Origin of the sequence: Sphingobium naphthae, from assembly GCF_043589935.1 — a bacterium.
GTDB classification, from domain to species: domain Bacteria; phylum Pseudomonadota; class Alphaproteobacteria; order Sphingomonadales; family Sphingomonadaceae; genus Sphingobium; species Sphingobium naphthae_A.
The window spans coordinates 1,008,154-1,231,629 of sequence record NZ_CP171454.1 but is presented as its reverse complement, the minus strand read 5'-3'; the positions used below and the strand labels follow the sequence as shown (position 1 = coordinate 1,231,629).

At 64.7% G+C, this 223,476-nt stretch carries 220 protein-coding genes, 3 tRNA genes, 4 pseudogenes and 1 riboswitch (2 of these 228 cut by a window edge); of the genes and pseudogenes, 96 read left to right on the top strand and 131 right to left on the bottom strand.

The window, feature by feature from the left end:
* Together ACGGKE_RS06060 and ACGGKE_RS06055 are read right to left on the bottom strand one after the other, a co-directional pair.
* Positions 1-2,051, bottom strand: partial view of an NAD-glutamate dehydrogenase gene (locus ACGGKE_RS06060; RefSeq protein ID WP_394440952.1) — the 5' end (the start) only. It extends 2,614 nt beyond the left edge of the window; only the first 2,051 of its 4,665 coding nucleotides appear in the window; the start codon lies at positions 2,049-2,051; its stop codon lies off the left edge, out of view.
* Positions 2,052-2,324: 273 nt separating this feature from the next.
* Positions 2,325-3,650 (bottom strand): hypothetical protein, encoded by a 1,326-nt coding sequence (locus ACGGKE_RS06055; protein WP_394440950.1) that lies wholly within the window; start codon positions 3,648-3,650, stop codon positions 2,325-2,327.
* A gap of 157 nt (positions 3,651-3,807) precedes the next feature.
* Between ACGGKE_RS06055 and ACGGKE_RS06050 the strand changes: the two genes are divergently transcribed.
* The 3 genes and pseudogenes from ACGGKE_RS06050 (at position 3,808) to ACGGKE_RS06040 (ending at position 4,995) form a co-directional block, all read left to right on the top strand.
* Positions 3,808-3,883: transfer RNA gene (locus ACGGKE_RS06050), tRNA-Thr, on the top strand.
* Between the two features lie 547 nt (positions 3,884-4,430).
* A pseudogene (locus ACGGKE_RS06045) lies at positions 4,431-4,538 on the top strand (IS5/IS1182 family transposase); the annotation flags it as partial.
* A gap of 37 nt (positions 4,539-4,575) precedes the next feature.
* Positions 4,576-4,995, top strand: a complete 420-nt coding sequence (locus tag ACGGKE_RS06040; RefSeq protein ID WP_394440948.1) for a hypothetical protein — start codon at positions 4,576-4,578, stop codon at positions 4,993-4,995.
* Between the two features lie 123 nt (positions 4,996-5,118).
* Here the strand turns inward: ACGGKE_RS06040 and ACGGKE_RS06035 are convergent, their stop codons facing one another.
* From ACGGKE_RS06035 to ACGGKE_RS06020, 4 genes are all read right to left on the bottom strand, one after another.
* Positions 5,119-5,877, bottom strand: a complete 759-nt coding sequence (locus tag ACGGKE_RS06035; RefSeq protein ID WP_394440946.1) for a TIGR02186 family protein — start codon at positions 5,875-5,877, stop codon at positions 5,119-5,121.
* Positions 5,877-6,791, bottom strand: coding sequence for a sulfite exporter TauE/SafE family protein (locus ACGGKE_RS06030; RefSeq protein WP_394440944.1), 915 nt, complete (start codon positions 6,789-6,791; stop codon positions 5,877-5,879). The genes ACGGKE_RS06035 and ACGGKE_RS06030 overlap by 1 nt, the downstream gene beginning before the upstream one ends.
* A gap of 59 nt (positions 6,792-6,850) precedes the next feature.
* Positions 6,851-7,696: a hypothetical protein gene (locus ACGGKE_RS06025; protein WP_394440942.1), complete on the bottom strand. Its 846-nt coding sequence runs from the start codon at positions 7,694-7,696 to the stop codon at positions 6,851-6,853.
* Between the two features lie 224 nt (positions 7,697-7,920).
* Positions 7,921-9,333, bottom strand: coding sequence for a glycosyl transferase family protein (locus ACGGKE_RS06020; protein WP_394440940.1), 1,413 nt, complete (start codon positions 9,331-9,333; stop codon positions 7,921-7,923).
* A gap of 79 nt (positions 9,334-9,412) precedes the next feature.
* Between ACGGKE_RS06020 and nhaA the strand changes: the two genes are divergently transcribed.
* Positions 9,413-10,633 carry a Na+/H+ antiporter NhaA gene (gene nhaA, locus ACGGKE_RS06015; protein ID WP_394440938.1) on the top strand — a complete coding sequence of 407 codons (1,221 nt, stop codon included), beginning with the start codon at positions 9,413-9,415 and terminating at the stop codon, positions 10,631-10,633.
* An 82-nt stretch (positions 10,634-10,715) separates the two neighbouring features.
* Entirely contained in the window at positions 10,716-10,895 is a 180-nt protein-coding gene (locus tag ACGGKE_RS06010) for a hypothetical protein (RefSeq protein ID WP_317515320.1), read from the top strand.
* Between the two features lie 8 nt (positions 10,896-10,903).
* Here ACGGKE_RS06010 and ACGGKE_RS06005 read toward each other — a convergent pair whose 3' ends face one another.
* Positions 10,904-11,302: a low affinity iron permease family protein gene (locus ACGGKE_RS06005; RefSeq protein WP_394440935.1), complete on the bottom strand. Its 399-nt coding sequence runs from the start codon at positions 11,300-11,302 to the stop codon at positions 10,904-10,906.
* Between the two features lie 65 nt (positions 11,303-11,367).
* Here ACGGKE_RS06005 and ACGGKE_RS06000 point away from each other — a divergent pair, with 65 nt between their 5' ends.
* From ACGGKE_RS06000 to ACGGKE_RS05985, 4 genes are all read left to right on the top strand, one after another.
* The gene (locus ACGGKE_RS06000) at positions 11,368-11,700 is read left to right on the top strand and encodes a hypothetical protein (protein ID WP_394440933.1); all 333 of its coding nucleotides are present in this window, start codon (positions 11,368-11,370) and stop codon (positions 11,698-11,700) included.
* Positions 11,701-11,845: 145 nt separating this feature from the next.
* Positions 11,846-13,045, top strand: a complete 1,200-nt coding sequence (gene sucC, locus ACGGKE_RS05995; RefSeq protein ID WP_394440930.1) for an ADP-forming succinate--CoA ligase subunit beta — start codon at positions 11,846-11,848, stop codon at positions 13,043-13,045.
* Between the two features lie 100 nt (positions 13,046-13,145).
* Positions 13,146-13,895: an electron transfer flavoprotein subunit beta/FixA family protein gene (locus tag ACGGKE_RS05990; RefSeq protein WP_394440928.1), complete on the top strand. Its 750-nt coding sequence runs from the start codon at positions 13,146-13,148 to the stop codon at positions 13,893-13,895.
* Positions 13,892-14,821 (top strand): electron transfer flavoprotein subunit alpha/FixB family protein, encoded by a 930-nt coding sequence (locus tag ACGGKE_RS05985; protein ID WP_394440926.1) that lies wholly within the window; start codon positions 13,892-13,894, stop codon positions 14,819-14,821. Before ACGGKE_RS05990 ends, ACGGKE_RS05985 begins: the two co-directional genes overlap by 4 nt.
* A 54-nt stretch (positions 14,822-14,875) precedes the next feature.
* Here the strand turns inward: ACGGKE_RS05985 and ACGGKE_RS05980 are convergent, their stop codons facing one another.
* The gene (locus tag ACGGKE_RS05980) at positions 14,876-15,232 is read right to left on the bottom strand and encodes a glycine zipper 2TM domain-containing protein (RefSeq protein ID WP_394440924.1); all 357 of its coding nucleotides are present in this window, start codon (positions 15,230-15,232) and stop codon (positions 14,876-14,878) included.
* A gap of 201 nt (positions 15,233-15,433) precedes the next feature.
* Positions 15,434-15,646, bottom strand: a complete 213-nt coding sequence (locus ACGGKE_RS05975; protein ID WP_394440922.1) for a hypothetical protein — start codon at positions 15,644-15,646, stop codon at positions 15,434-15,436.
* A gap of 157 nt (positions 15,647-15,803) precedes the next feature.
* Here ACGGKE_RS05975 and ACGGKE_RS05970 point away from each other — a divergent pair, with 157 nt between their 5' ends.
* On the top strand, positions 15,804-16,406 hold the full coding sequence (locus tag ACGGKE_RS05970) for a hypothetical protein (protein WP_394440920.1): 603 nt from the start codon (positions 15,804-15,806) through the stop codon (positions 16,404-16,406).
* Positions 16,407-16,460: 54 nt separating this feature from the next.
* Here the strand turns inward: ACGGKE_RS05970 and ACGGKE_RS05965 are convergent, their stop codons facing one another.
* The gene (locus ACGGKE_RS05965) at positions 16,461-17,162 is read right to left on the bottom strand and encodes a GNAT family N-acetyltransferase (protein WP_394440918.1); all 702 of its coding nucleotides are present in this window, start codon (positions 17,160-17,162) and stop codon (positions 16,461-16,463) included.
* A 175-nt stretch (positions 17,163-17,337) separates the two neighbouring features.
* Here ACGGKE_RS05965 and ACGGKE_RS05960 point away from each other — a divergent pair, with 175 nt between their 5' ends.
* Together ACGGKE_RS05960 and ACGGKE_RS05955 are read left to right on the top strand one after the other, a co-directional pair.
* Positions 17,338-18,225: an iron-containing redox enzyme family protein gene (locus ACGGKE_RS05960; RefSeq protein ID WP_394440916.1), complete on the top strand. Its 888-nt coding sequence runs from the start codon at positions 17,338-17,340 to the stop codon at positions 18,223-18,225.
* Between the two features lie 5 nt (positions 18,226-18,230).
* Positions 18,231-18,584: a hypothetical protein gene (locus ACGGKE_RS05955; protein ID WP_394440914.1), complete on the top strand. Its 354-nt coding sequence runs from the start codon at positions 18,231-18,233 to the stop codon at positions 18,582-18,584.
* Positions 18,585-18,597: 13 nt separating this feature from the next.
* On the opposite strand, the gene ACGGKE_RS05950 is transcribed toward ACGGKE_RS05955, so the two are convergent.
* Entirely contained in the window at positions 18,598-19,773 is a 1,176-nt protein-coding gene (locus ACGGKE_RS05950) for a VWA domain-containing protein (protein ID WP_394440912.1), read from the bottom strand.
* A gap of 148 nt (positions 19,774-19,921) precedes the next feature.
* On the opposite strand from ACGGKE_RS05950, the gene ACGGKE_RS05945 reads away from it, so the two are divergent.
* Complete coding sequence (locus ACGGKE_RS05945) at positions 19,922-21,286, top strand: methyl-accepting chemotaxis protein (protein WP_394440910.1); 1,365 nt, start codon at positions 19,922-19,924, stop codon at positions 21,284-21,286.
* Here the strand turns inward: ACGGKE_RS05945 and ACGGKE_RS05940 are convergent.
* The 9 genes from ACGGKE_RS05940 to ACGGKE_RS05900 form a co-directional block, all read right to left on the bottom strand.
* Complete coding sequence (locus ACGGKE_RS05940; protein WP_394440908.1) at positions 21,274-22,131, bottom strand: DUF817 domain-containing protein; 858 nt, start codon at positions 22,129-22,131, stop codon at positions 21,274-21,276. The genes ACGGKE_RS05945 and ACGGKE_RS05940 overlap by 13 nt on opposite strands.
* Before the next feature lie 41 nt (positions 22,132-22,172).
* Complete coding sequence (locus ACGGKE_RS05935; protein WP_394440906.1) at positions 22,173-23,210, bottom strand: hypothetical protein; 1,038 nt, start codon at positions 23,208-23,210, stop codon at positions 22,173-22,175.
* Between the two features lie 91 nt (positions 23,211-23,301).
* Positions 23,302-23,715: a GFA family protein gene (locus ACGGKE_RS05930; RefSeq protein WP_394440904.1), complete on the bottom strand. Its 414-nt coding sequence runs from the start codon at positions 23,713-23,715 to the stop codon at positions 23,302-23,304.
* 108 nt (positions 23,716-23,823) lie between these two features.
* The gene (locus ACGGKE_RS05925; RefSeq protein ID WP_228167080.1) at positions 23,824-24,669 is read right to left on the bottom strand and encodes a MoxR family ATPase; all 846 of its coding nucleotides are present in this window, start codon (positions 24,667-24,669) and stop codon (positions 23,824-23,826) included.
* A 77-nt stretch (positions 24,670-24,746) separates the two neighbouring features.
* Positions 24,747-25,427: a DUF6975 family protein gene (locus ACGGKE_RS05920; protein ID WP_228167027.1), complete on the bottom strand. Its 681-nt coding sequence runs from the start codon at positions 25,425-25,427 to the stop codon at positions 24,747-24,749.
* A gap of 137 nt (positions 25,428-25,564) precedes the next feature.
* A complete protein-coding gene (gene rpoD / locus ACGGKE_RS05915) occupies positions 25,565-27,616 on the bottom strand; it encodes an RNA polymerase sigma factor RpoD (protein ID WP_394440901.1) in 2,052 nt (683 codons plus the stop codon).
* A 45-nt stretch (positions 27,617-27,661) separates the two neighbouring features.
* The gene (dnaG, locus tag ACGGKE_RS05910) at positions 27,662-29,566 is read right to left on the bottom strand and encodes a DNA primase (protein WP_394440899.1); all 1,905 of its coding nucleotides are present in this window, start codon (positions 29,564-29,566) and stop codon (positions 27,662-27,664) included.
* Positions 29,567-29,968, bottom strand: a complete 402-nt coding sequence (locus tag ACGGKE_RS05905) for an endonuclease domain-containing protein (protein ID WP_228167024.1) — start codon at positions 29,966-29,968, stop codon at positions 29,567-29,569. It lies immediately after the preceding gene.
* A gap of 43 nt (positions 29,969-30,011) precedes the next feature.
* Positions 30,012-30,464 (bottom strand): GatB/YqeY domain-containing protein, encoded by a 453-nt coding sequence (locus tag ACGGKE_RS05900; RefSeq protein WP_394440897.1) that lies wholly within the window; start codon positions 30,462-30,464, stop codon positions 30,012-30,014.
* A gap of 155 nt (positions 30,465-30,619) precedes the next feature.
* Between ACGGKE_RS05900 and carA the strand changes: the two genes are divergently transcribed.
* From carA to ACGGKE_RS05880, 4 genes are all read left to right on the top strand, one after another.
* Entirely contained in the window at positions 30,620-31,783 is a 1,164-nt protein-coding gene (gene carA / locus ACGGKE_RS05895) for a glutamine-hydrolyzing carbamoyl-phosphate synthase small subunit (protein WP_394440895.1), read from the top strand.
* 650 nt (positions 31,784-32,433) lie between these two features.
* Positions 32,434-35,769: a carbamoyl-phosphate synthase large subunit gene (gene carB, locus ACGGKE_RS05890; RefSeq protein ID WP_394440894.1), complete on the top strand. Its 3,336-nt coding sequence runs from the start codon at positions 32,434-32,436 to the stop codon at positions 35,767-35,769.
* An 81-nt stretch (positions 35,770-35,850) separates the two neighbouring features.
* Positions 35,851-36,327 (top strand): transcription elongation factor GreA, encoded by a 477-nt coding sequence (gene greA, locus ACGGKE_RS05885; RefSeq protein ID WP_394440892.1) that lies wholly within the window; start codon positions 35,851-35,853, stop codon positions 36,325-36,327.
* Between the two features lie 4 nt (positions 36,328-36,331).
* Entirely contained in the window at positions 36,332-36,991 is a 660-nt protein-coding gene (locus ACGGKE_RS05880; protein WP_228167017.1) for a rhomboid family intramembrane serine protease, read from the top strand.
* 534 nt (positions 36,992-37,525) lie between these two features.
* Here the strand turns inward: ACGGKE_RS05880 and ACGGKE_RS05875 are convergent.
* From ACGGKE_RS05875 to ACGGKE_RS05855, 5 genes are all read right to left on the bottom strand, one after another.
* Positions 37,526-37,759 (bottom strand): DUF4170 domain-containing protein, encoded by a 234-nt coding sequence (locus ACGGKE_RS05875; RefSeq protein WP_228167016.1) that lies wholly within the window; start codon positions 37,757-37,759, stop codon positions 37,526-37,528.
* A 104-nt stretch (positions 37,760-37,863) separates the two neighbouring features.
* Positions 37,864-38,439: a hypothetical protein gene (locus tag ACGGKE_RS05870; protein ID WP_394441765.1), complete on the bottom strand. Its 576-nt coding sequence runs from the start codon at positions 38,437-38,439 to the stop codon at positions 37,864-37,866.
* Complete coding sequence (locus ACGGKE_RS05865) at positions 38,432-38,767, bottom strand: hypothetical protein (RefSeq protein ID WP_394440889.1); 336 nt, start codon at positions 38,765-38,767, stop codon at positions 38,432-38,434. Before ACGGKE_RS05865 ends, ACGGKE_RS05870 begins: the two co-directional genes overlap by 8 nt.
* On the bottom strand, positions 38,764-39,153 hold the full coding sequence (locus ACGGKE_RS05860; protein WP_394440887.1) for a hypothetical protein: 390 nt from the start codon (positions 39,151-39,153) through the stop codon (positions 38,764-38,766). Before ACGGKE_RS05860 ends, ACGGKE_RS05865 begins: the two co-directional genes overlap by 4 nt.
* A gap of 57 nt (positions 39,154-39,210) precedes the next feature.
* Entirely contained in the window at positions 39,211-39,825 is a 615-nt protein-coding gene (locus tag ACGGKE_RS05855; RefSeq protein WP_394440885.1) for a hypothetical protein, read from the bottom strand.
* A 213-nt stretch (positions 39,826-40,038) separates the two neighbouring features.
* Between ACGGKE_RS05855 and eno the strand changes: the two genes are divergently transcribed.
* From eno to ACGGKE_RS05835, 4 genes are all read left to right on the top strand, one after another.
* Complete coding sequence (gene eno, locus ACGGKE_RS05850) at positions 40,039-41,313, top strand: phosphopyruvate hydratase (RefSeq protein WP_394440883.1); 1,275 nt, start codon at positions 40,039-40,041, stop codon at positions 41,311-41,313.
* A gap of 91 nt (positions 41,314-41,404) precedes the next feature.
* Positions 41,405-41,716 carry a septum formation initiator family protein gene (locus tag ACGGKE_RS05845; protein ID WP_394440881.1) on the top strand — a complete coding sequence of 104 codons (312 nt, stop codon included), beginning with the start codon at positions 41,405-41,407 and terminating at the stop codon, positions 41,714-41,716.
* A gap of 241 nt (positions 41,717-41,957) precedes the next feature.
* Positions 41,958-43,034 carry a pyruvate dehydrogenase (acetyl-transferring) E1 component subunit alpha gene (gene pdhA, locus ACGGKE_RS05840; RefSeq protein ID WP_394440879.1) on the top strand — a complete coding sequence of 359 codons (1,077 nt, stop codon included), beginning with the start codon at positions 41,958-41,960 and terminating at the stop codon, positions 43,032-43,034.
* A complete protein-coding gene (locus ACGGKE_RS05835) occupies positions 43,034-44,413 on the top strand; it encodes a pyruvate dehydrogenase complex E1 component subunit beta (protein ID WP_394440877.1) in 1,380 nt (459 codons plus the stop codon). The genes pdhA and ACGGKE_RS05835 overlap by 1 nt, the downstream gene beginning before the upstream one ends.
* A gap of 54 nt (positions 44,414-44,467) precedes the next feature.
* On the opposite strand, the gene ACGGKE_RS05830 is transcribed toward ACGGKE_RS05835, so the two are convergent.
* The 6 genes from ACGGKE_RS05830 to ACGGKE_RS05805 all read right to left on the bottom strand — a co-directional run bounded on the left by ACGGKE_RS05830 (position 44,468) and on the right by ACGGKE_RS05805 (position 51,108).
* A complete protein-coding gene (locus tag ACGGKE_RS05830; protein ID WP_394440875.1) occupies positions 44,468-45,118 on the bottom strand; it encodes a TadE/TadG family type IV pilus assembly protein in 651 nt (216 codons plus the stop codon).
* Positions 45,118-45,699 carry a TadE/TadG family type IV pilus assembly protein gene (locus ACGGKE_RS05825; protein ID WP_394440873.1) on the bottom strand — a complete coding sequence of 194 codons (582 nt, stop codon included), beginning with the start codon at positions 45,697-45,699 and terminating at the stop codon, positions 45,118-45,120. Before ACGGKE_RS05825 ends, ACGGKE_RS05830 begins: the two co-directional genes overlap by 1 nt.
* On the bottom strand, positions 45,696-47,576 hold the full coding sequence (locus ACGGKE_RS05820; protein ID WP_394440871.1) for a pilus assembly protein TadG-related protein: 1,881 nt from the start codon (positions 47,574-47,576) through the stop codon (positions 45,696-45,698). Before ACGGKE_RS05820 ends, ACGGKE_RS05825 begins: the two co-directional genes overlap by 4 nt.
* 294 nt (positions 47,577-47,870) lie before the next feature.
* A complete protein-coding gene (locus ACGGKE_RS05815; RefSeq protein ID WP_394440869.1) occupies positions 47,871-48,533 on the bottom strand; it encodes a TadE/TadG family type IV pilus assembly protein in 663 nt (220 codons plus the stop codon).
* A complete protein-coding gene (locus ACGGKE_RS05810) occupies positions 48,530-49,129 on the bottom strand; it encodes a TadE/TadG family type IV pilus assembly protein (protein WP_394440867.1) in 600 nt (199 codons plus the stop codon). The genes ACGGKE_RS05815 and ACGGKE_RS05810 overlap by 4 nt, the downstream gene beginning before the upstream one ends.
* Positions 49,126-51,108 (bottom strand): pilus assembly protein TadG-related protein, encoded by a 1,983-nt coding sequence (locus tag ACGGKE_RS05805; RefSeq protein WP_394440865.1) that lies wholly within the window; start codon positions 51,106-51,108, stop codon positions 49,126-49,128. Before ACGGKE_RS05805 ends, ACGGKE_RS05810 begins: the two co-directional genes overlap by 4 nt.
* Before the next feature lie 156 nt (positions 51,109-51,264).
* Between ACGGKE_RS05805 and ACGGKE_RS05800 the strand changes: the two genes are divergently transcribed.
* Positions 51,265-51,918, top strand: coding sequence for a hypothetical protein (locus ACGGKE_RS05800; protein WP_394440863.1), 654 nt, complete (start codon positions 51,265-51,267; stop codon positions 51,916-51,918).
* Between the two features lie 46 nt (positions 51,919-51,964).
* On the top strand, positions 51,965-52,429 hold the full coding sequence (locus ACGGKE_RS05795) for an EF-hand domain-containing protein (RefSeq protein ID WP_394440861.1): 465 nt from the start codon (positions 51,965-51,967) through the stop codon (positions 52,427-52,429).
* A 48-nt stretch (positions 52,430-52,477) separates the two neighbouring features.
* Here ACGGKE_RS05795 and trmFO read toward each other — a convergent pair whose 3' ends face one another.
* Together trmFO and ACGGKE_RS05785 are read right to left on the bottom strand one after the other, a co-directional pair.
* A complete protein-coding gene (gene trmFO / locus ACGGKE_RS05790; protein WP_394440859.1) occupies positions 52,478-53,821 on the bottom strand; it encodes a methylenetetrahydrofolate--tRNA-(uracil(54)-C(5))-methyltransferase (FADH(2)-oxidizing) TrmFO in 1,344 nt (447 codons plus the stop codon).
* A 97-nt stretch (positions 53,822-53,918) separates the two neighbouring features.
* Positions 53,919-55,511, bottom strand: a complete 1,593-nt coding sequence (locus ACGGKE_RS05785) for a hypothetical protein (protein WP_394440857.1) — start codon at positions 55,509-55,511, stop codon at positions 53,919-53,921.
* Between the two features lie 202 nt (positions 55,512-55,713).
* Between ACGGKE_RS05785 and ACGGKE_RS05780 the strand changes: the two genes are divergently transcribed.
* Complete coding sequence (locus ACGGKE_RS05780) at positions 55,714-56,262, top strand: superoxide dismutase family protein (RefSeq protein ID WP_394440855.1); 549 nt, start codon at positions 55,714-55,716, stop codon at positions 56,260-56,262.
* Between the two features lie 16 nt (positions 56,263-56,278).
* Here ACGGKE_RS05780 and thpR read toward each other — a convergent pair whose 3' ends face one another.
* Entirely contained in the window at positions 56,279-56,836 is a 558-nt protein-coding gene (gene thpR, locus ACGGKE_RS05775) for an RNA 2',3'-cyclic phosphodiesterase (RefSeq protein WP_394440853.1), read from the bottom strand.
* 122 nt (positions 56,837-56,958) lie between these two features.
* Between thpR and ACGGKE_RS05770 the strand changes: the two genes are divergently transcribed.
* On the top strand, positions 56,959-57,696 hold the full coding sequence (locus tag ACGGKE_RS05770; protein WP_394440851.1) for a Bax inhibitor-1 family protein: 738 nt from the start codon (positions 56,959-56,961) through the stop codon (positions 57,694-57,696).
* 114 nt (positions 57,697-57,810) lie between these two features.
* Here ACGGKE_RS05770 and ACGGKE_RS05765 read toward each other — a convergent pair whose 3' ends face one another.
* From ACGGKE_RS05765 to ACGGKE_RS05755, 3 genes are all read right to left on the bottom strand, one after another.
* On the bottom strand, positions 57,811-58,443 hold the full coding sequence (locus ACGGKE_RS05765) for a glutathione S-transferase family protein (protein ID WP_394440849.1): 633 nt from the start codon (positions 58,441-58,443) through the stop codon (positions 57,811-57,813).
* 209 nt (positions 58,444-58,652) lie between these two features.
* Positions 58,653-59,564: an RNA polymerase sigma factor RpoH gene (gene rpoH, locus ACGGKE_RS05760; protein WP_228166992.1), complete on the bottom strand. Its 912-nt coding sequence runs from the start codon at positions 59,562-59,564 to the stop codon at positions 58,653-58,655.
* Between the two features lie 75 nt (positions 59,565-59,639).
* Entirely contained in the window at positions 59,640-60,593 is a 954-nt protein-coding gene (locus tag ACGGKE_RS05755) for an RluA family pseudouridine synthase (RefSeq protein WP_394440847.1), read from the bottom strand.
* A gap of 17 nt (positions 60,594-60,610) precedes the next feature.
* Here ACGGKE_RS05755 and ACGGKE_RS05750 point away from each other — a divergent pair, with 17 nt between their 5' ends.
* Positions 60,611-61,012 (top strand): M67 family metallopeptidase, encoded by a 402-nt coding sequence (locus ACGGKE_RS05750; RefSeq protein WP_394440845.1) that lies wholly within the window; start codon positions 60,611-60,613, stop codon positions 61,010-61,012.
* An 89-nt stretch (positions 61,013-61,101) separates the two neighbouring features.
* Positions 61,102-61,749 carry a histidine phosphotransferase family protein gene (locus ACGGKE_RS05745; RefSeq protein WP_228166989.1) on the top strand — a complete coding sequence of 216 codons (648 nt, stop codon included), beginning with the start codon at positions 61,102-61,104 and terminating at the stop codon, positions 61,747-61,749.
* Here the strand turns inward: ACGGKE_RS05745 and ACGGKE_RS05740 are convergent.
* From ACGGKE_RS05740 to map, 4 genes are all read right to left on the bottom strand, one after another.
* On the bottom strand, positions 61,746-62,795 hold the full coding sequence (locus tag ACGGKE_RS05740) for an NAD(P)H-dependent flavin oxidoreductase (RefSeq protein ID WP_394440842.1): 1,050 nt from the start codon (positions 62,793-62,795) through the stop codon (positions 61,746-61,748). The genes ACGGKE_RS05745 and ACGGKE_RS05740 overlap by 4 nt on opposite strands.
* Positions 62,796-62,898: 103 nt before the next feature.
* Positions 62,899-64,311, bottom strand: coding sequence for a type I glutamate--ammonia ligase (gene glnA, locus ACGGKE_RS05735; protein WP_394440840.1), 1,413 nt, complete (start codon positions 64,309-64,311; stop codon positions 62,899-62,901).
* Positions 64,312-64,395: 84 nt separating this feature from the next.
* A complete protein-coding gene (locus ACGGKE_RS05730) occupies positions 64,396-64,734 on the bottom strand; it encodes a P-II family nitrogen regulator (protein ID WP_066697646.1) in 339 nt (112 codons plus the stop codon).
* Positions 64,735-64,972: 238 nt separating this feature from the next.
* Positions 64,973-65,800, bottom strand: coding sequence for a type I methionyl aminopeptidase (gene map / locus ACGGKE_RS05725; protein WP_317515847.1), 828 nt, complete (start codon positions 65,798-65,800; stop codon positions 64,973-64,975).
* Positions 65,801-65,879: 79 nt separating this feature from the next.
* On the opposite strand from map, the gene ACGGKE_RS05720 reads away from it, so the two are divergent.
* Positions 65,880-66,641: a competence/damage-inducible protein A gene (locus tag ACGGKE_RS05720; RefSeq protein ID WP_394440837.1), complete on the top strand. Its 762-nt coding sequence runs from the start codon at positions 65,880-65,882 to the stop codon at positions 66,639-66,641.
* Between the two features lie 6 nt (positions 66,642-66,647).
* On the opposite strand, the pseudogene ACGGKE_RS05715 reads toward ACGGKE_RS05720, so the two are convergent.
* The 4 genes and pseudogenes from ACGGKE_RS05715 to rpiB form a co-directional block, all read right to left on the bottom strand.
* Positions 66,648-67,358: pseudogene (locus ACGGKE_RS05715) on the bottom strand (RNA methyltransferase); the annotation flags it as partial.
* A 163-nt stretch (positions 67,359-67,521) separates the two neighbouring features.
* Complete coding sequence (nrdR, locus tag ACGGKE_RS05710; RefSeq protein WP_228166983.1) at positions 67,522-67,983, bottom strand: transcriptional regulator NrdR; 462 nt, start codon at positions 67,981-67,983, stop codon at positions 67,522-67,524.
* 6 nt (positions 67,984-67,989) lie between these two features.
* Positions 67,990-69,309 (bottom strand): serine hydroxymethyltransferase, encoded by a 1,320-nt coding sequence (gene glyA / locus ACGGKE_RS05705; RefSeq protein WP_394440834.1) that lies wholly within the window; start codon positions 69,307-69,309, stop codon positions 67,990-67,992.
* A 13-nt stretch (positions 69,310-69,322) separates the two neighbouring features.
* Positions 69,323-69,760: a ribose 5-phosphate isomerase B gene (gene rpiB, locus ACGGKE_RS05700; protein WP_394440832.1), complete on the bottom strand. Its 438-nt coding sequence runs from the start codon at positions 69,758-69,760 to the stop codon at positions 69,323-69,325.
* A 102-nt stretch (positions 69,761-69,862) separates the two neighbouring features.
* Between rpiB and ACGGKE_RS05695 the strand changes: the two genes are divergently transcribed.
* Positions 69,863-70,054, top strand: coding sequence for a hypothetical protein (locus ACGGKE_RS05695; RefSeq protein WP_394440830.1), 192 nt, complete (start codon positions 69,863-69,865; stop codon positions 70,052-70,054).
* Here ACGGKE_RS05695 and ACGGKE_RS05690 read toward each other — a convergent pair.
* The 3 genes from ACGGKE_RS05690 to ACGGKE_RS05680 all read right to left on the bottom strand — a co-directional run bounded on the left by ACGGKE_RS05690 (position 70,008) and on the right by ACGGKE_RS05680 (position 73,071).
* Positions 70,008-71,144, bottom strand: coding sequence for an HPP family protein (locus ACGGKE_RS05690; RefSeq protein ID WP_394440828.1), 1,137 nt, complete (start codon positions 71,142-71,144; stop codon positions 70,008-70,010). The genes ACGGKE_RS05695 and ACGGKE_RS05690 overlap by 47 nt on opposite strands.
* Positions 71,145-71,210: 66 nt before the next feature.
* Complete coding sequence (locus ACGGKE_RS05685; protein ID WP_394440826.1) at positions 71,211-71,954, bottom strand: LytR/AlgR family response regulator transcription factor; 744 nt, start codon at positions 71,952-71,954, stop codon at positions 71,211-71,213.
* A gap of 7 nt (positions 71,955-71,961) precedes the next feature.
* Entirely contained in the window at positions 71,962-73,071 is a 1,110-nt protein-coding gene (locus ACGGKE_RS05680) for a sensor histidine kinase (protein ID WP_394440823.1), read from the bottom strand.
* A 164-nt stretch (positions 73,072-73,235) separates the two neighbouring features.
* Between ACGGKE_RS05680 and ACGGKE_RS05675 the strand changes: the two genes are divergently transcribed.
* The 4 genes from ACGGKE_RS05675 to ACGGKE_RS05660 all read left to right on the top strand — a co-directional run bounded on the left by ACGGKE_RS05675 (position 73,236) and on the right by ACGGKE_RS05660 (position 74,941).
* Positions 73,236-73,445 carry a hypothetical protein gene (locus tag ACGGKE_RS05675; RefSeq protein WP_317515837.1) on the top strand — a complete coding sequence of 70 codons (210 nt, stop codon included), beginning with the start codon at positions 73,236-73,238 and terminating at the stop codon, positions 73,443-73,445.
* An 88-nt stretch (positions 73,446-73,533) separates the two neighbouring features.
* Positions 73,534-73,788, top strand: a complete 255-nt coding sequence (locus ACGGKE_RS05670; RefSeq protein ID WP_394440820.1) for a hypothetical protein — start codon at positions 73,534-73,536, stop codon at positions 73,786-73,788.
* A gap of 52 nt (positions 73,789-73,840) precedes the next feature.
* Complete coding sequence (locus tag ACGGKE_RS05665; protein ID WP_394440818.1) at positions 73,841-74,221, top strand: STAS/SEC14 domain-containing protein; 381 nt, start codon at positions 73,841-73,843, stop codon at positions 74,219-74,221.
* Positions 74,222-74,392: 171 nt separating this feature from the next.
* Positions 74,393-74,941 carry a hypothetical protein gene (locus ACGGKE_RS05660; RefSeq protein ID WP_394440816.1) on the top strand — a complete coding sequence of 183 codons (549 nt, stop codon included), beginning with the start codon at positions 74,393-74,395 and terminating at the stop codon, positions 74,939-74,941.
* A 94-nt stretch (positions 74,942-75,035) separates the two neighbouring features.
* Here the strand turns inward: ACGGKE_RS05660 and ACGGKE_RS05655 are convergent, their stop codons facing one another.
* A complete protein-coding gene (locus tag ACGGKE_RS05655) occupies positions 75,036-75,692 on the bottom strand; it encodes an alpha/beta hydrolase (protein WP_394440814.1) in 657 nt (218 codons plus the stop codon).
* Between the two features lie 151 nt (positions 75,693-75,843).
* Here ACGGKE_RS05655 and ACGGKE_RS05650 point away from each other — a divergent pair, with 151 nt between their 5' ends.
* The 4 genes from ACGGKE_RS05650 to blaSGM are packed head-to-tail and all read left to right on the top strand — an operon-like array spanning position 75,844 to position 79,363.
* Positions 75,844-76,950, top strand: a complete 1,107-nt coding sequence (locus ACGGKE_RS05650) for a cysteine desulfurase family protein (protein ID WP_394441761.1) — start codon at positions 75,844-75,846, stop codon at positions 76,948-76,950.
* Positions 76,947-78,038 carry a cysteine desulfurase family protein gene (locus tag ACGGKE_RS05645; RefSeq protein ID WP_394440812.1) on the top strand — a complete coding sequence of 364 codons (1,092 nt, stop codon included), beginning with the start codon at positions 76,947-76,949 and terminating at the stop codon, positions 78,036-78,038. The genes ACGGKE_RS05650 and ACGGKE_RS05645 overlap by 4 nt, the downstream gene beginning before the upstream one ends.
* 15 nt (positions 78,039-78,053) lie before the next feature.
* The gene (locus tag ACGGKE_RS05640; protein WP_394440810.1) at positions 78,054-78,389 is read left to right on the top strand and encodes a 2Fe-2S iron-sulfur cluster-binding protein; all 336 of its coding nucleotides are present in this window, start codon (positions 78,054-78,056) and stop codon (positions 78,387-78,389) included.
* A gap of 8 nt (positions 78,390-78,397) precedes the next feature.
* Positions 78,398-79,363 (top strand): SGM family class A beta-lactamase, encoded by a 966-nt coding sequence (blaSGM, locus tag ACGGKE_RS05635; RefSeq protein WP_394440807.1) that lies wholly within the window; start codon positions 78,398-78,400, stop codon positions 79,361-79,363.
* Positions 79,364-79,514: 151 nt separating this feature from the next.
* On the opposite strand, the gene pyrF is transcribed toward blaSGM, so the two are convergent.
* From pyrF to ACGGKE_RS05595, 8 genes are all read right to left on the bottom strand, one after another.
* Positions 79,515-80,189 (bottom strand): orotidine-5'-phosphate decarboxylase, encoded by a 675-nt coding sequence (pyrF, locus tag ACGGKE_RS05630; RefSeq protein ID WP_394440804.1) that lies wholly within the window; start codon positions 80,187-80,189, stop codon positions 79,515-79,517.
* Entirely contained in the window at positions 80,186-80,563 is a 378-nt protein-coding gene (locus tag ACGGKE_RS05625; protein WP_394440802.1) for a lipopolysaccharide assembly protein LapA domain-containing protein, read from the bottom strand. Before ACGGKE_RS05625 ends, pyrF begins: the two co-directional genes overlap by 4 nt.
* A 34-nt stretch (positions 80,564-80,597) precedes the next feature.
* Positions 80,598-81,467: an aldose 1-epimerase gene (locus ACGGKE_RS05620; RefSeq protein ID WP_394441758.1), complete on the bottom strand. Its 870-nt coding sequence runs from the start codon at positions 81,465-81,467 to the stop codon at positions 80,598-80,600.
* 17 nt (positions 81,468-81,484) lie between these two features.
* On the bottom strand, positions 81,485-82,897 hold the full coding sequence (locus ACGGKE_RS05615) for a sugar porter family MFS transporter (protein ID WP_394441755.1): 1,413 nt from the start codon (positions 82,895-82,897) through the stop codon (positions 81,485-81,487).
* Between the two features lie 21 nt (positions 82,898-82,918).
* Positions 82,919-83,794, bottom strand: coding sequence for an SMP-30/gluconolactonase/LRE family protein (locus ACGGKE_RS05610; protein WP_394440800.1), 876 nt, complete (start codon positions 83,792-83,794; stop codon positions 82,919-82,921).
* 1 nt (position 83,795) lies between these two features.
* Positions 83,796-84,554 carry an SDR family NAD(P)-dependent oxidoreductase gene (locus ACGGKE_RS05605; protein WP_394440798.1) on the bottom strand — a complete coding sequence of 253 codons (759 nt, stop codon included), beginning with the start codon at positions 84,552-84,554 and terminating at the stop codon, positions 83,796-83,798.
* The gene (locus ACGGKE_RS05600; protein WP_394441752.1) at positions 84,551-85,693 is read right to left on the bottom strand and encodes a fumarylacetoacetate hydrolase family protein; all 1,143 of its coding nucleotides are present in this window, start codon (positions 85,691-85,693) and stop codon (positions 84,551-84,553) included. The genes ACGGKE_RS05605 and ACGGKE_RS05600 overlap by 4 nt, the downstream gene beginning before the upstream one ends.
* A 314-nt stretch (positions 85,694-86,007) precedes the next feature.
* Positions 86,008-86,427, bottom strand: a complete 420-nt coding sequence (locus ACGGKE_RS05595) for an EF-hand domain-containing protein (protein WP_394440796.1) — start codon at positions 86,425-86,427, stop codon at positions 86,008-86,010.
* 280 nt (positions 86,428-86,707) lie between these two features.
* On the opposite strand from ACGGKE_RS05595, the gene purB reads away from it, so the two are divergent.
* Positions 86,708-88,024, top strand: a complete 1,317-nt coding sequence (gene purB / locus ACGGKE_RS05590; RefSeq protein ID WP_394440794.1) for an adenylosuccinate lyase — start codon at positions 86,708-86,710, stop codon at positions 88,022-88,024.
* A gap of 95 nt (positions 88,025-88,119) precedes the next feature.
* On the opposite strand, the gene ACGGKE_RS05585 is transcribed toward purB, so the two are convergent.
* Positions 88,120-90,396: an ATP-dependent helicase gene (locus tag ACGGKE_RS05585; protein WP_394440792.1), complete on the bottom strand. Its 2,277-nt coding sequence runs from the start codon at positions 90,394-90,396 to the stop codon at positions 88,120-88,122.
* Between the two features lie 104 nt (positions 90,397-90,500).
* Here ACGGKE_RS05585 and ACGGKE_RS05580 point away from each other — a divergent pair, with 104 nt between their 5' ends.
* Positions 90,501-90,899, top strand: coding sequence for a GFA family protein (locus tag ACGGKE_RS05580; RefSeq protein WP_394440790.1), 399 nt, complete (start codon positions 90,501-90,503; stop codon positions 90,897-90,899).
* A gap of 121 nt (positions 90,900-91,020) precedes the next feature.
* Positions 91,021-91,467 carry a Fe-S oxidoreductase gene (locus tag ACGGKE_RS05575; RefSeq protein ID WP_394440788.1) on the top strand — a complete coding sequence of 149 codons (447 nt, stop codon included), beginning with the start codon at positions 91,021-91,023 and terminating at the stop codon, positions 91,465-91,467.
* An 86-nt stretch (positions 91,468-91,553) separates the two neighbouring features.
* Here the strand turns inward: ACGGKE_RS05575 and rsmD are convergent, their stop codons facing one another.
* Both rsmD and ACGGKE_RS05565 read right to left on the bottom strand, forming a co-directional pair.
* Positions 91,554-92,090 (bottom strand): 16S rRNA (guanine(966)-N(2))-methyltransferase RsmD, encoded by a 537-nt coding sequence (gene rsmD, locus ACGGKE_RS05570; protein ID WP_394440786.1) that lies wholly within the window; start codon positions 92,088-92,090, stop codon positions 91,554-91,556.
* The gene (locus ACGGKE_RS05565) at positions 92,087-93,016 is read right to left on the bottom strand and encodes a pseudouridine synthase (RefSeq protein ID WP_394440784.1); all 930 of its coding nucleotides are present in this window, start codon (positions 93,014-93,016) and stop codon (positions 92,087-92,089) included. The genes rsmD and ACGGKE_RS05565 overlap by 4 nt, the downstream gene beginning before the upstream one ends.
* A 174-nt stretch (positions 93,017-93,190) precedes the next feature.
* Between ACGGKE_RS05565 and ACGGKE_RS05560 the strand changes: the two genes are divergently transcribed.
* Complete coding sequence (locus ACGGKE_RS05560) at positions 93,191-93,649, top strand: response regulator (protein WP_394440782.1); 459 nt, start codon at positions 93,191-93,193, stop codon at positions 93,647-93,649.
* Positions 93,650-93,729: 80 nt separating this feature from the next.
* On the top strand, positions 93,730-95,055 hold the full coding sequence (locus ACGGKE_RS05555; RefSeq protein ID WP_394440780.1) for an AmpG family muropeptide MFS transporter: 1,326 nt from the start codon (positions 93,730-93,732) through the stop codon (positions 95,053-95,055).
* Here ACGGKE_RS05555 and ACGGKE_RS05550 read toward each other — a convergent pair.
* From ACGGKE_RS05550 to ACGGKE_RS05520, 7 genes are all read right to left on the bottom strand, one after another.
* Entirely contained in the window at positions 95,040-95,480 is a 441-nt protein-coding gene (locus tag ACGGKE_RS05550; RefSeq protein WP_394440778.1) for a DUF6628 family protein, read from the bottom strand. The two genes, ACGGKE_RS05555 and ACGGKE_RS05550, sit on opposite strands and share 16 nt — an antisense overlap.
* Before the next feature lie 66 nt (positions 95,481-95,546).
* Positions 95,547-96,881 carry a bifunctional folylpolyglutamate synthase/dihydrofolate synthase gene (locus ACGGKE_RS05545; RefSeq protein WP_394440776.1) on the bottom strand — a complete coding sequence of 445 codons (1,335 nt, stop codon included), beginning with the start codon at positions 96,879-96,881 and terminating at the stop codon, positions 95,547-95,549.
* A 30-nt stretch (positions 96,882-96,911) separates the two neighbouring features.
* Positions 96,912-97,763 carry an acetyl-CoA carboxylase, carboxyltransferase subunit beta gene (accD, locus tag ACGGKE_RS05540; RefSeq protein ID WP_228166254.1) on the bottom strand — a complete coding sequence of 284 codons (852 nt, stop codon included), beginning with the start codon at positions 97,761-97,763 and terminating at the stop codon, positions 96,912-96,914.
* Complete coding sequence (gene trpA / locus ACGGKE_RS05535) at positions 97,760-98,578, bottom strand: tryptophan synthase subunit alpha (RefSeq protein ID WP_394440773.1); 819 nt, start codon at positions 98,576-98,578, stop codon at positions 97,760-97,762. The genes accD and trpA overlap by 4 nt, the downstream gene beginning before the upstream one ends.
* 24 nt (positions 98,579-98,602) lie before the next feature.
* On the bottom strand, positions 98,603-99,853 hold the full coding sequence (trpB, locus tag ACGGKE_RS05530) for a tryptophan synthase subunit beta (RefSeq protein WP_394440771.1): 1,251 nt from the start codon (positions 99,851-99,853) through the stop codon (positions 98,603-98,605).
* Positions 99,854-99,952: 99 nt separating this feature from the next.
* Positions 99,953-100,597 carry a phosphoribosylanthranilate isomerase gene (locus ACGGKE_RS05525; protein ID WP_394440769.1) on the bottom strand — a complete coding sequence of 215 codons (645 nt, stop codon included), beginning with the start codon at positions 100,595-100,597 and terminating at the stop codon, positions 99,953-99,955.
* Between the two features lie 9 nt (positions 100,598-100,606).
* Positions 100,607-101,494, bottom strand: coding sequence for a lysophospholipid acyltransferase family protein (locus tag ACGGKE_RS05520; protein ID WP_394441749.1), 888 nt, complete (start codon positions 101,492-101,494; stop codon positions 100,607-100,609).
* Between the two features lie 52 nt (positions 101,495-101,546).
* Between ACGGKE_RS05520 and ACGGKE_RS05515 the strand changes: the two genes are divergently transcribed.
* Both ACGGKE_RS05515 and ACGGKE_RS05510 read left to right on the top strand, forming a co-directional pair.
* A complete protein-coding gene (locus tag ACGGKE_RS05515) occupies positions 101,547-102,665 on the top strand; it encodes a glycosyltransferase (protein ID WP_394441746.1) in 1,119 nt (372 codons plus the stop codon).
* Between the two features lie 126 nt (positions 102,666-102,791).
* Entirely contained in the window at positions 102,792-103,880 is a 1,089-nt protein-coding gene (locus ACGGKE_RS05510; RefSeq protein ID WP_394440767.1) for a mechanosensitive ion channel family protein, read from the top strand.
* Here ACGGKE_RS05510 and ACGGKE_RS05505 read toward each other — a convergent pair.
* Together ACGGKE_RS05505 and tyrS are read right to left on the bottom strand one after the other, a co-directional pair.
* Complete coding sequence (locus tag ACGGKE_RS05505; RefSeq protein WP_394440765.1) at positions 103,852-104,208, bottom strand: PilZ domain-containing protein; 357 nt, start codon at positions 104,206-104,208, stop codon at positions 103,852-103,854. The two genes, ACGGKE_RS05510 and ACGGKE_RS05505, sit on opposite strands and share 29 nt — an antisense overlap.
* Positions 104,209-104,343: 135 nt before the next feature.
* Positions 104,344-105,558, bottom strand: a complete 1,215-nt coding sequence (gene tyrS, locus ACGGKE_RS05500; protein WP_228166949.1) for a tyrosine--tRNA ligase — start codon at positions 105,556-105,558, stop codon at positions 104,344-104,346.
* Between the two features lie 177 nt (positions 105,559-105,735).
* Here tyrS and ACGGKE_RS05495 point away from each other — a divergent pair, with 177 nt between their 5' ends.
* Positions 105,736-106,839: an anhydro-N-acetylmuramic acid kinase gene (locus ACGGKE_RS05495; RefSeq protein ID WP_394440762.1), complete on the top strand. Its 1,104-nt coding sequence runs from the start codon at positions 105,736-105,738 to the stop codon at positions 106,837-106,839.
* 33 nt (positions 106,840-106,872) lie between these two features.
* Here the strand turns inward: ACGGKE_RS05495 and ACGGKE_RS05490 are convergent, their stop codons facing one another.
* The 5 genes from ACGGKE_RS05490 to ACGGKE_RS05470 all read right to left on the bottom strand — a co-directional run bounded on the left by ACGGKE_RS05490 (position 106,873) and on the right by ACGGKE_RS05470 (position 111,917).
* Positions 106,873-107,421, bottom strand: a complete 549-nt coding sequence (locus ACGGKE_RS05490; RefSeq protein WP_394440760.1) for a pseudouridine synthase — start codon at positions 107,419-107,421, stop codon at positions 106,873-106,875.
* A 5-nt stretch (positions 107,422-107,426) separates the two neighbouring features.
* Positions 107,427-108,572, bottom strand: a complete 1,146-nt coding sequence (locus ACGGKE_RS05485) for a JmjC domain-containing protein (RefSeq protein WP_394440758.1) — start codon at positions 108,570-108,572, stop codon at positions 107,427-107,429.
* A 244-nt stretch (positions 108,573-108,816) separates the two neighbouring features.
* On the bottom strand, positions 108,817-110,397 hold the full coding sequence (ahpF, locus tag ACGGKE_RS05480) for an alkyl hydroperoxide reductase subunit F (protein WP_394440756.1): 1,581 nt from the start codon (positions 110,395-110,397) through the stop codon (positions 108,817-108,819).
* 191 nt (positions 110,398-110,588) lie between these two features.
* The gene (ahpC, locus tag ACGGKE_RS05475; RefSeq protein ID WP_394440754.1) at positions 110,589-111,152 is read right to left on the bottom strand and encodes an alkyl hydroperoxide reductase subunit C; all 564 of its coding nucleotides are present in this window, start codon (positions 111,150-111,152) and stop codon (positions 110,589-110,591) included.
* A 108-nt stretch (positions 111,153-111,260) separates the two neighbouring features.
* Positions 111,261-111,917, bottom strand: a complete 657-nt coding sequence (locus ACGGKE_RS05470; RefSeq protein ID WP_394440752.1) for a TetR family transcriptional regulator C-terminal domain-containing protein — start codon at positions 111,915-111,917, stop codon at positions 111,261-111,263.
* A 122-nt stretch (positions 111,918-112,039) separates the two neighbouring features.
* Between ACGGKE_RS05470 and ACGGKE_RS05465 the strand changes: the two genes are divergently transcribed.
* Positions 112,040-112,510 (top strand): hypothetical protein, encoded by a 471-nt coding sequence (locus tag ACGGKE_RS05465; RefSeq protein ID WP_394440750.1) that lies wholly within the window; start codon positions 112,040-112,042, stop codon positions 112,508-112,510.
* On the opposite strand, the gene ACGGKE_RS05460 is transcribed toward ACGGKE_RS05465, so the two are convergent.
* Positions 112,498-113,673, bottom strand: coding sequence for a glycosyltransferase family 87 protein (locus ACGGKE_RS05460; RefSeq protein ID WP_394440748.1), 1,176 nt, complete (start codon positions 113,671-113,673; stop codon positions 112,498-112,500). The two genes, ACGGKE_RS05465 and ACGGKE_RS05460, sit on opposite strands and share 13 nt — an antisense overlap.
* Before the next feature lie 207 nt (positions 113,674-113,880).
* Here ACGGKE_RS05460 and ACGGKE_RS05455 point away from each other — a divergent pair, with 207 nt between their 5' ends.
* The 3 genes from ACGGKE_RS05455 (at position 113,881) to mltG (ending at position 116,683) form a co-directional block, all read left to right on the top strand.
* Positions 113,881-114,114, top strand: coding sequence for an acyl carrier protein (locus tag ACGGKE_RS05455; protein ID WP_007689016.1), 234 nt, complete (start codon positions 113,881-113,883; stop codon positions 114,112-114,114).
* Positions 114,115-114,292: 178 nt separating this feature from the next.
* Complete coding sequence (gene fabF / locus ACGGKE_RS05450) at positions 114,293-115,552, top strand: beta-ketoacyl-ACP synthase II (protein WP_228167052.1); 1,260 nt, start codon at positions 114,293-114,295, stop codon at positions 115,550-115,552.
* A 132-nt stretch (positions 115,553-115,684) separates the two neighbouring features.
* Positions 115,685-116,683, top strand: coding sequence for an endolytic transglycosylase MltG (gene mltG, locus ACGGKE_RS05445; protein WP_394440744.1), 999 nt, complete (start codon positions 115,685-115,687; stop codon positions 116,681-116,683).
* Between the two features lie 105 nt (positions 116,684-116,788).
* On the opposite strand, the gene ACGGKE_RS05440 is transcribed toward mltG, so the two are convergent.
* Together ACGGKE_RS05440 and ACGGKE_RS05435 are read right to left on the bottom strand one after the other, a co-directional pair.
* The gene (locus ACGGKE_RS05440; protein ID WP_394440741.1) at positions 116,789-117,148 is read right to left on the bottom strand and encodes a hypothetical protein; all 360 of its coding nucleotides are present in this window, start codon (positions 117,146-117,148) and stop codon (positions 116,789-116,791) included.
* A gap of 674 nt (positions 117,149-117,822) precedes the next feature.
* On the bottom strand, positions 117,823-118,245 hold the full coding sequence (locus ACGGKE_RS05435; protein ID WP_394440739.1) for a sugar transporter: 423 nt from the start codon (positions 118,243-118,245) through the stop codon (positions 117,823-117,825).
* Positions 118,246-118,354: 109 nt separating this feature from the next.
* Between ACGGKE_RS05435 and ACGGKE_RS05430 the strand changes: the two genes are divergently transcribed.
* The 11 genes from ACGGKE_RS05430 to ACGGKE_RS05380 all read left to right on the top strand — a co-directional run bounded on the left by ACGGKE_RS05430 (position 118,355) and on the right by ACGGKE_RS05380 (position 127,607).
* The gene (locus ACGGKE_RS05430) at positions 118,355-118,894 is read left to right on the top strand and encodes a peroxiredoxin (protein ID WP_394440737.1); all 540 of its coding nucleotides are present in this window, start codon (positions 118,355-118,357) and stop codon (positions 118,892-118,894) included.
* The gene (locus ACGGKE_RS05425) at positions 118,891-119,409 is read left to right on the top strand and encodes a 2'-5' RNA ligase family protein (protein WP_394440735.1); all 519 of its coding nucleotides are present in this window, start codon (positions 118,891-118,893) and stop codon (positions 119,407-119,409) included. The genes ACGGKE_RS05430 and ACGGKE_RS05425 overlap by 4 nt, the downstream gene beginning before the upstream one ends.
* 284 nt (positions 119,410-119,693) lie before the next feature.
* Positions 119,694-121,136 carry a signal recognition particle protein gene (gene ffh, locus ACGGKE_RS05420; RefSeq protein WP_394440733.1) on the top strand — a complete coding sequence of 481 codons (1,443 nt, stop codon included), beginning with the start codon at positions 119,694-119,696 and terminating at the stop codon, positions 121,134-121,136.
* Positions 121,137-121,177: 41 nt separating this feature from the next.
* On the top strand, positions 121,178-121,627 hold the full coding sequence (gene rpsP / locus ACGGKE_RS05415) for a 30S ribosomal protein S16 (RefSeq protein ID WP_394440731.1): 450 nt from the start codon (positions 121,178-121,180) through the stop codon (positions 121,625-121,627).
* 5 nt (positions 121,628-121,632) lie between these two features.
* Positions 121,633-122,112 carry a ribosome maturation factor RimM gene (gene rimM, locus ACGGKE_RS05410; RefSeq protein WP_394440729.1) on the top strand — a complete coding sequence of 160 codons (480 nt, stop codon included), beginning with the start codon at positions 121,633-121,635 and terminating at the stop codon, positions 122,110-122,112.
* Between the two features lie 161 nt (positions 122,113-122,273).
* The gene (locus tag ACGGKE_RS05405; protein WP_394440727.1) at positions 122,274-122,555 is read left to right on the top strand and encodes a hypothetical protein; all 282 of its coding nucleotides are present in this window, start codon (positions 122,274-122,276) and stop codon (positions 122,553-122,555) included.
* A complete protein-coding gene (locus ACGGKE_RS05400; protein ID WP_394440725.1) occupies positions 122,552-122,875 on the top strand; it encodes a hypothetical protein in 324 nt (107 codons plus the stop codon). The genes ACGGKE_RS05405 and ACGGKE_RS05400 overlap by 4 nt, the downstream gene beginning before the upstream one ends.
* Positions 122,872-123,609 (top strand): tRNA (guanosine(37)-N1)-methyltransferase TrmD, encoded by a 738-nt coding sequence (gene trmD / locus ACGGKE_RS05395; protein ID WP_394440723.1) that lies wholly within the window; start codon positions 122,872-122,874, stop codon positions 123,607-123,609. The genes ACGGKE_RS05400 and trmD overlap by 4 nt, the downstream gene beginning before the upstream one ends.
* A gap of 7 nt (positions 123,610-123,616) precedes the next feature.
* Positions 123,617-123,985: a 50S ribosomal protein L19 gene (rplS, locus tag ACGGKE_RS05390; protein ID WP_228165955.1), complete on the top strand. Its 369-nt coding sequence runs from the start codon at positions 123,617-123,619 to the stop codon at positions 123,983-123,985.
* 329 nt (positions 123,986-124,314) lie between these two features.
* Positions 124,315-127,014, top strand: a complete 2,700-nt coding sequence (locus ACGGKE_RS05385) for a TonB-dependent receptor plug domain-containing protein (RefSeq protein WP_394440721.1) — start codon at positions 124,315-124,317, stop codon at positions 127,012-127,014.
* Between the two features lie 71 nt (positions 127,015-127,085).
* The gene (locus ACGGKE_RS05380) at positions 127,086-127,607 is read left to right on the top strand and encodes a GNAT family N-acetyltransferase (RefSeq protein ID WP_394440719.1); all 522 of its coding nucleotides are present in this window, start codon (positions 127,086-127,088) and stop codon (positions 127,605-127,607) included.
* Here the strand turns inward: ACGGKE_RS05380 and ACGGKE_RS05375 are convergent.
* Positions 127,598-128,872 carry an MFS transporter gene (locus ACGGKE_RS05375; protein WP_394440717.1) on the bottom strand — a complete coding sequence of 425 codons (1,275 nt, stop codon included), beginning with the start codon at positions 128,870-128,872 and terminating at the stop codon, positions 127,598-127,600. The genes ACGGKE_RS05380 and ACGGKE_RS05375 overlap by 10 nt on opposite strands.
* 165 nt (positions 128,873-129,037) lie before the next feature.
* Positions 129,038-129,841 carry a TrmH family RNA methyltransferase gene (locus ACGGKE_RS05370; protein WP_394440715.1) on the bottom strand — a complete coding sequence of 268 codons (804 nt, stop codon included), beginning with the start codon at positions 129,839-129,841 and terminating at the stop codon, positions 129,038-129,040.
* A 123-nt stretch (positions 129,842-129,964) separates the two neighbouring features.
* Here ACGGKE_RS05370 and ACGGKE_RS05365 point away from each other — a divergent pair, with 123 nt between their 5' ends.
* A complete protein-coding gene (locus tag ACGGKE_RS05365; RefSeq protein ID WP_394440713.1) occupies positions 129,965-131,068 on the top strand; it encodes an AI-2E family transporter in 1,104 nt (367 codons plus the stop codon).
* Between the two features lie 90 nt (positions 131,069-131,158).
* Here the strand turns inward: ACGGKE_RS05365 and ACGGKE_RS05360 are convergent, their stop codons facing one another.
* Positions 131,159-132,385 (bottom strand): NAD(P)/FAD-dependent oxidoreductase, encoded by a 1,227-nt coding sequence (locus ACGGKE_RS05360; protein ID WP_394440711.1) that lies wholly within the window; start codon positions 132,383-132,385, stop codon positions 131,159-131,161.
* A gap of 187 nt (positions 132,386-132,572) precedes the next feature.
* On the opposite strand from ACGGKE_RS05360, the gene ACGGKE_RS05355 reads away from it, so the two are divergent.
* Positions 132,573-132,869: a BA14K family protein gene (locus ACGGKE_RS05355; RefSeq protein WP_394440709.1), complete on the top strand. Its 297-nt coding sequence runs from the start codon at positions 132,573-132,575 to the stop codon at positions 132,867-132,869.
* A 72-nt stretch (positions 132,870-132,941) separates the two neighbouring features.
* On the opposite strand, the gene ACGGKE_RS05350 is transcribed toward ACGGKE_RS05355, so the two are convergent.
* Positions 132,942-133,724, bottom strand: a complete 783-nt coding sequence (locus ACGGKE_RS05350; RefSeq protein ID WP_394440707.1) for an ABC transporter ATP-binding protein — start codon at positions 133,722-133,724, stop codon at positions 132,942-132,944.
* On the bottom strand, positions 133,718-134,704 hold the full coding sequence (locus tag ACGGKE_RS05345) for a FecCD family ABC transporter permease (RefSeq protein WP_394440705.1): 987 nt from the start codon (positions 134,702-134,704) through the stop codon (positions 133,718-133,720). Before ACGGKE_RS05345 ends, ACGGKE_RS05350 begins: the two co-directional genes overlap by 7 nt.
* An 88-nt stretch (positions 134,705-134,792) precedes the next feature.
* Here ACGGKE_RS05345 and ACGGKE_RS05340 point away from each other — a divergent pair, with 88 nt between their 5' ends.
* The gene (locus tag ACGGKE_RS05340; RefSeq protein ID WP_394440703.1) at positions 134,793-135,683 is read left to right on the top strand and encodes an ABC transporter substrate-binding protein; all 891 of its coding nucleotides are present in this window, start codon (positions 134,793-134,795) and stop codon (positions 135,681-135,683) included.
* A gap of 47 nt (positions 135,684-135,730) precedes the next feature.
* On the opposite strand, the gene cobO is transcribed toward ACGGKE_RS05340, so the two are convergent.
* The 18 genes from cobO to ACGGKE_RS05250 all read right to left on the bottom strand — a co-directional run bounded on the left by cobO (position 135,731) and on the right by ACGGKE_RS05250 (position 153,602).
* The gene (gene cobO, locus ACGGKE_RS05335) at positions 135,731-136,339 is read right to left on the bottom strand and encodes a cob(I)yrinic acid a,c-diamide adenosyltransferase (protein WP_394440701.1); all 609 of its coding nucleotides are present in this window, start codon (positions 136,337-136,339) and stop codon (positions 135,731-135,733) included.
* A 90-nt stretch (positions 136,340-136,429) separates the two neighbouring features.
* Positions 136,430-136,972 (bottom strand): bifunctional adenosylcobinamide kinase/adenosylcobinamide-phosphate guanylyltransferase, encoded by a 543-nt coding sequence (cobU, locus tag ACGGKE_RS05330; RefSeq protein ID WP_394440699.1) that lies wholly within the window; start codon positions 136,970-136,972, stop codon positions 136,430-136,432.
* Between the two features lie 24 nt (positions 136,973-136,996).
* Positions 136,997-137,935 carry an adenosylcobinamide-phosphate synthase CbiB gene (gene cbiB / locus ACGGKE_RS05325; RefSeq protein WP_394440697.1) on the bottom strand — a complete coding sequence of 313 codons (939 nt, stop codon included), beginning with the start codon at positions 137,933-137,935 and terminating at the stop codon, positions 136,997-136,999.
* Positions 137,928-138,908: a threonine-phosphate decarboxylase gene (locus ACGGKE_RS05320; protein ID WP_394440695.1), complete on the bottom strand. Its 981-nt coding sequence runs from the start codon at positions 138,906-138,908 to the stop codon at positions 137,928-137,930. The genes cbiB and ACGGKE_RS05320 overlap by 8 nt, the downstream gene beginning before the upstream one ends.
* The gene (gene cobS / locus ACGGKE_RS05315) at positions 138,905-139,627 is read right to left on the bottom strand and encodes an adenosylcobinamide-GDP ribazoletransferase (protein WP_394440693.1); all 723 of its coding nucleotides are present in this window, start codon (positions 139,625-139,627) and stop codon (positions 138,905-138,907) included. Before cobS ends, ACGGKE_RS05320 begins: the two co-directional genes overlap by 4 nt.
* Positions 139,624-140,193: a histidine phosphatase family protein gene (locus ACGGKE_RS05310; RefSeq protein ID WP_394440691.1), complete on the bottom strand. Its 570-nt coding sequence runs from the start codon at positions 140,191-140,193 to the stop codon at positions 139,624-139,626. The genes cobS and ACGGKE_RS05310 overlap by 4 nt, the downstream gene beginning before the upstream one ends.
* Entirely contained in the window at positions 140,190-141,209 is a 1,020-nt protein-coding gene (gene cobT / locus ACGGKE_RS05305; RefSeq protein ID WP_394440689.1) for a nicotinate-nucleotide--dimethylbenzimidazole phosphoribosyltransferase, read from the bottom strand. Before cobT ends, ACGGKE_RS05310 begins: the two co-directional genes overlap by 4 nt.
* Positions 141,206-141,604, bottom strand: a complete 399-nt coding sequence (locus ACGGKE_RS05300; protein ID WP_394440687.1) for a DUF1636 domain-containing protein — start codon at positions 141,602-141,604, stop codon at positions 141,206-141,208. Before ACGGKE_RS05300 ends, cobT begins: the two co-directional genes overlap by 4 nt.
* Before the next feature lies 1 nt (position 141,605).
* Positions 141,606-143,549, bottom strand: coding sequence for a TonB-dependent receptor plug domain-containing protein (locus tag ACGGKE_RS05295; protein WP_394440685.1), 1,944 nt, complete (start codon positions 143,547-143,549; stop codon positions 141,606-141,608).
* A gap of 136 nt (positions 143,550-143,685) precedes the next feature.
* Positions 143,686-143,869, bottom strand: a riboswitch (cobalamin riboswitch).
* Between the two features lie 94 nt (positions 143,870-143,963).
* Positions 143,964-144,596, bottom strand: a complete 633-nt coding sequence (locus tag ACGGKE_RS05290; RefSeq protein ID WP_394440683.1) for a DUF4198 domain-containing protein — start codon at positions 144,594-144,596, stop codon at positions 143,964-143,966.
* 21 nt (positions 144,597-144,617) lie between these two features.
* Entirely contained in the window at positions 144,618-146,693 is a 2,076-nt protein-coding gene (locus ACGGKE_RS05285) for a TonB-dependent siderophore receptor (RefSeq protein WP_394440681.1), read from the bottom strand.
* Positions 146,694-146,867: 174 nt separating this feature from the next.
* A complete protein-coding gene (locus tag ACGGKE_RS05280) occupies positions 146,868-148,331 on the bottom strand; it encodes a cobyric acid synthase (protein WP_394440679.1) in 1,464 nt (487 codons plus the stop codon).
* Positions 148,332-148,399: 68 nt separating this feature from the next.
* Complete coding sequence (locus ACGGKE_RS05275) at positions 148,400-148,615, bottom strand: hypothetical protein (protein WP_228168120.1); 216 nt, start codon at positions 148,613-148,615, stop codon at positions 148,400-148,402.
* A 27-nt stretch (positions 148,616-148,642) separates the two neighbouring features.
* Entirely contained in the window at positions 148,643-149,902 is a 1,260-nt protein-coding gene (locus ACGGKE_RS05270; RefSeq protein ID WP_394440677.1) for an N-succinylarginine dihydrolase, read from the bottom strand.
* The gene (locus ACGGKE_RS05265) at positions 149,899-150,918 is read right to left on the bottom strand and encodes an arginine N-succinyltransferase (protein ID WP_394440675.1); all 1,020 of its coding nucleotides are present in this window, start codon (positions 150,916-150,918) and stop codon (positions 149,899-149,901) included. Before ACGGKE_RS05265 ends, ACGGKE_RS05270 begins: the two co-directional genes overlap by 4 nt.
* Before the next feature lie 4 nt (positions 150,919-150,922).
* Complete coding sequence (locus tag ACGGKE_RS05260; protein WP_394440673.1) at positions 150,923-152,149, bottom strand: hydrolase; 1,227 nt, start codon at positions 152,147-152,149, stop codon at positions 150,923-150,925.
* Between the two features lie 58 nt (positions 152,150-152,207).
* The gene (locus tag ACGGKE_RS05255; RefSeq protein WP_394440671.1) at positions 152,208-153,116 is read right to left on the bottom strand and encodes a YdiY family protein; all 909 of its coding nucleotides are present in this window, start codon (positions 153,114-153,116) and stop codon (positions 152,208-152,210) included.
* A 54-nt stretch (positions 153,117-153,170) separates the two neighbouring features.
* Positions 153,171-153,602, bottom strand: coding sequence for an RNA pyrophosphohydrolase (locus ACGGKE_RS05250; RefSeq protein WP_394441742.1), 432 nt, complete (start codon positions 153,600-153,602; stop codon positions 153,171-153,173).
* A 254-nt stretch (positions 153,603-153,856) separates the two neighbouring features.
* Between ACGGKE_RS05250 and ACGGKE_RS05245 the strand changes: the two genes are divergently transcribed.
* Positions 153,857-155,233 (top strand): cryptochrome/photolyase family protein, encoded by a 1,377-nt coding sequence (locus ACGGKE_RS05245; RefSeq protein ID WP_394440669.1) that lies wholly within the window; start codon positions 153,857-153,859, stop codon positions 155,231-155,233.
* Positions 155,234-155,269: 36 nt separating this feature from the next.
* Positions 155,270-156,535, top strand: a complete 1,266-nt coding sequence (locus ACGGKE_RS05240) for a class I SAM-dependent methyltransferase (protein WP_394440666.1) — start codon at positions 155,270-155,272, stop codon at positions 156,533-156,535.
* A 4-nt stretch (positions 156,536-156,539) separates the two neighbouring features.
* On the opposite strand, the gene ACGGKE_RS05235 is transcribed toward ACGGKE_RS05240, so the two are convergent.
* Together ACGGKE_RS05235 and purF are read right to left on the bottom strand one after the other, a co-directional pair.
* The gene (locus ACGGKE_RS05235; protein ID WP_394440664.1) at positions 156,540-157,253 is read right to left on the bottom strand and encodes an SDR family NAD(P)-dependent oxidoreductase; all 714 of its coding nucleotides are present in this window, start codon (positions 157,251-157,253) and stop codon (positions 156,540-156,542) included.
* A gap of 87 nt (positions 157,254-157,340) precedes the next feature.
* Entirely contained in the window at positions 157,341-158,801 is a 1,461-nt protein-coding gene (gene purF, locus ACGGKE_RS05230) for an amidophosphoribosyltransferase (RefSeq protein ID WP_394440662.1), read from the bottom strand.
* A 202-nt stretch (positions 158,802-159,003) separates the two neighbouring features.
* On the opposite strand from purF, the gene ccmC reads away from it, so the two are divergent.
* The 8 genes from ccmC (at position 159,004) to ACGGKE_RS05190 (ending at position 165,939) form a co-directional block, all read left to right on the top strand.
* Positions 159,004-159,726, top strand: a complete 723-nt coding sequence (gene ccmC / locus ACGGKE_RS05225; RefSeq protein WP_394440660.1) for a heme ABC transporter permease CcmC — start codon at positions 159,004-159,006, stop codon at positions 159,724-159,726.
* 1 nt (position 159,727) lies between these two features.
* Positions 159,728-159,859, top strand: coding sequence for a hypothetical protein (locus ACGGKE_RS05220; protein WP_394440658.1), 132 nt, complete (start codon positions 159,728-159,730; stop codon positions 159,857-159,859).
* On the top strand, positions 159,856-160,302 hold the full coding sequence (gene ccmE / locus ACGGKE_RS05215) for a cytochrome c maturation protein CcmE (protein WP_394440656.1): 447 nt from the start codon (positions 159,856-159,858) through the stop codon (positions 160,300-160,302). Before ACGGKE_RS05220 ends, ccmE begins: the two co-directional genes overlap by 4 nt.
* Before the next feature lie 73 nt (positions 160,303-160,375).
* Positions 160,376-162,304, top strand: a complete 1,929-nt coding sequence (locus tag ACGGKE_RS05210) for a heme lyase CcmF/NrfE family subunit (RefSeq protein WP_394440654.1) — start codon at positions 160,376-160,378, stop codon at positions 162,302-162,304.
* Positions 162,301-162,828 (top strand): redoxin family protein, encoded by a 528-nt coding sequence (locus tag ACGGKE_RS05205; RefSeq protein WP_394441739.1) that lies wholly within the window; start codon positions 162,301-162,303, stop codon positions 162,826-162,828. The genes ACGGKE_RS05210 and ACGGKE_RS05205 overlap by 4 nt, the downstream gene beginning before the upstream one ends.
* Entirely contained in the window at positions 162,825-163,235 is a 411-nt protein-coding gene (locus ACGGKE_RS05200) for a cytochrome c-type biogenesis protein CcmH (protein ID WP_394440652.1), read from the top strand. Before ACGGKE_RS05205 ends, ACGGKE_RS05200 begins: the two co-directional genes overlap by 4 nt.
* Positions 163,232-163,876, top strand: a complete 645-nt coding sequence (locus ACGGKE_RS05195) for a tetratricopeptide repeat protein (protein WP_394440650.1) — start codon at positions 163,232-163,234, stop codon at positions 163,874-163,876. The genes ACGGKE_RS05200 and ACGGKE_RS05195 overlap by 4 nt, the downstream gene beginning before the upstream one ends.
* 134 nt (positions 163,877-164,010) lie before the next feature.
* Positions 164,011-165,939, top strand: coding sequence for a potassium transporter Kup (locus tag ACGGKE_RS05190; protein WP_394440648.1), 1,929 nt, complete (start codon positions 164,011-164,013; stop codon positions 165,937-165,939).
* A 100-nt stretch (positions 165,940-166,039) separates the two neighbouring features.
* On the opposite strand, the gene ACGGKE_RS05185 is transcribed toward ACGGKE_RS05190, so the two are convergent.
* A complete protein-coding gene (locus ACGGKE_RS05185) occupies positions 166,040-166,504 on the bottom strand; it encodes an Hsp20 family protein (RefSeq protein WP_228168097.1) in 465 nt (154 codons plus the stop codon).
* Positions 166,505-167,105: 601 nt separating this feature from the next.
* On the opposite strand from ACGGKE_RS05185, the gene ACGGKE_RS05180 reads away from it, so the two are divergent.
* Positions 167,106-168,356 (top strand): lipoprotein-releasing ABC transporter permease subunit, encoded by a 1,251-nt coding sequence (locus ACGGKE_RS05180; protein ID WP_394440645.1) that lies wholly within the window; start codon positions 167,106-167,108, stop codon positions 168,354-168,356.
* The gene (locus tag ACGGKE_RS05175; RefSeq protein ID WP_394440643.1) at positions 168,349-169,026 is read left to right on the top strand and encodes an ABC transporter ATP-binding protein; all 678 of its coding nucleotides are present in this window, start codon (positions 168,349-168,351) and stop codon (positions 169,024-169,026) included. Before ACGGKE_RS05180 ends, ACGGKE_RS05175 begins: the two co-directional genes overlap by 8 nt.
* Here ACGGKE_RS05175 and ACGGKE_RS05170 read toward each other — a convergent pair.
* The gene (locus ACGGKE_RS05170) at positions 169,023-170,834 is read right to left on the bottom strand and encodes a diguanylate cyclase (RefSeq protein WP_394440640.1); all 1,812 of its coding nucleotides are present in this window, start codon (positions 170,832-170,834) and stop codon (positions 169,023-169,025) included. The genes ACGGKE_RS05175 and ACGGKE_RS05170 overlap by 4 nt on opposite strands.
* Positions 170,835-170,995: 161 nt before the next feature.
* Here ACGGKE_RS05170 and dnaE point away from each other — a divergent pair, with 161 nt between their 5' ends.
* Positions 170,996-174,538, top strand: coding sequence for a DNA polymerase III subunit alpha (gene dnaE / locus ACGGKE_RS05165; RefSeq protein ID WP_394440638.1), 3,543 nt, complete (start codon positions 170,996-170,998; stop codon positions 174,536-174,538).
* Between the two features lie 83 nt (positions 174,539-174,621).
* On the opposite strand, the gene ACGGKE_RS05160 is transcribed toward dnaE, so the two are convergent.
* The gene (locus ACGGKE_RS05160) at positions 174,622-174,969 is read right to left on the bottom strand and encodes a DUF952 domain-containing protein (protein ID WP_394440636.1); all 348 of its coding nucleotides are present in this window, start codon (positions 174,967-174,969) and stop codon (positions 174,622-174,624) included.
* On the bottom strand, positions 174,966-177,656 hold the full coding sequence (gene gyrA, locus ACGGKE_RS05155) for a DNA gyrase subunit A (RefSeq protein ID WP_394440634.1): 2,691 nt from the start codon (positions 177,654-177,656) through the stop codon (positions 174,966-174,968). Before gyrA ends, ACGGKE_RS05160 begins: the two co-directional genes overlap by 4 nt.
* Positions 177,657-177,925: 269 nt before the next feature.
* On the opposite strand from gyrA, the gene ACGGKE_RS05150 reads away from it, so the two are divergent.
* Complete coding sequence (locus ACGGKE_RS05150; protein ID WP_394440632.1) at positions 177,926-179,200, top strand: hypothetical protein; 1,275 nt, start codon at positions 177,926-177,928, stop codon at positions 179,198-179,200.
* A 108-nt stretch (positions 179,201-179,308) separates the two neighbouring features.
* Positions 179,309-180,556 carry a hypothetical protein gene (locus ACGGKE_RS05145; protein ID WP_394440630.1) on the top strand — a complete coding sequence of 416 codons (1,248 nt, stop codon included), beginning with the start codon at positions 179,309-179,311 and terminating at the stop codon, positions 180,554-180,556.
* Positions 180,557-180,575: 19 nt separating this feature from the next.
* Here the strand turns inward: ACGGKE_RS05145 and ACGGKE_RS05140 are convergent, their stop codons facing one another.
* The gene (locus ACGGKE_RS05140; protein ID WP_394440628.1) at positions 180,576-181,049 is read right to left on the bottom strand and encodes an Lrp/AsnC family transcriptional regulator; all 474 of its coding nucleotides are present in this window, start codon (positions 181,047-181,049) and stop codon (positions 180,576-180,578) included.
* Positions 181,050-181,223: 174 nt separating this feature from the next.
* Here ACGGKE_RS05140 and ACGGKE_RS05135 point away from each other — a divergent pair, with 174 nt between their 5' ends.
* The 4 genes from ACGGKE_RS05135 (at position 181,224) to ACGGKE_RS05120 (ending at position 185,319) form a co-directional block, all read left to right on the top strand.
* Positions 181,224-182,942 carry a sensor histidine kinase gene (locus tag ACGGKE_RS05135; protein ID WP_394440626.1) on the top strand — a complete coding sequence of 573 codons (1,719 nt, stop codon included), beginning with the start codon at positions 181,224-181,226 and terminating at the stop codon, positions 182,940-182,942.
* A gap of 54 nt (positions 182,943-182,996) precedes the next feature.
* Positions 182,997-184,034 carry a polysaccharide deacetylase family protein gene (locus ACGGKE_RS05130; protein ID WP_394440624.1) on the top strand — a complete coding sequence of 346 codons (1,038 nt, stop codon included), beginning with the start codon at positions 182,997-182,999 and terminating at the stop codon, positions 184,032-184,034.
* Positions 184,035-184,061: 27 nt separating this feature from the next.
* Positions 184,062-184,137: transfer RNA gene (locus tag ACGGKE_RS05125), tRNA-Ile, on the top strand.
* Between the two features lie 162 nt (positions 184,138-184,299).
* On the top strand, positions 184,300-185,319 hold the full coding sequence (locus tag ACGGKE_RS05120; RefSeq protein WP_394440622.1) for a tyrosine-type recombinase/integrase: 1,020 nt from the start codon (positions 184,300-184,302) through the stop codon (positions 185,317-185,319).
* Positions 185,320-185,339: 20 nt separating this feature from the next.
* On the opposite strand, the gene istB (ACGGKE_RS05115) is transcribed toward ACGGKE_RS05120, so the two are convergent.
* The 15 genes and pseudogenes from istB (ACGGKE_RS05115) to ACGGKE_RS05045 form a co-directional block, all read right to left on the bottom strand.
* Positions 185,340-186,068, bottom strand: a complete 729-nt coding sequence (gene istB, locus ACGGKE_RS05115) for an IS21-like element helper ATPase IstB (RefSeq protein WP_037482228.1) — start codon at positions 186,066-186,068, stop codon at positions 185,340-185,342.
* The gene (istA, locus tag ACGGKE_RS05110) at positions 186,055-187,569 is read right to left on the bottom strand and encodes an IS21 family transposase (protein ID WP_394436753.1); all 1,515 of its coding nucleotides are present in this window, start codon (positions 187,567-187,569) and stop codon (positions 186,055-186,057) included. Before istA (ACGGKE_RS05110) ends, istB (ACGGKE_RS05115) begins: the two co-directional genes overlap by 14 nt.
* A gap of 61 nt (positions 187,570-187,630) precedes the next feature.
* Positions 187,631-187,900, bottom strand: coding sequence for a hypothetical protein (locus ACGGKE_RS05105; protein WP_394440620.1), 270 nt, complete (start codon positions 187,898-187,900; stop codon positions 187,631-187,633).
* Between the two features lie 224 nt (positions 187,901-188,124).
* Positions 188,125-190,164 carry a putative bifunctional diguanylate cyclase/phosphodiesterase gene (locus ACGGKE_RS05100; protein ID WP_394440618.1) on the bottom strand — a complete coding sequence of 680 codons (2,040 nt, stop codon included), beginning with the start codon at positions 190,162-190,164 and terminating at the stop codon, positions 188,125-188,127.
* 106 nt (positions 190,165-190,270) lie between these two features.
* Positions 190,271-190,552: a hypothetical protein gene (locus tag ACGGKE_RS05095; protein ID WP_394440616.1), complete on the bottom strand. Its 282-nt coding sequence runs from the start codon at positions 190,550-190,552 to the stop codon at positions 190,271-190,273.
* A 14-nt stretch (positions 190,553-190,566) separates the two neighbouring features.
* A complete protein-coding gene (locus ACGGKE_RS05090; protein WP_394440614.1) occupies positions 190,567-191,217 on the bottom strand; it encodes a TadE/TadG family type IV pilus assembly protein in 651 nt (216 codons plus the stop codon).
* On the bottom strand, positions 191,214-191,831 hold the full coding sequence (locus ACGGKE_RS05085; protein WP_394440612.1) for a TadE/TadG family type IV pilus assembly protein: 618 nt from the start codon (positions 191,829-191,831) through the stop codon (positions 191,214-191,216). The genes ACGGKE_RS05090 and ACGGKE_RS05085 overlap by 4 nt, the downstream gene beginning before the upstream one ends.
* Entirely contained in the window at positions 191,828-193,804 is a 1,977-nt protein-coding gene (locus ACGGKE_RS05080) for a pilus assembly protein (protein WP_394440610.1), read from the bottom strand. The genes ACGGKE_RS05085 and ACGGKE_RS05080 overlap by 4 nt, the downstream gene beginning before the upstream one ends.
* Before the next feature lie 319 nt (positions 193,805-194,123).
* Positions 194,124-194,462, bottom strand: coding sequence for a hypothetical protein (locus ACGGKE_RS05075; protein WP_394440608.1), 339 nt, complete (start codon positions 194,460-194,462; stop codon positions 194,124-194,126).
* A gap of 345 nt (positions 194,463-194,807) precedes the next feature.
* Positions 194,808-195,305: an RcnB family protein gene (locus ACGGKE_RS05070; protein ID WP_394440606.1), complete on the bottom strand. Its 498-nt coding sequence runs from the start codon at positions 195,303-195,305 to the stop codon at positions 194,808-194,810.
* 91 nt (positions 195,306-195,396) lie between these two features.
* Positions 195,397-196,494: an IS630 family transposase gene (locus tag ACGGKE_RS05065; RefSeq protein ID WP_394440604.1), complete on the bottom strand. Its 1,098-nt coding sequence runs from the start codon at positions 196,492-196,494 to the stop codon at positions 195,397-195,399.
* 78 nt (positions 196,495-196,572) lie between these two features.
* Positions 196,573-197,333, bottom strand: a pseudogene (locus ACGGKE_RS05060) (IS5 family transposase).
* 66 nt (positions 197,334-197,399) lie between these two features.
* Complete coding sequence (locus tag ACGGKE_RS05055) at positions 197,400-198,674, bottom strand: ATP-binding protein (protein ID WP_394440602.1); 1,275 nt, start codon at positions 198,672-198,674, stop codon at positions 197,400-197,402.
* Between the two features lie 62 nt (positions 198,675-198,736).
* Positions 198,737-199,474, bottom strand: a complete 738-nt coding sequence (locus tag ACGGKE_RS05050) for a response regulator (RefSeq protein ID WP_394440600.1) — start codon at positions 199,472-199,474, stop codon at positions 198,737-198,739.
* A gap of 81 nt (positions 199,475-199,555) precedes the next feature.
* The gene (locus ACGGKE_RS05045) at positions 199,556-199,813 is read right to left on the bottom strand and encodes an EF-hand domain-containing protein (protein ID WP_076715803.1); all 258 of its coding nucleotides are present in this window, start codon (positions 199,811-199,813) and stop codon (positions 199,556-199,558) included.
* A 223-nt stretch (positions 199,814-200,036) separates the two neighbouring features.
* On the opposite strand from ACGGKE_RS05045, the gene ACGGKE_RS05040 reads away from it, so the two are divergent.
* The 4 genes from ACGGKE_RS05040 to ACGGKE_RS05025 all read left to right on the top strand — a co-directional run bounded on the left by ACGGKE_RS05040 (position 200,037) and on the right by ACGGKE_RS05025 (position 206,083).
* Positions 200,037-200,456 (top strand): hypothetical protein, encoded by a 420-nt coding sequence (locus ACGGKE_RS05040; RefSeq protein ID WP_083706624.1) that lies wholly within the window; start codon positions 200,037-200,039, stop codon positions 200,454-200,456.
* A gap of 130 nt (positions 200,457-200,586) precedes the next feature.
* Entirely contained in the window at positions 200,587-201,660 is a 1,074-nt protein-coding gene (locus tag ACGGKE_RS05035) for an efflux RND transporter periplasmic adaptor subunit (RefSeq protein ID WP_394440596.1), read from the top strand.
* Complete coding sequence (locus tag ACGGKE_RS05030; RefSeq protein WP_394440594.1) at positions 201,657-204,752, top strand: efflux RND transporter permease subunit; 3,096 nt, start codon at positions 201,657-201,659, stop codon at positions 204,750-204,752. The genes ACGGKE_RS05035 and ACGGKE_RS05030 overlap by 4 nt, the downstream gene beginning before the upstream one ends.
* On the top strand, positions 204,749-206,083 hold the full coding sequence (locus ACGGKE_RS05025; RefSeq protein ID WP_394440592.1) for a TolC family outer membrane protein: 1,335 nt from the start codon (positions 204,749-204,751) through the stop codon (positions 206,081-206,083). Before ACGGKE_RS05030 ends, ACGGKE_RS05025 begins: the two co-directional genes overlap by 4 nt.
* A gap of 14 nt (positions 206,084-206,097) precedes the next feature.
* On the opposite strand, the gene ACGGKE_RS05020 is transcribed toward ACGGKE_RS05025, so the two are convergent.
* From ACGGKE_RS05020 to ACGGKE_RS05000, 5 genes are all read right to left on the bottom strand, one after another.
* The gene (locus tag ACGGKE_RS05020) at positions 206,098-206,478 is read right to left on the bottom strand and encodes a hypothetical protein (protein ID WP_394440589.1); all 381 of its coding nucleotides are present in this window, start codon (positions 206,476-206,478) and stop codon (positions 206,098-206,100) included.
* A 216-nt stretch (positions 206,479-206,694) separates the two neighbouring features.
* Entirely contained in the window at positions 206,695-207,000 is a 306-nt protein-coding gene (locus ACGGKE_RS05015; protein WP_394440587.1) for a hypothetical protein, read from the bottom strand.
* Positions 207,001-207,049: 49 nt separating this feature from the next.
* On the bottom strand, positions 207,050-207,673 hold the full coding sequence (locus tag ACGGKE_RS05010) for a DUF4410 domain-containing protein (protein WP_394440585.1): 624 nt from the start codon (positions 207,671-207,673) through the stop codon (positions 207,050-207,052).
* A gap of 20 nt (positions 207,674-207,693) precedes the next feature.
* Entirely contained in the window at positions 207,694-208,536 is an 843-nt protein-coding gene (locus ACGGKE_RS05005; protein ID WP_394440583.1) for a hypothetical protein, read from the bottom strand.
* Between the two features lie 710 nt (positions 208,537-209,246).
* Positions 209,247-209,600: a hypothetical protein gene (locus ACGGKE_RS05000; protein ID WP_394440581.1), complete on the bottom strand. Its 354-nt coding sequence runs from the start codon at positions 209,598-209,600 to the stop codon at positions 209,247-209,249.
* A gap of 86 nt (positions 209,601-209,686) precedes the next feature.
* Between ACGGKE_RS05000 and ACGGKE_RS04995 the strand changes: the two are divergent.
* The 8 genes and pseudogenes from ACGGKE_RS04995 (at position 209,687) to hxsB (ending at position 216,577) form a co-directional block, all read left to right on the top strand.
* Positions 209,687-210,480 (top strand): annotated as a pseudogene (locus ACGGKE_RS04995) (IS5 family transposase).
* Positions 210,481-210,971: 491 nt separating this feature from the next.
* The gene (locus tag ACGGKE_RS04990) at positions 210,972-211,784 is read left to right on the top strand and encodes a S1/P1 nuclease (RefSeq protein ID WP_394440579.1); all 813 of its coding nucleotides are present in this window, start codon (positions 210,972-210,974) and stop codon (positions 211,782-211,784) included.
* Between the two features lies 1 nt (position 211,785).
* Positions 211,786-211,986 carry a DUF5818 domain-containing protein gene (locus ACGGKE_RS04985; protein ID WP_394440577.1) on the top strand — a complete coding sequence of 67 codons (201 nt, stop codon included), beginning with the start codon at positions 211,786-211,788 and terminating at the stop codon, positions 211,984-211,986.
* A 59-nt stretch (positions 211,987-212,045) separates the two neighbouring features.
* The gene (locus tag ACGGKE_RS04980; protein ID WP_394440575.1) at positions 212,046-212,177 is read left to right on the top strand and encodes a hypothetical protein; all 132 of its coding nucleotides are present in this window, start codon (positions 212,046-212,048) and stop codon (positions 212,175-212,177) included.
* Between the two features lie 219 nt (positions 212,178-212,396).
* Positions 212,397-213,152 (top strand): hypothetical protein, encoded by a 756-nt coding sequence (locus tag ACGGKE_RS04975; RefSeq protein ID WP_394440573.1) that lies wholly within the window; start codon positions 212,397-212,399, stop codon positions 213,150-213,152.
* Positions 213,149-214,354, top strand: a complete 1,206-nt coding sequence (locus tag ACGGKE_RS04970) for a M48 family metalloprotease (protein WP_394440571.1) — start codon at positions 213,149-213,151, stop codon at positions 214,352-214,354. The genes ACGGKE_RS04975 and ACGGKE_RS04970 overlap by 4 nt, the downstream gene beginning before the upstream one ends.
* Positions 214,351-214,950 carry a hypothetical protein gene (locus ACGGKE_RS04965; protein WP_394440569.1) on the top strand — a complete coding sequence of 200 codons (600 nt, stop codon included), beginning with the start codon at positions 214,351-214,353 and terminating at the stop codon, positions 214,948-214,950. The genes ACGGKE_RS04970 and ACGGKE_RS04965 overlap by 4 nt, the downstream gene beginning before the upstream one ends.
* Before the next feature lie 196 nt (positions 214,951-215,146).
* Positions 215,147-216,577, top strand: coding sequence for a His-Xaa-Ser system radical SAM maturase HxsB (gene hxsB / locus ACGGKE_RS04960; protein ID WP_394440567.1), 1,431 nt, complete (start codon positions 215,147-215,149; stop codon positions 216,575-216,577).
* A gap of 691 nt (positions 216,578-217,268) precedes the next feature.
* On the opposite strand, the gene istB (ACGGKE_RS04955) is transcribed toward hxsB, so the two are convergent.
* The 4 genes from istB (ACGGKE_RS04955) to ACGGKE_RS04940 all read right to left on the bottom strand — a co-directional run bounded on the left by istB (ACGGKE_RS04955) (position 217,269) and on the right by ACGGKE_RS04940 (position 221,245).
* A complete protein-coding gene (istB, locus tag ACGGKE_RS04955; RefSeq protein WP_037482228.1) occupies positions 217,269-217,997 on the bottom strand; it encodes an IS21-like element helper ATPase IstB in 729 nt (242 codons plus the stop codon).
* The gene (gene istA / locus ACGGKE_RS04950; protein WP_394436753.1) at positions 217,984-219,498 is read right to left on the bottom strand and encodes an IS21 family transposase; all 1,515 of its coding nucleotides are present in this window, start codon (positions 219,496-219,498) and stop codon (positions 217,984-217,986) included. Before istA (ACGGKE_RS04950) ends, istB (ACGGKE_RS04955) begins: the two co-directional genes overlap by 14 nt.
* A gap of 260 nt (positions 219,499-219,758) precedes the next feature.
* Entirely contained in the window at positions 219,759-220,682 is a 924-nt protein-coding gene (locus tag ACGGKE_RS04945) for a hypothetical protein (RefSeq protein WP_394440565.1), read from the bottom strand.
* A 486-nt stretch (positions 220,683-221,168) separates the two neighbouring features.
* A tRNA-Met gene (locus ACGGKE_RS04940) sits at positions 221,169-221,245 on the bottom strand.
* 308 nt (positions 221,246-221,553) lie between these two features.
* Between ACGGKE_RS04940 and ACGGKE_RS04935 the strand changes: the two genes are divergently transcribed.
* On the top strand, positions 221,554-222,963 hold the full coding sequence (locus ACGGKE_RS04935; protein WP_394440563.1) for a circularly permuted type 2 ATP-grasp protein: 1,410 nt from the start codon (positions 221,554-221,556) through the stop codon (positions 222,961-222,963).
* A gap of 133 nt (positions 222,964-223,096) precedes the next feature.
* Positions 223,097-223,476 carry the beginning of an alpha-E domain-containing protein gene (locus ACGGKE_RS04930; protein ID WP_394440561.1) on the top strand. 553 nt of this gene lie beyond the right edge of the window, so only the first 380 of its 933 coding nucleotides appear in the window; it begins with the start codon at positions 223,097-223,099; its stop codon lies off the right edge, out of view.

The following is a 223,476-nucleotide window of genomic DNA, read 5'->3' as shown; positions in this document are numbered from 1 at the left end:
TCGATCGCCGCTTCGGCCGCCGCGATGCGCTCCTGCGCATCGGTCTGGGCTGCCGGATCATGCAGCGCCTCGAACAGGGCGACGAGGTTCAGCGTCACATCCTGCGCGCGGCGCAGCGTCTCGGCGAAGGTCGCCATCCCGTAGGCGACGCCGGTCTGGCGCAGATAGCGATATAGGGCGCGGAACAGCACGACCGACCGGGGCGACAGGCCGGCGGTAACGATCAGCTCGTTGAACCGATCATTTTCCGCCCGGCCTTCCAGCACCTGCGCGATCGCTTCGGTCACCACGCTGGCGCGGTCGACCACGGCCGCGGCATCGCCGCCGGCCGGCAGCTCCAGCACGAAGCGCTGGACATGACCGAGCGCGCCGCCGTCGATCGGCGTCGTCATCTCCTCGATCACGCGGAAGCCGAAATTCTCGAACGCGGGCACCACTTCCGATAGGGCGATGGTGTCGTGGCTGTAGAGTTTCAGGCGCAGCCGCTCGACGCAATCCTCGGGATTGCGATAGATGCGGATTGACTTGTCGCCCGCGCCCGACAGGCTGTGGATCAGGCGAATGTCGATCGCGGCCTCGGCCGGCCCGGCGCCGTTGCGATAGGCAAGCGGGAAGCCGGCGGCGTAGCGCTGCGCCAGAGCCGCGGCGCGGCCGGGCTCCTCGGTCTCGGCCAGGCTCTCCTCGACGGCGGGCACCCAGCCGCGCACCATCTGCTGCAACTGGCGGTCCAGCGCCGCCGCGTCGGGAACGATGCCGCCGTCGCGCAGGTCGAGCGTGATGCGCAGCAGCGCAAGGCCGCCTTCCTCCAGTGCGATCGACCAGCTGAGCACCGGGCCGTTGGCGGCCTTCGCAAGCATGTCCTGCACTGCGACGCGGCGCGCGGTCGACAGTTCGTCGCGCGGCAGCCAGACAAAGGCATAGAGGTGACGCGCCAGCGCGCTGGTCGCGAGCGCCAGCTTCGGGCGCGGGCGATCGGTCAGCGACATGAAGGTGAGCGCCAGCCGCTCCAGCGTGTCGCGATCGAAGCCGATGGTGATGTCATGGGGCAGGGCGGTCAGCGCATGGGCCAGCGTCTTGCCGGCATGGCTCATCGGATCGAAGCCGAACTTGTCCATCAGCGTCGAGAGCGCGGAGCGCAGCAGCGGCACCTTGTCCGGCGTCGCGGCAAGACCGGAACTCGTCCACATGCCGGCGTGGATCGAAAGGGCGGTGACATCCCGGCCCGACCGGATCGGGATGATGATGAGGTCCAGCAGCACATGGCGGTGGACCCGCGACAGACGGCTGGACTTGATGATGAGCGGCGTGCGCTTGCCTTCCTCGAACCAGGTGAAGGCGGCGTCGAGCGACGCGGGCGCGATCAGGGCGCGCTCGTGGCGCGTGCAGATGCCGAGCGCCGCGCTGCTGCTGCCGTCGCGGGCGACGACTTCATGGCCGGTCTGGGTGAAATGGCGCGCCAGGAACCAGCGCAGCAGCGCCGCGCCTTCCTCGTCGGAAACGGCATCGGCATCCGCGGCCATGGCGGACTGCATCTGCGCCCAGTCGGCGACGGCGGCGCGGACATCCTCCAGCGTCTCGGACAGCGCCTTTTCGAGCGCGCGCCGCGCCTTCGCGTCCGCCCGGTCGGCTTCGATATAGATCATCGATTCGCGGCGAGCGCCCGGCGCGTCATCGTCCAGCACCGCGGACAGGGCGCCATCGGCATCGCGGGCGACGGACAGGATGGGGTGGAGCAGGCGATGGATGGTGACGTCGGCGGCCGCCATCGCATTGGCGATCGAATCCACCAGGAACGGCATGTCGTCGTTGATGATCGCCAGCCGCATGAAACGGCCAGTGGCGCCTTCGCCCAGCGTCTCAATCGCGATCGCGCTTTCGCCCGGGCGGCGGCCATTGGCGACGCGTCCCAGAAAGCCCGCCGCCGCGGCGAGCGCCGCCTGGTCCAGACCTTCGCTCTCGCCCGGTAGCGCACCCTTGCTCAGCGCGCCTTGCAGCGCCTCCAGGATGCTCGTGTCGACTTCCTTGTTCTTCGCTTCAGCCAGCGCCGTCATTCGCTCACCTCTCAACAGCGGTATCGCCCGCCCTTGTCTGAACGGAGGAGGCACTGGATGGCCGCCATGCGACTCCTCGGCTCGGGAGCGCCTATATGCGCTCCGGAGAAGGGCGGCTCAAGTATTGCGCGAAATAAAATTTCGAGTCTTTGAAATAAAAAGATGCAGCGCAACATGGCGCGCAGGAGGCGCACGGGGAATGCAGGCTGCTTCTATCGCGCGGCAGCAGACGAATGTCGAGGGGCGGCATCAGCGCCCCATCCGACGGAAGCGTCAACGTGCGGCGGCGACGATTACGCGCTGGCCCAGATCCGAGCCTTCGGGCAGGGCGGCGATGATGGAGAGGCTGCCATCTTTTTCCCGACGCGCCACCACCACGGCCAGGCCGTCGGGATCGGTCGAGACGGACACGGGGTCCAGCGCGGCGGCGTTTCTGATCGTGTCGCGCGCGCTCTGGCGGCGATCGGGACGCGCGGGCAGCGCCGCGCGGCGCTTGGCGCGCTCGTCGCGCACCACCGCCTTCAGCCCGCCGGTATAGGTCGCCAGATATTCCACCAGCATGCCTACGCCCAGCTCAGCCGCCAGCGCATGATCCAGCGCGGTCGCATATTCGGTAATCCGCGTCTTGTCATAGGTGGCGCCGAAAACCAGCTTGATGATCGCGGTCATCGGGCTGCGCGCCTGCGCCTTGATGCCATAGTCGGCCAGCAACTCGGCATAGTCATCGGGGCGGGCGCGGGCGACGAGCGCGAAGTCATAGCACAGGCTGACGGCGCGATAGAGAGCGGCATGGCTGCGCGCTTCGCTGACCCGCACGCGGGCCGCGCCATCGCGGGCGAGGGCGAGCCAGTCGGCGAGCGACGCGTCTTCGGCCGGGCATTCCATGCCGGCGAGGTCGAGCGTGTCGTCCTCCTCATCCTCACTCGCATCATCATAACGGCGCGTGCCGCTCTTGGCGGCCATGCTGTCGCTGGCGGGGCCATCCGCCCAGATGGGCGTAGCCGGACGCTGGGCGGGCGCACTGCGCAGCGCGTCGCCGACTTCCTGCTCCAGCCCCTGCAGTATCTCGCTGCTGACGACTTCCTTCCAGTTGATGACGCCGAACACGAAGTCGATCGTGTCGCCATCGGACGAGAAGGGCATCAGGATGCCGCGATAGAGGATTTCCGCGTCGCGCTGGTTGATGAATTCGGCTTCGAAGCCGATCGGCGCGGCATTGGCGATGATCTGAAGATAATGGTCGGTCAGACGCGACAGCAGCGACCGCGCTGGCACATCGTCAATATAGTCGATCGCGCCTTCGATCTCGCATTCCTGGCGCAGCGCCGATCCCAGATAGACGATAGCGGGATTTTCGAGGCCGGTGCTGAAATCCAGCAGCACGCTGTTGGGGCCGAAATCCTCAAGCTGTTCGGGCGCCAGATCCTCGATCGAGGGCAAGGGCCGGTCGCCAAGCAGCGAGGCCCAGTAATTATAGGCGCGCACCTGCATACGGCGCTCGTCGGAGCCGACCGCAGGCGGCGTTTCGATCGCGGCGTCATCGCCGCTGTCGAAATCATCCTGGTCGTTGGCGACGTCATGCCCCCGCAGAGTGTCCATCCAGTCGGTTCCTAATATGCTGCAAAGCCTTGCCCGGGACTCGACTGTGGCACGGGATGGTAAAGAGGGCGTAAAGACGGGCCGCAAGAAAAGCGGGGGGCGGTGCGATTTGCCGGCTTGTCCTATCGTCCAACCGCTGTTATCTGCCCGCGCCAACGCCGCAGTAGCTCAGCTGGTAGAGCACGACATTCGTAATGTTGGGGTCGGGGGTTCGAGTCCCTTCTGCGGCACCATATTTTGAAATCAGCGGGAATGCTGAGTTTCGACAGACCCCATTGACGACAATCTAAGAACCGGCCGTGTTGACCTGCGCGCTCGTAAGTATGCGCAGGACCGACGTATATTTAACAGATGAAGCTGGAACTACAGGCTATACCGGCTTGACTTGTTGGATAATGTTTCTGAAATGTTCTCACCTCATTGCCGGGGTGATGCAGTATGATCGAGATGTCAGAAGAGGAATGGCGTCGCGCCTTTCCGATATGATTGCGCACAGGAACCCTCCTTTCCTATCCAAATGGCAATCGGGTCGAGTGCAAGTTCAATCCCTGGCATGATCCGGAAAATGGGCGTTTCACATTTTCTGGCACAGGACGATACCACGGCGGAGGCGGGAGCTTTGGCGGTGGCGGGGCGACAGGTACGTGGAAACGGTCCGCGTCGCATCAGGGCTGCCGTGCGCGAGCAGAGCACGATCTCGGTGATCCCGGTCGTCGTAGTCGAAAGCGCCCGATCCAATATGATGAGCGCCGCTATAAGGACCGCTGGCGCGTCTAGGCCTTGTTCTGCCGCCTAAAGGACTTCCGTCGCGTCGCTACCCGATACGACAAGCTCGCCCGAACTTCCTGTCAGCCGTAGGCCGCTGCCGCAGGGGCCTTCTGGCTTTGAACGCGTCTCGACCCTAACGAACGATCGGAATAAAGCCATGGCAAGTGATGAAGCGGAAGGCCTGCTGAATGAGATCGGGCGATTGCTGGCGGAAGATAGCGAATATCCGTTCGAGCCCACGTTGCTCTATGCACAGCTCGATCACAACATGATCGGAGAATCGATCTTCAAGGAACTTGGCAATCAAATTCTGTATCGGTGGCCGGTCGTTGAGAGGCTGCCTTACGCGCTTCTCGATCTGTGGGAAATGCAGGAGGGTGATGATCGGTGGATGGAGATGGAGTATCTAATCCGCGACGGCAGATTTGAAGTTGCGTATATCTACCCTGACGCCATCGATCCGAATGAGGATGTGATAGAGCGTCGCGAGCGGTCGGTTCTGCGGCACTTTGGCGAGAAGCCGATTATATACCCACCTTGGCCTCCCGAGGACGATGTCGCGGAATATGCCGTATAGATCACAATCTTGAGCAGCTTTTCGGCGACAGACGTAAATTATCCAGTGATTTGAGTGCCCATCTTTTGCACCCATGCGGCACCATTTCCTGCAACTCCGCTGCCCGCCACCATGGCGCTGCCTTCAGAGCCGCCGTGCGATCGCGCCGGCGGCCCATCCCATGCTCACGGCCAGGGCGATGGCGGTGAGGCCGTAGAAGAAGGGCCATTGTTCGGCCGCCACCGCCATGAACTGCTCGAAGCCCGATTTGCGCACCGTGATGTCGCGCACCGCCGCTGCGACGACGCGGCCGTCCTGCACCAGAAAGGTTTCGGCCGTATAATCGCCCACGATGACGCGTGCGGAAAGGGGCAGGCGCGCGCGGTAGAGGACGCCGTCGGTGATCTCCACCGTTCCTTGGCGCTCGACGAACAGGCCGGCGCGGTCGCGCAAATCGACCAGGCCCGCCTGAAACCGGTCCAGTTCCGCGCTGTCGTTGAGCGAGGAGGGGGATAGTTGCAGCTTGTCCACGCCCAGCTCGTAAATGGCGGCAGTGCGTTCATCGACGATCTGGGCGATGGGACGGGAAGACGCCATGGCGTAGAAGCTGGGCGCGGATTCGAAGCGCGCGCTGTCGGCATTGACCCAGATGCCCGCGACCTTCTGCTTCTCGCGCATTTGGATCGACTGTTCGGGGCCCTTGAGCACGACGACGATATCCGCCGGCTTGTCCGGTCTCACGCCGCCCGGATAGACGATCGCGCCGAACAGCAGCAGGTCGGCGCCGGTAAAGCTGTACTGGATCTGCACTTCACGCTGCGACACGTCGGGCACCAGTTGCGGCTCGTCCGCCCCCGTCAGCAGCAGGGCGGCCGCGATCAGGGCGCTGGCGCGGCGCAGCATCAGCGCACCTCGATCGTGAAGATTTCGTCGGGACGCCAGCCCAGGCCCAGCGCCATGCGCGCCGCCACCAACAGCACGATCGCCGCCAGCAGGATGCGCAGATATTCGGGCCGCAGCGTCATGGAAATGCGCGTGCCGATCTGTGCGCCGGTGACGCTGCCGATCAGCAGCAGCATGGCGAGCACCAGATCGACCGCCTTGGTCGTCATCGCATGCATCATGGTCGTCGCCATGGTGACGAACAGGATCTGGAACAGCGACGTGCCGACCACGGACTGGGTCGTCATGCCCAGCAGATACAGCATCGCCGGCACGAGGATGAAGCCGCCGCCTACGCCCAGCAACATGGTGAGGATGCCGGTCGCCATGCCCAGCAACAGCGGCGCGAGCGGCGAGATATAGAGGCCCGACCGGTAGAAGCGCCAGCGCATCGGCAACGCTGCGACCAGCGGGTGGTGGCGCCGCTTGCGCGCCTGCGCCTTGCGCCCGGTCTTGAGGGCGATCAGCGCCTGGATCGACTCCTTGGCCATCAGCCCGCCGATGCCGCCCAGCATCAGCACATAAAGAATGCCGATGACGGTATCGATCTGGCCCAGGCTCTGCAGCAGGCGGAAGATGAAGACGCCCATGCCCGCGCCCACGATACCGCCGGCGATCAGCACGCCGCCCATGCGGAAGTCGACGGTCTTTCGCGCCATGTGCGTGACCACGCCCGAAACGCTCGCGCCCGTTACCTGCGACGCTGCCGAAGCGGCCGCGACAGTGGGGGGGATGCCGTAGAAGATCAGCAGCGGCGTCGTCAGAAAGCCTCCGCCAACGCCGAACATGCCCGACAACAGGCCCACCAGTCCGCCAAGGCCAATGATGACCAGCGCGTTCACCGACAGATTGGCGATGGGCAGATAAAGATCCATGGCGTTTCAGGGCCTAATCGCAAAGCGGCACGATATAAAGCCGGCTTGGACCCCGGGGTTCAAAAATCCGCCGCCAGGGTGATCGCGATGCCGGACGACGGCGCGGCGTCGCCGGCGATCCGCTCGCGCCATTCGATCGACAGGCGGGCGGCCGTGCGGGGCAGAGGCAGGCGCACCTGTATCTCGGGGCCGATGTCGAGCCGGCTGACGCCAGGCTGGGCGCCGCCCGATATGGCGGCGCCGACCTTCACCGGCGTGCCTTCGATCGGCTTGAACAAAGCAAAGCGCCCATCGACGAAGGCGTCGCGCCTGTTGAAGCCGACGATCCCGGCCTGCGCATAGGCTTCGGCCTGCAAGCCGGGCGCGATGTCGACCGGGCCGAAACCGCCGGCGGCGACGGCTGCCATGGCGTTGCGCGCGCCGTTGCCAAGCGCGATGCGCCGCTCGACGCCGATGCTGACGGGCAGTGCGGGCAGAGGTCGGATGGCGAGGCCGACGGCCGCTTCGGGCGCTGCGGGTTTATGCAGGGCGCTGGTTATCCGGCCGTAGACGGCCGGGCGATGCGGCGAGCGCGGCGCAAGCGCATAGTCGATCCGCAGCCCGGCCTGCGATCCGCCAAGGCGGCCCACCGTTGCTGCCTGCACATCATTGGCGCCGTTCGGGCGGAGCAGAAGCCAGGCGCTTGCCTGCCACCGATCAGCGGGCGTTTGCGCCGCTTGCGCTGCCGGAGGCGCCGCGAAGGGAATGGGCGAAGGCGCGGCGCTCATGTCCTGGCTCGCGAAATGGCGATTGGAGAAGGCGACGGTGAAGCGAATGAAATCCAGCAAATCGGTGGTTTCGCCGAAATTGGCGGTGCTGGTCTTTGCCCCAGGGGCGCGTCGGGCATAGCCCAGGTAAGGCGGCATCAGGAGTGACAAGGCCGATGATGCCGCCCGATATGGCGGGCGGATGGCCTGTGGTCGCGCAGGCGTCGTCGCGGCGGCAAAGGTCGGCTTCTGTCGTGGATGCGCAGCGATGGCCCGTGTCGGTGGAGCAGCGGGGATCTCGACATGGGCCGCGAGCCGCAGGCCGATCCAGCCAACCATGAGCATCAGGAAGACACGCAGTGGACGCCCCTGCACCGACCTGATCATGAATCCGCCTGCAGGTCGGGGAAATGATGCTGAGTCTTGTCCCAGTGAAGCGGGTGGCCCGAGAGCGAGCGCAGATAAAGGAATACGGCCCGCCGCGCGGCCAGGATCGCGACATAGTTGGCGATAAAGGTCCTCGGGACGGCGCCCAGGCCCGCCCGCAAGCCATAGGCGCGCGACACGAACAGCAATCGCATCGCCATGCGCCAGAGCATAAGAAACAGGTTGAGCCAAAGCAGCGCCGCCATGGCCGGCGACAAGGGGCGGTGCGGCACCGGCATGATCTGCCCCCAAAGCCACAGGATCAGGGACAGGAGCAGCGTCAGATAGGCGGCGAACAGCACCAGCGCGGCCAGTGCCGCCCGACGGTCGCGCAGGCGCATCCACCATTCGGCCGGGCCGCCCTGCCACCCCAGCCGATCCCATCCCGCGAGCGAAATGCCGATCGTCCAGCGCGCCTTCTGACGAACCGCAGCGCCGATCGTGTCGGGAAAATATTCGCGCGTCGCCACCAGTTCGCCCTTGGCGTCGCGCATGCGGACGAAGGCGCTGCGTCCGCCCATGTCGCGGATGCGAAGGCCAGCCTCATAATCTTCCGTCAGCGATCCCGGATCGAAAGGACCCTGCGCGGAGTCGCGGGATAGCGCTTCGAGCATGTTGCGTTCGAAGGCGCAGGCCACGCCGGCGGAGGGGACCGATGCGCCGACGGCTTCGCGCACCGTCAGCAATTTGCCATGGCTCTCCGCAAATTCGTCGCCATAATGATCGGCGATCGCGCGCCGCCACCAACCGCCGCGGCCTGGCAGCGGCAGGACGGGCAGTTGCACCAGGTCGAACCGGTCGACCATGAAGTCGAACAGGCGGATTTCGTCGGCATGGACGACATCCTCGGAATCATGAAGAACAACGGCCTTGTAGCGGAATGTGCCGGCCGTCTCCTCCGCCAGCATCGCGCGCCATAGCAGGTTCAGGCAGTCCGCCTTGGTCGTAGGGCCGGGACGGTCATTGATGCAGAGCATCAGCCTGTCGTCATTCGCGGCGATCTGCCCCACCGCATCGATGGTCGCAGGGTCGTTCGGGTAGGTGCCCACGAAGATGCGATAACGTCCGTCGCCCCAGCTTTGCAGCGCATGGCGCAGCATGGGAGCGATGACGTCGGATTCCTGCCAGGCGGGAACGAAGATCGCGATCTTGCCGGGATGCTCGGGGGCGGGCAGGCCGGACGTGGTCATCCGTGGAAAGCGCGCATAAATGGTGATGTCACGCCAAGTCGTGCGCAGGAAGAAGAGGAGGTCGACGACAAAATCATCAAGGCCGCCGAGGGCCAGGCCGACAGCGGCGAAAAGCAGGATTTCATGATGCAGCGCGACGAATAGCGCGGCCGTTCCTTCCCCCAAAGGCTTGACCCCCATGCCCAATCGGGGGAGAGGATGCCATCAGCGCCGCCGCTCTCCAACCCCCCTGCACGATCATCAGAGGAATTATTTGCGTATGTTGCAACGCCCATCTTCGGCTCTCAGGCAGTTCCTGGCGGGGGAAGCGGGCGGTGCGGTCTTGCTCATCCTGGCGGCGGCGCTGGCCATGGTGCTGGCAAACCTGCCGGCGGCGGGGCATTTCTACCATGATTTGGTGCATGCGCAGGTCGGGCCGACGCTGTCGCCCAAGCTTGGGCCGATGACGGTCCATCTTTGGATCAACGACGGCTTGATGGCGATTTTCTTCCTGGTCGTCGGGCTGGAGATCAAGCGAGAATTTCTCGACGGCGGCCTGTCCACCTGGGACCGGCGGCGTCTGCCGGTGCTGGCGGCGGCGGCGGGCATGATCGTCCCCGCAATCGTCTATCTGCTGGTGACGGCGTCGCGGCCGGACCTTGCCAATGGCTGGGCCATACCCGCCGCGACCGACATCGCTTTCGCCATCGGAGTGCTGGCGCTGCTGGGGGATCGTGCGCCGGCCTCGCTCAAGCTGTTCCTCACCGCGGTCGCGATCGTCGACGACATGGGCGCGGTGGCGATCATCGCGCTATTCTACACCCAGGGTCTGGACCTTGCGGCGCTTGGCGGCGCGGCGGCGGTGCTGGCGCTGCTCTACGGGTTGAACCGCGCGGGCGTGAAGTCGCTGCTGCCCTACATGATCGGCTTTGGCTTCCTCTGGTATCTCACTCTGCTGTCGGGCGTGCACGCGACGGTGGCGGGCGTGCTGGCGGCGCTCACCATCCCGATCCGCTGCACCCCGGGCGCGCCCGATGCCGAGGACAGTCCGCTCCACCGGCTGGAACATGCGGTGCATCCCTGGAGCGCCTATGCGATCATTCCGCTCTTCGGCTTCGTCAATGCCGGGTTGGCGCTCAATGCGGAAATGTTCGGCCTGTTGTTCGCGCCGCTTTCACTGGGCGTGGCTATGGGGCTGTTCGTCGGCAAGCAGCTTGGCATCTTCGGCGCAATCTGGGCGGCGGTGCGGCTCGACATCGCCGAGCGGCCGTCGGGCGCGAGCTGGACGCAAATCTACGGCATGGCGTTGCTGTGCGGCATCGGCTTCACCATGAGCCTGTTCATCGGCGCGCTCGCCTTCCCGGGCCAGGCGCTGCTGGTCGAAGAAGCCAAGGGCGGCATATTGATGGGTTCGGTACTCTCCGCGCTGGCCGGCTTTGCGGTGCTGCGCTGGGCCGCACCGGCCAGGAAACGCGACAAGGCGGTTCGCCGAGCGGCCTGAACATGCTATAGCTATTCCCTGGCCGGCGAGGACTCGCGGCCATATGTTTCGACCAGACCCGTCAAACCGGAGGAGGGCGATCATGATCAGGGAGACCGACGTCAATTATCTGCTGCTGCGTCAGCAGATGTCGCTCATCCGCGCGCAATATTGCCCCTCGAAACAGGGGCGCGCCGCCTATGAAGGGCTGGCGCGCGGCTATGGCGATAGGATCGACGCCTATCGCCGCGAAAATGAGGCGATGACGATCCGCGCCCATTGAACGGCATGTCAGCGACGCTCGATCAGGCGCTCGATCGACAGCTTGTGCGTGGCGTCGTCGCCACATGCCTGTTCCAGGACGCGCTTGATGCGCTCCAGCTCGGCTTCGGTCAGATGTTCGATGCCGATAAATTCGTTGCGCGCGCCCTCCACTGCCCGGATCAGTTCGTCGAGCTTCGCCTGAATGGCGGACCCGTCGCGGTTCTGCGCATTCTGGATCAGGAACACCATCAGGAATGTGACGATGGTGGTGCCGGTGTTGATGACCAGCTGCCACGTACCGGAATAGGCGAAGATCGGTCCCGTCACCAGCCACAGCAGGACGACCAAGGCGGCCAGTATGAAGGCCGCCGGCTGCCCTGCCCAGCTGGCGATCCGATGCGATAGCGCGGCAAAAATCCTGTCCATGAGCGCATGTCCTTATGTCTGGCCTGTTTAGGCATCGTTCAGCCCTGCGGTGCCATGACAGGCGCATGATCGCCATGCCTATTCGTCTGCTCTCTCCTGTGCTGCTGCCCGCGCTGCTCGCGCTGCTCGGCGCCTGTTCCAGCCTCTCGCCCGAATCGCGCCTGCGCACCGGGCTGGAACAGGCGGGGCTGTCGCCGCGCATGTCCGCCTGCATGGCGGAGCGGATGGCCGACCGGCTCAGCCTGACGCAGCTTCGCAAGCTTCAGTCGCTTGGCGCGTTCCGCAAGTCTCACAGCGAACCGATGTCGGTCGATCGGCTGCTGCATGACCTGCGCGCTTTGGGCGATACGGAGATCGTTGCGGTGACCGGGAAGGCGGCTCTTTCCTGTTCCTTTTAAGCGCGGTTTTGCAAGCCTGGCCGCCACAAAAGCCTGCGCCGATTTGCAATTTTGCAGAGTGAATTTGCAAAATCTTCTGGCCAGCCGATTCCGCCTGTGCTTAGCCGCTGGACATCAGGTTCAACGCAAAAGGACGGGCGAGCCCATGAATATTCATGAATATCAGGCCAAGGAATTGCTGGCGAAATATGGCGCGCCGATCGCTGCCGGCTATCCCGCCTTTTCGGTCGAGGAAGCGGTCGAGGCCGCCAAGAAGCTGCCCGGGCCGCTCTATGTCGTGAAGTCGCAGATCCACGCCGGTGGCCGCGGCAAGGGCAAGTTCAAGGAACTGGCCCCCGAAGCCAAGGGCGGCGTCCGTCTGGCCTTCAACTTGGACGAGGTGAAGGCCCACGCCACCGACATGCTCGGCAACACGCTGGTCACCATCCAGACCGGTGAAGCCGGCAAGCAGGTCAATCGCCTCTACATCACCGACGGCGCCGACATCGCCAAGGAATTCTACCTGGCGCTGCTGGTCGATCGCGCCACCAGCCGCATCGCCTTCGTCGTGTCGACCGAAGGCGGCATGGACATTGAAGAGGTCGCCCACTCGACCCCCGAAAAGATCCACAGCTTCTCGGTCGATCCCGCCTCGGGTTTCCAGCCGCACCATGGCCGCGCCGTCGCCGCCGCGCTGGGCCTCACCGGCGACCAGGCGAAGCAGGCCGCCAAGGTGGCGTCCTCGCTCTACGCCGCCTTCCTCGACACCGATGCCGAGCAGATCGAGGTCAACCCGCTGGCGCTGACCGATCAGGGCAACCTGCTCGTGCTCGACGCCAAGGTCGGCTTCGACGGCAACGCCATGTTCCGTCACAAGGACATTGCCGAACTGCGCGACCTGACCGAGGAAGATCCGGCCGAAGTCGAGGCGAGCGAATATGACCTCGCCTACATCAAGCTGGACGGCAATATCGGCTGCATGGTGAATGGCGCTGGCCTTGCCATGGCGACGATGGACATCATCAAGCTGAACGGCGAATTCCCCGCCAACTTCCTGGACGTCGGTGGCGGCGCTTCCAAGGAGAAGGTGACCGCGGCCTTCAAGATCATCCTGAAGGACCCGGCGGTGAAGGGCATATTGGTCAACATCTTCGGTGGCATCATGAAGTGCGACATCATTGCCGAGGGCATCGTCGCCGCGGCCAAGGAAGTCGACCTGGCGGTTCCGCTGGTGGTGCGCCTGGAAGGCACCAACGTCCAGCAGGGCAAGGACATTCTGGCCTCGTCCGGCCTCGCCATCGTCCCGGCGGACGATCTGGGCGACGCTGCCAAGAAGATCGTGGCGGAAGTGAGGAAGGCGGCCTGATCGCTCTCTCCGCCTAGACTCAGACATCCAACGGGGTGCGGGTGGTCCGGAAACGGACTGCCCGCGCCCGCGTTGGCGTTTTCATAAGGAGGATGTTGAAATGAAGATCCTTGTGCCCGTGAAGCGGGTGATCGACTATAATGTGAAGCCGAGGGTGAAGGCGGACGGGACGGGTGTCGACCTGGCCAATGTCAAGATGAGCATGAACCCGTTCGACGAGATCGCCGTCGAGGAAGCCATTCGCCTGAAGGAAAAGGGCGTGGCGACAGAGGTCGTGGCGGTGTCGATCGGCGTTGCCAAGGCGCAGGAAACGCTGCGCACGGCGCTCGCCATGGGCGCGGACCGCGCCATCCTGATCCAGACCGATGAGGAGGTGGAGCCGCTGGGCGTCGCCAAGCTGCTCGCCAAGGTGCAGGAAGAAGAGCAGGCTGGCCTCATTATCCTGGGCAAGCAGGCTATCGACGATGACAGCAACCAGACCGGCCAGATGCTGGCCGCGCTGCTGAACCTGCCGCAGGGCACCTTTGCCAGCAAGGTCGAGGTCGAAGGCGACAAGGTCAGTGTCACGCGCGAGGTCGATGGCGGCCTGGAGACGGTCAAGCTGTCGACCCCGGCGATCGTCACCACCGACCTGCGCCTCAACGAGCCGCGCTATGCGTCGCTGCCCAATATCATGAAGGCGAAGTCCAAGCCGCTGGCGACGAAGACGCCCGCCGATTTCGGCGTCGACATCGCCCCGCGGCTCGAGACCGTCTCGGTCGCTGAGCCCGCCAAGCGCTCGGCCGGCGTCAAGGTCGCCGATGTCGATGAACTGGTTGCCAAGCTCAAGTCCATGGGAGTTGCCGCATGAAGACGCTTGTCTGGGTTGAACATGAAGGCGGCGCGGTCAAGGACGCCACCCTCTCCGCCGTCACCGCCGCCGCCAAGCTGGGCGAAGTCCATCTGCTGGTGGCCGGTGAAAGCGTCGGCGGGGTCGCCGAAGCCGCGGCCAAGATCGCTGGCGTGGGCAAGGTCCATGTTGCCGACGACGCCGCGCTGGGCCATGCACTCGCCGAGAACGTCGCGCCGCTGGTGGTGCAACTGATGGCCGATCATGATGCCTTCGTTGCGCCGGCGACCAGCAACGGCAAGAATATCGCGCCACGCGTTGCGGCCTTGCTGGACGTGATGCAGATCAGCGACATCCTGTCGGTGGAAAGCGCAGATACGTTCACCCGGCCCATCTATGCCGGCAACGCGATCGCCACGGTGAAGTCGAAGGACGCCAAGAAGGTCATCACCGTTCGCGGCACCGCTTTCGAAAAAGCAGCGGCCGAGGGTGGTTCGGGCACGGTGGAGGCGGTGGCCTCGACCGGCGACGCGGGCCTGTCCTCCTTCGTCGGCGCCGAGATTGCCAAGCTGGAGCGGCCGGAGCTGACCAGCGCCAAGGTGATCGTGTCGGGTGGCCGCGCGCTGAAGGACGGGGAGACGTTCGAGCAGCTGATCTTCCCGCTGGCCGACAAGCTGGGCGCTGCAATCGGCGCCAGCCGCGCCGCCGTCGATGCCGGCTACGTCCCCAACGACTATCAGGTCGGGCAGACCGGCAAGATCGTTGCGCCGGAAGTCTACATCGCTGTGGGCATTTCCGGGGCGATCCAGCATCTGGCCGGCATGAAGGACAGCAAGACCATCGTCGCCATCAACAAGGATGAGGACGCGCCGATCTTCCAGGTGGCCGACATCGGCCTCGTCGGCGATCTGTTCAAGGTGGTGCCGGAGCTGACCGAGAAGCTCTGATCCCCCGGCATGGGAAAGAAAGGGCGCGGGAGATGTTCCGCGCCCTTTTTCATGTCATTCGCAGCTGATGTCGTTGCGGTCGATCGCTCGGCCGGCGAGCGCGCCGGCGCCGCCGCCCAGGATGGTGCCGAGCGTCTTGGAGCCGCCCGGAGCGATGACATTGCCCAGCACGCCGCCAGCAATGGCGCCGACGATGGTGCCGGTGGTGCCATCGTCCCGCTTGCAATAATAGCGGCCGTCGCGGTCGCGGTAGATCTGGTCATTGTCGCGAAGCGGGCGGCGATTGGGCCGAGGCGGGCCACGGCGGTCGCTGGGGCGGTCATAGCCATAGCCGCCGCCATAGTTGTCCGAGGTGCAGGCGCCCAGGGGAAGCATGGCGAGGATCTCCGCTGCCAGGATGGGTTTGCGCATTATCAGTCTCCTTCTTCCTAACCCTGTCGGCGGATCAACCCCCGGAGCGCCCGGATGGTTGCGTGAGGGTAACATCCCTTCGCCAGGCAAAAATAAACCGCCCGCCGCTGCCGTGAGAGGGGGAGTGCGGCAGCGGGCGGACGGCGACCGACGGCGCCTTGGGGGGGCGGCACCGCCGGAAATCAACAGGGAAAAGGCGGTTTAGTGCGGCAGCGGCTGGGCCGGGCTGGTCGCAGGACTTACCACCGGCGCGGTGCTGGAGCCGTCGCTGTCGCCGCGCTGTTCGTCCAGCTTCGCCTTTGCGTCGTTGAAGCGGGTGGTGAGATCATTCTTGAACTCGGTCAGCTTGCCCTCGTCATAGAGCTTCTTGCCGACATAACCGGCGATGGCGCCGAAGATCAGAGTACGGATCATGTTGCTTCTCCTTGGCTGCGCCCCGTGGGAGGCGTTTGACCCAATAACCGGTTGACCGCCGCCCGGTTCCAAAGCGATGTGCCAAGGCGTGTCCGGGGCGATGGCCCTTGGCGCATGTGCGACGAATGGAGTGCAACGGGGGCAAAGGGGGGGGCAAATGTCGGCGTTCGACCTGGTATTCGCATTGTTCGGCCTGCTGCTGGGCCTTGCCTTGTGCGAGGTGCTGGCCGGGTTCGCCCGGGTGCTGAAGCTCAAGCGCGGGGCGCGGCCGGTGCGGATCGGCTGGCTGACCCCGCTGCTGGGCCTGTTCGTCATGCAGGACCTGACCAGTTTCTGGGGCATCGCCTTCATGGCGCGCGACCAGATGGATGCGAGCAACCTGACGCTGGTCGCCGTGCTGGCGATCACCGGCGGCTATTATCTGGTCGCGTCGCTGATCTTCCCCGACGATCCTGCGGACTGGCCCGATTTCGACCTGTGGTACGACCGGCAGAACCGCATGGTGCTGGGCGGGCTGCTGACCATCAACGTCACCACGATGATCGGCACCGGCATACTCGACGCGCTGCACCCGATGCCCGAAGCGCCGGCGGGACCGGCGGGCGAGATCGGCTTCCTGATCTACGGCCTGAGCGCGCTGGCGCTGTTTGCGTTGCTCATCGCGCTGCTGTTCGTCAATAATCGGCGGTGGAATGTGGCGATGCTGGTGGCGCTGAACCTGATCCTGCTGGGCGGGAGCATATTGGAGGATTTCATCTGAATAGACCGCGGAACCAAGCCTGGGTCGGCAAATCAAAGCTTCGTCGCCATACCGCTATATCAACGCCGGTGGGTCAACATCTGAAATCAGCACGCTCATCGGTAGCTCCGCCCTTAGTTTGAAGCCCACAGCTCGATAAAGGGCGATTGTTTTCTCGTGGCTGGCGTAGGCGTGGAGGAACGGCGTTTCGCCGCGTGCCTGCATGGTCTGCATGACCTGGCGCATCAGCCGGCCGGCGAGGCCGCGGCCTCGGAAATCGGGATGGGTGCAGACGCCGCTCACCTCCGCATAGCCGGGCATCCGCATCCGTTCGCCCGCCATTGCGATCAGGCGGCCTTCTTCACGCACACCGATGAAGCGGCCAAGGCGGTGAGTGCGGGCGCGGAAAGGGCCGGGCTTGGTCAGCAGCGCAAGCGCGTGCATGTCCGCCGCGTCGGCTTCATCCAGCTCGCGCCAGTCCAGCCCGTCGTCGCACGCAGGCACCGGGTCATACGCCACCATCTGCGCCAGCAGGGCGGTGCGCTGGACGGAGAGGCCTGCGGGCGTGGGCGCCAGCGCGTCGCGCCCCAGCAGCCACAATTCCCCGCCCTGCGGGATCAGCCCGGCCAACGCCGCCATCTCAGCGGGCGCGGCGGAGGCGGTGGCGGCGAAGGGCCCATGTTCCGGGTCAAGCCGCACGACATGTGCATCGCCCTGCGCCAACTCCGCCCAGCCGGCCTGCAGACTGTTCCAGATCGGCGCGTCGAGCGGGTGCATGGCGGCTCCTTGTTCACAAGCTGGGTTCATAAGCTGGCCTGGAGATTGCTCAGCCTGCGCCGGCTGTCAACGCAGGCAGCGCCGGCCCCCCCCTTGACATAGATTAGTCGCTTTTGACGGAACGCAGCGCTGGTCTCCGGGATTTGTTCGGCAATGGAATAGGAAAGGTCTGAACGTGGCGACCCAGCTCAAGGATGATGAATCCCAATTTCTGCAGGACTCGTTCCAGCAGCAGCTCAGCCGATGGAACCGACGACGTCTCTCGCCCGCCTTCCCCGATGACTGGTCGGCCGACCGGTTCAACGAGGATCAGCGGATGCTGCGGCTGGAGCATGGTTTTATCGAGGAACTGCGCGCGGACGTGCGCGAAGAGGCCGCGCAGGCGCCGACTGATGTCGATGGCTTCATCGCCTGGTTCGAGGAGCTGAAAGCCTCCGGTCCGGGCCAGCATGATCTGCTCTTTCCCTGGCTGGCCGAAGAAGCGCAGATGGACCATCTGCGCTGGTTCCTGTCGCAGGAGGCGGCCGGCGAGGCGGGCTTCGACGACTTGGTCGCGATGACGCAGGTCAAGCTGCCCGACCAGGCCAAGATGGAGCTGGCGCGCAACTATTGGGACGAGATGGGCCGCGGCAATATCAAGGGCATGCATGGTCCGATGCTGGGGCAGCTGGTCGACCTGCTCGACCTGGATACCCGCATCGATCACACAGTGTGGGAAAGCCTGGCGCTGGCGAATGCGATGACCGCGATGGCGACGCAACGCTGCTATGCCTGGCACAGCGTGGGCGCGCTCGGCGTGATCGAACTGACCGCGCCCGATCGATCGGCGTATACCGCCAAGGCGCTTCGCCGCCTGGGCCTGTCGAACAGCCAGCGCCGCTATTTCGACCTCCATGCCGTGCTGGACATCAAGCATAGCGCGGATTGGAACGAGGAAGCGATCAAGCCGCTCGTCGCGGAAGATCCGCGCCGCGCCATCGCGATGGCAGAAGGCGCGCTGATCCGGCTGCGCTGCGGCGCGCGCTGCTTCGACCGCTATCGCGCGCATTTCGGGCTGGAGTGACCGCCATGGCCGAAGAGCGCCGCATCCTGGTGGTGGAAGATGATCCCGCCATCGCCGCGTTGATCACCGACATGCTGGCCGATGCCGACTATGCGGTCGATGGCCCTTATGCGACGCTGACCGATGGAATGGCAGCGCTGGCGGCGCATTTCCCCGCCGGCGCGGTGCTCGACCTGTCGCTGCGCGACAGCGACGCCGGTCTGCTGGCGGACGATCTGGAGAATTATGACATTCCCTATATCTTCTGTTCGGGATTGGAGGGGCATCCGGTGATCGGCGCGCACCCCGACGCGCCGGTGCTGACCAAGCCCTTCGGCGTGCGCCGGCTGGTTCGGACGCTCGACCGGCTGGTGCATTAGGCGGCGCAACTGTCTAGCGCTTGCGGGTGAGTTCCCGCATGGCCGTGTCGATGCCGGCAAGGGTGAGCGGATACATGCGGTCCTGCATCAATTCGCGGATCATGCCGGTCGAGTGGCTATAGGCCCAATGGGCTTTGGGCGTGGGGTTGAGCCAGACCGCGGCGGGATAAGTGCGGGTGACGCGCTGGAGCCAGACGGCGCCTGCTTCCTCGTTCATATGTTCGACCGATCCGCCCGGATGGCTGATCTCATAGGGGCTCATCGCCGCGTCGCCGACGAAGATCAGCTTATAGTCATGTCCATATCTGTGCAGAATGTCCCAGGTGGGAATACACTCGGAAAAGCGGCGTCGATTATCCTTCCACACGCCTTCATAGAGGCAGTTGTGAAAGTAGAAGAATTCCATATTCTTGAACTCGCCGGTCGCGGCGGAAAATAGCTCCTCGCATAAGGTGACGAACGGGTCCATCGATCCGCCCACGTCCAGGAACAGCAGCAGCTTGACCGCATTGTGCCGTTCGGGGCGCATGTGGATGTCGAGCCAGCCCTGGCGCGCGGTGCCGCGAATGGTTGCGTCCAGGTCCAGTTCCTCGGCCGCGCCTTCGCGCGCGAAGCGGCGCAGCCGGCGCAGAGCGACCTTGATGTTGAGGGTGCCCAGCTCCTTCTGGTTGTCGAGATTGGCGAATTCGCGCTTTTCCCACACCTTGATCGCGCGCTTGTGGCGGCTGGAACCGCCGATCCGCACGCCTTCGGGATTATAGCCGCCATGGCCGAAGGGGGAGGTGCCGCCCGTGCCGATCCATTTGTTGCCGCCCTGATGCCGCTCCTTCTGCTCCTCCAGCCGCTGCTTCAGCGTCTTCATGATCTCGTCCCAGTCGCCGAGCGACTGGATCCTGGCCATCTCTTCTGGACTGAGGAATTTTTCCGCGACGAGGCGCAGCCATTCTTCGGGAATTTCCGCCTCGTCGCCTTCCGCGCCCAGCACGCCCTTGAACACGCGTGCGAAGACCCGGTCGAACCGGTCGAGCAGCGCTTCGTCCTTCACATAGGTGGCGCGGGCAAGATAGTAGAAATCCTCCGGCCGGCGCGCGATGACGTCGCGGTCCAGCGCCTCCAGCAGCAGCAGATGTTCCTTGATGCTGGCCGGAATGTCGGCGGCGCGAAGGGCGTCGAGGAAATTGAGCAACATGGATCGCCTTGTCGGACAGGGCGCGCGCGGATGCAAGTTTTCGTAAATCGCCTGCCTTGTCCGAACATTAAGTGTTGCAGTGCATGGTTAATCCGGCACTATCCAGCGCATGGGGCAAATAAGCGGGGCGGGATTGGAAAACAGGGATTTGTTGGCTGACTTGGGGGAACAGTCGGGCGACATAGCATTGCAGTGCAGCGAGACTGTGGGCTTTCTGGGTGAGGTCAATCGCCGCATCCAGGGCGATGCCGCGCATCTTGAACGATTGCAGAGCCATATGGCGCGGCTCGCCGCGAGCCAGGGCGAAAGCGTCGCCGCGGCGCGGGAACTGAGCCACACGGCCGAACGCGCGGAACAGATCATTGCCGATGGCCATGACGTCATCGGCCTGTCGCTGGGCGAAGTGGCGGCGCTGGTCGATCATGTCACGGGGCTTGAGGGGCATCTGCGCCAGTTCCTGTCGGTGATCGAGGCGGTGGGCGACGTGTCCGGGCAACTGGGCGCGATCGCGCGGCAGACCCGGCTGCTGGGCGTCAACGCCGCCATCGAAGCAGCGCGCGGCGGCGAAGCGACGCAGGGCTTCGCCATCGTCGCGGAGGAGATTCGCCGCTTGGCCGAACAGGCGGGCGAATCCTCCGCATCGGTCGCAACCAAGCTGGGCCAGCTGGATCAGGATGCCCGGCGGCTGATCGAGGGGGTGGAGGATAATATCCTACGCGGGCGGGACGCGGATGCGCATATCGACCAGCTGCGCCTGCGCCTGGCGGAGATCGCGTCGCTGGTGACGCAATTTGGCGAGCGGTCCGGCGCGATCGTGGGCTGCACCGATGCGGCGGACCGCGAAGTCGCGGCGTTGCGGCAGGGGCTCACCGAATTCGGCCGCTCGGCGCGGGAAAGCACGGCGCGGGTCGATGCCGCGCGCGAACAGCTGGAAGGGCTGGAGGGTATGGCCAACGCCATGCTCAACACCGCCGCCCATGGGCCGCAGGTGACGCGCAACAGCCGCTATATCGCCATGGCGGAGGAGGGGGCGGAGGAGGTGCGCGGGGTCATCGGCGCGGCGCTGCGCGACGGGTCTCTCAGCATCGACGCGCTGTTCGACACCGACTATCGTCGCATTGACGGTTCCGACCCGCCGCAATATCTGACCGGCTTCACCCAATTCGCCGACGACATGCTGCGCGCCATGCTGGACCGGCACAGCGCGCAGGACAGCGCGGTCATCGGCTGCTGCCTCATCGACATGAACGGCTATCTGCCGACCCATGTGAATGCGCGCTGCCAGCCGCAGCGGCCCGGCGAGCGGCTGTGGAACATGGAACATGCCCGCAACCGGCAGATCTTCATGAACGACCAGACGCGCCGCGCGCTGGATGGGGCGAGCGATTTCTTCCTCTTCACCTATCGGCAGGACCTGGGCGAGGGGCGATACCGGGCGCTGCGCAGCGTGTTCGTGCCGCTGGTCTTCGCCGGGCGGCGCTGGGGCCTGTATGAGGTCGGCTATCTGATCTGATCGCGATCGCGCCGAATGCCGTGGATCAGCGATACGAGCACGAAGCTGATGATCATCAGCAGATACCAGCTGCCGAGCTTCGCAAAGCCGACCATGCGCCAGCCCGCGCGCTGGTCGGGATAGGTCCAGGCGTTGGCGAAGGTGCCGATATTCTCGGCCAGCCAGATGAACTGCGCGACCAGGAAGAAGCCGAGCAGCAGCGGCATGGCGCGCGGCGTGCGCCAGGGCGTGAAGATGATCCAGCTGCGCCCGAACAGCAGGATCGCGCCTGCGAACAGGAACAACCGGACATCGGGCAGCCAGTGATGCGCGAAAAAGTTGACATAGATGGCGGCGGCGAGCAGCGCCGTTGTCCAGACCGGCGGATAATGGGTGAAGCGGAAGCCGAAGATGCGCCAGATGCGCGCGATATAGCTCCCGACCGCCGCATACATGAAGCCCGAGAAGAGCGGCACGGCGCCGATGTGGAGCAGGCTGGCTTCGGGATAGATCCAGGAGCCGGCCTGGGTCTTGAACAATTCCATGACCGTGCCGATCAGGTGGAAGGCGAAGATGACCTTCGCTTCCGCCCAGCTTTCCAGACGAAAGGCCAGCATCCCCGCCTGAATCGCCAGCGCCGCCAGCGTCAGGAAGTCATAGCGATGCAGCGGCGCATCGGCGGGATAGAGAAAATGGGTCATCAGCAGCAGCGCCAGCATCAACCCGCCGAACAGGCAGGCCCAGCCTTGCTTGAAGCCGAAGAGCAGGAATTCGAACGCCCAGGCACGGGGTCCGGGCGCAATGCGGATCGCCTCCAGCCGGGCGCGGATGCGGGCAAAGCGGGTCGCGCCGACGGGCTGGATCATGCCGCGGGTCTAGGGCTGCGCCGCGGCGAGGGAAAGGGCTTTCAGCGGCCGCTGGCCACGCCGGGCTGCATCGTCGCCTCGCCATTGGCGGCATAGGCGACGATCGCCTGCGCCTGCGCGGTCTGCGGGTCCTTGCCATCGAGGATCGCGGCGACCTGACGCGGGCTCGGCACCTTGTCATAAGTGCCGTAAAGGTCGGTCTGTCCGACCATATGGATCGACAGCTTGTATCCCTGCGCATGCGCCGCGGGATCGAAGGCGAGCACGGTGCCGCTGTCGTCGACCGGGACGATGATCGCGCCGTCGCTGCGGCCCGCCTGTTGCAGCATGTCGTACCGCCCCTCGGCGGTGGTCACGGTGCCGCGAACGCATAGCGCATCCTTGCCATCGCGCGGGATGCGCACCGCCTGCGGCACGGCGTTTTCGCCCGGCGCCGCCCGGGCCAATTCCGCGTCGCCTGCGTCGGCGGCGGGACAGGCGCCGAAGCGCGCCGGCGCGATCGCCTGCAGCGCGGCGGGATTATCGACCTGCAGATTAGCCAGCATCGCGTCCAGCCCGGCCAGGACGGCATCGCGCTGATCGGTGGGGCCGGTGACGCGGATCTTGACGATCCAGCGCCCGGCATGGACGAAGCCCGCGGCCGTCGTCAGCGCGCCATCGGCGGCATCGTCATAGACGGCCCGGATCGCGCGTCCCGGCTGCCCGGCGACCGCGGCGCTGTCATAGGCGGTGCGGCGAGTCTTCGCGCCGAACCGCTCCATGATCGCCTTGTCGGTCATATAGGCGGCGAGCGAGGCGTCGGCATAGGTGGGCATATAGACATAGAGGGTCGCCTGGACCGCGCCATCCTGCGACAGATATTGCGCGTAATTGTCGACCGCGCGACCGCCGTTCGACGCCTCGCCGCTCTTGGCGAGCGAAAGCCCGCCCACCGTCTGCGGCAGGCTGATGCCGGCGGCATTGGCGCGCAAGGCTGTCGCGGTCGGCGTCCAGGCCTCTGCATCCTCGGTAGCATGGGCGAGCGCAGGAACAGCTAACCCGAGGGCCGCGGTCAGCAGAATCAAGGCGCGTGTGGGCATCAGCATCCCTCTCCAGAACCAGACCGTCTTGGCGCGGCCTTGAACTATGACAGGGAGGCTACAGACTATCCCGACGCGCGCAAGCGGCTTTTCACGCCACTGGCGGCATTTGCGCCGGATGGTGCGGCAGCGCGGGATCATGATGGGCCCAGTCGGGAGCGGCGTCGGTCCAGATCACCGCCTGCGGCCCCATCAGCGAGGGATTGTCCAGCGCGCCGGCGCGAATGAAGGTCAAATGCGGGCGCGCCTCCGCCAGGCTGAACAGCGGCGTGCCGCATTGCGGGCAGAAGCCGCGCTTCATCGCATTGCCGCTGTCGGCGACGCTGTCATGCCAGCGCACCTCGCCCTGCGTCGTGACCGCTTCGCTGGGGAAGCAGACATTCACCGTGGCCGACCCGCCGCCCAGATATTGGCACAGGCGGCACCAGCACATGCGCGCGGCCATGGGTTCGGCGTCGATGGTGATGCGGACCTGGCCGCAAAGGCATTGGGCGCTATGGGGCATGGCAAATCTCCCTCCGGCAACAAGCTTCGCTGGTGACGAGCGAAGGCGACAAATTGATGACCCGGCGCGTTCCGTGTTTCGGAGCGACCGGCGCGCGCCGGCGGGACCTTACCGCCCCTGCCGCCGCGCCATGAAGGCCAGCCGTTCGAACATCATGATGTCCTGTTCATTCTTGAGCAGGGCGCCGTGAAGCGGCGGGATCGCCTTGGTCGGATCGCTGTTCTGCAGCACGTCGATCGGCATGTCCTCGGCGAGCAGCAGCTTCAGCCAATCGAGCAATTCGCTGGTGCTGGGCTTTTTCTTCAGGCCCGGAACATCGCGTATCTCGTAGAAAATCTCCATGGCCCGCGACACGAGGATCTTCTGGATGCCGGGGAAATGCACCTCGACGATCTTCTCCATCGTCTCGCGATCGGGGAATTTGATATAGTGGAAGAAACAGCGGCGCAGAAAGGCGTCGGGCAGTTCCTTCTCGTTGTTCGACGTGATGACCACCACCGGCCGCTCCGCCGCCGCGATCGTCTCGCCCGTTTCATAGACGTGGAAGGCCATGCGATCGAGTTCCTGCAGCAGGTCGTTGGGAAACTCGATGTCGGCCTTGTCGATCTCGTCGATCAGCAGCACGGGCAGGCGCGGCGAGGTGAAGGCCTCCCACAGCTTGCCCTTGCGGATATAGTTGGAGATGTCATGGACGCGCGGGTCGCCCAGTTGCCCGTCGCGCAGCCGCGCGACGGCGTCATATTCATACAGGCCCTGATGCGCCTTGGTCGTGGACTTGACGTTCCATTCGATCAGCGGCGCGTCCAGCGCCTGCGCGATCTCCTGCGCCAGCACGGTCTTGCCGGTGCCCGGTTCGCCCTTGACCAGCAGCGGCCGGCGCAGCAGCACCGCAGCGTTGACCGCGACCTTCAGATCGTCGGTGGCGACATAATCCTGCGTGCCTTCAAAGCGCATCAAATCCGTCCGCTCCCGTTGCTGCCTGCAACCGGACTAGGGAAAGCGGCGGCGGGGCGCAATCGGGAAAGCGGCGGTCAGCCCGCGCGGGCGCGCAGGTCGGCGCGCGCGGACAACAGGTCCCACAGGCCGCGATGCTGGTTCAGCAGCTGCCGCGCGCCGAACTGGATCGCGCGGTCGATGATGTCGTCGCCGCCGATAGCGCGCGCCACCTCCAGCGTCGCGGCGCGATCGGGCAGGGCGCAGGGATGCGGCTCCAGGCCTGCGCGGATCGCGGCCATGTCCAGCATCTGCCGCATGCCGCGCCAGTCGAGCACCAGCGCCATCGCCGCGCCCATGGCGCAGCCGCGGCGGTCGGACTGGGCGAGCGTGTCGAGCGCATGGCGCTGCTGGCTGACGGCGGCTTCGCAATCAGCCTGGCCAGCCGTGCTGGGGGCAGGGCCGGCGGCGACCGTCACTTGCGTCAGATAGGCGCGCTCGGCGGCAAAGGCGTCGGCCGCCTCGATCAGCCACTGGCGCGCGGCATTTTCGGCCGAGCGCGTCGCGGCATGATCGATGACGCCGGGATGGCGGCCGTGGAGCAGGCACATATAGGAGGCGGCGTCGGCAAGGTCCGGCAACGACAACAGACCTTCGCTGGCCATGCCGGTGCGGGCGCGGATGACATAGGCATGGGCCGCCGTGCCGTCAGCCGCGACCAGCGCGTCGAGCACGCGCGCGATGTCGCCGAACTGAATACGCGGTGCCGCTTCGCTCATGTCCGATTCCCTGTTCGGCCCCGGCCCATGCGGGGGTTGTCACCGGCATAAGCGGTCCAAGTAAACGCCGGGTTTACGGAATCAGAAAGGGCGGCCGTGAAAGCCGCCCTTTTGCGTCAACCATGGTTAAGATTGTTTTACTGATCCAGGAAGCTGCGCATTTTCCGCGAACGCGAGGGGTGTTTGAGCTTGCGCAGCGCCTTCGCCTCGATCTGGCGGATGCGTTCGCGAGTCACGCTGAATTGCTGGCCCACTTCCTCCAGCGTATGGTCGGTGTTCATGCCGATGCCAAAGCGCATGCGCAGCACGCGCTCCTCGCGCGGGGTCAGGCTGGCAAGGACGCGGGTGACCGTTTCCTTCAGGTTCGCCTGGATCGCGGCGTCCACCGGGATGATGGCGTTCTTGTCCTCGATGAAATCGCCCAGATGGCTGTCCTCCTCGTCGCCGATCGGCGTTTCGAGGGAGATCGGCTCCTTGGCGATCTTCATCACCTTGCGCACCTTTTCGAGCGGCATGGACAGGCGCTCGGCCATTTCCTCGGGCGTGGGCTCGCGGCCCTGCTCGTGCAGGAACTGGCGGCTGGTGCGGACCAGCTTGTTGATCGTCTCGATCATGTGGACTGGGATGCGGATGGTCCGCGCCTGGTCCGCGATCGAGCGGGTGATTGCCTGGCGAATCCACCAGGTGGCGTAGGTCGAGAACTTGTAGCCGCGGCGATATTCGAACTTATCCACCGCCTTCATCAGGCCGATATTGCCCTCCTGGATGAGATCCAGAAACTGCAGGCCGCGATTGGTGTATTTCTTCGCGATCGAAATGACGAGGCGCAGATTGGCCTCGACCATTTCCTTCTTCGCGATCCGCGCCTCGCGCTCGCCCTTCTGCACCATGTTGACGATGCGGCGGAACTCGCTGAGCGACATGCCGGTCGCCTGCGCGATTTCGGCCACTTCGTTGCGGATGCGATCGACCGATCGCCCTTCGGCGGCGGCGAAGGCCGTCCACTTCTTGTCGAGCCCGCCCACCTTGTCGAGCCAAGCGTCGTCAAGCTCATGATTGACATAGCGGTCGAGGAAATCCTTGCGGCTGACCTTGTGCCGCTCGGCCAGGCGCAGCATCTGCCCGCCCAGCGCGGTCAGGCGTCGGTTATAGGCATAGAGCTGGTCGACCAGATATTCGATCTTCTGCTGGTGGAACTGGACGCTTTCGACCTCGGCGGTCAGGCTTTCGCGCAGCGCCTGATAATCATCCTCGGCCTTCTGGCTCAGCGAATCGCCATTGGCCATCGCCTGCATGCGCGTTTCCTGCGCCTTGGAAAAGCTGCGGAAAATCTCGGTGATGGTCGCGAACTTCTCCAGCGCCATCGGCTTGAGCGTCTCTTCCATCTGGGCGAGGCTGAGCGTGTTGTCCTCCTCATCCTCCTCCTCGGTGCGACGGGCGCGGCGCTCGGTCAGGCCGTCCTCATCCTCGTCTCCATCGGCCGATTCCTCCTCCGGCTCTTCCTCTTCCTTGAAGCTGGGGCCGGCGGTCTTCTCGCTGATCTCGCCGTCATCCTCCTCGGCGCCGTCCTCCAGGCTTTCGGGCGCAGGGTCCTTGGACAGCATGGCGTCGAGATCGAGAATCTCGCGCAGTTGCATCTCGCCATTGTTGAGCGCGGTCGACCATTCGATGATCGCGTTGAAGGTCGTGGGACTTTCGCATAGGCCCAGGATCATCGTGTCGCGGCCGGCCTCGATCCGCTTGGCGATGGCGATTTCGCCCTCGCGGCTCAGCAGTTCGACGGCGCCCATTTCGCGCAGATACATGCGCACGGGATCGTCGGTGCGATCGACGGTTTCCTTCTTCTTTTCGGTGACGAGCTTGGGGCCGCCATCATCCTCGGCAGTGTCGTCCGCCGAATCATCGTCGCTGTCGTCGCGCTGATCGTCGCCGTCTTCGCCGGCTTCCTCATTCTCGACGATGTTGACGCCCATTTCGTTGAGCGCGGACATGATATCCTCGATCTGCTCGGAGGACATCTGGTCCTGCGGCAGCGCGTCGTTCAGCTCGTCATAGGTGATGTAGCCGCGCTTCTTCGCGCGCGCGATCAGCTTCTTGACGGATGCTTCGTTGAGATCGAGCAGCGGGGCGTCGCCGCCATCCTCGCCTTCTCCCACGCCGCCATTCTTGCTGTTCGCCTTGGTCGCCATCTATTCGCCTTACTTCGTTGCCCTTGGGTGAAGGGCGAACCTTGTTCAAATACTATCTTCGGACTGCGCCAGTTCCGCCAGGCGACGATCATGATCGGCTTTCAGCGCGCGGATGCGCTGCTGCTCGGCGAAGTTCGCCTCGCTGAAGTCGCTCTCGAACCGTCTTGTGGCCTCCACCAGCGCTGCTTCCAACTCCGGCCCCTGCGCCATCACCCGAACGGCCTCCTCCAGATCGCGGGCTACGCGATCAGGGTCGGGGGTCATCCTGTTTGGGGTGAGTGTGAACGTGTCGGCCCGGAGCATCCCCTTGGCCATATTATACACTTCACCTTGCCCCAATATGGTAAGGAGGGTCTGCGTTTCAACTGTTTCTTTGCGCAGCGAGCAACGCACCATCGCAGCGAGCAGCTGGCCCAGCAGCGGGTCGGCGATCTGCAGGCTCGACAGCATCTCGCGATGGGGCGCGATCTGTTCGGGATGGCGCAGCAGGCTCGCCAGCACGGCGCGCAGCAGCCGCTGTTCCATGCCGCCCGCGCCGATCGCGCGCGCTTCCGTGCCCGCGGGCGGGATGGGCGGCTTCCAGTTGCCGCGCCGGTCGCGCTGCCAGCGCTGCGCGCCGCCGCCGCCCTGGGCGCGCGGCTGGAAGGGCGCCGCCTCGCGCCGCGCGAAGAAGAGCGCATCGTAGCGCTGGCGGAACTCATGGGCATAATGGGCGCGCACATCGGGATGGGCGATCGCGTCCGACAGGGCGCGCAGCCGCTGCTTGAGCGCGGCTTTCTGCTCGGGCGTGTCGAGCGGGGCGGCCGACGTCTCATGCGCCCAGAGCCGCTCGATCAGCGGCTGCGCGTCGTCCAGCACCGCCTGCATCGCCGCCGGTCCGCTGGCGCGGATCAGGTCGTCGGGGTCCTGGCCGGCGGGCAGGGTGGCGAAGCAGAGGCTGTGGCCCGGGCGAAGCAGGGGCAGGGCGCGCGTGGCGGCGCGGATCGCGGCTTTCTGCCCCGCCGAATCGCCGTCGAAGCAGAGGACCGGCACCTCCACCATCTTCCACAGCCGCTCGATCTGATGTTCGGTGAGCGCCGTGCCGAGCGGCGCGACTGCGTCAGCGAAGCCCGCCTGGGCCAGCGCGATCACGTCCATATAGCCTTCGACCACGATGATGCGGCCGGTCTGGCGGCTGGCGGGCGACGCCTTGTCGATATTGTAGAGAGTGCGTCCCTTGTCGAACAGCGGCGTGTCGGGGGAGTTGAGATATTTGGGCTCGCCCTGGCCGATGATGCGGCCGCCAAAGGCGATTACGCGTCCGCGAATGTCGCGGATGGGCAGCATCAGCCGGCCGCGGAACCGGTCATAGCTGTCGCGCTTGCTGCTGTTGCCGCCATTGGGCTGGGCGCCATCCGGATCGATCAGCAATCCCGTCTCGACCAGCATGCCCTCGCCAAAGTCGCGCAGCGCGGTCTTCAGCTTGCCGCGCGCGTCGGGCGCATAGCCAAATCCGAAGGCGCGCCGGGTCGCGTCGCTGATGCCGCGCTTGTGCAGATAGGCGCGCGCGTCCCCGCCATCGAGGCCGCCGAGCTGATCCTCGAAGAAGCTCTGCGCGGCCGCCATCGCGTCATGCATTCCCTTGGCCCGCTCGGCGCGCTTGGCCGCGCGCGGGTCGGGCGCGGGCACCTCCATGCCGGCGGTCGCCGCCAGTTCCTTCACCGCCTCCATGAAGGGCAGGCCGCGCTGGTCGGTCATCCACCGGATCGCGTCGCCATGCGCGCCGCAACCGAAACAATGGTAGAAGCCCTTCTCGTCGTTGATCGTGAAGCTGGGCGTCTTTTCGTTATGAAAGGGGCAGCACGCCTTATATTCGCGCCCCGCCTTCTGCACCTTGATCGACTTGCCGATAAGCGTCGACAGGGACGTGCGCGCGCGCAGCTCGTCCAGCCATTGCGGCGTCAGGGTCATTTAAAGCCCCTCTCTACTTAGCGAGGGGTTGGGGTGGGTGATCTTCTGCCTCTCGGGCAAGGCGCTCGCGCGCTCGAAGATCGTGAGCAGCACAGCCTCAAGATTGTCGCGGACATCGGCATTGGAAAATCGCAAAACGAGATAGCCCTGATGCGCAAGGTCGAAGTCGCGGTCCCGATCTTTGACAGGATCATGGCGATCGTCATCAACTTCCACGACAAGTCCGATCGAAGGACAGAGAAAGTCGCAGATATAGGGCTCGATCACGGCCTGTCGGCGAAATTTGAATCCGCCCAGTTGCGAGGCGCGCAAGGCGCCCCACAGACGGCGTTCGGAATCGGTGGGTTCGCGGCGCATGTCGCGCGCATATTGGCCGAGTTTCGCATTGATGCGTAGCGCCATCACCCACCCCAACCCCTCCCTAGGTAGGGAGGGGCTTTCCATGTCACCCCAAGGCGGCCTTCACCAGCCCGCTCGCCTTGCTCATGTCGATGACCGTGCCGTGGCGTTCCTTCAGCACCGCCATCACGCGGCCCATGTCCTTGACGCTTTCCGCGCCCACCTCGGCCTTGATCCCCTCGATCGCGGCGCGGGTTTCGTCCTCGCTCATCTGTTGGGGCAGGAAGCTTTCGATCACGTCCAGTTCGGCCTGTTCCTTGGCGGCGAGTTCGTCGCGGCCGCCATTCTTGAACATGTCGATCGATTCGCGGCGCTGCTTCACCATCTTCTGCAGCACGTCCACGACCACGGTGTCGTCGTCCGGCACGCTCGACGCGGTGCGCAGTTCGATGTCGCGGTCCTTCAGCTTCGCCAGGATCAGGCGCACCGCGGCCAGCTTTTCCTTGTCGCCGGCCTTCATCGCTTCAACCTGGGCGCTCTTAACCTGCTCGCGAATCATGGGCGATAGAATCCTGTCTCTTTCGGAAAGGAGCAGATATAGCGGCAAAAGAGATTTTTAACAGACGTTGACCTTGTGGGAACGCCCGCCTACCTGACCGGCCGTTTAACCCGCACCAGACGGGTTCCCGCAAAAGCATAAAGGAACCGCAGACCATGGCTGACGCCAAGACCCTCACCGTGCCCAAAGGAGCAACAGGGGTATTGGTTTTCGCCGATGGCAGCGCGGTGTTCGGCCGCGGCTTCGGCGCTGTGGGCGATGCGGTGGGCGAACTCTGCTTCAACACGTCGATCACCGGCTATCAGGAGATCATGACCGATCCCAGCTATGCCGGACAGATCATCAACTTCACCTTCCCCCATATCGGCAATGTCGGTACCAATGACGAGGATGTGGAGGCCGACAACCCTTACGCGCTGGGCTGCGTCGTGCGGCAGGATGTGACCGAGCCGAGCAATTTCCGCAATGTCGCGCCGTTCGACGAGTGGATGAAGGCGCATGGCCGCGTCGGCCTGTCGGGCGTCGACACCCGCGCGCTCACCCGCATGATCCGGGAAAAGGGCGCGCCCAATGTGGTCATCGCGCATGATCTCGACGGCGCGTTCGACATCGCCGCACTGGCCGCCAAGGCCGCGCGCTGGCCGGGGCTGGAAGGCATGGACCTCGCCATCGAAGTCACGGGCAAGGAAAGTCGCTTGTGGAAGGACGGCGTGTGGCGCCTGGGCTTTGGCTATGGCGCGGGCGAGGCGACCGACGAGCGCCCGCATGTCGTCGCGATCGACTATGGCGCGAAGAACAATATCTTCCGCAACCTGGTGAAGGCCGGCGCGCGCGTCACCGTGCTGCCCGCCACCGCGGCCTATGAAGAGGTGGTGGCGCAGAAGCCCGACGGCGTGTTCCTTTCCAACGGACCGGGCGATCCCGCCGCGACCGGCGCTTATGCGGTGCCCGTCATCGCCGCGCTGCTGGCGGATGATATTCCCGTCTTCGGGATCTGCCTCGGCCACCAGCTGCTGGCGCTGGCCGTGGGCGCGAAGACGATCAAGATGCATCAGGGTCACAGAGGCGCGAACCATCCGGTCAAGCGGCTGTCGGATGGTCTGGTCGAGATCACGTCGATGAACCACGGCTTTGCGGTCGACGCCGACACGCTGCCCGCCAATGTGAGGCCGACCCATGTCTCGCTCTTCGATGGTAGCAATTGCGGCATCGAACTGACGGATCGGAATGCCTTTTCGGTCCAGTACCACCCCGAAGCCTCGCCAGGGCCGCAGGACAGCTTCTATCTGTTCAAGCGGTTTGTGGAGGGGTTGCGGTGAGCGTAGATCCCCAGTTTGCTCAAGTTACCAAAAGGCTAAGAACGAGCAGCGCTGTCGTTCCAGCCTTGGTCCTAACCGCTATTTGCACTCCTTGTGGCTTGTTGGCCGCTCGTTTCTTTGAAGGTGCACTTACCTTTGCATGTTTCGTATTGGCGATGCTTCCTCCGTTCGTTGCCATCAGCCAAGTCATATTCTTCACGTTCATTGATAGAGACCGTCTTCAAAATGAGGATCACGTTGAAAGAAAGATGATGATTGCGAAGGGGATAGGTGATGCTAGGGGAGTCATTCTAAATCCAGTGCAAGGACATTTAACGTCGAATCCTGAAGCGGACGGTGGTCGCATTGTATAACACTTTCCTCATGTCATTCGACCCGAACATCACGGACCCTAGCCCGGCAAAGCTGTTGGAGTTCGTCAAGTCAAACAAATATACGTATCAATATTTGGTCCCCTATAATGGCAGTATATTCATTAAAACATCTGCTCCGATGCAGCAGGTGATAGATAGTTACCTTCCTGTTATCACTCCCCACTTTTTTGTAGTCGTCGATGTAAGTTCTTCCGCCAAAAACGGTTGGCTGCCTGGAGGCTACTGGAATTGGATCAACGCTGCGTTTCCTCCAGCTTTAATCGAGAACGGTTCCTAATGCCCAAACGCACCGACATCTCCTCCATCCTCATCATTGGCGCTGGTCCGATCATCATCGGCCAGGCGTGCGAGTTCGATTATTCGGGCACGCAGGCGGTGAAGGCGCTCAAGGAGGAGGGCTATCGCATCATCCTGGTCAATTCCAACCCGGCCACGATCATGACCGACCCGGAATTTGCCGACGCGACCTATGTCGAGCCGATCACGCCCGAGATTGTGGCGAAGATCATCGAGAAGGAGCGGCCGGACGCGGTGCTGCCGACGATGGGCGGGCAGACCGCGCTCAACACCGCGCTGGCGCTGTTCAACGACGGCACGCTGGACAAGTTCGGCGTCAAGATGATCGGCGCGGACGCCGAAGCCATCGACAAGGCGGAGGATCGCCTCAAGTTCCGCGACGCGATGGACAAGATCGGGCTGGAATCCGCCCGCTCGCGCATCGCGCACACGATGGAGGAGGCGCTCGAGGCGCTGGAGTTTACCGGGCTTCCCTCGATCATCCGCCCCAGCTTCACGCTGGGCGGCACGGGCGGCGGCGTCGCCTACAACAAGGACGAGTTCAAGCAGATCGTGGCCGCCGGCCTCGACGCGTCGCCCACGACCGAGGTGCTGATCGAGGAATCGCTGCTTGGCTGGAAAGAATATGAGATGGAGGTCGTGCGGGACCGCAACGACAATTGCATCATCATCTGCTCGATCGAGAATGTCGATCCGATGGGCGTCCATACCGGCGACAGCATCACCGTCGCGCCGGCGCTGACGCTGACCGACAAGGAATATCAGATCATGCGCAACGCATCCATTGCGGTGCTGCGCGAAATCGGTGTCGAAACAGGCGGTTCGAACGTTCAGTTCGCGGTCAATCCCAAGGACGGCCGCCTGATCGTGATCGAAATGAATCCGCGCGTGTCGCGCTCCTCGGCGCTGGCGTCGAAGGCGACCGGCTTCCCGATCGCCAAGGTCGCGGCCAAGCTGGCGGTCGGCTATACGCTCGACGAGATCGAGAATGACATCACCGGCGCAACGCCCGCGTCGTTCGAACCGACCATCGACTATGTCGTCACGAAGATCCCGCGCTTTGCCTTCGAAAAGTTCAAGGGTTCCGAGCCTTTGCTGGGCACTGCGATGAAGTCGGTCGGCGAGGTGATGGCGATCGGCCGCAACATCCATGAATCGATGCAGAAGGCGCTGTGCGGCCTGGAAACCGGCCTGTCAGGCTTCAACAATGTCGATCATCTGGAAGGCGCGTCGCGGGACGACATCGTCGCCGCGCTCGCCAGGCCCACGCCCGACCGGCTGCTGATTGCGGCCCAGGCGCTGCGCGAGGGGCTGTCGGTTGTCGAAATCCACAGCATCGCCAAGTTCGATCCCTGGTTCCTGGAGCGCCTCAAGGAAATCGTCGACGCCGAAGCGCAGGTGCTGGACAATGGCCTGCCGCAGGATGCCGAGGGGATGCGGCGCCTGAAGTCGATGGGCTTTTCCGACAAGCGCCTCGCGCATCTGGCGCTCAAGTCCGCCAATCTGCGCGGCATGGAGCGCGGCATCGCGCGCGGCTCCGGCCTGATCCACGACGCGGTCAAGGCGATGACCGGCGGCGTCACCGAGGACGAGGTGCGCGCGCTGCGCCACAAGCTGGGCGTGCGCCCCGTCTTCAAGCGCATCGACACCTGCGCCGCCGAGTTCGAGGCCAAGACGCCCTATATGTACTCCACCTATGAAGCGCCGATCTTCGGCGAGGCGGAGAATGAGGCGCAACCCAGCGACCGCAGGAAGGTCGTCATCCTGGGCGGCGGACCCAATCGGATCGGGCAGGGGATCGAGTTCGACTATTGCTGCGTCCACGCCTGCTTTGCGCTAGCGGAGGCGGGCTATGAAACGATCATGGTCAATTGCAACCCGGAAACCGTGTCGACCGACTATGACACGTCCGACCGCCTCTATTTCGAGCCGCTGACGGCCGAGGATGTGCTGGAGATATTGAGCGTCGAAATGTCGGCGGGCAGCCTGGCCGGCGTCATCGTGCAGTTTGGCGGCCAGACGCCGCTCAAGCTGGCGCAGGCGCTGGAGGACGCCGGCGTGCCGATCCTTGGCACCAGCCCTGACGCGATCGACCTGGCCGAGGATCGCGAGCGCTTCGCCGCGCTGATCGACAAGCTGAAGCTCAAGCAGCCCGCCAATGGCATCGCCCGCAGCCGCGAGGAAGCGATCGCGGTCGCCAACCGCATCGGCTACCCGGTGCTGATGCGCCCCTCCTACGTCCTTGGCGGCCGCGCGATGGAGATTGTCGACGGGCAGGCGCAGCTGGAGGAATATATCGCCACCGCCGTTCAGGTGTCTGGCGACTCGCCGGTGCTGATCGACCAGTATCTGCGCGATGCGGTCGAGGTGGACGTGGACGCGCTGTGCGACGGCGAGGATGTCGTGGTCGCGGGCGTGCTCCAGCATATCGAGGAGGCGGGCGTCCATTCGGGCGACAGCGCCTGTTCGCTGCCGCCCTACAGCCTGTCGGCCGACATCATCGCGGAAATCGAACGGCAGTCCGATGTGCTGGCTCGCGCGCTGCATGTCCGCGGCCTCATGAACATCCAGTTCGCGGTCAAGGACGGAGTCGTCTACCTGATCGAGGTGAACCCGCGCGCCAGCCGCACCGTGCCCTTCGTCGCCAAGGCGATCGGCATGCCCATCGCCAAGATCGCGAGCCGCGTGATGGCGGGCGAGAAGCTCAAGGACCTGCCGGTGATCGACCGCAACGCGATCGACCATATCGCGGTCAAGGAAGCGGTCTTCCCCTTCGCCCGCTTCCCCGGCGTCGATCCGGTCCTCTCGCCCGAAATGAAGAGCACCGGCGAAGTCATGGGGATTGACAAGGATTTCGCCACCGCCTTCGCGAAAGCACAGCTCGGCGCGGGCACCGTCCTGCCGACCGGCGGCACCGTCTTCGTGTCGGTCAAGGACAGCGACAAGCCCGTGATCCTGCCCGCCGTGCGCAAGATGGCGGCCATGGGCTTCACCATCATCGCGACCGGCGGCACCGCCAAATATCTGGAAGCGGAAGGGATCGACGTCACCCCGGTCAACAAGGTGGCGGAAGGGCGGCCGCACATCGTCGATCGCATCACCGACGGCGACGTCGACCTCATCTTCAACACCACCGAAGGTTGGCAGTCCTTGAAGGACAGCAAGGCGATCCGCACATCGGCCCTGCGCGCGAAGATCGCCAGCTTCACCACGGCGGCCGCCAGCGTCGCCGCCGCCGACGCGATCGAGGCATTGCGCAGCCGCGCCCTTGAAGTGCGGTCGCTCCAATCCTATTATCCCGGGTCGCACGCCTGATCCCCTGCACAAGGAATGACGCTGCGGGGCGGCTCGATGACGGGACCGCCAAAGGGAAGTTTTGACGAAGGATTTACAGGAATGGCGACCGTCGAAAAGATGCCGATGCTGCAAATGGGCTATGACAAGCTCAATGCGCAGCTCCGCGAACTGAAGGCCGAACGGCCGCTGATCGTGGACGCCATCGAGGAAGCCCGTGCGCATGGCGATCTGTCGGAAAATGCGGAATATCACGCCGCCAAGGAGCGGCAGGGCCAGGTCGAAGCGACCATCTCCGACCTGGAGGACAAGCTGTCGCGCGCCCAGGTGATCGATCCCACGACCCTGTCGGGCAACAAGATCGTTTTCGGCGCGACCGTGACCTTGCTGGACGAGGACGACAAGCCGGTGAAATATCAGGTCGTGGGTCAGGCCGAAGCCGACGCCAAGGCCGGCATGATCAGCTATTCCAGCCCGCTCGGCCGCGCGCTGATCGGCCGCGAAGTCGGCGACGAGGTCGAGGTTTCCGTCCCGTCGGGCGACAAATTCTACCTGGTCGACAAGATCGAGTTCATCTGACGCCGTGCGTCTGCCGACGGGCCGGGCCACCAACGCGCTGGCGGCGATCAGTTTCGCCGCCTTTCTGCTGCTCATCCTGGCCAACCGGGTGGATGACGCCGCGATCATGGCGGGCTTCATCCCGGCGCGCATCGGCGATCCTGACCTCCTCGCCGGCATGGCGGCGGTTCCGGCCTGGCTGACGCCGCTCAGCTGCACGCTGGTGCATGCCGGATGGCTACATATCGGCTTCAACATGCTGATGCTGGTCTTTTGCGGCCGGCAGGTCGAACATGTGCTGGGGTGGAGCGGCACGTTGGCGCTTTATGGTGTCGGAGCCTACGCCGCCTGCCTGGCGCAATGGCTGGTCGATCCGGGCTCGACCAACCCGATGGTGGGGGCGAGCGGCGCCATTTCCGCCATCATCGCCACCTATTCGCTGCTCTACAGCCAGCAACAGGTGCGCAAGGTGGGGCCGCTGTCGGCCAATCTGGTGCGCGTGCTGTGGCTGGCCGCGGGCTGGATCGCGATCCAGCTGATGATCGGGGTCGCGACCTCCGGCGGGGTCGGCGACCTGGGCCAGATCGCCATCGCCGCGCATATCGGCGGCTTCCTCGCAGGTCTCGCCCTGACGCGCCCGCTCCTGCGCTGGCGCTTCCGCAAAAAGCCGCGCGCTGTGCAGTGAGGCGAGGGGCGGTGCGCCGGCATCGGTAGGGACGCTCGTCTGCGCTCTCCGCTGGCCATCGCGCTGGCCTGATGGCGCACCATCTCTGATTGGGACATTAGTGCTCCTGCGCAGGCAGGAGCCCAGTTCCGGCCTTTCAGCTGGGCTCCTGCCTACGCAGGAGCCCGATGTAGAGTGACGCCGGCGGGACGGCCGGCACCGTTCTGGGCGTGCAGCTTGCAAGCTGCCAACAGTGCAATCTGCTCACTGGCCGCCGACAGCGCTTCAGCTCGGCTCCTGCCTGCGCAGGAGCACGGAGCTGGGGGAAGCCGGCGGTGCTGTCGCGAAGTTTAGGGCATGCGGAGTGCAGATCGTGAGCGCCTGGCAAGCGCATCCATGCTCAGCCACCGGCGCCAATTGCCACTGGCCTGCTATCGCACTCAGACGATTTGAGAAACGGCTCCCGCAGGCCAGGAACCCGGTTCCGCCGCCTCGATCCAATTCCTGCCGCTTAGGCTATGTCGACAGAGGCTGGCGGTTCCGTGGGGCAGCGCGTCAGGCCGGCTGCCCGGCCCCGGGCAGTTCGGGTTCCAGCAAGCGATGCAGGTGGACGATGACATAGCGCATTTCGGCATCGTCCACGGTGCGCTGCGCCGCGCCGCGCCAGGCCTTCTCGGCCGAGGCATAGTCGGGATAGACGCCGACCAGGTCGACCTGGGTCAGGTCCTGAAATTCCAGCGTCTGCGGATCCTTGACGCGACCGCCCATCACCAGATGCATTTTGCTCATGGCGTTATCTGTTCTCCTTTGGATGATCGCGGAGCCTTAGCATCGTCCCCGCGATCCGCCAAGAAGAGGCGCCGGCCGCACGATTGCGTTTGACGCAATCGCGATTAGCTTTTGGGCAACCGCGCCTTGACCGCATCGCTGATCGCATCGACCCTGGCCGCGACCAGCGCGGTGACGTCATCCGCCAGTTTCGACGCCTTGGCGCTGAGGTCGGCCGCCGCGACATTCGCCCTGGCGCTGGCGGCGGCGTCGCCCGCCGCGTGCAGCGCATCGCTCGCCTTGTGCTTCACGCTCTCCGCGCCCTCGGCGGCGGCGGCGCGCGCGGCGACGGCGGCTTCCAGGATCTGCGCGCCCGCCGCGGTGGCCAGGCCCGGCAGCGCCTTCATCGCGCGGCGGCTCTTGGGGAACATCCAGGCGACCAGCGCCCCGGCGGCGACGGCGCCCGCAACGGCCATGACGGGATGGTCCTGCACGATCTGGTTGGCGCGGGTCGCGGCGCGCTGCGTCTTGTCGCGCGCGTCGGCATAGGCGTCGCTCGCTTTCTCGCGGCTGGTATGGATCAGTTCGCTCGCGCTTTCGCGCGCCTTGCCGCTGCTTTCCTTGATACGATCGGATGCGCTGGTTGCCGCATCGTTGGCGGCTTCCCGAGCGCGGGAAATCTGTGCGCGAATGTCAGCCATCATCAGTCTCCGAATTGTCGATGTTATGGGGATCGATGTCCCTGTCCCTGAAGCGAACGTATAGCCCGCACAAAAGTGCCCCGATCGGGCGACGCGCCAGAAAGAGTCCGAGCCCGCCGGCCGCCGCCGCGACCGGCCGCTGCTGCACCTTGGCGCCGACATAGGCGACGCCGTCGAGAGCGGTAGCCGAAACCTTATCCTTGGCGTCCTGCTTCAACCGGGCCGGCGCGATGCGCGCCTTGGCGGCCTGCGCGCTCTCCTTGAGCCGCGCGCGCTGGGCGTCGGCATGGGCGATCGCGGCGCGATAGGCGCTTTCCTGCGGCGTCATGGCGCGATCGCCTTCTTCATGCGGGTGATGCACCCCTTGGCCGTCAGCGCGAGGATGATCGTGATCACCAGTCCCGCGCCAAAGACCGCCAGCGTCGCGCCCAGCGGCCCGATCAGGGGTTCCAGCATATGGATCAGGCCGACAAGCAGCGCGACGATACTGGCGAATAGCAGAATGAAGGCGAGAACGCCCAAGATCGCCGCGTTGCGCACGCCGGTCGCGACGATGCCGGCGCGCAGTTTCTGCTTTTCCGCCTCTGCCGCCGCATAGGCGCGGGCATCGGCATAAAGGCGCGTGAACGCATCGCGTACGCTGTCCTCACGGGCAGCCTCTTCCGGCCCGTCGGTGTGCGGCGCGATCGCCGTTTCCGCTGGCTGTTCGATCAAATTACCCTCCGCTGCGCGGGAATGGAGCAGGCACGGCGTTCCCGCCGGGCCGCTGCCTCAAGCCTTGTCGTCGGATCCTTTGGCGAGGCGCATCAGCACATAGCCGACCACGGCGGCCGCGCCGATCGCCACGGCAGGGCTCTTGCGCACGAAATCGCGCGCCTCGTCCATCAACTGGTCGACATCTTTGCTATCCAGCGTCTCGGCAGCGCCCGCCACCTGCTCGGCAGCCTGGCGCGCATAGTCGCCATATTGCGGGCCCAGCTTCGCGTCCACAGTGCCGGCGGTGTCGGAAATCAGCTTCGCTAGGCTCTGCATCGCCGTCCCGGTCTTGTCTTTGGCGACGCTGGCAGCGGACTTGGCGGTCTTGCTCGCCTGGTCCTTCAGCGGATCGACATGCGCTTTCCAGTCGACCGAATTGATCTTGTCCTTGGCGGCCTTTGCCGCCTTTTCGGCCTGCGCCTTGATCGGGGCGATCTGGGCGCTCCAGCCTTCCGCGGTAGTGCCGTTGCCCGATATATTGGGCGCGCTGCGGGTCGCGGCGGGCTTCACCGGCGCGGCCTCGACCGGCGTGGATGTGGCGACGGCCGCGGCGGGCTTCACCTTCACGGGCTTGTCGGCGGCAGGCTTGCGGCCGCGCTTGACGGGCGGGGTTTCGGGGGTGTCGGGCATCGTCCTCATTCTCCCTTTCGATACAGCGTTTCGGCTGGCGTTAGAGCCCCTAATGCTTCGCGGGCGGCTACAGTTCCGTTGCCGTTACATTTTGACCATCGGCATTTTTTGGTCGCGTGCAAGCCCCCGCATTGCCATCGGCACGGCCGCTGGCTAAGCGAAGCGCGAAATCGGCGACCGGCCGCGATGCAGGCCCTTCATTCAGGAGCGATCATGACCGCCATTCTCGACATTCACGCCCGCCAGATCCTCGACAGCCGGGGCAACCCCACGGTCGAAGTCGACGTCATGCTGGAAGATGGCAGCTTCGGGCGCGCCGCCGTGCCGTCGGGCGCCTCCACCGGCGCCTATGAAGCGGTCGAAAAGCGCGATGGGGACAAGGCGAAATATCTGGGCAAGGGCGTGCTCCAGGCGGTCGCGGCGGTGAATGACGAGATTGCCGAGCAGCTGATCGGCCTTGATGCCGAGGATCAGGGCGAAGTCGACGCCGCGATGATCGACCTCGACGGCACCGAGAACAAGTCGCGCCTGGGCGCCAACGCGATCCTGGGCGTCAGCCTTGCCACCGCGAAGGCCGCCGCCGACGCGCGCGGCCTGCCGCTCTACCGCTATGTCGGCGGCGTTAGCGCCCATGTGTTGCCGGTGCCGATGATGAATATCATCAATGGCGGCGAGCATGCCGACAATCCGATCGACTTCCAGGAATTCATGATCATGCCGGTCGGCGCGGAGAGCATCGCCGACGCCGTGCGCATCGGATCGGAAATCTTCCACACCCTGAAAAAGGGCCTGCACGACAAGGGGCTGGCGACTTCGGTCGGTGATGAAGGCGGCTTCGCCCCCAACATCGCCTCGACCCGCGATGCGCTGGACTTCATCCTCGCCAGCATCGAGAAGGCGGGCTACACGCCGGGCGACGACGTGGAGCTGGCGCTGGATTGCGCCGCGACCGAATTCTTCAAGAACGGCAAATATGAGATTTCGGGCGAGGGCCTGTCGCTCTCGCCGGTCGAAATGGCCGATTACCTTGCTGCCTTGTGCGCCGACTATCCGATCAAGTCGATCGAGGATGGCATGGGCGAGGATGATTTCGAAGGCTGGAAGGCACTGACCGACAAGATCGGCGACAAGGTCCAGCTGGTCGGCGACGACCTGTTCGTCACCAATCCCGCGCGCCTTGCCATGGGCATCGGCAAGGGGCTCGCCAACTCGCTGCTGGTCAAGGTCAACCAGATCGGCACGCTGACCGAAACGCTGGCCGCCGTCGATCTGGCGCACCGGTCGCGCTACACTGCGGTCATGTCGCACCGTTCGGGCGAGACCGAGGATGCGACGATCGCCGACCTCGCCGTCGCAACCAATTGCGGGCAGATCAAGACAGGCTCGCTCGCCCGGTCCGACCGGCTCGCCAAATATAATCAGCTGATCCGGATCGAGGAGGAATTGGGCGACGTCGCCGTTTATGCGGGGCGCTCGATTTTCCGCTGAATCAAGGCTTTTGAGGCCAAAATGATCGGCCGGTCGCAAGTTGGCGATTTTTCGCTTGCGGCCGGCCTTTGGCTGTGATTCCAGTAACGCCATGGCGCATATCGCGAAACTCAGACTGTTGTTGGCGTCGGCCTTTGCGCCGGCGATCGCGTTGATGCTGCTGCTGTCCTTCGCCGGCTATGTCGTGCTCGGCTCCAACGGCGTGCTTGCCTGGGGCGACTATACGCGCCAGCTGCGCAGCGCGAAGCTGGAGTTGAAGAAGACGCAGCAGGCGCGCGCGGACCTGCGCAACCGGGTGGAGGCGCTCGATCCGCGCCGGGTCGACCCGGATCTGGCGGACGAACTGGTCCGGCGCCAGCTTGGCGTCATCCACCATGACGAAGTGATCGTGCCGCTCAACTGAGCGCCGCGAGTCAGCGCGTGTCGGCCGACTGCGCAAGGATTATGCGCCGGAAATAGCTGCCCGGCAATTTTGCTACCCTACCTTCCGCAAGCGGAAACGCGTTAGGCTCGGAGAGGGCATAAATTTACCCTCGCACCTATTGGTTCTGGCCGGATTCCCCAGCGTCCGCAGTTGCAATATATGCAACGCTATCGCTATATCGGCCTTCCTTCCATCCTACCCACGCAAAAGGATAAGAGCCTTGGCGAAACCAACAACGCCGCGTGCTTCGAGTGCAAAGGCACAGGCGGCTGCACCCGCCGCAGGAGCGGACCATAATCGGCCGCGCCCCGAAACGCCCACCGATTATGAGGCCAGCAAGGAAGAGCTGCTGGAATTCTACCGGCAGATGGTTCTCATCCGCCGCTTCGAGGAAAAGGCCGGCCAGCTGTATGGCCTGGGCCTGATCGGCGGCTTCTGCCACCTCTATATCGGTCAGGAAGCGGTCGCGGTCGGCATCCAGTCGGCGCTCAAGCCCGGCAAGGACAGCGTCATCACCGGCTATCGCGATCATGGCCACATGCTCGCTTATGGCATCGATCCCAAGGTCATCATGGCCGAACTGACCGGCCGCGAAGCCGGCATTTCGCGCGGCAAGGGCGGTTCGATGCACATGTTCAGCGTCGAGCATAAATTCTACGGCGGTCATGGCATCGTCGGCGCGCAGGTGTCGCTGGGCGCGGGCCTGAGCTTCGCGCACAAATATAATGGTGATGGCGGCGTGTGCGTCGCCTATTTTGGCGATGGCGCGGCCAACCAGGGCCAGGTCTATGAAGCCTTCAACATGGCCGAGCTGTGGAAGCTGCCGATCATCTTCGTGATCGAAAACAACCAATATGCCATGGGCACCAGCGTCAACCGCGCCTCGTCCGAGGATCAGCTGTATCGCCGCGGCGAAAGCTTTCGCATCCCGGGGCTTCAGGTCAACGGCATGGACGTGCTCGCCGTGCGCGGCGCGACCGAGGAAGCGCTCAAATGGGTGCAGGGCGGCAACGGCCCGATCCTGCTGGAAATGAAGACCTACCGCTATCGCGGCCACTCCATGTCCGACCCGGCCAAATATCGTTCGCGCGAGGAAGTGCAGTCCATGCGCGACAACAGCGATCCGATCGAGGGCGTGAAGAAATATCTGATCGAGGCCGGCGTCAGCGAGGACGAGATCAAGGTCATCGACCAGGATATTCGCAAGACCGTGAGCGAGGCGGCCGATTTCGCCGAAACCTCGCCCGAACCGGACATGGCTGAACTCTATACCGACGTGCTGGTGGAGCAATATTAATGGGTATCGCAATCAAGATGCCGGCGCTCTCGCCGACGATGGAAGAGGGCACGCTGGCCAAGTGGCTGGTGAAGGAAGGCGATGAGGTCAAGTCCGGCGACATCCTCGCCGAGATCGAGACCGACAAGGCGACGATGGAATTCGAAGCCGTCGATGAAGGCAAGATCGGCAAGATCATGATCGCCGAGGGCACCGAGGGCGTAAAGGTCGGCACCGTCATCGCTGAAATGGCGGGCGAGGGCGGCGAGGCTGCTGCGCCCAAGGCCGAGGAAAGCGCACCCCCGGCCGCCCCGCAAGCGGCGCCCGACGCGCCAAAGAAGGCCGAAAGCGGCACTGCCAAGCTGGCCGCCGATGTCAAGGCGACGGTGCAGGATCCCGCGATCCCCGAAGGCACCGAATTCGTCAAGACGACCGTGCGCGAGGCGCTGCGAGACGCCATGGCCGAAGAAATGCGCAAGGATGAGCGCGTCTTCGTGATGGGCGAGGAAGTCGCCGAATATCAGGGCGCGTACAAGGTGACCCAAGGCTTGCTCGACGAATTCGGTCCCCGCCGCGTCATCGACACGCCGATCACCGAATATGGCTTCGCCGGCGTCGGCACGGGCGCGGCTATGGGCGGCCTGCGTCCGGTCATCGAGTTCATGACGTTCAACTTCGCCATGCAGGCGATCGACCACATCATCAACTCGGCGGCCAAGACCAACTATATGTCGGGCGGCCAGATGCGCTGCCCGATCGTGTTCCGCGGCCCCAATGGCGCGGCGAGCCGCGTCGGCGCGCAGCACAGCCAGAATTACGGCCCCTGGTATGCATCGGTCCCGGGCCTGATCGTGATCGCGCCCTATGACGCAGCCGATGCCAAGGGGCTGATGAAGGCGGCGATCCGGTCCGAAGACCCGGTCGTCTTCCTGGAAAATGAACTGCTCTATGGCCGCAGCTTCGACGTGCCCAAGCTGGACGATTATGTCCTGCCCATCGGCAAGGCGCGGATCATGAAGCCGGGCCAGGACGTGACCCTGGTCAGCTATTCGATCGGCGTCGGCGTCGCGCTGGAAGCTGCCGAGACGCTGGCGGGCGAGGGCATCGACGCGGAAGTCATCGACCTGCGCACGCTGCGTCCGCTCGACACCGACACCGTGCTCGAAAGCCTCAAGAAGACCAACCGCATCGTGGTGGTCGAGGAAGGCTGGCCGACCTGTTCGATCGCATCGGAAATCGCGGCGGTCGTGATGGAGAAGGGCTTCGACGATCTTGACGCCCCGGTGCTGCGCGTCACCAATGAGGATGTGCCGCTGCCCTATGCGGCCAACCTGGAAAAAGCGGCGCTGATCGACGCCGCCCGCGTGGTAGAAGCGGCCAAGAAGGTCTGCTACAAGTAAAGGGCTTCCAGGCCAGTCAGAGAGGGCGGTCCCGTCGGGGCCGCCCTTTTTTCGTCACAACCCGGTGACGGACGCGCATTTGGTCTTGGGGGGAAAGCGCGTATCGGCGGTCGGCGTCTGGAACTGGGTGGACCGGGCGCGGAACATGGCGTGCCGCGAGAAATCGACCGGCAGCGACAGCATCTGGAACGGCACGCTGCTGAAGATCGGCTGGTAGCGATAGGTGACCTGGACATGGAACAGCAGCTCGTCCAGCGCCATCGTCCGGTTGTCGGGCAGGGTGGCGAGGCTGGTGGTCTGGTTGCAGCCCACTTCGGGCGTCACGACATAGTGGCCGTCGAACCTCTGCCACAGGATGCGGCTTTCGACTTTGCTGTCCGCATTCTGGTCGGTGCCCTTGACCGCGGTGATGACGATGCGCCCATCATTGCGCAGGTCGAACGGCTGCGCCGTCAGGTCCAGTGCGGAAAACAGGTCGTAAATCTGCGCTTCGCTCGCGCCGATCGCGCCGGCGCCGCTCTGCGCGACAAGGTCGGCCGCCATGGTGGCAAGGCGCTGGGTGCGGTTGTTAGCCATGACATAATTGGCCATTTCGATCCCGGCGAGCACGAAGCCCAGGAACAGCGGCAGGGCGAGGCCGAATTCGATCAGCGCGACGCCCGACCGATCCGTCGCCAGCCGTGTCAGCAAGCGGCGCATGCGCATCAGGACGTCCTCCGCACGACAGATTCGTTGCGCACCACCGTGGTCGCGTTCAGCGTGATGCGGTCGCCCATCAGCCAGTTCATGCCCAGAAAGCCGAACAGGATGCGCTTGGGGAAGTGGACGGTATAGCTTACCACATCCCCCGGCCCGCCGAGGGTTCCAGATATGGGCGATGCGGCATCCCATTTGCCGTTCGCATTGCGGTCCACATAGGTTTCGCCCAGATCATATTGGCCGTTCTCGTTGGCGTCCTCATAGGTTTCGGGATGCGCGCTGCTGAAGTCGCTGTAGACGGTGGTCTCCACGCCGACGTGCGCCCCGGCTGCGAGGGGGAAGAAGCGCATCGCCTGCTCGATACTCTCTTCCATGATCGCAGTGCGCTGCGCCTCTGCGGTTTCCATGGACGCGGTCGAGATGCGCGCGGCTTCCGTCATGGCGCCTTCCAGCACCACGCGCGCGAAGAGCATATGTCCCAGTTCGATCGAACCGCAGATCAGCGTCAGCAACGCCGGCAGGAGGATCGCGAACTCGACCGTCGAAAGACCGGCCTGGCTTTTGATGAGGGCGCGTAAATGTCTCATTGGATCAGATGCAAGTCCACAAGTTCGGCCGCCACGTCCTGAAAGGCGCGGCGCAGCTCATCCGTGCTGCTGGTGCGATAGACGCGGCCCGGCGCGCAATTGTTGAACGCGGTGTTGATCGCGGTGCTGTTGGCGACCAGCGCGATGATGTAGATTTCCGGCGGGTTGGTTTCCCGCTGGATATTGGCGCAGGTCTTTTCGAACCGGCGAAGCATCTGGGTTTCCGTATTGGACTGGTTCGCCGAGATGCGCAGGTCGGTCCAGCGGCCGTACCAGGTGAAGGTGCGGTCCAGATAGCCATTTTGCGACTCGCCGATCTCGTTCAGGCCATCGGTCATGAAGACGAGCGCGCGACGCGGCCTTTCATTGGTCGGATTGGTGCGGGTGAAGACATCGTCGCGCACCAGCAGGCGATAGCCCCATAGCAACCCGGCATGGTGGATCGTGCCGTTGGCGGGATAGATGGCGCCATGCTGGTTGGTGATATGGCTGAGATAGGAGCTTTTGCTCCGACCATAGACGACGGGCATCGCCTCTTCGGGGCATTGCCAGTTGGGCGACGGCATCGGCGTGGTGTTGGCGCTGCCGGATGCCGTCGAACCACCCAGCGGGTTCACCCTCGAACTGGTAGGGTCCTTCCAGTGCGAACTGCTGTAATAATTGGGAATACGCTTCCAATCCACATACCAGTCATTGGCCGCGCGATTGGCGGCTGACGGCGTGTAATAGCTTCCATCCCTGCGCCGGATAACGTCATCGCTTTTGTTGGCGTCGCCATTGTTGAGGCCGATATAATAGTCGTAAAAATATTGGCGATACAGTTCGGTGTTGGCCAGATAGTCCGCGCCTGCATCACCATATGAAGATTTGTCGATGCGATACAGATTGTTGCCCGGTTCAGAGTTGTAGCTATTATAATAGCTGCTTGTTGGCGTGTTGGCGCCCGTGTTCGAAGTGGCGTTGGGCACATACATGGGCGGAACGAAATAAGGGTCCACGCGCGGATGGCTGCCCTCGCCCGGCAGGGACCGGACCAGGTCCCATGCGCCGGCTTCGGACGTCAGCCGGTTGCTGCTGACATCCTTCACCGTCGTATCGGCCATCACGCAGCCCTTCCAGGCCAGGTAATTGCCGCTGGCGTGATTCGGGATGGACAAGCCGTGCGCCGATGCTGCGGTGAAGCTGTTAAAGCCTTCAATCTTGTTCACCGCAGTGCTCGGCAACAGATTGCCGACATTCACCGTGACGTCATAGCCGATGAAGCCCAGGGCGAGGTCGCGGCGGCTTGACGCGCCCTGATGGAGGATTTCGACGAAATCGGTTGCCGCTTCCTTGAGCGCCACCATGCGGGTCCGCCCACCCGACAAATTGTCTTTCATGGACCCGGTGTCATCGAGCACCACCATGACTTCCAGCGGGCGCGGCTGAAGCTCGGCCTTGGCCACCGCCTGCATGGTGCGGGGGGCAAAGCCGAATATGCGCATGAACGTCATCGGCACGCGCGCGCGGGCGGTGACCGTCGTTACGTTGATCCCGCTGACGGTCTGGAAATCGGGGATCAGCTCCAGATTGCTCACGCCCATATAGCCGGCCGTGAAATTCCCGTAAAAATAGGCTTCGGCCTGTTTATTGCGGGCGGCGGGCGAATTGTCCGTCACGGCGAAGGCGCGCGCCCCCGCCAGCGCGGCGGCATCGACCCCGGCCTGGAGCTGCGACTTGACCAGATAGAGCCGTCCGGCGTCGACGCCAGCGCCCAGCGCCGCGATCACGGGAATGAGCCCGGCGGCCATCAGCGCAAGCGTCGAACCTCGGCGATCCGCTACCAGTCGCCTGGCGTGCGGTCCGATTATCCTGCAGAGGCTGCCGGCTCCCCCCATCAACTTCCGACTGAGCAAGTGCATATTGATCCGTTCTCGTGTAATGTTCTGCAATATGGCGCAAAATCCCTAATTTTTTCTTGGTGCGCTGCGGCATTGGTGGGCGGCTTCATCGCAGGGCGCGAAGAAGCGCCGCGTCTTCGGATCGAAAGACCTTCGGACGCGTCGCCTCGGTCGCGAGAACTGGGCGCGTTGGTAATGGAGAATGAGGATTAGTGGCGGCGCCTGCGTATTTAGTAGGGCCGCATGGTCATCGCGCCCGTAAGCCGTCTGGGGCAGGTCGCTCTTGCGCCGTCAGGTGCAGCGGGCGGTGTTGGCGGCCGACAGGTTGCCGGCATTCTTGATCGCCTGGTCGGTCCGTTCGCGCACGTTGAAGGCGCTGGTGTAGCGGATGATCTTGGGGCCGAAAATCTCGTCGCTGACGATCGGCTGGTAACGATAGGCGACCTCTACGAACATGACGGCGGTGCCGCTCATCGCCTTGACCTTGGTCGCGGCGGTCGTGCCCGGACCCATGCCGTCCTTCATGCTGGCATCGGTCTGACCATTGCCCGCGACGCCATAGCTGGACGTGAAGGCGCCATTGCCCCAGCATCGCTGCCAGCGGATATATTGCCCTTCCTTCGACCCGGTGAGGCCATTGGGCTCAAGGTCGGACAGGAAGATGCGGCCATTGGCCTGCAGCCCGAGCGACTGGGTCGACTGGTTCGCGCCGATCATGATCTCGTTGACGTCGGCCTCGTCGATCGACGTGCGCACGCGCGAGGCATTGTCAGCCACCAGCATTGCCATCTGGCTGATGCGCAGATGGGTGAGCGCCAGGTTCGCGGCCTCCAGCCCGAACATGCATAGGATCAGCAGCACCGGAAGCGAGATGGCGAACTCGATCAGCGCCACTCCGCGCTCGTCGCGGCCCAGCCGGCGCATGACAGGGTGGAGCGGCGGGATATTCCTCATGAGCAGCGGATCACAGGCGTGGTCTGATTGGCCCAGGGCTGGTTGCGCACCATGGTGGACACGGTGACCGACTGGGTAGCGCTCCACCCCATCAGCTTGGCCATGGGGAACAGGCGCGGCTGCGACACCGTCACTTCATAATAGACGATGTCGTCCGCGCTGCCGAGGCCCGTGCCTCCCGCCGACGCGTCAAAGCTGCCATTGCCATTGGCGTCCTCGTAGCAATCGCCGCTGTTATAGGTGCCGAGCGGCGCGGTGTCGGACGTGATCTTCTCCGGCTTGCCCACGCGCGAAAAATTATAATAGCTTTTCTTGACGATCCTTGGCGGGGTGGCGTTGCGGGCGGTGATCGTCGCCATTTGCTGCGTGATATAGGCGTCGAACTGCGCGCCGGTGAGCGTGCCGACCGACGCCGCGCGCGCCGCCTTTTCCAGCACGCCCCGCGCCACCGCATGCAGATAGGATCGATAGCCCAAATCGCCGATCGCCATGATGGTCAGGATCAGCGCGGGCGAAATCAGTCCGAACTCCAGCAACGTCACGCCCCGCGCGTCATGGCGCAAGCGGGCCAGCAGGGTAGCGATGCCTCCGATCATCGCGACACGCGCAGGCCGCCGATATTCTTGGCGATATCCTTGAACTTCTGGCTCAGCGCCGAAGCGGTATAGGCCATGGTCCAGTGATTGGCGCTGGTGGCGCAATTCTGCAGCGGCGTCTGGATGTCGCCTTCCGACTGGTTGCGGAAGCCGATGACCCAGATGGTGATGCCCTTCGCCTTGATCGCGTTGCACAGCATCTGCAGCCGCGTGTTGTGGATAGCCGTCAGACTGCTGTCGCTGGTGCTGCCCGAGGCGACGCGCGCATCCAATTGCTGAAAGCCATAGGCGCCATAGACCTGCTGATAGGCGCTCATGTCGCCGTCCGTCATGAAGACGATATGGCGTGATATGTTGAAGCCGTTGGGCGCGTTGGCGTTGTCGCTCGCGAAGATGCCGGTCGGCGACAGGAAGCGCGCACCCCACAGCATGCCGATGTCATGATAGGTGCCGCCGACGGCGATCAACCCGTTCACATAGCTGTCGAAACTGCTCGACTGGCCGGTCGGGGTCGCCGTCCGGCTGGCGTAGCTGGTCAGCCGGCGCGCCTGGCTGGGGCAGGCGTTCCACCCGCCGCTGACTCGCGACGATGTATTGAGCCAGGTGCCGGTCGAGGAATTGCTGCGCGTGAATTCGACATCGGGCCAATGCGGGCGCCATTTGCTGCCCTTCTGCGCAGGATCGGGGATGGCGTCAATATTGAGGTCCTGCGCATTGGATGGCGTGCTGCTGGTCGCGGTGCTGGACGTGATGCTGCTGTCGGTGTCCCGCTCCTCGATACAGCCGGCCCAGGTTGATGTGGACGCGACGGTGTTGCCGCTCGAGTCTTGAGTGGAACTGCTGTGATAGGCGGGATTGGGCACCGCATTGCCGGTGATATAGGCGGACACGTCCCACGGCCACTGGCGATATTCCCAGCTCCACACCGGCGTCTGTGTCGTGGTAACGGTCCGCCGCTCAACATAGCTGTTGTAGGTTACGGACGTCCAGTCGCGACGGTAGCGGTTGCTGGATGTATAGCAGTTTCCAGTGGTGTAATCGATCCCGGTCGTCGTGCGGGTTTCGGTGCTCGTTGTCGTGATCGTCCCGTCGGACGCAGTCGTCGGATTCCCCATCGTCGTGCTCGATGTCTGGTTTACTGTATCGGCGCGAACGCTTGGACAATTTGACCGGTCGGAATCCTGACCGCTGCCGCTGGTTGTCGATCCGGAGATCCTCGTCCAGCTGCCATTGTTCGTCGAGCTGTTGTAGCTGCTGATGTAGCGCCGCCGCGTCTGATAATCCCAGGTTTCGCCGCTGATACCGCCCACCAGATAGCTGGACGGCAACTGGTATCCGACATTGACCGTCGAGCTATAGGGCATGAACCCGTAACGGATGCGCCCGGTGCTGTTCGACCCCGCGCCCAGCGTGTCGTAAAAATCCTTCACCGCCTGCTTGAGCGCCGCCAGGCGCGTGGTCGTGCCGCCCTTGCCGTCGGAAATGGAATAGGCCATCGACCCGGTGGTATCGAGCACCAGCATGATGTCGGTATTGCCGATGTCGAACCGCGATTCGCACGTCACCGACAGCGGCAGCGTCTGGTACCCGAAAATCTTCATGACCGTCGTGGGCAGGGTGGTGGACGCCGTAACCTGCACGGTGGTCGTCTCGCCCGGCTTGCTGCGGATCACGGGCGAGAATGCCGCCGCCTGAAACGTGCCCTGGGGAAAGTTGAAGTCGAAGAATTTGCGCGCTTCGGTGATGTTGGCGGCGGTCATGGACGACGTCGTCATCGCCCGGCGTCCGGCCAGAGCGGCGGCGTCGCAGGCCTGCTGCATGCGTGCGCGGGCCATATAGGCGCGGCCCATGTCCAGCCCGCCGCCGATCAGCGCCGCGAGCGGGATGATGGCCGCCGCCACGATCGCTATCACATTGCCCTTCTGGCTCCGCGCCAGGCGGCTCATGAAACCCCGAAGATGCTCGTTGGTCTTGCCCATTACTCCGCAATCACTCATGTCGCGCCCGTCGGCCCCCCACATCAAGGCTGGGCAGTACGCCTATGCGGGCGCACTAGTTAGAATGTGTAAGAGGAAAATGGTTAAAAACTCTCAAACCAGCCTGGTCCGCAATGGCCGCATCATGTCCGTTTCGGCATGACCGACGCGTCGCTGCCGCCGCTGCCGCTGCTGCTGTCTGGCCATGCCGGCGCGGATGCCGCGCGGCACCGGGCGATCTGGGCCTATGATGGGCGATTGGCCGGGATCGCGCGCACGACGCGTGAGCGCGCGATCGGGCAGATGCGCCTCGCCTGGTGGAATGACGTGATGGAGGATGACGCCGGTCTGAAGGGGCAGGGCGAGCCCGTAGTCGACGCGTTGCGCGCCACCGGCGCCATGGCGGCGCCCGGCCTGGTCGCGATGATCGACGGCTGGGAAGTGCTGGTGGTGGAGGAGGAGATCGACGCCCAGGGTCTGCGCGACTATGCGGCCGGGCGCGGCGGCGGCCTCTTCCGCGCGCTCGCGCGGCAGGACGCCGCACCCGACTGGCTGACCGCCGCGGGGCAGGTATGGGCGCTGTGGGACCTGGCCGGCCATGTCGAGGATGCAGCGCTGGCGGACGCGGCGCTGACGCTCGCCCGGGCCCAATTGCCGCTGGTTGCCGATGCGCGCTGGACCAGCGCATGGCGGCCGCTGCGCATTGCCTTCACCCTTGCGCGGCAGGATGTGCTGGCGCGCCGCGGCGCGCCGCGCGGCATGCCCCGCGGACTGGCATTGCGGCTGCTGCGGATCGCGCTTGTGGGACGCTGACGCCTCGGGCTAAGCTGCCGCCGGGATCAGGCGGAGGAGGGCGGACATGGGGCGACTGCTGGCGGGCGGCATGGCGGCGCTGCTGCTGGTGGCGGGCGGCCTTTTCTGGTGGTCCAGCCGTGCGGGCCAGACGCCCTTGCCCCAGCTCACCGCCGCCCCGCCGCCACCGCCCGCGATCGAGCCGTTGCCGCAGGGCGATCCCGACGCAAAGGGCAAGCCGCCGCCCATGCCGGCGCAGGCGCGCCCCGAAACGCGCGAGCAGAAGCGCTTTGCCCGCTACGACCGGGATCGCGATGGCGTCATCACCCGGCTGGAAATGATGGGCAGCCGCACCAAGGCCTTCAAGGGCCTCGACAAGGACGGCGACAATCTCCTCTCCTTCGAGGAATGGGCCGTCGCCACATCGGATCGCTTCGGCGCGGCGGACGGTGACAAGGACGGGAAGCTGACACCCGCCGAATTCGCCACGACCGCCCCCCAACGATTGCCCAAGCCGAAATGCAAATGCTAGGCTGGCGCGGAAGACGTCGCCGCCGTAGCTCCTGCTTTCGAATGAACCTCAGGCCAGTTCCATCTCGCCCATCCACGCGCCCAGCGACGCGCGGGCGCGGGCGGTATAGGCTTCCTTGCGCTGCTTCTTCTTGACCTCGTCCAGCGGCGGGAACAGGCCGAAATTGACGTTCATCGGCTGATAGTCGGCCGTCGCCACATTGCCGGTCACATGGCCCAGCAGCGCGCCCAGCGCCGTATCGGCGGGCGGCGGAGCCAGCGCGCGGCCCAGCAGCTCGGCGGCCGCGAACCGCCCGGCCAGCAGCCCGATCGCCGCGCTTTCGACATAGCCCTCGCACCCCGTCATCTGCCCGGCAAAGCGGATGTGCGGTGCGCTCTTCAGCCGCAGCGTCGGGTCGAGGAGCTTGGGGCTCTGGATGAAGGTGTTGCGGTGCAACCCGCCCAGCCGCGCGAACTCCGCCTTTTCCAGGCCGGGAATGGTGCGGAACAGTTCGACCTGCGCGCCATGCTTCAGCTTGGTCTGGAAACCGACCATGTTCCACAGCGTGCCCGACGCATTGTCCTGCCGCAACTGCACCACGGCATAGGGCCAGCGGCCCGTGCGCGGATTGTCAAGGCCCATCGGCTTCATCGGTCCATGGCGCAGCGTTTCCGGACCCCGCGACGCCATCACCTCGATCGGCATGCAGCCTTCGAAATAGGGAGTGTTCGCCTCCCATTGCTTGAACTCGGTCTTCTCGCCGTCCAGCAGTCCCTGGACGAAGGCCTGATACTGGTCCTTGTCCATCGGGCAGTTGATATAATCCTTGCCCTCGCCGCCGCCCGGGCCGATCTTGTCCCAACGATTGGCCATCCAGCACTGGTCCATGTCGATGCTGTCGACATGGACGACCGGCGCGATCGCGTCGAAAAAGGCGAGATGCTCCATCCCCGCCACCTGGCCGATACTGTCGGCAAGCGCCGGCGCGGTCAGCGGCCCGGTGGCGACGATGGTCATGCCCTCGGTCGGCAGCGTGTCGATCCGCTCGCGCACGATCTCGACATTGGGATGCTCGGCCAGGGCGCGGGTGACCGCGTCGGAAAAGACATGGCGATCGACGGCGAGCGCAGACCCGGCGGGCACTTTCGCGGGCTCGGCGCTTGCCATGATGAGCGACTCCAGCCGCCGCATTTCCTGGTGCAGCAGGCCGACGGCATTCTTGTCGGCGTCATCAGACCGGAAGCTGTTGGAGCAGACCAGCTCGGCCAGCCCCTCGGTCTGGTGCGCCGGCGTCATGTCCCCCGCGCCGCGCATTTCTGACAGGCGGACGCGGATACCAGCCTGCGCCAGCTGCCAGGCGGCTTCCGACCCGGCGAGCCCGCCGCCGATGATGTGAACCTGATAATGGGGCATGACTTCGCCTGACTTCGCACTCTTCGTAGATGGATTGGTGGCGCCCGCCAGTGGGGCATATCGGTGAGCGTAGCAAGGATTAAGCTGGTCGGAGTGGTCAGCGGCAGGCCGGATTGTTGGCTCGGGGCATCGTTATAAAGCTGATCGTGCGGGGAGCAAAGGACGCCAGACCTGCGGGCCGGGCGCTTCCGGTGAGCGGCGGCAACCGGTCGCTCGCTCCCAGCGCCAATATCGTGCCGTTCAACAGCGCGCCTTGTCCAGCCGTGGGCGCGGATAGGGTATAGCGTCGGCCGTCATGCGGCAGGTCGATCACCAAGCGCGCGCGGTCGCTATTGTTGATGATGAGCAGGGACACGGAACCATGTCCTTCCGGCCGGCAATGCGCATAGATGTGCATGCCCATCCGAATGGGCACGCCGCTGTCCAGAACCTTGCTCCCCATGAGCCGGTGCCACAGCAAGGCGGCCCAGTAATTGGCCTTGGGTGTAAGGTCCCGAGGATCAAGGAGGGCGTAGTCACTGGCGGCCAATGTGTTGTGCGCGACGACCTTCACGCCCGCGCGGGCAAGGCGCCCCAGTTGATCGAGATAACGGAAGCTGTCAGTGAAGCTGCCGCTCCACGGATTGCCTCCGCAGGCGGCGTCCGCGCTTTCGGTCAGCCAGACCGGTTTGCCAGGCGCATAGCGATCACGCAGCGCGGCATAATGGTCATAGGTTTCGATGGTGCGGCCTAGCCATTCCTCTGACAGCGCGTCTTCGATCCTGGTCTGCGGCAGGCGCGCGCCTGCGCAGCGCAGCGACGCTGCGCCATAATGATGGTATGAAAAGGCGTCGACGCCCGGACCAGCGGCAGCCATCAGGTCCGGGGTGGCGATCGCGCCGGGCAGGTGGGGCGGCATGCCCCAGGGGCGTGGGGTTTCGGTCGCAGAGCCGGGGCCCAGCAGGATGGTGGTGGGCGAAAGGTCGTCCATCAACGCCTTGAAACGCTTGAAGTCGTGTCCGTAGGCGACGGCGTCATAGCCCTTGGGCGCACCGCCTATGCCAGCCATGGACGGTTCATTCATGAATTCGGCTGCGGCGATCCGGCCCCCACTCCGCTGGGTGAAGGCCAGCCATCGGCGCGCCTGATCGGGCATCCAATCGCCTGCGGCGTTCCGCGTGCCTGGGCTGATAGCGAAGGAGGTGATGATCTCCGCGTCAACGCTGCGGGCAAAGTCGAGTACGGCCCGCCAGCGCTTTGCGCTCAGTATATTCTTGAAGCCTGGGGGTGGCTGATCGGAAGGTGTTTCGTCCTGAGAGAAATAGATGCTGTTGGCCCAGGTGCCGCTGACGCGCAGATAGGCAGGGCCGAGCGCACGCGCCAGCGCGATCAAGCGTCGACTGGAAAAATCGATCGGCGGACGATATTGATAAGCGGTCGCGGAAATGCCGCCGTGACCGGCATCATCCTCAGGCTGCGCAGCACGATCGCTGTCATAGGGTTTCCAGAAGGCGCCGCCCACGACCTCCAGCATCTCGATGTTATAGGATTGGAAGCGTGGATCGGTTTCGGTGAGCAGGGGAAGCGTTGCCGCATCCAGCCGCAGCCCCGAAGAACTGGCAGGCGGGATAGTGGTGAACGGCTGGACGCCGCCAGCCGGCATGGTCGCCGTCAACAGGGCCAAGGCCAGGACACTCGCGTCACGCGTCATCGATCTCTCTCCTTGACGCCGCTTATTCAAAGCCAGGTCGATCGGGTCAAATAGCGTTTTTGGCCATGGGCATAGGTGCTGCCTATGGACGAGACGAGCTGGCATTGCGGAAGCAAAGTGACAAATCGGTTCGCATCGGCAACAAACAGCGGCGTGCCGCGTTCGCGAAGTAGATTTCGTGCTTTCCCCGGGAGAATTGCCGATGAAGATCACCCCCATCCTGCTCGCCCTGCCGCTTGGCGCTGCCCTGTCCGCATGCGCCACCACCAGCACCTCTGCTTCCGCTCCGCCGGCCGAAGCGCCCGTGGCCAGCACCAGCCTGATGGCGGGCGACGGCAGCGCGCGCGGCACCGCGACCGTGACCGAGGCGGCCGACGGCCTGCATGTGCTGATCAAGGTGCAGGGGCTGACGCCCGGGATGCATGCGGTCCACATCCACACCACCGGCCAGTGCACCCCGCCGGATTTTACCAGCGCAGGCGGCCACTGGAACCCGACCGGGCGCGAACATGGCAAGGATAATCCGGCCGGCAAGCATATGGGCGACATGCCCAACATGCTCGCGGGCTCGGACGGCGCGGGCGAGATGGAATATGTCGTGCCCGGCGGCATGATCCAGGGCGGGTCGATGCCGCTGCTTGATGCCGATGGCGCCGCGGTCGTGATTCATGCGCAGGCCGACGACAATAAGAGCGATCCGGCGGGCAATGCCGGCGGGCGCGTCGCCTGTGGCGTGCTGAAGGCTGGTTGACGAAGCCCGGGCCAGTTCAGAGGGCGGGGGCCGCGCTCCCGCCCTCGCCAGGATAGTCGGCCACCGCTTCATAGCGGGCGCCGTCATGCCCGATCCGGCTTTCGAAGAGGCTGAAGCCATCGACCCGGAAGGCGGGGCTCGACAGACCCGCATGGACCGCCAGGAACCCGTCCACTAACCCGCCGCTCCTGCCGAAACGCGCCAGCGTGACATGCGGCAGATAGGTGCGACCCTCCGGCGCCAGCCCCGCGCGCACGCAGGCCCGGTCGATCTTGCGATGCAGCTGCGCCAGCAAATCGCGCGGCTGGACGCCAGCCCACAGCGTATCGACCACCCCCTTGCGATCGAAGCTGCCCACGCCTTCGATCCGCACGTCGAACGGCGCGAAGCGGATGCCGGCCAGCAGGTCGGCGATGTCGTTGGCGCGATGCCGATCGACCTCGCCGATGAAGCGTAGCGTGAGGTGCAGCTGCGCATCATCCTGCCATCGCGCGCCTTCCACCCCGCCGCTCAGCGACAGCAGCAGGGATCGGATCGCGGCGGGCGGGCGGATGGCGACGAACAGGCGATGCATGGGGCCGATATAGATGAGTCCCGCCAATGTGCCATGGCCGATCCGGTTTGGCTTGAAGTCGCGGGCCGAAGCGCCGATAATGAAGGCACCGGCGAACCATGCCGGCAAAGGAGATGATTTTCATGGCCAACTGGTCCGACCCCCGTTCCGGCGTTGCGGGTTATGGCAACGCCACCACCGCACGCGGCGAGGCGTTCGACGCCGGGCTGCGCCGCTACATGCTTTCCGTCTATAATTATATGGCGAGTGGCGTGCTGCTCACCGGCATCGTCGCGCTGCTGTTCGCGTCCAGCGGCCTCGCCTACCAGATCCTCGCTGGCCCGGGCATCCTCAAATATGTCATCATGTTCGCGCCGCTGGCGTTCGTGATGGTCCTGAGCTTCGGCATCAACCGGCTGTCGACCGCGACCGCGCAGGCGCTCTACTGGGCCTATGCCGCGGTGATGGGCCTGTCGCTCTCGTCGATCTTCCTGGTCTATACCGGCACGTCGATCGCGCAGACCTTCTTCGCGACCGCTGCCGCCTTTGCGGGCCTCAGCCTGTGGGGCTACACCACCAAGAAGGATCTGTCGGGCTTCGGCACCTTCCTGATCATGGGCGTCGTTGGCCTTCTGGTGGCCAGCCTCATCAACCTGTTCCTGCGCTCCAGCGCGATGGATCTGGTGATCAGCTTCCTGGGCGTGCTGCTCTTCGCGGGCCTCACCGCCTATGACACGCAGAAGATCAAGAGCATCTACGCGCATGTCGCGGGCACCGACATGATGGGCAAGTCGGTCGTGATGGGCGCGCTGAACCTCTATCTCGACTTCATCAACATGTTCCTGTTCCTGCTGCGCTTCATGGGCGGCAGCCGCGACTGATCGCGGTTCTCGGGCGAGATAGGCAAGGCCCGGCGGGATCGTCCCGCCGGGCCTTTTGCTATGCCGCGCGCATCGACGGCTCAGCGCGCGGCCGGCGATCGGAGGCCCTCGCGCCTACTCCGGCTTCTGCATCTGCGCGATCAGCCCGTTATCGATCTCCTTCTGCCGCTTGTAGGCGGGTCGGTCGCGCAGTCGCGCGACATAGGATTCGAAGCGGGGGCGGGAGGGGATGGATTTGAAGCTGAGGGCCCAGTCGATCTGCGATCCGACATAGACGTCCGCGGCGGTGAATTGCTCGCCGCAAATCCACTGGTCCCCCGCTACGGCCGTTTCCAGCGCGTCGATCGTGTCGTCGAAGCTGCCATAGCCCGCCATGCGCTCGCGTCCTTCCGGCACGATGAAGCCTAGCGCCTTGTTGGTGACTGCGGCCTCCACCGGACCGGCGGCGAAGAAGAGCCAGCGATAATAGGCATGGCGTTGGTCGGGCGGCGGCGCCAGGTTGGCGGCCGGAAAGGCATCGGCCAGATAGGCGCATATCGCCGCGCATTCGGTGACGACCTGGCCGCGATGAACGATGGCGGGAACCTTGCCCATCGGGTTGACGGCGCGATAATCGGCGGACTTCATGCCCGCCTCGCCATAGTCGAGGATCACGCTTTCATAGGCTTCGCCCACCTCCTCCAGCATCCAGCGGGCAATCTGCCCGCGCGACATGGGATTGGTGTAGAAGATGAGGTCGAGGGGCATGGTGGCGGCTCCTTCCGTCATGAGGGCTGCAGGATGACGCAATCCTGGGCGTAGCGCCACCCGCCTGCATCTCATCACGCCCGCCGGCGCGATGATGCGCCCCCTCGATCAGGCGGACATGGGCAGCAAGCCGCCCCCGCCGGGTGACGCGGGCACACAAAAAAAGCCCCGGATCGCTCCGGGGCTTTCTGCTTGGGAAGGGGTAGGGATCAGGCGCTGGCGAGCCGCGCCATCTTGTCGAGCCGGCCGCCGGCGATTCGCATCATCGCCTTCTGCAGCTTCTCGAACGCCCGCACCTCGATCTGGCGAACACGCTCACGGCTGACGCCATAGACCTGGGACAATTCTTCCAACGTCTTGGGCTCCTCGGCCAGGCGGCGCTCGGCCAGGATATGCTTTTCGCGATCGTTCAAATCGTCCATCGCCTCGACCAACATGTCGTGGCGCAGCACCTTTTCCTGCTCGTCGGCCACGCGCTCGTCCTGCAATGGATCGGTGTCGGCCAGCCAATCCTGCCACTGGCCTTCGCCATCCTCGCGCATCGGCACGTTGAGCGACGTGTCGCCGCCCATCGCCATGCGACGGTTCATCGAGATGACGTCGTCCTCGCTGACGCCCAGATCGGTCGCGATCTTGGTCACGTCCTCGGGGCGCAAGTCGCCATCCTCGAACGCCTCGATATTGTTCTTCATCCGGCGCAGGTTGAAGAACAGCTTCTTCTGCGCCGCCGTGGTGCCCATCTTGACCAGGCTCCACGACCGCAGGATGAATTCCTGGATCGAAGCGCGGATCCACCACATGGCGTAGGTCGCCAGGCGGAAGCCGCGATCGGCCTCGAACTTCTTCACGCCCTGCATTAGGCCGATATTGCCTTCGCTGATCAATTCGCTGACCGGCAGGCCATAGCCGCGATAGCCCATCGCGATCTTGGCCACCAGGCGCAGATGCGACGTCACCAGCTGCGCCGCCGCCTCAGGGTCCTGATGCTCCTGATAGCGCTTCGCCAGCATATATTCCTGCTCGGGCGTGAGCAGCGGAAACTTGCGGATCTCAGACAGATAGCGGTTGAGGCTGGCTTCACCGCCCAGCGCCGGAACCGCGGGGACATTGCTTTTGGCCATGTCGTCACCTTTCCCTTTCATGCGCGGCGGGACCCAGAAGAGGCGTCTCAGGCGCCGTCGCAAATATGTTGAAACCTATACGTGGAGCGCGCTTAACAGTTCCTGCATATCGATAGGCAGTGCGCTATGGAACGTGAGAGGTTTTTCCGTCACCGGATGTATGAACCCCAGCGTTTTTGCGTGCAATGCCTGACGTTTGAAACTCAGCGTTTCCAGTATTGATTTGAAACCTTTTCTCTCTCTACCGTAAACCTGGTCCCCGATCAAGGGGTGGCCAATATGCGCCATGTGGACGCGAACCTGATGTGTCCGGCCGGTTTCCAACCGGCATTCCATGAGCGCCGCGCCGCGCAGACGCTCCATCGTGCGATAATGGGTGACGGCATGTTTGCCGCGCCCTTCCCGATGAACCGCCATTTTCTTTCGATCGGCGTCGGACCGCGCGATCCAGCTGTCCACCGTGCCCGCTGCAGGCACCGGATGGCCATAGGCGATCGCCGCATATGCCCGATCAATGCTATGGTCCTTGAACTGCCGAGCCAGCCCTTCATGAGCCTTGTCAGTCTTTGCAACGACCAGCAGCCCGGATGTATCCTTGTCGATGCGATGAACGATGCCGGGCCGCGCCACGCCGCCAATGCCGGACAGTCGCCCGGCGCAATGGTGCAGCAGCGCATTGACCAGCGTGCCGTCCAGATTGCCGGCGGCCGGGTGGACGACCAGGCCCGCGGGTTTGTCGACGACGATCAGGTCCGCATCCTCATGCACGATCGTCAGCGGAATATCCTGCGCCACCGTGTCGTGCGGCGCGGGGGCGGGGAGGGTGATGGCGAATTGCTGGCCCTCGACGACCTTCATCGATCCTGTCAGCTTGCCGCCGGCCGAAGAGCGGACTTGCCCTTCGCCGATCAGCGCCTTCAGCCGCTCGCGCGACAGGTCGGGCAAAAGATCCGCGAGCGCCCGATCCAGCCGCAGCCCGTGCTGCGCCTCGCCGATCGTCGCTTCGATGATGGAATCCCCCGGGACCATGGACTAGAGACATAGGAATGAAGGTCGAAATAACAAGAGCCGTGCTGGAACAAATCAGGGCCTTGTGCGTGACCGACGGCAATGAAGTCTGCGGACTGCTGCTGGGCGCGGGGCGGCGGATCGACGCGATCCTGCCCGCCGCCAATGTCGCGTCCGAACCCGCGCGCCATTTCGAACTGGACCCTGCCACGCTCATCGCCGCCCACCGCGCTGCGCGCGCGGGCGGGCCGGCGGTGATCGGCCATTATCATTCCCATCCGTCCGGCGTCGCGGCGCCATCGCCGACCGACGCGGCGTGCGCGATGCCCGATGGCACGCTCTGGCTGATCGTGGCGGGCGACGACATGCGCGCGTGGATCACGGGCGCCGGTGAGGACGGGGCGGTGCGCTTCACCGAAGCGATGCTCGACGCAAGGTGAAGGAAAGGCGGCGAGCCGGGCTTGCATCGCGGCAACGGCCGGCGCATTAGCCGCATATCCCCCGTTTTGATTGGCGATCCGACATCCGCATGACCAACCCGACCGACAGCATTGAATTTGCCAGCCTTCTCTGCTCGCGCCTGTGCCACGACCTGCTGAGCCCGGTGGGCGCGCTCAACAACGGGCTGGAGCTGATGGCGGACGAGACCGACCCGGCGATGCGCGAGCGCTGCCTGGATTTGCTGGGCGACAGCGCGCGGACATCGGCCAACAAGCTCAAATTCTTCCGCCTCGCCTTCGGGTCGGCCGGCGGCTTTGGCGAAGCGGTGCCGCCGCACGAAGCGAAGGTCGCGATCGAGGGGATGTTCGCGGGATCCGGCCGGGTCAAGGTCGGCTGGATGGTCGATGAACAAATGCTGGGCAAGCTGGCGGCGAAGATCCTGCTGAACCTGGCGCTGATCGCCGGCGACGCGCTGGTGCGCGGCGGACAGCTCGACATCGGCGCGGAAAGCCGGCCGGGCGTCACTGAAATCGTGGTGCGGGCCGAAGGGCCCAAGCTGGTGCTCGATCCCGACCTGCGCGCCGCGCTGGCCGGCACGCTGCCGATCGAGGGCCTGGCCTCGCGCACGGCCGCGGCATGGATGGTGCGCCAGCTAGTGATGGAAGCGGGCGGCCAGATCGTCCTGTCCCCTGCAGGCGAGCCGACCTTGCTATTCGGGGCAGTGATCCCGGGTTAAGGCGCTGCCATTTCGGCGGCAATCCGCGCGACCAGTTCGGCCGCTGGCAGCGCTCGCGCGAGCGGCGCGCCCTGTCCGGCCCATTGCGCTCCATAGCCGCCGTCGCCATGCGCCTTCGCCGCCTGGTTCAGCGCCTTGCCGGCGTCATAGGCGATCGGATAGTCAGGCGGCGTTAGCTGGATGTCCTCGCCCCAGGCGATGAAGTCATTGCGCAGGCACCGGGCGGGTCGGCCGGAAATGACGCGCGTCATCGCGGTATGCGCCGCCGCCGGGCCGAACAGCGCGTCGCGATAGGCGGCGTCGGCGCTGCTTTCCGGGCAACCAATGAAGGCCGTGCCCATCTGCGCGGCGATCGCTCCCAGATCCAGCGCAGCCCGCACGCCGCGACCATCCATGATGCCGCCCGCCGCGATAACCGGCAGGCCCGATCGCGCCACCAGCAGCCGGGTAAGGGCGAAGATGCCCAGTTGGTCGTCGGGCGCATCGGGATCGAACATGCCGCGATGGCCGCCCGCTTCATAGCCCTGCGCAACCAGCAGATCGACTCCGGCTGCGCGCGCCGCCTGTGCTTCGGCAAGGCTCGTGACGCTGGCGAGAAGGATGCAGCCCGCAGCCTTCAGGGCGGCAATGCGCCTGTGGTCGGGCAGCCCGAAATGGAAGCTGACCACCGCGGGTCGCGTTTCCACCAGCAGGCGGAGCATCGCCTCATCCTCCGCAAAGCTGCGATAGATTTCGCGGAGCGTCGCGGGCGGGGCTGCGCCAAATCGGGCGAAGAGCGGTGCCATCGCCGCGCGCCATTGCGCCTCGACCTCTGCTCGGCGCCTCGCTGGCCGATGGACGAACAGGTTGACGTTGAATGGCCGGTCCGTGCGCTGGCGCACGGCGGCGATCATTTCCCGGGCCGCTTCCGCGTCGGCGGCGCCCAGCGCAATCGAGCCGAGCGCGCCGGCATTGCTGACGGCCGCCGCCATGGCGGGCGTGGATACGCCCGCCATCGGCGCCTGGATGATAGGAACGGACAGGCCAAGCGGAGCGAGCGCGGTCATGCCGCGGATGTGGCATCGAGTCGGGCACCGCGCAACCATGGCAAAAAGAAAGGCCCGACCGCTTGCGCGGCCGGGCCTCTGTTCACAACGCCTGGGAAAGGGGTCAGGCGCTGTAATACATGTCGAATTCGACCGGCGACGGGGCCATTTCCCAGCGATAGACTTCGGGCCACTTGAGCTCGATATAGGCCTCGATCTGGTCCTTGGTGAAGACGTCGCCCTTCAGCAGGAACTCGTAGTCGGCTTCCAGGCTGGTCAGCGCTTCGCGCAGCGAACCGCAGACGGTCGGCACCTGGCTCAGTTCCTCGGGCGGCAGGTCGTAGAGATTCTTGTCCATCGCGGCGCCCGGATGAATCTTGTTCTCGATGCCGTCCAGGCCCGCCATCAGCAGCGCGGCGTAGCAGAGATAGGGGTTGGCCATCGCGTCGGGGAAACGGAACTCCACGCGCTTCGCCTTGGCGCCCGCGCCATAGGGGATGCGGCAGGAGGCCGAGCGGTTGCGCGCCGAATAGGCGAGCAGCACCGGCGCTTCGAAGCCGGGCACCAGCCGCTTGTAGCTGTTGGTGGTCGGGTTGGTGAAAGCGTTGAGCGCCTTGGCGTGCTTGATGACGCCGCCGATGAAGTAAAGGCAGGTGTCAGACAGGCCGGCATAGCCGTCGCCGGCGAAGAGCGGCTTGCCGCCTTCCCAGATCGACATGTGGGTGTGCATGCCGCTGCCATTGTCCTGCGCGATCGGCTTGGGCATGAAGGTCGCGGTCTTGCCATAGGCCTGCGCGACCATCTGCACGACATACTTGTAGATCTGCATGCGGTCGGCGGTCTGCACCAGCGTGCCGAAGGTCAGGCCCAGTTCGTGCTGCGCAGCGGCGACTTCATGGTGATGCTTGTCGCAGGGCAAGCCCATTTCCAGCATGGTGGTGACCATTTCGGCGCGGATGTCGGTGCATGGATCGACCGGAGCGACGGGGAAATAGCCGCCCTTGGCGCGCGGACGGTGGCCCAGATTGCCGCCTTCATATTCCTTGCCGCTGTTGGTCGGCAGTTCAATGTCGTCGATCTTGTAGAAGGATTCGCTATAGTCCGAATTGAAGCGGACATCGTCGAACATGAAGAATTCGGCTTCCGGACCGACATAGACGGTATCGCCGAAGCCAGCCGACTTGACGAAGGCTTCCGCGCGCTTGGCGGTCGAGCGGGGGTCGCGGGCGTAGAGTTCGCCCGTGTCCGGCTCGACGATGTCGCAGAAGAGGATCAGCATCGGCGTGGCGCTGAACGGATCGACATAGGCGGCTTCGAGGTCGGGCTTCAGGATCATGTCCGACTCGTTGATCGCCTTCCAGCCCTCGATCGAGGAGCCGTCGAACATCAGGCCGTCGGTCAGTTCATCCTCGCCCAGCACCGAAGACACCATGGTCAGGTGCTGCCACTTGCCCTTCGGATCGGTGAAGCGAAGATCGACCCATTCGATCTCCTTGTCCTCGATCATCTTCAGGATGTCTTTCGGCGTGTTGGCCATATGAACTTGCCCTTCTTTCAGAAAACCCCCCCGAAGGGGTCGTTGATGCCTGGCCGGCCGGCGCCCGCGGGCCCGGCCGCATGATCAGATCGCGTCGCTGTCGCGCTCGCCGGTGCGGATGCGCACCGCGCCCTCGATGTTCGAAATGAAGATCTTGCCGTCGCCAATGCGGCCGGTCTGCGCGGCGGCGGAGATGGCTTCGACGACGCGGTCGGCGAGCGAATCGTCGACGACGACCTCCAGCTTCACCTTGGGCAGGAAATCCACCACATATTCCGCGCCGCGATAGAGTTCGGTATGGCCCTTCTGCCGGCCAAAGCCCTTCGCTTCCGTGACGGTGATGCCCGAAACGCCGACTTCGTGCAGCGCTTCCTTGACCTCGTCCAGCTTGAACGGCTTGATGATCGCCTCGATCTTCTTCATCGTAATCAGTCCCAACCCATGACGCTCGCCCGACATGCGGGCGTCGCCCTCATGCCTCTCCTCAAGCGACGATCCTCCTGCCCCCGCAGGGCTGATGTCCGTCCCTCTTGGCAATCAATTACCGTGCCAAATGGCGAATCGCTAGGACTGCTTTCGGCGATGCAGCAATCTTTGTCCATATTGCCCGGATTCCGGGCAATTTCCTGTCGCGCTGCCCAATAATTGGGCAGCGCGCGCATCAGCTATAAGGCGGACTGTCAAGGCCGGCCGGGCTCTTGGTGAAGATCTCGCAGCCCGTCTCGGTAATGCCGATGCTATGTTCGAACTGCGCCGACAGGCTGCGGTCGCGAGTGACCGCGGTCCAGCCATCGTCCAGCATCCGCACGTCCGGCTTGCCGATGTTGATCATCGGCTCGATAGTGAAGAACATGCCGGGGCGCAGCTCCGGACCGGTGCCGGGCCGGCCGATATGCACGACCTCCGGACTGTCGTGGAAGACGCGGCCGAGGCCATGGCCGCAGAAATCGCGGACCACGCCATAGCGATGCTTTTCGGCATGGCGCTGAATGGCGTGGCCGATGTCGCCCAGATGATTGCCCGGCTTCGCCTGCTCGATGCCCAGCATCAGGCATTCATAGGTGATGTCGACCAGCCGCCGCGCCTTGATCGACGCGTCGCCCGCAATATACATGCGGCTGGTATCGCCGTGCCAGCCATCCACCTGCGGCGTCACGTCGATATTGAGGATGTCGCCATCCTTGATCTTCGTGTCGCCGGGAATGCCGTGGCAGATCACATTGTTCAGGCTGATGCAGCAGCTATGGGTATAGCCCCGATAGCCAAGCGTCGCGGGCACGCCGCCGCCCTCCAGCGTCATGCGGCGGACGATGTCGTCCAGTTCGCCCGTAGTCACGCCGGGCACGACATGGGGGACCAGCGCATCGAGTATCTCGGCCGCGAGCCGTCCCGCCTTGCGCATGCCGGCAAAGCCCGATTCATCATGCAGCTTGATCGCGGTCGATCGGGAAATCGGCGCATCGGCCGTCATCGTCATATATTCGGTCATGGGCTGGTTATAGGCGCTTGGACCGCATAATGCGAGGGGGCGGCTAGGCAGGCTGCGCGGCGGCGGCTATGACCGCGGCATGCCTGATCCCACTCGCACCTGGACCGCCGCGCTGATCGTGATCGGCGACGAAATTCTCTCGGGCCGGACGCAGGACAGGAATGTCGCGCAGATCGCGACCTGGCTGAATGTGCAGGGTATCCGGTTGCGCGAGGTGCGCGTGGTGGCGGACGATCAGGACGCCATCGTCGAGGCGGTGAACGCCCTGCGTGCGCGCAACGACTATCTGTTCACCACCGGCGGCATCGGCCCCACCCATGACGACATCACCGTCGACGCGATTGCGGCGGCGCTGGGCGTGCCGGTGGAGATCCACGAAAGCGCGCGGGCCGTGCTCGCTGCCTATTACGAGTCGCGCGGCGGCCTGACGGAGGCGCGGCTGCGCATGGCGCGGGTGCCCGCCGGCGCGAGCCTGATCGAAAACCGCATGTCGGGCGCGCCGGGCATCCGCCACGGCAATATCTTCATCATGGCGGGCGTCCCGTCGATTACGGCGGGAATGCTGGAAAGCCTCACCGGCGCTCTGGAAGGGGGCAGGCCGCTCCTGTCCGCCACGATCGGCTGCTGGGTCGCCGAAAGCGAAGTCGCCGACCTGCTGGGCGCGACCGAGCGCGCGCATGAAGGCTGCCAGATCGGCAGCTATCCCTTCTTCCGCGAAGGCCGCACCGGCGCCAATTTCGTCGTGCGCTCGACCGATCAGGATCGGCTTGACGCCTGCATGGCATCGCTGACGGCGGCTTTGGAGCAGGGCGGCTGGCCGGTTCATCCCGGCGGCATCTGAAGCCGCTCAGCGCGGGCGGGGATTGCCGAGCGCGGACAGGACTCCGCGCAGCGTCCGCACCTCCAGATGGTTCCAGCCCGGCTTGGTCAGCAGGTTGCGCAGCGTCCGCTTGGTCGCGGGCGCGCGATCGGGCGGAAAGAAATAGCCCGCCCCCTCCAGCAGCGTTTCCAGCTGGCCGATCATCCCTTCCAGTTCGTCCTGCGGCGCGGGTTCGCCCAGGTCGGTGACGGTCGGCTGTTCCAGCGCCGCCTGTTTCGACCATTCATAGGCGCACAGGATCACCGCCTGCGCCAGGTTGAGCGATCCGAATTCCGGGTTGATCGGCACGGTCAGGATCTTGCGGGCGAGCGCCACATCGTCCGTCTCCAGCCCCGACCTTTCGGGTCCGAAAACGAATGCGCTGCGACCCGAAGCGCCATGCACCTCGCGCGCGGCCTCTTCGGGCGTCACGACCGGCTTGGTGACGCCGCGCTTGCGCACGGTGGTCGCATAGACATGGGCGCAGTCCGCAACGGCATCGGCCAGCGTCTCGAAAACCTGCGCGTCGTCCAGCACGACATCGGCCCCCGCGGCTGCCGGGCCTGCGTCCGGATTGGGCCAGCCGTCGCGCGGGCTCACCAGCCGCATCTCGGTCAATCCGAAATTCAACATGGCCCGCGCTGCCTTCCCGATATTCTCGCCCAGTTGCGGGCGGACCAGGACGATGACGGGGGGGAGGGTAATTGAGGTGTTCATAGGCATTATCTCTGGAGCACCTCCCATGTCCGTTCGCTCTGAGCGAAGTCGAAGGGCTTCACTGAGCGAAGACGAAGTGCGCGAACTCGGTCCTGGCTTTCGACTTCGCTCCGGCCGAACGGGGTGGATGTGCCTAGAACGCCCCTCATTCCCGCCCGACTTCCTTCACTGTGCCGGCGAATTCCTCGAAGTCGCGGGCGTCGGTGAAGTCCTTGTAGACGCTGGCGAAGCGTATATAGGCGACGCTGTCCAGGCGCTTGAGCCCCTCCATCACCATTTCCCCGATCGCACGGGCGGGCACTTCGCCGTCGCCGCTGGTTTCGAGCTGGCGCTGGATGCCGGAAATCAGTTTTTCCAGCCGGCTGGGGTCGATCGGCCGCTTGCGGCAGGCGATGCCGACCGATCGCGCCAGCTTGTCCCGGTCGAACGCTTCCTTGCGCCCCTCGCTCTTCACCACCCAGATGTCGCGCAGCTGGATGCGTTCGAAGGTGGTGAATCGCGCCCCGCAGGCTTCGCACTGGCGGCGGCGGCGGATGGCGGCGCCATCCTCCGTCGGCCGGCTGTCCTTCACCTGGCTGTCCTCATGGGTGCAGAAAGGGCAGCGCAAGCGGGCTTATCCTTCGTAGATGGGGAAGCGGGCGCACAGCGCCCCCACGCGGTCACGGACATTGGCTTCGATGGCTGCGTCGCCGGCTTCACCCTTGTCGCGCAGCCCTTCCAGCACATCGGCGATCATGTCGCCGATCGCCTCGAACTCGGCCACGCCAAAGCCGCGCGTCGTGCCGGCCGGCGAACCCACGCGGATGCCGCTGGTCTTGGTCGGCGGCAGCGGGTCGCCGGGCACGCCATTCTTGTTGCAGGTGATGAAGCTGCGCTCCAGCGCCTCGTCGGCATCCTTGCCCGAAATGCCATAGGGGCGCAGGTCGATCAGCGCCAGATGCGTGTCGGTGCCGCCGGAAATGACGGCCAGGCCGCGCTGCTCCAGCCGGCCCGCCAGCGCCTTGGCATTGGCGACGATCGCGGCGGCATAGGTCTTGAACTCGGGCTGCAGCGCTTCGCCGAAGGCGACCGCCTTGGCGGCGATGACATGCATCAGCGGCCCGCCCTGCAGGCCGGGGAAAATCGCCGAATTGATCTTCTTCGCCAGCGCCTCGTCATCGGTCATGATCATGCCGCCGCGCGGCCCGCGCAGCGTCTTGTGCGTGGTGGTGGTCACGACATGGGCGTGGCCGAAGGGGGAGGGGTGCGCGCCGCCCGCGACCAGACCCGCGAAATGCGCCATGTCGACCATGAACAAAGCGCCGACCTTGTCCGCGATCGCGCGGAAGCGGGCGAAGTCGATCTGGCGCGGATAGGCGCTGCCGCCGGCGATGATCAGCTTGGGCTGGCATTCGATCGCCTGCCGCTCGACATCGTCATAGTCGATGAGGTGCGTATCCTCGCGCACGCCATATTGCACGGCGTTGAACCACTTGCCCGACATGCTGGGCTTGGAGCCATGGGTCAGGTGACCGCCGGCGTCGAGGCTGAGCCCCATGATCGTCTCGCCGGGCTTGACCAGCGCCAGCATCACGCCGCCATTGGCCTGCGCGCCCGAATGGGGCTGGACGTTGACGAAGTTGCAGCCGAATAGCTGCTTCGCGCGGTCGATGGCGAGTTGCTCCACCACGTCGGACGGGGCGCAGCCCTGATAATAGCGCTTGCCCGGATAGCCTTCGGCATATTTGTTTGTGAAGACCGAGCCCTGCGCCTCCAGCACGGCTTTGGACACGATATTTTCCGACGCGATCAGCTCGATCTGGTTCTGCTCGCGCTTCAGTTCCTGCTGCACGCCCCCGAACACGGCCGGATCGGCGTCGGCAAGGCTGCGCGTGAAATAGCCGTCCGAACGGATGTCCGACAGGGCAGGCGGGTTCAAGGTGTCGGTGCTCATCTTCGGGATCCTTTCAGAGCGCGGGCTGGGACAGTTTGTCGACGCGGCCGGCATGGCGGCCACCGCCGAAGTCAGTGGTGAGGAAAGCGGTGACGCAGGCCTTGGCCATGTCCACCCCGGTCAGGCGCGCGCCCAGGGCCAGGACATTGGCGTCATTATGCTCGCGCGACAGGGCTGCCGACAGCGGCTCGCCGACCAGTGCGCAGCGGCAGGCCGGATTGCGGTTGACCGCGATCGAGATGCCGATGCCCGAACCGCACAGCGCGATGCCGCGTTCGGCGGCGCCCGATGCGACCGCTGTCGCGAGCTTGTAACCATAATCGGGATAATCGACCCGGTCGGCGTTCGCCGGCCCCAGATCCTCGACCTCATGGCCTTCCCCGCGCAGCCACTGCGCAAGCTCCGCCTTCAATTCGACGGCGGCATGATCGGAAGCGATGGCGATCTTCATGGGTGAAACGTCCCTTCACCGACAGGTGATTCGTGTCTGCGCGCCTCATAGGAGGAGAGGGCGGCAATTGCCACAGTCCAGCTTGCCGCCTATGGCATGGCCATGGCCGGCACCCTTCTTTCCATCCTGATGCTCGCCGGCGTGCTGCTGACGGGCGGCGGTGTCTACGCGATCCTGCGCACCCGCGATCGCAAGCGCGGCGCGCTGATGATTGTCGCCGGGCTCGTCATGTTCGCCAATGTGGCGATCACGGCGATGCCGGGACCGGACGCGCCAGTGTCGGGGCAGCGCTGACTCGCAGCGCCAGCGACGCCAGCAGGTCCGTCTGCGTGACGAGACCCAGCAAATGTTGCGCATCATCCACGACGATGGCGGCGCGATGGGCGCCGCTGCTCAGCGGTCCGATCAACCGAGATACCGGCGTGTCGGCGTGAACCAGCAGCGGCCGGCGTGCCATGTCGCCAGCGCACCCGCCGTCCCGTGTCAGGTCAATCGCGTCGATAATTCCTTGTACCCGGCAGTCGCGATCCAGCACCGGCACTGACAGCAGTTCCCGCGCCCGCATCAGCGCGCGCACTTCGGCGACGGAATGCTGCGCCCCGACATGCAGGACATCCTGCGACATGATGTCGGCGCAGCTGGCCGCCCCATGCAGCCGCTCTGCGGCCCGTAGCTCTGCATCCACGATCAGCTGACGCAGGTCGGCCTCGTCCACGTCCAGCATGTCGCCAAAGCCTCGCAGCGCATCGGCCACGTCCTGTTCCGATGGCCCGGCGCGCAACAGGGGCGGGGGATCATCCGTTCCATGACGCTGCGATGTGGCAGGGGCCACATGGGGATAGCTGTGGCCCGCAAGGCGATGAAAGAGCATCGCCACGATCAGGAGCAGCAGCGTGTTGATGCCGACCGGGACCAGGGCGAACATATAGCTGGCCGCAACGCTCTTGACGCCCAGCGCCGCCGAGAGCGCCACGGCGCCGCCCGGCGGATGCAGGCAGCGCAGCAGCGACATCACCGCAATCGCTGCGCCGACGGCCAGCGCCGCCGCAAGCGTGGGATCAGCGATCGCCTTCGCCACGGCGATGCCGATGACGGCCGAAATCACATTGCCGCCCAGCACTGGCCAGGGCTGCGCCAGCGGGCTCGCGGGCACGGCGAACAGAAGGACGGCCGAAGCGCCCATCGGCGCCACCAGCAGAGGATGGGCCAGGCCATTGCCCCACATCAGGCCGCACAGAAGGCCCGTGATGGCGATGCCACCGATCGCGCCGCTCGCCGCCTTTAGTCGATCGAACAGGCCGGGGCCTGCGGGACCGGCCGGCACGAAGGCGCTGTAATAGCGGCTCCAAACCAGCCGGCCATGTTTCTGCGGATCGTCGGCCATGGCGCTTCGCTAGAGATGTGCGGTGGTTCGGCCAAGCGGTAAAATGCTTGCGCCCTGCAAGCCCCGCTATCGCCCCGTCATCGCCCGCGCATTGGCGAGGAAGGTGCGGCCGATGCGGATTTCGCCACCATCGCCAAGCGCGGCGAACCAGACGCCGCTGCCGTCGTGGCGCAAACGCGCGATATGATCGCGGCGTACGATGTGCGATCGGTGCAGGCGGACGAACTGCTGCGGGTCGAGCCGCTCCTCCAGCGAGCTGATCGTCTGGTGCAGCAAATAGCTGTGCTGCCCGACATGCAGCCGCATATAGTCGCGCTCCGCTTCGATCCGGTCGATCTGGTCGGCGGCGATGCGGATCAGTTCCGACCGGTGTGGCACCCAGAATTCCTCGGCCCATTCGGGCGATGGCGCCTCGGGCTTGGCCGCGCTGTCGGGCAGGCGATTGCGCAGCGCCGCTTCCACCCGGTCGATGGCGCGGGCCAGGCGATCATGCGCGACGGGCTTCAGCATATAGTCGACCGCCGCCAGGTCGAACGCCTCGACCGCGAAACCCTCAAACGCGGTCACGAAGATCACGGCGGGGCGCATGCCCAGGCGCCCCACCGCGCGGGCGACGCCGATGCCGTCGAGCAGCGGCATGGCGATGTCGAGCATCACGAGATCGGGCTTCAGCCCCTCAATCAGGCGCAGAGCCGCTTCGCCATCGCTGGCGGTGCCGACCAGCGCGATCCGCGGCTCCCGCGCGCACAGCATCTGCAGCCGCTCGATCGCGAGCGGCTCGTCATCGACGATCATCGTGCGGATTGACATGGCGGTATCAACAGCCCCGGCGGATGATGGGAAGGGTCAGCAGCACAGCGAAGCCGCCCGCATCGCGCGGACCATAGACGATCCGCCCGCGATCGCCAAAGCGCGCCGTCAGCCGATCGCGGACTTTGGCAAGGCCGATGCCGCTGCCGCCGTCGCCCTGGCCCGGCGGGTTGGGTCCATCATCGGTCACGTTGATATGCATCAGGTCGCCATCCTCGCGCGCGGTGATGCGAATCTCCACCGGCTGCGATGTCCGCGACACGCCATATTTGATCGCATTTTCGACCACCGGCTGCAGGATGAGCCCCGGCACGCAGGCGTTGAGCAGGGCGGGCGGAATGTCGATCACCGTCTTCAACCGGTCGGGAAAGCGTACCGCTTCGATGTCGAGATAGAGTTTCTGGAGATGCACCTCTTCTGCCAGCGGCACATCCTCAAGCGGGTCGCCCGTCAGGCTGGTGCGGTAGAAATTGCTGAGCGACATGATCATCTGCTCCGCCTCGTCCCGCCGGTCCTTCATCACCAGCGAGGAAAGCGAATTGAGCGTGTTGAACAGGAAATGCGGGTTCACCTGATAGCGCAGCGATCGCAATTCCGCCTGCTGCGCCGCCTGTTCCAGCCGCGCCGCGCGGCGCTCGACCCGGCGCGCTTCGCTGGCATAGGAAAGGGCGAGATACAGCCCCGCCCAGGCGGACAGGAAGAAGAAGCGGCTTATCGCATCCTCGACGATGCTGATCAGCGCATAATGCTCCTCCGCCGCCTTCTTCTGCATTTCGGCATCGGCGAACATCGTGGGATCATAGACGTTGAACATATAATAGTTGGTCGCCGCCATCGCGAGCGCGAAGGGCGCGGCGAGCGAGAAGGCCGCCACCACGCGTAGCGCCAGCGGTCGCTGGTCGAAACGTCGCAACACCAGATAGAGTATCCAGGTGATGATGATCCCGATCACCGCCACCACCATGCGGCGCGCGGCCATCTCCACCTGGGAATCGAACCCCACGACGGCGGCGCGCAAGCTGACCAGCACGGTATAGAAAAGCCAGAAACCCAATATGGAATAGAGCGCGATTGCGGGCGAAACGCCGCGATCGCCATCGTCGGGGAACAGTGTCATGCAACGGGTCTACGCCGATCCGGCGCGCTTGTCGCCCTGTGCCCCTTGTAGCTGGTCGAAGGGCAATGCTTGTTGGTCGAACGATCAACAGCGGAACCGCGCTCGGGACCGCATCGTTTATCGCCTTGAAGACGCGCCGCGCAGGCGCGTGGAAGGAGAGTGACATGAGCGACAAGTGCGACATTCGCCCCAACAGCCGCGAGGAAGCCGGAGACGAACGCGAAACCGATCATCAGGATCATGTGGTCAGCACCGACGAGAAGCTGGAGGAGGGCCTCAAGGACTCGATGGACGCTTCCGATCCGCCATCGACCGCGCGCTCCGGCGACAATGGCGATCCGGTACCTTCGTCGGGCTATCGCGAAGAGGATTGACGGGGGTCGCGGCCGATGATGCTATGCTCGCCCAAAGCTGGCGGCATCATCAACCGCGGGCAAACTTGCTGAGAGGAGGGACAATTTCATGCCGACATCCTGTACCCCCGCTGTCGAGCGGATTGCCCGGGTTCTGGCCGGGCGGCATCTCAGCCTGAACGGCGAAGGGCAGGACCCTCATGCGTCCAGCGCCGTGGACGCGGCATGGCGCGACCATGTGGAGGACGCTTATGCCATCCTCCACACGCTGCGCGAACCCGATGCGCAGATGGCGGAAGCGGGCGACGTGGCGGTATGGCGCAACATGATCGGCGCCGTGCTGGCCTCGCGACCGACCGCGTAAGGCATTTTCTAACCTCTGTCGGGCAGGGACCTGCGGACCGGAGATCCGCTTCATGTCCCATGTCCATTACAGCATCGTCTTCCGCCATGACCTGCGCTTGATGGATGTCGCCTGGCATCGTCATTTCGCGGCCGGGGACGTTGGCCCGTACGCGCGAGAATGCAAGGTCGAGTTCGCCCGCCAGGGATTTCGTCCAGGCTATCTGCTGCGCATGGACATGAGCCAGAGCGCGGTGCAGCCGCAGGACGCGATCGCCATGTTCCGCACGCATTTCGACGGCTTTCCCCGCGCGCGCCGCATTGCCGTCGTCACTGCCAGCGCAATCGCGCGGTTGCAGGTGAAGCGGGAGATGACTCAGTCCTATCTGCAGATTTTCGATCGCGCCGACACCGCCTTCGCCTGGCTCACGCATGACGCGTCGATCCTTGCCTGATTAGGCGATCTAACGCGCTGTCATCCTTCTGTCGCAAAGTCGGGATTTTCATGTTGCGCTGCACAACCAAATCTGATTCCTTGTGAACGACGACAGAATGGGCGCTTAAGCCTTCGGTAACCATGGCGGGCGCATTCTCTGTCGTACGACTTGACGTCGGAGGGCATGAGCATGGGCACGAGTGCAAGACCAGCGGACGGGGCCGTCACCTTGGCGGAACTGCGCGAATTCGCGAGCTTCCCGTCTGCGACGCAACGCTATATCCGCAGATCGCTCGACATCGGGCTGCATCGCCGCGACGCGATGAAGCTGTGGTCGCGCGACATGGTGGAGGAAGCGTCGATCCGGGCGCAGGCCCGCATCTACGGGCGGCTGGACGAAATCAAAACGCGCGTGCCGGACGATAGCGGGCTGGAGCAGGTGGAGCCCTTCATGGCGCCGTTGGTGACCCTGTCGGCCTTCGACCTGGGGCAGGACCGGCTCGGCAGCTTTTCGGCCTATCGCTTCCTCTATGAGCGGCTGCTGGGCGCCGGATCGCGCCCCTGGCTGCCCGGCGCCTTTTGCGCCGCCGCCAGCTTGCCGCATCTTCATCCCGAAAAGCGCCGCGCGCTGCTCCAGTCGATCAGCGAAGCCGCCGCGACCGCCGCGGGGTGGTCCAATCGCGAGCCGACCTTCTACCCCGAATGGGTGGAAAAGGTGGACATGAGCAAGGCCAATTGACTCGCAGGCCGGCGCTTCCGGGGGGAGGGCCGGACAGCAAAAGGGCGCGATGGCCGATGGCCGCCGCGCCCTTTTTGCTGCGTGAGGCTCCCAATCAGCGGATCGGCGAATCCGGCGACAGGCGCATGTCGAGATAATTGTCGACCGACTTCATCAGCTGATCGAGTTCATGCTCGAAAAAGTGATTTGCGCCGCGAATCTCGTCATGATGAATGGTGATGCCCTTTTGCGTGCGCAGCTTGTCGACCAGTTTCTGCACCGCGCTGGCCGTCACCACTTCGTCCGCCATCCCCTGCACGATGATGCCGCTCGACGGGCAGGGTGCGAGGAAGGAGAAGTCATACATGTTCGCCGGCGGCGCGACCGAAATGAAGCCCCGGATTTCCGGTCGCCGCATCAGCAGTTGCATGCCGATCCAGGCGCCGAAGGAAAAGCCCGCGATCCAGGTCGTCTGCGCTTCGGGATGGAAACTCTGCACCCAGTCGAGCGCGGCTGCCGCGTCGGACAGTTCGCCAATGCCATTGTCGAACGTGCCCTGGCTGCGGCCGACGCCGCGGAAGTTGAAGCGCAGCGTGGCGAAGCCCCGCTTCACGAACGTCTTGTAGAGCGCCTGGGTGATGCGGTCGTTCATCGTGCCGCCGCCCTGCGGGTGGGGGTGCAGGATCATCGCGACCGGGGCGCGCGGGCGCGGCGGCGGGCTGAAGCGGCCTTCGAGGCGGCCTTCGGGTCCGGGGAAAATGACGTCGGGCATGGCACCTGTTATCGTTCTGGGTCGCCCATTCCTCACACGGATCCGGGCGGCTGGGGATAGGGTCGGCGCGCGCCAAGCTTTGCTGGCGCGGCGCGGCAGACCGCCTATATAGAAGGCGCCGCCATTTCCGCAATCAATGAGTAACGCCCGCTTGGCCGCCGACCGCCTTTATCTCGATCATGCCGCGACTACCCCGATGCTGCCGCAGGCGCGCGCCGTCATGGTCGCCGCGCTGGACAGCTGGGCCAATCCGTCCAGCCCCCATGCCGATGGTCGCGCCGCCCGCGCGGCGCTGGAGGATGCGCGCGCGCGCATCGCCGACGCGCTTGGCTGGAACGGCCATGTCATCTTCACCTCTGGGGCTAGCGAGGCGATCGCCATCGCGCTGAAGCGCGCCAAGGCGGCGCGGATCGTCACGTCGCCGGTGGAGCATGACGCCGTGCTGCGCGTGACGGAGGGAGCGGAGCGGCTGAAGGTGGACGCCAACGGCCTCATCCTCCAGGGTCGTCCCGGCGAACGCGGCGGCCCTGCTTCTTCCTCCCCGCAGCAGCAACAGGGCGCTGCCAGCCCTTGTCAGCCTGATGGCGAGCGTTCGTTGATGGCCATTCAGCATGTCAACAACGAGACGGGCGTCATCCAGCCTCTCGACCAGGTCGACCGCGAAGGCGCGATCCTGTTCGCCGATTGCGCCCAGAGCGCAGGCAAGCTGCCCCTGCCGGACGCGGACATGATCGCTATCAGCGCGCACAAGTTCGGCGGCCCGCCGGGCGTCGGCGCCCTGCTGATCCGGGACCTCGGCCTGATCGCGCCCAGCGGCGGACAGGAACAGGGCTACCGCGCCGGCACCGAAAATCTGCCCGCCATCCTCGCCATGGCGGCGGCACTGGAGGCGCGAAACGACTGGCTGCAGCAGGCCGCGACGCTGCGTGCGCATCTCGACGCGGGGATCGAGGCGGCGGGCGGCGCGATTGTCGCGCGCGACGCGCCGCGCGTCCCCACGATCGCCAGCTACCGCATGCCGGGCGTTCCCGCCCGCGCCCAGTTGATCCAGTTCGATCTTCAGGGCCTATCGGTATCGGCGGGCAGCGCCTGTTCCTCGGGCTCGCTCAAGACCAGCCATGTGCTGGGTGCGATGGGCTGGGACGAGGCGGCCGCCGCTGAAGTGGTGCGCGTCAGCTTCGGTCCCGGCACAGCCATGGCGGACGTCGACCGTTTCCTGGCGGCCTGGGCCGACATGGCGGGGCGGGCGCGGCGATGATCTATCTCGACTATCAGGCGACGACGCCGCTCGCGCCCGAAGTCTTCGATGCGATGGCGCCGCTGCTGCGCGACCAGTTCGCCAATCCGCACAGCGCGCATCGCGCCGGTCGCGCCGCCGCCGCGCAGGTCGAGGTCGCGCGCGAAGAAATCACCGGGCTGCTGCCGCCCGACGGCAGGCTGGTCTTCACGTCCGGTGCGACCGAAGCGCTCAACATCGCGATCCAGGGCGCGCCGACGGGCGACATCGTCACCATCGCGACCGAACATGCCGCCGTGCTCGATACGGTGGAGGCGATGCGGCGGCAGGAGCGGCGCGTCACGATCCTGCCGGTCGGCCCGGACGGGATCGTCGATCTGGACGCCGCCCGCGCCGCGATCCGGCCGGGCGTGGCACTGGTCGCGGCGATGCTGGTCAATAATGAGATCGGCGTGATCCAGCCCGTAGCGATGCTGGCCGATCTGGCGCATCAGGCCGGCGCGCTCTTCCTGTGCGACGCCGTGCAAGGCTATGGCCGGGTCGCCATTCCCGATGCGTGCGACATCATTGCGATCAGCGCGCACAAAATCCACGGGCCCAAGGGCATCGGCGCGCTGTGGCTGCGCGAGAGTGTCCGGCCTGCGCCGCTGTTGCATGGCGGCGGGCAGGAAGGGGGCGTTCGGTCCGGAACCCTGTCGCCGGCCCTGTGCGCCGGCTTCGGTGTTGCCGCGCGGCTGATGCGCGACCGGGCGGAGGCGGACCGCATCCATGTCGAAAGCCTGGCTGCGCTTGCCCAGACCCTCTTTTCAGGCTGGACGTTGAACGGCAGCGCCACGGCGCGCTATCCGGGCAATCTCAACCTGCGGCAGGAGGGAATCGATGGCGCGCAGCTGTTGTCTTATTGCCGCAATATCGCTTTTTCGCTCGGCAGCGCTTGCGCAAGCGGGTCCGGCCGGCCTAGCCATGTGCTGCGTGCGCTGGGGCTGACGGAGCGTCAGGCGCGGGGATCGGTGCGCATCGGCTTTGGCCGCTACACGACGCCGGACGAACTGGAGAGGGCTGCAAAGGCGTTGAATGAGGCGGCAGCCGCACAAGCGGCGCCGCGATAAGGGAGCGTCACGTCCATGACCCGGGTCACCTTCATCAGCGCTGACGGAGAGCGGCGGCAGGAAGTCGATGCCCCTGCAGGAGCGGTCTTGCTGGATGTCGCGCAAGGCGCGGGCCAGCCGCTCGAAGGAACCTGCGAGGGGCAGATGGCCTGCTCCACCTGCCATGTCATCGTCGATGCCGGGGACTTCGCCAAACTGCCGCGTGCGAGCGAGGATGAGGAGGATATGCTGGATCTGGCGGCGGCCGCCACTCGCACCAGCCGCCTGTCCTGCCAGATCGTGCTCGACGCGGGGATGGACAGCCTGACCGTCCGCATCCCCGACGAATTTAACAATATGCAGGGAATGTGATGCCGATCATGAAGATGCCGACCGCCCTTGCCGCGCTGGCGCTGCTTGCCGCCCCCTCGCTTGCTGCCGATCGGCAGACGACGCCGGCGAAGGATGCGGTGCCGACGGGCAATCTCGACACGCTGATGCCGGCTGCGCCCCGCTATCTCGTGCCGCAATCGGCGCTGGAACAGGTGCGCAATCCCAAGGAGATAGAGGAAGAGACCGGCGGACGGCTGGGCGTTGCGCTCGTCGACCGGCGCGGCGCGCTGCTGCTGGGGTTCAACCGGGACGAGCGGTTCGCCATGTGCTCGACCTTCAAGGCGCCGCTGGCGGCCGCCGTGCTGACGGGCGCGGATGGCGGCAAGTTCGGCCTTGAAGGCACCATCCCCTTCGGCAAGGAGGATGTGCTCGACTATGCGCCGGTGGTGAAGAAGAATCTGAAGCGCGGCCGCATGACCATGGAGGAACTGGCGCGCGCGGCGGTCGAGGTCAGCGACAACAGTGCCGCCAACCTGCTGCTGCCGATGCTGGGCGGCCCGGAAGGGCTGACCGCCTTCATCCGCGTCCATGGCGACGCGGTCACGCGGCTCGACCGCAACGAACCCGCGCTCAACGAGAATGCGGAAGGCGATCCGCGCGACACGACCACGCCCGCCGCCATGGCCGGGCTGATGGCGCGGCTCTTCTTCCAGGACCTGAAGCCTGACAGCGCCGATCGCCTGCGCGCCTGGTTCAACGCCAGCAGCACCGGCGACAAGCGGATCAAGGCGGGCTTGCCCGAAGGCTGGACGTCGGGCAGCAAGACCGGCAGCTGCGGCAATGCCTATAATGACGTCGCGCTGGTCAAATCCCCCAAGGGCGAGGAATATATCCTCGCCATTTATCTCGACCGCCCGACCGTCGACGCCAAGAAGGCCGAAGCCGCCATAGCGGAAACCGCGCGCGCCGCCCTCAGCTTCGTTGGCCAGGCGCAGAAGAGCGGCTTGGAGTAACGGCGCGACCCGCACTCAATGTCGCGACGGGGCTCAGCGCTCCGGTGAGTCTCGGGCGTCGCGGCCTGAAACATGCTCGCGACCCATGGGAAAGCCTTCCCTGATAGAGAATCCAGCGCGGTTCAGAGGACAGGCTCGCCCGCTGCCTACCTCACAGCGTCGCTTCGATCTCGCGCGCGGCGAGGTCCGGGTTTTCAGCGAGGCTGATGGGGCGGCCGACGACCAGGATGGAGGCGCCATTGTCGAGCGCCTGGCGCGGGGTGACCGCGCGTTTCTGGTCGCCAAGCGCGCCACCGGCGGGGCGCACGCCGGGCACGACGAAGAAGCCGTCGGCCCAGGCCTTCCTGACCATCGCCACTTCCTCGCCCGAACAGACGATGCCGTCGAGACCCGCGCTCTGCGCCAGATCGGCGAGGCGGCGGACCTGGTCGTGCGCCTTGCCGCCGACGCCGATGTCGAGCAGGTCGCCATCGTCCAGGCTGGTGAGCACGGTGACCGCCACGACCTTGGTGTTGACGCCGGCCGCGGCCTTGGCATCCTCCAGCATCGCGCGACCGCCCGCGGCGTGCACGGTCAGGATCGCCGGCTCCAGCAAATGCAGCGCCTGCACCGCCTTGGCGACGGTATTGGGTATATCGTGCAGCTTCAGGTCGAGGAAGATCGGCAGGCCGAACTTCATCATCTCATGCACGCCATGATGACCGTTGGCGCAGAAAAATTCGAGCCCCAGCTTCAGCCCGCCGACATGGTGCCGCACCTGCCCGGCAAGATGCTGCGCCTTGGCCAGGTCGGGTGTGTCGATGGCGACATAGAGGGGGCTTGTCATGCAGGGCCTGTGGGGTTGGAGGGGGAAGGCAGCGGATCGGCGGCGGGAAGCGGCGCGGCGTCGGACGCGAGCGGGGCGGCGCTGATGACGGGCGCGGCGGAAACCGGTGCCGTGGGTGTCGGCGCGGCGGTGGCCGCGACCAGCGCGCGTTCGGTATTGTCCAGCCGCCGCTTCAGCCGCCAGCGGGTCGCCCGCGCCATCACCCAGAAGGGCAGCGCGCCCAGCAGGAAAGCGCCGATCAGCAGCACCGGCAGCTTGGTCTCCATGACCAGATCGCCCCACAGCCGGACCGTGACCGGGACGTAGTTCGCCATGCAGAAGAAGGCGAGCGCCACGGCGATGACGACCCAGAAGGCGGTCCGCAGAAATTGCATTGTTTATCAATCCTCGCTGCCCGTTTGCGGCAGCTTAGGCGATCCCGTCGGATTTCGGAAGCGCCTGATCGCTTTTGTCGATGGCGATGGTCATGGCGAGGCGCGCCGTCTCGCCAGGCTGCAGCACGGCCATGCCGCCGCGATTGATGGCGTCGGGCATGTGGCTCACAGGCTCCAGGCAGAAATGGTCGCTGCCGGGCGGTCGATAGACGTGCAGCCAGTCCGCGCCCGTCGCGGTAAGGGTCAGCCGCAGCCCATCGCTGCGCTCGACAATGGCGCTTCCATTCCAGCCGCCATAGACATTGTCGATCAGGCTCGTCCCCTGGACCGGGGCGGGATGCGACCAGTCGCCCCGCGCATCGGCAGGCGCTTCGCGATGCGGCAGCATGTCGGGCGTCGAGAGCCAGAGGCTGCGTGCGGCAAAGCAGAGGCGCGTGCCAGGGTCGGTCACGAAATAGGGATGGAAGCCCAGGCCCGCCGGCATCGGGCGATCGCCGACATTCGACAGCGACAGCGAAACCGACAGCTGCGCGGGACGAAGCATGACCTCCTGCTCGGCATGATAGGGCCAGGGCCAGCCGGTGTCGCCGGGATGGTTATGGACCAGCAGGACATGGTCCGCACCTGTCGCTTTCGCCGTCCAGCTCGCCTGCCAGCCAAAGCCGTGGATGCTGTGCGGATGATCGCCGAAATTGCGCGGCAGTTGATGGTCCGCACCGTCGAAGGCGAAGCGCCCCTGCGCGATCCGGTTGGCATAGGGCACCAGTGGAAAGCTCGCCATGGCGAGCGGGTCGTCCGCCCCGTCGGGCGCGCGGCGGAGCAGGTCGACGCCATCCAGCATCAGGGCGGTCACCGATCCGCCGATCGCTGGCGAGAGCGCCGCTTCCAGCGCCCCCGCCCGCAGGATGATCGTGTCCTGGCTCAGCCGACCATGTCCTCAAGCTCGCGGCCCTTGGTTTCGTTGACCATGGCGCGCACGAAGAAGAAGGAGATGGCGGCGAACAGGGCATAGCCGACATAGGCGGTGGCAAGGCCCGGCCAGACCACCAGCGAGGGGAAGCTGACCGACACCAGCGCATTGGCGATCCACTGGGCGAAGCCGGCGACCGCCAGGCCGGAGCCGCGGATCTGGTTCGGGAACATCTCGCCCAGCATGACCCACATGATCGGGCCCCAGCTCATGTTGAAGAAGATCACATAGAGGTTTGCCGCGACCAGAGCGATGATGCCGTTATTGCCCGGCAGCGACACCGCCCCGTCCGCGCCCGTGACAGCGGTGGAGAAGGCATAGGCGACCGTCGCCAGGGTGACGGCCATGCCCGCCGATCCGACCAGCAGCAGCGGCTTGCGACCGATCCGATCGACCATCGCGATGGTGGCAAGGCAGGCGCCGATCGACAGCACGCCCGAAAGGATGTTGGTCTGGAGCGCATAATCCTCGGAAAAGCCGACCGCTTCCCACAAGGTCGCCCCATAATAGAAGACGACGTTGATGCCGACCAACTGCTGGAACACGGCAAGGCCGATGCCGGTCCACACGATCGGGCGAATGCGGCCGCTGGCCTTGTCGACCAGGTCGCTGAGCTGCGGGCGATGATGATCGGCCGCCAGGCTGGCGCGGATATCGGCCACCTTGCGCGTGGCTTCGGCGCTGCCGAACAGCTTGGTCAGGACGGCATGGGCGCGATCGTCCTGCCCGCGCGCGACCAGATAGCGAGGGCTTTCGGGAATGACGAGCAGGGCGAGGAAGTAGATGGCGGCGGGAATGGCCTGAAGCCAGAACATCCAGCGCCAGGCGGGAAAGCCCATCCACAGATCCGCGGTCGAGCCGCCGGCATAGCGGGCGAGCACGAAATTGGCGACGAAGGCGCCGGTCAGGCCCGAGATGATCATCACCTGCTGCACCGAGGAAAGCCGGCCGCGCACGGCGGCGGGCGTGACTTCGGAAATGTAGACAGGTGAGATAACGCTCGCGGCGCCGACGCCCAGGCCGCCGACGATGCGGGCGATGATGAAGATGGCCGACGAGCCCGCCGCACCGGCGAGCAGCGCGCTCACCAGGAAGAGGATGGCTGACAGCATCATCACGCCGCGACGGCCGATGATGTCTGCCATGCGACCCGCGCCGAACGCGCCGATGGACGAGCCCACCAGGATCGCGCCCACATTGATGCCGATGCCTAGGCTTCCGAGGTCAAAGGCGCTTTCCAGCCCCTTCTGCGTGCCGTTGATGACGCCGCTGTCATAGCCGAACATGAAACCGCCGATCGTCGCCACCGCGACGATCGCGGCGATGAAGGCCATGTTGACCTTCGCGGCATTCCCCTCATTCATCATCCTGTCCTTCCCGCTCTTCTATATTGTCGCGACATGCCCCGGCAGCCCGGCCACGCCGGGATCGAAGGCGAAGAGATCGCCCGCCAGAGGCTGTTTTGTCAACGCTGTCATATCCAGCCCCTTGCGCGCCGTCGTCGCATAGGCCGTGCGCAGATCCTCGCCGCCAAAGGCGATCTTGGTGACGTTCGCCACGGGAAAGCGGATTTCCCGCATCAGCTTGCCCGTCGGGTCGTAGCGCCGCACCGCCCAGCCGCCGAACAGACCGGTCCACAGGCAGCCTTCGGCATCGACGGTCGGGCCGTCGGGATAGCCGGCATCCTCCTCGATCCGGGCGAACAGCGTCGTGTTGCCGACGCCGCCGTCGGACGCCACGTCGGTGCGCCAGATGCGTTTGCCCAGCGTATCGGTGTGATAGAGGATGCTGCCATCGGGCGAGAAGGCGGGGCCGTTGGTGATTGATACCGCCGGCAGGCCGGTTTCGACGCAGTGGCCATCCTTGCAACGATAGAAATAGCCGCTCGCCTGCGTCTCTGCGTCATCCATCGTGCCGAACCACAGCGCGCCGTCGGGCGCAACGCAGGCGTCATTCTGGCGGTTGCCGGGCAGATGGGCTTCGGGCGCATGGAGCGCACGGAAACTGCCGTCTGCCGGGTCGAACCGATGAACGCCCGATTGCAGCCCGACAGCAAACAGACCATCGGCAGTGGGCAGGATCCAGCCGACCTGGCCCGGCGCCGCCCAGCTGCGGCCGACATCGAGCGCAGGATCGTAGCGGTGCACGCGATGCGCCTTGATGTCGACGAACCACAAGGCGGCGTCGTGCGCCACCCAGACCGGTCCTTCGCCCAGCGTCGCGCCGACCGACAGGATGCTGCGCGGGTCGGCCGTGATCATGTCAGCGCCAGCCGGCATCGATGAAATAGTCATGGCCGGTGCAATAGCGCGCATCGTCGGAAGCGAGGAACATGGCGAGCGCCGCGACATCGACGGGCAGGATGCGGCCGTCCAGGCACTGGGCCGCGACGATCTCCGCCTCGCCTTCCGGCGTGTACCATTTTTCCTGGCGCGGCGTCTTCACATTGCCCGGGATGATGGTGTTGACTCGGATATTGTCGCGGCCAAGGTCGCGCGCCAGGCTGCGCGTCAGACCTTCGATCGCCGCCTTGGCGGTCTGGTAGAGCGTCAGTTCCGGCAACGCCAGGTGCCAGCTGATCGATCCGAAGTTCAGGATCACGCCGCCGCCCGCGCGCTTCATCGCCGGCACCGCCGCCTGAGACGCGAAGAAGAGGTGGCGCAGATTGACCGCCATGCGATTATCCCAATAAGCGGGCGTCACCTCCTCTATGCCATGGCGGTCGTCATTGGCGGCATTGTTTATGAGGATGTCGATGCCGCCCAACTGCTGTTCGACGGTGGCCATCATCGCCTGCATCGCATCGATGTCGCGCAGGTCGACCGCATGGAACAGCGGCGTGAAGGCCGCGTCGGACAGGCGTGCGACCAGTGCCTCGCTTTCGGGCACGGCGATGTCGCAGAAGGCGACATGCGCGCCCTGTCCGACGAAGGCCTCCACCAGCCCTTCGCCGATGCCGCTGCCGCCGCCGGAAATGAAGACCCGCTTGCCCGAGAGGCTGGGGTAGATGGCGCGGATCATGCAGTTTCTTTCTGTTGCGTGGTTAGCAGGCCGCGAGCGGCGAGGTTGGTCATCAGGGCTGAGAGGCCGAAATTCCACGGCGCGGCGTCCTTCGACGTGACGACGTCGTTGACCAGCTTGCCCAGGCGCGGGGTAGCGATGGCGACCCGGTCGCCGACCTTGTGCGTGAAGCCGCGGCCCGGATCGTCGCGATCCTGCACGGGCGCGAAGAGCGTGCCTAGGAACAGGGCGAAGCCATCGGGATATTGATGTTCGGACAATGTCTGGCGCACCAGTTCCAGCGGATCGCGGCTGATCTGGTTCATGCTGCTCACGCCGTCGAGGCGATAGCCCTCCGGCCCGTCGATGGTGAGTTCCACCTCGGCATTGCGCACATCGTCGATGGTGAAGCCGTCGTCGAACAGACGAATGAGGGGGCCGAGCGAACAGGAGGCGTTATTGTCCTTCGCCTTGCCCAGCAGCAGGGCGGAGCGCCCTTCGAAATCGCGGAGATTGACGTCGTTGCCGAGCGTCGCGCCGACAGCATTCCCGGCGGCATCGACGATCAGCACGATCTCGGGCTCGGGATTGTTCCAGGTCGAATCGGAGCGGATGCCGATCTGCGCGCCTGCGCCCACGGTCGAGAGGACGGGCGCCTTGGTGAATACCTCCGCATCGGGGCCGATGGCGACTTCCAGATATTGCGACCAGAGGCCGTCCTCGATCAGCGCGGCCTTGAGCGCGGCGGCCTCTGGCGTGCCGGGCACTACGGCGCGGATCGAACCGCCCACGCGGTCTTCCAAGCGTGCGCGGATGTCGGCCGCGGCGCTTGCATCGCCCCGCGCGCGTTCCTCGATCACGCGTTCCAGAGCGGAAAGAGCGAAGGTGACGCCGCACGCCTTGACGCATTGCAGGTCGACAGGGCTGAGCAGAGGAAGCGCGAGCGTCTCCAGCGGGCCGAGCGGTTTGCCGGCATCGGGCGACAGAGGCAGATGTTCGACAAGTTGCGCCACGGTTGGCGCGACCCGGCTCATGTCATAGGCCACGCCCTCTGCCACTAGGATCGGGCTGGGGCCTTGGACGGTCTGGACGCGACCCAGGAACAGGCCCTCGCGCCAGTCGCCCGGCAAACAGTCGAGCAAGGCAATATCCCCCGACATCATCAACTCTCCCTGAACGGATACTTTGGATTGATAGCGCTACCAACATGGAAGCGGGTATCAAGTCAAGAGGTGTTGCGCGAGATGGGGCTGAGGCGCTGCCCGAGTTGTGCCTGCGATGGCATCGGTTCGGCCGCGCTGATCTCAACGGGCGCTCAGGGGCTGGGGGATCGATCATCGCAGACGAGCTACGCGTATCGCGAGTGGTCAGGCAAGAAAGGGGCGGCATGGCCTTCGTTCCATGCCGCCCCAATATGCGACCCGTTGCGGGTTCTTTTCCGCCCTTCGTGACGGCGGGAATCAGCCGTTGGCGGTTATGCGCCGGCGCTGAGATAGGTGATGAGCTCGGGCTTGCTGATCATGCTGCTCTTGTCAGCATCAGCGGTCGAGAAGGCGCCGCTCGCCCAGGAGGTGACCTGATCGGCCGGCAGCTGCTGGCCGGTCGCCTTCATCTCCTGGCTCTTGAGCGCAACCATCCAGCGGGAAAATTCCGACTGGTCGAGCTGGCCGTCGCTATTGGCGTCATAGGCGGGAAATTCGCTATCAACGATGCTCGCAACCGAGGCCGTCGGGGCCGGCTGCGTCGGAGTCGCGCTCTGCGGCTGAGCCGGCGCAGCGGGCTGCGCCGTCTGCGGTGCGGCGGGCGACATGGCCGGATCGGCGCCCATCGTCTGCTGCGCCATGGCGGGCGTCGTGAGCGCCAGTGCCGTCGTGAACAAAATTGCACGGATCATGTCAATATCCTCTTTTGCGACCGTTGCCCGAGAAGCGGCGCGATGACCGATCTCCTCAATTCATGGCGATATAATAGACGAAAAGGGCCTGTTGTTCCTGAACATCCATTCATAGTGCCCTTTTCGTCCAGTAAAATTGCTCATTTCGGCCCGTTTGTCCTGCGCTACGCAGGAAGAGCAGAGGGAAGGGCCGCCGCGGACACCCTGATTTGCTAGGTAGGTGCGACGCTGCTAGTCGGCGCGGCGATTCTCTTTTTCCCTGGCCAGATAGGATTCGCCCATGGTCCCCCGTTACGCCCGCCCGCAGATGACCGCCCTCTGGGAACCGGAGGCCCGGTTCAAGATCTGGTTCGAGATCGAGGCGCATGCGACCGAGAAGCTGGGCGAACTCGGCGTGGTGCCGCCGTCGGCCGCCAAGGCGCTGTGGGATTGGTGGGCGACAAACCCGGCGATCGACGTGCCCGCGATCGATGCGATCGAGGCAGTGACCAAGCATGACGTCATCGCCTTCCTCACCTGGGTCGCCGAGCAGGTCGGCGACGAAGCGCGCTTCATGCACCAGGGGATGACGTCGAGCGACGTGCTCGACACCTGCCTTGCCGTGCAGCTGGCGCGCGCCGCCGACATATTGATTGACGATCTCGACGCGCTGCTCGCCGTCATCAAGCGCCGCGCCTTCGAACATAAGCTGACCCCGACCATCGGCCGCAGCCACGGCATCCATGCCGAACCCGTCACCTTCGGCCTCAAGATGGCGGAAGCCTATGCCGAGTTCAGCCGGTGCAAGGCGCGCCTGATCGCCGCCCGCGCCGAAGTCGCCACTTGCGCCATTTCGGGCGCGGTCGGCACCTTCGCCAATATCGACCCGCGCGTCGAAGAGCATGTCGCGCAGAAGCTGGGCCTGGCCGTGGAGCCGGTGTCGACCCAGGTCATTCCGCGCGATCGCCATGCGATGTTCTTCGCGACGCTGGGCGTCATCGCCAGCTCGATCGAGCGCCTGGCCGTCGAGATCCGCCACTTGCAGCGCACGGAGGTGCTGGAAGCGGAGGAATATTTCTCGCCCGGCCAGAAGGGCTCGTCGGCGATGCCGCACAAGCGCAACCCGGTGCTGACCGAGAATCTGACCGGCCTCGCTCGCATGGTGCGCGCCTATGCCCTGCCGGCGATGGAGAATGTCGCGCTGTGGCATGAACGCGACATCAGCCATTCGTCGGTCGAACGCTATATCGGCCCGGACGCCACCATCACGCTCGACTTCGCGCTGGGCCGCCTGACCGGCGTCATCGACAAGCTGCTCGTCTACCCCGAACGAATGATGAAGAACCTCGATAAAATGGGCGGCCTCGTCCACTCGCAACGCGTGCTGCTGGCGCTGACGCAGGCGGGGGTGAGCCGCGAGGACAGCTATCGCTATGTTCAGCGCAACGCGATGAAAGTGTGGGAATCGGACGGGCAGCTGTCGCTGATGGAGTTGCTCAAGGCCGATGAGGATGTGGCCAAGGCGCTGAGCGCGCAGGAGATCGAAGAGAAATTCAACCTCGATTATCATTTCCGCCAGGTCGACACGATTTTCCAGCGGGTGTTCGGCGAGGCGTGACTGGCGTTTGGCCGGCACCCTTTCGGGTCGCCGGCCGACGAACCTATGGGCCATTGACACGCTCGTCCGCTTTTCCAGCGCAGCCGCTGCGATGCTCAGGCGATCGAGATGAAGCTGTCCATGACGCGCTTGCGCCCAGCCGTTTCGAAGTCAATCTCCAGCTTGTTGCCTTCGATCTCCGCGACGGTGCCATAGCCGAATTTCTGGTGAAAGACGCGCAGGCCGACGCTGACGTCGCTCCGCCCCTTGTTGCCCAGGGAAACGGCGGATGTTCGCGCTTCGACGATCCGCACCGGCTCGCGGCTGAACTGGCCTGACGACTGGGCGCGCTGCCATCCCGGGCCGCGTCCGGTCCCGCGCGCGACATTGGCGAAGGGATCGTCCCGCTCCGACCAGTTGGCGCGCCACAGCGACGCGCCGCCGCTCATGCTGCTTTCCTCCTCGACATGTTCGGGCGGCAATTCGCCGACGAAGCGGGACGGGATGCTGCTCGTCCACTGACCATAGATGCGGCGATTGGCGGCATGGAGGATGGTGCAGCGCCGCCGCGCGCGCGTGATCGCCACATAGGCCAGCCGCCGCTCCTCCTCCAGGCTGTTAAGCCCGCCCTCGTCGAGCGCGCGTTGCGAGGGGAAGAGGCCTTCCTCCCATCCCGCCAGGAAGACATGGTCGAACTCCAGCCCCTTGGCGGCGTGGATGGTCATGATGGTGACCTTGCGCTCTTCCGCCTGCGCCTCATTGTCCATCACCAGGCTGACATGCTCCAGGAACGCGCCCAGCGTGTCATATTCCTCCATCGCTCGCGCAAGCTCGGACAGGTTTTCCAGCCGCCCCGCGCTTTCGGTCGTGCGATCGGCCTGCAGCATGGCGGTATAGCCGCTCTCGTCCAATATCTGCCGCGCCAGTTCCGCATGAGGCAGCTGTGCCGCCCGATCGCGCCAGCGCGCCAGATCGCCGATGAAGGCGCCAAGCGATCGACGCGCCTGCGGCGTCAGCTCGTCCGTGTCGAGGATGCGCGCCGCGGCCAGGGTCAGCGGCACGCCTTGCGCCCGCGCCAGCCGGTGCAGCTTCTCCACCGCCTTGTCGCCGAGGCCTCGCTTGGGCACATTGACGATGCGCTCGAACGCGAGATCGTCGGCCGGCTGGTTCACCAGGCGGAGATAGGCGAGCGCATCGCGAATTTCCGCGCGCTCGTAGAAGCGGAAGCCGCCGACAATGCGATAGGGCAGGCCGATCTGGATGAACCGGTCTTCGAATTCGCGCGTCTGATGCTGGGCCCGCACCAGGATCGCCACGTCCTCCAGCGATCCGCCGCCTCGCTCGATCGCTTCGATTTCCTCGCCGATCCGCCGCGCTTCCTCCGGCCCGTCCCAGACGCCCAGCACCTTGACCTTTTCGCCGACGTCGATGTCGGTCCACAGCGTCTTGCCCAAGCGGTTGCCATTTTCGGCGATCACCCCGGACGCCGCGCCCAATATGTGCGGGGTCGACCGGTAATTCTGCTCCAGCCGGATGATCGCGGCGCCAGGAAAATCCTTTTCGAACCGCAGGATATTGGCGACTTCTGCGCCACGCCATGAATAGATGGACTGGTCGTCATCGCCCACGCAGCATATGTTTTTCCGGTTCTGCGCCAGCAGTCGCAGCCACAGATATTGGCTGCTGTTCGTGTCCTGATATTCGTCCACCATGATGTAGCGGAATTTCTGCTGATACTGCTCCAGCACGTCGCGATGCTTCTTCAATATCGTCAGAACATGCAACAGCAAGTCACCGAAATCGCATGCATTCACCTCGCGAAGGCGCGCCTGATAGGCAGCATAAAGCTTCTGCCCCTTGCCATGGGCATAGCCTTCGGCATCGCCCGCGCTCACTTCTTCCGGGGTCAGGCCCTTGTTTTTCCACTGATCGATCAGGCCGCCCAGTTGCCGCGCGGGCCAGCGCTTCTCATCGATCCCCTCGGCCTGGATCAGCTGCTTCATCAGGCGCAGTTGATCGTCGGTATCCAGAATGGTGAAGTTGGATTGCAGGCCCACCAGTTCGGCGTGACGGCGGAGCATGCGGGCGGCGATGGCGTGGAACGTGCCGAGCCACGGCATGCCCTCTACCGCGTCGCCGATCATCGCACCGACCCGCGCCCGCATTTCGCGCGCCGCCTTGTTGGTGAAGGTGACGGCCAGGATTTCCGACGGCCACGCCCGCCGCGTCGCGATCAGATGCGCGAGCCGCGCGGTGAGGGCGGCCGTCTTCCCCGTGCCCGCACCCGCCAGCACCAGAACGGGCCCCTCGGTCGTCAGCACCGCCTCGCGCTGGGGCGTGTTGAGCCCTTTCAGATAGGGGGGATCGTTGGGCGAAGGAGCGGGCAGCGTCATCTGGATCAACTAGGAGCGAGCAGGGGTGGGGGCAAGGGCGCGGCCTTGCGACGGAGGTCATTCTATGAGAACAAAAGGCGAATCATGCAAGAGGAGGGTGATCCATGGCGACGGGTAAATGCCACTGCGGCGCGATCCGCTATGAAACGGAGGGGGAGCCGATCTACAGCGCGCTCTGCCATTGCGGCGATTGTCAGGCCAGCGCCGGTGCCCCGATGGTCGGATGGGCGCTCTTCGCGCAGGACAAGGTTCGGATCAGCGGCGATCCGCTGAGCTTCCAGTCGTCTGACGCCGCCACGCGCCAATTCTGCGGCACCTGCGGCACCGGGCTCTTCTATTTCAATCCCACGGTCTTTCCGGGCTCGATCGATTTCCAGACGAGCACGCTTGATGGTCCTGCGGCTTTCCCGCCGCAGGTGCATGTTCAATATGCCGAGGCTGCGCCCTGGATGGCGGACGTCGACGCGCTGCCCAAGTTCGACCGCTATCCCGACGGGTCCTGACGCTTGATCGGGCGCTGATCCGGCACGGTTCGTCGTGGGTCGGGAACGGCTGTCTCTCTCTCATGGTTTTCGTGCCGCCCGAGCGAGCAACGGGGCGAAGAACAGAGGAAAGGATGTTCCGATGAAGAGGTTCCTTCTGGCAGGCGTTGCCCTGCTGAGCTTTTCCGCCATTCCCGGCCACGCGCAGGACATGAAGACGCCCGGCAGCCAGCCGCCCGGTGCCGCCATGACGCCGCCAAGCGATCCGTCCATGCCGACGCCGCCTGTCAACCCATCGACCGATATGCCGGCCGGTCCGGATTCCACCATGCCGCCGCCCGCTGATCCGAACGCAAGCCTGCCGACCGGGGAGGTGCCGTCCAATCCGGGCATGGCGCCCGCACCCGCGTCGTCGACCATGCCGCGTGATCCCGCCGCGCCGGTGGGTTCGTCCGCCAATCCAGTGACCATGGGGGGCAATATGACTCCTCCGCCTACCGAGACGAAGGATTATCCGGTCTGTTCGCGCACCGTGCAGGATAGCTGCGTCAATCGTGGCGAAGCGCGCAAGATGCGCAAGCCGGGCTGATCCGATCACGCATCAAAAGATGAGAAGAGGCCGGTCGTCCTTCTGACGATCGGCCGTTTTGCGCACGGCTCTGTTCAGACCGATGGTCACTCCGCGCGCAGCAGCGTCAGCCGCGCCTTGCCGACATCGCGCACGGCGTCGACGGCAAAGCCCTTTACCTCCACATCCTCGCGGCGATCCGTCTCGATACTGATCCAGCTGGAGGGAGCGGTCCAGCCCAGCCGCGCCAGCTTGTCCAGCGCCACCTGTCCCGCGCCCGTCTGATAAGGGGGGTCCATGAAGATGAGATCCAGCGGCCTGGGCGCAGGTCCCAGGGCCATCACGCTGGACGGGCGAACCTCGGGGCGTACCCCCAGTCGCTCACCATTGGCGCGGATCGCATCCAGCGCCGCCTTGTCCTGCTCGACGAACAGGCAGCTAGCCGCGCCGCGCGACAGGGCTTCCAGCCCCAGCGCCCCGGACCCTGCGAAGAAGTCGCCTACGGCCAGCCCTTCGAACGATCCGATGCGGCTCAACAGCATCGAAAACAGCGTTTCGCGGGTGCGGTCGGCGGTGGGGCGCGTCGCGTCGCCCTTGGGCGCGGTCAGCGGCCGACCCCGCCATTGCCCGGCGATGATCCTCATGCGTCCACGTCTTTCAGCGTCTTGCGGAACAGGATCAGGTCGTGCTGGCGTACTTCCTCGATCGCGCCCACCGGCATCTCGCCCAGCGTGAACGGCCCATAAGCGGTGCGGATCAGGCGGTTCACCTTGAGTCCCAGATGTTCCAGCACGCGCCGCACCTCGCGATTCTTGCCTTCGGTCAGCGACATTTCGATCCACTGGTTGCGGCCGGTTCGACGCTCCAGATTGGCTTCGATCTGCCCATAGCGGATGCCGTCAATCTCCAGCCCGTCGAACAGGTCTTCCAGCTGCTGCTGGCTGACGTCCCCGAAAGCGCGGGCGCGATAGGTGCGCGGAACGCCGGTGGCAGGCAACTCCATCTGCCGCTTGAAGCCGCCGTCGGTGGTGAGCAGCAGCAGCCCCTCGGTATTCATGTCCAGCCGCCCGATCGGCATCAGGCGCGGCAGCCCCGTGGGCAAGCGGTCGTAGATGGTCGGCCGTCCGGCCGGGTCGCGTTCGGTGGTGAGGCAGCCTGTCGGCTTGTGGAACAGGAACAGCCGCGCAGGCGGCGGTGCGGCGACCGCGACGCCGTCGACCGTGACGCCATGGAGCGACGCCAGCAGCGTGGCGGGCGTTTCGATCGGGACCCCGTCCTGGGCGATGCGGCCTTCGGCGATCATCCGCTCGATTTCGCGGCGCGACGCTACGCCGGCTCGCGCCAGCAGCTTGGCGATGCGCTGCGGCTCTCCCTTGCCGGACGATGCGGCCGCGGCGCGCGCGGGGTGTGGGTTGGCGGGCCGTGCCGGCCCGGCCGGCTTGCGCGCAGGCGCCTTGCCGCGTGGCCCATCGGTGGGGTTTGCGGGGCGCCGTCCAGGCCCGGCCGGGCGCTTGGGGCCTCCGGCGCCTGCCCCCCTGCGAGGCGGTCCGGATTTTTTCGGCGGTTCCACGGGCAATTCCTTTTCCTGGCTACTGGTCCTTCCCATATCTACGGAAAGCCAGCATTGGGCTGAGATGTGCCGCTTCGGCGCTTGGTCGACGGGACAATCCGTCGCCTCGGGCAACCCGTTGCGGGCGCGCGGCGTTTCCCCATTGGCATGGCGGAATGAGGGCGGACTTGGCAAATGTTTTTCGGTCTGGTGAAAGAGGAAGACGCGCGCAGAACGCCCCGCAAGGCCGTCCGCTCCATATTGGTGGTGGAGGATGAGCCGCTGGTTGCCTTCGACAATGAACATGCGCTGGAGCAGGCCGGCTATCGCATCGCCGCGACGGTGGACGATCATGATCATGCCGTCCGTGTGATCGATGAAGGCGGCGTGGATCTGATCGTCGCGGACGTCGCGCTGCAAGGCGACAAGAATGGCATCGATGTGGCGCGCCACGCCGCGGCGCAAGGGCTGCCCGTGCTGTTCGTGACCGGCCGCTGTCCTGTCGACGCGCAGAGCCTGGCGATCGGCTGCCTCACCAAACCCTATGCGCCGCGGGATCTGGTGGCGGCGATCCAGGTCGTCGATGCGGTCCTGCGCGGCGCGCGGCGACCGAAGCTGCCACAGGGCCTCAGCCTGTTCGCTCCGCGCGACTGAGCGACGCAATGCGCTCTTGCCTGACGCGCGACAGGCCATAAGGTGGCGCCGACTGACGCCATCGGGGAACGCGCGCATTTATGACTGACGCCACACAGGGCCATCGCAACTGGTTGGATGCCGTGAAGCCCTATGTGGAGAAAGCGCCGCTGGCGGCTTTCTTCCTGGGAATGTCGTCCGGTTTTCCCTTCGCCATGATCGGCGCGACGCTGACGACGCGCCTGGCGCAGGACGGCATCGACAAGAAAGCGGTAACGGCCTTTACCCTCGCTTTCCTCGTCTATAATCTCAAATGGCTGTGGGCCTGGATCGTGGATGGCGTTCGCCTGCCAGTGATCGGCCGCTTGGGCCAGCGCGTGTCCTGGCTGCTGGCCGCGGGCGTGCTCGTGATCGCGGCCGTGGTCAATCTGGCGCTCGTCGATCCTACGACGAGCCTGGTCCAGACCGCCTATGCCGCGATCCTGGTCGGCGTGGCAGGGGCGACCTACGACATCGTGATCGACGCTTATCGCATCGAGATATTGAAGCCGCGGCAGCTGGGGATCGGCTCGGGCATGTCGCAATATGGCTGGCGCATCGGATCGGTCGCGGCTGGTTCCCTGGCGCTCGTCCTGGCGGCGCGCATCGGCTGGCATGGCGCCTATTTCGCATGCGCGGTGTTCGCGCTGCCGGCGATGCTGACCGGCCTGCTGCTCGGCGAGCCCGAACGGCACCGGGAGCCAGTCGCGCGTCGCGGCCTTGATGAGGTTTGGGCGTCGATCGCCGGGCCGCTCGCCGAATTCTTCCGCCGACGCGGCGCGCTGCTGGTGCTGCTCTTCATCCTGCTGCACAAGATTGGCGACACATTGGCCAACCTGACATTCCGTCTGCTGTTCGATGACATGGGCTACAGCAATGACGAGATCGCCATTTATGATGTCGGCATGGGCTTCTGGGCCTATCTCGCCGGCATCTTCATTGGCGGCATTCTCTACGCGCGCATGGGCATGAAGCGGTCGGTGCTGCTCAGCCTTGTCCTCATGTGCATCTCCAATTTCAGCTTCGCCGCCCTCGCGGCGCTGGGAAAGAGCAACTGGGGCATGGCGGGCGCGATCGGGTTCGAGAATTTCGCGAGCGGCATCGGCGGCGTCACCGTGGTCGCCTATTTCTCCGCTTTGTGCGACCTGCGCTTCACCGCATCCCAATATGCGCTGATCTCCGCCGCGGCGAGCATCGTCGGCCGTTTCCTGACCGGCACCACCGCCGGCGCGCTGATCGAGCGCTTCGGCTATGTCGACTTCTACCTGTTCACCACCGCCCTGGCCGTGCCGGGCATCCTCCTCTTCTGGCTAATGATGCGCGCCGGCCTGATCGACGCGAGCGTGGGCACCGCAGCGACGGAGACGACGGCTCAGCCCGCCGCGTAGATGTCCAGCGGCCGGCCGAGGTCAGCATGGGCCTGAGCAACCGCCTGCAGGCATGTGAGCGCACCCAGCGCATGATCGTTGCCGAGCAGTTCGCTCACCCGATCGTAGGCGGCATTGGGGTCGCGCAATGCGGCGCCGGTCGCCTGCATCATCAGCGCTTCGTCGGCAGTCATGCGAGCGCAGCAGCAGGGAGCGACCATGATCTTGCGGCTGGACGCGCGCGCCAGTTCCAGCATCATCGCACGCATCAGCACCAGCGGCCGACGATAGCTGCGGCCGAAGGCGCCCAGCATGGCATTGGCGGCATGCGCGTCGTTCACTCCGGCACTGGCCATCCGGCGCATGACGAACAGGAAGAGCCGGTTGCCATATCCGCCCGGAATGGGCCGGGGCAGGTCGAGGGGGGAGGTCTCTCCATAAGCCATAGAATCGCGCCTTCTGAACTGTTCGGAAGGGCAGGATACGCTATTGCGAGTCAGTCGCAAGTCTATTCAGTCGGGTAATTGCGCATTCAGTCGCAAAATCTGCCCGGCAAGATACAGCGATCCGCCGATCAGCAGCTTGGGTGCCGTCTCTCCATCGGCGGCGGCGCTGGCCGCGACCGCGCTGATGGCCGCTTCGGGTGCATCATGCGCGGTGCAGCCGATGCCCCAGCGATCGGCGATGGCGGCGAAGCGCGCGGGCGCATGATGATCGTGGCCGGGCACGGGAAGCGCATGGATATGGCCCACCACCCCGGCGAAGGGCGCCAGGAAGGCATCGATATCCTTGTTGGCGAGCATGCCGATGATGAGGTGCAGCTTCCCCCCTTCAAGCCGCTCGGCCGTGAAATAGGCGGCGATCGCTTCGCCGGCGCCGGCATTATGTCCGCCATCCAGCCATGCGCTCGTGCCGGCCGGCAGCGGCGCCAGCAGCGGGCCATGGTCCAGCCGCTGAAGCCGCGCGGGCCATTGCGCCCAAAGCGGCGCGGCCTTGATCGCCGCTTCGGAGAGGGACACCGCCTCCTGATGCCGCAGCATGGCGAAGGCGAGCGCGGCATTCTGCACCTGATGAGCCCCGGCCAAGCGCGGCAGCGGCGTGTCGAGTCGGCCGTGCGCGTCGCGATAATGAAGCCGATCACGATAGGTCGCCGCGTCCCAGCCATCGCCCTGGCCGATCCATCGCGTGCCTGCCTTCTCCGCCGCGGCTTCCATCACGGGGAAGAGCGACTCAGGATAGCGCTGCGTCACCAGCGGCGCGCCCGCCTTGGCGATGCCCGCCTTCTCCGCGGCGATCTGCGCCAGCGTGTCGCCCAGGAAAGCCTGATGGTCGATGCCCAGTTGCGCGACGCCACACACCACCGGATCGACGATCACATTTGTGGCGTCGAGCCGCCCGCCCAGGCCCACCTCCACGATGCAGGCGTCGGCCGCCTGTTCGGCAAAGGCCAGGAAGGCGGCCGCCGTCGTCACTTCGAAAAAGCTGGCATTGACGCCTTCGGCAATGTCCAGCACCCGCGCCAGATATCCGGCCAAAGGCGCGTCCTCGATCAACTGCCCGGCGACGCGGATGCGCTCGTTGAACCGGACGAGATGGGGCGAGGTGAAGACATGGACGCTCTTGCCGTCCGCCTCCATGGCCGCGCGCAGGAAGGCGCAGGTCGAACCCTTGCCATTGGTGCCCGCGACATGGAAAACCGGCGGCAGCGCCCGGTGCGGGTCGCCCAGCCGCCCCAGCAAGCGGGTGATCCGCTCCAGCCCCAATATGTCCGCGCCCGGCGAAAGCGACCACAGCCGGTCAAGCTGCGCCTGGACCTGCGGATCGTCGGAAACGGCATGGTCGGCCATCGCGCGTGCCCCCGGTTGGCGCGGCAGGAATCAGGCGGCGGCGCGTGGGCGAAGATAGCCGATCACGCGCGCCAGCGTATCGCGCAATTCGCTGCGATGGACGACCATGTCGAGCATCCCGTGATCAAGCAGATATTCGGCGCGTTGGAAGCCTTCGGGCAGCTTCTCCCGGATCGTGCTTTCGATGACGCGCTGGCCGGCAAAGCCGATCAGCGCATTGGGCTCGGCGATCTGGATGTCGCCCAGCATCGCATAGCTGGCGGTGACGCCCCCGGTGGTCGGATCAGTCAGCACGACGATATAGGGTAGGCCCGCCGCATGCAGCTTCTGGATGGCGACGGTCGCGCGCGGCATCTGCATCAGCGACAAAATGCCTTCCTGCATCCGCGCGCCGCCGGCGGCGGTGAAGATGACATAGGGGCAGCCATGCGCGATCGCGTCGTTCACGCCTTGAATGAAGGCAGCCCCCACGCCCATGCCCATGGAGCCGCCCATGAAAGCGAAATTCTGCACGCCCATCACCAGCGGCACATCGTCGATTGCGCCGCGCGCGTTGATCAGTGCATCCTGATCGCCGGTCGCGCCGCGCGCCGCCTTGATCCGGTCGGGGTAGCGCTTGGTATCGCGGAACTTCAGCGGGTCTTCGGGCACATGCGGCGTCGGCAGCAGGATGAAGCCGGCATCCAATATCTGCTCGAACCGCGCGGCGGGCCCGATGCGCCCATGATGGTCGCAGCGGGGGCAGACGGACAGATTTTCCTCCCACTCCTTGATGAACACCATTTCCGCGCAGGCCGGGCATTTATGCCACAGCGTTTCGGCGGTGGTTTCCTTCTTCGCGATGAAGGGAAGGGCGTTGCGGACGCGGTTGATCCAGCTCATGCGGCGGTCTCTTGGGCTTGGGTGGTGAGCGCACCGCGCAGGGCGGCGACGAAATCCTGGACGAAGGGGGCGGCGGCATCGCCATGGCTGCCGACGATATCGACGATCGCTGATCCGACGACGACGCCGTCGGCGACGCGGCCGATCGCGGCGGCCTGTTCGGGCGAACGGACGCCGAAGCCGACTGCGATGGGCAGGTCGGTCGCGGCCTTCAGCCGGGCGACGGCGATTTCGATCGACGCCTGCGCCGCCTGCTGCTTGCCGGTCACGCCGGCAACCGCGACATGATAGAGGAAGCCGCTGGCGCCCTGGAGCACGGCAGGCAGGCGCTGCGCGTCGGTCGTGGGCGTGGCGAGCCGCACCAGATGGACGCCGGCCGCGCGCAGGGCGGGGCCGATTTCGGCATCTTCCTCGGGCGGCACATCGACGCAGATGACGCCATCGACACCTGCCGCCGTGCATTGCCCGGCGAACCAGTCGGGCCCGCGCGCCAGCATCGGATTGGCATAGCCCATCAGCACCAGCGGCGTATCGGCATGGCGCGCGCGGAACTCAGTGGCGAGCGCGAACACGTCGCTGGTCCGCGTGCCCGATCCCAGGCTGCGCAGATTGGCCAGCTCGATTGCCGGGCCATCGGCCATCGGGTCGGTAAAGGGCATACCCAGTTCGATAATGTCCGCCCCGCCGGCGACCAGCGCGTCCAGAATGGCCGGCGTGGCTGTCACGTCCGGATCGCCAGCGGTGACGAAGGTGATGAGCGCGGCGCGCGCCTGCGCCTTGCAAGCGGCGAAGCGGGTGGAGAGACGATCAGTCATGCGCGGTTCCCAATATCCGTTCTCTCACATCTCCACTCCCAGCGCATCGGCGACGGTGAAGATGTCCTTGTCACCCCGGCCCGACAGGTTGACGACGATGATCCTGTCCGCGTCCAGCGTCGGCGCGACCTGCTGGGCGGCGGCGATGGCATGGGCGGATTCCAGCGCGGGGATGATGCCTTCCAGCCGCGAGAGCGTCTGGAAGCTCTCCAGCGCCTCATCATCCTTGATCGGCATATATTTGACCCGGCCGATCTCGTGCAGCCAGCTATGTTCCGGGCCGATGCCGGGATAGTCCAGGCCGGCCGAAATGCTGTGCGCTTCGGTGATTTGGCCGTCCTCATCCTGCAGCAGATAGGTGCGGTTGCCGTGCAGGATGCCGGACTTGCCGCCGGCCAGGCTCGCCGCATGTTTCCGGTCCAGCCCTTCGCCCGCCGCCTCGACGCCGATCATCGCGACTTCGGGATCGTCGAGGAAGGGGTGGAACATGCCGATCGCATTGGATCCGCCGCCGACCGGCGCGATCAGCATGTCGGGCAGGCGGCCTTCGGCTTCCAGCATCTGCGCGCGGGTTTCCTTGCCGATCACCGACTGGAAATCGCGGACCAGTTCGGGGTAGGGATGCGGCCCCGCCGCCGTGCCGATGATGTAGAAAGTGTCATGCACATTCGACACCCAGTGGCGCAGCGCATCGTTCATCGAATCCTTCAGCGTCGACGATCCCGAATGAACCGGGATCACTTCGGCGCCGAGCAGCTTCATGCGAAAGACGTTGGGCTTCTGCCGTTCGACGTCCTTCGCCCCCATGAAGATCTTGCATTCCAGGCCGAACAGGGCAGCGACCGTCGCGGTGGCGACGCCATGCTGGCCGGCGCCCGTCTCGGCGATGACCTTCTTCTTGCCCATGCGCCGGGCGAGCAGCGCCTGGCCGATGCAATTGTTGATCTTGTGCGCGCCTGTGTGATTGAGCTCCTCGCGCTTGAGGTAGATTTTCGCGCCTTTTCCCGGCTCCGCCCTGGCGCGCAGCGCTTCGGTCAGACGCTCGGCATAATAAAGCGGGTTGGGCCGACCGACATAGGTGCGCAGCAATTCGGCGAATTCCGCGTCGAACGCCGGGTCAGCCTTCGCCGCCTTGTAGACCTTCTCCAGCTCCAGGATCAGCGGCATCAGTGTTTCGGCTACGTAACGACCGCCGAACGCCCCGAAATGCCCATTAGCGTCGGGCTGGCTGCGCAGGCTGTTGGGCAAGCTGGTCGGAGCAAGAATGTCGGTCATGAGATTGGTCTTTCCGGGACAGAAAACGGGCGTTCGCTTCGGGAAGGAGAAGCGATCAGCGCCATCGTTGTCCGATGCGCATGACGAGGGGCGTCTGCGTCAACATGCGTCCACCGCTTTGCAGAAGGCCATGATCTTGTCCACACTCTTGATGCCGGGCGCATCCTCGACACCCGACGACACGTCGATCAACGGGGCGCCGGTGGTGGCGATGGCGGTGCAGACTGTGTCGATCGACAGACCGCCCGACAAGCCCCAGGGCATGGTCAGGGCGGCGCCGCGCAGCAGCGTCCAGTCGAAGCGCAGGCCCATGCCGCCGGGCAGCGCCGCGCCATCGCGCGTCTTGGCGTCGAACAGCAGCCGGTCGACCGCGCCAGTATAGGCCGCGGCCGCATCGATGTCCGCACGGGTCTTCACCGCGATCGCCTTCCACACCGGCAGGCCGAAGCGCTGGCGAATGGCGGCGCTGCGTTCGGGACTTTCCTTGCCATGCAGTTGCAGCGCGGTGATCGCGCCTGTGTGCACGATCTGCGCCAGCTGCGCGTCGTCGGCATCGACCACCACCGCGACCCGCCCAACATGCGAAGGCACTGCGGCGGCCAGCCCGCGCATCTGCTCGGGCTCGACATGGCGCGGACTCCGGCCGAAATGGACGAAGCCCAGATGGCTGGCCCCCGCGCGCACCGCCGCGCCCACCGTCTCGGCGGTCGACAGGCCGCAAATCTTGATGGCGAGTCGGGACATGCCGGCGCTTTAGCCGCGATCGAGCGCGAAGTCACATGGCGGCCGGTGCCCCTCGGCCGTCAGGTCCATGTCGTGCAGCGCCAGCCATTGATCGGCATGAACGATGCAGGCGCGGCCCAGATAGGCGTTCAGCGCCGCGACGATCGCCTCGTCGCTCAGCGCACCCGGATCAAGAGGGGGATGCCAGTGCAGGTCGAAATGCGGCCCCTGGGTGCGCAGCAGATAGAAGGGCAGGATGCGCGCGCCCACCTTGCGCGCCAGCCGCAGCGCGATCGACAGATTGCCCGACGGGGGCAGGGAACGGCCGAAGGTCGGGAACCAGACCTGCCGTTCGCGCCGCTCGTCGGCCAATATGTAGAGCGTGGCGCGGTCCTTTTGCGTCAGATGCTTCAGCACGCCTCGGGCAGCACCTTCGCCGCCGATCGCCTCGCCCATGTAGCTTGATCGCGCTTTCTTGAGCTGCTCGGCGATGCGCGGATCTTCGGGATCTTCATAGACGCCAAGGCCCGGCCGATCCGTCGACCATTTGATATGCGCGGCGAGCAGATCCCAGTTGCCGAGATGACAGGTGAAGGCGATCATCGGGCCCGGGCCATCCAGCACGGCATCATAGCCCGCCTTGTCGATCACGCGCACATGGGCGTCATTGACCAGCCGGTCGATATTGGCGAGCTCCGCCAGGGTGCGGCCGATATTGATCCAGCGCCGGGTCAGCATCGCCTCCCGCTCGGGCTGCGACAGGTCGGGGCGCAGGATCGCCAGATTGGCGCGCGCCCGCGCATCCCGCAGCTTCATCCGGCGGCGGGCGACATGCGCGGACAAGCAGCCGCCCAGCCAGGACGCAAGGCCCGCCGGCAGCCACCGCAACATCCAGAAAAGAAAGGGGTTGGAGAGCATAGTCCGGCCGTCATACAGCAGCATGGCGGACGGTAAAGAGGCAGGGGCGAACATGCTGTGGGTCTGGATAGTGCTGCAGGCGCTGACGCTGCTGGGGGTGGCCAATTATCTCTACAACCTGCCGGCCGACCGAAAGGAGGAAACGCCGAATGGAGCCGTGGTCATCCTCAGCGTGCGGGACGATTGGGATGGCGCGCCCGACCTCATCGCTCGGCTGAAGGCGCAGAGCGCGCCGCATCGTCTGTTGCTGGCGACATCGGGCGCGTGCCCGGCGGCGCGCCTCCTAGCTGCCCGGGAGGCCGCGTGGGTGCAGCTGGTCTCTGCCGGAGTCGCGCAGGATGAAGGGCAGAAGGTCCACAAGGTCCGCGCCGCCCTGCGGGCGCTGCGCCCGACCGACGGCTATCTCATCTTCATCGACGCCGACATAGCGCCACCGCAGCGGCTGATCGGGCGACTGCTCTTCCCGCTCGTGCGTGGCAAGGCGGACATCGTCACCGGATACCGCTTACTGCTGCCGGGGCGTGGTTGGATGACGCCGCTGGTCGGCGCAGTGGAAATGCAGTTGGCGACCATGCCCCGCGCGCCCGATGCGACCATGCCTTGGGGCGGCGCGATGGCGATGCCGCGCGCGGTCGCCGACCGGCTGGACCTGGACACGGTGCTGGCGGGCCGTTTGTCGGACGACATGGTGATCGGCCTGGCCGGCTGGCGCGCGAAGCTGCGGATGCGGCCGGTGCGGGATCTTCTGGTCGCGAGCCCGCTGGAAGGCGATTTCGCGCCGCTCTGGACCTTTGGCGTGCGCCAATATCGGCACATCGTCACCAACAGCCCGGGCATGTGGGCGCTGGCGACTCTGGGCGTCGCCATCCAGTCTTTCGGCTGGGTCTGGGCGCTGGGCTGGGGCGGCTGGAGCGCGGTCGCGATCGGCTATGGCGCAGCCTGGGGGCGGGCGTTGCTGCGCTGGCGCATCCTGCGCGCCGTGCTGGAGCCGGGCCAGATGATGGCCGCCCGCCGATCCCTTTACTGGGATGCGCTCGCGCCCTTTGTCCCCCTCTGGGCGCATCTGGCGGTGCAGATTCAGGCGGCAATGTCCAACAGCATCAGGTGGGGCGGCTGGACCTACCGCGTGGAGCGCGGCCGGGTCACGATGATGCAGCCAGCGCCAAAATAGGAGCGCGCTGAGGGAAGGGATCGAGTCAATTTATCATTCTATGATGGTTCGCCCTCCGGCAGGGCCAGCAACTGCATGTCTGCTGCATGTGCGAAACAATTTGCGTGGGGCGGCGTTGCCCCGTTCATGCCGGACATCAGCCTGACCAACATCACGTCTGTCGCCGCGGTTTCGATCGCCCTGTCGGTCGTGGCCGCTTTCCTGATCCACTGGCTGCTCTACGCCATTGCGGTGCGGGTGGTGCGGACGCGGATGACGCCGGTTCTGTTGCCGCAAATCTTCCAGCCGACGCGCTGGCTGGTGGTGCTGTTCGCGCTGGGCGCGGGTTTGCAGCCGCTGGAAATGGGGCCGCGTCTCGAGGCCCTCTGGTCGATCGGGTCGAAGATGCTGTTCGCGCTGCTCGCCGGCTGGCTGCTGCTGGGCATTTTGCGCGCGGTCCGGCAAGTGATCGAAAGCCATAGCGACATCAATGCCGAGGATAATCTGAAGGCGCGGCGGCGCCATACGCGCGTGCGCATCCTCTACCGCATCACCCAGAGCATCATCGCGGTGCTGGTGATCGCCATGGTGCTGATCGCGATTCCGGGCGTCCGGTCGATCGGTGTGACGCTGGCCGCGTCCGCGGGCCTCGTCGGCCTGGCTGTCGGCGCAGCGGCGCAGCCCGCGCTCAAGAATCTGATCGCCGGCATCCAGATGGCCTTTTCCGAGCCGATCCGGCTGGACGATGTGGTGATCGTGGAAGGCGAATGGGGCCGTATCGAGGACATCACCCTGACCTTCGTCGTGGTGCGCATCTGGGACGACCGGCGGATGGTGGTGCCGGTATCCTACTTCCTCGAAAAACCCTTCCAGAACTGGACGACCAAGACATCCGACCTGCTGGGCACGGTGTTCTTCTATGTCGATCCCGCCGCCGATGTAGGCCGCATTCGCGAGGCGTTCGTGAACGCGACGAAGAACAATGCGCGCTGGGACGGTCGCGTCGCCATCTTGCAGGTGACCGAGCACAAGGCCGACGCGCTGGAGCTGCGCGGGCTGCTGTCGGCCCGCAATGCTGGCATCGCGTTCGACCTGCGCTGCGAAGTGCGCGAAGCGGTGATGGATTTCCTGCGGACGCAAATGCCCGAGGCGCTGGTGCGGAGCCGCCAGCGGCTGGAACCGGGCGAGGGGTTCCCGGCCCTGGTGCCTACCAGGCGGTCTGACGCGGCGGAATGAGCGCCATCATCGCGTTGTAGACGCGCGGCGTAACCGGGGTCAGAAACTCCATGCCGGCCCGGCCATCCTCCGACCAGCGGATTTCCGCGGGATAATCCTTGAGCACCGGCAGCCAGATGGTGACCCGCTCGCCGGTCAGCAACGCCCCTTCGGACCGGCACATGAGGCCGAGCGCCGAGATGTTGATGATGCGCACGCCATGCGTGGCGCCGCGCGCAGTGACATGGCTGACCATGTCGACCAGATCGCGTTTGGCGCGGCGCTGCTCGACCGCGGGGTCGCGCGAGCGCTTCACATGGTCGAGATTGGCGAAGACCGAGGAGGACATGCCCCGAGTCTAGGCGGCGGATGATAAACGGGATGCGAGGAAAGAGGCTTAGCGCGGCGTTAAGGCTAGAAAAGCGCGCAGGCGGGATCGTAGGGGCGCAATCGGGCCGCCGCGCGGGCGGCAGCCCGGTGGCGGTCAGGCCACGATCAGGCCATGTTTCTTGGCGCCGAAGCTCAGCTTGTCGCCGGCCTTGAGTGTGGCGGCCGGATCGGTCACCACGTCGCCATTCACCTTGATCGCGCCTTCGGTCAGCTTGCGGCGCACTTCCTTGTTGGAGGCGGCGAAGCCGAGGCCGGTGGTCGCCTGAACGATGGTGAGCCCTTCGCCCAGGCTGACGGTGGGCAGATTGGCGTCGGACGCGCCTTCCTCGAAGGTGCGGCGCGCGGTTTCGGCGGCGGCCTGCGCGGCGTCCACGCCGCGGCAGAGCGCCGTCGCTTCATTGGCGAGGATCTTCTTGGCCTCGTTGATCTCCGCGCCTTCCAGCGCGGCGAGCCGGTTCACCTCATCCATCGGCAGGTCTGTGAAGAGGCGCAGGCGGCTGGCGACGTCGGCATCCGCGGTGTTCCGCCAGAATTGCCAATAGTCATAATGGGACAGCTGGTCCTCGTTGAGCCAGACGGCGCCGCCCACGGTCTTCCCCATCTTCGTGCCGTCGGCATTGGTGAGCAGCGGCGTGGTGAGGCCGAACACCTGCGTCCCATCGACCCGGCGGGCAAGTTCGACGCCGTTGACGATATTGCCCCACTGGTCCGATCCGCCCATCTGCAGGCGGCAGGCCGAGCGGCGCGACAGCTCCAGAAAATCATAGGCCTGGAGGATCATATAGTTGAATTCAAGGAAGCTCAGCGACTGTTCACGGTCGAGGCGCAGCTTCACGCTGTCGAAGCTCAGCATCCGGTTGACCGAGAAATGCTGGCCGATGTCGCGCAGGAACGGGATATATTCCAGGCGGTCCAGCCATTCGGCATTGTCGAGCAGACAAGCGTCCGAAGGCCCGTCGCCGAAAGTGAGGAAGCGTTCGAACACGCGTTTGATGCTGGCGACATTCTGCGCGATGAGGTCGGTCGTCAGCAGCTTGCGCGCTTCGTCCTTGAAGCTGGGATCTCCGATCTTGCCGGTGCCGCCGCCCATCAGCACGATCGGCTTGTGGCCTGCCTTCTGCAGCTGGCGCAGCATCATGATCGACACCAGATGGCCGACATGGAGCGAGGGCGCGGTGGGATCGAAGCCGATATAGCCCGGCACCACCTGTTTCGCGGCGAGCGCGTCGAGCCCTTCGGCATCGGTCAGCTGGTGGATATAGCCGCGCGTTTCCAGAAGGCGCAGGAGATCGGACTGGTAGTTGCTCATGGCGCGCGCCTGTAGCATCGCGGTCTGGCGGCGAAAAGCTTCCTGTTCATGCGCGCATTGTCCGGCAGCCTGGCGATCCTGTGGCACTGTGACCGACAGTCCGGCTCGCGCGCTTGTCGAAGGGCCCCGCTTCTTCCTATGAAGCGGCATCGATAGGCCCAGCTGGAACGGATTTTCATGGACAACCCCCAAGCCACGCTCGCCATCGGCCTGATGTCCGGCACTTCGCGCGACGGCATTGACGCCGCGCTGATCGAGACCGATGGCGAAGGCGCGGTCGCGGCGGTGGAGTTCCACGCCATGGCCTATGAGGATGGCTTTCGCCTGCGCCTGGCCGAGGCGTGCCAGCGGGCAATGGCGATGGAGCGGCCGGGCTTCGAGCCGCTGATCGCCGCGGTCGAGGTGGAGCTGACCGAATATCATGTGCAGGCGGTGGCGGACCTGCTGGGCCGCAGCGGGCATATCGCCGAGGATGTCGGAGTGATCGGCTTTCACGGCCACACGGTCGCGCACCGGCCCGATCGCGGCTGGACCTGGCAGATCGGCGACGGCGCCGCGCTGGCGGGGGCGTTCGGCATTGCGGTCGTGGGCGACCTGCGCAGCGCCGATGTCGCGGCGGGCGGGCAGGGTGCGCCGCTGCTGCCGGTCTATCACCGCGCGCTGGCGGCCGGGCTGGACAAGCCTGCGGCGATCCTCAACCTGGGCGGGGTCGCCAATATCACCTTCATCGGATCGGACGACGGGCTGATCGCCTTCGACACCGGCATGGCAAGCGGCCTGATCGACAATTGGATGCAGACGCATGGGCGCGCGCCGTTCGATGCCGGCGGCGCCTGCGCGGCGCGGGGGCAAGTGGATGAGGCGCGGCTGGCGGCGATGATGGCCGATCCCTGGTTCGATCTCGCCCCGCCAAAGAGCATCGATCGGGAGGCGTTCAGCATTGCGGCGGTGCAGGGGCTGACGCTTGAGGATGGCGCGGCGACCTTGACCGCGTTCACCGCCGCTGCGGTGGCGCGCGCGCTGACGCATGTGCCGCAGACGCCGCGCCAGATCCATGTCGCAGGCGGCGGCCGGCACAATGCTACGCTGATGGCGATGATCGCGGCGCGCACGGGCGTGGAGGTGCTGGACGTCGACGCGCTCGGCTGGGACGGCGACGCACTGGAGGCCCAGGGTTTCGCCTATATGGCGGTGCGCCACCTGAAGGGCCTGCCGATCAGCTTCCCGGGCACCACCGGCGCGCCCGAGCCGCTGACGGGGGGCGTGTTGTTCCGACCGTAGCGACTGACCGTTCAAGCCGTTGCGAGGATGCCGTCAGACCCCGATTTCGCGCCATGTGGCCGGCGCCAGGCCGTCGAGCGACCAGTCGCCGATGCGCCAGCGTATGAGGCGGAGCGTTGGGTGGCCGACGGCGGCGGTCATGCGGCGGACCTGGCGGTTGCGGCCTTCGCGGATGGTGAGGCTGATCCAGCAATCGGGCACGGTCTTGCGGAAGCGGACCGGCGGATCGCGCGGCCAGAGCGCGGGATCGTCGATCCGCTCCGCCCGCGCGGGCAGGGTCGGGCCATCGTTCAGCGTCACGCCCGCCGCCAGACGCGCCAGCGCCTCCGGCTGCACATCGCCTTCCACCTGGACCAGATAGGTTTTTGGCGTCTTGAAGCGGGGATGGGCGATGCGCGCCTGCAGCCGCCCGTCGTCGGTCAAGAGCAACAGCCCTTCGCTGTCGCGGTCAAGCCGGCCGGCGGGATAGACGCGCGGCACGTCGATATAGTCGGACAGGGTGCGCCGGTCCGCGCCGATGCTGCGGTCGGTGAATTGCGACAGCACGTCATAGGGTTTGTTGAAGAGGAGGAGGCGGGCCATCGCGATCAGTCCTCGTCCGGTTCCTCGAGCAGCAGGCTGCCCTGGTTCAGCAGGGCGGCGAGCAGGTCGGCGCCGGGGGCCATGGCGGGGGCGAGCACAAGATGGTCCTGCGCGCTCAGCCGCTCGGCGAGCGCGGCGACATCGGCGGCGCAGGGAAAGGCGGCGCCATCGGCAAAGAGCAGCAGGTCCTCGCCCTTGCGCAGGAAGGCGATGCGGCTGGCGGGGTTGCGCAGCAGCGTCGCTCCCTCCGCCAGCAAGGCGCCGATGTCCGCGGCCGAGAAGGGCGAATCGGGGCGCCAGTCGGCATCGGCATATTTGGGCGTCGTCACATGCTGGCCGAACCAGGCGGCGAAGGCGTCGCGATCCTGGAGCGCGTCGATCGTCATGGCGTGCAGCCGGTCGATGGCCGCCGGCGCGATCTCGCCGGGATGGGCGGCCGGGCGCAAGTCGGGATCGGCATAAAGCGCGTCATCGGGCATCTGCGCGGTGCAATGGTCCGCCCATTCGACCAGCAGGTCGGGCCGGGCGGGGGCGCGAAAGCCGACCGAATAGGTCATGCAATCATCGCCGACAGCCACGCCATCATGAGCAAAGCCCGGCGGCACATAGAGAATGTCGCCGGGATCCAGCACCCATTCGCCCGTCGCCTGAAAATCGGGCAGCAGGCGCAGGTCGGCATGGGGGCGCAGCGGCGTGTCGGACGCGCAGCGCGGGCCGACGCGCCAGCGGCGCTGGCCCAGCCCCTGGATCAGGAAGACGTCATATTGGTCGAAATGCGGGCCGACGCCGCCGCCGTCCGTGGCGTAGCTGACCATCACATCGTCGATCCGCCAGTCGGGGATGAAGCGGAAGGGAGCCAGCAGCGCCGCGACATCGGGCGCATGATGATCGACCGCCTGCACCAGCAGGGTCCAGGGGGACGCGCCAAGGGTGGCGAAGCGATCCTCCGCAAAGGGGCCATGTTCGAGCGCCCAGCTGTCGCCGCTCTGGATGACGAGGCGCGATTCGATCCCTTCTTCACAGGCGAGGCCGGCCAGTTCGTCGGGCTCGATCGGATTGCGCCAGGCGCGCCACGGGTTGCGGATCAGCAGCGGCTGCTTCTGCCAATGGTCCCGCAGGAAGCGGTCGGCGTCGAAATCGGGGAGCTGCATGGATACTCGCGGGACGGGAGGGGGCGATGCGGCTTTGCCTGTGGGCGGGCGCGCTGTCAAAGAGATGGCGGCCGGCGGAGGGGCAGAAAGGAAGAAGGGGGCTTCGACAGGCTCAGCCCGAACGGTTCTTGGTGGGAGGAGCGGGGGTTTCGGCAAGCTCAGCCCGAAAGGATTTCCGCTATCAAAAAGGGCGGCCGGTCCGTCGTGGACCGGCCGCCCTGCTGCCCCGCTCCGGGGTTTGGCGCTATGCTGCCTGCGCCGTTTCCTCGGCGGCGGGCAGGCGGATCAGATAGTCGAAGGCGGAGAGGGCGGCGGTGGAGCCGGCGCCCATGGCGATGACGATCTGCTTGTAGGGCACGGTGGTGCAGTCCCCCGCGGCGAAGATGCCGGGCTGGCTGGTTTCGCCGCGCACGTCGATCTCGATTTCGCCGCGGGGGCTGAGCGCGATCGTGTCCTTGAGCCATTCGGTGTTGGGCACGAGGCCGATCTGGACGAAAATGCCTTCCAGTTCGACATCATGTTCGGTGCCGTGGTTGCGGTCCTTGTAGGACAGGCCCGTCACCTTTTCGCCATTGCCGTTGACCTGCGTCGTCATCGCCGATGTGATGATCTTGACGTTGGGCAGGCTGGCGAGTTTGCGCTGGAGCACGGCGTCGGCGCGCAGCTGGCTGTCATATTCGATCAGCGTCACATGGGCGACGATGCCGGCAAGGTCGATCGCCGCTTCGACGCCGCTGTTGCCGCCGCCGATCACCGCGACGCGCTTGCCCTTGAACAGCGGGCCATCGCAATGCGGGCAGTAGGCGACGCCCTTGTTGCGATAGTCGTCCTCGCCCGGCACGCCCATCTGGCGCCAGCGAGCGCCGGTCGACAGGATGATGGTGCGGCCCTTCAGCGAGGCGCCATTTTCCAGCACGACTTCATGATAGCCGCCTTCCTGCTTGGCCGGAACCAGCTTCGCCGCCTTCTGAAGGTTCATGATCTCGACGTCATAATCCTTCACATGGGCTTCGAGCGCGGAAGCGAGCTTGGGGCCTTCGGTGCGGCTGACCGAGATGAAATTCTCGATGTCCATGGTGTCGAGCACTTGGCCGCCGAAGCGTTCGGCCGCGACGCCGGTGCGGATGCCCTTGCGCGCCGAATAGATGGCGGCCGCAGCACCGGCGGGGCCGCCGCCGATCACCAGCACTTCGAACGGGTCCTGGGCCTTGATCTTCTCGGCAGCGCGGGCTTCGGCGCCGCTGTCGATCTTGGCGACGATCTGTTCCAGCTCCATCCGGCCCTGGCCGAAGGGTTCGCCATTGAGGAAAATGGTGGGCACGGCCATGATCTTGCGCGCCTCAACCTCGTCCTTGAACAGGCCGCCGTCGATCGCGACATGGCTGATCCGCGGGTTTAGCACGCTCATCAGGTTGAGCGCCTGCACCACGTCGGGGCAATTCTGGCAGGACAGAGAGAAATAGGTTTCGAAGGCATAGTCGCCGTCGATGCCCTTCACCTGGTCGATCAGGTCCTGCGCCGCCTTCGACGGGTGGCCGCCGACCTGAAGCAGGGCGAGCACCAGCGAGGTGAATTCATGCCCCATGGGAATGCCAGCGAAGGTCACGCCGATGTCGGTGCCGACGCGGCGGATCATGAAGCTGGGCTTGCGCGCGGCATCGCCGGTCGCAACCGACACCTTGTCGGACAGGGCCGCGATCTCGTTCAGCAATTCGTTCAGTTCACGGGACTTTGCGCCTTCATCCAGCGACGCCACCAGCTCGATCGGCTGGGTGATGTTCGCCAGATAGCTTTTCAGCTGTCCCTTGAGGTTCGCGTCCAACATATCTGTCTGGCTCCGTTGAAAGAAGGCGGGCCGCCGCAAGGGGGAGAGGGAGGGTGCGACGGCCCGTCCGGGGATGGTGCGACCCAAAGACCCCGGAAAAATGGTGCGATGTTCTGGATTATCATGCGAGGGTCCCGCCCGGTTCCCGCGATGCGCGGGAAACCGGCGGTCCTGCAGAAGCGCGTGGGCGCTTAGATCTTGCCGACGAGGTCGAGCGAGGGAGCGAGCGTTTCGGCGCCTTCTTCCCACTTGGCGGGGCAGACTTCGCCCGGATGCGCGGCCCAATACTGGAGCGCCTTCACCTTGCGGAGCAGTTCGGCCGCGTTGCGACCCACGCCCTCGGGGGTGATTTCGACCAGCTGGATGACGCCTTCGGGATCGAGAACGAAGGTGCCGCGGTCGGCCAGGCCCACGCCTTCACGCAGCACGCCGAACATGTTCGACAGCTGGTGGTTCTGGTCGCCGAGCATGTAATAGTTGATCTTGCCGATCGCCGGCGAGGTGTCGTGCCAGGCCTTGTGGCAGAAATGGGTGTCGGTCGAGACCGAATAGACTTCCACGTCCATGCCCTGGAGGGTCGGGTAGATGTCGGCCAGGTCTTCCAGCTCGGTCGGGCAGACAAAGGTGAAGTCGGCGGGATAGAAGAAGAAGACCGCCCACTTGCCCTTCACGTCGGCGTCAGTGACGTCGACAAACTTGCCTTCCTTGTAAGCGGTGGCCGTGAACGGCTGCAGGGGGGTGTTGATGAGAGCCATGGGCTGTCCTTACCTCGCAATAAGTGTTGCAGTTGCGAAGGCACATGTAGGGACGGCGCCGATTCGATGGAAATTGGTTTTATCGGACGGCTTAAGTGAGAAAAGCGATCACCGCCGATCTGATTGATCGAACGGATCGTCTTTGGCTTCAAGGCATTGAAGAATGGCCGATTCCGCCATGGCCTGCGCTTCTTCGGGTGAGAAAGTGGAGCGATCGAGGCAGAGTTCGAGCCACAGACCGTCGACAAGAGCCGTCAGGCTGATCGCTGCAATGCGGCGTTGCGCGCGCGAAAGTCCGGGCGCGGCGTCGCCGAGCAGAGCCTCCAGCTGGGTGCGGGTGCCGCGGTAGACGTCGGCATGGACGGCGGCGATGGCGGGGTCGGACTTGACCAGGCTCCAGAAGGCGATCCAGGTGGCGAGAAGGTCCGGGTTCAGCACCGGCGGGCGCAGATTGGCCTGGAGGCAGGCGCGCAGCCGGTCGCGCGGATCGGCGCCCGCCGCGGCGATGGCGGCGTCTAGCGCTGCCGACACCTTGGCCCCCACATCGACATAGGTGGCGAGGATCAGCGCATCGACGCCGGCGAAATAATGCGTGAGGAGCCCCGACGAGACACCGGCGCGGGCACAGATGGCGCGGACCGAGGTGCCGCCGACGCCGCGCTCGGCCAAACAGCGGGCAGTGGCGTCGATCAGCGCCTGTCGCCTGACATCGGCGCTTTCGCGCACGAAGCGCGCCCTGGTCCTCGTCCCCGCCTGATCGGTCATCGCCTGTTCCTTTCGACGCTGCGTCTTTGGGCGCGCCGGGCGGCCGTGGCAAGCCATGGGAGGAGCGGGAAGGGATCGAACCGCGCCGCCATCGGTTCGATGGCGGGAGGCAAGACGAGGAGATGATGATGCGCCTTCCTTTCTTCCCCTGGGCCGCCGCGGCGCTGCTGGCGAGCGGCTGCGCCAAGCAGGCGGACGAAGCCAATGCCGGCAACCAGGCGACGGCGATCGCCCCGGAGACGACAATCGAGAATATCGCGGAGCCCGATGCGCTGGGCGCGGGCGAGGCGCCCGCCGACCGGTCGCCGACCGACGACTGGGTCGGGCGCTGGACCGGGCCGGAGGGGCTTTTCCTCGACATCCAGCCCTCGCCCGATGGCGAGCGCGGCCATTATGCGATCAGCAACAAGGATAATCTTGACCGGCAGGGCGATTATAGCGGGATCGCCGAAGGATCGACGATCCGCTTCGTGCGCGACGGCAAGGACCTGTCGATCCGGCCGGGGACGGGCGCGGAGACGGGCTTCAAATGGCTGGCGGAGAAGGAGAATTGCCTGATCGTCGTGCCGGGGCAGGAAGGCTATTGCCGCTGAGGCGCGCATAGCGGCCGGGCGAAGGCGGCGTCCAGCAGCGCCGCGCGCCGCGCCGCCAGCGCCAGCAGCGCGATGGCGGCGATGAGGTTGACGGGCAGATGCGCCCATTGCGACGCCGCGCGCCCGAACAGCGGCGCAAGCCAGGCGAAGGCGAGCCAACTCGGCTCCCAGCGCATCACCCCGCGCGCCTGCATGTCGGCGAACAGGAAGGCGATGGCAACGCCCAGCAACACATGGTCATAATCGAGCACATAGGGGGTGCAGAGCAGCGCGGCGCTGAGCGCGGCGGCGCCGATGGCGAGTGCGGTGACTAGCGCCTGCACGCCATAAGCGAGCGGGATCGGCCCGTCCCATTGGCGGACCGTGGCGAAGGGGCTCTGGATCTTGTGCCAGCCGGTCGCGCCCGCTTCGATCACGACATGGCGCGTGAGCGGCAGGGACTCGACGAAGGCCTGCCACACCGGCCAGCCCCACAGCGCCAGGGTGAGGAGGCACAGGGCCGTGACGGTGAGCCCGGCGGCGAGGAAGGCGCGGCCTTCGCCACGGACCAGCAGCAGAACCGGGATCAGCACCGCAAATTGCGGCTTGTAGACCAGCGCGCCCAGTAGCATGCCCGCGATCCAGGGGCGCCGGTCGAGCAGCATCATGCCCCCGCCCAGCAGGCTGGCGGTCAGGAAGGCGTTCTGCCCATGGCCCAGGCAAATGAGCACGACCGGCGCGCCCGCCGCCGCGATCAGCGCGTCGCGATCGGCGGGGAGGACGCGCCGGACGAGCATCAGCGCCAGGGCAAAGGTCAGCCCCTGCCAGACCAGGAGCGCTGCGACATAGGGCAGGCGGGCGAGCAGGCTGGCGACGATCAGGAAGGGCGGGGGATAATGCCAGCCATAGAAGGGAATGTGCGGATCGCCATGCAGCCACGCCTGCACGGCATGATGGCTGGGCCAATCCCAAGCGCGCGGCGCGTCGCCATGGTTCGCCATCCAGCCCGCGGTCCAGACGTTGGAAAAGTCGGTGCCGATCGGCCGGCCGAGCGAATCCACGGTGCCATGGGCGGTCGCCACCAGGTAGACGAGGCCCGCCAGCATCGCGGCGATCATCGCAACGGCCGCGACCCGCATCCGGGGGCGGGTCACCAGGCGGTCGGTCGGGGCGAGAACGGTCATTGGCAAAGCCTGGCAGAAGCAGCTGAAATTTCGGTAAAGCCGCGCTTAGCCATGCGATTTTAGCGGCTTGCCGCACAGGATCGCCGCTGCGTCGCAACGAAGGGGCTTGGCTGCCTTGCCTCTTGCCTCTATCGGGGCTTGGCTCTAGGGCATTGCCTTAACGGTTGTTCACAGACCACCAACGATACCTGTCAAGAAGGACCTCTCATGAGTGAGACCGCGGATCGCGTAAAGAAAATCGTCGTCGAGCATCTGGGCGTCGAAGCCGAAAAGGTGACCGAGGATGCCAGCTTCATCGACGATCTGGGCGCTGACAGCCTTGACATCGTCGAGCTGGTGATGGCGTTCGAGGAAGAATTCGGCGTCGAAATCCCCGACGATGCTGCCGAGAAGATCGCCACCGTCAAGGACGCGATCGATTATATCGACAGCAAGCAGTAAGCTGTCCGTCCGGCCCGATCCTGCCAGGGAAGGGCCGCGCTGACGCACAAGAGACGGCTCCTCCTGTCCGGTTTTCCGGTGCGTGGGGAGCCTTTTCATATCTGGCGCGCCGTTCACAAGCGCGCTTTTGGTGGCTACATGGGCGGCATAAGGTCCATAAGAATTTCGGAGCTAGGATATGCGTCGTGTCGTCGTAACCGGCCTTGGCATGGTGAGCCCGCTGGGCGGGAATGTCGAAACCAGCTGGAAGAACATCATCGCGTCGAAATCGGGCGCGGCCACGATCACGCGCTTCGACGCGACCGATTACAAGTGCCGCATCGCCTGCGAGGTGAAGCCGGCCGATCACGAATATGGCTATGACGCCAGCCTGGACGTCGATCACAAGATCCAGCGCCAGGTCGACCCCTTCATCGTCTACGGCATTTCCGCCGCCAGCGAAGCGCTGCGCGACGCGGGCCTAGACACTATGACCGAAGAGGAGCGGCTGCGCGCCGGCTGCTCGATCGGGTCGGGCATCGGCGGGCTGCCGGGCATCGAAAGCGAATCGCTGGTGCTGGCGAACAAGGGGCCGGGCCGCGTGTCGCCGCACTTCGTCCATGGGCGCCTGATCAACCTCATTTCCGGCCAGGTCTCGATCAAATATGGCCTGATGGGCCCCAATCACGCCGTCGTCACCGCTTGTTCGACCGGCGCCCATTCGATCGGCGACGCCGCGCGCATGATCGCGATGGACGATGCCGACGTGATGCTGGCGGGCGGCGCGGAAAGCGCGATCTGCCCGATCGGCATCGCGGGCTTCGCCCAGGCGCGCGCGCTGTCGACCGGCTTTAACGACACGCCCGAAAAGGCCAGCCGCCCCTATGACGTCAACCGCGACGGCTTCGTCATGGGCGAAGGCGCGGGCGTGGTCGTGCTGGAGGAATATGAGCGGGCCAAGGCGCGCGGCGCGAAAATCTACGCCGAAGTAATCGGCTATGGCCTGTCGGGCGACGCCTATCATGTCACCGCCCCGCATCCCGAGGGCAGCGGCGGATACCGGTCGATGGAAATGGCGCTCAAAAAGTCGGGCTTGTCGCTCGAGGATATCGACTATGTGAACGCGCATGGCACATCGACGCCGCTGGGCGACGAGCTGGAGCTGGGCGCGGTCAAGCGGCTGTTCGGCGACCATCTGTCGTCCATGTCGATGTCGTCCACCAAGTCGGCGATCGGCCACCTGCTGGGCGGCGCGGGCGCGGTGGAGAGCATTTTCTGCATCCTGGCCATGCGCGACCAGATCGTGCCGCCGACGCTCAACCTCGACGAGCCGAGCGAGAGCTGCAAGGGCGTGGACCTGGTCCCGCACGTCGCCAAGGAGCGCAAGGTGCGCGCGGTGCTGAACAACAGCTTCGGCTTTGGCGGCACCAACGCGTCGCTGATCATGAAGGCGATCTGACGCATAGCCTCCCCTGGACGGGGAGGTGGCTGGCCGAAGGCCGGACGGAGGGGGCGCGATGCTCAGGGCGACGCCCCTCCACCACCGGCTTGCAGGGGGATGCGTTAACAGGAGCGGGACGGACGGACACCCATGGCAAGACGATCCCGCCCTAGCCCGACACGCCGCTTTGGCTGCGGCATCCTGCTGATCGGCGCGATCGTCGCCGCCTTCATCGCCTTCCGCTTCGTGGCCGGGTGGAGCGAGGACGGGCCGGCGGGCAAGGAGATCAGCATCGTCGTGCCCGAGGGCGCCAGCCTGTCCGACGCGGCGGTGCTGCTGAAACAGGCAGGCGCGGTGCGATCCGCCGACGCCTTCCTGACGCGCGCCAAGCTGTTCGGCGGATCGACGCCGATCAAGGCGGGCGAGTTCGTCATCCCGGCCAAGGCGAGCAACCAGGACATATTGGCGATCCTGCAGGGCGGCAAGACGCTGACGCGGCTGATCACCATTCCCGAAGGCATGCCGTCGATCCTGGTGCATGAGCGGCTGATGGCGAACGACCAGCTGACCGGCGACATCCCGGTGCCCGAGGAAGGCAGCGTGCTGCCCGACAGCTATGCCTTCGACAAGGGCGAGCCGCGCGCCGCGGTGCTGAAGCGCATGCAGGACGCGATGACGAAGCTGCTGGCGAAGCTGTGGGCCGAACGCGCGCCCAACCTGGTGGTCAAGACCCCGCGCGAAGCGATCATCCTCGCCAGCATCGTGGAGAAGGAAACCGCCGTCGCCAGGGAGCGGCCGATGGTGGCGGGCGTCTATGCCAACCGGCTGCGCGCGAACATGATGCTGCAGGCAGACCCGACGATCATCTATCCCATCACGCGCGGCAAGCCGCTGGGCCGCCGCATCCGCAAGTCCGAGATCGCGGCGGTCAACGACTATAACACCTATGCGATGACCGGCCTGCCCAAGGGGCCGATCGCCAATCCCGGGCGGCTGTCGATCGTGGCGGTGCTGCATCCCGCCGAGACCAAGGCGCTTTATTTCGTCGCCGATGGCAAGGGCGGCCATATCTTCGCCGACACCTTGCAGCAGCATAATGCGAATGTGCGCAAATGGTTCGAGATTCGCCGGGCGCGGGGGGAATTATAGGGCCGGGCGGGCGGTTTGAGGCTCGTGGGGGGCGTGGATTCGGGGGTGTGTGGATAGGGGCGTAACGGCGACAGTCGCCTCTTAGTCGGACGAGAAAAATCGTGGTTATGGTTTGTCAGGAACTGGGCGCGGCACCCAGATTGTGCAGGATAAGCCGGTGCTAGCCTGTTCTCCATCAGGCAGCCGCGTCCGCTTGAAGCAGCCCCCAAGCGGGAACTCCCGGCTAAGCCAGCGGCCCGAGGGGGTGTCTTGCTCGTAAGGACGGACATCTGCGCTTTCGAGAAATGTCCAAAGCTGAGCGGCCGTGTCACCAGTGCAAATATATTTGTGGCTATCGTCTGTGTCAGTCACTTCTCCCGCCGCCACCGCATCTTCCAGGCACGCTTCAGTTAGGCCGGGCAACTTTTCAGGAAAGTCCGTTGCAGCATCATCGGCGAGTAGCAGGGCAACGGCAAAGATCAGCATAGGTGTTCAACTCACGCTACGGCTGGTGATACCAGCAGCAGAAGATCGTGCTAGCGCCTTCACCTGCCAGCGAGGATTGCTGCTCCGACACGCTACCAACCCTGTAAAGTTGGCAAACCCGTTTAGCCGGAAAACGGATCGTGCGGCAACGTAGGCTTTCGAGTTAAGCAACTGATGATGCGTACGACCATAAATGGTCCAAACCCGAACACTCGAAATTTCTGCGAGGAACCCGGTGGAGAGTTGGATTCCCGCCTTCGCGAGAATGACGAGAGGGTGGTTTTCAGCTATACTCCCCTGCCAGGGGAGGATGAAGCCGGCTGCTGTTGTTGGGTGTGCGCAGACCGACCGAACCTGTCCATGCCGCGCGCGCAGTTCCGAAGGTTCGATTTCGGTCAATGTAGGACATTCCTTCCCCTTGAGGGAGAAGGATACGAAGCCTTGCCGCATAGCGGCTAGGCGGAGTTGGATGAGGGGTACTGGCGATACCGAACTATTCCCGCGAGGTTGCCGCCCCTTTACCCAGCTACGACTAAGGCAGCAAGCTGCCAAGTTAGCGCAGCCTCGGCCAGAGGCGCGACTCTGGCCGACCCTCAAGGGAGAGGGATATAGAATGTCTTGTTTCCACCCGTTCGGCAATGCAGCCGATGCCGGTCCGACCGACGCTCTCAGCCTCAGCGCAGCGCGCCTTTCGCCACCATGGAGCGGGTGTAGATCAGCTGGACGATGGCGACCAGGATGATGAAGGCGGGGAAGCCGGCGGCGACCATCAGGCCTTTATGCGCGATGAGGTCGGTCATGCCCAGTGTGTAGCCGAACTGCACCAGCACCGCGATCAGCGAGACGAGGAACAGCGTGGCGGCGAGCGCCCGGCGCATCAGCAGCAGGATTGCGCCCAGCACGCCTGCGCCGACCGCGATCCCATAGACGATCCACAGCCAGGGCGGCATGGCCGCGAAGGTGCGAGCGGTGGCGGGATCGGTGCGGGCGAGTTGATCAAGGTCCATGCCATGTTGCGTGACGAAGGCCATCACCCCCATCAAATTCCAGAGCAACAGGATGATTCCGATGATGGTCAGGGAACGGGACGTAGGCATGATGCGTGTTACCCCCTCTTGACCGGCATCCATTGCCGCCGGTTCATTGCCGATTCTATACCCAAAAGCGCCCGCGCGATAGCGGCGCGTCTGCCAGGAGACTATGCCTATGCTGGGACGATCCATACCCGACGTGACGCTCAAGACCCGGGTCCGCGACGACAGCGTTGAAGGGCCCAACCCCTTTCGCTGGCAGGATGTGCGCACCGCCGACCTGTTCGCGGGCAAGCGCGCGGTGGTGTTTTCGCTGCCCGGCGCCTTCACGCCGACCTGTTCGACCGAACAATGCCCCGCCTTCGAACGATCGAGTGACGCGTTGAAGGCGGCGGGCGCAGATGACATCTACTGCGTGTCGGTCAACGACGCCTTCGTCATGTACCAGTGGGGCAAGCATTTGGGGATCCGGTCGGTCAAGCTGCTGCCTGACGGATCGGGCGCCTTCACGCGGCGCATGGGGATGCTGGTCAAGAAGGACCATCTGGGTTTCGGCGAGCGCAGCTGGCGCTATGCGATGGTGGTGGACGACGGCCGGATCGTCGCCTGGTTCGAGGAGCCGGGGATCAACGATGCCGGCGAGGATGACGACCCTTATGGCGAGACGAGCCCGGAGTCGGTGCTGGCTTGGCTGAATGACAATCCGCGCGAATGAGCGCCGCCGCCGCGCCCGCGCCGATCATCGTCACGGCGCTGATGGGCGCGGCGGACTTCGCCTGGGCCGACGGGCTGCGCCGCGCGCATTTCCCGCCGGAGCGCAACTGGCTGTCGGCGCATATCACCTTGTTCCACCATCTGCCGCCATCGCTGCTGGACGAGGTGGCGGCGCGGCTGAAGCGGCTGTGCGCCGGGCCGCCGCCGCCCGCGCGCCTGACCGAAGTGATATTGTTGGGGCGGGGGGTGGTGCTGCGCGTCGAAAGCCCGGCGCTGATGGCGCTGCGCGAGGAACTGGCGGACGCCTTTGCGGGCCTGCTGACGCCGCAGGACCAAGCCCGCCCGCGGTTGCACATCACCGTCCAGAACAAGGTCGCGCCCAATACGGCGAAAGCGCTGGCGCTGGCGCTGCGCCGCGACTTTCGCCCGCGCCCCCTGGCGATTGCGGGCCTCGCCGCCTGGCATTATCGCGGCGGCCCGTGGGAGCCGGCGATGACGGCGATGTTTCGGGGGTAGCGCCCGCGTCGCCTGACCATCTGCGCCTGACCATCTGCGAGGGTCGCTCAACCCGAATGTGGCCTGCCGATCTGCGGCAGCGCCATGTGCCGCTTGCCGACCGCTCAATTTTGCCCTAAGGGGCGGCACGCATCGGACGGCTCGCTGTTCGACTTTGACGACTCCAGGACGCCCAAGAGGGGCATCGGATGGACGCTGGCCGGCGAGGTTTCGCCCGCCGGCGATTTTGTCGTTTGAGGGGTGATGCAGAGTTTTTCAAGGGCTCCGGCCCGGATGAGGTGTTGATGTTCGATTCGCTCAGCGATCGCTTAAGTGGGGTCTTCGACAAGCTGCGTGGGCGCGGTGCGCTGACGGAGGACGATGTCCGCGCCGCGATGCGTGAGGTGCGGATCGCGTTGCTGGAGGCCGACGTGGCGCTGCCCGTCGTGCGTCAGTTCGTCGACCAGGCGACCGAGCGGGCGGTGGGCAGCGACGTGCTGCGATCGGTCACGCCGGGGCAGATGGTCGTCAAGATCGTGTCCGACACGCTGACCGACGTGCTGGGCGCGGAAACCAGCGACCTGATGATCGACGTGACCCCACCCGCCGTCATCATGATGGTCGGCCTGCAGGGGTCAGGCAAGACCACCTCCACCGCCAAGATCGCCAAGCGGCTGAAGGAAAAGGACCGCAAGAAGGTGCTGATGGCGTCGCTCGACGTCCAGCGCCCGGCGGCGCAGGAACAGCTGGCGGTGCTTGGCACCCAGGCCGAAGTCGCGACGCTGCCGATCATCGCGGGCCAGCAGCCGGTCGACATCGCCAAGCGCGCGCTGCAGGCGGCGAAGCTGCAGGGCTTCGACGTCGTCATGCTCGACACCGCCGGTCGCCTGCATGTCGATCAGGCGCTGATGGACGAGATGAAGGCGGTGGCCGATGTCGCCACGCCCGCCGAAATCCTGCTGGTCGTCGATTCGCTGACCGGCCAGGACGCGGTCAATGTCGCGACCAGCTTCACCGCCCAGGTGCCGCTGACCGGCGTGGTGCTAACGCGCATGGACGGCGATGCGCGCGGCGGCGCGGCGCTGTCGATGCGCGCAGTGACCGGCCGCCCGATCAAGTTTGCGGGCACGGGCGAGAAACTGGACGCGATCGAGCCTTTCCACCCCTCGCGCGTCGCCCAGCGCATCCTGGGCATGGGCGACGTCGTGTCGCTGGTGGAAAAGGCCGCCGAGACGATCGACGCCGAGGAAGCCGACAAGCTGGCCAAGAAGATGGCCAAGGGTCAGTTCGACATGAACGACCTGCGCGCGCAGCTCAACCAGATGCGCCGCATGGGCGGGCTTGGCGCACTGGCGGGCATGCTGCCGGGCCTCAAGAAGGCGCAGGCGGCTATGGCCAACAGCGGCGCCAACGACAAGACGCTGATCCACCTCGACGCGATGATCGGTTCGATGACGCCCAAGGAGCGCGAGCGCCCGGCGATCATCAACGCCAAGCGCAAGATCCGCATCGCCAAGGGTTCCGGCACCACGGTGCAGGAGGTCAACCGGCTCCTGAAGATGCATCAGGAAATGGAAACCGCGATGAAGAAGATCAAGAAGATGGGCGGCCTCAAGGGGCTGGCCAAGATGTTCGGCGGTGGCGGGCTGGACGGCATGTTGGGCGGCGGTGGCGCGCCGCCGCAGGGCCTGCCGGGCCTGGGTGCGCCCAACCTGCCGCCCGGCTTTCAGAATTTCATGAAGAAATAAGCAGTTTCAACAGATTAGATTAGAGTAGAAAGGCAAGTTATATGGCAACCTCCATCCGTCTGTCGCGCGGCGGCTCCAAGAAGCGCCCTTATTATCGCATCGTCGTGGCCGACAGCCGCGCGCCGCGTGACGGCAAGTTCATCGAGCGCATCGGCAGCTACAACCCCGTCCTGCCCAAGGGCGACGAGAAGCGCGTCGTGCTCGACATCGACCGCGCCAAGCACTGGGTCGCCGCCGGCGCGCAGCCGACCGATCGCGTCGCCCGCTTCCTGGACGCGGCCGGCGTGAAGGAGCGCGCTGCGCGCAACAACCCGAAGAAGGCCGAACCGGGCCAGAAGGCCAAGGATCGCGCCGAAGATCGCGCCGCCAAGGCCGCCGAGGCCGAAGAAGCCCGCAAGGCTGCTGAAGAAGCCGCCAACGCGCCGGCCGCAACCCCCGCCGAGGAAGCCGCGCCCGCCGAGGACGCTGCTGCCGAGCAGGCCGAGGGCTGAGCGACTTGACCGACAAGCCCGTCACTCTGGCCGTGATCATCGGCGCGCATGGAGTGACGGGCGAAGTCCGCCTGAAGCTGTTCGGCGAAGGGCCGGACACTCTGAAGGGCTATGGCGGCTTCACGGCCGCGGGGCGCATGCTGACATTGCAGTCGGTGCGCCCCGGCCCCAATGGCGCGGTCGCCCGCTTCGCCGAAATCGGCGATCGCGGCGCCGCGGAAGCGCTGCGCGGCACGGAACTGACGGTGCCTCGATCCGCTCTGCCGCCGCTGGCGGAGGGGGAATATTATCACGTCGACCTGATCGGCCTGCCTTGCACGTCCAGCACGGGCGAGGCGCTGGGTGCGATCGTCGCGGTCGAGAATTTCGGCGCGGGCGACATCATCGAGGTCGAGCGACCGAACGGCAAGCGCTTCATGGTGACGATGCAGGCCGTGACGCTGGGCGACGGCGGGGCGATTATCGACGCGGCTTTCGCGGAATAGCCTCTTCAGATCCTATCTGCGGGAGCCGGGCGCGGGTGCACGGCCCGCTGTTGCTTGCGCCCACGCCAGGCGCGCAGATCCCGGACCTGACGCCGCCCGCCCGGCAACCCTGACGCGCACGATGCTGGACGCTGCGCCCGGCTTGGCCTAAGCGCGGCTTCATGCCCGTCCTGCAGCATATCGTTCTGGCCTTCTATCTGCTGTTCCTGCTCGCGGCGGGGTGGCGGCTGTGGGTCGTGGGCTGGCGTTGCGTCGTCAAGCTCGCGACCGCCTTCCTGCTGGTGGCGCCGATGCCGCTGCTGTTCATCCTGCCGGGCCTGATGCGGCGCGACGCCTGGTCGGGACTGCTGGTCCAGCTTGTGATCACGCTGCTCGTCTGCGGCATGGCCTGCTTGGCCGGCGGCTTTTCCGCCGCGCGGTTGCGGGCCAGGCGGCGCGGATGACGGACGTCGGCTATCTGCTGGTCTTCGCCGCCGCCACGCTGCTGCCGGCGGCGCTGGCGGCCTTTTGGCTAGCCGTGTCCAGGCCGAACTGGAGCATCGCGCGCATCGCGCTGCTGTCGCCCTTGCCCGTTCCCGCTCTCGCCTTGCTGGCGTCCGCCCTCATCCTGCTGCGGGTCGCGACGGCTTCGAAAGAGGCGTGCGGCGTGGACGCCTGCGGCATCGCGTCCGTGGCGGCCGCGATGCTGGCGATCTGCGCGGTCCTGCTGTATCTGACTGCCGCCATCATCGCCTATGCCATCGTCAGGAAGCGGCGCGGATGAGCTTCACGGCGCAGATCCTGACGCTCTATCCGGAGATGTTTCCCGGGCCATTGGGCGTCTCACTCGCCGGGCGGGCGCTGAGCGAGGGAAAATGGGCGTGCGACCCCATCCACATCCGCGACTTCGCGTCGGACAGGCATCGCACGGTGGACGACACGCCGGCCGGCGGCGGCGCGGGCATGGTGCTGCGCGCCGACATTCTGGGCCAGGCGGTCGACCATGCGCTGGCGCGGCGGCCTGACCTCCCCGTGCTGGCGATGACCCCGCGCGGCGCGCCGATCACCCAGGCGCGCGTCCGCGACCTTGCCGCAGGGCCGGGCGCGACGATCCTGTGCGGCCGGTTCGAGGGATTTGACGAGCGGATTTTCGACGCGCGCCCGATCGAGCAGATCAGCATGGGCGACATCATCCTGTCGGGCGGGGAAATGGCCGCGCTGCTGCTGCTCGACGCTTGCGTGCGGCTGCTTCCCGGTGTAATGGGCGCGGCTTCCAGCGGAGTCGAGGAATCCTTTGAAACGGGGTTGCTCGAATATCCGCATTATACCCGCCCGGTGGAATGGGAGGGGCGCGCGATCCCTGAAGTGTTGCGATCGGGGGATCATGCGAAGATCGCCGCCTGGCGGAAACAAAGGGCGGAAGAGGACACACGGCTAAGGCGGCCGGACCTTTGGGAACGCCATATCGGCGTTCGGGACCAGCCGCCCTCTGGTGCGCGACGAACGACCAAGGACTGAGTTTGACATGAACATCATCCAGCAGATCGAGGCGGAAAGCATCGCCGCCCTCGCCAAGGATATTCCCGACTTCCGCCCCGGCGACACGCTGCGCGTCGGCGTGAAGGTCAAGGAAGGCGACCGCAGCCGCGTCCAGAATTATGAAGGCGTCTGCATCGCCCGCTCGAACAAAGGCATGGGTTCCAACTTCACCGTGCGCAAGATTTCGTTCGGCGAAGGCGTGGAGCGCGTATTCCCGCTCTATTCGCCCAACATCGATTCGATCACGGTCGTCCGCCGCGGCGTCGTGCGTCGCGCCAAGCTCTATTATCTGCGTGGCCGCACCGGCAAGCGTGCGCGTATCGCCGAGCGTCGCGACACCCGCAGCGAGGATTGATCCGCGAAATCAATTCTTGACAGTTGTAAAAAGGGAACAGGCGGTGACCCCCGTGGTCGCCGCCTTTTTCTTTATGTTGCAATGATTTGACAATCATCTTGCTTCTGTTTGTCTTCGCGGCTGCAAAAGAAATTCCGTCGGCGAAACAAGGGCCATTCCGCACATAGTGGATTTGTGCCAGCCTCTCGTTTCCAAATGTTGCAAGGAATGACTGATCCGAAATCATCGCGATTTTGGAAGCGCCTTCCTGCATCCGTGGAAAATCAAGGAAGACCATAGGGGAGCATGTTCGAAAAGGCCTCTGCAAAAAGAGACATAGGGGGCTTTGAATGAAGTATCGGGGTCTGATCTCCCGCAGCGCCATCGCCGTTGCGCTTATCTATTCCTTGCCTGTTCTTGCTCAGGAAGAGGTGCCGCAAGATATAGCAGCCGCGCCGGGGCAAACCATCATCGTCACCGGAACCCGCCGCACCGACCGTACGGTCGCGGAATCGCCCACGCCCATCGACGTCTATTCGGGCCAGGAATTGCAGAAGCAGGGCGTGGCCGACATGAACCAGGTGCTCCAGAATCTGGTCCCCTCCTTCACAGTCGCGCGCTACGCCATCGGCGATGGCTCGTCCTTCGTGCGTCCGCCCAACCTGCGCGGCCTTGCGCCCGACCAGACGCTGGTGCTGGTCAATGGCAAGCGCATGCATCGATCCGCGCTGGTCCAGATCGGCGCCAATGCCCAGTCCGCCGGCGCGCATTCCGCTGACCTGGCGCAGATCCCGGCGATCGCGGTGCGCGCGGTCGAAGTGCTGCGCGACGGCGCGTCGGCCCAATATGGTTCGGACGCGATCGCGGGCGTCATCAACATGACGCTGCGTAACGACACGGACGGCCTTTCGGGCTATGCCCGCTACGGCCAATATTATCGCGGCGACGGCGAGGATTATCAGGTCGCACTCAATGGCGGCTTCAAGCTGGGCGACAGCGGCTTCATCAACATCAGTGGCGAATATGTGAATGCGGGCAAGACCAGCCGTGGCGTGACTCGCGCGGGCGCGGCGTTGCTGCGCATGGAGCAGCCCGACATCGGCGTGCCGGCGCTGGCGCAGCGCTACGGAAATCCCGAACTGGAATCCTACCGCTTCTTCGTCAATGGCGGCTTCGACCTGGGTGAGAGCGAGGTCTATTTCTTTGGCAATTATGGCCACAGCTTCCAGGAGGAAAGCTTCAACTATCGTCAGTCGGTGGACACGGCGGGCACCGACATCGAAGGCAACAGCTTCGGTCTCAACGGCATCTTCCGCGACTATTTCACCGATTTCGACAACACCTTGCCCGGGATCCAGACCGGCGCGGCGGGCGGCAATGTCTATGCGCCCAACGACTATGAATATGTGACGCGCGACTATACGCAGGTGGCCGACTGTTCCGACCCTCTGGTGCAGAATTGGAGCTGCATCTATCCGGGCGGCTTCACGCCGATCTTCTTCGGCAAGATCGACGATATTTCCGGCACCGTGGGGTATAAGGGCACGTTCGGCTTCGGCCTGAACTACGATATTTCGGGCAGCTACGGCCAGTCGACGCTGAAATATACGATGAACGGCACGATGAACCCGTCGCTGGGCATTGAATCGCCGACCGAATTCTACCTCGGCAAGCTGGAACAGCGCGAAACGCTGATCAACGCGGACTTCAGCTATCCCTGGGAAGTCGGCTTCGCCAGCCCGGTGACGATCGCCTTTGGCGGGCAATATTTCCGCGAATCCTACGAACTGGGCCTGGGCGATCCGGCCTCCTACGCGATCGGGCCATACACCGGCAATCTGGTCTTCCACCAGGATGGCACGCCGGTCTGCACCAACATGGTCTATGATCCGCTGAGCCCGGATACGTGCACCCAGCTGTCGGTGGCGCTGCCGGTCGGCGCCAATGGCTTTCCGGGCTACGGCCCGGCGATCGCCGGCGAAAGCAGCCGCAATTCCAAGGGCGTCTATATCGACATCGAAGGCGACATCACCGATCAGCTGTCCTTCGGCATCGCCGGCCGCTACGAGCATCTGTCCGACTTCGGCAATTCGACCACAGGCAAATTCTCGGCTCGCTATGCGATCGTTCCGGACGTGATCGCGCTGCGCGGCACGGTCGCGACGGGCTTCCGCGCGCCGACCCCGGGGCAGGTCAACACCAGCAGCATCGCCACCGGCTTCAATCCCGGCAATCCCAACGCGATCGAATATATGACGCTGCCAGTCACCAGCCCGGTTGCCGCCTATCTGGGCGCCGAAGCGCTCAAGCCCGAGGAATCGGTCAGCTTCTCGCTCGGCACGGTCTTCACTCCCGCGCCGGGCACGACGCTGACGATCGACTATTACAACATCAAGGTGAAGGACCGGATCGGCACGTCGGGCACCTTCGTCATCTCCGATGACCAGCGGCCGACGCTGCGGGAGCTGGGACTGGCCAATTATGCGACGGTGAACGAGGTCCAGTTCCTGACCAACGCGTTCGATACCCGCACCCAGGGCATCGACGTGGTCGGCAGCTACCGGATGCCGATCGGCGACCTGGGCGTGCTCAACTCAACCTTGGCCTTCAACTGGAACAAGACCAAGGTCATCGCGCGCGATCCCGACATCGTGTCGGATGTGCGCGTGGCGCAGCTGGAAAAGACGCTGCCCAAGACTCGCGTCATCCTGACGGAGAATTGGACGGCGGGTCCGCTATCGGTGCTGGGGCGCATGAACTGGTACGGCAAATATACGGTCACGGATGACGGCCCGGTGTCGCAGACCTTCGGCAGCGAGTTCGTGTTCGACCTGGAAGTCAGCTATGACATCAACGACAATATCACGCTGACCGCAGGTGCGCAGAATATCTTCAGCAACTATCCCGACAAGTTCGACAATCGGCCGGGTGGGCTGGGCCCGGTCTATGCCTCCACCGGCGGGCGGTTCACCGGGGATATCTATCCCGACGTGTCGCCCTTCGGCTTCAACGGCGGCTTCTGGTACGGCAAGGTCGGGTTCAAATTCTGAACCCGCCGACACCATGTCTCGAAGGCGGCCGGTCCCTTGGCGGACCGGCCGTTTCGGTGCAGGATAGGCCCATGTCCCTGACCCATAGGCTAGCGCGGCCGGACGACGAGGCGGCGCTGTCGGCTGTCATGACGCTGGCGATCGAGCAGTTGCAAGCGCCCTTCCTGTCGCCCGAACAGGTGCGGGCGAGCCGCGCTTTCATGGGGATCGACCGCCGGCTGATTGCGGACGGCACCTACTTCCTGGTCGAGGCGGCGGGCCGGATCGCCGGCTGCGGCGGATGGAGCCGGCGCGCGACGCCCTATGGCGGCGACCATAGCGCGGGGCGGGATGACCGGCTGCTCGACCCCGGGCGGGAGGCGGCGAAGGTGCGGGCGATGTACACTCATCCCGATCATGTGCGCAAAGGCGTGGGGACGCTGATCCTGTCGCTATGCGAGGCGGCGGCGCGAGCGGAGGGCTTCAGCGCGCTGGAGCTGTCCGCAACCATGGCCGGCGCCCCGCTCTATCGCCGCTTCGGCTTCGTCGATGTCCGCCCGTTCCAGGATCATGGCGTACCCTTGATGCTGATGCGCAAGGTCATTTACGGGTAGCGGCTGGTCCACCACAGGCCAAGAAGACTGATCGCTGCGGCCGCCGACATGTAGAGGCCGACCAGCGCCACGCCCTGCACCGCGATCAGCCAGGTGGCGACGATCGGCGCCAGCGCCCCGCCGATGATGCCGCCCAGGTTGAAGGCGAAGGATGCGCCGGTGTAGCGCAGCTGGATCGGGAAGAGCGCGGGCAGATAGGCGCCGAGCGGCCCGTAGATGAAGCCCATCAGGAACAGGGCGAGCGCCAGGATCGCAAAAACCGGCAGCAGTGCGCCGGTGCCGATCATCGGCCCGAAGATGAGGCCCATGGCCGCCGTCCCCGCGCAGCCCCAGGCGAGCACGCGCGTCGGGCTGCTCTTGTCGGACCACCAGCCGGCAAGGACGATGCTGAGCGCCATGAACAGGATCGCGCCCAGCTGCAGCGCCAGGAATATGCCCCGATCAATCCCCAGCGTGGTCGTGCCGTAACCGAGCGCGAAGGCGGTGGCGATATAATAGACCGCGAAGCAGGCGACGACCGCGAAGGTGCCGGCGATGGCCGCGCCCAGATGATCGCGCAGCAACGTGGCGAGCGGCAGGGCGGGCGGCGGCGCTTTGGCTTGGGCGGCGGCGAACTCCGGCGTTTCGGTCAGTTTCAGGCGCACCCAGAGGCCCAGGAACACGAGCACTGCGCTGCCCAGGAAGGGCAGTCGCCAGCCCCAGGCGAAGAAATCGGTCTCCGTCAGCACCATGCCCAGGATCAGGAAGAGGCCGTTGGCGGCGATGAAGCCGACAGGCGCGCCCAGTTGCGGGAACATGCCGAACCGCGCGCGCCAGCCCGGCGGGGCGTTTTCCACCGCCAGCAGCGCCGCGCCGCCCCATTCGCCGCCCAGGCCAAGGCCCTGGCCGAAGCGCAGCAGGCACAGGATGAGCGGCGCCCACCAGCCGATCTGCGCATGGGTCGGCAGGAAGCCGATGGCGAGCGTGCAGCCACCCATCAGCATCAGCGATGTGACCAGCGTCGCCTTGCGCCCGACGCGGTCGCCATAATGGCCGAATACCGCGGCACCCAGCGGCCGGGCGAAGAAGGCGAGGGCGAGGCTGCCATAGGAGGCCATGAGCTGCGCGGTGGGCGAGGAGGCGGGGAAGAAGAGCGCCGGGAAGATCAGGCTGGCGGCGGTGGCGTAGATGTAGAAGTCGTAGAATTCGACCGCCGTGCCGATCAGGCTGGCGGCCAGCACGCGCTTGTGCCGCCACATTTCGCCGATCCCGTTGGTTCCCGTCATTGCCCGTCATTCCCCTATGTCATTCCGCCGTCTCGTGCGATCCTCCCCTGTAAGGGGAGGGGGAGCGGCAAAGCCGGTGGAGGGGCGTCGCCCTGTCGATGGCGGGACACCCCTCCGTCAGGCGCTTCGCGCCTGCCACCTCCCCTTCCAGGGGAGGATGGCTGGTCATCCCATGTCGCGCCGCTTCTGGTTCAGCAGTTCATAGGCCATGACCGCGGTCGCGACGGCGGCGTTGAGGCTGTCGGCCTTGCCGCGCATCGGCATCTTCACCAGCAGGTCGCATTGCGCTTCATAATCGGCGGGCAAGCCCTGCGCTTCGTTGCCGACCAGCAGGAAGCTGGGGCTCCGGTAGCGCGGCTGCTGATAATCCTGGGTCGCCTTCAGACTGGTGCCGATGAGTTCGCCCGACCCGCTGCGCAGCCAGGGAAGAAACTCCTCCCAGCGCGCCTGGGTGATCGACTGGGTGAAGAGCGCGCCCATGCTGGCGCGCACCGATTCGACCGAGAAGGGATCGACGCAATCGTCGATCAGGATGAGGCCGCCCGCGCCCACCGCGTCGCCGGTGCGCAATATGGTGCCCAGATTGCCGGGATCGCGCAGCGACTGGGCGACGATCCAGATGTCGGCCCGTGTCCGGTCGAGCGCGGCCAGCGGGGTCAGCCGGTCGCGATAGACGCCGACCACCGCCTGCGCATTGTCCTTGCCGCTGATCTTGGACAGGATGTCGGGCGTGGTTTCGATGACGTCGCCGCCCGCCGCCTCGATCGCGTCGATCAGGTCGAGCGCGAGCGGATGAGTGGAGCCGGCGTGAAACAGCATTTCGGGTAGCACGCCTTCCTCGCGCGCTTCGGTCAGGATGCGCAGCCCTTCGGCCAGGAACAGCCCTTCGGCCTTGCGATATTTCTTTTCCCGCAAGGAGCGGACGCGCTTCACCAGCGGGTTGGAAAATCCGGTGATTTCGCGTGCCACTCTACCGCCATGCCCCTGTTGAACCGAAGGAAGCGGCTTCCTTAGCCGGGGCCGGCGCAAAAGGACAGGGGCGCGCCGCGCAGCGCGATGGATTTGGCCGACGGATTTTGCCAAGGATGCGGCATGACCGCTGATTCCGATCCGCCGCCGCTCCATGTCTCGTCCAAGCTGGAGGATGGGTTCTTCCTGGGCTTCGTGCTGCTGGTGTCGGTCGCCTTCGCGCTGGTGATCGAACCCTTCTTCGCCGCGATCCTTTGGGGCGTGATCGTCGCCATCGTATTCGCGCCGGTGCACAAGGCCATTTTGGCGACGATGCCGCGGCGGACCAACGCGGCCGCTCTGTTGACGCTTCTGCTGATCCTGTTGGTGGTGATCGTCCCGGCCTTCGTCCTGGGCGCCGCGCTGTTGCAGGAAGCAGCCTATTTCTACGGCAAGGTCCAGTCGGGCGAGATCAATTTCGCGCGCCTGTTCTACGATGTCATCGCCGCCCTGCCCGACTGGCTGCGCCCCTATATCCGGCGGCTGGGCATCACCAATTTCTATGCCGCGCAGGAAATGGTGACGCGCGGCCTGACCAGCAGTTTCCGCACGCTCGCGGCCCAAGCCTTCGAAATCGGCCAGAGCGCCTTCAGCTTCTTCGTGGCGCTGGGCGTCATGCTCTACCTCGCCTTCTTCCTGCTGCGCGACGGCGACTGGCTGGCGCGCCGGGTGGCGGCCGCCGCGCCGCTGCGCGCGGGCCAGCGCACCGCGCTGATCGCGCAGTTCGTGGTCGTGACGCGCGCGACGATCAAGGGCAGCATCGTCGTCGCCATCGTCCAGGGGCTGATCGGCGGGCTGGTCTTCTGGGCGCTGGGCATTCAGGGCGCGCTGCTGTGGGGCGTGCTGATGGGCGCCTTTTCCCTGTTGCCCGCGATCGGCACCGCGATCGTGTGGGTGCCCGTTTCCATCTATCTCTTCGCCACCGGCGCGGTGTGGCAAGGGGTGGTGCTGGTCGTTTGCGGCGCGCTGGTGATCGGATCGGTTGACAATGTGCTGCGCCCGATCCTGGTCGGCCGCGACACGCGCATCCCCGACTATGTCGTGCTGATCTCCACGCTGGGCGGGATCGAATTGTTCGGCTTCAACGGCATCGTCATCGGCCCGGTGATCGCGGCCTTGTTCATCGCGACCTGGAACATCTTCACGCGCATGCGCGGCGTCGCCGAGGCGGAAGGTGAACAGGACTGATCCCTTGTCCTACCTCTGCAGGCGACGACAACGCCCTAGGCTGCAATCGTGCTCGCAGCTGGGCGTCGCCTTCATCGGCAGGAGCTGACCTCAGGCCAGCCCCACTTCCTTCAGCGGCACGCTGGCATCGGCGAGTTGCGCCACATCGAGCGTCGCGCCGGACAGAATATGGGCGCGGCCCTGGACATAATCCTTGACCGCGTTGACGCAGTCGAGCGCGATCACCTTGCCATCCTTCAGATACACGACCGAAAAGCTGCGGCTGGCCGGGTCGCCGCGCAGCACCGTCTGGTCAAAGCCGGTCGAGAGGCCGACCGTCTGGAGCTTGAGATCATATTGGTTCGACCAGAACCAGGGCACGGCGTCATAGGGCGCTTCCTTGCCCATGATGTGAGCGACGGCGGTCTTGGCTTGGTCATTGGCGTTCTGCACCGACTCCAGCCGCATCGTCGCGCCGCCGGCGAAGCGGTTGGCGTGGGCGGCGCAATCGCCCACGGCATAGATGTCGGGCAGCGACGTGCGGCAATATTCGTCGACGTCGACGCCATTGCCGCCGACCGCGCCCGCCGCGATCAGCGGGCCGGTTTCCGGCACGATGCCGATGCCTACGATGACCATGTCGGTCGCGATGCGATCGCCATCCGCCATCAGCACCGCGGTCGCCTTGCCATCCTGCACTTCGATACAGTCCATCTTGGCGTTGGTGCGCAGGTCGACGCCATGGGCGCGATGCTCCGCCTCGTAGAAGCGGGACAGTTCCTCGCCCGCGACGCGCGCCAGCACCCGGTCGAGCGCTTCGAGCAGCACCACCTGCTTGCCGAACTTGGTGAGGACCGCGGCGGCCTCCAGCCCGATATAGCCGCCGCCCACGATGGTGACATGGCTGATGCTGTCCAGCTTCGCCATCATCGCGTCGACATCGGCGCGGCGGCGCACGGCGTGGACATTGCCGGCGTCGGCGCCATTGCAGGTGAGCATGCGCGGCGCGCCGCCGGTGCACCAGATCAGCTTGTCATAGCCGATTTCCCTGTCGCCCACGGTCACGAACTTGCCGGACGGATCGACGCTCTTGACGCGCTTGCCCAGCAGCAGGTCGACATTGCGCTCCGTCCAGAAGGCGGCGGGGCGGATCAGGATGCGCTCGAAGCTCTTGTCGCCGGCGAAATATTCCTTCGACAGGGGCGGGCGTTCATAGGGCGGGTCCTTCTCGTCCCCGATCATGCCGACCGAGCCTTCGAAGCCCAGCTGCCGCAGCGTGATCGCCGCCTGCGCCCCGGCATGGCCCGCGCCCACGATCAGAACGTCATAATAGCTCATTCGCCTGTCATCCTCTTTGCCCCGGTCGGCTGGCTGATTGCGCGAATTGCAGCGTCATGCAAGCGCCCAGTCGCGACATGGGCTGCGGCTCTGAAACAAACGGGAAATCTGGTTGCAAAATCCGGCCCCCACAGCCGCTGGCAGGCGGGGGCGCCTGACATAAACCCTTATTCGAAAGGCCAAAATCATGATGTCTCGTTCGCTCCTCCCGATCGCGGTCGCCGCTCTGGTTGGTGCCGCCGTCACGCCTGCCGCCGCCGCTCCGCAGCAGGGCCATGACAGCCACGGCCGCACGCAGGCGCAGGCCCAGCCCAAGCCCAAGGCGCCGGTCAAGGCCGCGGCCAAGTCGAAGGCGCCGGTCAAGTCAAGCGCCAGCAAGGGCTTGAGCCGACACCAGGCCGCCTGCCGCGCCCGCTATCGCAGCTACGACATCCGCACCGACACCTATAATACCGGCAAGCGCCGGCTGCGCTGCACGCTGTAAGTAAACTGCGGCGCTGACGGCGATTGCCTGAGCTCTACCGTTAGCGCCGCTCGATGATGTGCGCGTCCCTCTTCATGCTGATCTGTCCCGCCGCAGCGGCACGATGGACAGCCATCCGCCGGCGTCCTCGATGTGCGCGGTGATGCCATAGACCGACCGCAGGCGTTCGGGCGTCAGCACGTCCAGCGGCTTGCCGTCCGCGACCAGCCGGCCGCCGTTGAGCAGCAGCAGGCGATCGCAATAGCGCGCGGCCATGGTAAGATCGTGCAGGACAGCGACGACCATGCGCCCCGCCTGCGCTTCACGCGCGAGCAGTTCCAGCACGTCGATCTGATGCCCCGGGTCCAGCGAGGCCAGCGGCTCGTCTGCGATCAGACCAGGCGCTTCCACAGCCAGGGCGCGGGCGAGCAGGACGCGCGCCCGTTCGCCACCCGATAACTCGGTCGCGATCCGATCGCGCAGACCCAGGACTTCGGCCCGCGCCATCGCATCCTCTATCACAGCGTAATCCGCGGCTGTGATACGGGACATGGGGCCAAGATGCGGCAAGCGGCCAAGCGCGACCAGGCGCTCCACGGAAAGCGGCCAGTGCAGCGTCTGTCCCTGCGGCAGATAGGCAATGGCCCGCGCAACCTGGCGACGCGCCATGTCCGCAACGCCTTGCCCGTCGAGCGCGACGGTGCCGCTCACTGGGCGCAGCAGGCCCAGAAGAGACCGCACCAGCGTGGACTTGCCCGCGCCATTGGGACCCACGATCCCGATCAATTCGCCGGGGGCAAGATTTGCCGTAATGGCGTTCAGGACGGGCCGCCGGCCCAGATTGACGCTGACATTGTCGAGGGAAAGGGTCACCATAGCCGGCGCTCCCGCAAGAGATGCACAAGGAAGACGGGCACGCCCAGGAATGCCGTCACGACGCCGAGCTTCAACTCGCTTTGCGTCGGGATGAGCCGGACGGCGACGTCGGAGAGGGTCAGCAGCGCCGCGCCCGCGAGCAGCGAGGGCAGGAGCAGCGCGGACGGGCTTCGATCCGTCAGGGGGCGAACCAGATGGGGGACGATCAGGCCGATGAAGCCGATCGCACCCGAAACGGCGACCGCGCCGCCCACGCCGATGCCTACGCCGAGCAGGAGTCGCACCCGCGTGCGCGTGAGGTCGACGCCCAGCGCCTGCGCGCCGTCTTCGCCAAGGCTGAGCGCATCGAGCGCACGGCCGTCGACCAGCAGGAGGATGACGCCGATCACGATGCAGGGCAGGGCGATCCAGACATGGTCGATCGACCGGTTTTCGATCGAGCCCAGCAGCCAGGTCGTGATCTCCATCCCGGCGAAGGGGTTGGGCGAAAGGTTGAGCGCCAGGCTGATCCCTGCGCCGGCGAGGGTCGAAATCGCGATGCCCGCGAGGATCAGGCTCAAGGGGCTTTCCGAGTGGCCGGCAAGCGCGAAGAGCGCGACCAGCGCGATCACGCCCATCAGGACAGCCAGGACCGGCAGCGCGAGCGCATGCAGTTCCGACAGGCCGAAGTAGAGCGCGCCGACCGCTCCCAGCGCGGCGGCGTTGGACGCGCCCAGCACGGCCGGCTCGGCGAGCGGATTGCGCAGATAGCCCTGCAGCACGGCGCCCGCCAGCCCCAGCATCCCGCCAATCGCGATCCCCAGCACCGCGCGGGGCAAGCGAAGGTCGAACAGGATCGCTGTGGTGATGCGGTCGCCATGGCCCGTCGCTGCGGCGAGTAGGCGAGCGGGGTCTATCGGCACCGCGCCGATCGCCAGCGACAGGGTGGACGCAACCAACAGGGTGACGGCGAGACCTGGCAGCAGCGCGGGGTGTCGCATATCAGGCGGAAGGACGGGCATGGACATCGCGCTCCACATCTTGGGTCGAATGCTTGTGTCTGGTCATGACGCCGCTATGGAGAGGCTCATGAAAAGGCTGTTGCTGACTGGGCTGGCGTTGGGCGCGGCGCTGTGCGCCGCTGGGATCGCGATCGAATGGCCGGCCGGCAAGCCCGTGGCGGTCGCGGCACCGCCATCGACCAAGGCGCCGCAACGGATCGTGTCGCTCAATCTGTGCGCGGACCAATATCTGCTGGCGCTCGCCGACAGGGATCAGATTGCCGGCCTGACCCGCAACGCCATAGACCCCGACATGTCGGCGGCAGCCGAGCAGGCGAAGGGTCTGCGACTGCTGAAAGGGTCCGCCGAAGAAATATTGGCGATCAACCCCGATCTCATCCTTGGCATGCCCGCGCGTCGTGGTGGCGTGATGGCGGCTCTGTCGGGTGACCATTATCGCTCCGTCGACGTCACCCTGGCCAACAGCTACGCCGATATCGTCGCGCAGGTCCGGGTGATCGCGCAGGCTGTGGGGCATCCCGAGCGAGGCGAAGCGCTGATCGCCCGCATGGATCGCGACCTTGCGGCGATTCCGCGCCGGCAGGACGCGGGCGTTGCGGCCTATTATCAGCGGCGCGGCTATCTGACGGGCACCGGCACGCTGGTCGATGACCTGATGAGGCGGGTGGGCCTCGTCAATCTGGCGGGCCGGATCGGAAAGCCGGCCTTGTCGCAGTTGAGCCTGGAAGAACTGATGGTCGCGCAGCCCGACTATCTGATCGTGGAGAGCGCGGCCGAGCGCGTCATGGATCAGGGGACGGAAATGCTCCACCACCCGATGCTTCGGGACATCAAGCGCCTTCCCCTGCCGCAGGCCTGGACCGTATGCGGCGGGCCGGCCTATGTCCGCGCCGCCCGGAGCCTCGCGGACCAGTTGCGCGCCGCGCCCGCCCGGAGATTGGCGGCCGGAACCAGTTGAAGGGCCGCAGGCGGCAGCGATCCTCAAGGCGAAAAGCCGGAAAGGGGTCAAAACTCGACCCCAGCTTGCGCCTTCACCCCCTGTTCGCGGAACGGGTGCTTGACGAGGCCCATCTCCGTCACGAGGTCGGCCACCGCAATCAGCCCGTCGGGCGCGTTGCGTCCGGTGATGACGACATGGGTCATCGCAGGCTTGGCCGCCAGCGCTTCCAGCACGTCGCTCAGCGGCAGATAGTCGTAACGCAGGACGATGTTGAGCTCATCCGCCACCACCATGGCATAGGATGGGTCGGCGATCATGCGCTTGACCTCATCCCACGCCCGCCGCGTCGAGGCTGTGTCCTGCGCGCGATCCTGGGTGTCCCAGGTGAAGCCGTCACCCATCGGCAGAAATTCGACCAGGTCGGCAAAACGATCGAACACCGCTTTTTCGCCGGTGGCCATCGCGCCCTTCACGAACTGCACGATGCCGACCTTTTTGCCATGGCCGATCGCGCGGATGGCCATGCCCAGCGCGGCGGTCGTCTTGCCCTTGCCGGCGCCGGTATGGACGATGACCAGCCCCTTCTCCAGCGTCTTCGACGCCACGATCTTCGCTTGGGCAGCCTGTCGCTTCTTCATCTTCTGGGAATGTTGTTCGTCCGTGCGTTCGACCATGATCAAGCTCCCTTCCGGTGGACAAGCGTCCAGTGCGCGCGTGGTGGGTGTCTGTGGATGGCCGCTGCCATCGCTCCGCCCTTCATCGCGTCATTCATGGCTGTCGACCGGGTGGCCCGGCCTCTTGAGCGCGAGCGGCAGGCCGGCGGCCACCAGCACCACCTCGTCGCAGATCGCCGCGATCGCCTGGTTGATCCGACCGGCCTCGTCGCGGAACCGGCGGGCGAGGCCATTGTCGGGGACGATGCCCCATCCGACTTCGTTCGCCACCAGGATCAGCGCGCCGTCGAACCCCGCGACTGCGCGCGCCAGGGCATCGCCGGCGGCATCGACATCCTCGTCCGCCAGCATCAGGTTGGACAGCCAGAGCGTCAGGCAGTCGACGAGCACCACCTTGCCCTGGCCGCTCGACGCCTCGATCGCTTGCGGCAGCGCCACCGGCGCTTCCAAACAGGCCCATCGCGCGTCCCGGTCGGCGCGATGGCGGGCGATGCGCGCGCGCATTTCATCGTCGAAGGCGTCCGCCGTGGCGATGAAAACCGGTGCGCCGGTGCTCGCTTCCGCTCGTTTCTGAGCGTAGCGGCTCTTGCCCGATCGCGCGCCGCCCAGCACCAGAAGTCGATGGCTGCTCATATCTGCCGATCCCTCATCTGCATGTCACATGGCCCAGATCGCTGCGCCGGTCGCCAGCCAGAGCAGCAGGCAGGCACGCAGGTAGAGTCGCAGCGCGCGAGCGACGTCATGCGCGCGTGCGTTACGGCCTTCCGCGCCGATCCATGGCTTGTCGTGGCGCACGCCGTCATAGGCGATGGGCCCGGCTAGCCGTAGGCGCAATGCGCCCGCCATCGCCGCTTCGGGCCAGCCGGCATTGGGCGAGGCATGGTTGCCCGCGTCGCGCCTGAGCACGCGCCAACCGCCGCCGCCCGCCAGGCAGAGCAGCAGGCCGGACAGGCGCGCAGGCGCGAGGTTCAGCGCATCGTCCAGCCGCGCCGCCGCCCATCCAAACGCGCGCCACCGCGGCTCATAATGGCCAATCAGGCTGTCGGCCGTATTCACCGCCTTATAGGCCCAGACGCCAGGAAGCCCTAGCAGCGCCAGCCAGAAAAGCGGCGCTACCACGCCGTCGCACAGGCTTTCCGCCAGGCTCTCGATCGCGGCGCGCGCAACGCCCGCTTCGTCGAGCCGCGCCGTATCGCGGCCGACGATCGCGCTCACGGCCTCCCGCGCGGCGGGCAGATCGCCGGCGTCCAGCGCCGTCGCGATGGGACGGACATGATCGAACAGGCTGCGCTGGGCAAGCGCGGGCCAGGCAAGGACGGCTAGGCCGATCCAGGCGGCGCGGCCGAGCAATGCCTCCGTCCCCCATTGCAGCGCGACCGCAGCGGCAATGGTGACGAACAGGAGCAGCATCAGGGTCAGCACGCCAAGCACGCGTCGGATCCAGAAGCCATGATCGGGGCGGTTCCAGGCGGCTTCGCACCGCGCGATCAGCCAGGCAAACAGGCCGACGGGATGGCCGACGCGGCGATACAGACCGCGCGGCCAGCCGATCGCTCCATCCAGGGCGAGCGCAGCGATGGCGGTGAGGTCAGCCATGGCCGAGCGCGGCATCCAGCCGGTCCAATGCCGCCCGGTCGGCGGGCAGGCCGATGCGCAACCAGCGCGGCTGATCGGCGAAGGGGCGGGTCAGGATCGCCTGCCTGCCAAGTCGTTCGAACAGCGCCTGCGCGTCGTCCGTTTGGATGAGGCGGAAAAGCGGGCATGCGCCGCGGGGTTGATAGCCATGGCGCTGAAGGCAGTCGTCCAGCATTGCGGCTTTCGCCTTCAGTTCCTGCCGCGTCTGCCTGATCCAGGCGCGATCACGATAGGCTGGCGTGCCGATCGCCAGTGCCGCGGCCGAGAGCGGCCACGCGCCGAGCAGCCGCCGCAGGGGCGCGATGATCTGCGACGGACCGATGACGAAGCCGAGGCGCAGGCCCGCTAATCCGAAAAACTTGCCGAAGGAGCGGAAGATCAGCAGCCGCGCCTCGTCGCTGACAGCGTCGGCCAGGCTCTGTGCAGGATCAGTGTCGGCGAAGGCTTCGTCGATCAGCAGCCTGCCGCTGGAGCCGCGCCGCGCCAGCAGGGCCTGCAAGGTCGCGCGATCGAGGCAGCGTCCATCCGGATTATTGGGGTTGGCGAGGATCAGCGTGCCGTCCGTTTCCATCGCGTCGTCCCAGGCGATCGGCTGGCTCCCAACGATCATCTCGCCATGGGTGCGATAGGAAGGCGCGACATATCTGGCTGGACCGCCCATGATCCGGCCAACCACTCGCATCCCGACCTCCGTGCCCGGGACGGCGCAGACATGGCGCGGGTCGGCGCCGAAATGCGCGGCGGCAGCGATTTCGAGCTGCGCGAGCGCAGACGTTTCGGGCAGGCGTCGCCAGTCTATGGCCATGGTGGCCGCACCCGGCCAGGGGGCAGGGTTGATGCCGGTCGACAGGTCGATCCACAGCCTCTCGCATCCCCCGAACCGCTGCCGCGCCGCGTCGAGTGCGCCGCCATGCCATAGCCAGGCCTCGGTCATCGGAGGAGGGTCCAGAGGATGGCGGCGATCAGCAGGGCGGTCTCGCTGATTTCGATTCCGGCGCCATGACCGTCGCCCGAAATGCCGCCGATCCGGCGTTTGAGCCAGAGCGCCCAGAGCAGCGCGACGAAGGGCAAGACCGACAGCGAAGGCGACAGGAACAAGGCGGCTGCCATCAATGCCAGCGCCCATGCGCCAAGGTCGATCGGACGCACGGCATGGCGGAAGCGCGCGCCGAGCCCGTCATGCAGCGGCGGCAGCCAGCGCGCCCAGCCCAGCGGAGCGATGCGGGCGGCGAAGGGGATCAGCGCGATCGCGAGCAGCGCGTCCCGTTCCACCAGGGCATGGAGGAGCACCAGCTTGGCGATCAATTGCAGGCCGATCGCGACAACACCGAAGCTGCCGATATGCGGATCGTGCAGCACGGCCAGCAGTCGCGCCTGGTCCTTGTGCGCCGCGCCGGCTGCATCCGCCACGTCCGCCAGCCCGTCGAGATGAAGCGCCACCGTTACGCCGATCCAGGCGGTGAGCGCGGCAAGCGCGCCTGCCCAGTCGTCAACCACCGTCCCCGCCAACGCCGCGCCCGACACCAGCGCCCCGACGATCAATCCCGTGACGGGAAACCAGCGGATCGACGCGGCGAAATCCTCGGCATCGGCGGCGACGGACGGCATCGGCAGGCGCGTCATGAACTGGATGGCGAGGATCAGCCGCTTCATTGGCGCAACTCCGAGATCTGCGCCACGGCCCTGGGGCCGGGCCAGACACGCAGGGAGAGCAGCGAACCATAAGGGAGGTCGAAGCTCCAGAGCTGGGCGATGTCGAAGCCGCACAGCAGATGCAGCGCCGCGCGCATCGGGCCGGCATGAGTCACGACCAGCGTCGGACGCGGCGTCAGTTCGGCGAGCGCCGCGGCGACGCGGGCGGTGAGGCCCGACCATGGCTCTCCGCCCGGCGGCGGGCTGGCGTCGGGATCGGCCCAGAAGCGGTCCAGCGCGGCGGGATCGATATCGGCCGGCGCCTGGCCATCCCACTCGCCGAAATTCAGTTCTCGCCAGCGGGGATCGAGCGTCGGCGTCAGATCATGATCGACGCCGATCGCTTGGGCGGCCGTGCAGCTGCGCTGAAGATGGGACGCGATCAGCTGCTCAATGGCCAGCGCGCGAACCTGGCGAAGGCACTGATCGATCCCTTCCGGCGTCGGCGCCATGTCGGTATGCCCCAGCATCAGGCCCGGGGTGGTCGGCGCGCCGTGGCGCAGCAGATGGAGAGGGAAGGAGTTCATTTCGATGTCGAAACGGATGCTTCCGCGAAGGTCGCCATCCCGTCATGGGCCGCCAGCGCTGCGCGGATGACGCCGGTTGCGACCGCCGCGCCGCTTCCTTCGCCCAGGCGCATGCCCAGCGACAGCAGCGGATCGAGCTTCAGCCGGGCGAGCAGGCGGGCATGGCCGGGTTCGGCCGAGACATGGCCGGCGATGCAATGATCTATGATCCCGGGATAGTGGGCGGCCAGAGGGGCAAGCGCGGCACAGCAGATGAAGCCGTCCAGCACCACCGGTACGCCCAGTTGGCGGGCGCGCAGCACTGCGCCGGCAATGGCCGCGATCTCGCGCCCGCCGACATGGCGCAGCGTCTCGAACGGGGAGAGCGGGGCGTCGCGATGCAGCGCCAGCGCGCGATCGATGACGGCGATCTTGTGGGCAAGCCCGTCGCCATGCACGCCGGTCCCCGGACCTGCCCAGGCGGCCGCGCTTTCGCCGAAGCTGCGCGCGCACAAAGCTGCCGCGGCGGTCGAATTGCCGATCCCCATTTCACCCAGGACAATCAGGTCCAGCCCCGGTTCGATCTGCCCCGCGCCGATATTGAGCGCCGCCAGGCAATCCTCGGCGCTCATCGCCGGCATGACGCTGAAGTCGTCGGTCGGCCGGTCGAGGTCGATCGGCACGACGCGCAGGTCGATCCCGGCCGCGCCGCTCAGCGCGTTGATGGCCGCGCCGCCCGCCTGAAAATTCGCGACCATCTGGGCAGTGACGCTGGCCGGAAAGGCGCTGACGCCCTGGGCGGTGACGCCATGATTGCCGGCGAAGATGATCGCGCGACCCTGGTCAAGGCAAGGTCGCGCACGCCCTTGCCACCCCGCCATGAAGATGGCGATGTCCTCAAGCCGACCGAGCGACCCGGCGGGCTTGGTCAGCTGCGCCTGCCGCGCCGCGGCCGCGTCCTGGGCTGCCCGGTCGGGACCCGGCAGGTCGGACAGGGCGGCGTCGAAGGCAGTGACGGACGGAAAGACGCTGATCATTGGGTGACATATCCCGCCGGAGGGACGCGGACGATGAAACGGCCTTTCACCCCCTGCGGCCAATCGGAAAAGGGCACGCGGCCTTCCGCGCTGGCGGCATGATGCACCGCATAGTCGAGGATCGCACGGGCTGCGGCCTCGTCAGGTTCGAAGCGGCCGAGCACATAGCCGATCTTGCCCGGCGCGCGCAGATGGACGGCGCAGCCTTCTCCGCAGGCGAAGAGGCAGGGCATCGCCTGGACGGCGATGCCCGCATAGGCCGGATCGCTGGCCTGGACCCGCTCCAGCACCGCGATCAGGCGTGCGCCGTCCCGTGGCCCTGTCGGATCCTGCCCCGGGCGGCGGCATGTGCTGCACGCCACCACGGCGGGGCCAGGATCGACCGGGTTCAGCATGTCAGAAACGACCCCTGATGCCCGCATAGATGCTGCGGCCCAATGTGCCGTAGCGATAGGCGGTCATGTAGGATTCGTCGAAGACATTCTCCGCCCGGGCGAACAGGCGCAGGCTGTCGCTCAGGGCATATTCGGCGCGCAGATCGACCAGGGTATAATCGCCCAGACGTGTCGTGTTCGCCGCATTGTCATAGCTCTTGCCCGACCAGCGCACCGCCGACCCCAGGGTCAGGCCGAAATCGAAGTCATAGGAAATCGAGCCATTGGCCATGTGGCGCGGGCGGCGCGGCAGCCAATTGCCTTCCGTCGCGGCACCGGCGGAGCGATCCTCCGCCACTGTCCAGCTATAATTGCCGTCGAGCGTCAGACCGCCGAGCTTTAACGCGGCGTCCGCCTCGATCCCGTGCGCCTCGGCGCGAGCCACGTTCAGATAATAGCCCCAGCGCGGCGTGTCCGTGCCGGGCATCACGCACAAAGGATCGGTGCTGTCGAACGAGCAGCTGTTATAAATGATCTGGCCTGTGGTGGTGCGCTCGAAATAGGTCGCGCCGATCGTGAAGGCCTGACCGAACAACGCCTGCTGGACGCCGGCTTCCCAGCCATGCGCGCGCTCGGGGTCGAGGTTCACATTCCCATATTCGCTGAACAGCTGATAGAGGGATGGCGCCTTGAAGCCCTCGCCATAGCTGGCGCGCAGCGTGGTGCGGCTGGGCAGTTCCCAGATGCCGCCGGCCGAGAAGAGAGTGCGGCCGCCATAGCGATTATGATCGTCGTGGCGCACGCCGCCATTCAGCGTCAGCCCGTCGAGCGGGCGGACAGTCACCTGGCCATAGAGGCTGGTGATTTCGGCCTTGCCGGTGATGAAGTCGGGCAGGGGATCGGCCAGCGATCCCGAGGGCGAGCGGCTCTTGAAGCGCGAACGCTCATTTTCCGCGCCGAAGGTCGCGGAAATCCGATCCGTCAGTTCGAAGATGCCCTGATATTCGAATCGGCGGTTCTTGCCCGCGGCCTCGAAGCTGAGCGGCTGTTCCAGTTCGGGGCTGTAGCTGTCGCGATCGGTGTCGGTGTAATTATACGCGATCCGGTTGCGCAGGCGCCCGTCGAGCAGCGCGAAGTTGAGGCCGGCATAGCCGACAAATTCGCGGTTATGGCTATAGTCCGGCGCGTCGCCGCTGAAGCCGTCGATTTCGACGCGACCCGTGGAATAATAGCCGCGCAGGTCGATGCTGGCGTTGGCGCTCAGCGCCAGTTCGGCGCGACCGGCGACATTGCGGTTGGTATAGCCATCCGCTTCGCCGCCGCCAAAGGCCGGCGCGATGGCGGAAATGCCGTCGGTCGTGAAGGACTGGCCGCCGATGCGCCAGCTGAGCGGACCGGACACGCCGCCCAGCGCGGCGCGGGCGCTGACGGTGTCGCGCGATCCGCCTTCGATGTCGAAGCTTCCCTCCAGCGAGGCGTCCGGCTGGGCGGTGACGATGTTGACGACGCCGCCGATCGCCTGGCTGCCCCAGAGCGTGGACTGCGGACCGCGCAGCAGCTCGATTCGTTCGGCATCGCCGATCAGCAGATTGGCGAAATTATAGCCGCCGCCGGTGGAGGAGGGATCGTTGAGCTTCACCCCGTCGATGACGACGACGGTCTGGTCCGTTTCCGCGCCGCGAATGCGCAGCGACGTCGCCGTGCCATAGCCGCCGTTGCGTGAAATGCTGATGCCGGGCGTGCGGAGCAGCAATTCGGTCACGCCGATGTCCTGCGCGCGATCGATGGCCGCCTTGTCCAGAACGGTGATGGATGCGGGAATTTGCTCCAGCGGCGTCGGTGCGCGCGTGGCGGTGACGATGATGCCGCTTTGGGCGTCGGACTCGGGCGGTTCCTGCGCAAGCGCGGGGAAGGACAGGCACAGTGCGATGAGCGCGGTGGAATTTCTGAGCAACAGGCTCGACATGGTAACCCCTTATGACTTGTGCCGCGCGCACGCGGACGATGCCGGCCGGAAGGCACGCGACATCGCCCGCGCAAAGCGCGGCGCTCCCTGTCGTCATGCGGGTTTACCCCCGTCCGCCCGGCTCACCCTGTCCGCGCGAAAGACGACGGCGACAGGCAGGTCTCCTGGCTTGCGGATCAGCGCCGGTCGGCCGCCTTCTCGGGACGAGTCCCAATGGCATAGGGCCGATGGCTCACCGCATACAGTTGCAGGGGCAGCCGGGTTGTACCCGTTCCCATCTTCATCCCCGTCTCCGGGGAACCTGTCGCGTCGCGGCCGTTACATCGAATGTCATGGGGCGGTCAATCACGCCCGGGCGATTTGTGCCGGCCCGTCTGGGAGCCCTTCGCGGCGGCCGCGAAGGGCTTGCGCGTGTCAGTCGTTCATGAAGCTGGTCGTCGTCATGTGATAGATGGTGGCCACCGGCGCGCCGCGCAGCGTCAGGCTGCCGGTCTCTTCCTGAGTCGCGCTGAGGATGTAGCGGCCCTTGGCGTTGATCGGCAGCACCACGCGGCCCTGTGCATCGGTGGTGAAGCTCTTCGACCATTTGTCGGGTGAAATGGCCAGGATTTTGGCAGCGGGCACCGGCTTGCCATCGCGGATCAGGGTGAAGCTGTCCGCACCTGGCGCGGTGGGCACGATTTCGAGCGGCAGCACCGCCTTCGTGTCGGCACGCCCCGCGCGGGCATAGTAGATGACGCCCTGCTTCTTGCCGTCTTCACCCCAGGGTTCGAACACGCTGTCATCCGTCACGCGAACGTCCCCGGCGGGCGCAGCGACCTCGATATAGCCGGCCTTGCGGACCTGGGCTGCCTGCGCGGCGGGGACCAGCCTGGGCGATTTCAGCTTCTCGAACTCCGGGTCGCCGCCTTCGGGCAGGGTGTCGCCGGGCTCACCCAGATAGATGCGGGCGGGGCCGGCGCCGTCGCGCTCGACCCAGATTTCATGCGCCTGAGCAGTGGCGGTCAGGCCGAAGAGCGCCAGCAGCGCGAGCGGGAATGTCTTCATCTTCTCTCTCCTCATCATCGCTCAGAAGCGGAAGCCGATCGTGCCCATCACGTTGCGCGGCGCGCCGATGAAGCAGTCGCCGCGGGCCAGGCAGGACGCATAATATTGATTGTTGAGCAGGTTGGTCGCATTGAGCGCGAAACGCCAGCTGTTCCAGTTGATTTCGGCCAGCGCATCGACGGTCGTGCGCGACGGCGTGACGATCGACCAGACCGAACTGGTCGACACGCTCTTGCCACTATAGACGACGCCGCCGCCCAGGCGGAGCTGCGCCTCGTCCGCAAGACCGAAAGTCTTGGTCGACCACAGCGATGCCGTGTGACGAGGCATGTAATCGAGGTTCGTGTTCGTTTCCGACTTGAGCTTGGTATAGCCGTAATTGGCCAGCAGTTCGACGTTGCCGGGGAGGGTGTGGTTGGCCTCGATCTCGAAACCCTTGGTGTTGAGTTCGCCCGATTGCGTCGTGCCGCCCGCGGCGAGATAGAGGATGCGGTTGCGCTCCTTGATCTTGAAGGCGGTCGCCGTGATGAGCGTGTGAGCACCCAGCTGCCATTTCACGCCTGCTTCATATTGCGTGCCGGTCTGGGGGGTATAGGGATCGCCGAAGCTGCCATCGCCATTGTCGATGCGGCCGGCCACCGGGAGGAAGCTTTCCGTGTAGCTGAAGAAGGGTGAGAGCCCGGCGCCGATTTCTCCAATGATGCCCGCGCGGAACGTCGTCGCATGATCCTTCTGACCGGAAGATCCGGTCACCCGGTCGCGACGGGCGCCGAGCACGATGGAGACGCGGTCGTAGAAGCGGACCTGATCCTGGACATAGATGCCGAGCTGCTTCTGGCTCTCGGTCGTGAAGGCGCCGGTCGGATCATAGGTCGCCAGGGCATCATAATCTATGTCGTACAGATCGACGATCTCACGTCCGCCGTCATAGCGCTTGGCGACCTTGTTCCAGCTATAGTCGATGCCGACCAGAAGCTTGTGCTCGATATTCGCGCCCGTATTGAACGTGAACAGCAGATTGTTGTCGGTCGAAAAGACGTTCATCCGGGCGTCGCTGGCATCCGCAGTCAGGCCGATGGTGCGGCCGTCCGTGCCATAGACGGAGAAGGGGTCCTGCGGATTGGTATAGCTGTCCGCATAATGGGTATTATATTCCAGGTCGCTGTCGATGTACCGGGCCTTGAGGCTCAGCCGGACGGCATCGGAAAAATTATGGGTGATCGAACCGCCACCCTGCAGGGAACGCCCCGCATAACGGTCCCACCCGGCCTTGCCGACGAAGGTGTAGCGATCCAGTTGCTCGCCGGCGACGGTATTGGGCTTGAAGGTGCCCACAATGGGCAGGAACTGCGAGGTCGAACCGGTATCATCCTCCTGATAGAGGCCGGTCAGCGTGACGTCGGTATCGGGGGTCGGTTGCCAGCGGATCGAAGGCGCCAGCATCACCCGGTCATCGGGGACATGGTCGATGAAGGTGTCGGCATCACGAGCGCGGCCGACGAGGCGCACGGCGAGATTGTCCGCCAGTGCGACATTGACGTCGCCAAGCACTTCCTTGCGGTCATAGCTGCCATAGACGAGGTTGACTTCACCCCGCGTGGTGAAGTCGGGCGTCTTGCTAACGAGGTTGACGAGGCCGCCGATGGAGCCTTGGCCGAACAGAACGGACGCGGGGCCGCGCAGGATTTCGACGCGGGAGAAATTATAAGGGTCGGATGTGATGGACGCGTAGTAGGAGAAGATATCGCGCATGCCGTCGCGGAACTGCAAGGCGTCGAGGCCGCGCACGTTGAAGCCATCGACCCGCGTGTCCCGACCATAGGGATTGGCAAGCACGCCAGCGGCATATTTGACTGTGTCGCTGATGCTGATGGCGCCTTGCGAAAGATAGCGCTCGGCACTGATGACGGTGATCGGCTGGGGCGTCTCGATGATCGGCGTTTCGGTCTTCGTGCCGGCATATTGCGTGGCGGTGACCAGGATGACGTCGCTATCATCCATCGAGCCGACCGGCGGCGCCTCCTCCGCGGCCCAGGCTGGCGCTGCAAGCGCTCCCAAGGCGACCGTCGCGAGCGCAGACAAACGGTGAAAACGCATATATTCCCCTGTTCTGTGATTTGCCGGCGCGATACAGCTAATGAGATTGTAATTCAATAGCGGGAGAAGGCAGGGCCTTTGAGAGGCTTCTGGGCTCATAGGGGCCAGCCGCCCGCGCTGGAACCTACCATATAGTATCGGGACGAGGCCCGGCTTTCAGACGAAGCGGGGCGCTCAGGCGCGGGCGGCGAGCGCGATCATGGCGTCGACGTCACAGTGGCTTTCCAGCAAGGCGGCGATCTCGTCCAGCGCCTCTTCGACCGTCCGGTCATAATCCGCCCTAGCCGATACGCCCCCGATCTGTCGCAACAAGGCTTCGCGCAGGGGCGTGCTGGCGAGCAGCCCATGCACATAGCTGCCCATCACGCGCCCATCACGGCTGATCGCGCCATCGGGACGGTCGCCGATTCTGGCGCCGATCCTGGCGAACGGGCAAGTGCAATCCGGTCCGTCGGTGCGGCCCATATGCATTTCATAGCCCGTGAAATCGGCGGCCAGCGCGTGGCCCCGCACCTGCTCCAAAGTCTTCGCGCCCGCCAGCACGGTATCGACGTCGAGCAGCCCAAGCCCGTCGATCGCGCCGGGCGGCCCTTCTACCCCTTCAGGATCGCAAATGGTGCGGCCGAGCATCTGATAGCCGCCGCACAGCCCCAGCACAGCGCCGCCGCGCCGGTGGTGCGCGCGGATGTCGATGTCCCACCCCTGATCCTGCATTGCCCGCATGTCGGCGATCGTCGCCTTTGACCCCGGCAGAACGACCAGCGCGGCGTCGCCGGGAATGGGCTGGCCGGGTCCGATCATCCGCAGATCGACTGTGGGTTCGAGCTTCAGCGGATCGAGATCGTCGAAATTGGAGATACGCGGCAGCACCGGGCAGGCGATGACGAGCGGGGCGTCAGCGGAAGGAGCGCGGCGTTCCAGCACTACGGCGTCCTCGCTGGGCAGGCGCGCTGCGGCACCGAGCCAGGGCACGACTCCGAAGCCGCGCCAGCCCGACAGCTGCTCGATCTGGCGATAGCCGTCCGCGAACAGGGCCGGATCGCCGCGGAACTTGTTGATGAGGAAACCGCGGATCATTGCCGCATCCTGCGGATCGATGACGGTGCGGGTGCCGACCACCGCGGCGATGACGCCGCCCCGGTCGATGTCGCCGACCAGGATGACGGGGACGTTTGCCGCGCGCGCGAAGCCCATATTGGCGATGTCGCCGGCGCGCAGGTTGATTTCCGCCGGGGAGCCAGCGCCTTCCACCACCACGATGTCGCATTGGCCGCTCAAGCGATCATAGCTGTCCAGCACGGCGTCGAGCAACTGGCCGCGCGCGGCGCGGAAATTGCCCGACCCCAGCGTACCGCGCACCTGGCCATGGACGATGAGCTGCGACGTGCGATCGGCCTGGGGCTTGAGCAGTACCGGGTTCATGTCGGTATGCGGCGCCACGCCGCAAGCGATCGCCTGCAGCGCCTGGGCCCGGCCGATCTCTCCGCCATCGGCGGTGACGGCCGCATTGTTCGACATATTCTGCGGCTTGAAGGGGCGGACCCGATAGCCTCGCCGCGTCAGGGCGCGGCACAGGCCCGCGACCAGAACCGACTTGCCGACGTCCGAGCCGGTTCCCTGAAGCATGATGGCGCCCATGGGGTTCTCTTGCCTCGCCGCCGGGGCAAGGGCAAGGGCGGGGGTAAGGACGGGGCAGGCGCGGCCGATCAGGCGCCGCGCTGATATTCCAGCGCGTCGATGATCTTGCCGCCCGCCATGAAGACCGCGCCCGAACAGGCGAGGGCGAGCAACTGGCCGCCGACGCCGGGATATTGGTGCATATAGACGACGCCGCGCTCGGTCGCGCCCAGGGCAAGCGCGTAGATGACCAGAAAACCCTCAAACTTGGTCTTGATCGTGAAGAGGCCCTTGATCCGTTTCATCATCGTCCCTTCGGGTTGCCGCCCCCGTCAGGGAAGTAGATCGCCCGAAAGCTGAAGATGGTCAACAAGCGTTAACCATGATTGCTCGATCCGCGCGATCAGCCTGGTGTCGCCCAGATCGTCGGGCGCGATCTCTTCTGGCCAATAGCGGGCGACGATGCCGGCGATGTCGTCCAGCTTGCGCTCGTCGAGCAGGAAGCGGGGGTCGATCGTGGCCGGATCAGCGACGACGCGCAGGCGCAGGCAGGCGGGGCCGCCGCCATTGGCCATGGATTGGCGCACATCGACCGGGATAAGGCGGCGGATCGGGCCATTGCCCCCCACCATCTGCTGCAGCCACGTCCAGACCGCCGGCGTGTCCTGCGCTTCGGTCGGCAGCACCAGCGCCATGACGCCGTCGGGCAGGGTGACGAGCTGCGCGTTGAAGAGGTAGCTGCGGATGGCGTCGGCGAGGCTGACGGCGCTCGCGGGCACCTCTACAATCTCCACGCAGGGGAGCGCCGCGCGCAGGGCGGTGTAGAAGCCTTCCTTGTCGGCAAAGGCCAGTTCGTGCATGAAGAGCACCCGCTCATTGGCGACGGCGACCACATCATTGTGAAAGGCGCCGGCGGCGATCGCTTCTTCCGATTGCTGGACGAAGAGGCAGCGGGTCGGGTCCAGACCATGCAGCCGCGCTACCGCCTTGCTCGCTTCGACATGCTGGCGCGCGGGGAAGGGCCCGCCCGACTGGCCGTAGACGAAGATTTCGACGCCCGGCAGGTCGTGCCGTTCGCTTAGGCGCATATGATTGGCCGCGCCTTCATCGCCAAAGGGCGGCGGCACGGGATCATGCACGGCAAAAGCGCGCGCGTCGGAGAAGGCGAGGCGCAGCTGGGCCAGCGTCTGGGGCCATTCATGGCTGCGATGCGGCATGGTGACGAGGTTGGCGACGGTCAGATGCGTGCGGCCGTCCCGTGTATCGGCGCCGGGCGATACCGTCGCGGCATTGGCCGCCCACATGGAGGAAGCCGACATGGCGGCGGCGCGGATATGCGGCTCTGCCTGGGCGACATCGGTGCCCAGGCGCGCGAGCCATTGGGCGTCGGGGCGCCATTGCGGGAGGAACAGCCCCTGCCGCAGGCCCAACTGGATGTTGCCGCGCATCTTTTCCAGCCCCTGCAGCGCGGCGGCGCGCGGTTGCGACACGGCGCCGGCGTTGCGCGCGGAGGCGAGATTGCCGAGGCTGAGGCCGGCATAATTGTGGCTGGGGCCGATCAGCCCGTCGAAATTGATTTCGGTGATGGTCATGCGCGTCCCGCCATGGTGAAGTCGTCGCCGATCGTCAGGCCGATGCGCGCGGCGCTGTCGGCATCGAGCGAGATGGCGCCATCCGCGCTTTCCAGGATCAGGCCCCAGGTGCAGCGATAATCCGCCAGCTGACCGCAGGCGACCAGCATCTTCTGCCCGCCGCTGTCATGGGTGGCGGCCAGCGTCACGTCGCGCGCGGCGGCGATCGTCTTCAACTGGTCGATCTGCCCGATCATCGTCGGGCCGCCGTCGAAAATATCGACATAGCCGGCATTTTCGAACCCTTCGGTTTCCAGCATGCGCATCGCCGCACGGCCATTGGGATGAGGCAGGCCGATGACGGCACGCGCGCTGTCGGTCAGCATCGCGGTATAGATCGGCGTCTTGGGCATCAGGTCGGCGATGAACTGGTTGCCGTTGACCGCGTTGAACTCGTCGGCCTCCTGAAAGCTCATGCCGAAGAAACGGCCGGCGAGGCCGTCCCAGAAGGGCGATCCGCCCGCTTCGTCGATGACGCCGCGCAGTTCCGCGATCACCCGGTCGCCAAAGCGCGCGCGATGATTGCGGATATAGAGATAGCGGCTGCGCGCCAGCAACAGGCCAAGCCCTTCGGCGCGCTCGCGCGGGTGCAGGAAGAGGCCGCCCACTTCCACCGACCCCTCCAGATCGGTGGTGAGCGAGAGCATCTGCGCGCGAAAAGTGCGGCCGAGTTCGCGGCTATGCTGGGTCAGCACGCCCAGGCGATAGGAATAGAAGGGCCAGTTCTGGCCGACGGTCGAGAAAATCTGGCAGGTGCCGCGCACTTGCCCGGTGTCGACATTTTCCAGCACCATGACGATGAGTTCGTCTTCGATGCCGTCGCTGGTGCGCGAGAGCGCCTGTTCGGTCCGTTCCAGCTTGGCCGCGAGGGAGGCGCGGTCGGGCGGCAGGTTGGTGAAGCCCCCGCCGGTGAGCTTCGCCATTTCATAAAGCGTCTGCAAATCGTCCGCGCGCGCTATGCGCATGATGAAGCTCAAGCGGTCATCCTCTCTCTTGTCCCGGTTGAAACTGGCCCTGGGCGATGCGCCAGAGGGCAAGAGCCGACAGCCGCGCGCGTTCGGCCAGACTGTCGGTCAGCAGAAATTCGGCGTCGCTGTGGATGCTGCCGCCGCGCACCCCCATGGTGTCGACCACGGGCACGCCGCAGGCGGCGATATTGTTGCCGTCGCATACGCCGCCCGTGTCGCGCCAGCCGACGGGAAGGCCCAGATCCGCGCCGCACTGGCGCACGAGGCCGAACAGGCGCTCGGCCTTCGCATCCATGGGCTTTGGCGGACGGCCGAAACTCCCGTGCAGATGCAGGCTGACGTCATGATCGCGCGCGACATCGGCCATGGCGCCGTCGATCAGAGCGCGCGCGGCCTGCTCGTCCGCGGGCGTGCGCGGGCGAAAGTTGACGCGCAGCACGGCATGGTCGGGCACGACATTATTGGGGCCGCCGCCGTCGATTTTGGCGGGATTGCAGGAAAAGCCGGCGCCGCTCGCCGCCTTGAGGCGCAAAGCGAGGTCAGCGGCCGCGAGCAGGGCGTTGCGGCCCTCTTCGGGATTGCGGCCGGCATGGGCGCTGCGTCCCGTGACGATGATCGAGAAATTGCCGCTGCCCGCGCGGGCGCCCGCCAAGGTGCCGTCCGGCAGGGCAGGCTCATAGGTGAAGGCGGCGATCTTACCGGCCGCGCGTGCACGGAGCAGCGCCGCGGAGGAGGCGCTGCCCACTTCCTCGTCACTGTTGATGATGACGTCATAGCCCCAGGCATTGGAAGCGTCGCAGGCTTCCATCGCCGCCAGTGCGGCGAGCATCACGGCGATCCCGCCCTTCATGTCGGCGACGCCGGGGCCGTTCAGCACGCCGGGCTCGATCCAATGCTGCGTCTGGAACGAGTGGTCGGCGGGAAAGACGGTGTCCATATGCCCGGTCAGCAGCAAGCGACGGGGCGCATCGGGCCGGACCGACAGAAGCAGATGCTGGCCATGCGCCAGTGGCTGGACGCGTCCTTCCGGGGTCACGCTTTCGACGGGAGCGGGATCGACCAGCAGGAGGTCGCCGGGCAGGACGCTGAACGCGTCGGCCAGCAGCGACGCCATCTGCGCCAGCCCCGGCAGGTTGCGCGACCCGCTGTTGATCGCGGCCCAGCGCTGCACCTGATCCAGCATCGGCGCGGCGGCCGCATGGTCGAGCAGTCGCTGTTCCTCGGGGGACAAATGGGTCATGCCCAGTGTCTATCAGAGGGCGCGACGGCGCTCCACCCCCGCACGAAAATTGCGGGATTCAGAAATCATATGTCAAGGTGAGGCGGCTGAGCGTGTCGAAGTCCCGCGCTTCCAGCACCGTTTCCGATTCATACTGGACATTATAGGAGACGGCCGCCGACCAGCGGGTGCTGACCTTCGTTTCCAGCGAGGTGAGCGAGTTGAGTGTGTAGACATCGGTCTCGGCATAGCCAGAGGCGGTCTGCTTGAAGGTGAGGGTTGGGCTGGCGCGCCAGGCGAGCGCCATCGATCCACGCACGCCGAGCTTCGTTTCCCGCTGGCCGATCAGATATTTGACGTGACGCACGGACGGACCGATGTCGGCGGACAGATCAAGGGGCTTGCTGACGACCAGCTTGTAACCGACGCCGACCGAGGCGGTATAGCGCTCGTCATAGCCGATCGAGGTATCGCGTTCGAACTGGGCAAGGCCATAGGCGAAGCCGCGCGGATCGAACTCGTAGCGGGGCTCATAGCCGGCGAAATAGCGTTCGCGCGACGTGACGCCGTTGGCGCGGCGATAATCGGTACTGGCGGTCAGCTTGTGCGTCCACTGAATGCCCGTGCGTGTGGCGGTCGCCGATGCGCTGATGCCGATTTCGCTGGTCGACCCGGTCGATCGGAAGCCGCCGGCCTCGATCCGGCCGGTCCACAGGTCGCCAATGCCCGCTTCGCGGATCACCGTGTCGTGAGTGGCCTTGGTCCGTTCCTTCCAGCTATTGACCATGCGCTGGATCTGGTCGGTGGAGTCGGGATTGGTCTGCTTGGCGATCTTGGCGACGGTGGCGATTTCCGTTTCATTGCCATTGGCGATCGCTGCTTCCAGCATTTCCCGCACGGCGGGGGGCAGGAGCGCGTTTTCCGCCGCCTGGGCGGCGATGGGCATGGCGATGGAGAGCAGCGATAACGGTATCAGGCAGCGGCGCATGGCCCCTTCATATCGCCTCGACCGCGAATTTTAAGCCCCATTGCGCCGAGCGGATCAGATAAGCGCCCGGAACTCCTGCACTATGTCACGGTACAGCTTGCGCTTGAAGGGGACGATAAGGTCCGGCAGCGTTTCGGGCTGCGTCCATTTCCAGGCGCGAAACTCCGGATGCTCCGTCTCGATATTGATGTCGCTCTCCTGCCCGAGGAAGCGGGCAAGATACCAGACTTGCCGCTGGCCCCGATATTTCCCGCCCCAGATCCGGCCGATCAGTTCAGGCGGCAGATCGTAGAAATGCTCGTCCCGCGCCTTGGCGATGATGTCGACATGGCGACGATCGATCCCGGTTTCCTCGAACAATTCGCGCAGCGCGGCGTCCTTCGCCTCTTCGCCTTCGTCAATCCCGCCCTGGGGCATCTGCCAGGCTTCGACCAGATTATCGATGCGCTGGCCGACGAAGACCTTGCCTTCCATGTTGACGAGCATGATGCCGACGCAGGGGCGATACCCCAGTTCCTGTTCCTTGGGCGTCAAAGCCGTAAGTCCCCATCTCTATGTCCCAGGCGGTGCTCACCCCAGCATCGCCATTGCGCCCAAACGACGCTGCGCCAAGATAAGGGCGCGGCGGTGCGGCGTCCATGGCACGAATCAACGCGGATGCCGATTTGGGATAGGGCCGCGACGCAATATGCGCCAAGGAACGCCTGGAACCGCGCCGGCGCAAGGGGCATTGGACGCGGATGACCAATCCCGTCCTGCTCTGGTTCCGCCAGGATCTCCGCCTTTCCGACCAGGCTGCTCTAGCCGCCGCCGCAGCCAAAGGGCCGGTCATCCCGGTCTATGTGCTGGATGATGAGTCGCCGCGCCAATGGGCCATGGGCGGCGCACAGCGCTGGTGGCTGCATCACAGCCTGGTGCGGCTGGACGCGACGCTGCGGGACAAGGGATCGCGCCTGATCCTGCGGCGGGGCCAGAGCGATAAAGTGCTGGCGCAGCTCGCGCGCGAAGCCGGCGCGGGCCGAGTCCATGCCCTGCATCATTATGAGCCCTGGTGGCGCAACGCGGAAAAGGCGGTCAGCCGGCACTTGGACCTTCGCCTGCATGACGGCGGGCTGTTGTTACCGCCTGGCGCGGTGCGGACAGGCGGTGGCGGGCTTTACAAAATCTACACGCCATTCGCGCGCGCAGTGATGGAGCAGATGCCGCCCGCGACGCCGCAACGAGCCCCGGCGCGGATCGACGCGCCGGACGCATGGCCGCAGAGTGACCGGTTGCAGGACTGGGCGCTGTTGCCCAACACACCGGACTGGGCCGCCGGCTTTTCGGCTGACTGGACGCCGGGTGAAGAGGGCGCGCGCGCGAATGTCGCTGCCTTCATCGACGAGGTGGGCGACTATCCGCAGGCACGCAACCTCCCTTCGGTCGAGGGGACGTCCCGCCTGTCGCCCCATCTGCATTTCGGCGAGGTGTCGCCCGCCTATGTCTGGCATCGCGTCACGTCTTCGAACGATAATCCAGAAATATTCCTCAAGGAACTGATTTGGCGCGATTATGCGCATACGCAAATCTGCGAAATGCCCGCTTATGGATCGGACAATGCGCGCGGCGATTTCGACCGGATGGACTGGCGCGACCTGCGGGAGGCGAAGGCCGATTTCACGGCTTGGAAAAGAGGCAAGACCGGCTACCCGATCGTCGACGCCGGCATGCGCCAGCTATGGACGACTGGCTGGATGCACAATCGCGTGCGGATGATCGCCGCTAGTTTCCTCATCAAGCATCTGCTGATCGACTGGCGGCATGGCGCGCGCTGGTTCTGGGATACGCTGGTCGACGCCGATTACGCCAATAACAGCGTCAATTGGCAATGGGTGGCGGGCAGCGGCGTGGACGCCAATATGTTCACCCGGATCATGGCGCCGCTCAGCCAATCGGAAAAGTTCGAGGCGGCCGATTATATCCGCACATGGGTGCCCGAATTGGCGACGCTGTCGGACGAGGCCATTCACGATCCAGACGCGCACGACGCCCGGCCGAGCAGCTATCCCGCCAAGATCATCGGCCACAAGGCCGGGCGGGAGCGCGCGCTGGCGGCCTACCGGCGCATGAAGCGATGATTGCAGCGCGCCGCGGCTTGCGGCAGGATCGGCGGCATGAATGCTAGCGATCCTCGACGCGGCCGGCAGGCGCTGTCCGTCCGCCGCCCGCCCCGCAGCGCGGCAGGCGCGCGCCTGTCCCGATGGACTGCGCCGCTGTTTCACCGGCTGCTCGACCGGATCGACCAGGGGCTGGAGGCAGGGTCGCTCGAAGCGAGCCTGCCCGACGGCACGCGCCGGCTGCTGGGCGGGCGAGCGCCCGGACCGGACTGCGTCGTTCATCTGCATAGCTGGCGGGGGCTGGTCCGGCTGGCGAGCGGCGGATCGGCCGGCTGGTATCGGGCCTGGGCGGCGGGCGAATGGTCGAGCCCCGATCCGGTGCCGCTGTTCGCCCTCTTCATGCATAATGCCGTGGCGCTGGGACAGGTGGCGCGGCCACGCGGACCGGCGCGCTGGGCTGGGCGGGCGCTGCACTGGCTGCGGCGCAACAGCCGCACCGGGTCGCGGCACAACATCGCCTTCCACTATGACCTGGGCAATGACTTCTACCGGCCCTGGCTCGACGATGACATGCATTATTCCAGCGCCTTGTTCGCCGATGCTGACAGCTGGCTGGAAAGCCTGGAGAATGCGCAGCGGCGCAAGGCGGATGCGATCATCGACCGGCTGGACCTGAAGGATGGCGACTCGCTGCTGGAAATCGGCTGCGGCTGGGGCGGCCTGGCCGAAAGGGCGATGGAGCGGCGGGCGATCCGCTACACCGGCCTGACTTTATCGACCGAGCAGGCCGAATATGCGCGCGATCGGCTGGGATCGGGGGCGCGGATCGAGCTGACCGATTATCGGGACGCCACCGGGCAATATGACGCCATCGCCAGCGTCGAGATGGTCGAGGCGGTCGGGCAGGCCTATTGGACCGATTATCTTGCCGCGATTCACAGGCTGCTAAAGCCGGGCGGTCGCGCGGCGATCCAGTATATCCTGATCAACGACGCGATCTTCGACCGCTATGCGCGCAGCGTCGACTTCATCCAGACCTATATTTTTCCGGGCGGCATGCTGATTTCGGAAAGCCGTTTCCGTCGGATCGCCGAAGAGAGCGGGCTGGAGTGGCGCGACGTCAATCGCTTCGGGCTCCATTATGCCGAAACGCTGCGTCGCTGGCGGCAGAATTTCGACCGCGCCATCGAGGAAGGGCGGCTGCCGGCCAGTTTCGACCAGCATTTCGTGGCGTTGTGGCGCTACTATCTGATGTATTGCGAAGGCGGGTTTCGCGGCGGCGGCATCGACGTCGCGCAGGTGACGCTGGTGAAACCGGGCTGAGGGCTCAGCCTTCGACGCGCATCCTGTAGCCGGTGGGCGTATCGGCGGTCACCAGTTCGACGATGGCATCGGCGATGACTTCGGGGCCTTTGAGCGTCGCCGGATCCTCGCCGGGAAAGGCGCGCGCGCGCATGGCGGTGCGGGTGGCGCCGGGATCGACGATATGGGTGCGGATGGCCGAAATGTTGCGCACTTCCTCCCCATAGGCGCCGATCAGCGTTTCGAGCGCGGCCTTGGATGCGCCATAGGCCCCCCAATAGGCCCGCGGCGATGCCCCGACAGAGGATGTGAGCGCCACGACGCGCGCATCCTCGCTGGCGCGCAGCATGGCGTCGAACGCCGCGATCAGCGCCTGTGGCGCAGCGATGTTGAGGGTCAGCAGGCGCGCAAATTCTTTCGCGTCGATCGCCTGCACCGCCGCGAGCGATCCCAGGGTAGCCGCGTTCAGCACCAGTATGTCGAGTGCGCTCCAGCGTCCGCCGATCGCCTGCGCCAGGCGACCAATGCTTTCCCCGTCGATGAGGTCGAGCGGCGCGATGGTGGCGCTGCCGCCCGCGGCATGGATGCGCTCCTCCACTTCCTCCAGAGCGCCGGCGGTGCGGGCGGTCAGGATGACATGCGCGCCGGCGCGCGCCAGCGCTTCGGCCGTCGCTGCGCCGATGCCGCGACTGGCGCCGGTCACCAGCGCGAGTTTGCCGGAGAGGGGAAGATCGGACATGGCACTCCTGCTATGCCGGCCGCGCGCCGGGCTCATTATGTCTGCAAGGAACAGGGCGGCCGCGCCGGGCCGCCCCGTAAAGGCGTGTCAGACCACGCGTTCGGCGAGCAGTTCGAACTGATTCTGCACCACCGCTTCATCCTGATCGGTCAGCGTGGTCGGATAGTCGCCGGTGAAGCAGGCGTCACAATATTGCGGCCGGATGTCGGCGCGCTTGGCTTCACCTAGCGCCTTGTACAGGCCGTCGATCGAGATGAAGGACAGGCTGTCGGCATGGATGAAGTCCTGCATGCCGCCAATGTCGAGCCGGTGAGCGAGCAGCTTGGTTCGCTCGGGCGTATCGACGCCGTAGAAGCAGCTATGCTTGGTCGGGGGCGATGCGATGCGCATATGGACTTCCGCCGCGCCGGCCTCGCGCATCATCTGCACGATCTTGAGCGACGTGGTGCCGCGCACGATCGAATCGTCGATCAGCACGATCCGCTTGCCCTGGATGAGCGCGCGGTTGGCATTATGCTTCAGTTTGACGCCCAGGTGCCGGACCTTGTCGCCCGGCTGGATGAAGGTGCGGCCGATATAGTGGGAACGGATGATGCCCAGTTCGAACGGGATGCCTGATTCCTGTGCATAGCCGATTGCGGCGGGCACGCCGCTGTCGGGCACGGGGATGACATAGTCCGCCTCGACCGGATTTTCGATCGCGAGTTGCGCGCCGATCGCCTTGCGGACCGAATAGACGCTGGAGCCGTCCACGATCGAATCGGGACGGCTGAAATAGACATGTTCGAAGATGCACGGCCGCGCGTGCGTGTCGCCAAAGGGGCGGTGCGAGCGGATTTCGCCGCTGTTGGTGACGATGACCAGTTCGCCCGGCTCCACCGTGCGGACATAGTCGGCACCGACGACGTCCAGCGCCACGGTTTCCGACGCGAAGATGGTTGCGTCGCCCAGCGTGCCCATGACCAGCGGCCGGATGCCGAGCGGGTCGCGGCAGGCGATCATGCCTTCGGGCGTCATGACGATCAGGGAATATGCGCCCTCGACCTGCTTGAGCGCGTCGATGAACTTGTCGAGCAGGGTGCGGTAGCTGGACGTCGCCACCAGATGGATGATGACTTCCGTGTCCGACGTCGACTGGAAGATGGAACCGCGGCGAATCAGTTCGCGGCGCAGCTTCATCGCGTTCGAGATGTTGCCATTATGCGCGACGGCAAAGCCGCCCGAATTGAGTTCGGCATAGAGCGGCTGCACGTTGCGCAGCGACGTTTCGCCGGTGGTGGAATAGCGGACATGGCCGCACGCGCTTCCGCCCGGCAGACCGCGAATCACGTCGTCGCGGTCGAAATTGCCGGCCACATGGCCCATGGCCCGATGGGTGTGGAACTCATGGCCGTCCCAGCTGGTTATGCCGGCTGCTTCCTGGCCGCGATGCTGAAGCGCATGGAGGCCGAGCGCGACGATGGCGGACGCTGTTTCCGCGCGCGAGACGCCGAAAATGCCGCATTCCTCGCGCAACTTGTCGTCGTCGAAGGGATTGGTCGTGATCATGGGTGCGAACCGGTTCCGTTGCCGTTCTTGCCGCCCCTGCGGGCCGCCTTTGAGCGCGCATATAGTCGCTCAAGCCCAGTTTGTCGCCTCCCTGTCATAAAAAAGCGGGGCAGGCCGGGCAAACGGTGCGTTTCCGCTGTCGGCCAACGGCGCAATGCCCCACTGGCGCGAGCGGACCGGCGCGGCTACACAGGCAGCCCTGATGCATCGTTTCGCCAATCCCGCCCGCTTCCTGAAGATCGCCCGTCCCCTGACCGGCTGGCTGTTCTGGCCGGGCCTGGCGCTGATCCTGGCCGGCGCGGCCTGCGGCCTTCTGCTGACGCCGGCGGATTATCTGCAGGGAGACACGGTGCGCATCCTCTATATCCATGTGCCCGCCGCCTGGTTGGGCATGGGCGGGTGGGCAGGCATCGCCATCGCCGCGCTGATGCAGCTGGTCTGGCGTCACCCCCTTGCTGGAGTCGCCGGCCGAGCGATCGCGGCGCCCGGCGCCTTGTTCACCGCCATTTGCCTGGCCACCGGGTCGATCTGGGGCCGGCCCACCTGGGGGACCTGGTGGGAGTGGGACGGGCGCATGACGTCGATGCTGGTGCTGCTGTTTCTCTATCTCGGCTATATCGCACTCGCCAGCGCCAGCGCGCGCGACGGGCAGGCGGGGGTCAGCAGCGTCACGGCGATCTTCGCGCTGGTGGGTGCAGTCAATATCCCCATCATCAACAGGTCGGTGGTGTGGTGGAACAGCCTGCACCAGGGGCCCAGCATCACCCTGCGCGGATCGAGCATCGAAGGCTCGCTGCTGTGGCCGCTGGCGCTGACGCTGCTTGGTTTTTCGCTGTGGTTCGGCGCGATAGTGCTGATGCGGATGCGGGCGATACTGGCGCAGAACAAGGTGGAGGCGCGCTTGCAGCGCCTGGCGAGGGGCTAGCATGACCCAATGGGCTTTCGTGATCGCCGCCTACGGCGTGACGGCGGCCGCGACGCTCGTGCTGAGCGTGCTGAGCTGGCGCATGATGCGCGGCGCCGAACGCGCGGCGGAACGGCTGTCGGACCGGGCATGAAGGCCAAGCATCAAAGGCTGGTGCTGGCGCTGGTGGCGCTGGCGGCGATCATCGGCGCGGGGCTGCTGGCGGCGTCGGCGTTGAAGGACGAGGCCGCCTATTTCTACGCGCCCGCGGACGTGAAGACGAAGGGCGTAGAACCCGGCCGGGCGATCCGCCTGGGCGGCATGGTGGTCAAGGGTAGCCTGCGACGCGCGGCGGACGGTGTCACCATTCACTTCAACGTCACCGATGGCAAGGCGACGGTGCCAGCGACCTTCAGCGGCATCGCGCCGGATTTGTTCAAGGAAGGCAGCGGCGTTGTGGCGGAAGGCGCATTCGATCGCGAGGGCAGGTTCGTCGCGACCAACCTGCTCGCCAAGCATGACGAACGCTATATGCCCCGCGAGCTGGAGGGGATGCAGTATAATGAAGCCAGGCATGAGATGAAGGTGGAGAAGTGAGCGTTCGGCGGTCTCCTCACGCGTTTGCAGCCTCCCCATGCAGGGGTGGCTTCGCGCCAGCGGATCCGCGCGCATGATCGCCGAGTTCGGCCTGACCGCCCTCTGGCTGGCGGCGGCGCTGGCGCTGCTGCAGCTTTTTCTCGCCTGTGTCGGGCTGATGGGCGGCAAGGCCGAGTTGCTGGATGCCGTGCGGCCGGCAGCGGTGGGGCAGGGATTGCTGACGGCCGCCGCCTTCGCCGCGCTCATCAGCCTGTTCCTGCGGTCCGACATGTCGGTGTTGCTGGTCGCGATGAACAGCCACTCGGCCAAGCCGTGGCTCTATAAAATCGCGGGCAGCTGGGGCAATCACGAAGGGTCGATGCTGCTGTGGGTGACGGTCATGGGCGTCGCCGGCGCGGCGGTTGCGCTGTTCGAACGCGCGCTGCGGCGCGACACGCATATGGCGACGCTGGGGGCGCAGGCGGCGATTTCGCTCGGCTTCTACGCGTTCCTGCTCTTTTCCTCCAATCCCTTCGCGCGGATCGACCCGCCGCCGCCGGACGGGCAGGGATTGAACCCGTTGTTGCAGGACCCCGGGCTCGCCTTCCACCCGCCCACACTCTATCTGGGCTATGTCGGCCTGTCGGTCGCCTTCTCCTTCGCCGTGGGCGCGCTGCTCACGCGCACCGTGGACGCCGCCTTCGCGCGAGCGATGCGTCCCTGGGTGCTGGCGGCATGGGTTCTGCTGACGCTGGGCATCACCGCGGGCAGCTACTGGGCCTATTATGAGCTGGGCTGGGGCGGCTGGTGGTTCTGGGACCCGGTGGAAAATGCGTCGCTGATGCCCTGGCTGGCGGCGACCGCCCTGCTGCACAGCGTCACCGTGCTGGCGACGCGCGACGGGCTGCGCGCCTGGACGATCATGCTGGCGGTGGTCGCCTTTTCCATGTCGATGGTCGGCACTTTCCTGGTGCGGTCGGGCATTCTGACCAGCGTTCACGCCTTTGCCGTCGATCCCGAGCGGGGCAGCTTCATCCTGGTCCTGCTCGCCATCTATATCGGCGGGGCGCTGGCGCTGTTTGGCTGGCGCATCGGGTCGGTGCGCGAAGGGGCACCGTTCGAACTGGTGAGCCGCGAGACGCTGCTGGTCGTCAACAACCTGCTGCTGTCGGTGATATTGGGCGTCGTGCTGATCGGCACCTTGTACCCGCTGATGACGGAAGCGTTCGGGCACAAGGTGTCGGTGGGCGCGCCCTATTTCGACCGCATCGCCGGGCCGATCGGGCTGACGCTGATGGTGGCGATGGCGGCCGGACCGGTGACGCGCTGGCGGCGGGACCGCGCGGGGGCGGTGGCCAAGCGGCTGAGCGTGCCGGCGGCAGTGGCGCTGCTGGCGGCTGCGGCGATCGGGATATTTGCCTGGAGCCGGATCGGTTTGCTGCCTTATCTGGGCCTGATCATCGCGATCGCGGTGGGCGTGGCGAGCCTGGCGCCGCTGTGGAAGCGCAAGCTGCTGCGCACCCCGCTCTTCACCTGGGGCATGGTGATCGCTCATCTGGGATGCGCCGTCAGTCTGGGCGGGATGGCATGCGATTCCGCGTTCACGGTCGAAAAGCTGGTGGCGGCGCGGCCGGGCGAGACTATCCGCACCGCCGGCTGGACGCTGCGCTTTGTCCAGATCCGTCCGGTTGCGGGCGACAATTGGACGGCGCTACAGGCCGACATGGCGGTGGATCGCGGCGGCGCCCCGGTCCTCATGCGGCCGCAGTCGCGTTTCTTCACGTCGCCGCCGACCACGACCAGCGAAGCGGCGTTGCTGACGCGCTGGAACGGGCAGCTGTATGTCGTGCTGGGCGAGGAGGTGGAGGGCGGCAGGTGGCAGCTGCGCATCTGGTGGAAACCCTTCGTCACGCTGATCTGGCTTGGCGGCGCGCTGATCGCTCTGGGCGGGGCTTTGGCGTTGGTCGGGCGGGAACGGCGCGGATGGCTGATGAAATGGCGATCGAGGAGCATGGCGGTATGAAGAAGATCCTGATCTGGCTGCCGCTGCTGCTGTTCCTGGCGTTCATCGCGCTGTTCGCCAGCGGGCTGTTCAAGCCCGACGATCGCATCATCCATTCCCGACTGGTGGGGCAGGCGCTTCCGGTCTTCGACCTGCCGGCAGCGGCGAGCGACCGACCCGGCCTGGCGAGCGCGCAGATGGCGCGGGGCAAGCCGCGCCTGCTCAACATCTTCGCCAGCTGGTGCGTGCCCTGCGCGGCGGAAGCGCCGCAACTGATGGTGCTCAAACAAGCGGGCGTGGAGATCGACGCCATAGCCATTCGCGACGCCCGAGCAGATGTCGACGGCTTTCTGGCGCGCAACGGCAATCCCTTCGCCCGGATCGGCCTCGACGCGCGCAGCGCGGTGCAGATTGCGCTGGGATCGTCCGGGGTGCCCGAAACCTTCGTGATCGATGGCGCTGGGCGCATTGCCTATCAGCATATCGGCGAAATTCGCGCCGACGACGTGCCGATGATCCTGGAGAAGCTGAGGGACGCGCAATGAGGCTGATCCTCGCTCTGCTTCTGGCGCTGATGCCTGCGGCCCCCGTGTCGGCGCAGACAGCCTTGCCGCCCGCCCCCTGGGCCGACCGGCAAATCCCCGACGCCAGCCAGGAGCGCGAAGCCAGGGCGCTGATGGAGACGATCCGCTGCCTCACTTGTCAGAGCCAGTCGATCGCCGATTCGAACGCCAGCATGGCCGCCGACATGCGCTCGCAGATTCGGGAGCGGATCATGGCGGGGGAGAGGCCGGAGACGATCCGGGCGTGGCTGGTGTCGCGATACGGCGATTGGGTGAGCTATGAACCCACGGCCGCGCCCATTCTCTGGCCGCTCTGGGGCGCGCCGCTGCTGCTCCTGGCGCTGGGCGTGCTGCTGCTGCGCGGCCGGATCAGGCGGCGCCGCTCATGACCGGGTGGATCATCGCCTTCGCGCTGGCTGGATTGACGCTGGGTGGGCTGCTGCTCCTGGGGCGCATACCCCGCTCCGCGCGTGAAGTGAGCGCAGCGGCGCTGCTGCTGGGACTGGCCGGCTATGTCTGGCAGGGCAATCCCGGTCTTGCAGGCGCGCCGCGCAAGGCCGCCGCGGCGGAAGGACAGGATTTCGACGAGGAACTGGCGGAGAAGCGCCGGGGGCTCGCCGAGCGCTTCGGGCCGGCGGCGCAATGGATGATGCTGTCCGATGGCCTCGCGCGCCAGGGCAAGACCAAGGAAGCGGCCAATGTGCTGTTGTCGGCGCTGCGGGATCGCCCGGATGATGCCAATTTGTGGCTGGGCCTTGGCAATGCGCTGGTCGCTCATGGCGACGGGATGCTCTCGCCCGGAGCGCAATTCGCCTATCGCCGGGCGCTGGCGATCGATCCGGACGGGCCGGCGCCCCGTTATTTCTACGGACTGGCGCTGGCGCAGGCGGGACAGTTGCAAGCCGCGCGCGACCTGTGGGTCCCGCTCGCCGCACGCGCACCCGAGGACAGCGACGTGCGCAAGGAACTGGAAGCCAATATCGCGCGTATCGACGCCATGCTGGCGGGCGAGACCATCCGCCGGCCATGATGCGGCGCAGCGTTCGCGTTGCACGACGATGGGAGCCGTGTTAGGGCGCGGCGGTTTGCGGGGGCAAGCGGACTTTTTCCGCCCATGCCCCCGAGTGGATGTCCAGACGAGCATGACCATTCGGCATATCCTTCATGGCTGATCTCCTTCCGAATACCGCCCCATCGTCCCCTGACGAGGGGCAGGGCGGTCACGGTCATGCTCGGCAGAAGGCGACGGTGAAGCTGGTTGTAGGCGCGATCGGCATCGTGTTCGGCGACATCGGCACCAGCCCGCTCTACGCCTTTCGCGAAACCTTCGCCGGCCATCACAAGCTGACGCTGGACCCCGATCACATATTGGGCGTCATCAGCCTGATGTTCTGGTCGATGATGCTGGTGGTGACGCTGAAATATGTCAGCATCATCATGCGCGCCGACAACAAGGGGGAGGGCGGCAGCCTGGCGCTGCTGGCGCTCATCAACGGCCAGACCAAGTCGCAGCGCTGGTCGCGCGGCATCGTCCTGCTGGGCGTATTCGCCACAGCGCTGTTCTACGGCGACTCCATGATTACGCCGGCGGTGTCGGTCCTGTCGGCGGTGGAGGGCATCGCGGTCTATAATCCCGACCTGGCGCCGACGATCCTCCCGGTCGCGATCCTGATCCTGGTCGGGCTGTTCTGGATCCAGGGGCTGGGCACCAATCGGGTGGCGTCGCTGTTCGGGCCGATCATGCTCACCTATTTCGTAACGATCGCCACGCTGGGTGTCATTTCCATCATCCAGACGCCGGGCATTCTCTTCGCCTTCAATCCTTATTGGGCGCTGATGTTCTTCGTCACCGATCCGTTGCCGGCCTTCCTGGCGCTGGGGTCGGTGGTCCTGGCCGTGACCGGGGCCGAGGCGCTTTACGCCGATATGGGCCATTTCGGCCGCAGTCCGATCCGCGTGTCCTGGCTGACATTCGTGCTGCCCGCGCTGATGCTCAACTATATGGGGCAGGGCGCGCTGCTGTTCCGCGAAGGCGCGGTGGCGTTGCAAAGCCCCTTCTACAATCTCGCGCCGCAATGGGGGCAGCTTCCACTGGTCGTGCTGGCGACGATGGCGGCGATCATCGCGTCGCAGGCCGTGATTTCCGGTGCCTTCTCCGTCACGCAGCAGGCGATCCAGCTAGGTTTCATGCCGCGGCTGCGCATTTCGCACACCAGCGCGTCGGCCGCCGGCCAGATCTACATCCCCCTCATCAACTGGGGGCTGATGACGATGGTCATCCTGCTGGTGCTGGTGTTCCAGACATCGTCCAACCTGACCGCCGCTTATGGCATTGCGGTCACGGGCGCGATGTTCATCGACAATCTGCTGCTGACCGTGCTGCTTTACCGCCTGTGGCAATGGAAATGGTATTATGCAGCGCCGCTGCTGGGGATATTCTTCCTGGTGGATGGGGCCTATCTGGCGGCGAACCTGACCAAGGTGCCCGATGGCGGCTGGTTCCCGCTGCTGATCGGGTTCATCATCTTCACGCTGCTGACCACCTGGTCGCGGGGCCGGCGGCTGGTGCAGGACCGTCTGCGCGAAGCGGCGATGCCCATCCCGGTGTTCGTCGCGTCCGCTGCCAACAGCGCGGTGCGAGTGCCCGGCACCGCAGTGTTCATGACGTCCACCCCCGATGGCGTGCCCCATGCGCTGCTTCACAACCTCAAGCACAACAAGGTGCTGCACGAGCGAGTCATCCTGCTGACCGTGAAGATCAAGGATGTGCCGGTGGTCGAGGATGAGAGCCGTGCGAAGCTCGAGGATCTGGGCCGTGGCTTCTTCCGCCTGGTGCTGCATTATGGCTTCATGCAGGAGCCCGACGTGCCCGCCGCGCTCAAGAATGTCACAGGCTGCGGCCAGGCGTTCAAGATGATGGACACCAGCTTCTTCCTGGCGCGGCAGACGCTCTTGCCATCGGCAAAGCCCGGCATGCCGCTGTGGCGGGAGAAGATCTTCGCCTGGATGCTGCGCAACGCGGAAAGCGCGATGGAGTTTTTCCGGCTGCCGACCAATCGCGTCGTCGAACTGGGCAGCCAGGTCGAAATCTGACGGCGGTCCAGCGCGGGTCGCTGTTTCCGAAAGTCACGGGAAACAGAAAAGGGCGCGACCTGGGAAGGTCGCGCCCAATGTCATGGCTTAGCGATGCCCGTCAGGCGGCGTCGCGATCCTGAGCGTTGATGTCGACCAGCTGACCGCCGTTGATGGCGATCTTCTTGGGCTTCATCGCCTCGGGCACTTCGCGCACCAGTTCGATGATCAGCAGCCCGTCAGCCAGATCCGCCTTCTCGACGCGGACGAAGTCCGCCAGTTCGAAGCGGCGTTCGAAGCTGCGGTTGGCGATGCCGACATGCAGGAATTTGGAACGATCCGCCGCCGTCTCATCCTTGCGGCCGACCACCTGCAGGAGGTTCTGCTGGGCGGTGATGTCAATTTCGTCAGGGCGGAAGCCCGCGACGGCGAGGGTCACGCGATAGCGATCCTCCGACAGGCGCTCGATGTTGAAGGGCGGATAATTGTCGCTCTGCTGCAACCGGGCATTGTTTTCGATCAGGTCGAACAGACGATCGAAGCCCACGGTCGAGCGGCGATAGGGGGTAAGGTCAAAAGCACGCATCGTCATAATCTCCTAAGAGCAGAATGAACCAGTGCCGGACCCGAAATCAGGCGTCCGGCGAGTCAGCGCCCGGCCCCCTGCGGCGACCGGACGCAATTGATATGGTTCGACGAAACCGGGTTTCAAGAGGGCGGCGCGGGGATGGATTCGTTGTGGTGCAGGCGGGCGGATGAAGGAAGAAGAAGCGGGCGCAATCAGGCTTGATCGGACCGGTCTGTCCCTGTCGTGAAGAACATCGATCCCTCAAGATGATGACGGCGGCTGTCGTGCGAAGTCGATCCAAAGAAAAAGCACCCGGATCATGCTTTCATGATCCGGGTGCTTAATGGACGATTGCTCGTCTCCCCCTTGGCCTGCCTCGACCGCTTCTTAGCCCCCTAAGCTCGAAGCGGGATGCAGTATCCCTGAACCACGGCCTTTCACCTGTGCTTCGATAGTCTTGCTATGCCCGGCGCAGGTTGGAGTCACGGGCAAAATCGGGCCGCTGTGATTTTCGGTGCAGCCCTGTGGCGACGATGCAACAATCCGGCAATGCTTGCCGTCGGGCAGGCGCAGCCCTAGACCCTGCTGCAACTCACTATCGAAGGGCCGTTCGCGCCACATGATTCTATCCCGTTACGAACGCATGATCGCCAAGCGCTACCTGCTGCCGGGCAAGGGAGAGGGCTTCATCTTCCTGGTCGCGGGCATCAGCCTGGTCGCGGTCATGCTGGGTGTCGCCGCGCTCATCATCGTCATGAGCGTCATGAACGGCTTCCGCGCCGAGCTGTTCGACAAGATTGTGGGCCTGAACGGCCATGCGGTGGTGCAGGGCTATGGCGGCCGGCTGCCCGACTGGCAGTCGATCCTCAGCCAGGCGAAGGCGACGCCGGGCGTGACCAGCGCCACGCCGATGATCGAGCAACCGCTGCTGGGCAGCTTTCAAGGACGCGTCGAAGCGGTTCTGGTGCGTGGCATGACTGTTGGCGATATTCGCGCCAACAAGACCATGAAGGCCAAGATCATCTCCGGCAACCTGGATGCGCTGACCCCTAACGCTGCCAAGATCGGCATCGGATCTCTACTTGCGGAAAATCTGGGTCTCCAGGTTGGAGACAGTCTGACGATCATCAATCCGGCGGGACGATCCACGCCGTTCGGAACCATGCACCGGGAAGTATCCTACCAGGTCGCAGCCATCTTCGAAATCGGCATCTATGATTATGACAAGGCGTTGGTGGTTATGCCGATCGAAGACGCGCAAACCCTGCTGCTGCTGGGCGACGTCGTGGGCATGATCGAAGTCGAGACGGTGAACCCGGACAGGGTCGGCGCCATCCTGGAGCCGCTTGCGGCGAAGGTCGCCGGACGCGCGGTCGTCACCGACTGGCGACAGATGAACGCGTCGCTGTTCGAGGCGCTGGCGGTCGAGCGGGTGGCGATGTTCGTCGTCCTGTCGATCATCGTGCTGGTCGCGGTGTTCAACATCCTCTCGTCGCTCATTATGCTGGTGCGCGCGAAGACGCGCGATATCGCCATCCTGCGAACGATGGGGGCAAGCCGCGTCGGCCTGGTCAAGATCTTCATGACGGTGGGCGTCACCATCGGCGCGCTCGGGATGGTGGCGGGGATGGTGCTGGGCTTCACCTTCCTCTTCTTCCGCCAGAGCGTCGTGAACGCGATCCAGTTCGTGACGGGGCAGAATCTCTGGGATCCCTCGATCCGCTTCCTGACGGAGTTGCCCTCTCAGCCTGACCCGGTGGAGATCACGGTGATCTGCGTCATGGCGCTGCTCTTCAGCTTCCTCGCCACTCTCTACCCGGCCTTCAAGGCCGCCAATACCGATCCTGTCCAGGTGCTGCGCTATGAATGATGTCCTGAAGGTCACTGGCCTTGCCCGCAGCTTCACTCAGGGCGGCGTGACGATCGACGTGCTGCGCGGCGTCGACCTGCGCGTGGGCGAGGGGGAGATCGTGGCGCTGCTCGGCCCGTCGGGCTCCGGCAAGTCGACGCTGCTGCAGGCGGTCGGCTTGCTGGAGGGCGGGTTCGAAGGGTCGATCCGCATCGCGGGAGAGGAAGCCGCGAAGCTGGACAATGACGGGCGGACGCGGTTGCGGCGCGACGCGCTGGGCTTCGTCTATCAGTTCCACCACCTGCTGCCCGATTTCAATGCGACGGAAAATGTCGTGCTGCCCCAGGTGATCCGCGACATCGACATGGGCGTGGCGCGGGCGCGCGCGGAATCGCTGCTGACATCGCTGGGCCTGGGGCACCGTCTGGATCATCGGCCGAGCCAGTTATCGGGCGGCGAGCAGCAGCGCGTCGCGGTGGCGCGGGCGCTGGCCAACCGGCCCGCGCTGGTGCTGGCGGACGAACCGACCGGCAATCTGGACGAGCGGACCGCCGATGTGGTGCTGGCCGAATTTCTGCGGCTGGTCCGGGGCGAAGGCTCCGCTGCCCTGGTCGCGACTCATAATGAGCGGCTGGCGCAGAAGATGGACCGGGTCGTGCGACTGCACGAGGGGCGGCTGGAAACCGCCTAAGCGGCTTCCGATGCGGCGCCGTCCCGCGCGGCGGCGACGACGATGCGGTCGCGCCCTTCGCGCTTGGCGCGAAGCAGGGCCGCGTCCGCCGTGCGCAGCAGCCGGTCGGCCGGGCCATGGTCGGGAAAGACCGCAAGTCCGAACGACGCCGTGATGGGGCCAAGCGGCTTGCCGCGATGATCGACGCGCAAGTCGCGAATTTCCTGTTGCACTTGCGCCGCGCGCTCCAGCGCCTGTTCCGGCCCGAAGCCCGGCATCATCAGGACGAATTCCTCACCGCCCAAACGAAACGCATTGCCCTTTTCGCGCAGTGCCCTGCCCAGTACGCGCCCCACCGCCTGCAGAACGGCGTCGCCGGCGTCATGGCCGAATTCGTCATTGAAATGCTTGAAATGGTCGATGTCGATCATCAGGCAGGACAAAGGCGAGCGCTGCCGTTCTGCCTGTTCCACCTGATAGCTCAACACCTCGTCGAAGTGGCGGCGATTGGCGAGCCCGGTGAGCGCGTCGGCCATCGCCATTTCGCGCAGCGCGTCGCGCAGCCGCAGGTTGGCGAGCGCCAGGCCGATATTCTCGCCCACCATCTCGATATATTTTTCGGTGCGGACGACATCGTCGGCCGATGCAGGTTCGGTGCGCTCCAGATAGAGAAGGCCGATGCTTTCGCCCTGCGCGATCAGCGGCATGCACAGCGTCGCCGCATCCGGCACGCCATCCAGATGATCACAGGGTATGTCGATCGCCGAGCCCGCAGGCCGATGTGGCTGGCCCCGTCGCAACGCCCAGCAGGCCGATGGCGGGAAGTCGGCGCGCGACAATGTCGGTTCGCCCCAGGCGCAGGCTTGCTGCATCAGCCCCGACCGGCTGTCCTGCACATAGAGGCGACCAGCAAAGAGCGGCGCGATCTCCGGCGTGAAGCGGCGCACGACCTCGGCCAGGTCGCGCATCGTGTCGCACCCCTGAAGCCGCTGGGTCATGCGGGACAACAGGTCGCGCGAAGCCCGGTCGCGCTCGCGCTCCTGTTCCAGCTTCTGCCGCTCCAGCCCGTTTTCGCGGAAGACGCGGATCGCCTGGGCCATGTCGCCAATCTCGTCCACCTGCCGCAGGTCGGGCGGGATAGCGGCATAATCCTGGGCGGCCAGCCGCGTCACCACATCGCTGAGGCGCACCACCGGATGAAGGATGCGCTGCTTCAGGATGAAATAGAGGACGCACAGGAACAGCAATGCGGTGACGCCCAGCATCACTTCCGACATGGTGCGCCACAGGCGGGACGTGTCGGTCGCGCGCGCCACTGCCTGATCCGTGCGCTGGTCCAGCATATATTGGAACTTGGCGACCTGCGAGGCGACGCGATCCATTTCACGGCCATATTCGTCGCCGAACAGGATGGCGCGGGCCGTCGCATCCCGATCCTGCTGCGCCGCCTTGAGCGCGGCGTCCTGCTCGTCGAGCAGCGCGTCGGCCCAGTAGAGCGCCTGTTGCAGCGCCTGCAGCTCGGCCAGGCTGGCCCCTGCATCCTTGAGGTGACGGACGCGATCCTCGACCGTGCGCAGCGCCGCGCGTTCGCGGCGATAGGCGATCATATGGCTGGGATTGCCCGTGACCACGAAACCGCGCGCCTGTTCGCTCAGGCGGTAGACATCCTCCTCCAGCGTGGCGGTCAGCTGATCGAAGACGGCGCGCTGGGCAACGGCCGCACGCTCTTCTTCCTCGACATGGGACGCGAGCAGCATGGTCGTGCCCGAAGCGAGCGTCAGCGCGACGGTTGCGCCATAAGCCCAGTTGGTGATCGTGGAAAGCCGCATGGTCACGCGACTCTAGGGCCTAGAGATTGGCGATTGATTGACCACGGAACCGGAGTGGAGGCGACGGCGATCCCGCTTCGTCGCTCCCATGGCGCATTCGTCCACAGCTTTCGCCGCGAGGGGGCTGGCGTCGAATCAGCCTCGGCGCCTAGAGTGGCGCGATGTCTCATGCCGCCTTCGTTCCGCTTCGCGTCTTTTCCTCCTTCACCATGCTGGAAGGCGCGATCGATCCCAAGAAGATCGCCAAGCAGGCGCGCGCATTGGGCTTTCCGGCCGCAGCGATCACCGATCGCAACGGTCTCTATGGCTCCATGGCCTTTTCCGACGCCTGCAAGGGCGAGGGCGTGCAGCCGATCATCGGCGCGATGCTGGGCGTGCTGCGGCCGGGGCGTCCGGCCAATGCTGCGCCTGTGCATGACTGGCTGGCGCTCTATGCCCAGGATGCGCGCGGCTACGACAATATCTGCGCGCTGGTGTCGATGGCGCATCTCGACCGACCGGTTGAGGAGGTGCCGCATGTAACGCTCGCCGCGCTGGAGGGGCGGACCGATGGCGTTATCGCCCTGACGGCGGGTGGCGAAGGGGCGCTGGCGCGGCTCTTCGCGGAAGACCAACCGGACGCCGCGCACGCTTATGCCGATCAGCTGGAGGCGCTGTTTCCCGGTCGGCTCTACATCGAAATCTGCCGGCGACTGGACCCTGTGGAGGGCAAGGCGGAGCCGGCGCTGCTCGATCTCGCCTATGACAGGGGCCTGCCGCTGGTGGCGACCAATCCGACCTGCTTTGCCGAGCCGCATTTTCACGAGGCGCATGACGTGATGCTGTGCATCGCCGATGGCGCCTATGTCGACACGGCCGATCGACGGACCAGCTCGCCCGACGCCTGGATGAAGCCGGCGGCCGAGATGAAGCGCCTGTTCGAGGATTTGCCCGAGGCGCTGGCCAACACGCTGGTGGTGGCGCAACGCTGCGCCGTCGCTGCGCCCAAGCGCAAGCCGATCCTGCCGAGCCTCGCCGGCGACATTGAGGGCGAGGCGCGGATGCTGCGGGAACAGGCGACGGCGGGGCTGGAGGCGCGGCTGGAAAAGGCCGGCATCCTGGCCGAGGAAGCGCGGCGGCCTTATTATGAGCGGCTGACCTTCGAGACCGACATCATCATCCAGATGGGCTTTCCCGGCTACTTCCTGATCGTTGCCGACTTCATCAAATGGGCGAAGGAACAGGATATTCCGGTTGGGCCGGGTCGCGGATCGGGCGCGGGGTCGCTGGTCGCCTGGGCGCTGACCATCACCGATCTCGACCCGCTGCAGCTGGGCCTGCTGTTCGAGCGCTTTCTGAACCCGGAACGCGTTTCGATGCCCGACTTCGACATCGATTTTTGCGAAACCCGGCGCGGCGAGGTGATCCGCTACGTCCAGAATAAATATGGCACCGACCATGTGGCGCAGATCATCACCTTCGGTAAGCTCAAGGCGCGCGCGGTGCTGAAGGATACCGGCCGCGTTCTCCAGATGAGCTATGGCCAAGTGGATCGGCTCGCCAAGCTGGTGCCGAACCATCCCACCGATCCGTGGACGCTGGAGCGATCGCTGAACGGCGTCAGCGAATTCAAGGCGGAATATGACAATGACAATCAGGTCAAGCGCCTGATCGACTATGCGATGAAGCTGGAGGGCTTTCCGCGGCACAGCTCCACCCATGCCGCCGGCGTGGTGATCGGCGACCGGCCGCTGAGCCAGCTGGTGCCGCTCTATCGTGATCCGCGATCCGATATGCCGGTGACGCAGTTCGACATGAAATATGTCGAGGGCGCGGGGCTGGTGAAGTTCGACTTCCTCGGCCTCAAGACATTGTCGGTGTTGCAGAAGGCGGTGCAGCTGCTCGCGGCGCGCGGCGTGACGGTCGACCTCGACACGCTCGCCTGGGACGATCCGGCGGTCTATGAATTGCTTCAGCGCGGCGACACGGTGGGCGTGTTCCAGCTGGAATCGGAAGGGATGCGCAAGACGCTGGCGGCAGTGCGTCCGACCAATTTCGGCGACATCATCGCGCTGGTGTCGCTCTACCGCCCCGGCCCGATGGACAATATCCCGATGTTCGGCCGTCGCAAGAACGGCCAGGAAGAGATTGAATATCCTCATATTCTTCTGAAGCCCATTCTCGAAGAAACCTATGGCATCTTCGTCTATCAGGAACAGGTGATGCAGGCGGCGCAGATCCTCGCCGGCTACAGCCTGGGCGACGCGGACCTGTTGCGCCGCGCCATGGGCAAGAAGATCAAGGCGGAAATGGACGCGCAGCGCGCCCGTTTCGTGGAGGGCTGCGCGAAGAGCGACATTCCTGCTGCCAAGGCCAATGAGCTCTTCGACTTGATCGACAAGTTCGCCGGCTATGGCTTCAACAAGAGCCACGCCGCCGCCTATGCGCTGCTCGCCTATCAGACGGCGTGGCTGAAGGCGCATTACCCGGCCGAATTCTATGCCGGGTCGATGGCTTTCGATATTCACCTCACCGAGAAGCTGACCGTGTTCGTGGATGACATGCGGCGGATGGGGCTGACCTGCCTCGCACCCGACATCAACCGCAGCCAGGCCGACTTCACGGTCGAGGCGGTGCCGTATGAGGGCGAGGACAAGCGGCTCGGCTTTGCCGTGCGCTACGCGCTGGGCGGCCTCAAGGGCGTTGGCGAGAAGGCGATGGAGCAGCTGGTCGCCGAACGGGAGGCGGCTGGCCCGTTCAAGAGCCTCGATGATTTCGCCGACCGGATCGAGCCGCGGCTGCTCAATCGGCGGCAGCTGGAAAGCCTGGCGGCGGCGGGCGCGTTCGACGGCATTCATGCCGACCGGGCGGGCGTCCATGCGGCGGCCGAGACGATCCTGTCCGTCGCCTCCAGCAATGCCGCCGCGCGGGAAAGCGGGCAGGGCGGCCTGTTCGGCGACGTCGAAACGCCGCATGCCGATGTGCGCATTCCGCCGCATCAGGCCTGGACCGTGGCGGACCGCATGGCGCAGGAAAAGGAAGCATTCGGCTTCTACTTCTCCGCCCATCCGGTCGATCGCTACCGCCATCTGGCCGAAGCGCGGGGCGCGCGCAGCTATGGCCTCATCTGCCAGTCGCCCATGCCCGCGCCCAATGCCGAAGGGCGGGCGATGACGATTATGGCGGCGATGGTCGAGGATGTGCGCTGGCGCGAGACCAAGCGCGGCGCGCGCTACGCCAGCGCGACCTTCTCCGACCAGAGCGGCCAGTTTCAGGCGAGCTGCTTCGACGAGGATGGGTGCAAGGCGATCGAGGAACTGGCGCGCGATGGCGATTGCGCGCTGCTGATCGTCGAGCTGGATCGCCTGCCGGGCGAGGAAACACCGCGCGTCACCGTGCGCAGCGTCGAACCCTTCCGCGCGATCGCCAGCGCGTCGCGGATGGAACTGACGGTCGATGTCGAAACGCCCGAAGCTGTCGAGGCTTTGGCGACGCTGTTGGCGAGCGCGGGCGGCGGCCGCAGCGAAGTCTTCCTGCGCGCGCCGGTGAGCGACGGGCAGGCGGCACGCGTCTTCCTGGGCGACGGATACAGCCTGGGTGCGGACCAGGTAGACGCGATCGCAACGATCAAGGGGCTCACCATCCACAAGTTCGAGCGGATGGAGGTAAAGGCGGACGGCTATCGCACGCGCACGCGGCGATCGGGGATGCGGTTGGTGGGGTGATTGATTGGCCGAAGCGGTTGAACGCTCGCAGCAGAGTATGGCGCCCCCAGTCTTGAGGAGCAGAGTTTAACCCGCTGCCCGCCTCAGAAGCCGGCGGGGAAGAGGTGCTGGCCGGCCTCGTCGATCCGCAGGATCACCTTGCCCGCCACGGCGCTCATCGGCAGGTCCGCATAGAGATGCGGGAAGAGTGCGCCGCCGCGCGATACTTCCCATTTTACCGCGTCGCCGAATGGCGCCAGGTCGATCATCAGCAGCACGAGCCGGTCCTGTCCCGCGAAATGCTTGGCGACCGTCTCGGCCGCCTGCGCGCGCGTGGACATATGGATATAGCCGTCGGCAAGGTCGACCGGCGCGCCCTTGAAAACGCCGTCGGCCTTGAACTGCTCGAACTGCTCGGCGGTCAGCACCTTATAGGCGAAGAGGTCGCTCACGCCTCGCTGCTGTCGGCTTGGCCGTTCACTACCGCGTCCGCCTCGCTCTCCTCGATCTTGGCGGCGCTCACCACATGTTCGTCCTCGGCCACGTTGAACAGGCGCACGCCGGCCGAATTGCGACCGATGACGCGCAAGCTATCGAGGCCCATGCGAATGAGCTTCGCCTGATCGGTGACGAGCATCAGCTGGTCGGCGCGGGTCGCGGGGAAGCTGGCGACCACCGGGCCGTTGCGGCCAATATTGTCGATATTGGTGATGCCCTGTCCGCCGCGTCCGGTGCGGCGATATTCATAGGCCGACGACAGCTTGCCATAGCCATTGGCGCAGACGGTCAGGATGAACTGCTCGGCATCCTGCATCCGCGCGAACATCTCCTGATCCTGCATCTCGCCGTCCTTTTCCGGTTTCCACGGGGCATAGCGCAAATATTCCTCGCGCTGTTCGCCATCCGCGCCGGAGCGGTGCAGCACCGACAGCGAGATCACCTCATCTCCGTCGGCTAGCCTCATGCCGCGCACGCCGGTCGAATTCCGGCTCTGGAATTCGCGCACATCGTCGGCCTGGAAGCGGATCGCCTTGCCCTGCCGGGTGGCGAGCAGCACATCGTCGCTCTCGTCGAGCAGGGCGACGCCGATCAGCCGGTCGTCCGCATCCTCGCCCTCGAACTTCATCGCGATCTTGCCGTTGGAGGGCACGTTGGCGAACGCGTCCATGCTGTTGCGACGGACCGATCCCTTCGCGGTCGCGAACATGACATGAAGCTTGCTCCACTCGGCCTCATCCTCCGGCAGCGGCAGGACGGTCGAAATGGTCTCGCCCGGCCCCAGCGGCAGCAAATTGACCATCGGCCGCCCGCGCGTCGCCGGCCCGCCTTCGGGCAAGCGCCACACCTTCAGGCGATAGACTTTGCCCGCGGTCGAGAAGAACAGAACCGGCGTGTGAGTCGACGTCACGAACAGTTCGGTGACCGCATCCTCATCCTTGGTCGCCATGCCAGATCGGCCCTTGCCCCCACGTGCCTGCGCGCGGAAGGTGTCGAGCGGCGTGCGCTTGATATAGCCCTGCATGGTCACAGTAACGACCATATCCTCGCGCTCGATCAGGTCCTCGTCCTCGATCCCGTCGGCTGCGGCGGTGATCTGCGAGAGGCGCGGGGTGGCGAACTCGCTTTCGATCGCCTCCAGTTCCTCGCGCATGACGGCGTAAAGTTTTACGCGGTCGCCCAGGATGGCGAGATATTCGGCAATGGCTTCGGCCAGTTCCGCCAGTTCCTTGCCGATTTCGTCCCGGCCCAGCGCGGTCAGGCGATGCAGGCGCAGGTCCAGGATCGCGCGCACCTGAATGTCGGACAAGCGGTAGGTGTCGCCGGTGACTTCCGTTTCTATCGCCTCGACCAGGCGCAGATAGGCGGCGATCTCGCCGATCGGCCATTCGCGCGCCAGCAAAGATTCGCGCGCTTCGGCGGGGCTGGAAGATCCCCGGATGATCTTCACCACCTCGTCCAGGTTGGTGACCGCGACGACCAGGCCAAGCAAGATATGCGCCCGGTCGCGCGCCTTGTTCAGCTCATATTTGGTGCGGCGGGTGATGACCTCTTCGCGGAACTTGATGAACGCTTCGATGATCTCGCGCAGGCCCAGGATCTCCGGGCGGCCGCCGCGAATGGCGAGCATGTTCGCCGGGAAGCTCGATTGCGCGGGCGTGTTGCGCCACAGCTGATTGAGCACGACATCGGGCGTCGCATCGCGCTTCAGGTCCATGACGATGCGCACGCCCTCGCGGCTCGATTCGTCGCGGATGTCGCTGATGCCCTCGATCCGCTTGTCCTTGGCGGCTTCGGCGATCTTTTCGACGAGGCCGGACTTGCCGACCTGATAGGGGATGGAGGTGAGGACGATCGAGCGGCGGTCGCCGCGTCCTTCCTCCACATCATGCCGCGCGCGCATCATGATCGAGCCGCGCCCGGTATGATAGGCGCTGCGCGCGCCCGACTGGCCCAGGATCAGCGGCGCGGTGGGGAAATCGGGGCCGGGCACGATCTGGATCAGTTCGTCGGTCGTGATCGCCGGATTGTCGATATAGGCAAGGCAGGCGCGCAGCACTTCGCCCAGATTGTGCGGCGGGATGTTGGTCGCCATGCCGACTGCGATGCCGCCTGCGCCATTCACGAGCAGGTTGGGGAAGCGCGCGGGCAGCACCTGCGGCTCATGTTCCGACGCGTCATAGTTGGGCTGGAAATCAACGGTGTCCTTGTCGAGATCCTCCAGCAGCGCGTTCGCCACTTTTGCCAGACGTGCTTCGGTGTAGCGCATCGCCGCCGGCGGATCGGGGTCCATCGACCCGAAATTGCCCTGGCCGTCGATCAGCGGCACGCGCATCGACCAGTCCTGGGTCATGCGGGCCAAGGCATCGTAGATCGAACTGTCGCCATGCGGGTGATATTTACCCATCACCTCGCCGACCAGGCGGGCGGACTTGCGATAGGGGCGGTTGTAGACGAAGCCCGATTCTTGCGCGGAGAAGAGAATGCGGCGATGGACCGGCTTCAATCCGTCGCGCACGTCCGGCAGGGCGCGGGCAACGATGACCGACATGGCATAGTCGAGATAGCTTGCCTTCATCTCGTCGACGATGGAGATGGGGCTGATGTCCGAAGGGTCGGCGAGGACGGTCTCGTCGGTCAATGCGATTCTCTTGTTGGATGGTGCGATCTGATTGGCCAGCACTAGCCCAGCGAAACAAATCTGTCACCCCTCGCGCGCGAGCGCGCGTGCCTGCGCCGCCAATATGGCCCGGGCACGCGACAGGAGCGGGTCGCGGAACGAAACACCTGTATAGAGGTTGCAAATCACTCCGATTTAGGGTTGTTCAATGCCCGTTCACGCGCCGGCCCCTAACCGGCATGCAAACCCCGAAAGGTCGCCTGGTCCCAGGCGCAGAGGAGATGAGGATCATGCGTTTTGTTACCCCGGTGGCGCTTGCGCTGGCTCTGGCCATGACCAGCGGCGCGGTTTCGACCCCAGCCTTCGCCGCAAAGAAGGAAGAGAAGAAGGCCGGTCCCAAGCTCAACATCACGCCTGATGTTCTGAAGGCGCTGCAGACCGCGCAAAAGTCGGCAGAAGCGCAGGATTTCGCGGCGGCTAAGACCGCCCTTGCCGAGGCTGACAGCAAGGCCGCCTCGAATGACGACAAATATCAGATCGGCGCGATCAAGCTGAACACCGGCATCGCCGCCAAGGACGACGCCATGAAGATGGAAGGCCTCAACCAGATGCTCGACAGCGGCCTGACCCCGCCCGAGCAAGCCGGCCAGTTCAACGCCGTCGCCGCCGATGCGGCTCTGGCGCAGAAGAATTACGACGTCGCCATTCAGCGCGGCCAGGCGGCCCTGGCAGCGGGTTACAAGGCCGAAGCCGTGCAGCCGACGATTGCCCAGGCCTATTTCGGCAAGGCCGGCACCTCCAACACCGCGGCCGAACCCGCGCGTGGCTTCACCCAGCAGGGCCTTGCCGCGCTGAAGGCGGCGGCGGACGCGACCAAGGCTGCGGGCCAGCAGGTGCCGGCGCAATGGTATCAGATCGGCGTCAGCCGCGCTGAAGCGGCCAAGCTGCCGGACGTAACCGAGTGGGCGAAGATGTCCTATCAGGCCGATCCGAGCGGCCAGAATCTGCGGACGCTGGTCCGCCTGTTCCAGCGCGCCAATCCGAACATCACCAACCGCGAAAATCTGGACGTGCTGCGTCTGCTCGGCGCTTCGGACGGCCTGGTGGTGGCGCAGGACTTCACCGAATATGCCGAGATGGCGTCCAAGACCGGCATCTATGGCGAGGTCAAGTCGGTCATCGACAAGGGCCGGTCGAAGGGCGTGCTGAACGCCAGCCAGGGCGCGGACCTCTACCAGACCGCGGTTCCCAAGATCGCAGGTGACAAGAGCACGCTGGGCTCGGCCGAAGCCGACGCGAAGAAGGCCGCCAATGGCAAGATCGCGGCGGCGACCGCCGACGCCTATCTGGGCTATGGCGACTATGCCAAGGCGGCGGCCATGTTCGAACTCGCCAAGCAGAAGGGCGGCGTCGATGCGGACGAAGTGAATACGCGTCTGGGCATCGCCAAGACGCTGGGCGGCGACACCGCCGGCGCCAAGGCCGCTTTCGAGGCCGTGCAGGGCGGCGCGCGCAAGCAGATCGCCGGCCTCTGGCTCGCCTATCTGGGCACCAAGGGCGCCTGATGACGAACGCCGCCGGAGCCGCAGAGGCTTCGGCGGCGTCGAACATGCGGCCGGCGCCTTTTCGCCGGCCTGTATTGACGGGATAGGCGGGGGCATATCGTGCGTGGAATGAACAAGGTTTCCGGTGGCCTGATGCTGGCCGCCATGGCGGGGATGCTGGCGACGGCGCCCGTGTCGGCGAGAAAGAAGAAGATTGTGGTGGCGGGTCCGCCCATCACCATGTCGGACGCCTTCCGCGCCAGCGCGGCGGAAGCCGAGGCGGCCCTGAAGGCGCGCGATACCACCACCGCCGCCAGCCGCATCGGCGCGCTGATGCCGACCACCGATTTCGAAGCCTATGTGGCGGCCGGTATGCGCTATCAGTTGGCGGTTCAGCGGCGCGATGTGCAGGCGCAGCGGCTGGCGCTCACCGACCTGTTCAAGACGACCGCCGTGCCACGCACGGAAGCCCCGCGCCTGCGGTTCGTCGCGGCCTATCTGTCCTTCATGGTCGGCAATTATGACGATGCCACCGCACAGCTCGATTACGCCAGGACGCTGGGCTATGATGGCATCGACGCGATCATGCTGCGCGCCGACATCGCGTTGCGGCGCAACAAGCCGAAGGAAGCGCGTCCGCTGCTGCGGGAAGCGCTGGCGCGGCAGCGCGCATCAGGGCAGGAAGTTCCGCTCGCCTGGATCGATCGCGCCATCTCCATGGCTTATCAGGCCGAGGACTGGAATGAGGTCGGCGCCCTGTATCGCGAGCGCCTGGCGCGAACCGCGACGCCACAGGAGTGGCGGTCGGCGCTGACCAACTATATGTCGGCCGCCGATCTGGAATCGCAGGCGCGGCTTGACCTTTACCGCCTTCAGGCCGCCAATGGCGCGATGGCCAGTGAGCGCGATTATCAGGCCTATGCGCAGCTGGCGGAAAAGGCGGGCTTTTATGCCGAAGCAAAGGCGATCATCGAAGCCGGGCGCAAGGCCGGCAAGTTGACCGCGACGCAGGCCGCCACCAGCGCGCTGTTGAAGAGCGTGACGCCCAAGGCAACCAAGGAAATCGCGAGCCTGCCCGCCATGGCCAAGAAGGCGGCCGCCGCATCGAGCGGCAAGGAAGCCCTGGCGCTGGGCGATAATTATGTGTCGCTTGGCCAATTTCCCCAAGCGGTCGAGCAATATCGCCTGGCCTTGACCAAGGGCGGGGTGGATGCCGGGCGCGTCAATGCACGGCTCGGCATCGCGCTCGCTCGGTCGGGCGACTATGCTGGCGCTCAGGCTGCCCTGGCGCAAGCGACCGACAGCGATTGGGCCAGCGTCGCGGGGTTCTGGTCAACCTGGATCGACCAGCAGAACGCCAAGGCCAGCGCAGCTTGACGCGCCCGCCGCTGCCGGGTCACACCGGCAGCGGCACGCCCGGCAAATTCTTCGATGTGCGGATCGTCAGCGACGTCTTGACGCTCACCACATTGGGGGCCGGCGTTAATTTCGACGTCAGGAATTGCTGGAAGCTCTGAAGATCTTTGGCCACGACCTTTAGAATGAAGTCGATTTCGCCGTTCAGCATATGGCATTCGCGCACTTCGGGCAGCGTGTCGACATGTTCCTGGAAAGCCTTCAAGTCGGATTCGGCCTGGCTCTTGAGACTGACCATCGCAAAGACGGTGATGGTGTAGCCCAGCATCGCCGGGTCGACCACGGCATGATAGGATGTGATCGCGCCGGATTCCTCCAGCGCCCGGACGCGGCGCAGGCAGGGCGGGGCCGTCAGCCCGACCTTGCGCGCCAGTTCCACATTGGTCATGCGCCCGTCATTCTGCAGCTCGCCTAGAATTTGCAGGTCGATGTTGTCAATATTGGGGCCAGACATTATTCTGATTATTTCCTATCCTGTGTGCTGCCTGCACCATAATAATATTTCAGGCCATTGCAATTGTCCCACTATGCGACGGCCTGATTCTGTCGCATCCGCACCCTTCCCCTGAGCCGCCCAAGCGCCTATCCATAGGGCAGACGGCGCGCTGCGGCGCGATAGATGGGGAAGATGGTGCGTTTCAACGATCTCATGCATACGGTGCTGGCAGCGGAAAACCGCTCGGGCCTGAGCGCGGTGACGTTGTGGCGCCAGTGTGTCGACCTGCTGGCCCAGCATGATCGCGCCGATCGCAGCACCATGCCGGATGAAGAACGCGACCTGCTGCTGGACCGCCTTGCGAAGTTGCGCCCGAAATTGTCGGAGACGCAGCGAATCGCAACGGCCGTGGAGCTGGGCGGCCGGCTGCGTTCGCCTTCGCTGATCCGCTTCTTCGCGAGCGACCGTCCCTCCGTGGCGGCCGCCGCAATGGCGCGCGCGCAATTGCCCGATCTGCTCTGGGCCGAGCTGCTGCCGCAATTGACGCCGACCGCGCGCGGCGTGCTGCGCGGTCGGCGCGATACCGGCCCCTACACGCGCAAGGCGCTGGAGGCCTTTGGCCCCGCTGATCTGGTGTTGACGACGGTCCACCAGGGCGCGGGTGAGGATGACGCTCTGCTGCTGACTGAAGCGATGGCGCCGCCCGCCGAAGCGGCTGCGCCGTCGGTCGTTACGCCGCTGCGGCCGGCGACGAAGGACGAGGACCAGATTCGCAACCTGGTCGATCGCATCGCGGAATTTACCAGCAATCGCCGCCCCATCGGCCAGGCGGACAGCGGCAAGCCGGCGCAGCCCGACGCGCCCCGCGCCTTCGCGTTCGAAACCGATGCTTCGGGCGTCATTCTGTGGGTGGATCAGGGTCCGCGCGCGGCGCTGGTCGGCCTCACTCTGGGCGAAGCGGCGCTGGAGGGCGACAGCGGCCCAGATGGCCATGTCGCCGGCGCCTTCGCACGCCGCAGCGGCTTTCAGAATGGCCGCTTCACTATCCTGGACGGGGTGATGGCGGGCGAATGGCGCATGTCTGCCGCGCCTTTCTTCGATCCGCAATCGGGCCGCTTCCAGGGGTATCGCGGCGAAGCCCGCCGCCCCTATCTGCATGAAGTGGCCGCGCGCCCGGCGCCTGCGCCTATGCCCGTGACTGGCCTGTCAGCGGATTCGCTGCGGCAATTGGTTCATGAACTGCGTACGCCACTCAATGCGATATTGGGCTTCGCCGAGATTATCGAACAGGAATTGTTCGGCCCTGCAGGTGCGCAATATCGCGAAATGGCGGGGAAGATCGCGGTCGATGCGCGCCATTTGCTGGCCGCCTTTGACGATCTCGATCTCGCCGCCCGCGTTTCGCGCGGCGATGGCAGCGGCGCGCCGCAGTTGATCGATCCCGATCATCTGGTCTCGCAAGTGGTCGAGCGCTTCAGCGAGCAGGGTGGGGCCGCGCTCCCGCCGATTGACATCGCGATTGCGCATGACCTGCCCCCGATCCTGGTGGACCCGGTGCAGGGCGAGCGGATGGTGCAGCATTTGCTGCGCACGATCGTGTCGGTCGCGCCGCGGGACGAGGCGGTTACGGGAGCATGCTGGCTTCGCCCGGACGGCGGCCATGGCAGCGTCATTCTGGCGGTCGATCGGCCTTCGACCCTGGCGGGCCTGGAGGAAGGCCAATTGCTAGATCCGGGCTATAGCGCCGATGGCAATTGGGTGGATGGCCCGCTGTTGGGTCTTGGCTTTTCGCTGCGGCTGATCCGGAGCCTTGCGAGCGCCTGCGGCGGCGCGCTGGAGATCGAGTCGGGGCGGATCCTGCTGGTGATCCCGGTCGCGGGCGCAGCCAGTGGCGCGGTCGATATCGGCTGAAGCGCGCGAGCGCGGGAAACCCTATGGCAACCATTGGTGGCTAGGGGGAAGGGCATGATGGCATCTTCGCATGACGGCAATCTGCTCCTGCCTCCCTTGGAGCAGGACCGGATCATCCCCGACCCGGCGTTCGGCACGCGGTTCATGCTCTTCGTCGATACCGAGGAGGAGTTTGACTGGAATGCGCCGTTCAGCCGGACCGGGCATGGCGTCACGGCGATCGCGGGCATGGCGCGGGGCCAGGCCTATTTCGCCGCCGCGGGGGTCAAGCCGGTCTATGTGACTGACTATCCCGTGGTCGAATCTGATGCCGCTGCGGGCATGATGGGGCAATGGCAGGCGGATGGCGCAGCCGACATCGGCGCCCATCTTCATCCCTGGGTCAACCCGCCGCATCTGGAAGAAGTCACCACCGCCAATTCCTATGTCGGGTTCCTCCCCGAAGCGATCGAGCGCGCCAAGCTGGAGGCCTTGTGCAGCCGGATGGAGGCGCGCTTCGGTTCGCGGCCCATCGCCTATCGCGCCGGTCGCTATGGCGTCGGCCCCAACAGTGCGCGCCTGCTGGAGGAAGCAGGCTTTCAGCTCGACAGCTCGGTGCGCAGCCGGTTCGATTATAGCGGCCAGCATGGTCCCGACTTTCACGGCTTGCCGCAGCATCCTTATTGGGCCGGGCCGAGCCGGTCCCTCGTCGAACTGCCCTTGTCCACCGCCTTCGTGGGCTTGGCGCGCGGGGGCGGCGAGCCGCTCTACCGCGCGGCGCAGCGGGTCGGGCCGCTGGCGGGCGCTTTGTCGCGCGCCCGGCTGATCAGCCGCGTGCCCTTGACGCCCGAAGGCGTGCCGGTGCGCGACGCGATCGCCGCGATCGACGCGCTGATCGAGGACGGGGTGCGCGTGCTCAATTTCAGCTTCCACTCCCCCACGCTGGAGCTCGGCCATACGCCCTATGTCCGCAGCGAAGCCGACCGCACCGCCTTTTACCAGTGGTGGGATGCTGTGCTGGCGCATCTCGCTCGGCGCGGGGTGATGCCGTCGAGCCTCAACCAGTTGCTGGCGGCCATCCCGGCGCGCGCGGAGGCTTGCAAAGCGGCGTGATGCTGCCTAATCCGACGCGCTCAGGTGGGGCCTGTAGCTCAATGGTTAGAGCTGGCCGCTCATAACGGCTAGGTTGCGGGTTCGAGTCCTGCCGGGCCCACCAAATATTGCTTTCAAGACAGTTCGGATGCTATAATAAACCTCTGGAAAAGTGGGGTTTTTTAGCATTTTTGCTGTGCAGGACAGGTCAGGACAGACCAGGACAGTTCAGCGAATCTGTGGGCATAATTGCGGGCATGGCGGGCCGATTTGAGGGTATAATCTCATGTCGCTTACCATCGTCGAAATTAAGAATGCCAAGCCACAGGGCAGCGATTATCGGCTTGCCGATTCTCAAGGTCTTTTTCTCCATGTCACTTCGGCCGGCGGAAAGTTCTGGCGGTATCGATATCGGATCGGTCCGAAAGAAAAGACGCTCACCCTTGGTCGCTACCCTGAGGTCGGTCTCGTGGCCGCACGCGAGGCACATTATGAAGCGCGCAAGCTCGTCTCTGAAGGCAAGGATCCAGCGCTTGAGAAGCAGAAGGCGAAGATCGCCAGGATCGAGGCAGCTAAGGTCACTTTCAGGAAACTGGCCGAAGAATGGCTGGCCGATCAGGAGCCGATCTGGTCGATCTCGAATGCCAAGCGCGTTCGCAACCGATTTGAACGGGACCTCTATCCCCTTTTCGGAAATCTCCCGATCGGCCAGATTGAAAGCGCGTCTATTTTGCGGGCTCTGCGAAATATAGAAGCGAGGGGATCCATCGAAACGGCCAAGCGCGTGCGCGGTTATGTAAAGAGCGTGTTCCGGCGCGCGAAGGGGGAGGGGCTTGTCGACCACGCAATCTTGCTGGAAATCGACGAGATAAAGGATGCCCTCAAGCCGGCGCGCCGCGGATCGAAACAGCCAGCGCTCACAGAAGTGCCCGAGGTCCTCGAGTTCCAAAAGGTCGTGGACCGGTCAACCTCGAGCCTCACGATCAAGCTTGCTTCCAGGCTTCTGGCCCTGACTCTGGTCAGAGTGGGGGTGCTGCGAACCGCTCTGTGGAGCGAGTTCGAAGGCATTGACTGGGACAATCCTGATGCGATCCCAAACGCCCCCATCTGGCGTATCCCCGCTAGTCGTATGAAGCTCGACGTCGAGGATAAGTGTCAATCGGCGTGCAAACGGGACCCCCGATCGGCGCGCAAAAGGGACCCCCTTTCAAGGATGCCACGACGGTCGAGGAACGCGCCTTGCGCTGCGCGCGGCGTAGGGAGGGCGGAGCCCGACCGGAGGCGCGCGCAGCGCAAAGCATCTTAATCCCGGCGTGCGGCGGGGGATCAGTTTCGGTTCTTGAAGCGCCAGCTGTCATTGCCGGTCTCGATGATGTCGCAATGGTGGGTGACGCGATCGAGGAGAGCGGTGGTCATCTTGGGGTCGCCGAACACCGTCGGCCATTCCCCGAACGCCAGGTTGGTCGTGATGATGACGCTGGTTTGCTCGTAAAGTTTGCTGACCAGATGGAACAGCAACTGCCCGCCTGAACGGGCGAAGGGAAGATAGCCAAGCTCATCGAGCACGACGAGGTCGAGGCGAGAGAGCTGGGCGGCAAGCGCGCCGCTTTTTCCGATCCGGGCTTCCTCTTCGAGGCGGGTCACCAGATCCACGGTGTTGAAGTAACGCCCCCGCGCTCCAGCGCGGACGACATTGGCGGTGATGGCGATGGCCAGATGGGTTTTGCCGGTGCCGGTGCCACCGACCAGGACGACATTGCGCCGTGCGGGCAGGAACGCCCCGCCGTGCAGCGAACGGACCAGCCCCTCGTTGATCGGCGTCCCCTCGAAGTGGAAGGCATCAATGTCCTTCACCACCGGTAGCTTGGCGGCCGCCATCCGGTATCGGATCGAGGCGGCGTGGCGGTGCGTTGCCTCCGCACGCAGCAGATCGGTCAGTATCTCCATCGTCGTGCGCTGGCGCTGAAGCCCTGTGGTGACGGCCTCATCGAACGCGCCGGCCATCCCCTTGAGTCCGAGCCCGCGCATCGCGTCGATCATGTCATGCCGCTGCATGGAAGTTCCTCAGTTGGTCGTAACGGGAACAGTCGGCGATCGGCGGATGCCGCAGGGCATTGTCCTCCGACGTGACGATCGTCAGCGGTCGCGGCGGTTCGCGGCGCCGTGCCAGGATATTGAGGATCAAGTCGTCGCTCGCCGTGCCGGTTGCCAGTGCCTCCCGCACGGCGGCTTCGACGAGTTCCAGGCCATCGGTCAGCACGGCCGCCAGCACGCGCACGAACCGCCGATCGGCATCATCGCCGTTGCCCAGCTTGCGTCGCAACCGGGCGAGCGCCGGCGGCAGTTCCCAGTCCTGGAAGGGTGCGCCGTTGCGTAAAGCGCCGGGCTTGCGGGCCAGCACCGGCAGATAGTGCCAGGGATCATAGATGGTGCGGTTCCGCCCGAAGAAGCGGGGATGCTCAGCGACGACCTCATCGCCGCATCGCACGACAATGCGGTCGGCATAGGCCCGAACCTGCACCGTGCGCCGCGCCACCGTCGAGAGGACCGAGTAACGGTTGCGATCGTAGCTGATCAGGCAGGTGCCCGACACGCCGTGCTCGCTCTCGTTGAAGCCGTCGAACGGCCCCAGCATCGACTGTAATGCAGGACGTTCCATCTCCAGCATCTGCGCCACGGTCTGGTCGCCCTGCTCAGGATGGGCCTGCCGTTCGGCCCAGCGTCGGCACTCAGCTTCCAGCCAGCCATTGAGCTCCTCGAGGCTGGCGAACCGCAGACGGGGCTGGAAGAAGCGTCCCCGGATCGTCTGCACCTGGTTCTCGACCTGACCCTTCTCCCATCCCGCCGCCGGCGAGCATGCCGTGGGCTCGACCATATAATGGTCGGCCATGATCAGGAACCGCCGGTTGAACACCCGGTCCTTGCCGGTGAACACGCTCGTCACCGCCGTCTTCATATTATCGTAGATGCCGCGCCGGGGCACGCCGCCGAAGAAGGCAAAGCCGCGCGCATGCGCGTCGAACAGCATCTCCTGGGTCTCGCGTGGATAGGCCCGGACATACACAGCCCGCGATGCGCACAGCCTCATGTGCGCGACCTTTACCCGCATCGGCTTGCCGGCGATCTCGACATCCTCGTGGCTCCAATCGAACTGGTAGGCCTCGCCGGGCTGGAACAGCATCGGAATGAAGGCCGTCGTCCCGTCGCCGACATCCCTGCGCCGCTCGATCTTCCACCGCGCCGCATAGCGGCGCACGGCATCGTAAGAGCCCTCGAAACCCTCACGCACCAGAAGGTCGTGGATACGGGTCATCCGAAGCCGGTCACGTCGGCCCCGTACCTCGTTCTCTTCCAGCAGCACATCCAGCCGATCCTGAAACGGACCGATCCGCGGCAGCGGCTGAACCTTGCGTCGATAATCAAATGCGCCTTCCGGCGCCCGGATCGCCTTGCGGATTACCTTCCGCGACACATGCAGATCACGCGCGATCGCCTTGATCGCCTTCCCGCCGGCATACTCACGCCGGATACGAACCACTGTCTCCAAAACCAACATCCCGATCTCGCCGCATGAACTTCCACGCGGCTGTGTAAGCTATCGAAATGAGGGGTCCCTTTTAGACGCCGATCACCCCGCTAACGGGGTCCTTTTTGCACGCCGATCCACAGATGAGGCGGCCCATCTCGCCGCCACCGGAAAGAAAATCGAGCATTTTTTTGATCGGGTCCTTCAACGTAACACATTGTCTTACCGACCAGGTGTCTGGGAGAGAAGAAGTTTCGCCGTTCACGGGCAGGTCGGTCACGCCGGTCGCGATGCGATCAATCACCGCTCGCAAGAAGGGCTTTCTGACCGAAGTCTTACTGCCTTCCGCCGTCATAGCCATCAGGGTCGGCCTTCTCGTCCGCTGGGCAGGCAAAACAGCTAGGCAGAACAATCCCGGTCGAGCGCAGCAGTGTTCACCAGAATTGTCCACGACTTCTAGTGAGGACAAAGGTCCCGCGGTGAGCGAGGCAGCGCTAGCCAGTGGGGTAAATGGCTATACTGATTATCGTCGCTGAATAGAACTACATCCGAATGATCATTCACTCCCGGCCGATCTCGCAAACGTCAAATTTTTCTCAGACTTCGAGGGTCTAGCTTCTGCTTGTCTGCAAATAACTGGTCGCTCTCTGCCGAAAGATAGCTCGGCACGAAGGTGTTGAACGCCTGCTTCGGCTTTGAAAGCAGAACGGCGTCGAGATCAACCGGCTGAACAAATCTGAGCCCCGCTTGACCGTTTTTAGCCCAGCGCACTTCAGCTTCCATAGGATAAGAGAGCCCGATGTCGAGCGATATCAAGTCGCCAATTCGCAGAGCAAGACCTGTCTCGACCATGGCGCCTGTCTTGGACATGTTGCGCACTCTCACCGCTTGGCTGATCGCATTTGCGGTGATGTGGCCCGTGCGAATTATCCGACGCCGCTCGGCACGAGCGTGCCGGAAGCCACTTGCCTGTGCGGTCTGTTCCAATGCTCTTTCGAACGCCGATCCTGGGTCCAGCGGACGGCCATAGATGTAGCCCTGGATCAGAGTGCATCCCAGCGAACGCACGAGGGATAATTGATCCTCTGTTTCCACGCCTTCAGCCGTCGTGATCATGTCTAAGTCGACTGCCAAGCCAACGATGGCCTTGATGATCGGTACGTTGTTGTTTCCTGGGAGTGTTGCTCCCTTGATGAAAGATTGGTCGATCTTGATCTTGTCGAAGGGGATGTTCTTGAGGTAGCCAAGACTGGAATAGCCGGTGCCAAAATCGTCCAGAGCAATCTTCACTCCTAACCCCTTGAGCGTGTCGATTGCCGCACGGGTCTTGACGGTGTCATTGAGCAATGCGCCTTCTGTGATTTCTAGTTCCAGCCTGTTTGCCGGGAGCCCGGAATAGGCCAGTGCGCTTGCTACCAAGGATGGCAGGGCTTGATGCGCAAATTGTACAGGTGAGATATTCACGGCCACGCTGATGGGTGCCGGCCATTTAACGGCCTCCAAACAAGCCGTTCGAAGGACCCACTCTCCTATTTCCGCTATAAGGCCAGCTTCTTCCGCGATCGGGATGAAGATGGCCGGCGAGACTGATCCCCTCACAGGATGAGTCCAGCGGACTAACGCTTCAAAACCCGTCAACTCTCCTGTTTGGGTATGAACCACTGGCTGGTAGGCGACATGAAATTCGCCATTTCCCAAGGCCCGTTGCATATCCTCTTCGATCTGCTGACGAACACGGGCCTGTTCGTGCATCTCAGAAGCGAAAAAGCGGTAGGTACCTTTGCCTGCCGCCTTAGCCGAATAAAGCGCTAGATCCGCGTCCCGCACCAAATCGACCGCCGAACGATCATCATAGTCCGAAGTTGCGATGCCGATAGAAGCGCCGATGGAAATGAGGTGAGACTGAATCAAATAAGGCTGCGACAGGGCGTGGATGATTTCTCCGGCTATGGCCGAAAGCACGTCGGCTTCGCAAAGATCGGCAAAGATAAGTTGAAATTCATCTCCGCCCAAGCGTCCTACCTTGCCCCTCCCACCGACGACCTTCACCAACCGTTCGGATACAGCTTTGAGGAGTTGATCGCCTATGGGATGTCCCAACGTGTCGTTGACAAGCTTGAACCGGTCGAGGTCAAGCATCATAGTCGTGCAGCGCTGCCGGCGATGCGCGGACGAGGTGAGGCTATTTTCCAATGCTTGACGCATGGTATCGCGGTTGGCCAAGTTCGTCAGAGAATCAAAACGCGCCAGCTGCAGCAGTTTGATCTCGGACTTTTTCTGATCAGTAAGATCTAAGGCAAAACCCACAAATCCCCTAAAGCGGCCCGCCTCATCATGGGCTGGCTCGCCGGTAAGGGCCCACCAGAGATCATCATGGCCCCTCGCCTTCAGCACAAGATTGTCGAAGGGCAGTCGCGAGGTGAGATAGAAGCTGAGGCTACGTCCAGAGGCCTGCTCTGCCAAGCTTGCGTCACTGTCCACAAGTTCGGGCAGGTTGACGGGGAAGAGGCCCTTATTCGTCATGACTTGCGTAATCTTCGGGCTAAGATAGGCAAGTTTTCCGTCCACGCACGTTTCCCAGAACCACCCCTTGCCGCTCGACTCGTATTTTTCGAGCAGGCGCATAGCCTGGCTGTCACTCAATGAGGTGGGCTGGGCACGTGATGGTCGGGGCATTCGCACAGGATACTCCTGCAGGCATGAAGAAGAGTGGGTGTTTCAAATCAATAGATCATCCATCCACCTGAAACCGGTCGCTGATGACTTTTCCGCCAAGATCTTCCGCTCGTGGGATCGGGTTTACTGGGGCGGGCGGGGCTACCTTATCGACGTGATAAGGCTGAGCATTTGCAGGCCAAGTTGAGTCAGTTTCCGCCTGAGTGAATGCTGCATTTTCTACATTGTTCTGATTGTGCTGGAGGGTCCGTTCTGGTACGGCACTTTGGTCGACCTGGTCCAAGGCCGCGGTAATCATCACGCCCACACCCAAGGTCATGTACAGAAGTTTGTCCATGGCTCACTGTTCCTTCAGCACGTCGATGGGACGACATTTTCATTATTGTAGATACCATTGGTGCCACCGCCATAATCGCGCTGGTCACGGACTGTCATGGCCGCCACAGCGGTGATCTCATCGCGCGGGATGAAGAGCCGCGCGATTAGCGGTTGATAGTCATACGCTACCTCGACGAACATCAATGCGCCGTCGTCCGGCGCCGTGGCCGTCTGCCCGCCGACGGTCACTCCGGACAGATTATTGTCCCCCGCGCGACCATATGAAGATGGCCAGCTTTTCACGCCTCGACATCTCTGCCACCTAATCTGATAGCGATTGGTCGGGTTTGGATTAGCGACCGGCTCAATGCTGCTTAGGATCACCCGCCCATTTCCGTAAAGATCAAGCTGCCCGCCCTGAAGGCCCGCGCCTGTTAGCAGGTCATTGATCTGAGCTTCTGTAATCTGTTTGTTGGCCAGAACTGTGCCGGTCCCGATCCGAGCCGCATTATCAGCCACATGCAGAGCCAATTGGCTGACCCGCATGGTTGTTGTGACATAATTGGTCAGTTCCGCTCCAGTAAAGGCGATTGCAGTCATGACAGGCAGCGCCAAGCCGAACTCGACCGCCGCCACCGCGCGTCGATCCGTGATAACATGCCAAAGGCTGGCCAAGACGCTCATGTGCAATGGCCCACAACAGGTACGCCATAGCTTCCCTGCTCGCCGAAAGGCTGATTTTCCAGCACTGTGCGCGCCTCGACTGTAACGTGCTCGGAAAGACCTATCAGCTTGGCCATAGGGAATAGCCGCGGGTAGGTGATCGTGACGGTGTACACGACATCGTCCTTGGCACCACCTTGTCCATTATCACCGCCATCGCGATCCCAGACCGTGTTGTGATTATTGTCCTGAAACGGCTCGTCATTGTCGCAGCGGCCGTTGCCGTTAATGTCTTGAAATGCTTCGGCGGTCGCCTGCGCAGCCTTGGTGAAGTCGCGAAAATAGCGGCGGGAGAAGGACACTGTCGAATTTGCCGCAAGATGCTGAACCTGTTCACGAACGGCCTCATCGAGAAGCTGTCGTTGCGCTTCTGCCTTGCCACTCTCCAATGTCGAATCACGCGCGCTTTTTTGCACCGCCCCTTGCAACACCGACTGCATGTAGAGGCTATGTCCAAGATCCATGAAGCCGAGCAGGGTCGAGAACAAGACGGTCGAGATCAGACCAAATTCGACCAGCGTAGCGCCCGCTTCATCCGTCGCAACATCTGCGGCAATGTGTCTTGACCGCGTCATTTGGTCAGCCTTAGCTGTGAAATTTCGTCGGCTATCTGCTGGAAGTTCGAGATCAGTGTCGCGCTATTCGCGGCGACATAAAAGCGATTGGGGGAAGCGCAGGATTGCAGTAGTGCCTGCGCACTTGAGCTCACTCCCGTTCCGAACGATACTACCCACAATGTGATATTCTTCGATTTGATGGCTGCGCACAACGCCGCGGTTCGCTCGTTGACGACGCCCGTCAGCAAACTGGCGCTGGGCCCGGCATTGCTGCGCGTCTGCCGCCTATCCCACCATGCGATACCATGAGCGGTATAGCCCTGATTGCTGGTGACGGTGTCACCATCCGTCATGAACACGAGGTGCCGCTCTATTTCACCCCCGGTGGACGTGAAGGCATTTTCCGATGCGAAGAGACCAGTCGGCGACATAAGGCGTGCGCCCCACAACAGGCCGATGTCGTGATAGGTGTTCCCATTCGGGCTGAGAGTATTGACATAGGCTTCAAAGCCGCTCGCGGACGAATATGATTTTAGCTTTGCCGCGGCGCTGGGGCATGCGTAGGTGTAGTTGCGACTTAGATCAGAACTGGTCTTGACCTTCGCCGTGGTCCAGTTTCCATTTGAATCATAACGCCCCCAAACGAGATCGGGCAAGAGAGGCCGCCAGCGCGATGCGTCTGCGCTCGGCACCATATCGATGTTCATGTCCAAGGCGCTGGCCGGCACAGGTGAAAATTTGCCCGACGGATCATCGCTGGTGAGCTGATAAGTCTGCCGCTCCTCGATGCAGCCGTCCCAAGCTATGGTCGCTGTCTGGCCATAGGGGCCTACCGGGGCCGTGATGCTGGCATTCCAATTACTGCCGCCAGCCTTCAGGCCTGAGACATCGAAACTCAGCTGATCATATTCATAGTCTTTGAATCCGCTGGAATCCGAACGCTGATAGTTACGCTTGAGATAGCCTGTGATGTAGCGCCGCTGGATCTGGCACTTGCCGCTGACGATAATACCTTGGTAATTGTAATAGCGGCCATCCTGATTGGTGGACCATGTCACGACGCGGGATTGGCCACTAATAGTAGATTGCTGATTATATGGCGCGCTCTCGCTGCCGGTCATTTCGATGGCATCGGCGGGCACTTTGCCGCTGCAGCTTGTTCCGGTCGCACTGCCGTGATTTTCCCACGCGCTCCAGTTCATATTGTAGGGAACTTGCTCGGTCGACGCGACTTCCGCTTTGCCCTCCTTGAAGCCGTCGACATCGACGTTGCCGGTCGTCTTGGCCTTGCGAGACTGGTAAAGCGCGGTGTTCACCATCCAGTCGTTGCGAAGCAGTCGACCGACGTTCACGTTTGAGGAGTAGGGTACGAAGCCGAAGCGAAGCTGGACGTCATTGTTGCGTGCGCCCGAAGGATTGCTTCCGCAGCTCGCCGTCGTATCTATTTTGGCCAAGGCTTCATAGAAGCATTTCACAGCCTTCTTGAGCCCATTAATCTTGGTATCGCCCTCGCCCGGATTCTTCGACGCCATCGACCCCGTTGTATCCAGCACGAACATCACGTCCGTATTGGGAATACGCATCTCGGCGTCACAGGTGACGGCGACTGTTTTGGTGGGAAAGCCGAAAATGACCATGATCGTCATGGGTATGGTCACAGAAGCCGTGCCGGTGACCTTGCCTTGGCGTTCCGTGAAATTTTTTACGAGGTCGCTCGATCCGTAGGAGCCAGGAACATAATTAATGTTAAAAATACCATCGGCCGTGAGCCGAGCCTTGTCATTCTGGGCATTCCATGCGCCTCCGCCCATCTGTTTACGACCCGCGAGCGCACCTGCGTCGCAAGCGTGCTGCAAGCGCGTCTTCACAAGATAGATGCGGGCCATATCAACGCCACCGCCGATAAAGCCCAACAACGGGATAAAACCTGCTGCAACCAAAACGAGCACGTTACCCGCTTCATTGTCGCGCAAGCGCGTCAGAAAACCCATAAAAACCCCTCGGACGGGGTGTTGTGAGGCCCGCTAATTGACATCGAATTAAAGTCGTGGAAAAACGTATTGATCTAGATCAACCGTGATTAGGTGTCGCGATCGTTGGTTTGCCCGACATGTGCAACCTTTACCAGCAGGCTGGGTAAAGAGCCCAAGCATAAGCGGGGGCGCTGCCGCGGACAATGGCGCGCAAAGGGCTGCGGCTTCGCTGCTCTTGTCTGGAAATGATCAGCATTTGGCAAAGACGGCATGCTTCGGGCCGCGGCTTGCGGATCAACCGACGACTGCTAGCCGCGATGAAGCATGTCGGGCACGATCAGCTCTTCCTCGTTAACCAGGTGCGCAGCAGCAGGGAGAGCAGACGGCAGGCCTCGGTGGCATAGGCATTGGCCGCGCGCCGCGAAGGGTCGGTGCCGGGCCCCGCATCGAGCGACGTGCGTGCGCCGCCCGCCGGCGCGAGCAGCGCGTCTTTCAGCAGGTCGAAGTCTGCGACCATGGCTCGGTCGAGCAGGCGAAACATGGGGAAATAGATCTTTTCCTCATTCTGGATGTGGCTGTGCCGGCACTGGAGAAAATGGTTGATGCGGTGCGCGAGGAAGTCTCGAAACCCTCGCGGGACCCATTGGCTCTCTCGGAAGCCGATGGCCGCCTTCACGATCTGCCGTCGCTGCGTCTACCCAAAACGCGTTCCGATAGTGTTCCCCAAACTTCTAGCTAGAGATGAAGAAACGGGACTGCTGCGATTGCCCCAAGCGACTGCTTCAGGGGTCTGTTGCGACAGCGGCTTAGATTGATCGGCGGCCTTTGTCATATCCGGACATTCGCACCACCACATGGGGAATGGCCATATTTGGGTCGGCTGACGACGGGCAAGTCGTGGGACATTTCCGCCGTTTCCGTAGCAAGGAGCCGAGCGGCGGAATTCGACGAAAGCTGACGTTAGCGGAAAGACCGTATGGGCCGCTGGCAGTCAGAAACACTGCCAGCGAGTGTCGCTCCTTCACCAACCGCCGACGACGGACTGAATGATGACGCCGGTGTTTCGAGAAATCAGCACGAAATTCGTCCCCGCATAGCACCAGATATGGCCTGCCGGTGCAGGGGACAGTCCATAGCCGATCGGATTGACGACGACATAATGGCGCATCGACAGGGGGAGCGTGCCACCGACGATCCAGACACTATGCACATGTCGGGGCGGGATGGCGTAATAGCCATAGCCGGGCGCAAAATAATGGCCATGGCGCGGGCCGTGATAATGGACAAATCCAGGGTGGCCGCGCCACCAGCCGGGACGACCGCGATCGACGATGACGGTACGGCTATGCGAAACCCCGGGGCGGGGCGTGACGGTCGTATGCCGGACGACCTGCGCCTCTGCGGCCGGACTGGCCATGATGGCCATGACGAACAGGAACAGGGTGGCGCTGCCTGCAAAGGCGGCGCTGATGCGGAAACCTTGCTTCGTAAAAGATTGGGGATTGAAAAACCGGGGCATGATCGGACTCCTAGGGTGGGAAGCCTGATATGGATGGCCTTTGCATCATCCGGTCGGGCGCCATGTATCAATCCGTGTCGGTCAGGTCGGCCTAGTCACGTGAATCCGAAGTTCGACTCATTGTTTTTTGGCAGAAGCGTTTGACCGAGGCGAGGATTTCGTCGGCGGATTTGACCCATTTATAGGGTTTGGGATTTTCATTATGCGCCGCGATGAAGGCGGCGATGTCGGCTTCGAGTTCAGCCGTGGAGCGATGGACGCCGCGTTGCAGCTGCTTGCGCGTCAGTTCTGCAAACCACCGTTCGACCTGATTGATCCAGGACGCCGATGTTGGCGTAAAGTGAACATGCCAATGCGGGCGGCGCGCCAGCCAGGCCTTGATCTTCGGCGTCTTGTGGGTGGCGTAGTTGTCCATCACGAGGTGGACGTCCGGACCCTCGGGCATCGCGGCGTCGATCCGCTTGAGAAAGTCGAGGAACTCAGTTGCCCGATGCCGTTTGTAGCACTTGCCGATCACGGCGCCGGTAGCGATGTCGAGTGCGGCGAACAGGGATGTCGTGCCATTGCGGATATAGGTATGGGTTCGCCGCTCAGGCACGCCCGGTGCCATCGGCAAAACCGGTTGCTCGCGATCCAGCGCCTGGATCTGGGATTTTTCGTCCACACACAGCACGACTGCCCGGTTCGGCGGAGACATGTAGAGGCCGACAATGTCCTGGACCTTGTCGACGAACAACGGGTCCGTGGACAGCTTGAACGTCTCGGACCGGTGAGGTTGCAGGCCAAACGCAGACCAGATCCGGCGGATGGTGGTGTGCGACAGCCCCGTTTCGGCTGCCATGGAACGGATCGACCAATGCGTGGCATCCTTCGGAGTGGTGTTCAGCGTGCGCTCGATCACCTGAGCAACCTGCGCATCCGACACTGTGCGTGGGCGACCCGCACGATATTCGTCGGTCAGCCCTTCGATGCCATCCTGCACGAACCGCCGCCGCCATTTGCCGACCGTGTGCTCGTGGACACCGAGGCGTTCGGCAACTTCCTTGCTCTGCAATCCCTCCGCGCAGAGCAAAACCATCCGGCAACGATCCGACAGCGATCGCGGCGCTTTGTGCCGCCGAACCTGTGCTTCGAGAAAAGACCGGTCCTCGCCGCTCAATACGACCAAATCCGCCTGTCGACCCGCCATCACCAATCCCCCGGTCTCTCCGACAAGGGATATACAATGATGCTTACTTCAGTTCCAGATGACTAGCGCGTAGACTCATTACGCGTTGCACCAGAGGCGAACGCAGATGAGTTTGATGGCGGCGAGGAAGTTGGCGGGGTCCTTATCGTAGCGGGTGACAATGCCGCGGAACTGCTTGATGCGGTTGAAGAAGCGCTCGACAAGATTGCGCTGCTTGTAGAACCATGGCGAGAAGGCGAAGCGCTGCTTGCGGTTGGATCGATTGGGAATATTGGCCCAGACGTTCCTGGCCGCAGCGGCTTCACGGATGGCGTTGCTGTCATACCCCTTGTCGCCCAGCAGGGTTGCGCCCTCGGGAATGGCTTCGATCAGCGCCTCCGCCTCGCAGGCATCGTGAATCTGCCCGCCTGTCAGTCTCAGGCTGACCGGGCGCCCGTCAGCATCGACAAGAGCGTGGAGTTTGCTGGTGAGGCCGCCCCGGGAACGTCCCATGCCACGATCATAGCTTCCCCCTTTTTGCCCGTCGCACCATTTTGGTGGACGCGCATACAGGTGGAATCGATCATCACCAGTTCGCTATTATATCCGGCGGAAACCTCAGCCAGAAGCCGGTCCCACACCCCGGCTTTGCGCCAGCGCACGAACCGGTTGTAGCAGGTCGTCGACGGGCCATAGCGCTCGGGAATTTCCGCCCATGTCGCGCCGGACCGGAAACGCCACATGATCCCGTTCAGCACTCGTCGGTCATCAACCCGCGCCACGCCACGCGGCTTGTTGGGCAACAACGGCTCGATGATGGCCCATTCCCGATCTGTCAGTTCATACCGCCGCCGTGCCATCAAACCCTCCAAATTTGGAGGCTCCTGAATCACGCAAACGGTCAACCCTCAAGCCATTTTATGAGTTTACGGCCTAGTTCCTCCTGCACTGCGGAGCAACAGGATGGCGCGAAACCCGCCTTCCGCGCGATTTTCCAGCACCAGTTCGCCCCGATAGCGCTGGGTCAGTGCCTGGACGATCGACAAGCCAAGGCCCACGCCCCCCGTCCTGCGCGCGCGCGAAGGTTCTAGCTGCTCGAACGGCTCGGTCAGGCGCGGCAGGCTGGGTTCGGGTACGCCGGGGCCGTCATCCTCCACCATGATGCGGATGAACGGGCCTTCAGGCTCAACAAGGACACGCGCCTGTCCGCCGCCGTAGCGAACCGCATTGTCCAGCAGGTTGGCCATCATGCGTTGGAAGGAAATGTGAGAAACGTGAGCATGGACGGCATGGGGCAGCGGCGCGACGTCCACATGCTGGTTGCGCTGTAGGCGTTCTTCGGCGACCAGCGCCAGTTCGGCGCGAATGTCGGATGTCGCCATGTCTAGGTCGGTCGCGGCCGATTCCCGTGCGAAGGTGAGTGTATCGCTCAGCAGGTCACGCATTTCCTCGATATCCTTGCCAGCGAGGGCACGCTGTTCGTCATCCTCAATAAATTCGCTGCGCAGGTCCATGCGGGTCAGATAGGTGCGATAATCATGTGCGATGGCCGCGAGCATGCGCGTTCGTTCATCAAGCAGCGTCCGCAGATGCTGGCGTAATTGCCGGAACGCTTCGCCCAGTTCCACGATCTCGCGCGGGCCGTCGGGCTTCAGCGCCTCCAGCCGGTCTTCGCGGACAGCGCGGGCCAGCCGTTCGACAGGCCGCGTCGTCTGCGCGGCCAGCCACAGGATGACAGCGATATCGACAATCGCAACCGCCGCCAGGAAGAGCATCAAATTGTTGACGATCTTGGTCAGCGGCGCTGCGACCATCTGTTCGACCATAATGGCATCGCCGCCGGACAGGGCGACCGATATCCTCACGGGGTTCATCGTGACCGCCGGGCGCATGTCGAGGTCTGCGGGGCCGATGCCGCCTGATGTTTCGATGCGAAACGGCCTGCCGCCCAAAGCCTCCTGATAGCGGGACAGGGTCGCGGGCGTGGCAGAGGATGCCTGGCCCGAAGGCAGTGCCGCCAGCATGGTAACGCGCATGGTCGCATCGGAAAAGGCGCGGACAAGGTCGGGATGCGATCTGGGCGGCGTGCGTTCGAACGCGGTGACGACCAGTGCGACCTTTTCGGGAACGGGCACCCGATATAGCGGGGCCATCTTGCGCATATCCGTCTGTTCCAGGAACAGCAGAATGACGGCAATCATGGCCAGCAGATGGAGCAGGACGATGAGGCCTATCCGCTCTCGCAACCGGGGCGGGCGCAGCTTCAGCATCGAGTGACGGCCGGTGCGAACAGATAGCCGTCGCCCCGCACGGTGCGGATCATCACGGGTTCGCGCGGATCGTCGCCCAGCTTGCGCCGAAGCCGGCTCATCTGCACGTCGATGACGCGATCCACCGGACTGGCATGACCGCCCCGTGTCCAGTCGATCAGCAGTTCGCGCGACAGGATGCGGCGCGGGTGCATCACAAGCGCGTGGAGCAGGTCGAACTCGCTGGTGGTAAGGCCCACCGGCTCGCCCGCCGGGTTTGTCAGATCGCGCGCGCCCAGGCGCAGCAGCCAGCCGTCAAACCGGAAATTGTCGCCATTCTCCTCGCTGGCGGCCGTGTCTATGTCACGGGTCCGGCGAATGATGGAGCGCAGCCGCGCCAGCAGTTCCCGCTTGTTGAACGGCTTGGCGAGATAATCGTCCGCGCCGATCTCCAGTCCGATGATCCGGTCGATCGGATCATCCTTCGCCGTGACCATCAGGATCGGCAGGCGCGGCCAGCGGGCGCGAAGGCGCTGGCATATTTCCAGCCCATCCTCGCCGGGCAGCATCAGGTCCAGGATCAGGCAATCGAGCCGTTCCAGTACGCCATCGACGTCAAGGCTGGCCGAATTCTCCATGGCCAGGACTTCAAACCCCTCGCGGGTCAGCAACATGCGCACCAGATCGCGAATGCCGGGGTCATCCTCGACGATCGCGACCTTGCCATTTGATGCCTGCGTTTCGGCAACCATGCCATATTCCTTCGTCGACAGCGCCTGCTCCCATGATGCGGCGCCCCTGAAAACATCTAACATGTTTCCAGGGGCAATTGATCACTTGCCACGCATCGCGGCGGCAGCGCGCAGTTCATCCGGCGTGACCTTCCCGTCATGGTCGGCGTCGATCATCGCAAAGCCGCGGTCGCGGCGACCGGCCGCCTTCCATTCCTCCAGCGACAGCGCGCCGTCCTGATTGGTGTCGGCCTTGGCGAACATTTCCTGCGCCTTCGCCGACGCATCCTGCGCCATGGCGGCCGGTGCCTGGGCCAGAGCCATGGTGGCCAGCGACAGGGCGGTCGTCAGATATTTCATGTCATTCTCCTATTATCAGGCCCGAAACGAGCTTGACCAATATAGCGCGCATGCTGCCTGCACGTTCGATCCCTGGGTGAAGACAGATTACAGTTTGTAACCGCCCGATCCGGCCTCGATGCGGCTGCAAATATCCGATACATTGTGCGGCAAGGCCGTTCACGGCCCGGTGCGACACATTCCGTCCCGCGCCCCTTTCTGACGCGGGAAAGGAGTATGCATCATGATATTGCGCCAATTCACCACGATTATCGTTTCGACCCTGGCCGTAGCAGCCAGCATATCGGCGGCCGAAGCCCGCAACCGTTCCTTTCAATATAGCCACAGCCGCAACGTGCAGGGGCCGAATGGGCGAGGAATGCACAGCAGCTACAACGCCTCGCGCGGCGGCGGGCAGGCAGCCATGACCCGCAACGTCCAGACCAATGACGGACGTGGCTTCAGCAGCCAGCGCGGGTATCAGGCGCAGGACGGGCAGTTTCACGGCTCCACCAGTCATGTGACCAACAGCGGAAAAAGCTGGGGGCGATCGACCAGCGCGACCGCCAATGGCGACGGGACCGCAACCTATCATCGCAACATGACCGGTCCCAATGGCGGGTCGGCCTCATGGTCCGGCACTATCGGCGACGGACCAGGCTGAACGCGCGCCTAGCGCCGCCAGCCTGTTACATAGCGTTACAAAGCGCGTATCAGATTGTTGCAGACCTGCTCCATTCCCTCGGCCTTGCATGAACCGGCCTGCCTTGGCGGCCTTTTCCCACGGGGATGGAATGGCACATTTCGCCTATATCGTACCGATCGCGTTGCTGCTGCTTCCGGCCTGTCGGGATGAGCCGCAGGTCAGGGATGAACGACGCGCCGTAGCCGTCCAGCGCATCGGCGCCGATGCCGGTACCAGCACGAGCTATGCCGGCGAAATCCGGTCCGCCTTTGAAAGCCAGATCGGATTCGAAGTGGCGGGCCGGATCGTCGAGCGCAGGGTCGACCTTGGCAGCAGCGTCCATGCGGGCCAGACGTTGCTGCGTCTCGACAACAGCGATTATGCGCGGGCGCTGGACAGCGCGGCGGCGCAGAGCAGTTCGGCCCGGACCGCCGCCGCCGTGCAACAGGCTGATCTGGCGCGGTCGCGCGAATTGCTGAAGCAAGGCTTCATTTCCCCCGCAGAGTTCGACCAGCAGAAGGCGGCGGCCGTTCAGGCCCAGGCGCAGTTGCGTGCCGCCGGCGCCCAGAGCGGAACGGCATCGGCGCAGCTGAGCCGCACCGTCCTCACGGCGCCACGCGCCGGCGTCGTCACGCAGATTCAGGGCGAGGTTGGTCAGGTCGTGGGCGCGGGACAGACGATCGTGACGCTGGCCGATCCGTCCCGGCCGGAAATCGCGGTGGCGCTCCCGGAAGGCAGTCTGGACCGGATCCGGTCCGCCTCACGATTGAGCGTGAGCGTGTGGAGCAGCCCGGGCCGGCGTTATGCTGCCAGGCTCCGCAGCATATCGGGCGCTGCCGATCCCGCGACGCGGACCTTTGCGGCACGCCTGTCCGTCGATGCGCCGGCACAGGCGCTGCTGATGGGCGAAACCGCCGAATTGCGGGTGGAAGGCGCTGCCGGCGATGCCGCTGTCCGGGTGCCGCTGACCGCCGTGCTGCAATCCAACGGACGCGCGCAGGCTTGGGTACTCGACCGGCGAACGATGGTGGTGCAGCCGCGCGCCGTGCAGATCGGCGCGGCGCAGGGCGACATGCTGACCATCCGGTCCGGCCTGAAACCGGGCGAGACCATCGTCACGGCCGGTGTGCATCTGCTGCGCGCGGGCGAGAAGGTTCGTATCGTGCAGGTGCCGCAGTCATGAGCATCGACATGAAGGGCATCAACCTGTCCCGCTGGGCGCTTACTCATCAGCAGATGGTCGGCTTCCTGCTGGTGCTGGCGGCCGTTGCGGGCCTGTTTTCCTACATGGCGCTGGGGCGCAAGGAAGACCCCGAATTCACCGTCAAGACTATGATGATTACCGTCGGCTGGCCCGGCGCGACGGCGCAGCAGATGTCGCAACAGGTGATCAAGCCGATCGAGACGGTGTTGACCGAGAATATTGCCGAGATCGATTATGTGAAGAGCAAGGCCCGACCGGGTCAGGCGACGCTCAACGTCACGCTCATATCGACGGTCAAGAGCAGCGCCGTCCCCGACATCTGGTATCGCATCCGCAAGACCGTGACCGACAATCGCGCAGACCTGCCCAACGGGGTCGTCGGACCGGCCTTCAATGACGAATTCGGCACGACCTATGGCAATATCTATGCCGTCACGGGCGACGGCTTTTCCTACCCGGTGCTCAAACGCTATGCCGAGACGCTGCGGGACCGTATCCAGGCGCTGCCCGATGTCGCCAAGACGCAGATCATCGGCGCGCAGGATGAAGCCATTTATGTCACCTATGACAGTGCGCGTCTCGCCATGTCGGGCATATCCGCGCAGGCGATAGCCGACGCGCTCGACACGACCAACGCGGTCGCTGCGTCAGGGATCGTAGAGGCCGGCGCGGAACGTGTGCGGATGCAGGTGACGGGCGATTTCGCATCTGTGGAGGCCATTGCCGCAACGCCGATCGTCGCCAATGGCAAGAGCGTTCGGCTCGACGCCATAGCCAAGGTCGAACGCAAGCCGGTCCATCCTGCAACGTTCAGGATGCGTTTTGGAGCGAAGGATGCGGTCGGTGTGGGCATCAGCCTGCGGTCGGACGGTGACGTCGCGCGCCTCGGCGAGGATCTGAAGCACACAATCGCTGCCCTCCAGTCCGAAATGCCGGTCGGCGTGGACATTCATACCGTGTCCGACCAGACCCGTGTGGTCGACGAGTCCGTCGGCGAATTCACGACATCGCTGATCGAGGCGATCGTCATCGTGCTGGCTGTAAATTTCCTGTCGCTGGGCTGGCGACCGGGCATCGTGGTGGCGCTGTGCATCCCGCTGGTGCTGGCGATGACGTTCGTGTGCATGTTGTATGTGGGCATCGATCTTCAGCGCATTTCGCTGGGCGCACTCATCATTGCGCTGGGTCTGCTCGTTGATGACGCGATCATCGTGGTCGAGGCGGTGGCGACGCATCTGGAGGCGGGATGGACCCGGACGCGGGCGGCCGTCAGCGCCTATAGCGTGACCGCGGTGCCGATGCTGGTCGGCACGCTCATCACCGTCGCCGGTTTCCTGCCGATCGCCATGTCGAAGGCGACGGCCAGCGAATATGTGATCTCGCTGTTTCAGGTGATCGCCATTTCGCTGATCCTGTCGTGGGTCGTCGCGGTCATCTTCACGCCGTTCATCGCCTATCATCTGCTGCCCCAGCGCGCGGATGCGCGTGACGACGCGGGAGAGCCCGAAGAACAATATGAAGGCCGGTTCTACGGCTGGTTCCGGCGTATGCTCGACCGCTGCCTCGACCGGCGCAAGACGGTGGTGGCAGTCGCGCTCGCAATGTTTGTCGGGTCGATGCTGCTGTTCCAGATCGGCGTGCCGCGTCAATTTTTTCCCGCGTCCGACCGACCCGAACTGGTGGTCGACCTTCAGCTGTCGCAAAATGCAAGCTTCGCCCAGACGCAGGCCGTCGCCGCCCGCATGGAACAATTGCTGGCGCGCGATGACCGGGTGGTGTCCACCACTGCCTATCTCGGGGGTGGATCGCCGCGCTTCTACCTGCCGCTCAATGTCCAGACGCCCGATATCACGCTGGCCGAACTCGTGCTCCAGACCAGGGATGAGGAAGCGCGCGAAGGCGTGATCGCCAGCATCCAGAGCCTGTTCGCCACGCATTTCCCCGAAGCGCGCGGCCGTGTCAGCCGTCTGGAAAATGGCCCATCGGTCGGCCAGCCCGTGCAGTATCGCGTGGCGGGGCCGGACCTTACGCAGATCATGCTGGTCGCAAAGCGGCTGGAGGAACTGATCCGTGCGGACAGTCACGCGCGCGACGTGAACAGCGATCTGGGCGAACCGCTCAAGGCCATTCGGGTCGACCTGGATCAGGATAAGGTTCGCGCTCTCGGCCTGTCGACGCAGGCGGTGCAGCAATCGTTGCAGGCGGCGATTGGCGGGGCGGATACCACCAGCTTTCGGGATCGCGATCTGGCCCTCGACGTGGTGCTTCGCCTGAGCGCGGCGGAGCGGACCGACCTTGGCCGCATCGCCAACCTGCCGATATCGACGCCCAATGGCGCGGTGCCGCTGGCCCAGCTTGGCCATGTATCGGCGGGCAGCGAACCGGCCGTCATCTACCAGCGCAACCGTCAGCCGACCATCACCATCTCCGCCGATGTCGAAGGCGAGCAGGCAAGCGACCTGACGAAGCGGATCGAACCGCAGATCGAGGCGCTGCGCCGCGACCTTCCGTCCGGCGCCTCCATCGTCAAGGGCGGGTCGGAAGAACAGAGCAGCATCAACCAGAAGGCGACCATGGCCGCCGTGCCCTTCGCCATCTTCGTGATCGTCATCCTGCTGATGCTCCAGCTCCAGAATGTGAAGCGGATGCTGGTGGTGCTGGCGACCGGGCCGCTGGCGCTGATCGGCGTAGCGCTCATCATGGCCCTGTTCCGCATCCCCTTCGGCTTCGTCGCCATGCTGGGATCGCTGGCGCTGTTCGGCATGGTGCTGCGCAATTCGGTCATCCTGATCGCGCAGATCGACACCTTGTCGGGCCATGGTCTAGCGATGCGGCAGGCCGTCCGCGAAGCCGCCGTCCATCGTCTGCGCCCGATCCTGCTGACCGCGCTCGCCGCTATCCTCGCCATGATCCCGCTCACCCGGTCGACCTTCTGGGGGCCGATGGCCTGGGCGATCATGGGCGGCCTGATGGTCGCCACCATCCTTACCCTCATCGTCCTGCCCGCGCTCTACGAGCTGGTTTTCGACCGCCCGCAGCATCGCGCCGAAAGCCAGGAGATTCCCGCATGAAACGCCTTTTCCTCTGTACCGCAGCGGCCATGCTCGCGTCGCCCGTCCATGCAACCGACCTCATGGAGGCATGGCAAGCAGCGGCGGCCCATGATCCCGATCATCTGGGCGCGCAGGCCGAGCGCGACGCGGGGCAGGAGGCCGCCGTTCAGGCGCGGGCGCTCAAGCGGCCCAGCGTACAGCTTCAGGGCGGATACCAATATAATGTCACGGAAACCAACGCCAGTTTCCCGGATGAACTGGACCCGGTCTTTACCGGAAGCCGCTCCAGCGGCCGGGCAACCGTTGGCGTGCAGGCGGTTCAGCCGATCTATGATGCCTCCAAGACCGCCCAGTCGATCCAGCTGCGCGAAAAGGCGGCCGGCGCCGATGTGCAGTTTGCCGGCGAGCAGCAACAACTCGTCCTTCGTGTATCGCAGGCCTATTTCAAAGTGCTGGCGGCCGAGGACAGGCTAAGCTCCTATCAGGCACAGGTCGATGCGGCAGAACAGCAACGGCGCGCTGCGCAGGCGCGTTTCGATGCCGGGCGCGCCCGCATCACCGACGTGCGCGAGGCGGAGGCCCGCCGCGACGCGAGTGAAGCACAGCGCATCGGCGCCGAGGCCGAGTTGGCCTATGCCCGCGCCGATTTTTCCGAACTGACGGGCTTGCCGGCGGAAGGGTTGGACCGACCCGCCGGGAATTTCGCCGCGCCGTTGCCGCTCGTGACGCTGGAAGCATCCATCGAGCAGGCAGAGCGTCAGTCGCCGCTGGTGAAGGCGGCCGAGCATCAGGCAAAGGCCGCAGGAGCCGATATCGACCGCTACAGCCTTGCGGGACGCCCCGTCGTCGAAGGCGTCGCCGGTTATCAGGGCCAGTATCGGCTGGGCGGGGAAGGGGGCAATGGCATCATTCCCGACCGCATCCAGTCGGCGTCGGCCGGGCTGCGCATCACCATTCCGCTCTATGCCGGTGGGGCGATTCAGTCGAAGGAACGGGAAGCCCGCGCCAGCGCCGTCAAGGCTGAGCGCGCCCTGGATGCCGCGCGGCGCGACGCCCGTCTTCAGGCGCAGCAGGCCTGGCATGCCGTATCGACCGGCGCGCGCCGCATAGCGGCCCTGAACACCGCGAACCGATCGGCCGGCTTGCAGCAGAATGCCGCCAATACCGGGCGGGAGGTCGGCATCCGTACGCAGGACGACGTGCTCAATGCACAGAGCCAGAGCTTTTCGACCGACCGCGACCGGCGTCAGGCCATATATGATTATATGACGGCCCGGCTCCAGCTCGCCGCCGCGACCGGCGATCTGGGCGATGAGACGCTGGCCGGAGTGAATGCGCTGATGAAATGATCGCCGCCTGACGATCAGGCGGCGATCAGGCCGGTCGAAGCGACGGCACGTTTCACCGGCTCGCCGCTGTCGATGTTAAAGGCCATATCTAGCATGATGTGCAGCGACCTGATGGCATGGCGGAAAGCGCTCGCCAGCGCGACGCTGCATTCGTGGACCAATTGGCGCTCGCGCCCTTCGATCATGTCGAGCAATCGCCATTCATCCTCCGACAGGGCCAGGCCGGTACCGCAGCGAAACGGATGCCCCAGCACGAGTTCGGATAGCCTCATCAGGCTGTCGCAGGCGGGGGCCAGCTGTCCGCAGCCATGGCGGGCGAGCTTGCGGTAGAGATGCGGCTGGGCAGGGATGTGCAGGTGTCGCGCCCGACGCCACTGACGGGCGGCGATCAGCACCAGCTGTTGTTGGATGCTGAAGGAAAATGTCACAGCCATGGGCCGTCCTTTCTGGGCAAGGTCATCTTATCGGGGCAATGTGGGTCACGCGCTGTATGGTGTATGCCGCACTGGAGCCCGACCATCGGATCGAAAATCGATAGCGGCATGGCGGCAGGAGCAGCGCGATGTCGTGGCGGTGCTCGCGTCCTGTAAGGTGCAGTAACGGGAAATAGTTCATTGACAGCGCATTTCCGTTTCTGCTGCCAGAGGATTGACCTGATGCTGGCTCAGAAATTGATAAAGGCCGCAAAGCAGCGCCTGCGCGGTCGGAATCGGCATGCCGATCCTGCCGACGATGACACGTTCCAGGCCGGGATCGGGGCGGCCATGGTCGGCTCTTGGATTTTCCAGAGTGACCGTCACGATGCCGTTGAGCAGTGACAGGCCGGTCAGGCCGCCAGCCAGTATTTCAGGTGCGAACATATTATCGACCAGCAGAATTTCGGGAAGCGGCGGCTGGATTGGGGGATGCATCTTCATTGCGCGAACCTTGCTGGAAAGAGGGGGAGGTTTAGCCCTTGTCGGATGGCTAGGGCCAGCCGGACGCGCGGTACAATTGCCGCGTTTGCTTGACGATGAGAGCGGCGGATCGCTTGGCGCCTCCGTCCAGCCCGCTGCGGCGACCCATCAGCAGGCCGACGCCACTACCGATGGCAAGGCGCGACAATTCGCCGGTGGCCGCCGCGATGGCGCCCGGCACGATCATGCCAGGCTTGCGTCCATCCTTAGCGCTAGCGGAAAAGGACATGGCCGGGCCGGTTTGACCGGCGATTTTGAACGAGGCTTTGGTGAGCAGGGCCGATCGGCCCGCGCCAAAGCCGATCAGCAACCGTTCGGCGCTGTTGCCGGGATCGGCCCGGACGATCTGGACTCTTACCATGGCTCCGCCGGGAGAGGGCTGCCCGTCCGGCGTGACGGAGGTGGGGAGGCCAGCCTTGCGATAGGCCTTGACCAGTTCGGCCTGCAAACGATGCGCGGCCTTGCCCGCATAGGGATCGGACCGGATGTCCGGCGCCAGCGTCACCTGCACCCCAATGGCGCCGGGTATCTGCTGCGACCGCGCGGGCGCCATGCTGAGGTCATGGACAGCCGTGCCGGCGCAGGCCGGCAACAGCAGCAGGGCGCCGACCAGCGGTATCGCCGCTGCGCGCATCCGGCTCCTTCCCGCCATGGTCATTCGCCGCCATCTTCGCCGGCAAGGTCGACAGGCAATGGCTGGACGCCGGGCGCGTCCGCCCTTGCCGCCGCGGGCACAGGCGGAGGCAACCCGATGCCCGAGCGCGTCAGGCGAAATCCGAAGGCATAGACCCTGCCGTCAAAGGCGACATTGACCCTGATATCTGCCGGATGGCCTGTGTCCCGATCAATAGGCAGGATGACCATGCCACCAAAGCTGCTGCCGGGGTCGATCGTGGTCGTTTGTAAGATCTGGGTTCCCAACTGGTCCAGCGTGTAGTCGAGCTTTCGGTCGATGCCGCCGATCACCATCGCGCCGCCTACGACCGCGGCCGTCGCGCCGATCACGCCGGGCGTATCGTCCTGCCAGTGAATGGCCTGGGTAAAGCCTCCACGCGGGCCACGGACATGGCGATAATAGCTGCCCTGGTTCGATGCGGTGGATGCGACGCCTGCCAGCAAGCCGGCGAACAGCGCGGTGCCGATCTTCGCCTGGCGTGCCTTGAGCGCGGCGGCTTCCGTTAGTTGCCCATAGGTAGGAACGGGCGTCGGGATACCGTTTACTGTCGCGGTGATATTTTCCATCCCCAGATTGGCGGGACGGCCGCCATGGTTGAAGACGGCGATGGAAAAGGCGGCGCGTCCCTCTTCCACCGGCAGGGGCCGAATTTCGACGGTGGCCATCGGTGATTTCAGGAAAATGGTCGCGCTGCCAAGCTGATAGCGCGCCGTTTCCGCGCCAATCTGCTGTGGATAGAGCGTCATGGCCGGGGCAGCATTGGCGATAGTCGACACGCTGGCGAGCAATGCGGTCGCGACCGCGATCGGATAATGGTTCATGGTGAAGCCTTTCGGACAAGAAGACGCGGTGCGGATCCGGGGGGCGAGGATCCGCACCGCGTCGGCGCCGGCCGTCCAGGGGGAGGAGCAAGGAAAAACGGCCAGCGCAAAGGGGAAATTGCGTTATGCGATCAAGGGGACGGCTCGGGCCGCAAGATGATCCGTGTCCAGTGTCGATCATCCTGCCGCATAACCGCCTCCTTGATGTCTGAGGCTGTTATCGGCTCGTCAAGCAACAGGAGTTGGCGACGATTGTAAATCTTTGTGACGCTCGGTCGGCTTTGGGCATGCGCAGCGTGCTGGCCGAGTTGGGTATCGCCATTTATTTCGGTCGGGATCTTTGATGGCCCTTCAGATGGTAGGCGAGATCGTTGACGGGGAGTCCATGCTCGACTTTCCGGACGCACTGAACATCGTTGTCGTGCTGGGAGGGCATGGGTGCGCGTGCCATCCGCGTCGACGACCGTGACATAGAACTGAGTGATCCAAGTGAATCGGTCGTTCCCGTTGTCCTTCAAAAGCAGAACCTCATTGCCGCTGCTCGCCGCGTCGACGGTGCTGGCTACCCGGAACATTCAACGGGCGGCCGTGACGGTCATCCGTGGCAGTGAAGCCTTTGCTGTAAGCGCAGGGAAATATCTCCGATTCACGACCAATCGACGGCCGCCCTTTCTCGCCGGTCATCTAGGCGGCGTGGACAAATTGCGGTCTCAAGGGCATCGGTGACCAAACACGCCGAATGCTTCCGTGATAGAGTTGGCTTCGGCTTTCCAGCGCACCGACCATATTGTCGTACAGATCGCATTCCCCCGTTGGATATCAGCCGAGCGATAGCCATCGGGACCCGGCGGGCTGATCTCAAATCCGTTTTTCTGTAACTCTGCGATAACGATTTTCTCGGCCGAGCCTACAGGATATGCGGCTTTCACGCGCTGATCGAAGACCTTCTGGGCAACGCGAACGTCAGCAGGAAGTTTATCGGCAATAGGCGGTAGAGGCTGGCTCGAAGCACTACTGCAAGCGGTCGTGAGGCCGAATATCATTGTGATGAAATGGTAGCGCATGCGGGCATGGTATTGGCTGCGGCTTTGAGCCGCAGTCAAGCGATGCTGTTGACGCAGGCAGTGAGCATTGATTCAAGGCTGCTTTTTTGGAGGCAGGCTTGAGCAGGGGCGATCTCACCGAGGCAGAATGGCGCGTTCTGAAGGGCTTGTTACCCATTGAGCCTGAGAACCGGGGCCGAGGTCGTCCGCCCGAGCAGAACCGCTCGATCATCAACGGCATACTCTGGCGGCTCCGTTGCTGCGCTCCATGGCGCGACGTCCCGCCCAAATACGGCAGTTGGAACACTATCTATCGGCGGTTCCGGCGCTGGAGCGAGGCCGGTATCTGGGAAACCGTGGCGGTAACACTCGCTGAGGTCATGGCAGACAGCGGCCACTACAGCATCGACAGCACCACCGTTCGCGCCCATGTCTCGGCAGCGGGCGGAAAAGGGGGACTCATCGACGCGCTCTTGGCCGCTCGCGGGGCGGGTTCACCAGTAAGCTTCACTGCCTGACAGATGCCCTCGGACGACCGCTCGCCTTCCATCTGACTGGTGGCGAAGCAGCGGACTGCAAGGCGTATGATGCCCTGATCGATCTGCCCGAACGCAAACCCGACGCCTGCCTTGCGGACAAAGGCTATGACGCCGACGCTATCCGGGCTGATCTCGCCGACAGGATCATCAAGGCCGTCATTCCGGGTAGATCAAATCGCCGAGTGACAATCGATTATGACCGGGCACTCTACCGACAGCGCAACCGCATCGAACGCATGTTCGGCCATCTTAAAATCAATCGCGCCATCGCCACCCGATACGACCAACTCGCCAACAGCTTCCTCGGCATGGTCCACATCGCCACGGCCAGATACTGGCTCAAATTTGTCCACGCCGCCTAGTAGCAGTCAGAGTTGAGGCAATAATCTTTTGCGCGCGACCGTCTCGGGGCGTCGCCGTCGCCAATATGGTGGATTCCAATGCCGCTGAACTGTCTCGCCAAGCCACGAAATACAGCGGAGGATTGTCTGCTGAGCGCGCTGTTGGTCGCGCCTATTGGATTATCGGCGAGGCGCTTGGCTATCCCGGTCGCAGAGTAGCTGCTTCATATCGTCGCACGGTGAACCTGTCGGCCGCACAGGGCGGCCATCTGGACCACCGCCCGCCACGCGCCGGGCGGTGGTCATTTCTGCAGGTTCGCTTCTGTCAGAGGTGGACCTTTAATCGTTCCACCAGAATTGGCGTAAGTTGGGTCGACAGCTGCCGGAATAGCGGATGGTCGGCACCTGGGAAACGGAATCTGCCTGTCGAACGGCGACAAAGGGTCGGACTATCCAAAGCCCAAGTCGCGATACCCGCTTTCTTTGCGCATGTGATCGGGCCATGTGGAGCTATGCGAAAAACAGCAATCTCCCTCGCTATCACTCTGAGCCTCGGGGCCGTCACCTCACCGGCGCAGGCATGGGGGCCGATAGGCCATCGGGTTACTGGTGCCATTGCCGATGAAAATCTGAGCGGCGTTGCCCGCGCGAACGTGAAAATCCTGCTGGGGACAGAAGATCTCGCCGAAGCCGCAACCTGGCCGGATGACATGAAATCCGATCCGGCCGATTTCTGGCAAAAGACGGCGAGCCCCTGGCATTATGTGACCGTGAGGCAAGGAGATGACTACAAGGGCTCCGATGCGCCCGCAGAAGGCGATGCCATGACAGCCCTCACGCGGTTTACGGCAACTCTGCGCGATCCAAAAGCGTCCCCCGACGACAAACGTCTCGCCCTTCGCTTCATCGTCCACATCATTGGCGATCTGCACCAGCCGCTCCATGCAGGGGGAGGCAATGACCGCGGTGGCAATGATGTGAAAGTGAACTGGTTCGGCCGCTCGACCAATCTACATTCGGTATGGGACTCTGCCATGATCGAACAGCGATCCCTGTCCTATTCCGAGCTGGCAGGCTGGCTCTCGCGTTCGATCACGCCTGCGCAGATAATCGAATGGAATGACCGGGATCCTTTGGTCTGGGTCCACGAAAGCATCGCTTTGCGTAAGACGATCTACCCGACCAATCCCAATCTCTCCTGGGACTATGCCTATCAGCATCGTGCTGAGGTCGAAGACAGGCTCAAACATGCCGGCGTTCGTATCGCCGCTTATCTCAACAGGGTGTTCGAACCCTCCAACGCCAAGGCTGCAAAGGCAAAATAAGGTGCCCAGAGGCTCACAGTACGAGCTGACCGGCATTCTGCTCGAGAACGGGCTTTATCCTGTGTTGCGCATGGAGGATGGCGGAGAATGGCGCCTCGATATCAGCGGCCGCCACCATCATCTGCTCGGGCGCCGGGTTCGGGTTTCCGGCACGAGATCGGAATTCGATATGCTGGACGTCAAACGCATTGAGCCTGCCTGAGGCAGGCGTTTATCCTGCGCCAGCGACTCATTTCAGAGCCGTCTCAAGGGATGAAACCGATGAAAATCCTGTTGCCGTTTCTGGCCGCCGCCTCGATCGCTGCCGTACCTGTTGTCGCCAGCGCCGCTCACTGTAAGGATGCCAAGGGCAAGTTTGCCAAGTGCGGATCGCCTGGCGCAAAGCCAGCCTAACGATACGCCATCATAGTCGACATGGGATAGTCCGCCCCTGTGTCGACCAAGCCTTCAGCAAGCCTCAAAGGTTAGACTATAAGGGAACTGGGACATCGATTGCTTAAAAGATGACAGTAATCGACATATTTCCACCCTCTTCCGCAGCTTGTCAGAAGTCGTTGGCAATATTAGCACTACCCTTCTGCTACGGGGAATCAGCAAGGGGGGGGGGTAAATATGGATCTTTTAAGTCGCACAGTCGCGGCTTCGCTGGCTGCAGCGTGTATCGTTGCGCCTGCAGCAGGCCAGGAGCGCACCGCGACCAAAGGCGGGTTCAGTCTCGCACCACAAAGCGGCAAGACCATCCTGGTGTTTCGTCCAACGGTGCGCGTGGGTGCCCAATCCACAGGCGGCATGTTCGAGCCCAACGCTGACTGGACGGACCAGGCCCGTAAAAATATCGATGACGCTTTGGCGAAACGTCAGCAGACCTTGGGCAACAAGGTGATTGCTGCACCGGTTTCCTATGGTGAGGATGCCCAACTCGTCGAGGAATATTCGGCCCTGTTTGCGGCGGTTTCACAGTCGGTGATCCAGTATCAGTTTTTCGTGGGCAATCGCCTTCCCACGAAAAAGCGCGACAATAAGGCTGATATATTTGAATGGTCGCTCGGCAGTGGCGTGGGCGCTCTGCCCGGCGCTAAGGACGCCGACTATGCCTTGTTCATCTATAACAAGGATGCCTATGGCTCTACCGGCCGGAAGATGCTGCAATTTGCCGCAGCGCTGGGAGGCGTAGGCGTTAAGTCAGGCGAACATGCCGGCTATGCAGGCCTTGTAGATCTTAAGACCGGCAACCTTTTGTGGCTTAATGCCGACGGCGCGATGGGCGGGGATGTCCGGGAAGTGGACGGCGCCGACAAGCGGGTTGGTCAGTTGCTGGAGGAGTTTCCAGGAAGCGTGCAGCCTAAGCTGGCGACTGCGCAACAATGATGCAACGGGCGGCCGGGTTGGTTGCGATGGCTGCAGCGCTCATGGCGCCTGCGGCGATCGGGCAGAGCAAGATTGCGCCACTTCCTCCCCCTTATGCTGGCGCCTATCAGCCGCAGGGTGTGGATGAGATCGGGCTCTGGCGCGAAGGAGATGAGGACGAACGCATCCTTGCCAATTCTCCGATCCTGCTTCGCGACGAAGCGCTCAACGCCTATGTCAAAGGCGTCCTATGCGCGACTGTTGGGGACGATCGATGCCGATCCGTCCGTCTCTATATATTGCGGGTTCCGCTGTTTAACGCGTCGATGGCGCCCAATGGCACGATGCGGGTGTATAGCGGCCTGCTGCTTCGCGTCCGCAACGAGGCCGAGCTCGCCACGGTGTTAGGCCATGAGTTTGGTCACTTCGAACAACGGCACACATTGGCCGATTGGAAAGCACGAAGATCCAGCAGCGATCTGCTGAACTGGGCGGCCGTCCTCGCGCTGCTGGGCAACACATATCAGTCATATTCCAATTTCGATAGTTTGCAGCTGTCGGTTTATGGTCGCCTCTCTCATTTCAGCCGCGATCAGGAGCGGGAGGCTGATGCGCTCGGGCTGGGCTATCTCAATCACAGTGCCTTGCGCCCTCAGGCCGCATCTGTGGTCTGGCAAAATCTGATGGCAGAACAAGAAGCCTCGGCGCTGGTAAAGGGCGTCAGGAAGCCTGACTTCAATAAAGTGGCCTTCTTTGCATCCCATCCTCCTAGTGGCGAACGCGCCACTACCCTGGCGGCGTTCGCCGATCCGGCGGGCGCTGAACGGGACGATGGGGTTGCACGCTACGCAGCAGCTTTGGCGCCTTGGCTACCCACCTTTCTGGACGATCAGATCAAGCTGAATGATTTTGGCGCCAGCGACTATATCATATCGTCGCTGGCGCAAAATGGCTGGACCGCACCGCTCCTGGCGGCTCGCGGCGATCTTTACCGGGCGCGCGGCAACCCGCGTGATCTGGCGCAAGCTGCAGAATTTTATGGCAAAGCGGTCGAGATGGATGCCGGATTGCCCGAAGCGCAGCGCGGACTAGGCTTATCCCTTCTCAAGACTGGTCGTCGTACGGAAGGTCAGGCCGCCTTGCGCCGCTATCTCGAACTCAAACCAAATGCATCGGATGCCGCCATGATCAACATGCTGGCACCTGCCGCCGGGGGGCAATGATGAAAAAAACGATGTGCACACGCGCGGCTATTGTTGGTGTCGCCGCCATGCTGTCAGTGTCTGTGGCCTGCGCCAATGGCTATCGCGAGAAGAATATTCAGGTTGATGTCGCGAAATCGGCCATGAAGGTCACGCCTGTTCGTGACTGGAACAGTCTGTCGATCCGCCCCGGCAAAAAAGCTGAAACCTGGACGCTGGACGGAGAACAGCTCAATGATGTCACCTTTTACGGCGGTATAGCGCCGGGCGAACCGTTGATCCGCGAAACGAGCAAGAAGCATAAGCCCTTGCCCAAATTCACCAGCGAGACATTGCTGGTTGAGATACCCGAGCTGCTGGAAGGCACTTACCGGACAGAAAAGGGTATCGGGTCATTTTCCGTTACAAACTCAAAACCGGACCGGTTTTTGGGACGTGACGGCATTCGCTTCACATATGAATATGTCGATGCGGACAATCTTCCACGCAAGGGAGAGGCACGGGCTGCTTTGATCAAAGGGCAACTCTACATGGCAACCTTCGATGCCCCTCGGCTGCATTATTTCGAAGCGACGCTGGATGATTTCCATACTCTCGCAGACAGCGCAGCGTTGTGACCGAAGGTTTGGAACCTGATGCGGCTGGGAGGACTGAAGAGCTGTCACGAGCCTCCGCCGGCAACGAAATCTCGAGCGATAATGCGCCACAATGCGATCAAATGACGAGCGTCGAAGCGTTCGACACTCTTCGAGCCTCCGTCGCCGCCTATAACGGCGTCGAGCATGCAAGAATGGCAGATCACCGGCAGGCGATATGGGATCTCCTGCTCCAATGATCCGCTTCCCACTCCGCGCTCGCGCACGTTCGTCACAATGTCTGACGTTCGTCGGAGACGGGGGGCATTTCTTTTCGGCTTCACCGCCATTTCTTGATCGCTTGCAGAACGATGTTCTCACCGACGCTGACATGCGGTTTTTGGCACTGGAAGGCCATGCTACCCTTGATCAGGGCGATCTGGGGTGGATGACACATGCCTATGGGGTAGCGCAGCGCTTGGCCAAAGTTGGCCCGCTGGACTATCTCATCCTCGTTCCGACCCTGCGTTGCAACCTTGATTGCAGCTATTGCCAGGTGTCTCGCGCGCCTGAGCATGCAACTGACTTTGATTGGTCTCAAGATACGCTGGAAGCCGTTCTCGCGATGATTGATGGGCTCGACACGCAGAGCATAAAAATTGAGTTTCAGGGCGGAGAGCCTTTGCTCCGCCCCGATCTCATCCATGCAATCATTGAACGATGTGCGCGCTTCACCGAAGCCAGCTTTGTCATCTGCACGAATTTAATGACCCTCGATACGCCCTCTCGGGCACTGATTGACCGGCCTGATGTGCAGATCAGCACGTCCCTGGACGGCCCGTCAGACCTGCATCGGAAGAACCGCACCAGGAGCGCGGAGGCGACCCACCGCTTCCGTGCCAATCTGAAGGAAATCACGGATCGTTATGGCCCCGGCAAAGTCTCGGCGCTGCCAACGCTGGACCCGAATGATCTGCCTGATCCCGCCGATCTGATAAAAGTATATACTGATTTTGGGTTGACCAGCATCTTCCTGCGCCCGGTCAATTTCCAGGGCTTTGCGCGCAAGCGTCATCCAGGCTCGCGCAGTTTCGACGGGCAATGGCGCACATTCTATGAGGCATTTGTCAGCGAACTTGTTCGACGAAACTGGTCTGATCGAAGCCAGGTCGTAGAGGAGAGCTATCTGAGCCTGTGCTTGAGGCGAATCTTCAGGCCTGGGCTTGATCGTCATGTCGATCTCCGTAACCCCAATCCCGCTGGCCGTGACTATGTCGTCGTGGATTATGATGGCCGCCTCTACCCGACCGATGAGGCCCGCATGCTCACCCGGTCGAGAGTGATTGATCTGGGCATTGGTCATGTCTCAACCGGGATGGACTTTGGAGCGCGTGATGCTCTGAACGTTCATGCGACCAATAGCTTTGATCCAGACTGTCAGCGTTGCGCCTATCAGCCTTTTTGCGGTCGAGATCTCATTGATGATCTCTCACGTTATGGCCGGATCGATATTCCGCGGCATGAGACCGCTTTTTGTCAGCGTCACTTGCACATCTTCGACTTGGCGTTCGAGCTGATCTTCTCGGAAGATGAAGCAACCAATTATTCCGTTCGCCGCTGGCTCGACTTACCTGGTCCGCTCGGACCGATTGGCACGCACTTGCAATGATCCCCCTTATTCTCCCTTCGACATCGGATGCTGTCTCGCCATTCGTCACGCGTCTCGGCGCCGTAACGTGGGACGATAGTCGGAACGCGAGGCTGATGAGCGATGCAGGTGGCATCGCGCTTTACAGCGGCGACTTTGGTCTTTTCACCATTGAGCGCCCGCGAGGTATGCCCCTTGAAGGCGACATAGTCCTAGTCGATCCACGCGCTGGCAGAGCCGAACGCCTGATACGTTCCGGATCCGACCATAATACGCTCCTTGTGACTGAGCGATGCGATCAGCTCTGCGTCATGTGTTCACAGCCACCCAAGAAGACCCATGAAGATCGCTTCGCCGCGTTTACCGAGGCTTGCTTACTTGCTCCAGCCTCGTCGGTAATAGGTATATCGGGCGGAGAGCCAACTTTGTTCAAGGCTGAGCTGCTCGAGTTGTTAGAAACAGTTCTTAGCCAGCGGCCGGATATGGCTTTTCATATCCTCTCCAATGGACAGCATTTCGAGCAAGGCGATGTCGAGCGATGTCAATCGGCGTGCAAACGGGACCCCCGATCGGCGCGCAAAAGGGACCCCCTTTCAAGGATGCCACGACGGTCGAGGAACGCGCCTTGCGCTGCGCGCGGCGTAGGGAGGGCGGAGCCCGACCGGAGGCGCGCGCAGCGCAAAGCATCTTAATCCCGGCGTGCGGCGGGGGATCAGTTTCGGTTCTTGAAGCGCCAGCTGTCATTGCCGGTCTCGATGATGTCGCAATGGTGGGTGACGCGATCGAGGAGAGCGGTGGTCATCTTGGGGTCGCCGAACACCGTCGGCCATTCCCCGAACGCCAGGTTGGTCGTGATGATGACGCTGGTTTGCTCGTAAAGTTTGCTGACCAGATGGAACAGCAACTGCCCGCCTGAACGGGCGAAGGGAAGATAGCCAAGCTCATCGAGCACGACGAGGTCGAGGCGAGAGAGCTGGGCGGCAAGCGCGCCGCTTTTTCCGATCCGGGCTTCCTCTTCGAGGCGGGTCACCAGATCCACGGTGTTGAAGTAACGCCCCCGCGCTCCAGCGCGGACGACATTGGCGGTGATGGCGATGGCCAGATGGGTTTTGCCGGTGCCGGTGCCACCGACCAGGACGACATTGCGCCGTGCGGGCAGGAACGCCCCGCCGTGCAGCGAACGGACCAGCCCCTCGTTGATCGGCGTCCCCTCGAAGTGGAAGGCATCAATGTCCTTCACCACCGGTAGCTTGGCGGCCGCCATCCGGTATCGGATCGAGGCGGCGTGGCGGTGCGTTGCCTCCGCACGCAGCAGATCGGTCAGTATCTCCATCGTCGTGCGCTGGCGCTGAAGCCCTGTGGTGACGGCCTCATCGAACGCGCCGGCCATCCCCTTGAGTCCGAGCCCGCGCATCGCGTCGATCATGTCATGCCGCTGCATGGAAGTTCCTCAGTTGGTCGTAACGGGAACAGTCGGCGATCGGCGGATGCCGCAGGGCATTGTCCTCCGACGTGACGATCGTCAGCGGTCGCGGCGGTTCGCGGCGCCGTGCCAGGATATTGAGGATCAAGTCGTCGCTCGCCGTGCCGGTTGCCAGTGCCTCCCGCACGGCGGCTTCGACGAGTTCCAGGCCATCGGTCAGCACGGCCGCCAGCACGCGCACGAACCGCCGATCGGCATCATCGCCGTTGCCCAGCTTGCGTCGCAACCGGGCGAGCGCCGGCGGCAGTTCCCAGTCCTGGAAGGGTGCGCCGTTGCGTAAAGCGCCGGGCTTGCGGGCCAGCACCGGCAGATAGTGCCAGGGATCATAGATGGTGCGGTTCCGCCCGAAGAAGCGGGGATGCTCAGCGACGACCTCATCGCCGCATCGCACGACAATGCGGTCGGCATAGGCCCGAACCTGCACCGTGCGCCGCGCCACCGTCGAGAGGACCGAGTAACGGTTGCGATCGTAGCTGATCAGGCAGGTGCCCGACACGCCGTGCTCGCTCTCGTTGAAGCCGTCGAACGGCCCCAGCATCGACTGTAATGCAGGACGTTCCATCTCCAGCATCTGCGCCACGGTCTGGTCGCCCTGCTCAGGATGGGCCTGCCGTTCGGCCCAGCGTCGGCACTCAGCTTCCAGCCAGCCATTGAGCTCCTCGAGGCTGGCGAACCGCAGACGGGGCTGGAAGAAGCGTCCCCGGATCGTCTGCACCTGGTTCTCGACCTGACCCTTCTCCCATCCCGCCGCCGGCGAGCAGGCCGTGGGCTCGACCATATAATGGTCGGCCATGATCAGGAACCGCCGGTTGAACACCCGGTCCTTGCCGGTGAACACGCTCGTCACCGCCGTCTTCATATTATCGTAGATGCCGCGCCGGGGCACGCCGCCGAAGAAGGCAAAGCCGCGCGCATGCGCGTCGAACAGCATCTCCTGGGTCTCGCGTGGATAGGCCCGGACATACACAGCCCGCGATGCGCACAGCCTCATGTGCGCGACCTTTACCCGCATCGGCTTGCCGGCGATCTCGACATCCTCGTGGCTCCAATCGAACTGGTAGGCCTCGCCGGGCTGGAACAGCATCGGAATGAAGGCCGTCGTCCCGTCGCCGACATCCCTGCGCCGCTCGATCTTCCACCGCGCCGCATAGCGGCGCACGGCATCGTAAGAGCCCTCGAAACCCTCACGCACCAGAAGGTCGTGGATACGGGTCATCCGAAGCCGGTCACGTCGGCCCCGTACCTCGTTCTCTTCCAGCAGCACATCCAGCCGATCCTGAAACGGACCGATCCGCGGCAGCGGCTGAACCTTGCGTCGATAATCAAATGCGCCTTCCGGCGCCCGGATCGCCTTGCGGATTACCTTCCGCGACACATGCAGATCACGCGCGATCGCCTTGATCGCCTTCCCGCCGGCATACTCACGCCGGATACGAACCACTGTCTCCAAAACCAACATCCCGATCTCGCCGCATGAACTTCCACGCGGCTGTGTAAGCTATCGAAATGAGGGGTCCCTTTTAGACGCCGATCACCCCGCTAACGGGGTCCTTTTTGCACGCCGATCCACATGCCATTCATTTTCGATAACGTTCGTCCAAAGTCCGCTGTCGGCGATCAGCGTTATGCGGACCCGGAACGGGACATTCCGACAGCCTCCAAACGCCGCCAGCATCCTTAAGCAGCGCACGCGCAGGCATTAAGAAGTGAGCTTGGATTTTAGACGATATTCGCTAGATCAGCAGCACTTATACCGGAAAAGCGCTCGAAACCATCGATCGGATCATTCGGGATGATCCTTTGTCCATCCTCTGCATTGTTGGCCAGAAATCTTTCAATAGCTTGAAAAATAACTATGTCAGGCTTCTCGGCCTCCGCAACGTCGTAATGCATGTCGATAGAACTGATCGCCACGGTGCGTGAGCACACGGGGATGATATGCGGCATGATGTAAGTGAAAAAAGAGTCTCTGAATATCAGGGATTTCGGCGCGTCTGTGCGAGGTGAAGTGAATATGACGCAATTGCCCCTTTTATAGAGTTCATTGTCATATATTCGCTGGCAGGGGTGATAGGAAGCGTGGTGCACATGGACCGCATCTTCCCCTTCTTGCGGTTCAAGGCGCATCCCAAGGTCGCCAATGCGATAGCTGTGTACCAGTTTCGTGTCCTCGGGATTCACCCGGCGAAGGTTCAAGTTGCTGAGAGAATTCATGAGGATTTGGTACGTGAGAAATCCTGTTTCTGACGTATAATGCGTGTCGGTCCTATAGAAAACATCCTTGTTTTTCCGGGCGCGCACAAAATCATCTAGGGGGTAATAAACACATTTTCCAATATGCTCGGGCAGCGACGCCAATATCTGCATAGCTGGCCTGTTGTTAGAGATCGTGAATTGTGGGAAATAATCACTATAGACAACATGCTTTTCAGGAATGATGAAAAAGCGCATTTCCGCATTGTTTTTCATGCACCATTCGTAACGCTGGCGAATACAAGCGATCCACCTTTCAAGTTGATCGGGGGTGAGGGGGTAAGCGCCGTCAAGTTGTTCAACCACCTGATGATCGGTGAAGAATAGGAAGCCATGATCGCCACGTAGAACAGTATTTGGCTCAGCGCGGCTGTGCCGTGCAGCAGTCATATTTGTACCTGACCCGTTACAGTACGATCAGGGAAAGCAATACTAATGGCAGGAAAAACGCAAAAACAGATTAGTCCAAAATGGATGATTATCGCACAATGCTAACAGGAAGAACAATTCACTAACGATGCTTCAATATTGTTTTCATGATGAAAGACGTATTTGCCAGATCGTGGCTGGCTTTGCGTTTTAAAATAAAAGTCGGCCACCTATCTGGGGGGCTGGCTGAGAGATGATGAGGTCGCACTTGCTGCCCTTGCCGCGCAATCATCCCGCGGTGCCGACAGCTCGACCATCCTCGGCCGGCTCGGGTGCATTCACATGCTCAAATGTGGCGACTTCTCGGTCCACCGCCCCGTGGTGTCGGCGCCTGATTTGCTGGCTGCCACAGCTGAAGCCTCTGGGGAAAGAGGGTATCCAGACCAGTATTTTGGGGCCGCCGGCAGATAAGGAACGAAAGCTGCCCCGGTTCCGCGGCCAGACCTATGGTAGCGGAGGAGGGACTTGAACCCCCGACACGCGGATTATGATTCCGCTGCTCTAACCAGCTGAGCTACTCCGCCCCAAAGGGCCTCGCCGGGCGGCTCGCCCTGCGGTGAGGCGGCGCTATACGCAGCGCTGGCGAGCGGGTCAACGGGGGGCGTAAAAATTTTGCCGCGGCGCATCGAACGGCGCTGGAGCGGCACCTGGGCGGGTGGCCGCGCGGCGTTCCGTCGCCAGCAGAAACGAACGGCGCAGCCTTTTCCGCCATCATGGTCAAGCCCATGGAAACCTTTTGCCCGCTCGCCACTTTTGCCTTGCATTCACCACGGCGCGGCGCACTACTGTTGCAACGCACAACCGGCCGCCGGGCCGAGGGAGGATCGTTCACTTGCCCTTCCATGAAATGTTTGAGCCCGATGGGTCGTTACGCCCCTGTTACGACGAAGTGCAGAAGTGGGTGGAGCGGACCGGCATTGCGGGGCTCAATCGGCGGATGGATGAGGCGGAGGCGATTTTCCGGCGCATCGGCATCACCTTCGCCGTCTATGGCGAGGGGGGCGATCCGGAGCGGCTGATCCCCTTCGACCTGCTGCCCCGCATCTTCACCGCCAATGAATGGCGCATCCTGGACAAGGGCATCCGCCAGCGGGCGCGGGCGCTCAACGCCTTCCTGCACGATGTCTATCACAGGGGCGAGATCGTGAAGGCCGGCATCATGCCCGCCGACATCATCTACAGGAACAGCGCCTATCTGGCCGAAATGGCGGACTTCACCCCGCCCGGCAAAGTCTATAGCCACATCGTCGGCATCGACATCGTGCGCACCGGCCCCGGCAGTTTCGAGGTGCTGGAGGATAATTGCCGCACCCCATCGGGCGTGTCCTACATGCTCGAAAATCGCGAGATCATGACGCGCATGTTCCCCGAACTGTTCGGCCAGGGGCTGGTCGCGCCGGTGGACGATTATCCCGCCGAACTGCTCAAGAGCCTGAAGGAAGTCGCGCCGCCCGCGTGCAAGGGCGATCCGGTGGTGGTCGTGCTGACGCCCGGATCGCTCAACAGCGCTTATTATGAGCATAGTTTCCTCGCCGACCTGATGGGCGTGGAACTGGTGGAGCCTGCCGACCTGTTCGTCGACGACGACCGGGTGTGGATGAAGACGACGCTCGGCCCCCGGGCGGTGGACGTCATCTATCGCCGGATCGACGACGAATATATCGATCCGCTGGTGTTCCGCCCCGACAGCCTGCTGGGCGTGCCGGGCATCTTCAACGTCTATCGCAATGGCGGCGTCACGCTGGCGTCGGCGCCCGGTTCGGGCATCGCCGACGACAAGGCGGTTTATATCTACGTGCCCGAGATGATCCGCTTCTATCTGGGCGAAAAGCCGATCCTGGACAATATCCAGACCTGGCAGTGCGGCAAGCCCGACGAACTGGCCTATGTGCTGGAGCATCTGCACGAGCTGGTGGCCAAGGAAGTCCACGGGTCGGGCGGCTACGGCATGTTGATCGGCCCCAAGTCCAGCCGCGCGGAGGTGGAGGCCTATGCCGAGCGGATCAAGGCCAATCCCGGCGAGTTCATCGCCCAGCCGACCCTCGACCTGTCGACCGTGCCGACGCTGGGCCCGGCCGCGGTGGTCGGCCGCCACGCCGACTTCCGCCCTTATTGCCTGGTCGGCAAGCAGATCCGCCTCGTCCCCGGGGGCCTGACGCGCGTGGCGCTGACCGAAGGGTCGCTGGTGGTCAATTCCAGCCAGGGCGGCGGGGTCAAGGATACATGGGTGCTGCAGGAATGAGCCGCGTGGGCCTGCCCCCTCATCATCGTCATTCCCGCGCAGGCGGGAGCCGGTCTGCCGGCGCCGCGCGGAAGGGGCTGGACCGGAGATGGGTTCCCGCCTGCGCGGGGACGACGGAGAACGAGACCACGACATGCTGAGCCGGACCGCCGAAAATCTCTTCTGGATGGCGCGCTATATGGAGCGGGCCGAAGCCACGGCGCGGCTGCTGACCATGGGGCAGCGCATGGCGATCCTGCCCGGCGCGCATCATCGCGACGAATGGCGATCGGTCGTGCGCGCGACCGGCGCGGGGCACCGCTTTCCTGAAGGAGCGAGCGTCACCGAAAGCGACGCGATATCCTTCCTGATGCTGGACCTCGACAATGCCAGTTCGATCCGGTCCTGCCTGCTCAAGGCGCGCGCCAACGCGAAATCGGCGCGGACCATGTTGACGCAGGACATGTGGGAGGCGCTGAACGAGGGCTGGCGCAAGCTGGACAGCTATGATGTCGGCGAAGCGCGCCAGCAGCT

Coding starts and splice junctions, on each gene's coding strand:
- ACGGKE_RS06055 (WP_394440950.1), bottom strand. CDS start 3,650: ATGGACACTCTGCGGGGGCATGACGTCGCCAACGACCAGGATGATTTC.
- ACGGKE_RS06040 (WP_394440948.1), top strand. CDS start 4,576: ATGGCAAGTGATGAAGCGGAAGGCCTGCTGAATGAGATCGGGCGATTG.
- ACGGKE_RS06035 (WP_394440946.1), bottom strand. CDS start 5,877: ATGCTGCGCCGCGCCAGCGCCCTGATCGCGGCCGCCCTGCTGCTGACG.
- ACGGKE_RS06030 (WP_394440944.1), bottom strand. CDS start 6,791: ATGGATCTTTATCTGCCCATCGCCAATCTGTCGGTGAACGCGCTGGTC.
- ACGGKE_RS06025 (WP_394440942.1), bottom strand. CDS start 7,696: ATGCCGCCTTACCTGGGCTATGCCCGACGCGCCCCTGGGGCAAAGACC.
- ACGGKE_RS06020 (WP_394440940.1), bottom strand. CDS start 9,333: ATGGGGGTCAAGCCTTTGGGGGAAGGAACGGCCGCGCTATTCGTCGCG.
- nhaA (WP_394440938.1), top strand. CDS start 9,413: ATGTTGCAACGCCCATCTTCGGCTCTCAGGCAGTTCCTGGCGGGGGAA.
- ACGGKE_RS06010 (WP_317515320.1), top strand. CDS start 10,716: ATGATCAGGGAGACCGACGTCAATTATCTGCTGCTGCGTCAGCAGATG.
- ACGGKE_RS06005 (WP_394440935.1), bottom strand. CDS start 11,302: ATGGACAGGATTTTTGCCGCGCTATCGCATCGGATCGCCAGCTGGGCA.
- ACGGKE_RS06000 (WP_394440933.1), top strand. CDS start 11,368: ATGATCGCCATGCCTATTCGTCTGCTCTCTCCTGTGCTGCTGCCCGCG.
- sucC (WP_394440930.1), top strand. CDS start 11,846: ATGAATATTCATGAATATCAGGCCAAGGAATTGCTGGCGAAATATGGC.
- ACGGKE_RS05990 (WP_394440928.1), top strand. CDS start 13,146: ATGAAGATCCTTGTGCCCGTGAAGCGGGTGATCGACTATAATGTGAAG.
- ACGGKE_RS05985 (WP_394440926.1), top strand. CDS start 13,892: ATGAAGACGCTTGTCTGGGTTGAACATGAAGGCGGCGCGGTCAAGGAC.
- ACGGKE_RS05980 (WP_394440924.1), bottom strand. CDS start 15,232: ATGCGCAAACCCATCCTGGCAGCGGAGATCCTCGCCATGCTTCCCCTG.
- ACGGKE_RS05975 (WP_394440922.1), bottom strand. CDS start 15,646: ATGATCCGTACTCTGATCTTCGGCGCCATCGCCGGTTATGTCGGCAAG.
- ACGGKE_RS05970 (WP_394440920.1), top strand. CDS start 15,804: ATGTCGGCGTTCGACCTGGTATTCGCATTGTTCGGCCTGCTGCTGGGC.
- ACGGKE_RS05965 (WP_394440918.1), bottom strand. CDS start 17,162: ATGCACCCGCTCGACGCGCCGATCTGGAACAGTCTGCAGGCCGGCTGG.
- ACGGKE_RS05955 (WP_394440914.1), top strand. CDS start 18,231: ATGGCCGAAGAGCGCCGCATCCTGGTGGTGGAAGATGATCCCGCCATC.
- ACGGKE_RS05950 (WP_394440912.1), bottom strand. CDS start 19,773: ATGTTGCTCAATTTCCTCGACGCCCTTCGCGCCGCCGACATTCCGGCC.
- ACGGKE_RS05940 (WP_394440908.1), bottom strand. CDS start 22,131: ATGATCCAGCCCGTCGGCGCGACCCGCTTTGCCCGCATCCGCGCCCGG.
- ACGGKE_RS05935 (WP_394440906.1), bottom strand. CDS start 23,210: ATGCCCACACGCGCCTTGATTCTGCTGACCGCGGCCCTCGGGTTAGCT.
- ACGGKE_RS05930 (WP_394440904.1), bottom strand. CDS start 23,715: ATGCCCCATAGCGCCCAATGCCTTTGCGGCCAGGTCCGCATCACCATC.
- ACGGKE_RS05925 (WP_228167080.1), bottom strand. CDS start 24,669: ATGCGCTTTGAAGGCACGCAGGATTATGTCGCCACCGACGATCTGAAG.
- ACGGKE_RS05920 (WP_228167027.1), bottom strand. CDS start 25,427: ATGAGCGAAGCGGCACCGCGTATTCAGTTCGGCGACATCGCGCGCGTG.
- rpoD (WP_394440901.1), bottom strand. CDS start 27,616: ATGGCGACCAAGGCGAACAGCAAGAATGGCGGCGTGGGAGAAGGCGAG.
- dnaG (WP_394440899.1), bottom strand. CDS start 29,566: ATGACCCTGACGCCGCAATGGCTGGACGAGCTGCGCGCGCGCACGTCC.
- ACGGKE_RS05905 (WP_228167024.1), bottom strand. CDS start 29,968: ATGGCGCTACGCATCAATGCGAAACTCGGCCAATATGCGCGCGACATG.
- ACGGKE_RS05900 (WP_394440897.1), bottom strand. CDS start 30,464: ATGATTCGCGAGCAGGTTAAGAGCGCCCAGGTTGAAGCGATGAAGGCC.
- carA (WP_394440895.1), top strand. CDS start 30,620: ATGGCTGACGCCAAGACCCTCACCGTGCCCAAAGGAGCAACAGGGGTA.
- carB (WP_394440894.1), top strand. CDS start 32,434: ATGCCCAAACGCACCGACATCTCCTCCATCCTCATCATTGGCGCTGGT.
- greA (WP_394440892.1), top strand. CDS start 35,851: ATGGCGACCGTCGAAAAGATGCCGATGCTGCAAATGGGCTATGACAAG.
- ACGGKE_RS05875 (WP_228167016.1), bottom strand. CDS start 37,759: ATGAGCAAAATGCATCTGGTGATGGGCGGTCGCGTCAAGGATCCGCAG.
- ACGGKE_RS05870 (WP_394441765.1), bottom strand. CDS start 38,439: ATGGCTGACATTCGCGCACAGATTTCCCGCGCTCGGGAAGCCGCCAAC.
- ACGGKE_RS05865 (WP_394440889.1), bottom strand. CDS start 38,767: ATGACGCCGCAGGAAAGCGCCTATCGCGCCGCGATCGCCCATGCCGAC.
- ACGGKE_RS05855 (WP_394440885.1), bottom strand. CDS start 39,825: ATGCCCGACACCCCCGAAACCCCGCCCGTCAAGCGCGGCCGCAAGCCT.
- eno (WP_394440883.1), top strand. CDS start 40,039: ATGACCGCCATTCTCGACATTCACGCCCGCCAGATCCTCGACAGCCGG.
- ACGGKE_RS05845 (WP_394440881.1), top strand. CDS start 41,405: ATGGCGCATATCGCGAAACTCAGACTGTTGTTGGCGTCGGCCTTTGCG.
- ACGGKE_RS05835 (WP_394440877.1), top strand. CDS start 43,034: ATGGGTATCGCAATCAAGATGCCGGCGCTCTCGCCGACGATGGAAGAG.
- ACGGKE_RS05830 (WP_394440875.1), bottom strand. CDS start 45,118: ATGCGCATGCGCCGCTTGCTGACACGGCTGGCGACGGATCGGTCGGGC.
- ACGGKE_RS05825 (WP_394440873.1), bottom strand. CDS start 45,699: ATGAGACATTTACGCGCCCTCATCAAAAGCCAGGCCGGTCTTTCGACG.
- ACGGKE_RS05820 (WP_394440871.1), bottom strand. CDS start 47,576: ATGGGGGGAGCCGGCAGCCTCTGCAGGATAATCGGACCGCACGCCAGG.
- ACGGKE_RS05815 (WP_394440869.1), bottom strand. CDS start 48,533: ATGAGGAATATCCCGCCGCTCCACCCTGTCATGCGCCGGCTGGGCCGC.
- ACGGKE_RS05810 (WP_394440867.1), bottom strand. CDS start 49,129: ATGATCGGAGGCATCGCTACCCTGCTGGCCCGCTTGCGCCATGACGCG.
- ACGGKE_RS05805 (WP_394440865.1), bottom strand. CDS start 51,108: ATGGGCAAGACCAACGAGCATCTTCGGGGTTTCATGAGCCGCCTGGCG.
- ACGGKE_RS05800 (WP_394440863.1), top strand. CDS start 51,265: ATGACCGACGCGTCGCTGCCGCCGCTGCCGCTGCTGCTGTCTGGCCAT.
- ACGGKE_RS05795 (WP_394440861.1), top strand. CDS start 51,965: ATGGGGCGACTGCTGGCGGGCGGCATGGCGGCGCTGCTGCTGGTGGCG.
- trmFO (WP_394440859.1), bottom strand. CDS start 53,821: ATGCCCCATTATCAGGTTCACATCATCGGCGGCGGGCTCGCCGGGTCG.
- ACGGKE_RS05785 (WP_394440857.1), bottom strand. CDS start 55,511: ATGACGCGTGACGCGAGTGTCCTGGCCTTGGCCCTGTTGACGGCGACC.
- ACGGKE_RS05780 (WP_394440855.1), top strand. CDS start 55,714: ATGAAGATCACCCCCATCCTGCTCGCCCTGCCGCTTGGCGCTGCCCTG.
- thpR (WP_394440853.1), bottom strand. CDS start 56,836: ATGCATCGCCTGTTCGTCGCCATCCGCCCGCCCGCCGCGATCCGATCC.
- ACGGKE_RS05770 (WP_394440851.1), top strand. CDS start 56,959: ATGGCCAACTGGTCCGACCCCCGTTCCGGCGTTGCGGGTTATGGCAAC.
- ACGGKE_RS05765 (WP_394440849.1), bottom strand. CDS start 58,443: ATGCCCCTCGACCTCATCTTCTACACCAATCCCATGTCGCGCGGGCAG.
- rpoH (WP_228166992.1), bottom strand. CDS start 59,564: ATGGCCAAAAGCAATGTCCCCGCGGTTCCGGCGCTGGGCGGTGAAGCC.
- ACGGKE_RS05755 (WP_394440847.1), bottom strand. CDS start 60,593: ATGGTCCCGGGGGATTCCATCATCGAAGCGACGATCGGCGAGGCGCAG.
- ACGGKE_RS05750 (WP_394440845.1), top strand. CDS start 60,611: ATGAAGGTCGAAATAACAAGAGCCGTGCTGGAACAAATCAGGGCCTTG.
- ACGGKE_RS05745 (WP_228166989.1), top strand. CDS start 61,102: ATGACCAACCCGACCGACAGCATTGAATTTGCCAGCCTTCTCTGCTCG.
- ACGGKE_RS05740 (WP_394440842.1), bottom strand. CDS start 62,795: ATGACCGCGCTCGCTCCGCTTGGCCTGTCCGTTCCTATCATCCAGGCG.
- glnA (WP_394440840.1), bottom strand. CDS start 64,311: ATGGCCAACACGCCGAAAGACATCCTGAAGATGATCGAGGACAAGGAG.
- ACGGKE_RS05730 (WP_066697646.1), bottom strand. CDS start 64,734: ATGAAGAAGATCGAGGCGATCATCAAGCCGTTCAAGCTGGACGAGGTC.
- map (WP_317515847.1), bottom strand. CDS start 65,800: ATGACCGAATATATGACGATGACGGCCGATGCGCCGATTTCCCGATCG.
- ACGGKE_RS05720 (WP_394440837.1), top strand. CDS start 65,880: ATGCCTGATCCCACTCGCACCTGGACCGCCGCGCTGATCGTGATCGGC.
- glyA (WP_394440834.1), bottom strand. CDS start 69,309: ATGAGCACCGACACCTTGAACCCGCCTGCCCTGTCGGACATCCGTTCG.
- rpiB (WP_394440832.1), bottom strand. CDS start 69,760: ATGAAGATCGCCATCGCTTCCGATCATGCCGCCGTCGAATTGAAGGCG.
- ACGGKE_RS05695 (WP_394440830.1), top strand. CDS start 69,863: ATGGCCGGCACCCTTCTTTCCATCCTGATGCTCGCCGGCGTGCTGCTG.
- ACGGKE_RS05690 (WP_394440828.1), bottom strand. CDS start 71,144: ATGGCCGACGATCCGCAGAAACATGGCCGGCTGGTTTGGAGCCGCTAT.
- ACGGKE_RS05685 (WP_394440826.1), bottom strand. CDS start 71,954: ATGTCAATCCGCACGATGATCGTCGATGACGAGCCGCTCGCGATCGAG.
- ACGGKE_RS05680 (WP_394440823.1), bottom strand. CDS start 73,071: ATGACACTGTTCCCCGACGATGGCGATCGCGGCGTTTCGCCCGCAATC.
- ACGGKE_RS05675 (WP_317515837.1), top strand. CDS start 73,236: ATGAGCGACAAGTGCGACATTCGCCCCAACAGCCGCGAGGAAGCCGGA.
- ACGGKE_RS05670 (WP_394440820.1), top strand. CDS start 73,534: ATGCCGACATCCTGTACCCCCGCTGTCGAGCGGATTGCCCGGGTTCTG.
- ACGGKE_RS05665 (WP_394440818.1), top strand. CDS start 73,841: ATGTCCCATGTCCATTACAGCATCGTCTTCCGCCATGACCTGCGCTTG.
- ACGGKE_RS05660 (WP_394440816.1), top strand. CDS start 74,393: ATGGGCACGAGTGCAAGACCAGCGGACGGGGCCGTCACCTTGGCGGAA.
- ACGGKE_RS05655 (WP_394440814.1), bottom strand. CDS start 75,692: ATGCCCGACGTCATTTTCCCCGGACCCGAAGGCCGCCTCGAAGGCCGC.
- ACGGKE_RS05645 (WP_394440812.1), top strand. CDS start 76,947: ATGATCTATCTCGACTATCAGGCGACGACGCCGCTCGCGCCCGAAGTC.
- ACGGKE_RS05640 (WP_394440810.1), top strand. CDS start 78,054: ATGACCCGGGTCACCTTCATCAGCGCTGACGGAGAGCGGCGGCAGGAA.
- blaSGM (WP_394440807.1), top strand. CDS start 78,398: ATGAAGATGCCGACCGCCCTTGCCGCGCTGGCGCTGCTTGCCGCCCCC.
- pyrF (WP_394440804.1), bottom strand. CDS start 80,189: ATGACAAGCCCCCTCTATGTCGCCATCGACACACCCGACCTGGCCAAG.
- ACGGKE_RS05625 (WP_394440802.1), bottom strand. CDS start 80,563: ATGCAATTTCTGCGGACCGCCTTCTGGGTCGTCATCGCCGTGGCGCTC.
- ACGGKE_RS05615 (WP_394441755.1), bottom strand. CDS start 82,897: ATGAATGAGGGGAATGCCGCGAAGGTCAACATGGCCTTCATCGCCGCG.
- ACGGKE_RS05610 (WP_394440800.1), bottom strand. CDS start 83,794: ATGATCACGGCCGACCCGCGCAGCATCCTGTCGGTCGGCGCGACGCTG.
- ACGGKE_RS05605 (WP_394440798.1), bottom strand. CDS start 84,554: ATGATCCGCGCCATCTACCCCAGCCTCTCGGGCAAGCGGGTCTTCATT.
- ACGGKE_RS05600 (WP_394441752.1), bottom strand. CDS start 85,693: ATGTCGGGGGATATTGCCTTGCTCGACTGTTTGCCGGGCGACTGGCGC.
- ACGGKE_RS05595 (WP_394440796.1), bottom strand. CDS start 86,427: ATGATCCGTGCAATTTTGTTCACGACGGCACTGGCGCTCACGACGCCC.
- purB (WP_394440794.1), top strand. CDS start 86,708: ATGGTCCCCCGTTACGCCCGCCCGCAGATGACCGCCCTCTGGGAACCG.
- ACGGKE_RS05585 (WP_394440792.1), bottom strand. CDS start 90,396: ATGACGCTGCCCGCTCCTTCGCCCAACGATCCCCCCTATCTGAAAGGG.
- ACGGKE_RS05580 (WP_394440790.1), top strand. CDS start 90,501: ATGGCGACGGGTAAATGCCACTGCGGCGCGATCCGCTATGAAACGGAG.
- ACGGKE_RS05575 (WP_394440788.1), top strand. CDS start 91,021: ATGAAGAGGTTCCTTCTGGCAGGCGTTGCCCTGCTGAGCTTTTCCGCC.
- rsmD (WP_394440786.1), bottom strand. CDS start 92,090: ATGAGGATCATCGCCGGGCAATGGCGGGGTCGGCCGCTGACCGCGCCC.
- ACGGKE_RS05560 (WP_394440782.1), top strand. CDS start 93,191: ATGTTTTTCGGTCTGGTGAAAGAGGAAGACGCGCGCAGAACGCCCCGC.
- ACGGKE_RS05555 (WP_394440780.1), top strand. CDS start 93,730: ATGACTGACGCCACACAGGGCCATCGCAACTGGTTGGATGCCGTGAAG.
- ACGGKE_RS05550 (WP_394440778.1), bottom strand. CDS start 95,480: ATGGCTTATGGAGAGACCTCCCCCCTCGACCTGCCCCGGCCCATTCCG.
- ACGGKE_RS05545 (WP_394440776.1), bottom strand. CDS start 96,881: ATGGCCGACCATGCCGTTTCCGACGATCCGCAGGTCCAGGCGCAGCTT.
- accD (WP_228166254.1), bottom strand. CDS start 97,763: ATGAGCTGGATCAACCGCGTCCGCAACGCCCTTCCCTTCATCGCGAAG.
- trpA (WP_394440773.1), bottom strand. CDS start 98,578: ATGACTGATCGTCTCTCCACCCGCTTCGCCGCTTGCAAGGCGCAGGCG.
- trpB (WP_394440771.1), bottom strand. CDS start 99,853: ATGACCGACATTCTTGCTCCGACCAGCTTGCCCAACAGCCTGCGCAGC.
- ACGGKE_RS05525 (WP_394440769.1), bottom strand. CDS start 100,597: ATGTCCCGACTCGCCATCAAGATTTGCGGCCTGTCGACCGCCGAGACG.
- ACGGKE_RS05520 (WP_394441749.1), bottom strand. CDS start 101,494: ATGCTCTCCAACCCCTTTCTTTTCTGGATGTTGCGGTGGCTGCCGGCG.
- ACGGKE_RS05515 (WP_394441746.1), top strand. CDS start 101,547: ATGCTGTGGGTCTGGATAGTGCTGCAGGCGCTGACGCTGCTGGGGGTG.
- ACGGKE_RS05510 (WP_394440767.1), top strand. CDS start 102,792: ATGCCGGACATCAGCCTGACCAACATCACGTCTGTCGCCGCGGTTTCG.
- ACGGKE_RS05505 (WP_394440765.1), bottom strand. CDS start 104,208: ATGTCCTCCTCGGTCTTCGCCAATCTCGACCATGTGAAGCGCTCGCGC.
- tyrS (WP_228166949.1), bottom strand. CDS start 105,558: ATGAGCAACTACCAGTCCGATCTCCTGCGCCTTCTGGAAACGCGCGGC.
- ACGGKE_RS05495 (WP_394440762.1), top strand. CDS start 105,736: ATGGACAACCCCCAAGCCACGCTCGCCATCGGCCTGATGTCCGGCACT.
- ACGGKE_RS05490 (WP_394440760.1), bottom strand. CDS start 107,421: ATGGCCCGCCTCCTCCTCTTCAACAAACCCTATGACGTGCTGTCGCAA.
- ACGGKE_RS05485 (WP_394440758.1), bottom strand. CDS start 108,572: ATGCAGCTCCCCGATTTCGACGCCGACCGCTTCCTGCGGGACCATTGG.
- ahpF (WP_394440756.1), bottom strand. CDS start 110,397: ATGTTGGACGCGAACCTCAAGGGACAGCTGAAAAGCTATCTGGCGAAC.
- ahpC (WP_394440754.1), bottom strand. CDS start 111,152: ATGGCTCTCATCAACACCCCCCTGCAGCCGTTCACGGCCACCGCTTAC.
- ACGGKE_RS05470 (WP_394440752.1), bottom strand. CDS start 111,917: ATGACCGATCAGGCGGGGACGAGGACCAGGGCGCGCTTCGTGCGCGAA.
- ACGGKE_RS05465 (WP_394440750.1), top strand. CDS start 112,040: ATGATGATGCGCCTTCCTTTCTTCCCCTGGGCCGCCGCGGCGCTGCTG.
- ACGGKE_RS05460 (WP_394440748.1), bottom strand. CDS start 113,673: ATGACCGTTCTCGCCCCGACCGACCGCCTGGTGACCCGCCCCCGGATG.
- ACGGKE_RS05455 (WP_007689016.1), top strand. CDS start 113,881: ATGAGTGAGACCGCGGATCGCGTAAAGAAAATCGTCGTCGAGCATCTG.
- fabF (WP_228167052.1), top strand. CDS start 114,293: ATGCGTCGTGTCGTCGTAACCGGCCTTGGCATGGTGAGCCCGCTGGGC.
- mltG (WP_394440744.1), top strand. CDS start 115,685: ATGGCAAGACGATCCCGCCCTAGCCCGACACGCCGCTTTGGCTGCGGC.
- ACGGKE_RS05440 (WP_394440741.1), bottom strand. CDS start 117,148: ATGCTGATCTTTGCCGTTGCCCTGCTACTCGCCGATGATGCTGCAACG.
- ACGGKE_RS05435 (WP_394440739.1), bottom strand. CDS start 118,245: ATGCCTACGTCCCGTTCCCTGACCATCATCGGAATCATCCTGTTGCTC.
- ACGGKE_RS05430 (WP_394440737.1), top strand. CDS start 118,355: ATGCTGGGACGATCCATACCCGACGTGACGCTCAAGACCCGGGTCCGC.
- ACGGKE_RS05425 (WP_394440735.1), top strand. CDS start 118,891: ATGAGCGCCGCCGCCGCGCCCGCGCCGATCATCGTCACGGCGCTGATG.
- ffh (WP_394440733.1), top strand. CDS start 119,694: ATGTTCGATTCGCTCAGCGATCGCTTAAGTGGGGTCTTCGACAAGCTG.
- rpsP (WP_394440731.1), top strand. CDS start 121,178: ATGGCAACCTCCATCCGTCTGTCGCGCGGCGGCTCCAAGAAGCGCCCT.
- ACGGKE_RS05405 (WP_394440727.1), top strand. CDS start 122,274: ATGCCCGTCCTGCAGCATATCGTTCTGGCCTTCTATCTGCTGTTCCTG.
- ACGGKE_RS05400 (WP_394440725.1), top strand. CDS start 122,552: ATGACGGACGTCGGCTATCTGCTGGTCTTCGCCGCCGCCACGCTGCTG.
- trmD (WP_394440723.1), top strand. CDS start 122,872: ATGAGCTTCACGGCGCAGATCCTGACGCTCTATCCGGAGATGTTTCCC.
- rplS (WP_228165955.1), top strand. CDS start 123,617: ATGAACATCATCCAGCAGATCGAGGCGGAAAGCATCGCCGCCCTCGCC.
- ACGGKE_RS05385 (WP_394440721.1), top strand. CDS start 124,315: ATGAAGTATCGGGGTCTGATCTCCCGCAGCGCCATCGCCGTTGCGCTT.
- ACGGKE_RS05380 (WP_394440719.1), top strand. CDS start 127,086: ATGTCCCTGACCCATAGGCTAGCGCGGCCGGACGACGAGGCGGCGCTG.
- ACGGKE_RS05375 (WP_394440717.1), bottom strand. CDS start 128,872: ATGACGGGAACCAACGGGATCGGCGAAATGTGGCGGCACAAGCGCGTG.
- ACGGKE_RS05365 (WP_394440713.1), top strand. CDS start 129,965: ATGACCGCTGATTCCGATCCGCCGCCGCTCCATGTCTCGTCCAAGCTG.
- ACGGKE_RS05360 (WP_394440711.1), bottom strand. CDS start 132,385: ATGAGCTATTATGACGTTCTGATCGTGGGCGCGGGCCATGCCGGGGCG.
- ACGGKE_RS05355 (WP_394440709.1), top strand. CDS start 132,573: ATGATGTCTCGTTCGCTCCTCCCGATCGCGGTCGCCGCTCTGGTTGGT.
- ACGGKE_RS05350 (WP_394440707.1), bottom strand. CDS start 133,724: ATGGTGACCCTTTCCCTCGACAATGTCAGCGTCAATCTGGGCCGGCGG.
- ACGGKE_RS05345 (WP_394440705.1), bottom strand. CDS start 134,704: ATGCGACACCCCGCGCTGCTGCCAGGTCTCGCCGTCACCCTGTTGGTT.
- ACGGKE_RS05340 (WP_394440703.1), top strand. CDS start 134,793: ATGAAAAGGCTGTTGCTGACTGGGCTGGCGTTGGGCGCGGCGCTGTGC.
- cobO (WP_394440701.1), bottom strand. CDS start 136,339: ATGGTCGAACGCACGGACGAACAACATTCCCAGAAGATGAAGAAGCGA.
- cobU (WP_394440699.1), bottom strand. CDS start 136,972: ATGAGCAGCCATCGACTTCTGGTGCTGGGCGGCGCGCGATCGGGCAAG.
- cbiB (WP_394440697.1), bottom strand. CDS start 137,935: ATGGCTGACCTCACCGCCATCGCTGCGCTCGCCCTGGATGGAGCGATC.
- ACGGKE_RS05320 (WP_394440695.1), bottom strand. CDS start 138,908: ATGACCGAGGCCTGGCTATGGCATGGCGGCGCACTCGACGCGGCGCGG.
- cobS (WP_394440693.1), bottom strand. CDS start 139,627: ATGAAGCGGCTGATCCTCGCCATCCAGTTCATGACGCGCCTGCCGATG.
- ACGGKE_RS05310 (WP_394440691.1), bottom strand. CDS start 140,193: ATGAACTCCTTCCCTCTCCATCTGCTGCGCCACGGCGCGCCGACCACC.
- cobT (WP_394440689.1), bottom strand. CDS start 141,209: ATGATCAGCGTCTTTCCGTCCGTCACTGCCTTCGACGCCGCCCTGTCC.
- ACGGKE_RS05300 (WP_394440687.1), bottom strand. CDS start 141,604: ATGCTGAACCCGGTCGATCCTGGCCCCGCCGTGGTGGCGTGCAGCACA.
- ACGGKE_RS05295 (WP_394440685.1), bottom strand. CDS start 143,549: ATGTCGAGCCTGTTGCTCAGAAATTCCACCGCGCTCATCGCACTGTGC.
- ACGGKE_RS05290 (WP_394440683.1), bottom strand. CDS start 144,596: ATGAAGACATTCCCGCTCGCGCTGCTGGCGCTCTTCGGCCTGACCGCC.
- ACGGKE_RS05285 (WP_394440681.1), bottom strand. CDS start 146,693: ATGCGTTTTCACCGTTTGTCTGCGCTCGCGACGGTCGCCTTGGGAGCG.
- ACGGKE_RS05280 (WP_394440679.1), bottom strand. CDS start 148,331: ATGGGCGCCATCATGCTTCAGGGAACCGGCTCGGACGTCGGCAAGTCG.
- ACGGKE_RS05275 (WP_228168120.1), bottom strand. CDS start 148,615: ATGAAACGGATCAAGGGCCTCTTCACGATCAAGACCAAGTTTGAGGGT.
- ACGGKE_RS05270 (WP_394440677.1), bottom strand. CDS start 149,902: ATGACCATCACCGAAATCAATTTCGACGGGCTGATCGGCCCCAGCCAC.
- ACGGKE_RS05260 (WP_394440673.1), bottom strand. CDS start 152,149: ATGACCCATTTGTCCCCCGAGGAACAGCGACTGCTCGACCATGCGGCC.
- ACGGKE_RS05255 (WP_394440671.1), bottom strand. CDS start 153,116: ATGCGCCGCTGCCTGATACCGTTATCGCTGCTCTCCATCGCCATGCCC.
- ACGGKE_RS05250 (WP_394441742.1), bottom strand. CDS start 153,602: ATGCTCGTCAACATGGAAGGCAAGGTCTTCGTCGGCCAGCGCATCGAT.
- ACGGKE_RS05245 (WP_394440669.1), top strand. CDS start 153,857: ATGACCAATCCCGTCCTGCTCTGGTTCCGCCAGGATCTCCGCCTTTCC.
- ACGGKE_RS05240 (WP_394440666.1), top strand. CDS start 155,270: ATGAATGCTAGCGATCCTCGACGCGGCCGGCAGGCGCTGTCCGTCCGC.
- ACGGKE_RS05235 (WP_394440664.1), bottom strand. CDS start 157,253: ATGTCCGATCTTCCCCTCTCCGGCAAACTCGCGCTGGTGACCGGCGCC.
- purF (WP_394440662.1), bottom strand. CDS start 158,801: ATGATCACGACCAATCCCTTCGACGACGACAAGTTGCGCGAGGAATGC.
- ccmC (WP_394440660.1), top strand. CDS start 159,004: ATGCATCGTTTCGCCAATCCCGCCCGCTTCCTGAAGATCGCCCGTCCC.
- ACGGKE_RS05220 (WP_394440658.1), top strand. CDS start 159,728: ATGACCCAATGGGCTTTCGTGATCGCCGCCTACGGCGTGACGGCGGCC.
- ccmE (WP_394440656.1), top strand. CDS start 159,856: ATGAAGGCCAAGCATCAAAGGCTGGTGCTGGCGCTGGTGGCGCTGGCG.
- ACGGKE_RS05210 (WP_394440654.1), top strand. CDS start 160,376: ATGATCGCCGAGTTCGGCCTGACCGCCCTCTGGCTGGCGGCGGCGCTG.
- ACGGKE_RS05205 (WP_394441739.1), top strand. CDS start 162,301: ATGAAGAAGATCCTGATCTGGCTGCCGCTGCTGCTGTTCCTGGCGTTC.
- ACGGKE_RS05200 (WP_394440652.1), top strand. CDS start 162,825: ATGAGGCTGATCCTCGCTCTGCTTCTGGCGCTGATGCCTGCGGCCCCC.
- ACGGKE_RS05195 (WP_394440650.1), top strand. CDS start 163,232: ATGACCGGGTGGATCATCGCCTTCGCGCTGGCTGGATTGACGCTGGGT.
- ACGGKE_RS05190 (WP_394440648.1), top strand. CDS start 164,011: ATGGCTGATCTCCTTCCGAATACCGCCCCATCGTCCCCTGACGAGGGG.
- ACGGKE_RS05185 (WP_228168097.1), bottom strand. CDS start 166,504: ATGCGTGCTTTTGACCTTACCCCCTATCGCCGCTCGACCGTGGGCTTC.
- ACGGKE_RS05180 (WP_394440645.1), top strand. CDS start 167,106: ATGATTCTATCCCGTTACGAACGCATGATCGCCAAGCGCTACCTGCTG.
- ACGGKE_RS05175 (WP_394440643.1), top strand. CDS start 168,349: ATGAATGATGTCCTGAAGGTCACTGGCCTTGCCCGCAGCTTCACTCAG.
- ACGGKE_RS05170 (WP_394440640.1), bottom strand. CDS start 170,834: ATGCGGCTTTCCACGATCACCAACTGGGCTTATGGCGCAACCGTCGCG.
- dnaE (WP_394440638.1), top strand. CDS start 170,996: ATGTCTCATGCCGCCTTCGTTCCGCTTCGCGTCTTTTCCTCCTTCACC.
- ACGGKE_RS05150 (WP_394440632.1), top strand. CDS start 177,926: ATGCGTTTTGTTACCCCGGTGGCGCTTGCGCTGGCTCTGGCCATGACC.
- ACGGKE_RS05145 (WP_394440630.1), top strand. CDS start 179,309: ATGAACAAGGTTTCCGGTGGCCTGATGCTGGCCGCCATGGCGGGGATG.
- ACGGKE_RS05140 (WP_394440628.1), bottom strand. CDS start 181,049: ATGTCTGGCCCCAATATTGACAACATCGACCTGCAAATTCTAGGCGAG.
- ACGGKE_RS05135 (WP_394440626.1), top strand. CDS start 181,224: ATGGTGCGTTTCAACGATCTCATGCATACGGTGCTGGCAGCGGAAAAC.
- ACGGKE_RS05130 (WP_394440624.1), top strand. CDS start 182,997: ATGATGGCATCTTCGCATGACGGCAATCTGCTCCTGCCTCCCTTGGAG.
- ACGGKE_RS05120 (WP_394440622.1), top strand. CDS start 184,300: ATGTCGCTTACCATCGTCGAAATTAAGAATGCCAAGCCACAGGGCAGC.
- istB (WP_037482228.1), bottom strand. CDS start 186,068: ATGCAGCGGCATGACATGATCGACGCGATGCGCGGGCTCGGACTCAAG.
- istA (WP_394436753.1), bottom strand. CDS start 187,569: ATGTTGGTTTTGGAGACAGTGGTTCGTATCCGGCGTGAGTATGCCGGC.
- ACGGKE_RS05105 (WP_394440620.1), bottom strand. CDS start 187,900: ATGGCTATGACGGCGGAAGGCAGTAAGACTTCGGTCAGAAAGCCCTTC.
- ACGGKE_RS05100 (WP_394440618.1), bottom strand. CDS start 190,164: ATGCGCCTGCTCGAAAAATACGAGTCGAGCGGCAAGGGGTGGTTCTGG.
- ACGGKE_RS05095 (WP_394440616.1), bottom strand. CDS start 190,552: ATGGACAAACTTCTGTACATGACCTTGGGTGTGGGCGTGATGATTACC.
- ACGGKE_RS05090 (WP_394440614.1), bottom strand. CDS start 191,217: ATGAGCGTCTTGGCCAGCCTTTGGCATGTTATCACGGATCGACGCGCG.
- ACGGKE_RS05085 (WP_394440612.1), bottom strand. CDS start 191,831: ATGACGCGGTCAAGACACATTGCCGCAGATGTTGCGACGGATGAAGCG.
- ACGGKE_RS05080 (WP_394440610.1), bottom strand. CDS start 193,804: ATGGGTTTTCTGACGCGCTTGCGCGACAATGAAGCGGGTAACGTGCTC.
- ACGGKE_RS05070 (WP_394440606.1), bottom strand. CDS start 195,305: ATGCCCCGGTTTTTCAATCCCCAATCTTTTACGAAGCAAGGTTTCCGC.
- ACGGKE_RS05065 (WP_394440604.1), bottom strand. CDS start 196,494: ATGGCGGGTCGACAGGCGGATTTGGTCGTATTGAGCGGCGAGGACCGG.
- ACGGKE_RS05055 (WP_394440602.1), bottom strand. CDS start 198,674: ATGATTGCCGTCATTCTGCTGTTCCTGGAACAGACGGATATGCGCAAG.
- ACGGKE_RS05050 (WP_394440600.1), bottom strand. CDS start 199,474: ATGGTTGCCGAAACGCAGGCATCAAATGGCAAGGTCGCGATCGTCGAG.
- ACGGKE_RS05045 (WP_076715803.1), bottom strand. CDS start 199,813: ATGAAATATCTGACGACCGCCCTGTCGCTGGCCACCATGGCTCTGGCC.
- ACGGKE_RS05040 (WP_083706624.1), top strand. CDS start 200,037: ATGATATTGCGCCAATTCACCACGATTATCGTTTCGACCCTGGCCGTA.
- ACGGKE_RS05035 (WP_394440596.1), top strand. CDS start 200,587: ATGGCACATTTCGCCTATATCGTACCGATCGCGTTGCTGCTGCTTCCG.
- ACGGKE_RS05030 (WP_394440594.1), top strand. CDS start 201,657: ATGAGCATCGACATGAAGGGCATCAACCTGTCCCGCTGGGCGCTTACT.
- ACGGKE_RS05025 (WP_394440592.1), top strand. CDS start 204,749: ATGAAACGCCTTTTCCTCTGTACCGCAGCGGCCATGCTCGCGTCGCCC.
- ACGGKE_RS05015 (WP_394440587.1), bottom strand. CDS start 207,000: ATGAAGATGCATCCCCCAATCCAGCCGCCGCTTCCCGAAATTCTGCTG.
- ACGGKE_RS05010 (WP_394440585.1), bottom strand. CDS start 207,673: ATGCGCGCAGCGGCGATACCGCTGGTCGGCGCCCTGCTGCTGTTGCCG.
- ACGGKE_RS05005 (WP_394440583.1), bottom strand. CDS start 208,536: ATGAACCATTATCCGATCGCGGTCGCGACCGCATTGCTCGCCAGCGTG.
- ACGGKE_RS05000 (WP_394440581.1), bottom strand. CDS start 209,600: ATGCGCTACCATTTCATCACAATGATATTCGGCCTCACGACCGCTTGC.
- ACGGKE_RS04990 (WP_394440579.1), top strand. CDS start 210,972: ATGCGAAAAACAGCAATCTCCCTCGCTATCACTCTGAGCCTCGGGGCC.
- ACGGKE_RS04980 (WP_394440575.1), top strand. CDS start 212,046: ATGAAAATCCTGTTGCCGTTTCTGGCCGCCGCCTCGATCGCTGCCGTA.
- ACGGKE_RS04975 (WP_394440573.1), top strand. CDS start 212,397: ATGGATCTTTTAAGTCGCACAGTCGCGGCTTCGCTGGCTGCAGCGTGT.
- ACGGKE_RS04970 (WP_394440571.1), top strand. CDS start 213,149: ATGATGCAACGGGCGGCCGGGTTGGTTGCGATGGCTGCAGCGCTCATG.
- ACGGKE_RS04965 (WP_394440569.1), top strand. CDS start 214,351: ATGATGAAAAAAACGATGTGCACACGCGCGGCTATTGTTGGTGTCGCC.
- hxsB (WP_394440567.1), top strand. CDS start 215,147: ATGGGATCTCCTGCTCCAATGATCCGCTTCCCACTCCGCGCTCGCGCA.
- istB (WP_037482228.1), bottom strand. CDS start 217,997: ATGCAGCGGCATGACATGATCGACGCGATGCGCGGGCTCGGACTCAAG.
- istA (WP_394436753.1), bottom strand. CDS start 219,498: ATGTTGGTTTTGGAGACAGTGGTTCGTATCCGGCGTGAGTATGCCGGC.
- ACGGKE_RS04945 (WP_394440565.1), bottom strand. CDS start 220,682: ATGACTGCTGCACGGCACAGCCGCGCTGAGCCAAATACTGTTCTACGT.